This is a genomic window from Pseudomonas sp. 14A, from assembly GCF_018132745.1.
GTDB classification, from domain to species: domain Bacteria; phylum Pseudomonadota; class Gammaproteobacteria; order Pseudomonadales; family Pseudomonadaceae; genus Aquipseudomonas; species Aquipseudomonas mercuritolerans.
In genome coordinates this window covers 862655-1042290 of sequence record NZ_JAGRQJ010000003.1, presented here as the reverse complement: position 1 = coordinate 1042290, position 179636 = coordinate 862655, and the positions used below count along the sequence as shown (strand labels likewise).

The window sequence follows — 179636 nt, the reverse complement described above, 5'->3', positions numbered from 1 at the left end:
CTCGCGAATGCGGTGTGCCAGTCAACATTAATGTGTCTGGCTCACCGCATTCGCGAGCAGGCTCGCTCCCACAATGTTTTGTGGTGTAACCAAAAATAAGGATCAAGCCATGCGCGCACTGGCTGCACTCAGCCGCTTTGTCGGCAATACCTTCGCTTATTGGGTTCTGATATTCGCCGTCGTGGCCTTCCTGCAACCGGCGTGGTTCATCGGCCTGAAAAGCGCGATCGTACCGCTGCTGGGTCTGGTGATGTTCGGCATGGGCCTGACCCTCAAACTCGACGACTTCGCCGCCGTCGCTCGCCACCCATGGCGGGTGGCGCTGGGCGTGGTTGCGCATTTCGTGATCATGCCCGGTGTGGCGTGGTTGCTCTGCCAGGTGTTTCACCTGCCGCCGGAAATCGCCGTCGGGGTGATTCTGGTCGGTTGCTGCCCGAGCGGCACCTCTTCGAACGTGATGACTTGGCTGGCGCGCGGTGATCTGGCGCTTTCGGTGGCGATTGCCGCGGTCACCACCCTCCTCGCCCCACTGTTGACCCCGGCACTGATCTGGCTGCTCGCCTCGGCGTGGTTGCCGGTATCGTTCATGGAGCTGTTCTGGTCGATCCTGCAAGTGGTGCTGTTGCCGATCGTTCTCGGCGTGGTCGCGCAGCGGCTGCTCGGCGACAAGGTGCGGCATGCGGTGGATGTGTTGCCGCTGGTGTCGGTGGTCAGCATCGTGATTATTGTCACCGCCGTGGTGGCGGCGAGTCAGGCGAAAATCGCCGAGTCCGGCCTGCTGATCATGGCCGTGGTCATGCTGCACAACAGCTTCGGTTATCTGCTCGGCTACTTCACCGGGCGCCTGTTCGGCTTGCCGCTGGCTCAGCGCAAGTCGCTGGCACTGGAAGTCGGCATGCAGAATTCGGGACTGGGCGCGGCATTGGCCAGTGCGCACTTCTCGCCATTGGCGGCGGTGCCGAGCGCGCTGTTCAGCGTTTGGCACAATATTTCCGGAGCGCTGCTGTCGACGTACTTCCGGCGCATGAGCGAAAAGGAAGACCGCGACAACCTCGCACAACGGGCTGCCGATTGAGGCTGAAAACTTGATCCTCGGGTTAATGCTCGTCACTATATTGCGCAACGCGGGGACGACCCTGCGGCTCGCACGAGTCATTAATCTGGGGACGACCCCGTCAATCGATGGAGGTCCTGCATGTCCTGGATCATTCTGTTTTGCGCCGGCCTGTTCGAAGTCGGCTGGGCCGTCGGCCTGAAATACACCGACGGCTTCACCCGCCCGCTCCCCACTGCCCTGACCGTTGCCGCCATGGCCATCAGCCTTGGTTTGCTCGGTCTGGCGATGAAGGAATTGCCGTTGGGTACGGCGTATGCGATCTGGACCGGTGTCGGTGCCGTGGGTACGGTGATCGCCGGGATCATTTTGTTCGGCGAGTCGATGGCGCTGATTCGGCTGGTCAGTGTGGCGTTGATCGTCACAGGTTTGATAGGCCTTAAAGTCAGCGCTTAAGCCACTAGCGTCTTCGCGAGCAGGCTCGCTCCCACATTCAACCGCGTTCCGTTATTGGAACAGGGCCAACTGTGAGAGCGAACCTGCTCGCGAAGGGGCCTTTTGATACACCGACTATCTGACAGCCCCGCGCAACTCCCCCACCAACACCTGCAACTTCGCCGGCTCCGTCCCTTCGGTAATCGCCGGTCCGGCCACCAGCGTCACCCGCGACCACAGCCGATGGAACAAGCCCTTGTTCGGATCGCGACTGAAGAAACTCCCCCACAATCCTTGCAGCGCCAGCGGAATCACCGGTACCGGGGTCTCTTCGAGAATCCGCGTCACGCCGCCACGAAACTCGTTGATCTCGCCATCGGCGGTCAATTTACCTTCCGGGAAAATGCACACCAGTTCGCCGTCCTTCAGATACTGAGCGATGCGAGTGAAGGCTTTTTCGTAGATCTGGATATCTTCCTGGCGTCCGGCGATAGGAATCGCGCCCGCCGTGCGAAAAATGAAGTTCAGCACGGGCAGGTTGTAGATCTTGTAGTACATGACAAAGCGAATCGGCCTACGCACCGCCCCGCCGATGAGCAAGGCATCAACGAACGACACGTGGTTGCACACCAGCAGCGCCGCGCCCTCGTCCGGGATCGCTTCAAGGTTGCGGTGCTCGACGCGGTACATGGAATGGCTGAGCAGCCAGATCATGAAGCGCATGCTGAATTCCGGAACGATCTTGAAGATGTAGGCGTTGACGCCGATGTTCAGCAGCGACACCACCAGGAACAGTTGCGGGATCGACAGCTTGGCGACGCTCAACAAAACAATCGAAACAATCGCCGACACCACCATAAACAGCGCGTTGAGAATGTTGTTGGCGGCAATCACCCTCGCCCGTTCGTTTTCAGCCGTGCGCGACTGGATCAGCGCGTACAGCGGCACAATATAGAAACCACCGAAAATGCCCAGGCCAAGGATGTCGATCAACACCGCCCAGGTGTGCACGAAGCCCAGCACGGCAATCCAGCTATGGCCGGTGACGCTGTCCGGGATCCCACCGGAATGCCACCACAGCAACAGGCCGAACACGGTCAGGCCAAACGAGCCAAAGGGCACCAGTCCGATCTCGACTTTGCGCCCGGAGAGCTTTTCGCAGAGCATCGAACCCAGCGCGATGCCCACCGAAAACACCGTCAAAATCAACGTGACCACGGTTTCGTCACCGTGCATCCATTCCTTGGCGTAGGCCGGGATCTGCGTCAGGTAGATCGCCCCGACGAACCAGAACCACGAGTTACCGACAATCGAGCGCGACACCGCAGGTGTCTGGCCCAGACCGAGTTTCAGAGTCGCCCAGGACTGGCTGAAGATATTCCAGTTCAGGCGCATTTCCGGCGACGAGGCCGCCGCGCGCGGAATGCTGCGGCTGGCCAGATAACCCAGCACGGCAATGCCGACGATCGCTGCGGAGACTACCGGCGCGTAGTGCTCGGACGACATCATGATCCCGGCGCCGATGGTGCCGGCGAGAATCGCCAGAAACGTGCCCATTTCCACCAGACCGTTGCCGCCGACCAGTTCATCGTCGCGCAAGGCCTGCGGCAGGATCGAATACTTCACCGGGCCGAACAAAGCCGAGTGAGTGCCCATGGCGAACAGCGCCACCAGCATCAACGACAGATGATCGAAGAGAAAACCGATCGATCCTACGGCCATGATGGCGATTTCCGCGAGTTTGATCAGACGGATCAGCGCGTCCTTGGCGAATTTTTCCCCGAACTGCCCGGCCAGCGCCGAGAACAGGAAAAACGGCAGGATAAACAGCAGCGCGCAGAGGTTGACCCAGATCGAGCGATCGCCCTCGATGGTCAACCGATAGAGGATGGCGAGGATCAACGACTGCTTGAACACGTTGTCGTTGAACGCGCCGAGCGACTGGGTAATAAAGAAGGGCAAAAAGCGCCGGGTGCGCAACAGGTTGAACTGTGAGGGGTGACTCATCTTCCGTGTTTCCTGATGTTAGGTAGTGAGGCCTGGGTGCTTGTTATTGGAATCCCGCACCACGATCCAGGCCACACCTTACCTAAACTTTTCGGATTATTTCTTCAAACCTGCGATACACGGCGAGACAAACAGCTCGCCTCGCCACGCGCCCTGCACGGTGCGCTTGCCGACGATCAGCCACATTGCCGCCAACAAAATCACCAGCGCCGTACCGAACACACTGAAAAATGTCAGGTTGAGGATACTTGCCAGTTTCAGCGTCGCCAGCGAATACACCCCCAATGGGAAGGTGAAGCCCCACCAGCCGAGGTTGAACGGAATGCCGTCACGCAGATAACGCACGGTGATCAGCAGCGCCATCAACATCCACCACAGACCAAAACCCCACAGCGTGATCCCAGCGACCAGACCCAGGCCTGAAGCAATTTCACCGACGCCGGGCAGACCATTCGCGGCAAAAATCGCTGGTGCCTCACCGCCCAACAGCAACATGCCCAGCGCACCGGTGCCGATCGGACCCAGCGCCAGCCAGCTCGACGCGGCCATGTTTTCGTGGGGCAGTTTGTGCAGGGCCATGCGCAGCAACAGAATGGTGAGAATGCTGAACGCCACTGGCAGGGAGAAAGCCCAGAGCACATAGCTGGTGGTCAGTACGACGAGTTGCCCATGGGCGTCGGTCAGATGCGGGGCGAGCAGGCCACCGCTGGCCGCTGCCACTTCCGCTGCCACCACCGGCAGCAACCAGACCGCGGTCATCTGATCGATGCTGTGTTCCTGACGGGTAAACATCATGTACGGAATCAGCACACCGCAGGCCAGCGACATCGCCACATCGATCCACCACAACACTTCAACAAGTTGAATAACACCGTCGCCCCAGCGCGGCAGCCCGAACAACAGAAAGCCGTTGATGATCGTCGCCAGGCCCATGGGAATGGTGCCGAAGAACATCGACACGGTGGAATGGCCGAAAATCCGCCGCGCCTCGTCAAAGAACAAAATCCAGCGCGCGGCGTAGGCAGCGGTAAACAGGCTGAACAAGAGAATGTTGAACAGCCACAGCCCCTCGGCCACGGCGCGCAATCCGGGAATGGCCAGCGGCAACTGAGCAAGTGCCAATGCCAGCACACCGGTGCCCATGGTTGCGGCGAACCAGTTCGGCGTGAATTGGCGAATCACTTCACGAGGATGTTGAAGCTGACTGAAAGGTTTGTAGCCGGGGGTGACACTGTTGGGGCAAATCATCATGAACTCCTGTCCTCTGGTGAGGTTGAGTCCATGGTAGATCCGAATCGAATATCGATATAACGGGTAATATCTCTAACTGTTATCTGCTTTGCAGATAAGTGTCCACACGCGCTAAGGAGCGCTGCAAACTCTGCCCGCCTGCGGACGCAGACTGAGCAGCAGCGCAGCAACCGCCAGCACGATCAACACAACGCCGTAACCATCGGTGGTCGCCAGCAGTCCAAAGTTGCGCGCCAGATACCCGGCAAGCAACGCCGGCAAACAGAACGCCAGATAGCTGAGCACGTAATAAGCTGACATCAAGCCGGCTCGTTCATGCGGCAAAGCCAGCGGCACCAGACTGCGCACCGCACCGAGGAATCCCGAGCCGAAGCCGCATCCGGCGACCAGTGTGCCGAAAAAAAACAGCGACAGACTGGCGCCATGCACGCCGAGCAGAATCAGCATCAGCCCGATCGGCAGCAGACTCGCGCCCAGCCGCAGCGCCTGAGCGGCCGGGCGATTGCGCATCGTAAAAATCATCAACGCACCGGTCACGGTGAGCGCCGCGACCGTCGCACCGCCGATCAGATTGGAGGTAGAGCCAGTGGCCGTGCGCACCAATGACGGTGCCAGCGAGGCATAAAAACCACCGAGCGCCCAGGTTGCGGTGTTCAGTGGCAGCACTCGCCACAACGTTGAACGCGCTTGCACCGGCACGTGCAGGGTCGGCCGCAACGACGCCAGCGCCCCGCCTTGCCGCGAGACACTTTCCGGCAAGCGCCAGACATACACGCCTTGCAACACAAACAGTGCCAACAGTAACCAGTAAGTCAGCTGTAACGGCGCCGGCGCGAATTCCGCCAGCAAGCCACAACCCAAACCGCCCAGAGCCATACCCAGTAACGGCGCGACGCTGTTAACCAGCGGCCCCTGCTGGCGATCGGCATCGAGCAATGTTGCGCTCAAAACGGCGGTGGCCATGCCGGTGGCGAAACCCTGCAGCACCCGCGCGCCGATCAACCACGACACGCTGTCGGCATAAATGAACAGCAGCATCGCCAGCGCATTGAGCAGCACGGCACTGAAGATCACCGGTTTGCGTCCGAGATGGTCGGAAAGCGAACCAACCGTCAGCAACGCCGCCAACAGACTGAAAGCGTAAACGGCGAAGATCAGCGCCAACATCGCTGCCGAGAAATGCAGTTGATCCTGATACAAGTGATACAACGGCGTCGGAGCGGTGGAAGCGGCGAGAAAACTGAGTAAGGTGATCGCCAGAAACCACAAGCTGGACCGGTGGGAAGCGACATTATTCAAGGGGCTGGTCATGGGCACACTCCGCAAAAGCTAATTTTTTGCTTTTGCGGAGTGTGCTACCGCCCAGCGCTTAAAGCAAATTCTTTGTGTTAAGGTCTGCCGCATGGCTATTAAAGAAGGTTTACGCCCCGGTGGCCGCAGCGCCCGGGTGCAAGAGTCGATTCATTCGGCGGTCAATGCGCTGCTGCAAGAGCAGGAACGTTCCACCGTGACCGTCCCGCAAATCGCCGCCCGCGCGGGGGTAACGCCGTCGACGATTTATCGACGCTGGGGTGATCTGGCGGCGTTGCTGGCGGACGTCGCCCTCGCCCGCATGCGCCCGGACAGCGAGCCGGCGAACACTGGCAACCTGCGCGGCGATATCTGTGCGTGGGCCGAGCAATATCTCGACGAGATGAGCTCGGAGGTCGGGCGCAACATGATGCGTGACGTGCAGGCGAGCGCCACGCCGGGGTATTGCGTGGCGATCATCGGTGCGCAGTTGCAGACCATTGTCGATCGCTATCCGGATGAAAAGACACCGAGTGTTGATCGCTTGATCAATCTGGTGGTGGCGCCGGTGGTGTTCCGGATTCTGTTTTCGGCCACGGCGCTGGAGGTTGATGAGCTCCATCGCCTGATCGATATTGCGCTGCGCCTGGACTGACGCCTTCGCGAGCAGGCTCGCTCCCACAAGGGAATGCATTCCAGAACGTGGGAGCGAGCCTGCTCGCGAAGAGGCCCGCCCGGTCACCACAAAAACCACCCGGTACCCCGCCTGCGACACCCCGCCACGCCACGACCTTGGTCGACACTGACTAACCGCCGCGCGCGTGCGAGACTGTCCGCCCGGGCAGGAGTGCCGGGGAGTCTTTTGTCGGGAGTGCTGCATGTCGTTGTCCACCGGGCTGATCGCCGTCGTTGCCCTGGCCTACATGGCCATCATGTTCGCAATCGCCTTCTACGGCGACCGTCGCAGCACGCCGTTGCCGCCACGGGTGCGCGCCTGGGTGTACAGCCTGTCACTGGCGGTTTACTGCACCAGTTGGACATTCTTTGGCGCGGTCGGTCAGGCGGCGGAACAACTGTGGTCATTCCTGCCGATCTACCTCGGGCCGATCCTGCTGCTGGTGGGCGCGCCGTGGGTCCTGCAGAAAATGGTGATGATCAGCAAACAGGAGAACATCACCTCCATCGCCGACTTCATCGCCGCGCGCTACGGCAAGTCACAATCGCTGGCGGTGGTTGTGGCGCTGATCTGTCTGGTCGGCGTGCTGCCCTATATTGCCCTGCAACTCAAAGGCATTGTCCTTGGCGTGAACCTGCTGATCGGCGCCGGCGCCGATGCCATGGGCACCCGCGCTCAAGACACGGCGCTGATCGTGTCGCTGGTGCTGGCGTTGTTCACCATCGTTTTCGGTACGCGCAACCTCGACGCCACCGAACACCACCGTGGCATGGTGCTGGCGATCGCGTTCGAATCGCTGGTCAAGCTGTTCGCCTTTCTCGCCGTCGGCGCCTTCGTCACGTACGGCCTGTATGACGGTTTCGACGACCTGTTCAATCAGGCAATGCTCGCCCCGCGCCTTGAGGCGTACTGGAAGGAAACCATCAACTGGCCATCGATGGTGGTGCAGACCGGCGTGGCGATGATGGCGATCATTTGCCTGCCCCGGCAATTTCACGTGACCGTGGTGGAGAACATCGACCCGCAGGATCTGCGCCTGGCGAAATGGGTGTTCCCCGCCTATCTGGCGTTGGCCGCACTGTTTGTAGTCCCGATCGCCCTTGCCGGTCAGATGATGCTGCCTAGTGATGTGCTGCCCGACTCGTTCGTGATCAGCCTGCCGTTGGCCCAGGCCCATCCGGCGCTGGCGATGCTGGCGTTTATTGGTGGCGCATCGGCAGCGACCGGCATGGTGATTGTCGCCAGCGTCGCCCTGTCGACCATGGTTTCCAACGACATGCTGTTGCCGTGGCTTTTGCGGCGCAACAATGCCGAGCGCCCGTTCGAGGTGTTCCGCCAGTGGATGCTCTCGGTGCGCCGCGTGAGTATTGTGGTGATTCTGCTGCTGGCCTACGTCAGTTATCGCTTGCTCGGCTCGACCGCAAGCCTGGCGACCATCGGCCAGATCGCCTTCGCCGCGGTGACGCAACTGGCGCCTGCCATGCTCGGCGCGCTGTACTGGAAACAGGCCAACCGCCGGGGCGTGTTCGCCGGCCTCGCCACCGGCACGTTCCTCTGGTTCTACACGCTGGTACTGCCGATTGCCGCGCACAGTCTCGGCTGGTCACTGGCGAGCTTCCCCGGCTTGGCGTGGCTGCACAGCAATCCGCTGAACCTGCCGATCACCCCGTTGACCCAAGGCGTGGTGCTGTCGCTGGCGGGTAATTTCACCCTGTTCGCCTGGGTCTCGGTGCTGTCGCGCACGCGGGTTTCCGAGCACTGGCAGGCCGGGCGTTTTATCGGTCAGGAAATCAGCGCACGACCTAATGCTCGTTCGATGCTGGCGGTACAGATCGACGATCTGCTGCAACTGGCGGCGCGTTTCGTCGGCGAAGAACGCGCGCGGCAGAGCTTCATTCGCTTCGCCTACCGTCAGGGCAAGGGCTTCAACCCCAACCAGAACGCCGACAGCGAATGGATTGCCCACACCGAACGCTTGCTGGCTGGTGTCCTCGGCGCTTCTTCGACGCGCGCCGTAGTAAAGGCCGCCATCGAAGGTCGGGAAATGCAGTTGGAGGACGTAGTCCGAATCGCTGACGAAGCCTCGGAAGTGCTGCAGTTCAACCGCGCGCTGCTGCAAGGCGCGATCGAGAACATCACCCAGGGCATCAGCGTGGTCGACCAGTCGCTGAAACTGGTGGCGTGGAACCGGCGTTATCTGGAGCTGTTCAACTACCCCGACGGCCTGATCAGCGTCGGCCGGCCGATTGCCGACATCATTCGCTACAACGCCGAACGCGGTTTGTGCGGCCCCGGCGAAGCTGAAGTGCACGTTGCGAGGCGTCTGCACTGGATGCGTCAGGGCCGTGCGCACACTTCCGAACGGCTATTCCCCAATGGCCGGGTAATCGAGCTGATCGGCAACCCGATGCCTGGCGGCGGATTCGTCATGAGTTTCACCGACATTACCGCGTTCCGCGAAGCCGAACAGGCGCTGACCGAGGCGAACGAAGGGCTCGAGCAACGGGTCAGCGAACGCACCCAGGAACTGTCGCAACTCAACGTCGCGCTCACCGAAGCCAAGGGCAATGCCGAGGCGGCCAACCAGTCGAAAACCCGCTTCCTCGCCGCCGTCAGCCACGACTTGATGCAACCGCTGAACGCCGCGCGACTGTTCTCCGCCGCCCTCTCCCACCAGAACGAAGGCTTGAGCGCAGAGGCGCAGCAGTTGGTGCAACACCTCGACAGCTCGCTGCGTTCGGCGGAAGACCTGATCAGCGATCTGCTGGACATCTCGCGCCTGGAAAACGGCAAGATCAACCCGGATCGCAAAGCCTTCGCCGTCAACGAACTGTTCGACACCCTCGGCGCAGAATTCAAGGCGCTGGCTCAAGAGCAAAAGCTCACGTTCCGGGTGCGTGGCAGTCAATTGCGCATCGACAGCGACATCAAACTGCTGCGGCGGATTCTGCAAAACTTCCTCACCAACGCGTTCCGATACGCCAAAGGCCCGGTGCTGCTGGGCGTGCGTCGGCGCGGTGGCGAGCTGTGTCTGGAAGTCTGGGATCGCGGCCCGGGTATTCCGGAAGACAAGCAGCAAGTGATTTTCGAAGAATTCAAACGCCTCGACAGCCACCAGACCCGCGCCGAAAAAGGCCTGGGCCTGGGCCTGGCGATCGCCGATGGCTTGTGCCGCGTGCTCGGGCACACCCTGCGCGTTCGCTCCTGGCCGGGGCGCGGCAGTGTGTTCAGCGTGACGGTGCCCATCGCCCGCACACAAACGCCTCCAGTTAGCGCCACGGTGGAACTGAACGGAAAACTGCTCAGCGGCGCGCAGGTACTGTGCATCGATAACGAAGACAGCATCCTGATCGGCATGAACAGCCTGTTGAGTCGCTGGGGCTGCCAAGTGTGGACGGCGCGCAACCGCGAAGAATGCGCAGCGATATTGAATGAAGGTGTGCGACCACAACTGGCGTTGGTCGACTATCACCTCGACCACGGCGACACCGGCACAGAGCTGATGGCCTGGTTGCGCACGCGCCTGGGTGAACCCGTGCCCGGCGTGGTCATCAGCGCGGATGGACGCCCGGAGACCGTGGCGCAAGTGCATGCGGCGGGCCTGGATTACCTGGCCAAACCGGTGAAGCCGGCAGCGTTGCGGGCACTGTTGAGTCGGTATTTGCCGTTGTAGAAGGTGATCTAGCAGACGTCTTCGCGAGCAGGCTCGCTCCCACATTTGGATTTGGGTACAACCGCAAGTAACAGGTCGGCTGTCAGGCCGCTTTCGCGAGCAAGCCCGCTCCCACATTTGGGATTGGGTACAACCGCAAGGAACAGGTCGGCTGTCAGGCCGCCTTCGCGAGCAGGCTCGCTCCTACAATTGGATTTGGGTACAACCGCAAGGAACAGGTCGGCTGTCAGGCCGCCTTCGCGAGCAAGCTCGCTCCCACATTTGGATTTGGGTACAACCGCAAGTAACAGGTCGGCTGTCAGGCCGCTTTCGCGAGCAGGCTCGCTCCCACATTTGGATTTGGGTACAACCGTAAGGAACAGGTCGGCTGTCAGGCCGCCTTCGCGAGCAGGCCCGCTCCCACAAAAGCAAAAGCAAAAGCAAAAGCAAAGCAGCGAAGCCGCACCACTCAACAATGAGCGTTAGCTCGAGTGCTTTTGATCTTGATCCACCGGCGACGTCGGAAGGCTGAGCGGAGGGATTGATCCGGGCGTGGGAGCGCAGCGACCGTCTGGCGCAGCCAGACACAGCGGAAGGAGGTGCAGCGAAGCAAACCGGAGCCGCTGCGCCCGGATCAGTCCCGCAGCGAAGGAACCCGAGCCTGCGAGGGCCGAACGTAGGAGCTAGCGTTTTTTGCTTACTTTTTTTGGCGCTTGTAAAAAAGTAAGTCGCCGTCAGGCGAAACCGCCAGCCGCCACGACCGCAGCAACGGATATGCCCCCAATCAGCCCAAAAAACGACGCCTACTCAGGCAACTCAACCAACCCATCAACATCAGTCATCGCCCGCTCGAGCAAATCCGCCGGCAAGCTCTTGCTCGCCCGCGCACCGAGCAACTTCAACTGCTCACTGCGGCTGACCAGATTACCGCGCCCCTCTGTCAGCTTGTTGCGCGCTGAGCTGTAAGCCTTGTCCAGTTGCTGCAGACGATTGCCCACTTCGTCCAGATCCTGAATAAACAACACGAACTTGTCGTACAGCCAACCCGCGCGCTCGGCGATTTCCCGGGCATTCTGGCTCTGCCGCTCCTGCTTCCACAGACTGTCGATCACCCGCAACGTGGCCAGCAGCGTAGTCGGGCTGACGATCACGATATTACGGTCGAAAGCATCCTGAAACAGCGACGGTTCAGCCTGCAATGCCGCAGAAAATGCCGCTTCGATCGGTACGAACAGCAAAACGAAATCGAGGCTGTGCAGGCCTTCCAGGCGTTTGTAGTCCTTACCGGCCAAGCCCTTGACGTGATTGCGCAGCGACAGCACATGCTGCTTGATCGCGATCTGCCCGAGGGTGTCGTCATCGGCGGCAACATATTGTTGATAGGCCGTGAGACTGACTTTCGAGTCGACCACCACCTGCTTGTCGCCGGGCAGATAAATGATCACATCAGGCTGGAAGCGCTCGCCGTCCGGGCCTTTGAGATTGACCTGAGTCTGGTACTCGCGGCCCTTCTCCAGACCTGCGTGCTCCAGAACCCGCTCAAGGATCAATTCGCCCCAGTTGCCCTGGGTTTTCTGGCCCTTGAGCGCGCGAGTCAGATTGGTGGCTTCGTCGCTCAGACGCAGGTTCAACGCCTGCAAACGCTCCAGCTCCTTGGCCAGCGAGAAGCGCTCGCGGGCTTCGGCCTGATAGCTTTCTTCAACGCGTTTTTCAAAGGACTGGATGCGCTCTTTCAACGGATCAAGCAACTGCCCGAGCCGCTGCTGGCTGGTTTCGGCAAAGCGCTGCTCACGCTCATCGAAGATCTTGCCGGCCAGCTCGGCGAATTGCGCGCGCAGTTCATCGCGTGAGCCTTGCAGGTCGTTGAGACGTTGTTGATGGCTTTCCTGTTGCTCTCGCAGTTCGGCGCTCAGCGAGGCAGCGTGGGCGTCGAGGCGGCGTAACTCAGCGTCCTTGTTGGCGCGTTCAAGGTTCCAGGCGTGGGAGGCGTCGCGGGCATCATCGCGCTCGATCTGCAACAACTCGACTTCGCGGCGCAGGGCAGCGAGGTCTGCCTGTTTGGCGGCATTGGCCTGGCCGAGATCGGCGATTTCATCGCGGCTCGCTTCAAGCTGCGCGGTGAGGCCGTCCTGAGCCAGTTGCGCCATGGCCAGGCGCTCCTCGAGCAAGGCCAGATCGGCCTGGGCGTTGCTGGCCCTGCGTTGCAGTTGCCAGGCCAGCGCCAACAGCGGCAACCCTGCCGCCGCAAGACCGAGCAATACGCTGGTCAAGTCCATAGCCATAGCGACTCCTGCCAATCGGATAAAGCTTGAAGGTTAACCAAGGTGTCTGGGCTTGGACAGCTCAGTCTTCGATCAGACCGAGTTCCTGCTGCGCGCGACGGTCGCCGGCGCGGGCGGCCTGACGCAGCAGCTCCTGGCCGATACGCCGGTCACGGGCATTGCCGCACTCCCGGCAAATCAATTGGCCGAGACGGCTTTGTGCGGCGACCACGCCTTCTCGGGCCGGTTGCTTGAGCAGACGGCCGGCCAGGTGCTTGGCGCTGGGACTGTCGCTCAGGCGCGGCGCATCGAGCAGCCATTCGGCCACACGCACGGAAAAACGCTTGGGAGCGGTAACAGAGGTCGGGTTGGAGGTAACAGAGTCTGATACTGAGCGAAACTTCATAAAGCACTGCGGGACAGATCGGAAGGCGCGCCACTTTACTCTCTTTTTCTTACAGGTAAAGTCGAAAAAAACCCGGCACGCCCGTCCTAGAGCAAGCGCTAGGGACAATCCACAGAAGCTGTGGATAAGTCAGTGGACAACCGCCCTCCGATCCTCGCAAAGCCTTATGGAATGGGGCTCGCAGTCAAACTGACGATTTTTTCACCAACAAAAAAAGACGATATTTTTCATTGACTTAAACTTTTGATACAGGCAGCGACTGGAGTCAGGATCGATGTGACAGTTGCGTTACGCTCTGCGCAACTAATGTGCACAAGTACCTGCGACACGGTTATATGCATGCGCTTTTTCGGGTCATTTTGCGCAACTGCGAACGATCCAAAGGCTCCGCGAAAAGCCTGCACGCCGACGGACGGTGCGACACGACCTTTCCCTGTGATCCCTTTTTTGGTCATGGGGTTTGCTTCGCCGGAACGGATCCGTTACTATCCGCGGCGTTAGTACCAAGCTGAAAGTCAATTCCGGTCGAATATCTCCCCACGGTCAACTTCCAACAGGAAGCCACTGCCGAAAAAAGCGGGAACGACCCCTCGATGGTTTCCAGGTAAATCTTGCGACGACGCTGCCTTTGAACGAAAACAAAGGGCGTAGCGAAGAACACTTACTCTGACCGAACCAACCTGCAAATTGATCAGGATCTTCACCCCGGGCCCAGAACCTTTGCCCTCGCTGTGATGCCTGTCCTCCTAAGTACCTACCTGCCAGCCCAAGCGCGCTCATTTATCAGCGCTTCAAACTGGCTGCTTTGTTCCAGTCGGGTTCTTCGTTCGATCAATGGTGATCAACGTTACTGGAACGTTTTAACGTTGCACGGTTCTTATCCGTGTCATTTGTAGGAACACCTAATAACTATGTCTACTCAAATCCAGACTCAGGATGCCATTCGCACCCTAACCAACGCTTTTGCTCCAATGAACTGCCTGATCATGGCCGCTCGCAAAGGCTGCTTCAGCTTCACCGTGGTCAATGAACACGGGATCGCTCGTCACAGCGAGCGCTTGTACCCCGATCAATACTCCAGCGCCGAGCCGCTGCAGGCCGTGATCGAGCGTACCCGTCAGGCACTGGTTGCCTGAAAGCCGAACAGGCTGCAAAAGCAAAGCCCTGCTGAAAAGCGGGGCTTTTTATTGCCTGATATTTCACTGTTAACGCTGCGCTTCTAAGCATATTCCGATCTAACGTTTGGAATGCGATGGCAGAAATATTTTAAAAACAGACCTTTACACGCTGAATATGACACTACACTTCAACTCAAGCGGCGTGACCCGCTTGCGGCGAGCCTGATTCGATCCACTGCTGCCAAAGCCCCTTCAGGACTCGCCCTCAATAACAAGAACCGAGGGTGTTATGGGTATCGCTGCCAGCGAACTGTGCCGCTATGTGATCCGTCCCACACTGATTTATCTGGGACGCCACTGCGCAACCGCCGAATCCCTGCTGCTGGGCATCGCTGCCAGCCAGTCCGCCCTCGGCTCTGCCCTGCATGACCGCCGTGGCCACGGCCTCTATCGGATCGCCGAGCACCGCCACCAGGCGCTCTGGGATGATTACCTGGCGCTTGATCCGGAGCGCGCCAGCCTGGTGCGCGGCCTCGCCAGCCAGCACGCATTCCTCAGCGGCCCGCATCTGGAACTGACCGTCAACCTGCGTTACGCCACGGCCATCGCCTGGCTGCTGGTGGAAGAACAAAACCCCACCCTCCCCGCTCCGACCGACCTGCTCGGCATGGCGCGTATCTGGCGCCAGACCTTTCAACCGCAAGGCCGTTTGCGCGACTTCACCTATGCGTGGCAAACCTGTGTTTCACCGCTGAATCAGGTCGCTTGCTGACCGGGCGGTTTCACAAGTTCTCCCATCAGGTCGCCATTTTGGTCGGATTGTCCTACAAAACCGCTCTAACTCAAGGCATACAGGCTATAGCGCTGGGACGAAAATGTTGGTAATTTTCGCCCCGGTGATCACCAGGAGTTCTAATAATGAAAAAAGTCATGCTCAAAACCACCCTTAGCCTCGCCGTTACCCTTGCCTCTACACAAATCTTCGCGGCAGGTTTTGCCCTCAACGAACAAAGCATCAGTGGGATGGGGACTGGTTTTGCCGGGCGATCTTCTTCTGCCGACGACGCAAGCACTGTTTATGGCAACCCGGCAGGCATGGCGCGCATCAAGCGCGAACAAGTCACCGGCGGCGTCGCCCTGGTCGACGCGCATACCGATATCAGCGATACCAGCTCCAGCCCTAATGGCGGCAGCAACAAGGGCGACATGGTGCCCCTCACCGCCGTACCGATGGGCTTCTATGTAAAACCGATCGATGATCACTGGGCATTCGGTCTCGGTGTATATGTGCCATTCGGCCTGATCACGGATTATGAAAACGGCTTCGCCGGTCGTTACTTCGGCAGCAAGTCCGAAGTGCAAGTCATCACCTTCCAGCCAACCGTCAGCTATGCCTTCAACGACAAGGTGTCGATCGGTTTCGGCCCGACCATCAACCGCATCGACGGCTCGCTGGAATCCAACCTGTCGATCACCCAGGCACTGCCGGACGGCAAGGTCAAGATCAAGGGTGACGACACCGCGCTGGGTTACAACGTCGGCTTGCTGGTCCAGGCCACCGACACCACCCGTGTCGGCCTGACCTACCACTCCAAGGTCGACTACAAGCTTGAAGGCGACACCAAGGTCAACTACAACGCTCTGGCGCTGGTGGGCGTTGGCGCCAACCAGAAGTACGACGCTTCGTTGAAGATCACCACGCCGGAATCCGTGGACCTGTCGGTCACCCAGGCGATCAACGATCGCTGGAACGTCTACGCCGGCACCACCTGGACCCGCTGGAGCCAGCTGGACAAGATCACCGTGAAGAACTCCGGCGTGCAGCCTCTACTGGCCGGTCAGTTCGGTTCGATCAACGAAGACCAGAACTGGCATGACTCCTGGGCCTATGCCGTGGGTACCTCGTACCAGTTGAACAAGGAATGGGTACTGCGTACCGGTCTGACCTTCGACCAATCGCCAACCAATAACGAAGACCGCTCGCCACGTATCCCGACTGGCGACCGCACCATCTTCAGTATCGGTGCCGGCTGGAGCCCGACCGACGACCTGACCATCGACGTCGCGTACTCGTACCTCAAAGAAGAGTCGGTCAACATCCGCAACGAAAACGCGCGTGGCCAGACCTACGATGCCAAGTATGAAAACTCGGCAAACGGCTTCGGTGTCGGCGCGACTTACCGCTTCTGATCACCGTGGCGAGGCTAACCCCTCGCCCACCAAAAAGCCCCGCTCTCTTTACAGAGGCGGGGCTTTTTCATGCCTGCAACTTATCACTGGAACGACTAAATCACCCTTGTGGGAGCGAGCCTGCTCGCGAAGGCGGTATGTTAGATGTTGATGTGCTAACTGACACACCGCTTCGCGAGCAGGCTCGCTCCCACAGAGAACAGCATTAATCAGGGCTTCAGCGGTTTGGAGGCGATTGCCTTTTCGATCGCGGCGATAAACTCGGGATCATCCGGTTTGGTCAAACTGGAAAAACTCGCCACCACCTTGCCCTGCCGGTCGACCACATACTTGTAGAAATTCCACTTCGGCGCATTGCTCTGCGCGGCCAATACCTGGAACAGGTGCGTGGCGTCATCGCCGCGAACCTTCTGCGGCTCGGTCATGTTGAACGTCACGCCATAATTGGCGTAGCAGACCTTGGCGGTTTCCGCGCTGTCCTTGGACTCCTGCTTGAAGTCATTCGACGGCACACCAAGCATCTCCAACCCTTGCGCCTTGTAGCGCTTGTTCAGCGCCTCGAGGCCTTCGAACTGCGGGGCGAAACCGCAGAAGCTGGCGGTATTGACCACCACCAGCGGCTTGTCGGCGTACTGCTTGCACAGATCGATGGATTCCTTGGCGCGCAGCTTGGGCAGCGAGCCTTGCAGCAGCTCAGGACAATCGGCGGCCTGGGCCAGGCCAGTCAACGCCATCAGCAACGCGGGAACAGCACACCAGCGCATCAACATGTTGAATTTCCTTGGGCAGTCATCAGGCTTCGACGTTACTCGCCACGCTGCCATCTAGCAAATGCTCATGCCCAATTGCATCAGCGCCAGACCGCCGCGCTGCCAGCCCCACCACACCAGCGCCAACAGCGCAGCAGCCAGTGCGGCACCAATGACCCGCGCGCAGATCCGGCTCATGCTGCACTCGACGCGGCTTGCAGGCGCGCCACCGGACGCTCACGCACCGGCCAGTTCAACGCCGCCGCCAGCAGGCTCAAGAGAACCGCCACTTGCCAGATCAAGTCATAACTCCCGGTTCGGTCGTACACCACCCCGCCCAGCCAGCCGCCAAGGAACGAGCCGAGCTGATGGAACAGAAAGACGATGCCACCGAGCATGGACAAATTGCGCACGCCGAACAAGGTCGCCACCGTACCGTTGGTCAACGGTACCGTCGATAGCCACAGGAAGCCCATGGCCATACCGAACAGATACGCTGTGGTGGTCGTCACCGGCAACCACAGGAACAGCACGATCACCACCGCGCGCAGTAGATACAACGCCGTCAACAGACGCGGTTTCGACATGCGGCCACCAAGCCAGCCGGCGGTGTAAGTGCCGAAGATATTGAACAGCCCGATCAACGCCAGCACCGTAGTGCCGACGGTCGCCGGCAGATGCTGATCGACCAGATACGCTGGCAAGTGCACGCCAATGAACACCACCTGAAAACCGCAGACAAAAAAGCCGAACGCCAGCAGCCAGAAACCGGAGTGCGAGCAGGCCTCACGCAGCGCTTCGGAAAGAGTCTGTTCATGGCCAAGCACCGGCAGTGGCTTGTCCTTGAGCATGCTCACCAGCGGCACGATCATCGCCACCAACAGGCCCAGCACCAGCAATGCGGCGGACCAGCCGAGCCAGCCGATCAACCCGAGGGTGCCTGGCAACATGGCGAACTGGCCGAACGAACCGGCGGCGCTGGCGATACCCATGCCCATGCTGCGTTTCTCTGGCGGCACAGCGCGACCCACAACACCAAGAATGACCGAAAACGAAGTGCCCGAAAGACCGATACCGATCAGCAGGCCGGCACTGAGTGACAGAGTCACTGCCGAATCAGACAGGCCCATGCACACCAGGCCCGCCGCGTAGAGGATCCCACCGACCAGCACCACTTTCGCCGCGCCGAAGCGGTCAGCCAGCGCGCCGGTGAATGGCTGCGCCAGGCCCCAGATCAGGTTCTGCAGGGCGATGGCGAAGGCAAACACCTCGCGCCCCCAGCCGAACTGCGCGCTCATCGGCGACAGGAACAGACCGAACCCGTGGCGCACGCCCAATGACAACGCCAGGATCAGCGCACTCCCCAGCAACACCCAACCGCACGTACGCCACATCGATGTCATTGTTATTCTCCAGTCGCGGGTATATACCCGCTTGAGCGCGAAAAAACCGGCGTCAGGCCAGTTCGTCGAGCAGTTTGAGCAAGGTTTCGCGCTTCTCGGCACCGAGCCGGTCGATCAGCCGCTGTTGCGCCGCTTCCCACGCCGGCAATGCCGCTGCCAGCCGCTGCACGCCGGTTTCGGTGAGGCGCACGATACGGTTGCGCATGTCCTCGCCTTCGGCCAGCGCCACCAGACCTTCGCCCTCGAGCACGCGCAAGTTGCGCCCCAAGGTGCTGCGATCCAGCCCCATGGCCTCTGCCAGTTCGGAAATGCTCGGTTGCTCCAGTCGCTGCAGATTGCACAGCAGAGAATACTGGGCAACGTTGATCCCGAAGCCGTCGAGAGCGCCGTCGTAATGCCTGCTGACGCCACGCGCGGCGCGACGCAGGTTGGTGCACAAACACTGAGAAGGAAGCATGATGCGTGTATATACCCGCGAGTGTGTTAAATCAAGTTACAGATGAGTTTACTCTGAACATCATTGTTGCCGGTGAGGCCGCCTTCGCGAGCAGGCTCGCTCCCACAGGGGATTGCATTTCGAAGGTGGGAGCGAGCCTGCTCGCGAAGGGGCCGGCATCATCTCCGCAAATCCTTCAGACCAAAGCGAGCCCCACCAACACCCCCATCTCCAGCAATTCCAGCAACGCCCCCGCCGTGTCCCCGGTAGTCCCGCCCAACCGCCGCATCATCAAACGCCGTAGCCAGACAAACCCGAGCAGCGAAATCAGCACCGCGCCAATACCCGCGATGAACACGCAGCCCAGCGCACTCAACCCCAGCACCCACCACCCCGCTCTGCGCGGCAGATGATCGGCCAGTGCCTGACCCAAGCCACCCGCACGCACATACGGCGTAGTCAGAAACAACCCCAACAGCGCCGCTCGCCCGAGCACCGGCACGATGATCAGCGCCAGGGTATGCCCTTGTTCGATCAGTGCCAGCAGCGCGGCAAATTTGAGCAACAACACCAGCACCAGCGTGACCACCGCAATCGGCCCGCTGCGCGGATCTTTCATGATCGTCAGCGTGCGCTCGCGATCACCAAAACCGCCGAGCCAGGCATCGGCGCTGTCGGCCAGGCCATCGAGATGCAGCGCGCCGCTGAGCAATACCCACACGGTCAGCAACAGCGCCGCATGCAGCAACAACGGCGCGCCGGCCAACAACAGATTCAACGCGAAGAGGATCAGCCCGAACAGCAATCCCACCAGCGGATAAAACAGCAGCGACCGGCCAAGCTGTTGCGGTTCTGGCATGCCTGGCAAGCGAATCGGCAGGCTGCTGAGAAATTGCAAGGCGATCCACAGCGGCAACATCTCAGTGACCTTCCTTGAGCGCGCCATCAGCCTCGACCGTCAGCGCAAACAGCGCGCCGTGGCCGACCTCGACATTGAGCAACTGTTCGCGCGGCAGACCACGTGCCTGCGCGAGCAACAAGCGCATCACGCCGCCGTGGCTGACCAGCAGAATCCGTTCGCCGGCGTAAGCCGCCTGCAACCGCGCGACCGCCGCCAACACCCGTGCGGAAAACCTGCTGACCGGCTCACCTTGCGGGGGCGTGAAGCCATAGGGATCGGCCCAGAACAGCCCCAGCGCTTCGGCGTCCGTTTCCATCAACGCCGCCGCGCTTTGCCCTTCCCACGCGCCGAAATGCAGCTCCTGCAGATCCTTGTCCAGATGCACGGACAGGTTCAATTGCTCACCGAGTTCGGCGGCGAAGCGCGCGCAGCGCTGCAATGGCGAACTGACGATGCGATCCCACGGCCCGCCGTCGATCACCGCCGCACGCATCTGCGTCCAGCCGTTTTCAGTCAGCGCATCGTCGAGGCTGCCACGCAAGCCGCCGCCCAGCTCCGTCTCGCCATGGCGCAGCAGATCCAGGCGCAGGCTCATGCCGGGCGATCCGCGACAGCCGCTTCGGCAAACGTCGCCATTTGCCCGTGCAGGTCACACGCCAGGCGCAACAACGGCACCGCCAACGCCGCGCCACTGGCCTCGCCCAAGCGCAGGCCGAGCTCCAGCAGCGGCTCGGCGCTCAAGGTTTCCAGCACATGGCGGTGGCCCGGCTCGGCACCGCGATGGCCAAACAACAGCCACTCGCGACAGGCCGGATTCAAACGCACCGCGACCAGTGCCGCAACCGTGCAGATAAAACCGTCGACCAGCACCGCAATGCCTTCCTGCGCGCAGGCCAGATAGGCGCCGACCAACGCGGCAATCTCGAAGCCGCCGAGATTGAACAGCGTCTGCAAGGCATCGCCACGCTGCGCGGCATGCAGCGCCAGCGCGCGTTCGATGACGTGCGCCTTGTGGCTGACGCCAGCGGCATTCAGCCCGGTGCCGGGACCAGTCAGGTGCGCCACCGGGCAATCGAGCAAGGCACAGGCCAGCGCACTGGCCGCCGTGGTATTGCCGATGCCCATCTCGCCGCCGATGAACAACTGGGTGCCGGCGGCTTTCGCGCGCAAGACGCTGTCGCGACCGGCCTGCAAGGCCGATTCGCCCTGCGCCTGAGTCATCGCTGCGCCCTGAGCGAAGTTCGCCGTTCCCGCGCCAATGTTCAGATGGCGCACGCCGGGCAGATTCAGCGCCGGATTCACCGTGCCCAGATCGACCACTTCCAGTTGCGCACCGAGCTGACGCGCCAGCACGCTGATCGCCGCGCCGCCGCTGACAAAGTTGAGCAGCATCTGCCCGGTAACTTCTTGCGGATAAGCCGATACGCCTTCGGCTACCACGCCATGGTCGCCAGCGAAAATCGCGATCCAGACTTGCTCCAGCGTTGGCTTGAGCTGACCTTGCAGACCGGCCAGTTGCACGGCCACCGATTCAAGGCGCCCCAACGAACCGGCCGGTTTGGTCAGTTGCTGCTGGCGCTCGGTCGCTTGCTCGATGATGTCCGAGTTCACGGTTTTGCACGGGTTCAGCCACCAGGTCGGGCTCATAACGCAGGTCCTTTCAAAGTCAGGGGCAGGCCGGCAACAGTCAGGACAACTCGCTGACAACGCTCGGCCAGAGCTTGATGCAGCCAACCGGCTTCATCGACATAGCGGCGGGTCAATTCGCCCAGCGGCACGACACCCATTCCGGTTTCGTTGCTGACAAAAATGATTTCGCCCGGCAACGACGCCAGGCAATCGAGCAAGGCTTCACGCTCGGCCGCGAGACGTTCGGCGTCGTCGAGCATGAGCAGATTGGTCAGCCACAGGGTCAGGCAATCGACCAGCAGGCAGCGCTCGGCGCCGGCGGATTCGCGCAGCACGCGGGCCAGTTCCAGTGGCTCTTCGATCAACGCCCATTCAGCCGGACGACGCGCGCGGTGATGGGCGACGCGCTGGTTCATTTCGCCGTCCAGCGGCTGGCTGGTGGCGATGTAAGTCACCGCCAGATGGCTGTCACTGGCGAGTTTTTCCGCCAGACGACTCTTGCCGGAGCGGGCGCCGCCGAGGATCAGTTGGAGCATGGGTTCATCCAAAAATGTGTGTTGAGGCAACCGGCCCTTTCGCGGGCAAGCCCGCTCCCACCGTTGATCGCATTTCCCTGTGGGAGCGAGCCTGCTCGCGAAGAGGCCAGCCCGGACAACTCAAATCCCGCAGAGCTGACGCAACAGCCCGGTATCAAGATGCTTCTCCACCAGATCCGCCAACCGCTCGATATCACGCTCGCGCAAGCCGTGGTAATCAACCTCTTGCACATCATTCAACCCGGCCCAGCGCAGCAACGCCGCGCTCGCCTCGGGGGATTCGAACAAGCCATGCAGATAGGTGCCGAACACCTGGCCATCGGCACTCTGCGCACCATCGCAACGACCGTCGTCCAGATGCACCGCCGGACTTTCCAGCGCCGGCCCGGTGGTTACGCCAGCATGAATTTCGTAACCGCTGACTGCGGCGTTTTCCAACGCCAGCCGCCCGCGCACGTTGCGCAATTGCTTGTCGGCTTCGAGCTGCGTATCGAACGCCAGCAGCCCCAACCCCGCGCTGGAGCCGGCAGCGCCTTCCAGCCCGAGGGGGTCGTGCACCTGCTCGCCGAGCATCTGCAGACCGCCGCAAATCCCCAGCACCTTGCCGCCGTAGCGCAGATGCCGATTGATTGCCGCGTCCCAACCATTGGCGCGTAGATAAGCCAGATCACTGCGCACGCTTTTCGAGCCCGGCAGGATGATCAGATCGGCGGCGGGAATCGCCTGGCCCGGGCCGACAAATTGCAGATCCACCTGCGGATGCAGACGCAGCGGGTCGAAGTCGGTGTGATTGCTGATGCGCGGCAGCACCGGCACCACCACTTTCAACACCTGCTCGGCCTTGTCGGTCTGGCGTTGGTCGATACCGTCTTCGGCCTCGAGGTGCAGATCCATCACGTAGGGCAACACGCCGACCACCGGTTTGCCGGTGCGCTGTTCCAGCCAGTCGAGGCCCGGTTGCAGCAAGGCGATATCGCCGCGAAAGCGGTTGATGATGAAGCCTTTGACCCGCGCCTGTTCACTCGGTGAAAGCAATTCCAGGGTACCGACCAAATGCGCAAACACGCCGCCGCGATTGATGTCGGCGATCAGCAAAACCGGGCAATCCACCGCTTCGGCAAAGCCCATGTTGGCAATATCGCCGGCGCGCAGATTGATCTCCGCCGGCGAACCGGCGCCTTCGACCATTACCAGCGGATACGCAGCGCTGAGTCTCTCGTGCGAGGCGAGCACCGCTTGCATCGCGATGGCCTTGTAATCGTGATAGGCGACGGCGTTCATCGTCGTCACCGCGCGGCCATGAATGATCACTTGCGCGCCAGTGTCGCTGTTGGGTTTGAGCAGCACCGGGTTCATGTCGGTGTGCGGCTCGAGACCGGCCGCTTGCGCCTGCACTGCCTGCGCGCGGCCGATCTCGCCGCCGTCAGCGGTGACTGCGCTGTTGAGCGCCATGTTCTGCGGTTTGAACGGCACCACCGCCACGCCCTGGCGAGTGGCCCAGCGGCACAACGCGGTCACCAATGTGCTTTTGCCGGCATCGGACGTGGTGCCTTGCACCATCAGAGTGGTCATGGATTGTCCTTGGCGAAAGCTTGCAAAGCCTGTTCGAGACGCAGCTCTTGCGCGGCATCGGCCGGCAGGCCGAAACGTACACTGCTGTTGTGGCTGAACAGGCGCAGGAGGATGCCGCGCCGGGCGAGGAATTCGTGCAGCGCTTCGGCGTGCTCGGTGATCAGCCACTGAAACAGTGCGCAGCCACCCTGCGGTGCAAAACCGCAACGGGTCAGCAGCGCCGCCAACCGTTCGCTCGCTTCATTGCTGCGAATCCGCTGACGGGTATGACCCTCGGTGTCTTGCAGGCACGCCGTACCGAGCACCCGCGTCGGCCCGCTCACCGCCCACGGCCCGACCTGTTCGGCGAGCAGTTTGAGCAACTTGCGCTCAGCAAGTACAAAGCCGAGGCGCACCCCGGCCAGACCGAAAAACTTGCCGAACGAACGCAACACCACCAGCCCGACCTGATGCGCATAGGGCGCCAGGCTCAGTTGCGGTGTGTTGTCCATGAACGCTTCGTCGACCACCAGCCAGCCGCCGCGTTGCGCCAGCCGCGCATGCCAGTCGAGCAGGCGTGCCGGGGTCAGGCTGAGTCCGGTCGGGTTGTTCGGATTGACCACCACCAGCACATCGAGACTGTCGAGAAAGAATTCGACTTCCTGCTCGAGCACTTCACGGACGATGTAACCGCTGCGCCGCCAGGCTTCGGCATGCTCGGCATAGCACGGCGACAACACGCCGACTTTGCCGGCCCGGCGCAGACGCGGCAGCAACTGGATGGCCATTTGCGAGCCGGCTACCGGCAGCACCTGGGCGGTGCCGTAGTAATCGCAGGCGGCCTGTTCCAGACCGTCATCGGTTTCCGGCAAGCGCGCCCAGGCGCGTAGCGGGATCTCCGGGATCGGGAACGGCCACGGCGCGAGGCCGCTGGACAGGTCAAGCCAGTCGCCCTCGGCAATCCCGTAATCGAGTGCAGCCTTGCGCAGCCGGCCACCGTGCTCAAGCATAAAATTCCGCCCCCAGGCAAAGCATCAGCAGCCACAACCATACGCCGCGCTGGACCAATTGCCAGCCACGCTCGATGGAATCGGCATCGGCCGGCGCACCTTCGCCCAGTTGCGGGCGCTCATGCAGTTCGCCGTGATAGATCGCCGGGCCACCCAACTCGACGCCCAGCGCACCGGCACCGGCCGCCATCACCGGGCCGGCGTTGGGGCTGTCCCACTGCGGCGCCTGGGTGCGCCAGCATTTGAGCGCGAGGCGGGTTTTGCCCAGTAGCGCGTAGGTCAACGCCACCAGACGCGCAGGAATGTAGTTCAACACGTCGTCGATTTTCGCCGCCGCCCAGCCGAAACGCTCGAAGCGTTCGTTGCGATAACCCCACATCGCATCGAGGGTATTGCTCAAGCGATACAGGACCACGCCCGGCGCGCCGGCGACGACAAACCAGAACAGCGCAGCGAACACCGCATCGCTGCCGTTCTCCAGCACCGACTCAGTCGCGGCGCGGGCAACCGCAGTGCCGTCGAGTTCATCGGTCTGGCGGCTGACCAGATAACCGACACGCTTGCGCGCCTCGTCCAGATCATCGGCGCGCAACGCCGCCGCAACCGGCGCAACATGTTCGCCGAGGCTGCGCATGCCGAGGGCGCAATACAACGCGAGAATCTCGACAATCCAGCCGACATAAGGCGCCCAGGAAAATGCCGTGGCGAGCAAGGTCAGCGGCAGTACCGCGAGCACCCACGCGGTCACGCCATGGCTGCGCCAGCCACGGCCGCCGGCGTTGAAGCGTTGCTCGATGCGCCCGGCAAAATTGCCGAACGCCACCAGCGGATGCCAGCGTTTCGGTTCACCGAGCAGCGCATCCAGCGCTACTGCGGCGACACTCAGCAACGCCACACTCATTGACTCACTCCCCAGTAATTTTCGTACAGCAGCTCGTTGAGCGGCCGCGCCTGCGCCCAGCCTTCAAGTACCAGCATCGGCGCCGGATAGAATTCCCTGACCGGGCCCAGACACAACACCGCCAGCGGTTTCGCACCGGCCGGCAACTTGAGCAAATCCGCCAAGGCTTGCGGTTCGAACAGCGAGACCCAGCCCATGCCCAGGCCCTCGGCACGGGAGGCCAGCCACAGATTCTGGATCGCGCAGGACAACGAGGCCATGTCCATTTCCGGCAACGTGCGCCGACCGAAAATGTGTTTTTCGCGATCGTCCATCAGCGCCGCGACCAGCACCTCAGCGCAGTCGTTGATGCCTTCGACCTTGAGCTGCATGAACTCATCGCTGCGCTCGCCAAGGGCTTCGGCGGTGCGGATGCGCTCTTCTTCCACCAGATCGCGGATCTGCCCGCGCAGAGCACGATCGCTTATACGGATGAAGCGCCACGGCTGCATCAGGCCGACGCTCGGCGCTTGATGAGCAGCTTCGAGCAGACGGCGCAGCAGCTGCGGTTCGACGCTGCCGCCGGTGAAGTGGCGCATGTCGCGGCGTTCGGCGATGGCTTTGTAGACCGCTGCGCGTTCGGCTTCGGAGAATGTATTGTCGGTCATGGCCCTTTCGCGAGCAGGCTCGCTCCCACAGGGTTCAGGTCATCCATTGTGGGAGCGAGCCCGCTCGCGAAGGCGGCCTCACGATCTGGCGCAAACAATGCCGCAATCGCAGTCGGATTCGATGGGAAATAAAAGTGCACGTACGACGCCGTCATCCGTCCCTCGCGATAAACCGCCTCGGCCCCACGCCCGCCATTGGGACTCAGCCCACGGGCAATCGGCGTCAGCTCGGTTGTAGTCAGCGAATGATGATAGGTATGCCCACGCAACTCCCCTTCCGGCAGCTCAACTGCCTGCAACGCCAGCGCCGCCAGACGCTTCTGCATCACTGCATCGCCCTTGAGCAAACCGACCAGCTCAGCACGAGTACCTTCGACATCAGTCAGCGAATCCAGCAGATAAAGCATGCCGCCACATTCGGCGAGCAACGGCTTGCCCGCCGCGTGGTGCGCGCGGATTGCTGCAAGCATTGAGGCGTTTTGCGCCAGCGCGACGTGATGCAGCTCTGGATAGCCGCCCGGCAGATACAGGCTGTCCGCCTCGGGCAATTGCGTGTCGCGGATCGGCGAGAAAAATTGCAGCTCGGCGCCCATCGCCCGCAGCAGATCGAGACTGGCGCCATAGGTGAAGGCAAAGGCTTCATCACGGGCGACGGCGATGCGCACACCTTTTAATAGAGGCTCGGCGGCGATGAGGTCAGGCGCGGCGAATTCAACGGCCGGTGGCAGCGCGACCTCGCAACTGCTGGCCAGCGCATCGGCGGCCGCGTCGAGACGCAGATCCAGATCATTCAATTCGCTGGCCTGAACCAGACCGAGGTGGCGGCTCGGCAATTCGATGCCGGTCTCGCGGGACAGCGCGCCGTACCAGCGCAGACCTTCAGTGAGGCTGCCTTCGAGCAATTGCGCATGGCGCAGGGTGCCGACGCGGTTGGCCAGCACGCCAGCGAACGGCAAGTCCGGCTGATACTTCGCCAGGCCCAGCGCCAAGGCGCCAAAAGTCTGCGCCATGGCGGTGCCGTCGATCACGCCGAGCACCGGCACACCGAAGTGGCGCGCCAGATCAGCGCTGGATGGCGTGCCGTCGAAAAGGCCCATCACGCCCTCGATCAGAATCAGGTCGGCTTCGGCGGCGGCTTCCCACAACAGCCGGCGACTTTCCTGCTCGCCGACCATCCACATGTCCAGTTGATACACCGGCGCACCGCTGGCGCGTTCGAGGATCATCGGGTCGAGAAAATCCGGCCCGCATTTGAACACGCGGACCTTGCGCCCCTGATTGCGATGCAAACGGGCGAGTGCGGCGGTGACGGTGGTCTTGCCCTGACCGGAGGCCGGCGCGGCGATCAATACCGCCGGGCAGTGACGTGGTTGCTTCAAAGTTCGACGCCTTTCTGCGCTTTGATCCCGGCCTGGAAGGCGTGCTTGAGCATGCCCATCTCGGTGACCGTGTCGCCCATCTCGATCATTTCCGGCTTGGCGCCGCGACCGGTGACCACCACGTGCTGCATCGGTGGGCGCGCCTGCAAATCGCTGAGCACCTGATCGAGATCGAGGTAGCCGTGCTTGAGGGCGATGTTCAATTCGTCGAGCACCACCAGACCGATCGAAGGGTCGCGCAACAATTCGCGGGAGACTTCCCAAGCAGCGGTCGCCGCGGCGATGTCGCGCTGACGATCCTGGGTTTCCCAGGTGAAGCCTTCGCCCATGACGTGGAAACGCACCTGCTCGGGGAAGCGGCGGAAAAACAATTCTTCGCCGGTGCTGTTGCGGCCCTTGATGAACTGCACCACGCCGCACTGCATGCCGTGGCCCATGGCGCGGGCGAGCATGCCGAATGCCGAGCTGCTCTTGCCTTTGCCGTTGCCGGTCAGCACCAGCACCAGGCCACATTCGTCGGGCGAGTTGGCAATGCGTTCGTCGATCACGGCTTTCTTGCGCTGCATGCGCGCCAGATGGCGTTCGTCACGCTCGGGGGAATCAGTCATGGGGGAGCTCTCCGTTGAGGCTGGATAACGGCGGGCAGGCACAAGAATAGACGGCAAAAAGCCTGGCATCGCCCACCGTGATGCCGCTGAGATGGATCAGGCCGGTCTCCGGGCTCATGAGCGGCGTTTCGCCTGACTGCGCGCCTTCCCGCTTCTTTCGAAGCAGTGGCTCAAGGCGCAGTTTTCACTCATTTACCGTTGCGGGGGCAGCGCCGGGATCGTCGTGGCTTCGCTTGCGGACCACACTCACCGGCTTCCCTGTTTCACTCTGTCGACGCGGGGCCACAGAGCACCTGAAACAAGCGGCGAAGGTTAGAGGGTTGGGGGTGGAGCGTCAATTGAAGAGGCGCTTTGCGCGCGAATAACTGCCGCTGATCAAATGTGCAGCAGCAATCTTGTGCCAGACTGTGACAAGTGATATCAAAGAGCCATGCTTTTTTTCCAAAAAGCCCACTACAACAATAAGGATGACGACGATGCAAGGCATGATCCTCAGCAACCCGCGCCTGGAATTCCTGCGCCCGGTGCTGGAACGCTGGTTTGACTGTATCGATCGCTACAACACCGTTCGCGGCGACAACGACACGCCATATTGGCACGACGAAAAAGCCAATCTCGGCCTGCTCGCGGCAGCGGCGTGGATGGCGGAAATGGTGACACTGAACGACACTGCCACGCGCAAACAGAACGAAGAAGGCGAGCGCAATGCCCGTGCCGATCTGCTGATCGCCGGCAGCGACGACCGCGCGTTCATCCAGGCCACGCAACGTTGGCCACGGGTCAACAACCTCAACCTGACCCAGGCCCTGCTCGACATCACCCATGATGCCAAGCGCATCAGCTACGCCAGCGATCTCAAGCTCGGCTGCCTGTTCGTTGCTCCGCAAAAAGCCCAGCACAGCGCCAGCCCTGAAGAACTGCAGGACATGGTCGACGACCTGCAAAAGGAACACACCTGCGCAGTCGCCTGGTATTTCCCCTACGCCTATCGCAAATTGCGCAGCGACGCGGGCAACTATCATCCGGGCATCGCCGTGCTGTTAAAGGAAGCCCGCGGTTGAGCAGTTGAACCATCGGGCCTGCGCCCTCCTCTATGTTTAGGAATGCATTCATAGGGAAGATCAGCAATGCGCAAGGCCCAACTCGCTCTTATCATCGCCGTCGCTGGCGGGCTCGCCGCCTGCGGTGAAACCTCCAGCCTGCAAGTCTCCGACGGCACCGGCCCGTCACCGAAACTGCCCGAACCGAACAAGACGCTGATCCCGACAGTGAACATCGCCCCGGCGGTGGGCTGGCCGGAAGGTGCGAAACCGACCGCTGCGGCCGGCACCCAGGTCGCCGCGTTTGCCGAAGGCCTCGATCACCCACGCTGGCTCTATGTGTTGCCCAACGGCGATGTGCTGGTGGCGGAAACCAATGCGCCGCCCAAGCCCGATGACAGCAAAGGCATTCGCGGCTGGGTGATGAAGAAAGTCATGGGCAAGGCCGGTGCCGGTGTACCCAGCCCGAACCGCATCACCCTGTTGCGTGATGCCGACCACGATGGCGTCGCAGAAACCCGCACGGTATTTCTGCAGAACCTCAACTCGCCGTTTGGCATGACGCTCGTCGGCAACGATTTGTACGTAGCCGACACCGACCGCCTGCTGCGCTTCAACTACGAGCCGGGCGCCACCGAGATCAAGACCCAACCGATCAAAGTCGTCGACTTGCCCGGCGGCACGCTGAATCACCACTGGACGAAAAACGTCATCGCCAGCAAGGACGGCAACAAGCTCTACGTCACCGTCGGCTCGAACAGTAACGTTGGCGAAAACGGTCTGGATCAGGAAGAAGGCCGCGCGGCGATCTGGGAAGTCGATCGCGCGACCGGCAATCACCGAATCTTCGCCTCGGGTATCCGCAACCCCAACGGCCTCGCCTGGGAACCTACCAGCGGCGCATTGTGGACAGCGGTCAACGAGCGTGACGAAATCGGCAGCGATCTGGTGCCGGACTACATCACCTCGGTCAAGGACGGCGGCTTTTATGGCTGGCCGTTCAGCTACTACGGCCAGCACGTCGATGTGCGGGTCAAGCCGCAGAATCCTGATCTGGTGGCCAAGGCCATCGCTCCGGATTACGCCGTCGGTCCGCACACCGCTTCGCTGGGCCTGACCTTCGCCGATGGCAACCGCTTGCCGGCGCAATTCAAGGAAGGCGCATTCATTGGCCAGCACGGCTCGTGGAACCGCAAACCGCACAGCGGCTACAAGGTGATTTTCGTGCCGTTTACTGGCGGCAAACCGACTGGGCAGCCGGTGGATGTGCTGACCGGTTTCCTCGACAAGGACGAGAACGCGCTGGGCCGCCCTGTGGGCGTGGTGATCGATCAGCAAGGTGGCTTGCTGGTGGCGGATGATGTCGGGAACAAGGTGTGGCGCGTTTCGGCCAGCAAATAAGCTGAGCACGACGTAAAAAAATGTGGGAGCGAGCCTGCTCGCGAAAGCGGTTTATCAGTCAAATCATTGTCGACTGACACTCCGCCTTCGCGAGCAGGCTCGCTCCCACAGTTCGTTATGCATTCGAGCTAGGGGTTATGCGCCAGCTGCCCCGGCTGCAACACCCGCTTGGCGCTCAGATACGCCTTCTGCCAATAGGCCTTCGACAGGCTATCGAGCTTGACCGTGCCACCCGTGGCCGGTGCGTGCACGAAGCGCCCCTCACCGACGTAAATTCCCGCGTGACTGACCTGCGAGCCGCCATTGGTGGCGAAGAAAATCAGGTCGCCGGTCTGCAAGCCTTCCTTGCCGACATTCGGCGCCTGCATGACGATCATTTCGCGGGTCGAGCGTGGCAGCGAAATTCCCGCCGCGTCGCGGTAGACGAAACCGATCAGACCACTGCAATCGAAACCGGAATCTGGCGTGTTGCCGCCCCAGCGATACGGCGTGCCGACCAGGCCGAGGGCGCGGAACAGCACGTCTTCAGCAACCGGGGAAAAAGCCTGGGAGGGAGCGAACACGATCGGCGCGCGAACCACGGGGGCTGGCGGCGGTGTGCGGCTGGCGCAGGCGCTGAGCAGCGCGGCGCAAAGGATCAAGGTGAGGCGGGCCGACATCGTCATAAGCAGAACATCCTGATCTGGCTGCGGCTTTCTCTGCCGGATGGACAGAAACAAAACCGCCTGCGTCATCACGCAGGCGGTTTGCCATCAATATAGATTCAGGATTCTAGCGGCTACGCGGCAAACTTCAAGTAAGACTTTAACTTCACCTTGTAAAGTTTAGGTCTACTCCGTTGCCGTGCCGTTTTGTCGCCGCGGAAGCAGCGACATCGGGCTTACTTGCGGGCAGTGACCACGGTCGGCGCCATGGCGAGTGCACGCTTGGCTTCGATGAAAGTCTTGCTCCAGTAGCTGTCACCCAGGCTGTCGATGCGAACACCGCCGCTGCGACGACTGCTGGAGTGAATGAACTGGTTGTCACCCAGGTAGATGCCGGCGTGACTGACACGACCGCGACGACCATTGGTGGCGAAGAACAGCAGATCACCCGGCTCAAGATTGCTGCGCGAAACCAGCGGCGCATCAACGTTGATCATTTCGCGAGTGGAGCGCGGCAGGTTCATGCCCGCCTCTTCGCGGAACAGGTAACCGATGAAACCGCTGCAATCGAAGCCGGCTTCAGAGGTACCGCCGAAACGGTAACGGGTACCGATCAGGGACATGCCGCGCTCGAGGATGCTGTCAGCCAGAACAGGAAGCTGATAAGGCTTGCTGCCGTTGAACTGGTTGAGTTCTTTTTCGGTGTCCAGCTCTTCCTGGTAAATAACGGAAGACTGGGCAGTAGCAGAATTCTTGACCTGTTGCGGCGGCTCTTGAACCGGAGAATGAGCAGCACAACCGAATAACAGGGTGACGAGTGCGAGAGGCACGAGGGGTGCGAAGCGCTTTAGCATGGGCACGACCGTGGCTGATAGTTGTAAAGAAGCCGAGACTATGCCCGCTATCGTCCTCATTTGCAAATTCAATCGAACTTTATGTGACTTCCCGGTTTCGCGTTTACATCTAAGCGCGTAACTCGCCTGGCCGGTGGATCGCCGCAAATAAGCGGGTTTTCTGGCGCCTGAAAGCTGGCAAAAGCCCACTACTACCAGCCAAGAGTTTCCTTGAGGAAGGGAATGGTCAGCTTGCGTTGCGCTTGCAGGGACGCTTGGTCAAGCTGCTCAAGCAGATCGAACAGCGCGCTCATGCTGCGCGTGCCGCGAGTGAGAATGAAGTGCCCGACTTCATCGGTCAGGTGCAACCCACGACGTGACGCGCGCAATTGCAGCGCACGCAGTTTGTCTTCATCGGAGAGCGGGCGCATCTGGAAGATCAGCGCCAGGGTCAGGCGCGATTTCAGGTCGGCGAGCTTCACTGGCAATTCGCGCGGCGAAGTGGACGCGGCGATCAGCAGGCGCCGACCGCTGTCACGCAGACGATTGAACAGATGGAACATCGCCTCTTCCCAGTCCGCCTTGCCGGCAATCACCTGCAAGTCATCCAGGCAGACCAGTTCGTACTGTTCGAGGTTGTCGAGGATTTCCACGCCGCGATCCATCAACTCGGCCAGCGGCAGATACACCGCCGGTTCGCCCATCTGCTCGAAGCGCAGGCACGCGGCCTGCAACAGATGTGTGCGCCCGACGCCGTGTTTGCCCCACAGGTAGATCAGGCTCTCCGTCCACCCGGCGTCGGCTTCGCAGAGACGCTCGACATAGCCGAGTGCAGCGGCATTGGCGCCTGGGTAGTAGTTGATGAAGGTGGCGTCGTCACGCAGACGCACACCTAGGGGCAGCTGAATCGGTTTCATGCTGACTGAACAGTTCTCAAAGGAACCGTTAGTGGCCTCTGTGTAAAGTTGGCGAAGTTTATACCCGTGAGGCTGAGCGCACAATGCGACAGACCCCAAGCAAAATCAAAGGTTTGCGTTGACGCAGCGGTTTGATGACAGATTCTCTGGCGCCCTCGCTCGTACGAAACGGGCCAGCCCGGCCAAGCGCCGGGCGGCCCGCGCCATCAAAGCTCAGGTTCGTCAACGCCGCTGTAGATCCCGGAATCCTTATACAAGTCGTGGACATGACGCACCAGCACCATGATCACCGCCGCCACCGGCAGCGCCAGCAACACCCCGGTAAAACCGAACAGCTCGCCGCCAGCCAGAATAGCGAAAATCACCGCCACCGGGTGCAGGCCGATACGATCCCCGACCAGTAGTGGCGTCAGCACCATGCCTTCCAGCGCCTGACCGACCATGAACACTGCGACGATCCCGACCATCGGGTACAGATCGCCACCGAACTGGAACAACCCGGCGATCAACGCCGCACCGATGCCGATGACAAACCCCATATACGGCACGATCGCTGCGAGCCCGGCAATCAGGCCGATCAACAGCCCCAACTCCAGACCGACGACCATCAAGCCAGCGGCGTAAATCACACCCAGCGCAACCATCACCAGCAACTGTCCACGCACAAATGCGCCGAGCACTTCGTGGCACTCACCCGCCAGCGCAACCACGCGCTCTTCGCGATCACGTGGCAGCAGGCTGCGGATCTTGCCCATCATCACGTCCCAGTCGCGCAACAGATAGAAGCTCACCACCGGGATCAGCACCAGATTCGCCAGCCAGCCGATCAGCGCCAGGCTCGAGGCCGTGGCCTGACTCAGCACCACGCCGACGATGTCGGTGGTCTGGCCCATGTGCTCGCTGATCGCGGCTTTGACCTTGTCGAATTTCCAGAAACCGTCCGACAAACCAAGCTTCGCTTGCGCCCACGGCACAGCGGTGTGCTGCAACCAGTCGAGCATCTGCGGCGCCAGCTCGTACAGACGCACCAGCTGCTTGGCGAGCATCGGTACCAGCACCAGCATCAACGCCGTGACGATCAAGGTGAACAAGGCAAACACGGCAATCACGCCCCAGGTTCGCGACAGCCCGAGCCGCTCCAGACGATCAACCAGCGGATCGAACAGATAAGCCAGCAACAACGCGACCAGAAACGGCGTGAGGATCGGGTGCAGCAACCATACAAACGCGCAAAGCAGGACTACCCCACCGAGCCAGAACCAACGCCGCGTATCGGCCATTTACCACTCCTGATGCTTCTATATAAGGAAAGACTTACCAGCGAAACCGCAACGACGGTGTCGCCGCTGCCGGGGTCGGCGCTGCGACCGCAGGCGTACCATCCGCCGCTGGCTGGGCAGGCGCCACCGGGGCCGGCACTTCGGCCGGCAGCTCCTGCAACTTCGCCAGCGACAATTGCGCGCGCAATTGATCGACGCTGCCATTGACCCGGTAGACGATCCGATCACCCTGCACGCTTTGCAGACGCACGCCGAACGGTTCGAGTAACCGCAGCAGCGCCGCATAATGCTCCAGATTCATGCCCTGCACTTCCAGGGTCTGCTGACCCGACGCGCCGGGCTTGGCGACAAATCGCGGCGCAAGACGCTCGGCTACCGCCAGCATCACCGCATCGGCAACAGCTGCCTGATCGGCGCCCTGTACGCTGCCGGCCTCTTTCTGATCACCGAGCCACAAGCGCCATTTCGCCTGCCACTGCCCGCCCTCTTCGCGCGCGTGCACCGCCAGCAAGGCGTCAGCGTTGTAGCGTTCCGAAGCACTGCGCAGAGGCGCGGGATCAGCGCTTTCCAGCGCAGGTGCGTTGGCGACCAGTTGCTCACTGAGATCAGCCAGTGGCAAACGCAGTGGCAAACCGCGATGTTGTGCGGCCGTGCGCAACGTTGCGGCTGCGGCCTGACCATCACCGACCAGGCTCGCACCTTCAGTTGAATCGTTCAGCCACCAGCCGAGGATCGACGGTCGACTGGCGCCCCACACCGGCAACCCGGCCCGGCGCAAGGCCTGCTCGGTGGTTGCCGGATCGAAGTCGACTTTCAGCACTTCCGGTGGCCCGGCATCGAAACCGAACTGGCTGATGATCTGCTGCGGATCCTTGCGAATCGGCGCCAGCCCCGGGTTCTGCGCGGCTTTCGGGTCGCCGGTCAGGCGCAGCACCAAGGTATCGAGCGCCGCCTGCGTGGCGCGATCGCGCTCTTCCGGCGCCTGGCCGTTGACCGGTTGACGCACCTGATACAGGCCTTTGAGGTTTTCGGCATGGCTCGCCAGGCTGACCAGCGTCAGGCAGCCTACAAACAATAATTTACAAAAACGCATGGAAAATTCCCGTCGACAGGAGCGGCTGGAACACGCCGCGTGAACCGTTTGAGCAAGGCTGTGACCCCCACCCCTGGCGAAACATTCACACGGTGGCGGTAAGTTTTTGCACAGTCCTAACGATAGACGGTTAATCGCCACACCTTATACAGGCAGTCATAGCCTGCGATTGCAAAAAATTTCCGCCGATATGGCCCTGCCCGTCGGTGCGAGGATGGCCGCTGCCCCTCAAGCCTGATAAAATCGCGCGCCTTCGCAGACCGGCAACAGCCGGGCCCCTCGAAACTCGCGTGAGGCGATCGCCCATCGAGTTCGATGTTCCCGCTGAACTCGGTCGTTACCCCCTGAATCCCCTCCCCTAAAGGCCTGGATCATGAGCAAGCAACCCTCCCTGAGCTACAAGGACGCCGGTGTAGACATCGACGCCGGTGAAGCATTGGTCGAACGCATCAAGAGCGTCGCCAAGCGCACTGCGCGCCCGGAAGTCATGGGCGGCCTGGGCGGTTTCGGCGCCCTCTGCGAAATCCCGGCCGGCTACAAGCAGCCAGTGCTGGTCTCCGGCACCGACGGCGTCGGCACCAAGCTGCGTCTGGCGCTGAACCTGAACAAGCACGACAGCATCGGCATCGACCTGGTCGCCATGTGCGTCAACGACCTGGTGGTGTGCGGCGCCGAGCCGCTGTTCTTCCTCGACTACTACGCCACCGGCAAACTGAATGTCGACACCGCTGCCCAAGTGGTTACCGGTATCGGCGCTGGCTGCGAACTGTCGGGTTGCTCGCTGGTTGGCGGCGAAACCGCTGAAATGCCAGGCATGTATGAAGGCGAAGACTACGACCTGGCCGGCTTCTGCGTCGGCGTCGTGGAAAAGTCGGAAATCATCGACGGCTCGAAAGTCGCCACCGGTGACGCCCTGATCGCCCTGCCATCGTCCGGCCCGCACTCCAACGGCTACTCGCTGATCCGCAAGATCATCGAAGTCTCCGGTGCCGACATCGAGAACACCCAGCTCGACGGCAAACCGCTGACCGACCTGCTGATGGCCCCGACCCGCATCTACGTCAAGCCACTGCTCAAGCTGATCAAGGACACTGGCGCGGTCAAGGCCATGGCCCACATCACCGGTGGCGGCCTGCTCGACAACATCCCGCGTGTACTGCCAAAAGGCGCACAGGCTGTAGTTGACGTGGCCAGCTGGACGCGCCCGGCCGTGTTCGACTGGCTGCAAGAGAAAGGCAACGTTGATGAAACCGAGATGCACCGCGTGTTGAACTGCGGCGTCGGCATGGTCATCTGCGTGGCTCAGGAGCACGTCGAAGTGGCCCTGAACACTCTGCGTGACGCTGGCGAGCAGCCTTGGGTCATCGGTCAGATCGCCGTGGCCGCCGAGGGCGCTGCGCAGGTCGAGCTGAAGAACCTCAAGGCTCACTGATGCCAAAGCCCTGTGATGTCGTGGTGCTGTTGTCCGGCACCGGCAGTAACTTGCAGGCTCTGATCGACAGCACGCGGACCGGCGACAGCCCGGTCCGCGTCGCTGCGGTGATTTCCAACCGCGCCGACGCCTACGGCCTGCAACGCGCCCGCGACGCGGGTATCGCCACCCGCTCGCTGGATCACAAGGCATTCGAGGGCCGCGAGGCCTTCGATGCCGCACTGATCGAACTGATCGACCAATTCAACCCCAAGCTCGTGGTACTGGCCGGCTTCATGCGCATTCTCAGCGCTGATTTCGTGCGCCACTACCAGGGTCGCCTGCTCAACATCCACCCGTCGCTGCTGCCCAAATACAAAGGGTTACACACTCATCAGCGGGCGCTGGAGGCCGGCGACACGGAACATGGCTGCTCCGTGCACTTCGTCACCGAGGAACTCGATGGCGGACCACTGGTCGTACAAGCAGTATTACCGGTAGAGTTGCACGACACGCCGCAGAGTCTGGCGCAACGAGTCCACGCTCAGGAACACCTGATCTACCCGATGGCGGTACGCTGGTTTGCCGAAGGCAGGCTGACACTCGGTGACCAGGGTGCTTTACTCGACGGCCAGCTACTCGCCGCCAGCGGCCACTTGATTCGAAACTAGGAGATATTATGCGTCGCGCCCTGCTCTTCGCTTGCGCTCTGCTCGCCCTGCCCTTCGCGCAGGCAGCTGACCTTCAACCGTTCTCCGCCAGCTACACCGCCGACTGGAAGCAGCTGCCCATGAGCGGCACCGCCGAACGCAGCCTGACCAAGGAAGCCGACGGCGTCTGGAAGCTCAGCTTCAAGGCATCGATGATGATCGCCAGCCTGACTGAAGAAAGCACCCTGAAGCTGGACAAGGACACCCTGCTGCCACAGTCCTACCACTTCGAACGCGGTGGTCTGGGCAAAGCGAAAAAGGCTGATCTGGACTTCGACTGGGCCAATAAACTGGTGACCGGCACCGACCGTGGCGACGCGGTGAAAATCCCGCTGAACCGCGGCATGGTCGACAAGTCAACCTACCAACTGGCGCTGCAGCACGACGTTGCCGCCGGCAAGAAAAGCATGAGCTATCAGGTCGTCGATGATGGCGAAGTCGATACCTACGACTTCCGCGTGCTGGGTTCGGAAAAGGTCGACACCAAGGCCGGCCAGATCGACGCGATCAAGGTCGAGCGCGTGCGCGATCCGACACAAAGCAAGCGCATCACCGTGCTGTGGTTCGCCAAGGACTGGGATTACCTGCTGGTGCGTCTGCAACAGGTCGAGACTGACGGCAAGGAGTACAACATCATGCTCCAGGACGGTACGGTCAACGGCAAGACTGTCAAAGGCAGCTGATCGACCGCAACAACAAAGAGCCCCGCGAATGCGGGGCTTTTGTTTATCTGTTGATACTGCGCGGCGGCCCTACCCCTCACCCCAGCCCTCTCCCGAGGGAGAGGGAGCCGACCGAGGTGTCTGCCGCTAACAATCGACCTGAGAAACCGAGTCGAATATGGATTCCAGAGCATCGCACGATTAGTCCCCTCTCCCTCCGGGAGAGGGTTAGGGTGAGGGGCTTTTGAAGGTCAAACTCACACCGAAAACCGCGCCACCATCCCGTTCAGATCCACCGCCAACTTCGACAATTCCTGACTGGCCGCACTGGTCTGATTGGCCCCCGCCGATGTCTGCATCGCCAGATCACGAATATTCATCAGGTTGCGATCCACCTCGCGCGCCACCGCTGCCTGCTCTTCCGAGGCGCTGGCGATGACCAGATTGCGCTCGTTGATCAAGGTAAACGCCGAGGCAATTTCGTCCAGGGCCGAGCCTGCGCTCTTCGCCAGCTCGAGGGTCGAGCGTGCCCGAGAATTGCTCTGCTGCATCGAGCTGACCGCCGAATCGGTGCCCTGCTGAATCCCGCCGATCATCTGCTCGATTTCCTGGGTCGACTGCTGGGTGCGATGAGCCAGCGCGCGCACTTCATCCGCCACCACCGCAAAGCCGCGCCCGGCATCGCCGGCGCGCGCCGCTTCGATCGCGGCGTTGAGGGCGAGCAGGTTGGTCTGTTCGGCAATCGAGCGAATCACGTCCAGCACTTTGCTGATGCCATGAACCTTTTGCGCCAGCGCCTCGACCTGCGCCGCATTATTGGTGACGTCGCCAGCGAGAAACTCGATCGACGTCACCGTCTGCTGCACCTGCTCGCGCCCTTGCCGGGCGATACGGTCGGATTCGCGGGAAGCTTCGGAGGTGGCCACGGCGTTGTTCGCCACCTCTTCAACCGCTGCTGTCATCTGGTTGACCGCTGTGGCGGCCTGCTCGATTTCCTGACTCTGCTGATGCAAGCCGCGAGTGGCGTCTTCGGTGACGCTGCTGAGTTCTTCGGCTGCCGAGGCCAACTGCGTTGACGACTCGGAGATGCGCCGGATCGTGTCGCGCAGATTGTGCTGCATGCTTTTCAGCGCTTGCAGCAGGCGCGCCGGCTCGTCTTTGCCAACGATGTGAATGTCGCCGGTCAAATCCCCACCGGCCACGACTTCGGCCACGCTGAGCGATTGCGACAACGGCACGACAATGCTGCGCGTCAGCAGCAATGCCAGGCCAATGGTAATCAGCGCAGCCATGGCGATCATAACCCCGACCCACACCCGCGACTGACTGAATACCAAGCGTGCAGCCTCGGTGGCCAGATTGGCATTGTGTTTATTCATCTCGACCAGATCGCGCAGGGTCACGGCAATCTCATCGGCCAGCGGACTCATCTGGTCATTGAGCATCGCCGAAGCGTCTGCCACCCGATTCTGCGCTGACAGCTGCAGGACTTGTGCCTGCAGTTCCAGGTATTTGTGCTCGGCAACCTTGAAGCGATCGAACAGCGCGCGCTCTTCCGGCAAAACGATCAACGCGTCATAACGCTGCTGCGCTTCGCTCAAGCCACTGCGCAGCTCGTCGAGCTTGGCGACATTCTGCTCCAGTGCCTTGGGGTCACGGTTGAGCAACAGGCGCATGGTCAAGGCACGCAGGCGCAGCATGTCCTGACTCATCTCACCGACCGCCATCACGCTTGGCAGCCAGTTGTTGTCGACTTCATCGGACTGCGCACGCATGTTCGACATTTGCAGCAAGGCGAACGCGCCAAGGGCGAACACCATCAAGGCCAGTAGGCCAAAACCGAGACCGGCACGCGGGGCAATATTGAGACTACGGATATTCATCACTCTGGCTCCTTCCAAAAGCGCTGCATCAGCCTGCAGCGGGTTGCTTTAGAAGGTATCGGCATTGCCGTGAAATTGCGTAAGACGAAAAAGCGATAGGCAGACGAGCGGCTAGTCCGAACCCGTGGCTTTGACGTTTCAGCGCGGACCGGCGGGTTTACCAGTGTTGCGCGGCAATATTGCCAGGAAGTTATCCCGCGCGACTTTGCGCGCCACCGCTTCCGGCAGCGCATCGAGAAACGGCTTGTAGCTGTGCATTTCCTGACCGAGCTTGTTGAACCGTCCTACTACGTCAGAGCCGAGCATGAAGCGCTCGGGATACTTTTCCACCAGCGCCAGCCATTCGGCGCGCGGCTTGCCCTGCTCGTCCAGCAAGTACGGCGTGAGCATGCTCCACGACAGGTCGATAAACAGATTCGGATAGGCCTCAAGCATGCGCGTCAGGGTTGCCAACAAAAACGGTAATTGCGTTTGATGCCGATGGATCTCGGCGCTGGTGCCGGCGTGCGCCCAGATGAACCGCGTGTGCGGATGATTACGCAGCGGCTCTTCGACCTCCTTCAGGTACAGCGGATTTTTCTCACGCTTGGAAGTGATGTTGGAATGCAGCATCACCGGCAGATCGTTTTCCGCAGCGAGGTGATAGATCTTGGTCATCGCCTCGTTGTTGGCCCGGGGTGTGTCGCCGGAGGTCAGCGCGGTCAGGTCATCGTGCCGGGTGAACACCTCGCCGATGCCCTGCCACAAACCCGGATACAGGTCGAGCATGCGCTGGATGTGCGCGGCGGAATTCTTGTCATTGGGATTGAAGCCGGACAGGAACGGATGAAAGTACTGGCGCTGCTCCGGCGCAAGTTTTTCCACCGCGTCGGCAATGATCACATCGGTGGCGCTGTACCAATAGGCATCGGCGTCATCACCGGCGTAATAACGCGGGCGCTTGGGTTCGTCTTCATGCCATTTCTTCGCCACGGGAATGCCGGAAATCATCACATGCTCGACGGAATTTTCTTTCATGGCCGTGAGCAATTTCTGCATGCCGGCGCTTTCCTGGAAAAAATCCACGTAATGCAGGTGCGCATCGCTGTAGGTGTATTCGCGGGCACTGGCGCTGCCAGCGAACAGCAGCAGACAGGCAAGACTCAGACGAGACAAGGACACAAGTAATCTCCGGCAGATGGGCATAGCCTAGACCGCGCCCGAACGACAAGGGTTCATCCCTGCCCAACAGCGGAACGCCCACTGCCGGGAATGCTCTATAACTGCAAGGTCTGTTTTGTTCGAACGATTTTTCCTGCCGCCTGTGAGGTTTCCATGACTGTTACCGTCAATACCGTCTCTGCCGAAGGTTTTCGTCACACCGTCCAGATCGACGACCACGAATTGTTTGCCGATGTACCGAAAATCGCCGGTGGTGAAGGCACCGCACCAGAGCCACACGATTACTTCGACGCTGCGCTGGGCGCCTGCAAAGCGCTGACCGTGAAAATGTATGCGAAGAAAAAAGACATCCCGCTGACCGGCGTGGGAGTCGAGGTAAAGCGCGACAACAGCCAGGAACAGAAAGGCAAATACGCCCTGCATGTCACCCTTACGCTCAAAGGCGTACTCACCGACGCCCAGCGCGAGGAACTGCTGCGCGTGGCCGATCGCTGCCCGATTCACAAATTGATGACCACCAGCGAAGTCAGCATCGAAACTCACGCACCACAAGGCTTCGACAGCCAATAATCCTCCTGATGCCAGCGGCGGGTTATGCTTCTGGCATCACCCGCTCAGCCTGGAATGCACCATGGACACGCCACTCCTGATCATCCGCCCGCGCGCCGAAGACGTCGAAGGCCAGCCGATTCTGCGCCCGCTGCCGTCAGCCAAATGCCGCAATGTCGGACCTTTCGTGTTTTTCGACCACATGCTCGAAACGATTTATCCGACGGGCAAAGGTATGGACATCCGACAGCATCCGCACATTGGTCTGTCGACGCTCACCTACTTGTTCGAAGGGCAATTGCAGCACAAGGACAGCCTGGGCTCTGATCAAGTGGTCGGTGCCGGCGATGTCAGCTGGATGACCGCCGGCAGCGCCATCGCCCACGTCGAGCGTACGCCAGCGCCCCTGCTCGCCGAGACCTTCACCCTGCACGGCCTGCAAGTCTGGCTGGCCTCGCCCAAGGCACACGAACAGGGCCCGGGGCATTACAGCCATCACCCGGCAGCGACGTTGCCGCTCAGCGATAACCTTGGCGTGCAGATCCGCATGATTGCCGGGTCAGGCTTTTGCCTGGAATCGCCGGTGCCGGTGCTTTCTCCTACGCTGTATGCGGAAGTGAAGATGCAAACGGCGACCACTCTGCTGATTCCGACCGAGCATGAAGAACGCGCGGTGTATGTGTTGAGCGGTGATGCGCAATTGAATGGCGAGGCGATCGAGCCGCATGCGCTGGTGGTGTTGCCAGCCGGCGAAGAGATGAGCCTGTTTGCCGATAGCGATGTGCACGCGGTGGTGTTCGGCGGCGCACCGCTGGACGGTCCGAGGCGGATCAACTGGAATTTTGTTGCAAGCGATCCGGCGGCGATTGATGAGGCACGGCGCAAGTGGGCGGCCGGGAATTGGCCGACGGTGCCGGGGGAAGTCGAGCGGATCGAACTACCGCGCTAAGCCGCTTACCCTCACCCCAGCCCTCTCCCAGAGGGAGAGGGAGCCGACCGAGGCGTCTTGCGTTATACATCGACCTGAAAAGTCTCGGCGATTATGGATTCGCCTGTTCACGTTCAGGTCGACGTCACTCCCGAGCAACCCCCAATCAGTCCCCTATCCCGGAGCGATAGGGAGCCGACCGAGGCGTCTTGCGTTATACATCGACCTGAAAAATCCCGGCGATTATGGATTCGCCTGTTCACGTTCAGGTCGACGTCACTCCCGAGCCCCCCCCCAATCAGTCCCCTCTCCCTCCGGGAGAAGGCTAGGGTGAGGGGCTTTTCGCTTTTAACCGTTGAACACTTCATCCAACAGATCATGCATCGACTTGAACGCGCGCCTGGCGGTCTTTTCGTCGTACATCATCTTGCCCGGCACATTGGCGTGCGGATCGGTAAACGAGTGCACCGCGCCGCCGTAGCTTAGCAGTTGCCAGTCGACCTTCGCCGCGTTCATTTCATCTTCGAACGCCGGCAATTGCTCCTTCGGTACCAACGGATCGGACGCGCCGTGCAGCACCAGCACCGAGCCCTTGATGTTCTGCGCATCCGCCGGGTTCGGCGAATCCAGCGTGCAGTGGAACGACACCGCCGCTTTTACCGGCGCGCCGGTGCGGGCCAGGTCCAGCGCACAGCAACCACCGAAGCAGAAACCGAACACCGCCAGTTTCGAAGTATCCACCGTGGCTTCGCCCTGGCTCTGCAATTGCTCGAAAGCCACTTGCAGACGTTTGCGCAACAGCGCGCGGTCGTCCTTGAGCGGCATCATCGCTGCCAGCGCCTCATCAGCGTTCTGCGGACGCACGCTCTGGCCGTAGACATCCGCGATCAGCACCACGTAACCCTTGGCCGCTACCGCTTTGGCGATGTCTTCGGCACCGGCGCTGACGCCCATCCAGTTCGGCGCCATCAGCAAACCCGGGCGCGCAGCCTTATGCTCGGCGTCGAACGCCAGGCGGCCCTCATAGGCTTGGTCGTCAATCTGATAGACCACGGAACGTACAGTGACTTGGCTCATTTCTGACTCCTGATTGTGTAAACACCAGAACGAAAAAACCCGCCGAAGCGGGTTTTTCCTACAACATGATCAAACCGACAGTTCAACCAGCAGCTTGTTCAGACGGCGCACGTATGCGGCCGGATCCTTCAAGCTGTCGCCCGCTGCCAGGGCGGCCTGATCGAAGAGGATGTGCGACAGGTCGCCAAAACGCTCTTCGCTCTGCTCGCCATCGAGTTTCTCGATCAGCGGGTGGCTCGGGTTGAATTCGAAGATCGGCTTCGAATCCGGGACTTTCTGCCCGCTGGCTTCGAGGATCTGGCGCATTTGCAGGCCCAGGTCCTGTTCGCCGATGGCCAGAATGGCCGGCGAATCGGTCAGACGATGGGATACGCGGACTTCAGCCACGGAATCACCCAGCGCAGTTTTCAGACGCTCGACCAGGCCTTCTTTGGACTTGGCGACTTCTTCTGCGGCTTTCTTGTCCTCTTCCGAGTCCAGGTTGCCCAGATCGAGGTCACCGCGTGCCACGTCGACAAACGTCTTGCCGTCGAATTCGCTGAGGTAGCTCATCAGCCACTCGTCGATGCGATCGGTCAGCAGCAGCACTTCGATGCCTTTCTTGCGGAAGACTTCCAGGTGCGGGCTGTTCTTGACCTGCGCGTAGGTTTCGCCGGTGAGGTAGTAGATCTTGTCCTGACCTTCCTTGGCGCGGGCCAGGTAGTCAGCCAGACCGACAACCTGCTCGCCGTCGTCGCCCTGGGTCGATGCGAAACGCAGCAGACCGGCAATTTTCTCTTTGTTGGCGAAATCTTCTGCCGGGCCTTCTTTCATGACCTGACCGAAATTTTTCCAGAAGCCCTTGTATTGCTCAGGCTCGTTCTTCGCCAGTTTTTCCAGCATGTCGAGCACACGCTTGGTCAGCGCGGTTTTCATCGAATCGATGATCGGGTCTTTCTGCAGGATCTCACGCGACACGTTCAGCGACAGGTCGTTGGAATCGACCACGCCTTTGATGAAGCGCAGGTACAGCGGCAGGAACGACTCGGCCTGATCCATGACAAACACACGCTGCACGTACAGCTTAAGGCCTTTCGGCGCTTCACGCTGGTACAGGTCAAACGGCGCGCGGGCCGGCACGTACAGCAGCGAGCTGTACTCAAGCTTGCCTTCAACCTTGTTGTGGCTCCACGACAGCGGATTTTCGAAGTCGTGAGCGATGTGTTTGTAGAACTCCTGGTATTCCTCGTCCTTGACTTCAGTGCGCGGACGGGTCCACAGGGCGCTGGCGCGGTTGACGGTTTCCCATTCAACGGCGGGGGCCTCTTCGCCTTCGGCCGGAGTGACTTCCTTCGGCAGTTCGATCGGCAAAGCGATGTGGTCGGAGTACTTCTTGATGATGTTGCGCAGACGCCAGCCATCCGCGAATTCGTCTTCACCGGACTTCAGGTGCAGGACGATGCGGGTGCCGCGCTCTGGCTTGTCGATAGTGGCGACTTCGAACTCGCCCTCGCCTTTCGACGACCAGTGCACGCCTTCGCTGGCATCGGTGCCGGCGCGACGGCTGTAGACATCAACCTTGTCGGCAACGATGAAGGCCGAGTAGAAGCCGACACCGAACTGGCCGATCAGGTGCGAATCTTTCTTCTGATCGCCGGACAGGTTTTTCATGAAATCGGCGGTGCCGGATTTGGCGATGGTCCCCAGGTGGGTGATCACATCGTCACGGTTCATGCCGATACCGTTGTCTTCGAGGGTGACGGTCTTGGCGTCCTTGTCGAAGCTCACTCGGATTTTCAGCTCAGCGCCACCTTCGAGCAACTCCGGCTTGGCCAGGGCTTCGAAGCGCAGCTTGTCGACAGCGTCAGAGGCGTTCGAGATCAATTCGCGAAGGAAAATTTCCTTATTCGAATACAGCGAATGGATCATGAGGTGCAGCAGCTGCTTTACCTCGGTCTGGAAGCCCAGGGTTTCCTTTTGAGTTTCCACACTCATGGTCATCAAACTCCAATCAGATGGCATTGGCCGCGACCCGAATGGTCTGCGGCGGGTTGTCATCTGAGTTGGGGGCGCTGTTCAGGATTTCAAGGGCTCATCAATTTTGAAGTGCGCGCGGGCCGTGGCGATCGGTTCGGCCTCGGTACTCTGCCACGCAGTGACCGCAACGTTGGCGACGCGACGGCCCTGGCGGCACACCTGACACCTGGCCCAAGTGTCGCGAAACTGCCCGGCGCGCAGGTAATCGAGGGAAAAATCGATGATCTTCGGCACACCCGGCGTGCCGGTGAAAATCAGCAGATGCAGGGCTGCGGCCAGCTCCATGAACCCGGCAATCACCCCGCCATGGATCGCCGGCAATAAAGGGTTACCAATGTTGTCCTTGTTCGCCGGCAGCTTGAACAAGAGCTCATCGCCGACTCGCGAGCACTCGATACCGATCAGCCCGGCATAAGGAATCAATGCCAGCAGCGGCGCGTAATCGCCCTGCGCGTGAGCCTGTTGCAGCTGCTCCCTGAGATCGTTGCTCATTGGCTCGCTCCCTTGATCGCGCCAGCGAAACCCTTGCTGCCCTTCAGACCGATGCCCATGCGCATGAATGTGCCGACGACGTGGGCAATCGGTTGCTCGGGATCGTCCTGGTAGGCAAAACCACGGGCAAAGATCACGTCGGTGGTGACGCGATAGCACTGGGCAAAGCCGTACACGGCTTTGTTCGGTTCGGCGGCGTGCATGTAGTCGATGCGCAGATCGAGGGTCGGACAGACTTCGAACTCCGGCAGCACGCACAGGGTCGACATGCCACATGCAGTGTCCATCAACGAAGTGATGGCACCGCCATGGATGACTCCGGTTTCGGGATTGCCGACGATTTTTTCGCTGTACGGCAGGATCACCGTCAGCCCTTCGCTGGAAGCACTGTGCACTTGCAGACCCAAGACCTGACAGTGGCGCAATGCCGATAAAAAGCGCGTCGCGCGCTCAAAAACGGGGTTTTCGGCCATGTGATAATTACTCGCGTTTGGGCCTTGTGCCAGTATTGAGAAAAGCGGCAAAAGTTCCGTGATAAAACAAACTTATATATCTGAAACAATTGAGGAACTTAACCCGTAGCGCCGAGTTCTTAAGGCCAGTAGTTATTTTCCATAAGGAGATACACCCCATGCGTAAGACTTTAGCTATTGCCTTGATGTTGACCGCTTCCCTCGGTCTCGCTGCCTGCGATAAAAAATCCGAGGACAAAGCTCAAGATGCCAACCAACATGCTGAGCAAGCTCAGCAAGACATGAACAAAGCTCAGGATAAAGTGAACGACGCAGCAAAAGAAAACGCCGAAGCTGCCAAAGCTCAGGCTGAATCGAACGCCGCTGCTCAAGAAGAAGCCGCCAAAAAGCAATAAGCTTTGTGGTGTGAAAGGAAAACCCGCCAAGTGCGGGTTTTCTTTTGCCTGCGATTTACCGGTTAGAGCAACACGGTTCTAAAAGTCGGACTAATCATCAGCAACAACGAACAGATGAAGCCAACTAGCCACATCAGGCTGCGCAACTTCGCCAGATCGGCCAGATAGAACCACAGATAGAACACTCGCGAGATCACGAAGATGATCGCCAGCGCATCGATCAGCCAGCCGGCGGTTTGCGTGGTGTGCGCCATCAGCACGCCGACAGCGAACAGGATGAAGGCTTCGATGCTGTTCTGATGGGCCGCCAGCGCCCTCGCACCGAAGCCAGTCAACTGCGCCTGCTGCTGCCGAGGCAAGTGATTGTCATACCCGCCCTGCTCTTTCATGGCCTTGGCCACCGGCATGCGCGCCACGTAGATCAATAAAGCACTGATAAACACACACCAGAACGGAATACTCATCAAACAGCCTCTTTGTTCGCCTCAGGGACGGGCGCCTCTGTAGGGGTATAAACCATGACATCAAGAACGTCGGAATGAAACTCGCGGCGATACAACACCACCACGACCCCCGCGCTCATGATCATGAACAGCCACGGGCTGACGAACCACGCCAGCATGCTCATGCCGAAGTAATAAGAGCGCAGGCCGAAGTTGAACTGGTTGGCCGCCATCGAAATCACCCGCGCCGCCCGTGAAGCGAAGGCCTTGCGTTCCTGCTCGGTCACTTGGCGCTCACCGATCATCGGCGCTGAACCGACCAGAATCGCAGCGAAGTTGTATTGGCGCATGCACCAACTGAAAGTAAAGAACGCATAGACGAACACCAGTGCCAGGCACAGCAACTTGATCTCCGACATGCCCTGCGACGCCTGCTGCACCATCGGAATATCCGCCAACAACGACACGGCTCGGTCGGACGCGCCGAGCACGGTGAGAATACCGGCGAGGATGATCAGCGTGCTGGACGCGAAAAACGAGGCGTTGCGCTCCAGATTGCCGATCACGCTGGCATCGGCGATGCGGTTGTCACGCAGCAGCATGCGGCGCATCCAGTCTTCGCGGTACAGGTGCAACACGCTGGCCAGACACGCCGTATCACGGGCCTTCCAGGTGGCATAACGGGTGTAACCGCCCCAGCAGACGACAAACCAGACGGCAGCGAGCAAGTGGATCAGATTGGCTTGGATGAACGACATGCAATTCCTTGTGAGATGTGATCACGGTACAAATTACCTGTGGGAGCGAGCCTGCTCGCGAAAGCGGCGTACCACGCAACACTCATGGCGGCTGACATAACGCATTCGCGAGCAGGCTCGCTCCCACATAGCGATTTCGGCAACCCTTCGACGTTAGCTCAGCAAAAAAGACACTGCCTCCCGCGCATAAAAAATGCCCCGTATCGATTGATACGGGGCATTTCTGTTTAACCGGGGCTGACCCACTTGTGGCGGGTCCGAACCACGTCAGGCAGTGACTTCGCTGCGCTTGCCCAGCAGGCGATCACAGACCACGGCGACCACCAGGGTCATCACGCACGGCACCAGCCACGCCAGACCCTGCTCGCTCAGCGGCAGATGGGTCAGCTGAGTTGGCATCCAGTCGGCCAGACCAGCGCCTTTCAGGGCGTCGATGGTGCCGAAAACGAAGGAAACCAGCATCACCGGGCCAAGAATGCGCCCGTGCTCATGCCAGAAATCCTTGCAGAAGCTCAGCGCGACCAGAACGATGCACGGCGGGTAGATCGCGGTGAGTACTGGAATCGAGAAGGCGATCAGCTTGGTCAGACCAAGGTTGGAGACCAGCAGCGAGAACGCTGCGAGGATAATCACCAGCGTCTTGTAGGACAGTGGCAGCACACGGCTGAAGTACTCAGCACAGGCACAGGTCAGGCCGACCGCCGTGACCAGACACGCCAGCGAGATCAGCACCGCAAGGAAACCACTGCCCAGCGAACCGAAGGTGTGCTGCACGTAAGCATGCAACACCGCCGCGCCGTTGGTGGCGCCGACCGCGACTTCATGGCTGCCGGACCCGAGGCGGAACAGGCTGACGTAGACCAGTGCCAGACCCACGCCGGCAATCAGCCCGGCGATGATCGCGTAACGGGTGATCAGCGCCGGCGACTCGACGCCACGAGAGCGAATCGCGTTGACGATAACGATGCCGAATACCAGTGCGCCGAGGGTATCCATGGTCAGGTAACCATTGATGAAGCCTTGGGAAAACGGTGCCGCCACATACTCTGGAGTGCCGTGACCGATGTCACCCGCCGGCAAGGCGAACGCGGCGATGCCCAGTACTGCCAGCGCAATGATTTTCAGCGGCGCGAGGAAGCGGCCCACGGTATCCAGCAAACGCCCAGGGTAGAGCGAAATGAAGAACACCAAGAGGAAGTACACCGAACTGTAAAGGAACAGCGCCAGCGGGCTCTCGCCGGTCAATGGCGCCAGACCCACTTCGAAGGATACGGTTGCGGTACGCGGAGTGGCGAACAGCGGCCCCACAGCCAGATAGCATGCCGCCGCGAGGATACCACCGGCGATCTTGCCGATCGGGCTGCTCAACGCATCCATCGCGCCGCCAACCTTGGCCAGCGCCACCACGGTAACCACCGGCAAACCTACGGCGGTGATCAGAAAGCCCAGCGCGGCCATCCAGACATGAGGCCCGGCCTGCAAGCCGACGATCGGCGGGAAGATGATGTTACCGGCCCCGACAAACAGGGCAAACGTCATAAAACCAAGTGCCAGGATGTCCTGACCTTTCAAAACTTTCATTAAGGTAATACCACACTACTGAAATCGGAATTTAGAGGGGGATTGCCCTGTTGGATTAGGGAAATGCTGTCGATCCGTATGGGACTGACCCTTAAAGCGCGTGGCTGCCTTGTGGGCGGCGGACGCAAAAATGGCTGCCAGCCTAACGAATTTGCCTGACAAACGCACTGTTGGAGGGCGAACTATCCGATACGCGACGTTTCCGTGTCGCGTTTACATAAGAAAAGCAGCTGCAAGCTACAAGTTTCAAGCTGCAAGCTTCTATCTTGCAGCTAGCCGCTTGAAGCTTGCCGCTGCTCTGAAACGACAAAGGCCACCCGAAGGTGGCCTTTGCTGCTGGAGCTAAAAAGTCAGCCGAAGCTTACTTCTTCACTTCCCAGCCAGTCAGCTCGGCCAGGGCCTTGCCGATGTCTGCCAGCGAACGCACGGTTTTAACGCCTGCGTCTTGCAGCGCAGCGAATTTCTCGTCTGCAGTGCCTTTGCCGCCAGAGATGATTGCGCCAGCATGGCCCATGCGCTTGCCCGGAGGAGCAGTCACACCAGCGATGTAGGAAACAACCGGCTTGGTCACGTTAGCCTTGATGTAGGCAGCCGCTTCTTCTTCAGCCGAACCGCCGATCTCGCCGATCATCACGATCGCCTCGGTCTTCGGGTCTTCCTGGAACAGCTTCAGGATGTCGATGAAGTTCGAACCCGGGATCGGGTCACCGCCGATGCCGACGCAAGTCGACTGACCGAAACCGGCGTCAGTGGTCTGCTTCACAGCTTCGTAGGTCAGGGTGCCGGAACGCGAAACGATACCGACCTTGCCTGGCAAGTGAATGTGACCTGGCATGATGCCGATCTTGCATTCGCCTGGAGTGATCACGCCTGGGCAGTTAGGGCCGATCAGGACTACGCCCAGCTCGTCGCACTTAACCTTGGCGTCCAGCATGTCCAGGGTAGGAATGCCTTCGGTGATGCAGACGATCAGCTTGATGCCGCCGAATGCCGCTTCCAGGATCGAGTCCTTGCAGAACGGAGCCGGAACGTAGATCACGCTGGCGGTAGCGCCGGTGGCAGCTACTGCGTCTTTGACAGTGTTGAACACTGGCAGACCCAGGTGCTCGGTGCCGCCCTTGCCCGGAGTTACGCCGCCAACCATCTTGGTGCCGTATTCGATGGCTTGCTGGGTGTGGAAACTACCTTGCGAACCGGTAATACCCTGGCAGATAACTTTGGTGTCTTTATTGATCAGGACGCTCATTATTTGCCCTCCGCAGCTTTGACAACTTGTTGAGCAGCGTCGGTCAGGCTGGTAGCAGCGATGATGTTCAAACCGCTTTCTGCCAGTACTTTAGCGCCCAGCTCAGCGTTGTTGCCTTCAAGGCGAACAACAACCGGGATTTTCACGCCGACTTCTTTCACGGCGCCGATGATGCCTTCGGCAATCATGTCGCAGCGAACGATGCCGCCGAAGATGTTGACCAGTACTGCCGCCACGTTCTGGTCGGACAGGATGATCTTGAACGCTTCAGTAACGCGTTCCTTGGTAGCGCCACCACCTACGTCGAGGAAGTTGGCTGGCTTGCCGCCATGCAGGTTGACGATGTCCATGGTACCCATGGCCAGACCGGCACCGTTGACCATGCAGCCGATGTTGCCTTCCAGGGCTACGTAGTTCAGTTCGAACTTGGCAGCGTGCGCTTCGCGCGGATCGTCCTGCGACGGATCGTGGAAAGCCTTCAGCTTAGGCTGACGGTACATGGCGTTGGCGTCGATGTTGATCTTGGCGTCGAGGCAATGCAGATCGCCGTCAGCCTTGATCACCAGCGGGTTCACTTCCAGCAGAGCCAGGTCGTGGTCTTTGAACAGCTTGGCCAGACCGACGAAGATCTTGGCGAACTGAGTGACCTGCTTGCCTTCCAGACCCAGCTGGAATGCCAGCTCGCGACCCTGGGATGGCTGAGCGCCAACCAGTGGATCGATAGTGGCCTTGAGAATTTTTTCTGGAGTGTCGTGAGCGATTTTCTCGATGTCCACGCCACCTTCGGTGGAAGCCATGAACACGATGCGACGGCTCGAACGGTCAACGACAGCGCCCAGGTACAGCTCTTTAGCGATATCAGTGCACGATTCAACCAGGATCTTGGTGACTGGCTGGCCATTGGCGTCAGTCTGGTAAGTCACCAGACGCTTGCCCAGCCACTGCTGTGCGAAGGCTTTGGCGTCTTCTTTGCTGCGAACCAGCTTTACGCCGCCCGCTTTACCGCGACCACCGGCGTGAACCTGGGCTTTGACGACCCACTCGTTGCCGCCGATCTTGTCGCAAGCTTCTGCTGCTGCTTCCGGGGTGTCTACTGCATAACCAGTGGAAACTGGCAGGCCGTATTCAGCGAACAGCTGCTTACCCTGATACTCGTGAAGATTCATGCTTTTTACCGTCTTCGTTAGGTACTGCGCATTCGGCGCTGCGCTCGTTTGAGTGCCGCGCCACCTGTGACTGCTGCTTGCGTAGCTGGGCTACGCAAGACTGCGTCCGGCGGACATTCCGCGGTGAGTCTTGCTCGCAAGGCTCACGACGGGCCGCTACCGCCGTGGTTTCTTATTATGTCTTAACGCTTCTTGCGGTTGGCAATGTGAATGGCGCCGCCATTCACTGCCAGAGCAGCTTCGTGCAAGGCTTCGGACAGGGTCGGATGGGAGAAAACCATCATGCCCAGGTCTTCAGCGCTGGTGCCGAATTCCATACCGATCGCGCCCTGCTGAACCAGTTCTGCAGCGCTCGGGCCAATCACGTGCACGCCCAATACGCGGTCGGTCTTGGCATCGGCGATGACCTTGACGAAACCACCGGTATCGTTGGCAGCCATGGCACGGCCGGAAGCGGCGAACGGGAAGGTGCCGACGTTGACTTCAACGCCTTCGGCCTTCAGCGCCTGCTCGGTTTTGCCAACCCACGCGATTTCCGGGTGAGTATAAATAACCGAAGGGATCAAATCATAGTTCATCTGAGCCTTGTGGCCCTTGATGCGCTCGACAACCATGATGCCTTCTTCCGAAGCCTTGTGGGCCAGCATCATGCCGCGAACCACGTCGCCGATGGCGAAGACGCCCGGTACAGCTGTGACGCAATGGTCATCGACCGCGATGAAACCGCGCTCGTCGATTTCCACGCCGCAGTCGGCAGACAGCAGATCAGTGGTCACCGGACGGCGACCAACGGCTACGATCAGCTTGTCGAAAGTGATGGTCTGTTCGCCGTTGGCATCGGTGTAGTTGACGACGACTTCTTCGCCGTTGACTTTCGAACCGGTAACGCGAGCGCCCAGCTTGATGTCCAGACCCTGTTTGGTCAGGGTTTTCAGCGCTTCCTTGGAAACAGCGGTGTCCGCTGCCATCAGGAAAGTGTCCAGTGCTTCGAGAACAGTCACTTCTGCACCCAGACGCGACCATACCGAACCCAGCTCCAGACCGATCACGCCAGCGCCGATCACGCCCAGGCGTTTAGGTACGGACTGGAATTCCAGAGCGCCAGTCGAATCGACGATGACTTTCTGGTCAACCGGAGCCGGTGGAATGTCGATCGGACGCGAACCTGGCGCGAGAATGACGTTTTCCGCTTCGATGACTTCAACCGAACCGTCCGGCTTGGTGACTTCGACTTTCTTGCCGGCCAGCAGCTTGCCGTGGCCCTGGATCGAAGTAACGCCGTTGGCCTTGAACAGGGTGGCAACGCCGCCGGTCAGGTTCTTGACGATGCCAGCCTTGCGGCCAACCATCGCAGCGACGTCCATTTTGACTTCGCCGGTCGAGATACCGTGAACGTTGAAGCTCTCTTTGGCTTCCTTGTATTTCCACGAGCTGTCGAGCAGCGCCTTGGAAGGAATGCAACCCACGTTCAGGCAGGTACCGCCCAGGGCTTGCTTGCCCTCTGCGTCGGTGTACTTCTCGATGCAGGCAGTGGTCAGGCCCAACTGAGCAGCCTTGATGGCCGCTACATAGCCACCAGGGCCGGCACCGATCACTACTACGTCAAATTTCTGCGACATTCAAAAAATCCTCTTTAGCAATAAAGCTACAAGCCGCAAGCTTCAAGCTGCAAGCCCACCCGCTCGCCTTGAGCTTGAGGCTTGTAGCTGAAAGCTTGCAGCTGCTTTTTAGATATCCAGCAACAGACGAGCCGGATCTTCCAGCAGGTTCTTGATGGTCACCAGGAAGGTCACAGCTTCTTTGCCATCGATCAGACGGTGATCGTAGGACAGAGCCAGGTACATCATCGGACGGATCACGACCTGACCATTGATGGCCATCGGACGCTGGATGATGTTGTGCATGCCCAGGATCGCTGCCTGCGGCGGGTTGACGATCGGCGTCGACATCATCGAACCGAAGGTACCACCGTTGGTGATGGTGAAGGTACCACCGGTCATCTCGTCCATCGACAGTTTGCCGTCACGGGCTTTCTTGCCAAATGTTGCGATGCCGCCTTCGATTTCAGCCAGGCTCATCAGCTCGGCGTTACGCAGAACCGGTACCACCAGGCCACGGTCGCTGGAAACGGCGACGCCGATGTCCGCATAGCCGTGGTAAACGATGTCGCCGCCGTCGATCGACGCGTTGACAGCCGGGAAGCGTTTCAGCGCTTCGGTGGCCGCTTTCACGAAGAACGACATGAAGCCCAGGCGTACGCCGTTGTGGGACTTCTCGAACAGGTCCTTGTACTTCGAACGCAGGGCCATGACTTCGGTCATGTCGACTTCGTTGAACGTGGTCAGCATCGCCATGTTCGACTGGGCTTCAACCAGACGCTTGGCCACAGTGGCACGTACGCGAGTCATCGGTACGCGCTTCTCGATGCGGTCGCCAGCAGCGAACACAGGCGCAGCAGCCGAAGGAGCAGCAGCCTTGGCAGGTGCGGCAGCCGGAGCAGCTTTCTTCGCAGCAACAGCGGCAACCACGTCTTCCTTGGTCACACGACCGCTCTTGCCGGTGCCGGCAACGGAAGCGATGTTGATGCCGTTCTCTTCAGCCAGCTTGCGCGCGGCAGGAGCGGCGATCGGGTCATCTTCGCCATCGGCAGCAGCCGGTGCGGCAGCGGCAGTAGCAGCCGGAGCAGCAGCGGCGGCAGGAGCGGCAGCAGCAGCGCTGCCCTCTTCGATCGAGCCCAGGACCTGGTTCGACAGAACGGTAGCGCCCTCTTCGGCAACGATTGCGCCCAGCACGCCGTCAGCTTCAGCCAACACTTCGAGCACGACTTTGTCGGTTTCGATGTCGACGATCAGGTCGTCACGCTTGACGGCCTCACCTGGTTTCTTGTGCCAGGTGGCAACGGTGCCATCGGCAACCGATTCCGGGAATGACGGGGCTTTGATTTCGATAGCCATTATCTGTGGGTCCTTAAAATTCGGTTTCAGTCAGCGCGAAGGCGTTAAACAGTGAAAGCATCTTGCAGCAGTTTTTCCTGCTGCTCGGCGTGCATCGATGCGTAACCACAAGCTGGCGCAGCCGAAGCCTCACGGCCCGCGTACTCAAGTACGAGAGTCTTGTCGAGGTTGGCGATGCTGCGACGCAAGTGATGCTGGCTGCAGTACCAGGCACCCTGGTTCATCGGCTCTTCCTGACACCAAACGGCGTGTTTGACGTTGGTGTATGGAGCCAGGACTTCTTTCAAGTCGTCCTCAGGGAACGGATACAGCTGCTCGATACGCACGATGGCGATATCTTCGCGGCCTTCGGCACGGCGTTTTTCCAGCAGGTCGTAGTAGACCTTGCCGCTGCACAGAACCACGCGCTCGACCTTTTTCGGGTCCAGTGCATCGATTTCCGGGATCACGGTCTGGAACGAACCTTCGGCCAGATCTTCCAGCGTCGAGATGGCCAGCTTGTGGCGCAGCAGCGACTTCGGCGTCAGCACGACCAGCGGCTTGCGCAGCGGACGAATCACCTGACGACGCAGCAAGTGGTAGATCTGCGCTGGCGTGGTCGGCATGCACACCTGAATGTTGTGCTCGGCGCACAGCTGCAGGTAACGCTCAAGACGAGCCGAGCTGTGCTCAGGGCCCTGACCTTCGTAACCGTGTGGCAGCAGCATGGTCAGACCGCAGAGACGGCCCCACTTGTGCTCGCCGCTGGTGATGAACTGGTCGATCACGACCTGAGCACCGTTGGCGAAGTCGCCGAACTGGGCTTCCCAGATCACCAGCGCGTTTGGCGTGGTGGTCGAGTAACCGTATTCGAATGCCAGTACCGCTTCTTCCGAGAGGAACGAGTCGTACAGGTCGAAACGTGGCTGACCGTCGTACAGGTTCTGCAGCGGAATGTAGGTGCCCGCGTCTTTCTGGTTGTGCAACACAGCGTGACGGTGCGAGAACGTACCGCGGCCGATGTCCTGACCAGTCATGCGAATCGGGTGACCTTCGAACGCCAGGGTCGCGTACGCCATGGTTTCGGCGTAACCCCAGTTGATCGGCAGGCCGCCGGCTTGCATCTTCTGACGGTCTTCGTAGATCTTCGCGACCTGACGCTGAACGACGAAGCCTTCCGGAATTTCCAGCAGCTTGGCGGACAGTTCTTGCAAGGTTTTGAGATCGAAACGCGTGTCGTGACGCGCAGTCCAGGCGTGGCCCAGGTACGGACGCCAGTCGACGAACAGCTCTTTGTTCGGCTCCTTGACCAGCGATTTCACCACGTGCAGACCGTTGTCCAGCGCGTTGCGGTATTCGTCGACCTTGGCCTGAACACGTTCAGCGTCGAGCACACCGGCCTGGGTCAGGCGTTCAGCGTACAGCTCGCGGGTGGTGCGCTGCTTGGTGATCTGCTGATACATCAGGGGCTGGGTGCCGCTTGGCTCGTCGGCCTCGTTGTGGCCGCGACGACGGTAGCAGACCAGATCGATGACCACGTCACGCTTGAATTGCATGCGGTAGTCGATGGCCAGCTGGGTCACGAACAGCACGGCTTCCGGATCATCACCATTCACATGGAGAATCGGCGCCTGGATCATCTTGGCAACGTCGGTGGCGTACTCGGTGGAACGCGAGTCCAGCGGGTTGCTGATGGTGAAACCGACCTGGTTGTTGATTACGATGTGCACGGTACCGCCGGTCTTGAAACCGCGGGTCTGAGACATCTGGAAGGTTTCCATGACCACGCCCTGACCGGCGAATGCCGCGTCACCGTGGATGGAGATCGGCAGAACTTTCTCACCGGTCAGGTCGTTGCGACGGTCCTGACGGGCGCGCACCGAACCTTCGACCACCGGGGAAACGATTTCCAGGTGGGACGGGTTGAACGCCATGGCCAGATGAACTTCACCGCCGGTGGTCATCACGTTGGACGAGAAGCCCTGGTGGTATTTAACGTCACCGGAACCCAGCTCGACCTTCTTCTTGCCTTCGAACTCGTCGAACAGCTCGCGCGGGTTCTTGCCGAAGGTGTTGACCAGCACGTTCAGACGGCCACGGTGGGCCATGCCGATGACGACTTCCTTGGTACCGTACGAGCCGGAACGCTGGATCAGTTCGTCGAGCATCGGAATCAGGCTTTCGCCGCCTTCCAGACCGAAACGCTTGGTGCCCGGGTATTTGGTGCCCAGGTATTTTTCCAGGCCTTCACCGGCAGTCACGCGCTCAAGCAGGTGGCTCTTGATGTCGGCGGAGTACGTCGGACGACCACGCACGCTTTCCAGACGCTGCTGGAACCACTGGCGCTGCTCGGAATCGGTGATGTGCGTGAATTCAGCGCCGATGGTGCGGCAATATGTCTGCTGCAACGCTTCGTGAATTTCGCGTAGGCTCGCTTCCTCTTTGCCGATGAACAGGTCGCCGGCACGGAAGGTCGTATCAAGATCGGCATTGGTCAAGCCGTAATGATTGATCGACAGGTCTGCAGGTGCAGGACGCTGCCACAGCCCCAGCGGGTCAAGCTGGGCTGCCTGGTGGCCACGCATACGGTAGGCCTGGATCAATCGCAGCACTTCAACTTGCTTCTTCTCGTGCTCACTGCTCACGCTTCCGGCGGAAACCGGTTGGGCGCGGCGCTGGTTCTTTGCCAGCAGCACGAAATGATCGCGAATCGTCGAGTGCGAAACATCAGTGGCAGAGTTGCCGTCGGCTGGCAACTTCTGAAAGTAGGTGCGCCACTCTTCTGGCACAGCGTTAGGGTCGTGCAGGTAGAGCTCATAAAGCTCTTCCACATAGGCAGCGTTTCCACCTGAAAGGTAGGCGCTGTTCCACATGCGCTGCATCACGCTTTCTTGCATGCTTGGTCACCCTCGGTTAGGGGAACACCATCGGTGTCGACACCGAGCAAACTTGCAGAAGTCCGAATGCAGCGACTAAAACAAGCCACCTAGGATCACACTGATAGTCCGGGTACCAGCCCGGATGCCCCTGCTTGTCTCATTTCTTCAAAAGAAGAGCTGCAGCTTATGGCTACTGCTCTGGTTATAGCCATGACGCGGGTTGAAGCCCGCGCCACAGCCTCTACGGTGCAACGGTTACAGCAGCTGAATCACACGCCGCTCGAAAGCAGCATGTTACGGATGTGACCGATGGCCTTAGTCGGGTTCAGGCCTTTCGGACATACGTTGACGCAGTTCATGATGCCCCGGCAGCGGAAAACGCTGAATGGGTCGTCAAGTGAAGCCAGACGTTCGCTGGTCTTGGTGTCACGGCTGTCTGCCAGGAAGCGGTAGGCTTGCAGCAGTGCAGCTGGACCCAGGAACTTGTCCGGGTTCCACCAGAAGGACGGGCAAGAGGTCGAGCAGCAGGCGCACAGGATGCACTCGTACAGACCGTCGAGCTTTTCGCGCTCTTCTGGCGACTGCAGACGCTCGATGGCCGGAGCCGGCGTGTCGTTCTGCAGGTAAGGCTTCACCTTCTCGTATTGCTTGTAGAAGATGCTCATATCGACGACCAGGTCACGGATAACCGGCAAACCTGGCAGCGGACGAACGATCAGTTTGTTGCCTTTTACAACGGCAGACAGCGGCGTGATGCAGGCCAGACCGTTCTTGCCGTTGATGTTCATGCCGTCGGAGCCGCAGACGCCTTCACGGCAGGAGCGACGATAGGAGAAACCTTCGTCCTGCTCTTTGATCAGGGCCAGCACGTCCAGCACCATCAGGTCTTTACCACCGGTATCGACCTGGAAATCCTGCATGAACGGCGCAGCGTCCTGATCAGGGTTGTAGCGATAAACACTGACTTGCAACATGGCGGTCACCCTTAATAAGTCCGGACTTTAGGTTCGAAAGTCGGAACAGTCTTCGGCGAGAAGTTCACGGCACGCTTGGTGACGCGCTTGTCACCCGGGAAGTACAGGGTGTGGCACAGCCAGTTTTCGTCATCACGGTCTTCGAAGTCTTCACGGGCGTGAGCGCCGCGGGACTCTTTACGGACTTCGGCCGCGATGGCGGTAGCTTCAGCCACTTCCAGCAGGTTCTGCAGTTCCAGCGCTTCGATACGTGCAGTGTTGAACGCCTGCGACTTGTCGTTGATCTTCACGTTGGCGATACGCTTGCGCAGATCGGCCAGCTGAGCGATGCCCTTCTGCATGTATTCGCCGGTACGGAATACACCGAAGTAGTTTTGCATGCAGCTTTGCAGCTCGCGACGCAGGGTGGCAACGTCTTCACCGTCGGTACGGTTGTTCAGCGCGTTCAGACGCGACAGTGCAGCTTCGATGTCGGACTCGGTAGCGTCGTCGTATTCGATGCCATCGGTCAACGCCTTTTCCAGGTGCAGGCCGGCAGCGCGACCGAATACCACCAGGTCGAGCAGCGAGTTGCCGCCCAGACGATTCGCACCGTGTACCGATACGCAAGCCACTTCGCCTACCGCGAACAGGCCAGGAATGATCTGGTCCTGACCTTCGGCGTTCTGGGTGATCGCCTGGCCATGAATGTTGGTGGCAACGCCGCCCATCATGTAGTGGCAGGTCGGCACAACCGGAACCGGAGCAACGACCGGGTCAACGTGGGCGAAAGTCTTCGACAGTTCGCAGATGCCTGGCAGACGGCTGTGCAGCACTTCCTCGCCCAGGTGGTCGAGTTTGAGCATCACGTGGTCGCCATTCGGACCGCAACCGTTGCCTGCGATGATTTCCTTGACCATCGAACGGGCAACCACGTCACGACCAGCCAGGTCTTTCGCGTTCGGAGCATAACGCTCCATGAAACGCTCGCCGTGCTTGTTGATCAGGTAACCACCTTCACCACGGCAACCTTCGGTAACCAGTACACCGGCGCCGGCGATGCCGGTCGGGTGGAACTGCCACATTTCGATGTCTTGTACCGGCACGCCAGCACGCAGAGCCATGCCGACGCCGTCACCGGTGTTGATCAGGGCGTTGGTGGTGGACGCGTAGATACGGCCTGCACCGCCAGTGGCCAGAACGGTGGCCTTGGCACGGATGTAGGAGGTTTCGCCGGTTTCGATGCAGATCGCGATCACGCCCACGAATTCGCCTTCCTGGTTTTTCACCAGATCAACAGCGTAGTACTCGTTGAGGAACGTGGTGCCGGCTTTCAGGTTGCCCTGATAAAGCGTGTGCAGCAGCGCGTGACCGGTACGGTCGGACGCAGCGCAAGTACGTGCAGCCTGACCGCCCTTGCCGTAGTCCTTGGACTGGCCACCGAACGGACGCTGGTAGATGCGGCCTTGCTCGGTACGCGAGAACGGCAGACCCATGTGGTCCAGCTCGAACACGGCAGCCGGGCCTTCCTGACACATGTATTCGATAGCGTCCTGGTCACCGATATAGTCGGAACCCTTGACGGTATCGTACATGTGCCAGCGCCAGTCATCGTTCGGGTCAGCGGAAGCGATGGCGCAAGTGATGCCGCCCTGTGCGGATACAGTGTGCGAACGGGTCGGGAAAACCTTGGTGATCACCGCAGTCTTGTGGCCGCCCTGTGCCAGCTGCAGCGCAGCGCGCATGCCGGCACCGCCACCACCAATAATGATGGCGTCGAAAGAAATCGTTGGAATGTTAGCCATGAATCAGATACCCCAGAGAATCTGCACACCCCAGACGAAGTAAGCGAACATCGCAACGCCGCATACTGCCTGGAAAAGGAAACGTATCGCCGTTGCGGACTTGCCGAACGCCATTGGCGTCAGGTAGTCGGTCGCGATGGTCCACATGCCGACCCAGGCGTGAGCGCCCAGAGCAACAAGGGCCAGCAGGCTGAAAATACGCATTCCGTTATGAGCGAACAGTTCATGCCACTGGGCATACTCGAGGCCGGGATTGGCGACGATGTATCCGATCAGAAAGATGAAGTAAGCCGCGAGAACGACCGCAGACACACGCTGTGCCATCCAGTCATAGAGGCCCGAACGCGACAGGTTAGTGACGTTAGTTACCATATCCAGACTCCTGCCAGAACGATTACCACCACGGAAACGGCGATAACGATTTTCGAGCCCAGTTTGCCGCCTTCCAGCGTCTCACCGATGCCCATGTCCATGATCAAGTGGCGCACACCGGCTACCAGGTGATACAGCAGAGCGGACAGGATGCCCCAAATCACTAGCTTGGCTAGCGGACTGGTCAGACACGCTTTCACCTGACCGAAGCCTTCCTCGGAGCTCAGCGACTTGTCCAATGCATAAAGCATGATGGCAAGGCACACGAAGAGGATGACACCGGAGATACGGTGAAGAATGGACGTGTAAGCAGTGACTGGGAGTTTGATGGTCCTTAGGTCTAGGTTTACAGGTCGTTGGCTTTTCACGGCTTTTTTTTCACACTGAAGAGCCCCTAACAATCAGGGCAAAGTTGTTGGGGAGTGCACTGGTCAGGTAACCACCACCCAGGGATGCGACCCCCAATGAAAGCAAGCCCAAAAGCCCTTGGCGGTCGGTGGCCGAGTATAGACAGTTAGGCTACTAATGACAACGCGTTCACCTACCCCCAATAGCGGATTGCACAAGTTGCATAAAAGGCGTAAATGGCAGGCAATTTCGAGGAAAAAGTCGGCTTAAAGCCTTCTGGAGCAAGACTTTAGGCAAATTGACATTCGAATTTATCTCACTATAGTGGTGCGGGCCCTGCGTGGGGGGTCTGTCTGATGGTTCAAGCATAAATAGGAGGCCACATGGCTGACAAAAAAGCGCAGTTGATCATCGAGGGCGCAGCCCCCGTCGAGCTGCCCATTTTAACCGGCACCGTTGGTCCCGATGTAATCGATGTTCGGGGCCTGACGGCCACGGGCCGCTTCACTTTCGACCCGGGTTTCATGTCGACCGCCTCGTGCGAATCGAAAATCACCTATATCGACGGCGACAACGGCATTTTGTTGCACCGCGGTTATCCGATCGAACAGCTGGCTGAAAAGTCGGACTACCTGGAAACCTGCTACCTGCTGCTCAACGGCGAACTGCCGACCGCAGAACAGAAGGCCCAGTTCGTCAGCACCGTGAAAAACCACACCATGGTTCACGAGCAGCTGAAAACCTTCTTCAACGGTTTCCGTCGCGACGCCCACCCGATGGCCGTCATGTGCGGTGTAGTCGGCGCCCTCTCGGCCTTCTACCACGACTCCCTGGACATCAATAACCCGCAGCATCGCGAAATCTCCGCGATCCGTCTGGTTGCGAAGATGCCGACCCTGGCAGCGATGGTCTACAAGTACTCCATGGGCCAACCCATGATGTACCCGCGCAACGACCTGACGTACGCGGAAAACTTCCTGCACATGATGTTCAACACCCCGTGCGAGATCAAACCGATCAGCCCGGTACTCGCCAAGGCCATGGACCGGATCTTCATCCTCCACGCCGACCACGAGCAGAACGCTTCGACCTCCACTGTGCGTCTGGCCGGCTCTTCGGGTGCCAACCCGTTCGCCTGTATCGCCGCCGGTATCGCCGCACTGTGGGGCCCTGCCCATGGCGGTGCGAACGAAGCCGTGTTGACCATGCTCGACGAGATTGGCGATGTGTCGAACATCGACAAGTTCATCGCCAAGGCCAAGGACAAGAACGATCCGTTCAAGTTGATGGGCTTCGGTCACCGCGTCTACAAGAACCGCGACCCTCGCGCGACTGTTATGAAGCAGACCTGCGATGAAGTGTTGAAGGAACTGGGCATCAACAACGATCCGCAACTCGAACTGGCCATGCGCCTGGAAGAGATCGCCCTGACCGACCCGTACTTCATCGAGCGCTCGCTGTATCCAAACGTCGACTTCTACTCGGGGATCATCCTCAAGGCGATCGGCATTCCAACCAGCATGTTCACGGTGATTTTCGCCCTGGCACGTACCGTGGGCTGGATTTCGCACTGGAAGGAAATGCTCTCGAGCCCGTACAAGATTGGCCGCCCGCGCCAGCTGTACACCGGTTACGAGTCGCGTGACATTACTTCGCTGGAAGATCGCAAATAAGTTTTTTCTTTTTGTGATGGTTTAGTGGTGTGTCAGGAACGGCCTCTTATATAGAGGCCGTTTTTGTTTCTGTTGGTGTTCATTGGATTGGGGGCATATCCGTTGCTGCGGTAACGGCTTCTTATGGTTTCGCTCTTACAGCGAGTCCCTTTTTCAAACGCCAAAAAGGAACCAAAAGGCTTTGCCCCGGCGTACGGCCCGCTCGCTAAAGCTCGGGGTTCCTTCGTTACGGGACCCATCCGGGCGCAGCGGCTACGGTTTGCTTCGCTGCACCTCCTTCCGCTGTGTACGACTGCGTCGTACGGTCGCTGCGCTCCCACACCCGGATCGATCCCTTCACTCAGCCTGCCGAAGGGGCAAAAGATCAAAAGCCGGATCAAAAGCCAAAGCAAAAGCAGAAGCCAGATCAAAAGATCGCAGCCTTCGGCAGCTCCTACAGTTGGATCGCGTACCACTTCAAGAACAGGTCGGCTGTCAGGCCGCCTTCGCGAGCAGGCTCGCTCCCACAAAAAGCAAAAAAGCAAAGCAGCGCAGCTGCCCGCGGCGAAGCCGCACCACTCAACAATGAGCGCAAGCGCGAGTGCTTTTGATCTTGATCCACCGGCGACGTCGGAAGGCTGAGTGGAGGGATTGATCCGGGCGTGGGAGCGTAGCGACCGTCTGGCGCAGCCAGACACAGCGGAAGGAGGTGCAGCGAAGCAAACCGGAGCCGCTGCGCCCGGATCGATCCCGCAGCGAAGGAACCCGAGCCTGCGAGGGCCGAACGCAGGAGCAAGCCTTTTGGGTTACCTTTTCGCTGGGCCGGCACTCCGGCGTTTGGAAAAGGTGACTCGCCGTAAGGGCGAAACCCTAAGCCGCCGTTACCGCAGCAACGGATATACACACCAAACCAACCGATAACCGCCCACAAAAAAACGCCCCAATCTCTCAATCAGGGCGTTTTCTTGAAGCTTGCAGCTTGCAGCTTACATCTGATCTCTTAGTGCGAAACCGCCCCACTCGCCCCCAACCCGGTCTGTGAACGCACAAACTGCGGGAAGAACAGCGCCCGCTCGTTATCCGCAGCCGCCGACTTGTCAGTGATCGAGAAGAACCAGATCCCGATAAAGGCAATCATCATCGAGAACAGCGCCGGATACTCATAAGGGAAGATCGCCTTCTCGTGATGCAGAATCTGCACCCAGATGGTCGGGCCGAGGATCATCAGACCAACAGCACTCACCAGACCCAGCCAGCCACCAATCATCGCGCCGCGAGTGGTCAGCTTCTTCCAGTACATCGAAAGCAGCAGTACCGGGAAGTTGCAGCTCGCCGCGATGGAGAACGCCAGGCCGACCATGAACGCGATGTTCTGGCTTTCGAACAGAATGCCCAGACCAATCGCCAGCACCGCCAGGGCGATGGTGGTGATCTTCGACACGCGAATCTCATCCTTCTCGTTGGCTTTGCCCTTCTTGATCACACTGGCGTACAGGTCGTGCGACACCGCCGAAGCACCCGCCAGCGTCAGACCGGCTACCACAGCCAGAATGGTTGCAAACGCCACTGCCGAGATGAAGCCAAGAAAGATGCTGCCGCCCACCGCGTTGGCCAGGTGCACCGCCGCCATGTTGTTGCCGCCGAGCAAGGCGCCCGCTGCATCTTTGAAGGCCGGGTTGGTGCTGACCAGCAGGATCGCGCCGAAGCCGATGATGAAGGTCAGGATGTAGAAGTAGCCAATGAAACCGGTAGCGTACAGCACGCTCTTGCGCGCTTCCTTGGCGTCACTCACGGTGAAGAAGCGCATCAGAATATGCGGCAGGCCAGCGGTGCCGAACATCAGCGCCAGACCCAGCGAGAACGCCGAGATCGGATCCTTGACCAGACCGCCAGGGCTCATGATCGCTTCGCCCTTGGCGTGCACCTTGATCGCTTCGGAGAACAGCGTGTTGAAGTCGAAGCCCACGTGCTTCATTACCATCAGTGCCATGAACGAGGCACCGGACAGCAGCAACACTGCCTTGATGATCTGCACCCAAGTGGTCGCGAGCATGCCGCCGAACAGCACGTACATGCACATCAGCACGCCGACCAGAATCACCGCAACGTGGTAATCGAGGCCGAACAGCAGCTGGATCAGCTTGCCGGCACCGACCATCTGCGCGATCAGGTAGAACGCCACCACCACCAGCGAACCGCAGGCGGACAGGGTGCGGATCTGGGTTTGCCCGAGGCGGTAGGACGCCACGTCGGCAAAGGTGTATTTACCCAGGTTGCGCAGGCGTTCGGCGATCAGGAACAGAATGATCGGCCAGCCCACGAGGAAGCCGATCGAGTAGATCAGGCCGTCGTAGCCGGAGGTGAACACCAGTGCGGAAATCCCCAGGAAGGACGCCGCCGACATGTAGTCGCCAGCGATCGCCAGGCCGTTCTGGAAACCGGTGATCTTGCCGCCCGCCGCATAATAATCGGCGGCCGAGTTGTTTTTCTTCGAAGCCCAGTAAGTGATGTACAACGTCGCGCCGACGAAGGCCACGAACATCAGGATCGCCGGGATGTTCAGCGGCTGTTTGGCCACCTCCCCCGTCAACGCGTCAGCCGCCCAGACACTCGGCGCGAAAGCCGCAACGCTCAATAGAGCCAGTAGACGCCGGATCATTGCTGAGCCTCCTTGAGAATCGCATTGTTCAGGTCGTCGAACTCGCCATTGGCGCGGCGCACGTAGATGCCGGTCAGGACGAAGGCTGAAATGATCAGGCCGACACCGATCGGGATGCCCCAGGTGATCGAGGATTCAGGACTGAGTTTCGCCCCGAGCACGTGCGGCCCGTATGCGATCAGCAGGATGAATGCGGAGTACAGCCCAAGCATGATTGCCGAGAGAATCCAGGCGAATCGTTCCCTTTTCTGAACCAGCTCCTTGAATCGGGGACTGTTTTGAATCGAGAGGTAAATGCTGTCGTTCATTGTTTTTATCCTCGCAGCACAAATTATTGTTGGAACGTAGCTAATGTATGCGGCTGCGAGAGAGGTTCCAGACGACCTTAGTAGTAGATGGCCATGATGTTTTGGCCATTTTCCGGTACTCAGAAAAAAACCGTGGGAGCGAGCCTGCTCGCGAAGGCGTCGTCTCAGTCGATATTGCATCAACTGACAGATTGCATTCGCGAGCAGGCTCGCTCCCACGGGGGTGTGGCGGTGTTTAAATTACTTGGTCCAGTCAGCTACACGATCCGGGTGTTTGGCCACCCAGTCCTTGGCCGCTGCATCAGGCTTGGCACCGTCCTGAATCGCCAGCATGACTTCGCCGATTTCGTCTTTCGACGCCCACTGGAAGTTTTTCAGGAACTTGGCCACTTCCGGCGCCTTGGCGTCCAGGCCTTTGCTGCCGATGCTGTTCACGGTTTCAGCCTGGCCATACACACCTTTCGGGTCGTCGAGGAAGCGCAGCTTCCACTTGGCGAACATCCAGTGCGGCACCCAACCGGTGACAGCGATGGATTCGTTCTTCTTCTCGGCGCGGGTCAGCTCGGCAATCATGCCGGCGCCGGAACTGGCCTTGAGGCTGTACTTGTCCAGACCGTAATCCTTGATCGCCTGATCGGTCTTGAGCATCACGCCTGAACCGGCGTCGATGCCGACAATGCGGTTTTTGAAAGTGTCGTCGGTTTTCAGGTCTTCGATCGATTTGGCTTTGACGTACTCCGGCACGATCAGGCCGATTTTCGCGTCCTTGAAGTTCGGGCCGTAATCGACGACCTGATCCTTGTTTTTCGTCCAGTAGTCACCGTGGGTCACGGGCAGCCAGGCCGAGAGCATCGCATCGAGTTTGCCGGTGGCCACGCCCTGCCACATGATCCCGGTGGCGACGGCCTGCAGCTTCACGTCATAACCGAGTTTCTGTTTGATCACTTCGGCCGCCACGTGAGTGGTCGCGACGCTGTCGGACCAGCCGTCAACGTAACCGATGTTCAGGGTCTGTTTTTCAGCGTTGGCGAAAGTGGAACTCATCGCAAGCGCCAGAGCGGCACCTGCGCCTAAAAGTCGTCGCATCTTCATCGTTTACTTCCCCGAAATGCTGCGCCCGACGGATGCCGGGCATCGTCAACGTATTGTTATGGTGCACAGCGCCCCCATCACGCCGGACCTCACACACCGAACATCAGCCGATTTTTCAAAAAGGGTACTGATGGTTTGATCATCAACCTCAAGCGGCCGGCGACCTGCTCTGTCAGCGACCTCAAGGCAGCGAGAAACGACATCAGAAAGCCATTAATCAAGCGAGATTAATTGACGCCAGACAATCCGCCCGAACTTTGCATGTACAACGCCTGCGAGCCACCTGCCCTTCTATAAATGCAGGTAACATGCGTCGCTTTGCAGCCACTCGGCCTGACCATGTCCGCAACGTCCCGATTTCCTTTTCTGCCTTATCTGTTCGCTTGCCTGCTCGGGCTCCTGGCCCTTGGCGGTTTCTGGTATGGCCTCGGCCAACCGGTGATCCTGCCGGACGCCGCGACGCCGACGCACAAGTTGCAATGCGCCTCCTACACACCGTTCGACAAAGACCAATCGCCGTTCGACGTGCCGTTCAAATTACGCCCCGAGCGCATGGACGCCGACCTTGCACTGCTGGCGACGCGCTTCGAGTGTATCCGCACCTACTCGATGACCGGCCTCGACGCCCTGCCCGATCTGGCGCGCAAGCACGGTCTGAAGTTGATGATCGGCGCCTGGGTCAATAGCAACCCGGTCGATACCGAGCAGGAAGTCGAGCTGCTGATCAAATCGGCCAATGCCAACCCCGACGTGGTCACAGCCGTAATTGTCGGCAACGAAGCGCTGCTGCGCAAAGAGGTCACTGGCGCGCAACTGGCGCGGCTGATCAACAAGGTCAAAAGCCAGGTCAAGCAACCGGTGACCTACGCCGACGTCTGGGAATTCTGGCTCAAGCACCCGGAAATTGCCCCGGCCGTGGACTTTCTGACCATCCACTTGCTGCCTTACTGGGAAGACGATCCGTCGAACATCGACGTGGCGCTGCGGCATGTGGCGGATGTGCGTCAGGTGTTCGGCAACAAGTTCGCTCCGAAAGACGTGATGATTGGCGAAACCGGCTGGCCGAGCGAAGGCCGTCAGCGTGAAACAGCCGTACCGAGCCGGGTCAACGAGGCGAAATTCATTCGTGGTTTCGTGACGATGGCCGAGCAGGAAGGCTGGCGTTACAACCTGATCGAAGCCTTCGATCAACCGTGGAAGCGCGGCAGTGAAGGCGCGGTCGGCGGCTATTGGGGGTTGTTCGATGCCGATCGACAGGACAAGGGCGTACTCGCCGGGCCGGTGAGCAATGTGCCGTACTGGAAAGAATGGCTGGCGGTCGGCGGATTGTTTTTCCTTGGCACGCTGATGCTTGGTGGACGTGTGCGCACCACACGTTCGGCGCTTGTGCTGCCACTGCTGGGCGCTGTCGCAGCGTGCTCGATTGGCGCCTGGGGCGATCTGGCTCGATTGACCACGCGATTTGCCGGTGAATGGCTGTGGGTCGGCTTGCTGACCGGGTTGAATCTGTTGGTCCTCGCGCATGCCGCGCTGACGTTGAGTGCACGCAGCGGTTGGCGTTCGCGCGCGTTCGATTTCCTTGAGCGTCGCGCCGGGTGGCTGGTCGCAGCCGCCGGTTTTGCCGCAGCGGTGATGATGCTGGAGATGGTCTTCGATCCGCGCTATCGCAGTTTCGCCAGCATGGCGTTCGTGCTGCCGGCGTTGGTCTACCTGTGCCGCCCGGTAAGCGTGCCGCGCCGGGAGATTGCTCTGCTGACCTTTATCGTCGGTGCGGGGATTGCGCCGCAGTTGTATCAGGAAGGGCTGCTGAATCAGCAGGCCTGGGGCTGGGCGTTGGTGAGTGGATTGATGGTGGTGGCGTTGTGGCGCTGCCTGCGGGTTCGCAACCTCTGATCATCAGAGCGGTTCAGGCCTCTTCGCGAGCAGGCTCGCTCCCACATTGGATCTGTGGCGTTCACAAATCCCCTGTGGGAGCGGGCTTGCCCGCGATGACTGACTGTCAGGCGCTGCGGGACTCGCGGACCAGGCGCAACCCGGCTATCACCACCGCAAACACCGCCAACGTCGTGTTGTACAACGCCAGCGCCGGCAGGCCGAACATCAGCGCCAGCACCGCCAGCCACCACCCTGCCCGTCCCGGCACGACAAACGCCAATGCCGCCGTGCCCACCGCCGCCCAGCCCAACACCTTGAAATGAATCATCAGCCCCAGATTCGCACGCACCACACACTCCCAACGACGGGCTTCGTCGACACAGATGCCCACCCACTGCCCGTCTTCCATGAAGCCATAGCGCGCGGCATAACTGGCGGCCAGCCACAGCGGCAACAAAACAAGCAGCACAATCACGAGCAAGCGGCGGGACATGGAGCACTCCAATCTGCGGAAATCGGCGGCCAGCTTAATCTGCCAACGAGCATTCGCAAGCACTAACAACTGTTAACTGTTCAGCAAGCCCTCGCAACGTGTATCGTCCAGCTACTATTACCCCGAATTCCGCCTGTTTGGTGCCGCAGCATGGCACTTTGGCGCACGGCCGGTGGTCATAGCCTGCGAACTTCAATCGGCACCTTCCTCTAAGGGATCTAGTCATGCTCCGTTCCTTGCGCTTCGCCGCGCTGTTCAGCGGCCTTATCTTGAGTGCGTCCGCGCTGGCGGTGGATATCGACGCCGCCAGCTATGGCTACCCGCTGACCAACCCGTTCGAGGCGACGATCGCCACGACACCACCGGATCTGCGTCCGGAGTTGCCGCTGGACGACGACATCAATCAAACGGACCGCAGCCTCACCCTGCGCCCGGAGCGTGAATTCCAGCTGCCGGACAATTTCTGGGCAGTGAAGAAGCTCACTTACCGCATCGCCACGCAGGACAAACCGGCGCCGCTGATCTTCCTGATCGCCGGCACCGGTGCGCGCTTTGACAGCACGCTCAACGAATACCTGAAAAAGCTTTACTACAAGGCCGGCTACCACGTCGTGCAACTGTCGTCGCCGACCAGCTTCGACTTCATCAGCGCCGCTTCGCGTTTCGCCACCCCGGGCGTTACCAAGGAAGACGCCGAAGACATGTATCGGGTGATGCAGGCCGTGCGGGCGCAAAACCCGAAACTGCCGGTGACCGAGTACTACCTGACCGGTTACAGCCTCGGCGCCCTCGATGCCGCGTTCGTCGCCCATCTGGACGAGACGCGCCGCAGCTTCAATTTCAAGAAAGTCCTGCTGCTCAACCCGCCAGTGAACCTTTATACCTCGGTGACCAACCTCGACAAGCTGGTACAGACCGAGGTGAAAGGCATCAACAACAGCACCACGTTCTACGAACTGGTACTGAGCAAGCTGACCCGCTACTTCCAGCAGAAAGGCTACATCGACCTCAACGATGCGCTGCTGTATGACTTCCAGCAGTCCAAGCAGCACCTGACCAACGAACAGATGGCCATGCTGATTGGCACGTCGTTCCGCTTCTCGGCAGCCGATATTGCCTACACCTCGGACCTGGTCAACCGTCGCGGCCTGATCACCCCGCCGAAATTCCCGATCACCGAAGGCACCAGCCTCACGCCGTTCCTCAAGCGTGCGCTGCAATGCGATTTCGACTGCTACATCACCGAGCAGGTCATTCCGATGTGGCGCGCGCGCACTGATGGCGGCAGCCTGCTGCAACTGATCGATCAGGTCAGCCTGTATGCGCTCAAGGATTACCTGCACGACAGCCCGAAAATCGCCGTGATGCACAACGCCGACGACGTCATCCTCGGCCCTGGCGACCTGGGCTTCCTGCGTAAAACCTTCGGTGATCGCCTGACCGTTTATCCACTGGGCGGCCACTGCGGCAACCTTAACTACCGCGTCAACAGCGACGCCATGCTGGAGTTCTTCCGTGGCTAAATATCTCCTGCTGATTGCAGCGTTCCTCTGTGCAGGCGTGGCCCAGGCCGACAACAGTAAAGCCGATGCCCCGGTAGTGGTCGACAGCGACGGCTTCAAGGAACCGCTGACCAAACTCAAGTTCAACCCGGGCCTGGACCAGCGCGAGTTCGAACGTTCGACGCTCAACGCGTTGAACGTCTATGACCCGCTGGAATCGTGGAACCGCCGGGTCTACCACTTCAACTATCGCTTCGACCAGTGGGTGTTCCTGCCGGTAGTCGATGGCTATCGCTACATCACCCCAAGCTTTGTGCGTACCGGGGTGAGCAACTTCTTCAACAACATTGGTGACGTGCCGAACCTGGTCAACAGCCTGTTGCAGTTCAAGGGCCAGCGCTCGATGGAAACCACCGCGCGCCTGCTGCTCAACACCACGATCGGCATCGCCGGCCTGTGGGACCCGGCCACCGCCATGGGCCTGCCGCGCCAGAACGAAGACTTCGGTCAGACCTTGGGCTTCTACGGCGTACCGGGCGGCGCCTACTTCGTACTGCCGATTTTCGGCCCGTCGAACATCCGCGACACCGCAGGTCTGGCCGTGGATTACACCGCCGACACCGCGATCAACTTCCTCAACGTCGCGGAAGTCAGCTCCAACCACCCGGAAGTCTGGGCTTTGCGTGCGATCGACAAGCGCTACCAGACCAGCTTCCGCTACGGCCAGATGAACTCGCCGTTCGAGTACGAGAAAGTGCGGTACGTGTATACCGAGGCGCGCAAGTTGCAGATTGCCGAGTAAATCGGCTGCCGCAAAACACTGTGGGAGCGAGCCTGCTCGCGAACGCGGAGTTTCAGTCAACATCGATATTGACTGAACTACCGCATTCGCGAGCAGGCTCGCTCCCACACTTGTTATGTGTTGCTGATTAACCCTTCAGCGCTTTCCAGAGCTTGCCTACGACCGAAACCACCGCCAACACCGCTGCGCCAGCAATAATCCCCGCAACACCATTGAGCAGCATCGGCACGGCGAACCCGGCGCTCCCTGCCGCTGCGCCGACGCCTTCGATCCAGTGATGCAGCACCGGCACGCCATGGGTGAGGATGCCGCCGCCGACCAGGAACATCGCTGCCGTGCCAACCACCGACAGGGTTTTCATCATGTACGGCGCGGCGCTGAGAATGCCGCCGCCGATCCTTTTCGCCATCTGCCCGGGTTTCTGTGTCAGCCACAGACCCAGGTCGTCGAGTTTGACGATGCCCGCCACCAAACCGTAAACGCCGACGGTCATGACGATGGCGATGCCGGACATGACCACCACTTGCTGCGTCAGCGAGGCATCAGCCACGGTGCCGAGGGTGATGGCGATGATTTCTGCCGAAAGAATGAAGTCAGTGCGGATTGCGCCTTTGATCTTGTCCTTTTCGTAAGCCACCAGATCGGTGGCCGGGTCGGCGACAGCCTCGGTCAGCTGCGCATGGCCGGCCTCGTCCTCCTCTTTGCTGTGCAGGAACTTGTGCGCAAGTTTCTCGAAACCCTCGAAGCACAGGTACGCACCGCCGACCATCAACAGCGGCGTCACCAGCCACGGTACGAAAGCACTGATTGCCAATGCCGACGGCACGAGGATCAGTTTGTTGACGAACGAGCCCTTGGCCACCGCCCAGACCACGGGAATTTCCCGCTCGGCGCGCACGCCCGAAACCTGCTGGGCATTGAGCGCCAGATCATCACCGAGCACACCGGCGGTCTTCTTCGCGGCCATCTTGGTCATCAACGCAACGTCATCCAGAACGGTGGCGATGTCATCGATCAGCACCAGCAAACTGCTTCCTGCCATGAATCCTGTTTCCTTCTGTGTATGAATGTTGCCAAGCATAACGCGACCGCCGGCCACAGGCTGCATTGTTGAGCGCCGCTCAAGGCCGGTGCTACCATGCGCCACCGCCAGAACAGGCAAGGAACCACCGGGTTTATGAGCACAATCCGCGAGCGTAACAAAGAACTGATCCTGCGCGCCGCCAGCGAAGAGTTTGCCGACAAGGGCTTCGCGGCGACCAAAACCAGCGACATCGCCGCCAAGGCGGGATTGCCCAAGCCCAACGTCTACTACTACTTCAAATCCAAGGAAAACCTCTATCGCGAGGTGCTGGAAAGCATCATCGAGCCGATTCTGCAGGCCTCGACCCCGTTCAACCCGGACGGCGTGCCGAGCGAAGTGCTGAGCGGCTACATCCGCTCGAAGATCCGCATCTCCCGCGACCTGCCCTACGCCTCCAAGGTGTTCGCCAGCGAAATCATGCACGGTGCCCCGCACCTGAGCGCCGACCTGGTCGAGCAGCTCAACGCCCAGGCCAAGCACAACATCGCCTGCATCCAGAGCTGGATCGACCGCGGCCAGATCGCCCCGATCGACCCCAACCACCTGATGTTCAGCATCTGGGCCGCGACCCAGACCTACGCCGACTTCGACTGGCAGATTTCGGCGGTGACCGGGAAGGACAAGCTTGATGAGGCCGATTATGAAGCGGCGGCGCAGACGATCATCCGGTTGGTGTTGAAGGGGTGTGAGCCGGATCAGTGAGATCGGGGGAACCGCTTCGCGAGCAGGCTCGCTCCCACATTTGGAATGCATTCCCCTGTGGGAGCGAGCCTGCTCGCGAATAGCCGCACCGCAGACCTCAACTCATAACCAGATCGAATCCCACAACGGATAGTCGCCAAGGCTTTTGACCAGCCCTGCCCGCAATGGGTTGGCAATGACATACCGAGCCATCTTCACCAGATTCTCCTCTTTACGCAGTGCACGGTCATGGAAGCCAGGTTGCCAAAGGCTGGTCTTTCGACCGGTCGAAAGCTTTACCGCTTTGGTGCTGAGGGATTTGGTTCGCTGCATCAATTCGCCGAGCGAGCCACTCTTCAATTCAATCAGCCAGTGAAAGTGATCTGGCATTACGACCCAAGCCAGAGAATTGGCCAATCCCGTTTCCTCAGCTGCCCGGAATTGGCTTACAAGCATTCTGCCAAGGAAGAAATCGCTGAATACGGGTTCTCTCCCGGCGGTATTGGCGGTCAGAAGGTAAATGCGGTTGTGTTCTGAATAGCGTCCGATGCGCAAGCGATGTGAAGCAGATAAACCCGGCATTCCGTTGCCTTTTCATAGGTTGATCATGAGAAGGCTAGCCGTGGAGATCGCAAAGGGAGCGTCAGACTTTTAGCAAGATGTGTAGCGCAGATCCTATTCGCGAGCAGGCTCGCTCCCACAGGGGCTTTCGAACACTCGAACACTTTGTGTCCAACCCAAACTCAATGTGGGAGCGAGCCTGCTCGCGAAAGCGGTTATTCAGACACTGACATTCAAACAGTCACCCCGCCATCCGCCCTCAAATCCAGCGCCTCTACCGCTTTAATTGCCACCTGCTCGTCGACATCCGACAAATCCCCGCTGATCCCGATCGCGCCCAGCACTTCACCCGCCTGATTTCGGATAAGCACCCCACCCGGTGCCGGCACAACGCTGCCCTGCCCCATGCTGTTCAACGAAGAAAAAAACGCCGGGCGTTGTTGCGCGTCCTGGGCGAGCAGGCGGGAGCCTTTGCCCAAGGCGATGGCGCCCCAGGCTTTGCCGATGGCAATGTCGGGGCGCAGCAGGCTGGCGCCGTCTTCGCGTTGCAGGGCGATCAGGTGGCCGCCGGTGTCGAGCACCGCGATGGTCAGCGGCGCGGCGTTGATGCCGCGTCCTGCGTTGATGGCTTCGCTGACCAGGTTGACTGCGACTTTCAAGGTTAAAGCGCTCATGGTGCCGTCCTCATTTTGTTATAGGGAAAGTCGTGGGACTGCGCGTTTGTGCCGCAGTCCGATGACACAAATAGAACACAATGAAGCATCTTTTTGTATACAATAATTCTCGAAAAGCGCCACATGCGACGAAAAGCCACAGCACAGCGGGCTTCCGACGAATGAAACAGGCGCTTGAGAAAATGGATTGACCTGCGCCGTCCGCCGTGAATACACTCTGCGCAAAGCCACTTGTATACAATTACAAAACGTAAAGAGGCACAAAACCATGAGCAAAATGAGAGCAATCGAAGCCGCCGTTCTGGTGATGCGCCGTGAAGGGGTTGATACCGCTTTTGGCATCCCGGGCGCAGCGATCAACCCGCTGTACTCCGCCTTGCAGAAGGTCGGTGGCATCGATCACGTCCTTGCTCGCCACGTTGAAGGCGCCTCGCACATGGCCGAGGGCTACACCCGCACCAAGGCCGGCAACATCGGCGTGTGCATCGGCACGTCCGGCCCGGCCGGCACCGACATGGTCACCGGGCTCTACAGCGCCTCGGCCGACTCGATTCCAATCCTCTGCATCACCGGGCAAGCACCCCGCGCCCGTATGCATAAAGAAGACTTCCAGGCAGTCGACATCACCAGCATCGTCAAGCCAGTGACCAAGTGGGCGACCACCGTTCTGGAGCCGGGCCAGGTGCCTTATGCGTTCCAGAAAGCTTTCTACGAAATGCGCTCCGGGCGTCCAGGTCCGGTGCTGATCGATCTGCCGTTCGACGTGCAGATGGCCGAGATCGAATTCGACATCGACGCTTACCAGCCGCTGCCATTGGCCAAGCCGACTGCGACCCGCGTTCAGGTTGAAAAAGCTTTGGCTTTGCTGGATCAGGCTGAGCGCCCACTGCTGGTGGCCGGCGGCGGCATCATCAACGCGGACGCCAGCGACCTGCTGGTGGAGTTCGCCGAGCTGACCGGTATTCCAGTCATCCCGACCCTGATGGGCTGGGGCACCATCCCTGACGATCACCCGCTGATGGTCGGCATGGTCGGTCTGCAGACTTCGCACCGTTACGGCAACGCGACGATGCTCAAATCCGACGTGGTGCTGGGCATCGGTAACCGTTGGGCCAACCGTCACACCGGTTCGGTGGATGTCTACACCGAAGGCCGCAAGTTCATTCACGTCGACATCGAAGGCACGCAGATCGGCCGTGTGTTCACCCCGGATCTGGGCATCGTTTCCGACGCCGCCGCAGCGCTGACCGTGTTCATCGAAGTCGCCCGTGAATGGCAAGCCGCCGGCAAGCTGAAGAACCGCAGCGCCTGGTTGCAGGATTGCCAGCAGCGCAAGGCCAGCCTGCATCGCAAGACCCACTTCGACAACGTGCCGGTCAAGCCGCAGCGCGTTTACGAAGAAATGAACCAGGTGTTCGGCAAGGACACCTGCTACGTCAGCACCATCGGTCTGTCGCAGATTGCCGGCGCGCAGTTCCTGCACGTCTACAAGCCGCGTCACTGGATCAACTGCGGCCAGGCCGGCCCGTTGGGCTGGACGATTCCGGCGGCGCTGGGCGTGGTGAAGGCCGATCCGAACCGCAAAGTCGTGGCCCTGTCGGGGGACTATGATTTCCAGTTCATGATCGAAGAACTGGCGGTCGGCGCTCAGTTCAAACTGCCGTACATCCACGTCGTGGTGAACAACTCGTACCTGGGCCTGATCCGTCAGGCGCAGCGCGGGTTCGAAATGGACTACTGCGTGCAGCTGTCCTTCGATAACCTGAATGCGCCGGAACTCAACGGTTACGGGGTTGACCACATCGCAGTCGCCGAAGGCCTCGGCTGCAAGGCGCTGCGTGTGTTCGAACCGTCGGAAATCGCCCCTGCCCTGCGCAGGGCCGAACAGATGATCGAAGAGTTCAAGGTGCCGGTGATCGTCGAGATCATTCTGGAGCGTGTGACCAACATCTCCATGGGTACCGAGATCAACGCGGTCAACGAGTTCGAAGACCTGGCACTGGTCGGCAATGACGCGCCGACGGCGATTTCGTTGCTTGATTAACTGCTGACTGCTCTCCCTGTGGGAGCGAGCCTGTGTGGTGAGGGGATTTATCCCCGTTAGGGCGCGAAGCGGCCTCAAAACCTGAAACCGCGACGTATCAGGTACACCGCATACAATGGTTTACGACTGCTTCGCAGCCGAACGGGGATAAATCCCCTCGCCACAGCTCGCTCCCACGTGGGACCTCACAAGATTTACGGGAGACCACCATGCCGCGTTTCGCAGCCAACCTGTCCATGCTGTTCACCGAACAGGATTTCCTTGCCCGTTTCGACGCCGCCGCCAAGGCCGGTTTCAGTGGCGTGGAATACCTGTTCCCGTACGACTTCAGCTCGGCTGAAATCAAGGCAAAACTCGAGGCCAACGGGCTGACCCAAGTGCTGTTCAACCTGCCGGCCGGTGACTGGGCCAAGGGCGAGCGCGGTATTGCCTGCCTGCCGGATCGGGTCGAAGAGTTCCGCGCCGGGGTCGATCTGGCGATCGCTTACGCACAAGTGTTGGGCAACACCCAGGTCAACTGCCTGGCCGGCATCCGCCCGCAAGGCGTTGACGATGCCACCGTGGAAAAGACCTTCGTTGCCAACCTCAAATACGCCGCCGACAAGCTGCAAGCGGCGGGCATCAAACTGGTGATGGAAGCGATCAACACCCGCGACATTCCCGGTTTCTACCTGAACAACACGGCGCAAGCCCTGTCGATTCGCGAACAGGTCGGCAGCGCCAATCTGTTCCTGCAATACGACATCTATCACATGCAAATCATGGAAGGCGATCTGGCCCGCACCCTGCAATCGCACCTGGGCGAGATCAACCACGTGCAACTCGCGGACAACCCGGGGCGTAACGAGCCGGGCACCGGTGAGATCAACTACCGCTTCCTGTTCGAACACCTTGATCGCATCGGTTATCAGGGTTGGGTCGGCTGCGAATACAAACCGCTGACCACCACCGAAGCGGGCCTGGGCTGGTTGAAATCGCACAACGCAATCTAAGAAACACAGCAAATCCCCTGTGGGAGCGAGCCTGCTCGCGAATGCGGTGGTTCAGTCAACACGGATATTGAATGTTCCACCGCATTCGCGAGCAGGCTCGCTCCCACATGAAAAGCACCTCCCCTATTTGCTTGAGCACGACAAAAACAAGAGGATTTTCTCATGGCTAAAATCGGATTCATCGGCACCGGCATCATGGGCCACCCAATGGCGGCGAACCTGCAGAAAGCCGGTCACAGCCTGTTCCTGTCGCAACACCACGACGCGGCCCCGGCCGATCTGGTCGCCGCTGGCGCCGTCGCCTTGGCCAACCCGCGTGAAGTAGCGCAGGAAGCCGAATTCATCATCGTCATGGTTCCGGATACCCCGCAAGTCGACGACGTGCTGTTCCGCGCCGACGGTGTTGCCGCCGGTATCGGTAAAGGCAAAGTGGTCATCGACATGAGCTCGATTTCGCCGACCGCGACCAAAGCCTTCGCGGCGAAGATCAACGAGAAAGGCGCGCAGTACCTCGACGCGCCAGTGTCCGGCGGTGAAGTCGGTGCCAAGGCCGCGACCCTGAGCATCATGGTCGGTGGCGACGCCGATGCCTTCGAACGCGCCCTGCCGCTGTTCCAGGCCATGGGCAAGAACATCACCCTGGTCGGCGGCAATGGCGACGGCCAGACCGCCAAAGTGGCGAACCAGATCATCGTCGCGCTGAACATTCAGGCTGTCGCTGAAGCCCTGCTGTTCGCTTCGAAAAACGGTGCCGACCCGGCCAAGGTGCGTGAAGCGCTGATGGGCGGTTTCGCTTCTTCGAAGATTCTCGAAGTGCACGGCGAGCGCATGATCAAAGGCACCTTCGACCCGGGCTTCCGCATCAGCCTGCACCAGAAGGACCTGAACCTGGCCCTGCAAGGCGCCAAGGAGCTGAACATCAACCTGCCGAACACCGCCAATGCCCAGCAGGTATTCAGCACCTGCGCGGCCATCGGCGGCAGCAACTGGGACCACTCGGCGCTGATCAAGGGCCTTGAGCACATGGCCAATTTCTCGATTCGCGACAATAAATAAAGCCTGCACAAAACCCTGTGGGAGCGAGCCTGCTCGCGAAAGCGGCTTCACATTCAACATCCATGTTGGCTGACATACCGCGTTCGCGAGCAGGCTCGCTCCCACAAGGGTTCCGAGTTGCCCTTTCGAATAACAAGAATTCCGGGAGCCCGCCATGTCGGTCGATCCGCAACAACTGCTGCGCGAGCTGTTTGCCACAGCCATCGACGCGGCCCATCCGAACCAAGTCCTCGAAGCCCATTTGCCTGCCGATCGCACGGGTCGGGTGATCGTCATCGGCGCCGGCAAAGCCGCTGCTGCCATGGCGCAAGTGGTCGAGCGCTGCTGGGAGGGTGAAGTCACCGGCCTCGTGGTGACCCGCTACGGCCACGGCGCTCCGTGCGAAAAAATCGAAGTGGTCGAAGCCGCACACCCGGTGCCGGATGCGGCGGGTCTGGCCGTGGCCAAACGTGTGCTGGAGCTGGTCAGCAACCTGACTGAAGACGACCGCGTGATCTTCCTGCTCTCCGGCGGCGGCTCTGCCCTGCTCGCCCTGCCAGCCGAAGGCATCACCCTTGCCGATAAGCAGGCGATCAACAAAGCCCTGCTCAAATCCGGCGCGACCATCGGCGAGATGAACTGCGTGCGCAAGCACCTCTCGGCGATCAAGGGTGGACGTTTGGGCAAGGCCTGCTGGCCGGCGACGGTTTATACCTACGCGATTTCCGATGTGCCGGGCGACCTCGCCACCGTCATTGCCTCCGGCCCGACCGTGGCCGACCCGAGCACTTCGGCCGAAGCACTGGCGATCATCAAGCGCTACGGCATCGACATTCCCGCCTCCGTGCGCACCTGGCTGCAAAGTCCGGAATCGGAAACCGTCAAACCCGGCGATCCGAGTCTGGCGCGCAGTCATTTCCAGTTGATCGCCCGCCCGCAGCAATCGCTGGACGCGGCGGCGGTGAAATGCCGTCAGGCCGGTTTCAGCACCTTGATTCTCGGCGACCTCGAAGGCGAATCCCGTGAAGTGGCGAAAGTCCACGCCGGCATCGCCCGACAGATCATCAACCACGGCCAGCCCTTGGCAGCGCCGTGCGTGATTCTCTCCGGCGGTGAAACCACGGTGACCGTGCGCGGCAATGGCCGTGGCGGACGCAATGCCGAATTCCTCCTCAGCCTGACCGACAGCCTCAAGGGCCAGCCCGGCGTCTACGCGCTGGCCGGCGACACCGATGGCATCGACGGCTCGGAAGACAACGCCGGCGCGATCATGACCCCGGACAGCTACGCCCGCGCCGCCGCACTGGGTCTGAGCGCCAGCGACGAGCTGGATAACAACAACGGCTACGGCTACTTCCAGGCGCTCGATGCGCTGATCGTTACCGAGCCGACCCGCACCAACGTCAACGACTTCCGCGCCATTCTGATCCTTGAGAACTGCAAATCATGACGCCTGATAAAAAGGTCAAAATCCTCGCCACCCTCGGCCCTGGGGTCGACGGTATCGATGACATCCGCGAGCTGGTCGAGGCCGGGGTCAACATCTTCCGCCTGAACTTCAGCCACGGCGATCACGCCGACCACGCCAAGCGCTATCAATGGATCCGCGAAGTCGAGCGTCAGCTCAACTACCCGCTGGGCATTCTCATGGATCTGCAGGGGCCGAAACTGCGCGTCGGCAAGTTCGCTGACGGCAAGGTGCAGTTGCATCGCGGTCAGGCGTTCCGCCTCGATCTCGATACGACAGCGGGCGATGAGCGCCGGGTCAACCTGCCGCATCCGGAAATCATTGACGCGCTGGAAGCCGGCATGGATCTGCTGCTCGACGACGGCAAACTGCGCCTGCGTGTGGTCACCAAGTACGCCGATGCGATCGACACCAGCGTGCTCAACGGCGGCGAACTGTCCGACCGCAAGGGCGTGAACGTGCCGCAAGCGGTGCTCGACCTGAGCCCGCTGACCGCCAAGGATCGCCGCGATCTGAGTTTCGGTCTGGAGCTGGGCGTCGACTGGGTTGCGTTGTCATTCGTGCAGCGCCCGCAGGACATTGTCGAAGCCCGCGCATTGATCGGCGACAAGGCGTTTTTGATGGCGAAAATCGAGAAGCCTTCGGCGGTCGAGCAACTGCGTGAGATTGCTGAGTTGAGCGACGCCATCATGGTGGCTCGCGGTGACCTTGGTGTTGAAGTGCCAGCGGAAAGCGTGCCGCAGATTCAAAAAAACATCATCACCACCTGCCGCGCGCTGGGCAAACCGGTGGTGGTGGCGACGCAGATGCTCGAGTCGATGCGCTTCTCCCCGGCGCCGACCCGCGCCGAAGTCACCGACGTCGCCAACGCCGTGGCCGAAGGCGCCGACGCGGTGATGCTCTCGGCGGAAACCGCGTCCGGCGAGTACCCGCTGGAAGCCGTGCAGATGATGAGCAAGATCATCCGTCAGGTTGAGAACGGCCCGGATTATCAGACCCAGCTCGACGTCAGCCGTCCGAAAGCCGAGGCGACGGTTTCCGATGCGATCAGCTGTGCGATCCGCCGGATCAGCAACGTGCTGCCGGTGGCGGTGCTGGTCAATTACAGCGAGTCCGGCGCCTCGACGCTGCGCGCATCCCGGGAACGGCCGAAAGCACCGATCCTCAATCTGACGCCGAACCTGCAAACCGCGCGGCGCTTGAGCGTGGCGTGGGGCATTCATTCGGTGGTCAACGATCGCCTGCGTCAGGTCGACGAAGTCTGCTCGACCGCGTTGGAAATCGCCCAGGCGCAAGGCATGGCCGAGCGTGGCGACACGCTGCTGATTACCGCCGGCGTGCCGTTCGGGCAGCCGGGGTCGACCAATTCGCTGCGCATTGAGACGTTGATTTAGCGCCTGTACCGGCCTCTTCGCGAGCAGGCTCGCTCCCACAGTTGATTTGTGTGCACCACAAACTCAATGACTGAACAAAGATTCAATGTGGGAGCGAGCCTGCTCGCGAAGCAGGCGCCTCGGTTTTCCCTGACCTTCAGAACTGCCATGCCTGCCAATCACTTCAACACCCACTGCCCCGACTGGGCCGAGGCTTTGCTCAACGGTTTCAGTCAGATTTTCTTCCAGCGCCATCCGCTGTGCGGGCTGCTGTGCCTGTTGGCGATTCTGCTGACCGCGCCGGTACTGTTCGCCGGGGCGCTGCTCGGTGGCGTTGCCGGTCTGCTCACCGCGCAGCGGCGCAACTACGCCAAGGCCGATCGCCAGGCCGGGTTGTTCAGCTACAACGGCGTGCTGCTCGGCCTGCTGCTGAGCCTGTATTTCCCTTGGTCGCCACTGCTGCCGCCGTTGATTCTTGCAGCAGGCGGCTTGAGCGCGATGCTCACTCAGCAATGGCTCAAACATGTGTACCGCAGTCGCGCCATACCGGCGTATACCTCGCCGTTCGTGGCGCTCAGCTGGGTGCTGCTGATGTTCGCCGAGCCGTCCGCGCCGGTGGCATCGGTCGACCTGAACACGACAAATCTGCTGGCCGCTGAACTGCGCGGATTCGGCCAGGTGATGTTCCTCGACCATCCTTTGGCCGGGGCGTTGATTGCCAGCGGTTTGCTGCTCGCCGATCGCCGTGCGTTCTGCTGGGCGCTGCTGGCATCGGCGATCGGCCTCGGTTCCAGCCTGCTGCACCACGAAACGTCCGCCGCACTGCTCGGGCTCGGTGGCTACAACGCTGTACTCGCCGCCCTCGCCTTCAGCGCTCAGCGACAAAATCCGTGGCTGCCGCTGCTCGCCATTGTCCTGGCGCTGCTGGTGACGCCGCTGTTTGCCGCCCTTGGATTGGCGACGCTAACCGCGCCGTTCATCCTCGCCTGCTGGTTGATTCGTGCCGGTATTCAAATGCTTGGCAAAGCGTCGCTTGCGCATGAGTCTTGCGCTCACGAGGAGAATCACCCTAGGCTGCGCTGATCTTCGATTCAGGCGTTATCCATGGACAGCAGCAACAATTGGCGCGAACGGCTCTACGTCATGATTTTCCAGAGCGACACCCCGGCCGGGCGTCGCTTCGACGGCATCCTGCTGGTGATCATCCTCGCCAGCCTGGTGATCGTGATGCTCGACAGTATCGACAGCATCCACCGTAATTACGCCGACGTCCTGGCCTATATAGAGTGGGGCTTCACCGCGATCTTCCTCGGCGAGTACATCCTGCGTCTGTACTGCTCGCCCAAGCCACTGCGCTATGCCTTCAGCTTTTATGGCCTGGTGGACCTGCTGGCGATCGTGCCGGGCATCCTCGCGCTGTATTACAGCGATGCGCAGTATCTACTGATCATACGCATCATTCGGATGCTGCGGATTTTCCGCGTGCTCAAGCTCAGCCCGTATCTCAAGCAAGCCAACTATCTGATGTCGGCGCTGCGTGGCAGCAAGCAGAAAATCGTCGTGTTTCTGGTCAGCGTGTGCACGCTGGTGACGGTGTTCGGCACGCTGATGTACGTGATCGAAGGCCCGGAGCATGGCTTCACCAGTATTCCCAAGGGCATCTATTGGGCGATCGTAACCTTGACCACTGTGGGCTTCGGCGACATCGTGCCGAAGACGCCGCTGGGCCAGGTGATTTCCTCGCTGGTGATGATCACCGGTTACTCGATCATCGCCGTGCCCACAGGGATTTTTACTGCAGAACTGGCCAATGCGATGCGCGGCGAGCAGCTGCAAACTGACTGCCCGGGCTGTCAGAAAAAGACCCACGAGCAGAGCGCGGCGTTCTGTTCGCGCTGCGGTAGTCAGCTGTTCAAGAAAGTGGAATAAGCACAGAGCTTTTTAATCTTTAAGCGACTATGCGAGGCCCGCTATAGTCGCTGGCAAATCGCCTCATTTTTGACACGACACCCCATAGAACAAGGAATGCGCAGTGAAAAAACTCTTTGGCGCCTCACTTCTCGCCGCCGGCCTGGCCTTGGCCAACATCGCCCAGGCAGCACCGACGCTGCTCAACGTTTCCTACGACGTGATGCGCGATTTCTACAAGGACTACAACACTGCGTTCCAGAAGCACTGGCAAGCCGAGCACAAGGAGAACATCACCGTGCAGATGTCCTTCGGCGGCTCGAGCAAGCAGGCGCGTTCGGTGATCGACGGCCTGCCGGCTGACGTCATCACCATGAACATGGCCACCGACATCAACGCCCTCGCCGACAACGGCAAACTGGTCCCGGACAATTGGGTCACGCGCCTGCCGAACAACAGCGCACCGTTCACCTCGGCCACGGTATTCATCGTCCGCAAGGGCAACCCGAAAGCGCTGAAAGACTGGCCGGACCTGCTCAAGGACGGCGTGCAGGTGATTGTGCCCAACCCGAAAACTTCGGGTAATGGTCGCTACACCTACCTGTCGGCCTGGGGTTATGTGCTGAAGAATGGCGGTGACGAGAACAAGGCCAAGGACTTCGTCGGCAAACTGTTCAAGCAGGCGCCAGTGCTCGATACCGGCGGCCGCGCCGCTACCACCACGTTCATGACCAACCAGATCGGCGATGTACTGGTGACCTTCGAAAACGAAGCGGAAATGATCGCCCGCGAGTTCGGTCGCGATCAGTTCGAAGTTATCTACCCAAGCGTCTCCGCAGAAGCCGAGCCACCGGTTTCGGTGGTCGATAAAGTCGTCGACAAGAAAGGCTCGCGCGCTGCGGCTGATGAGTATCTGAAGTACCTGTGGTCGCCTGAAGGCCAGGAAATTGCGGCGGCCAACTACCTGCGCCCGCGTGACCCGACGGTGCTGGCGAAGTACACCGACCGCTTCCCGAAAGTCGACTTCCTTTCGGTGGAGAAGACCTTTGGGGACTGGCGCACGGTGCAGAAAACCCACTTCAATGATGGTGGCGTGTTCGATCAGATTTATAGCGGGCAGTAAGTCTTGATCTGAAAAAATCAAAAGGCGACCCGCTGGGGTCGCCTTTTTTGTTGAGCCAGAAGCCCCTCACCCCAGCCCTCTCCCATTGGGAGAGGGGGCCGATCGAGGTGACTTAAGTCAGACATCGACCTGCAGGACCGAGCCGATTATGGATCGAGAGAGATAATTTTTGGATTCGACCGTTGTGGATTCAGCGAATAATCATCAGGTCGGCGTACCTCCCAAGCATCCCCCGATCGGTTCCCTCTCCCTCTGGGAGAGGGTTAGGGTGAGGGGCTTTTATGGGTGTACCAGGAAATACAAGACCCTACCCGCCCCCTTGACCCAGATTTCAAGACCAGTCATTACACAACGTAATAACAGTTATCATCCAAAAACGTCTTCTGCTAACCCGCGCTGTCCATTAGCCTCATCGCTTTCCTGTGCCCGACCCGAGATCCCCTATGACCACCACTCCTCACGCAATGACCCGAGGCATGGTCCTGCTGTTCGCGTTCTGCTGCGGCGCCATTGTTGCCAACATCTACTACGCACAACCGATCATCGGCCTGATCGCGCCGGACATCGGCCTCTCCGACACCATGGCCAGTTTCATCGTCTCGCTGACGCAGATCGGCTATGCGTTGGGCCTGTTCTTTCTGGTGCCGTTGGGAGATCTGCTGGAAAACCGGCGGCTGATGATCATCACCACGCTGGTGGCAATCGCCAGTCTGCTTGGCGCAGCGTTTACCGAGCAGCCCAACGTGTTCCTGCTGATCTCACTGCTGGTCGGCTTCAGCTCGGTGTCGGTGCAGATCCTGATTCCGCTGGCCGCGCATCTGGCGCCGGAAGAGTCCCGTGGTCGCGTGGTGGGCGGGATCATGGGCGGTTTGCTGCTGGGTATTCTGTTGGCGCGACCGGTGTCGAGCGTGGTCGCCGATCACCTCGGCTGGCGCGCCATGTTCATGATCGCCGCAGCGTTGATGGCAGCGATCAGCATGGTGCTGGCGCTGACCGTGCCCAAGCGCCAGCCGGATCACAGCGCTACATACGGCCAACTGATCGGCTCACTGTGGACGCTGTTGCGCCAGCAACCGGTGCTGCGTCAGCGGGCGTTTTATCAGGGCTGCATGTTTGCCACGTTCAGCCTGTTCTGGACCGCCGTGCCGCTGGAACTGGCGCGCAACCATGGCCTGTCGCAAAGCGAAATCGCGATCTTCGCCCTGGTGGGCGCCATCGGTGCCATCGCCGCGCCAATCAGCGGCCGCCTCGCCGATGCCGGTCACACACGCATCGCTTCGCTGCTGGCCATGCTCTTCGCCAGCCTGAGCTTTCTCCCCGCCTTCATTCACCCCGCCTACAGCGTCATCGGCCTGGCCGTGACCGGCGTGGTACTCGACTTCTGCGTGCAGATGAACATGGTCCTGGGGCAACGCGCGGTGTACTCGCTGGACGCGAAAAGTCGTGGCCGTTTGAACGCGCTGTACATGACCAGCATCTTCATCGGCGGCGCCTTCGGCTCCTCGGTGGCCAGCGCGGTATACGAGCATGGCGGCTGGTTGTGGATCGTGATTGTTGGCAGCGTGTTTCCGTTGCTGGCGTTGTTGCGGTTTTTGAGCACTTCACGACGCGCTTCATTGGCCACGGCTTGAGGGCGTCAAAAGCTTCGCGAGCAAGCTCGCTCCCACAGGTTTTGGGTGACCTGCGAATCACTGCAATACACAAAACCAGTGTGGGAGCGAGCCTGCTCGCGAAGGCGTCAGTTCAGATCATGTTTGCACCGACTGACACACCGCTTTCGCGAGCAGGCTCGCTCCCACAATTGCGCAGCCCTCAATACCGAACCAGTTTCTCCATCGCCGCATCCGCCAGAAACGACGAGCGGCTTTTCACGTTGTGCTCGCGCACATAGCGATCGATGCGCTGAATCACATAACCGGGCAGCGTAACGTTAACCTTCTCGGTCTTGCCCAGATACGGCGAGATATCCAGCTCCAGCATGCCCCAGCCCATCTCGGCAAAATCCGGATGATTGCGATGCGCCGCTGCCGAGGTCGGCATCGGAATCGCCTGACCGGCCGCCGCGATCTCCTGCAGCATGAGGTGAGCCACTTCCACGGCCGCGTTGTAGGCCTCCTCAAAGCTGTCCCCGGCCGTGACTGCGCCGGGAATATCGGGGATCTGAATGCCGATGGCAGTGTTCTCGTCACCCCACTCGATGCAGATGGGATATTGCATTACGGATCTCCTTCATGACGGGTTGGCGGGCTGAATAACCCCGCGCGCCGCCGAATGCTTTTGACTGTCCCCAGCGGTAAATCCTTTTTCGGATGCGGGACGGCAATCGTGTTCGGGTTGTAACGATGAGTGAAGATGTGATGACTACCCGCAACCCGATCCAGCGTCCAGCCCGCCTCCTCCAGCTCCTTCATCAATGGCCTGCCCTGCACCAACCGCCTCCTTGGCCTGGCCCATTAAAAGTAACTCTAGAGTTATCTTTACTCAAGCACAGAATGGGACGGGGTGATGGTTGGTTGTTTTACAAAGTATTCCTGAACCAGTTTCGTTTATTGCGAATTTCGTTTGATTCGAATAACGTCCGCGGATCTTCCTTACAATGCTGGAACTGTCTTATGACCACCGCTACTCCATCCGCCATCAATCTGCCCGTCGAACGTGAGGTCAAAGCCGCGATTGCAGGCCAGCGCGCCCTGACCACATTTCTCGCAAGCGGTTTTGAAACTCAGCGAATCCAGATTTTTGATGAACAGAACGAAGCCCACAGCGTCGAGCTGCCAACATCGGCGTTGCGCTTGCTGAGCGATATCCTCGCGGCGCTGGCGCAGGGCAACGCTGTGAAGGTGGTACCGATCCACGCGGAGCTGACCACGCAGGAAGCTGCCGATCTGCTCAACGTCTCACGTCCGCACATGATCAAACTGCTGGAGCGCGGTGAGATTTCCTACCACAAAACAGGCAAGCACCGACGTGTGCGTTTTGCCGATCTGATGGAATATAAAACCCGGCGAGACACCGCCAGCGAGCAGGCAATGATGCTTCTCGCGGAGCAGGCACAGGCGCTAAGGACAGGATACGAGTGAGGCATTCCTCTTTCACTGCTGTATACGATGCATGCGTTTTATATGGGGCCCCTCTAAGAGTTTTCCTGATGTGGCTCGCGTTGTCAGGGCTGTATCGGGCTCGCTGGACTCAGGAAATACACCACGAATGGAAGCGTAACTTATTGAAGAACAGATCCGACCTGACCCTCGAACAACTCGATCGCACATCGCAATTGATGGACCTGGCCATTCCAGACGCGTGTATCGATGGCTATGAAGACTTGGTGTCAGGCCTGACACTGCCTGATGAGAACGATCGCCATGTTCTAGCGGCCGCAATCCGATGCGGTGCCGATGTAATAGTGACGTTCAACCTGAAAGATTTCCCCACCCGTCACCTCGCGCCATACGGCATTGAAGCTCAGCACCCGGATGAGTTTGTGGAAAACCTTTTCCATCTTGATTCGGCTGCCGTCGTCGCTGCGGCTCAAAGCCAGCGACGGCAATTGAAAACGCCCAATGTGGAGGTGGACAAATATCTTGGCTTTCTCCAACGGCAAGGACTAGTCGAGTCGGTAAAGGTGTTAGCCAACTATCGTGCGATTCTCTGAAAATCAGACGCAAAAAAAACGGCGATCCCAGGATCGCCGTTTCTCTTACTGCCCGAATTTCTTGCCCAACCCCGGCGGGACGCCGTGGATGTTGGTGTCTTCCCACGGGCCGTTGGGGCTGACCGAGCGGCTCCAGCCGTTGTTCCAGCGGTAGTAGGTGCGCTGGCGGTAGAAGGTGTTGGTCTGGTCGTCGAGGACATAGACGCCGAGTTTCTGGTCCCAGTGGCTGTTGCCGCCCGGTGGCGGGGCGAAGCTGGCCGAGGTGCGGGGCACAGGCTTGGCGGGTTTGGCCGGGATGGTTTTGCCGGGAGTCGGCGAGGTCGACGGGGTCGGGCTCGGTTGCGAAGGCGGGATCGGTGGCAGGCTGGTGGTCGGTTCCGGGCGTTGTACCGCACATGCACTCAAGCCCAGGGCCAGTGTGAGGACTGTGATGCGGGCGATGGTGTGCATGGCGGTACTTTCCTGTTGGGTCCGGTTACTTGTCCGGGCTGTCGATAGTCAGTTTTTGTAGCGCGGTGGTGCTGCTGGCCAGTGGGCCGCTGCGACCGATCCACTCACCGGCAGTCGGTTGACCGGCCCGTGAGATGCGCGCAACCAGTTGGACTTCAGGGAAGTTGGACAGTTTCAACTGCGGCATCATTGCGTCGGCATCGCCCAGTTCGACGGTCACCGGCAGGTCAGCCACGGTCAGGCGCTTGGCGGCCAGAGGTGCCGGTGGGCCTGAAGTGGCGCGGGCGAAGATGAACACGCTGTCGCCCGGCTGCACCTTGCCTTTGAGTTCGCTGGCCAGATCAACGCTGACTGTGAGCAACGCAGCTTTCGGCGCCGCTGCCTCGGCAACCTTGCCACCGCTTGCCTTCAGGCGCTCGGCGGCACGCTCGATGCCGCCTTGCAGCGCAGCGCGAGAGTTGTCATCCGGCGGCAGTTGCGCGAGCAGGCGATTCCAGTAGTCGATGGCCTCCTGATAACGCTCGCCTTCGAACGCGGCGATGCCGAGCAGGCCGAGGCTGGTGACTTCTTTCGGATCAGCCTTCAGCGCTTCGTCGGTCAGTTTCTGAATCTGCTCCGACCACTTTTTACCGTCAGCAAAATACTGCGCCTGCGCCCACTGGCCGAGCAGCTCCGGCTGTCGACCGGCGAGGTTGGCGGCGCGCTCGAACATCTTCGCCGCGTCTGCCGGGCGGTCCTGAGCCATGTAGGTACGGCCGAGGAAATACAGACCTTCAGCGGAATCCGGTTGTGCGGCAACCGCACGTTCCAGACGCTGGGTCATCTCTTCCATCGACTGCGGTGCCTGGGCGAATTCGCGGGTCAGTTCGACCTTGTCGGCGGCGCCGAAATGCAGGTACAGACCGAGGCCCAGCACCGGTACCAGCACGGCGGCCAGCAGCGGCAACGGCTTGCCCAGACGCGAGACACGCGGTGCGGCAACGCCTTCGGTATCAGCGAGCAGCTCCCGTGCAGCTTCCGCGCGGCCGCTGTCCAGTTGCGCGGCGTCGAGCACGCCCTCGGCCTGCTGCGCTTGCAGCTCGGCCACCCGCTCCTGATACAGCGCGACGTTCAACGCGGTGCGATCTTCTTCCCGCTGGGCACGGCGTTCGCGCAGCACCGGGATCAGCAGAAAACTCAGGGCGACCAGAAGCAACAGCCCTGCGGCAAGCCAGAAATCAATCATTCTTGGTTTTTATCCAACAGTTGGTCGAGGCGCTGACGTTCTTCGGCAGACAGCGATGACGGCGTTTCGGCACGTTGCCCGCGACGCCTGCGCACGATCAGCGCGATCACCACGAAACCACCGAGCAGCAGACCGGCCGGGCCGAACCACAGCAGCGCAGTCTTGGCATTGAGCGCCGGTTTGTAGCGGACGAAATCACCGTAGCGATCGACCATGAAGTCGATGATCTGCTGATTGTCCTTGCCCTCGCCGAGCATGCGGAAAATCTCCTTGCGCAGGTCGGCGGCGATGGGTGCGTTGGAGTCGGCAATGTCCTGGTTCTGGCATTTGGGGCAGCGCAGTTCCTTGGTCAGTTCGCGGAAACGCTCGCGGTCGCCCTCTTTGGCAAATTCGTAGGTATCGATGGCCGCGTGGGCGACACCGGCCATGCTCAAACCCAGCACCACTGCTGCGAGAAAACGCTTCATGGCTTGGCCTCATCGACCAGCGCCTGATACTTGGCCGCGAGTTTTTCGCGCCAGACCTGCTCGTCGATCACCCCGACGAACTTGTCGCGGATGATGCCTTTGGCGTCGATGAAGAAGGTTTCCGGCGCGCCGTAGACACCAAGATTCAAGCCCAGCGAACCCTCGTCGTCACGAATATCCAGCGCATACGGATTGTGAAACTCGGCCAGCCACTTCAAGGCGTCGGCATTGGTGTCCTTGTAGTTGATGCCGTAGATCACCACGCCGCGCTCGGCGAGTTTGTTCAGCACCGGGTGCTCAACGCGGCAGGAGATGCACCAGGTGCCCCAGACATTGACCAGTGCCGGTTTGCCGAGAATGTCGGCCTTGGTCAGCGTCTTGTCACCCTGCACACTCGGCAAGGAAAACTCCGGGAACGGCTTGTCGATCATCGCCGACGGCAGCTCCGCCGGGTCCAGATACAGCCCACGATAAAGAAACACCGCCACCAGCAGAAAAATCGCCAGCGGCAACAACATCAACCAACGCCTCATGCCGCCGCTCCCGTCATGCCCAGCGCTTCGCGCACTTTGCTTTTCACCTTGACCCGATAACGCCGATCCAGCGCCGCCAGCAAACCACCCAATCCGGTGAGCAAGCCGCCGAACCAGATCCAGCGCACGAACGGTTTGACGTGTACGCGCACGGCCCAGGCGCCGTTATCCAGCGGCTCGCCGAGGGCGACGTAGAGATCGCGAGTGAAACCGGCATCGATCCCGGCTTCGGTCATCACCGAGTTCTGCACGGTGTACAGACGTTTTTCCGGGTGCAGCACGCTGATTTCCTTGCCGTCACGAATGACGCGGATGGTGCCTTTGTCCGAGGTGAAATTCGGCCCTTCGAAATGCTTGGCGCCTTCGAAGACGAACTGATAGCCGGCCAGATCCATCGACTCGCCCGGCGCCAGACGCAGGTCGCGCTCGGCACTGTTCTGGCTCGACAACACTACGCCCAGCGCGCACACGGCGATGCCGAGGTGGGCGATCTGCATGCCCCAATAACTGCGGGTCAGCGTCGGCAAACCTTTGATCAGGCCTTTGTGCCGGGTCTTGTCGAACAGATCGCGCACGCCGGCGAGCAACACCCACGCCGCCAGCAGGAACGTCGCGATCACTGCCCAGTTGAAATCGCCGTACGCCACGCCGGCCACCACGGCCAGTGCAACGCTGCCGAGCAAGACCGGAGTGAGCATGCTCACCAGCCATTTCACCGGCGTGTCCTTCCAGCGCACGATCACGCCGATCGCCATCACCAGCATCAGCAACGCCATCAACGGGATGAACAGCGCATTGAAGTACGGCGGGCCGACCGACAGCTTGGCGCCGCTGATGGCATCAAGAATCAGCGGATACAACGTGCCAAGCAGGATCATCGATGCAGCCACGACCAGCACCAGGTTGTTGCCCAGCAGCAAAGTCTCACGCGACCACAGATTGAACCCGACCTGACTTTTCACCACCGGCGCACGCAGCGCAAACAGCGTCAACGAACCGCCGACCACGAACAGCAGGAAAATCAGGATGAACACACCGCGCTCGGGATCCGAAGCGAAGGCATGCACCGAAGTCAGCACGCCCGAGCGTACGAGGAAGGTGCCGAGCAGGCTCAACGAGAACGCGGCGATCGCCAGCAACACCGTCCAGCTCTTGAACACGCCACGCTTTTCGGTAACCGCCAGCGAGTGAATCAGCGCGGTGCCGACCAGCCACGGCATGAACGAGGCGTTTTCCACCGGGTCCCAGAACCACCAGCCGCCCCAGCCGAGTTCGTAATACGCCCACCACGACCCGAGGGTGATGCCGATACCGAGGAAGGCCCAGGCGACGATGGTCCATGGCCGCGACCAGCGCGCCCACGCCGCATCGAGGCGACCGCCCATCAACGCTGCGATGGCGAATGCGAACGCCACCGAAAAGCCGACGTAGCCCATGTACAACATCGGCGGGTGAACGATCAGGCCAATGTCTTGCAACAGTGGATTGAGGTCAGCGCCATTGCTCGGCATCTGCGGCAGGATGCGTTTGAACGGGTTGGACGTGAGGATCAGGAACAGCAGGAAACCGGTGCTGATCATACCCATCACCGCCAGTACCCGGGCGAGCATGACTTGCGGCAACTGCCGGGAGAACACCGACACGGCGAAGGTCCAGCCGCCGAGGATCAACGCCCACAGCAGCAGGGAACCTTCGTGGGCGCCCCACACCGCGCTGAATTTGTAGTACCACGGCAAAGCGGTGTTGGAGTTGTTTGCCACGTAGGCGACAGAGAAATCATCGGTCATGAATGCGTAGGTCAAAATGCCGAACGCAAACAACAAAAAGGCAAACTGCCCCCATGCGGCGGGCTGGGCCAGACTCATCCAGAAACGGTCACCGCGCCAGGCACCGATCAATGGCACCACCGCTTGCACCAGCGCAAAACACAGCGCGAGAATCATCGCCAGATGGCCCAGCTCAGGAATAAACAGTGCGGCGGCCATCGATCAACCCTCCTTCACAGGCGTCGGTGCGGATTGACCGCTGTCCTTCAGCGCTTTGGTCACTTCCGGCGGCATGTACTTCTCGTCGTGCTTGGCCAGCACTTCATCGGCGACCACCACGCCATCAGCGTTGAGCTTGCCGAGGGCGACAATGCCCTGCCCTTCGCGGAACAGATCCGGGAGGATGCCGCGATAGGCGATGGTCACGGATTTGTTGAAGTCGGTGACGACGAATTTGACATCCAGCGAATCCTTGGAGCGTTGCAGCGAACCGGCCTCGACCATGCCGCCGGCGCGGATGCGCGTGTCCTGCGGCGCTTCGCCGTTGGCGATCTGCGTCGGCGTGTAAAACAGATTGATGTTTTCCTGCAACGCGCTCAGGGCCAGGCCAACAGCAGCGCCCACTCCGACCAGAATCGCCAGAATGATGATCAGACGTTTTTTGCGCAGCGCATTCACTTGCCGTTCTCCCGGCGCAGACGACGCGCCTCTTGTTGCAGATAACGCTTGCGCGCCGCAATCGGCGCCACCACGTTGAGGGCCAGCACCGCCAGACAGATGCCGTAGGCCGACCAGACATACAGGCCGTGATGGCCCATGGCGAGAAAATCGCCGAATGAAGCAAAACTCATCGCACCGCCTCCAGACTCTGCTGCACTTCAGCCTTCACCCAACTGGCGCGGGCTTCGCGCTTGAGCACTTCAAGACGCATGCGCAGCAACAGCGCAGCGCCGAAGAAGCAGTAGAACCCCAGCACCGTCAGCAGCAGCGGCAGCCACATTTCCGCTGGCATCGCCGGTTTTTCCGTAAGAGTGAAAGTCGCGCCCTGGTGCAGGGTGTTCCACCACTCCACCGAGTATTTGATGATCGGAATGTTGATCACGCCAACAATCGCCAGCACCGCGCAGGCCTTGGCGGCGCTGTCACGATTGCTGATGGCGTTGCCCAGCGCGATCACGCCGAAATACAGAAACAGCAGAATCAACATCGAGGTCAGGCGCGCGTCCCACACCCACCACGAGCCCCAGGTCGGCTTGCCCCAGATGGCCCCGGTGACCAGCGCCACGGCGGTCATCCACGCACCGATCGGTGCAGCGCATTGCAGGGCGACATCGGCCAGTTTCATTTTCCACACCAGCCCTACCACACCGCACACGGCGAGCATTACGTAGATCGACTGGGCGAGCATCGCTGCAGGTACGTGGATATAGATGATGCGAAAGCTGTTGCCTTGCTGGTAATCCGGCGGCGCGAACGCCAGGCCCCAGACCACGCCAACGCCGATCAGCAGCAACGCTGCGATGCTCAACCACGGCAGGAACTTGCCGCTGATGCCGTAGAACCACTTGGGCGAGCCGAGCTTGTGAAACCAGGTCCAGTTCATACTGTTTCCATCACGGTTGCCGCTCATCATCGCGAGCTGGCAGAGGGTCATGCCTTTCTTCTGGAAGAAGTGGTCAATTTTTGACCAGGCCTCATTATTATTCGCCGACGCTGATCTTCAGGCCAGCGGCTATTGCAAAGGGTGTCAGGGTGATCGCCAGCGCTGTGAGGCTGGCCATCCACAACAGGTATCCGGTCGCCGGCATGCCTTGCAGCGCCGCTTGCAACGCGCCGCTGCCAAGGATCAACACCGGGATGTACAGCGGCAGAATCAGCAGCGCCAGCAACAGACCGCCGCGCTTCAGGCCAACCGTCAGCGCCGCCCCGACTGCACCGAGCAGGCTCAACACCGGCGTACCGAGCAGCAACGACAGCAGCAACACCGGCAGGCACGCGGCTGGCAAACCGAGCATCAGCGCCAGCAACGGCGACAGCAGCACCAGTGCCAGACCGGAGAACAGCCAGTGTGCCAGCACCTTGGCCAGGACCAGAAGCGGCAGCGGGTGCGACGAAAGGACCCACTGTTCCAGCGAGCCGTCTTCGAAGTCACTGCGAAACAATCCGTCCAGCGACAGCAGGACCGACAACAACGCCGCCACCCAGACTAACCCCGGGGACAGGTTTTGCAAGACTTGAGTTTCCGGGCCGACGGCCAGCGGGAAAAGGGCAATGACGATGGCAAAGAAAATCAGCGGATTGGCCAGCTCCGCCGGGCGGCGGAACAGCAGTCGCGATTCGCGGGCAAGCAGCAGGCCGAAGACACTCATACCGCCCATTTCCCCAAATCGATGTCGCGATAACCGGCCGGCATGCGGCTCAGGGTGTGGTGGGTGGTCAGCACCACCAGGCCGCCGCGTTCGCAGTGGCCGGCCAGATGCTCTTCCAGTTGCGCAACGCCCTGCTTGTCCAGCGCGGTGAAAGGTTCGTCGAGAATCCACAACGGCGGGCTGTCCAGATACAACCGCGCCAGCGCCACACGGCGCTGCTGGCCGGCGGAAAGGCTGTGGCAGGGAACGTCTTCGAAACCGCGCAATCCTACTGCTGCCAGCGCCTGCCAGATCGCCTCGCGTTCGGCAGGATGATGCAGGGCGCACAGCCACGACAGGTTTTCTTCAGGAGTGAGCAGATCCTTGATCCCGGCGGCGTGGCCGATCCACAACAGGTTTCGCGCCAGTTCGCTGCGTTGTTCGGTCAGCGGTTGACCATTGAGCAGCACCTTGCCATCGGTGGGTTGCATCAAACCGGCGAGCAGACGTAAAAGACTGGTCTTGCCGCTGCCGTTGGGGCCGCTGATCTGCACCATGTCGCCACTGGCCAGGCGCAATTCGAGGTTTTCGAACAGCAGCCGCAGATCGCGTTCACACGTCAGGGCAACGGTTTGCAGGACAGGACTGGTCAAGGGATCACGGGCCTTATACGGTTCAAGTCGGCTCTGGAGCGGCCGTTAAAGAGATGCAGCATAGATGCTTTGATCGCTCGATCTGGCGAGCTGGATCAAACAATTGCCAGGTTTTTTGAACGAAGCGCACGACGCGCGGCATTATACATGCCGTGCCTTACTCTCAAGAGCGCAATTTCCTCAGGTTGTGTCCGCGTATGACAGGCGAAATGAACATCCTCCCGCTGCCACCCACCGTGCCGGCGAGCGCTCGCCCGCAGATGGGTGAACTGCTCAAGCTGCTGACGCCGGTGGAGGGCTTGATCGGCGCCGGGCAAAGCGCCAAGGCCGAGGTGTTATCGCTCAAGCAGGCCGACCAGACCTTTGAATTGCTGCTCAAAGTGACCCTCGACAGCGGTCGCCAGACCACCGTGCAGGCCAGCAGCAATCTGCCGTTGCCACAGGGCACCAACCTGGCGATCACTCAGCCGTCGGCCGGCAATCTGGCGATCACCGTGCAGCAAGCGATCGCCAGCAGCGTCGCCACCCTCACCCGCATCGATACCGCGCAATTGCCCGCCGGCACCCTGCTGCAAGGCAAAGTCGTGACCTCGCAAGCCCTGCCGCAAACGCCGGGACAAGCGGCGGTATTTCGCTCGATGGTCACCCTGCTCAACACCGCGTTGAGCGGCAGCACCTTGACCGTCGACAGCCCGCAACCACTGCGCATCGGCACCTTGTTGTCGGCGCAGGTGCAGGACGCACAGACCCTCAAATTCGTGCCGCTGAGCAGCCGTCAGGAACAATTGGCGGTCAGTCAGCAATTGCTCGGCCAGCAAAGTCGCCAAGGCTCGCTCGATGGCCTGCTGAAGATGTTGCAAAATCTGCCGCCGGCGACTGACCAGACCTCGGCCGATCTGCGCGCGGTGGTCGACAAGCTGCTCGCCAGCCTGCCGGACGTGCAGCAAATGAGCACCGCCAAAGGCGTGGCGCTGGCCTTGGCCAACAGCGGCGCGTTCCTCGAAGCGAAATTGCTCGGCGGACAGAATCCCACGCTCGCCCCGGATATGAAAGCTGACCTGCTCAAGCTGATCGCGCAACTGACCCCGGGCCTGCCGAGCAACACCAATTTCAACGCAATCATCGCCGCCAACACCTTGGCGCAAGCGCTGCCGAGTTTCGTCCGAAATGCCTTGGGTACCCTCGGCCAGGTCAGCGCCAAGCCGGTGCCGAGCAGCTTCCCGCTGCCCGAACGGCTGCTGGCAAAACTGGAAGGCGAAGGCGATCTCGAACAACTGCTGCGCCTCGCCGCCGCTGCGGTGTCGCGTCTGCAGAGCCATCAGCTGTCGAGCCTGGAACAGACCGGCGTCACCGACGATGGCCGCCTGCTCAGCACCTGGCAGCTGGAAATCCCCATGCGCAACCTGCAAGACATCGTGCCGTTGCAGGTCAAGTTTCAGCGTGAAGAAGCGCCGGAGCGCGAACCGCAGCCGCATGAACGCCGCGATGAGCGCGAAGCCAAACAGCAACTGTGGCGCGTTGATCTGGCCTTCGATCTGGAACCGCTCGGGCCGCTGCAGATTCAAGCGCAACTGATCGCCGGCAGCCTGTCCAGTCAGCTGTGGGCCGAGCGGCCGTACACCGCCGACCTGATCGAAAACAATCTGTTTGCCTTGCGCCAGCGCTTGCTCGATTCCGGGCTCAACGTCGGCGACCTCGACTGCCACCACGGCACACCGCCGCAAGGCAACCAAACCCGCCTCGAACACCGCTGGGTTGACGAAACCGCATGAACGATTCCACTGCCCCACGCCAGGCCATCGCCCTCAAATACGACGGCAACCACGCCCCGACCCTCACTGCCAAGGGCGACGAGGAACTGGCCGAAGAAATCCTGCGCATCGCTCGCGATTACGAAGTGCCGATCTACGAGAACGCCGAACTTGTGCGCCTGCTGGCGAGGATGGAACTGGGCGACAGCATCCCCGAAGAGCTCTACCGCACCATCGCCGAGATCATCGCGTTTGCCTGGAACCTGAAGGGTAAATTCCCCGAGGGACAAGACCCGAACGCGCCGATGGTCGAGAAGGACATCACCGCACGCGGGGATGATTATTGAGGTTTCAAAGACGCCTTCGCGAGCAGGCTCGCTCCCACATTCGACCGTGACCAAATGTGGGAGCGAGCCTGCTCGCGAATCGGCGGAACGCGGAGCGTCCCAGGATGCATGCCTTTGCTGCGCGTGGGAACGATCTCAATCTAAAAGCAAAAGATCGCAGCCTTCGGCAGCTCCTACAGGGAAACGCATTCCAATGTAGGAGCTGCCGAAGGCTGCGATCTTTTGATCTTGCTTGCTGCTCGAAGCTCGAAGCTCCTAGCTGTTTTTATGAAGCTTGCGCATCAACTCCGCCTCAGCCTGGGTCAACCCGCACGACTGAGTCAGTTCATCGACGCTGGCGCCCATGCCCACCAGTTTTGCCGCCTGGGCGAATGACAGGCTCGACGGGTCGCGTTGTTCCAGTGCAACGATCTTGTCCGGCAACGGACTCACCACCGCACGCAACTCGTGCAGGGCCTCGCCCATGCGCACGTTGCCGTTCTGGTAGTCGTCAACGCGTTTGGCCAGGTCCTTGATGCGCTGATCACGCAGTGCATCGCCCTGGGCCTGCTGCGCAGCGATCACTCGCTGCGCCTTGATGTACGAGACGAACATCGCCAGCGTACCGGCCCAGAACAGGAACAGAACAATTACCGCAACCTCGAGAATCAAATCAGATGCTCTCCAGTTCCGACCATTCTTCTTCGCTCATCATCTTGTCCAGCTCGACCAGAATCAGCAGCTCGTTGTTCTTGTTGCACACGCCCTGGATGAACTTGGCCGATTCTTCGTTACCGACGTTCGGTGCGGTTTCGATTTCCGACTGACGCAGGTAAACCACTTCGGCCACGCTGTCGACCATGATGCCGACGACTTGCTTGTCGGCTTCGATGATGACGATACGGGTGTTGTCACTGATCTCGCCGCTGTGCAGGCCGAAGCGCTGACGGGTGTCGATCACGGTGACCACGTTACCGCGCAGGTTGATGATGCCCAGCACGTAGCTCGGTGCACCCGGTACCGGCGCGATTTCGGTGTAGCGCAGCACTTCCTGCACGCGCATCACGTTGATGCCGTAGGTTTCGTTATCCAGTTTGAAGGTCACCCATTGCAGGATCGGATCTTCAGAACCTTTTGCATTCGACGCCTGACTACTCATACCCTGACCCCTCGAAAAAACCGCCCCGGGCGGTGTGTGTTCTGTGTGGTGGCATTGAAAAATGCCATCGCCTGATTGTTATGTCGGCTGCTATGTCGGTTTATGTAGCGGCTTGTTGCCACTCAAGTGCTTTGCCCCGCCGCTGGCGATCAACTCGGCCAGTGCGGATACGTCAAGCAATGCACACATGTGCTCGATCACGGTGCCGGCGAGCCATGGCCGCTGACCCCGGTGACTTCTCCATTTGATTTCATTCGGGTCCAGGCGCAACGAGCGGCTGACCTGATGCACCGCCAGCCCCCACTCGTAACCTTGTACCGAAATCACGTATTGCAGGCCCTGCCGGAAGTCATCGCGGTAGCGATCCGGCATGACCCAGCGCGCAGTGTCCAAGACTTTCAAATTACCGGCCTGGCTCGGCAGAATCCCGAGGAACCACTCCGGCTGACCAAACAGCGGCGTCAGCTCGTGGCCGGCCAGCGAATAGATCGAGCCGAGGCACACCAGCGGCACCGCCAGGGTCAACCCGGCAACATCGAACAGCAAGCATTCGAAGGCTTCGGCAGCCCAGGCCGGACGGCCATCGGGCTCGACCGGTGGCGGCGGGTTGTTTGGCGGCAGGTGCACTTCCACCAGCGGCGGGACCAGCACCTGCGGCTCAGCAATCTGCGGCGCGGGTTCTGGCTCCGGTTCGGGTTCCGGCACGGTCAATAATTGTGTTTGCAGCAGCGGCGCCAGTGTCGACAGTGGCGCACGCGGTTCGTCGATCAGCGCCACCGGTGCTTTGGCCACGGGGGCAGCAGCAGGCGCGGCAATCGGAGCGACGGATTTCTGCGCGTCACGGGCCTGTTCTTCCAGCACCGCGGCCTGGAACTCGTCCATGGCCTCGGTGCTTTCCACCACTTCAGGCTGCGCCTGTTCGACGACTGGCGGCAGTGCTTCGACCGGCGCAGGCAAGTCCTCGGGCAGGTCGAGGAGCAGGTCTTCCAGATAGGACTGCAAGGCCTGTTGCGGACGTGACGTGAGTTTCACTGGGCGGTTCATCGGTGATCAGCGCCTGACAGGGAAACCGCATCGCCTGCTTCGCGAGCAGGCTCGCTCCCACAGGGTTCGGGCAAGCGGATCGAAATCATCTCAGGCCACCTGCGGAACAAGTTGCTGCGCGAGCAGGTGCTTGAGCAGCGCGCGGTAGGCCAGCACGCCGCGGCTCTTGCCGTCGAATTGCGAAGGCGTGACACCGGCGCGGCTGGCGTCGCGCAGCCGGGTATCGACCGGGATGTAGCCGTGCCAGATATCCTCGGGGAATTTGTCGCGCAGCACGCGCAGGGTGCCCATCGACGCCTGCGTGCGGCGGTCGAACAGGGTCGGCACGATGCTGAACGGCAGCGGTTGTTTGCGCGAGCGATTGATCATCGCCAGGGTGTTGACCATGCGCTCCAGACCTTTCACGGCGAGGTGCTCGGTCTGCACCGGGATCACCAGTTGCTGGCTCGCCGCTAGCGCATTGACCATCAGCACGCCGAGCAACGGCGGGCTGTCGATGATCGCGTAATCGAAGTCCTGCCACAGCTGCGCCAGACTCTTGGCGATCACCAGGCCCAGGCCACTCTGCCCCGGCGACTGTCGCTCAAGGGTGGCCAGTGCGGTGCTCGATGGCAGCAGGGAAATGCGTTCGTCGCTGGTCGACAGCAGCAACTGCCCCGGCAGGCCTTGCGGCACGCTGCCCTTGTGCAGAAACAGGTCGTAGTTGCTGTGCTCCAGGCTGTCGGGGTCGTAGCCGAAATAGCTGGTCATCGAGCCGTGCGGGTCGAGATCGACCACAACCACGCGCTTGCCCGCCTCGGCCAGCAATCCGGCTAAAGCGATGGAGGATGTGGTTTTACCGACACCACCCTTTTGATTGGCGACTGCCCAGACTCTCATTCAGTTCGTTCCTCCCGGCCAGATTGGCTGGCCGAGACATGCTTCAGCGTGTTAATGCGGGCGACGGAGAATTGACGGCACTCTCGCGTCCCGGCGTCTTGACCGGGGTCGGTGCAGTTTGTGTGCCAGCGCGCTTCAACGCCGCATCCGGTTGCGCATTGGCGGTTCCGGTGCCGGTGAGGCTGCGGCGCACATCGAGATTGCGCGACACCACCAGCACCACGCGACGGTTCTTCGCCCGGCCTTCGACCGTGGCGTTGTTGGCCACTGGCTGGAATTCGCCGTAGCCCACCGACGCCAGTCGACCGGGGTTCACACCCTGCATGGCGAGCATGCGCACGATGCTCGCCGAACGCGCCGAGGACAGCTCCCAGTTGGTCGGGTACTGTGCGGTGCGGATCGGTTGATCGTCGGTGAAGCCTTCGACGTGGATCGGGTTATCGAACGGTTTGAGGATCGCCGCGACCTTGTCGATGATGTTGAACGCGATGTCGCTCGGCATGGCATCGCCGCTGCCAAACAACAGGCTGGAATTGAGCTCGATCTCGACCCACAACTCGTTGCCGCGCACGGTCATCTGGTTGGAGCTGATCAAATCACCGAACGCGGCGCTGATGTCATCGGCGATGCTTTTCAGCGGATCGCTGGCCCCGGAAATACCGGCGTCGACCTGCTCGGCATCCTTGACCAGCGGCTTGGCCGGGGTCACGGTTTTCGGTCGTTCGTCGCCGATCGGAATCGGTTTGAGCGAGCGATCGGAGTCGGTAAATACGCCGATCAGCGCTTCGGAAATGACTTTGTATTTGCCTTCGTTGATCGACGAGATCGAGTACATCACCACGAAAAACGCGAACAGCAAAGTGATGAAATCCGCGTAGGACACGAGCCAGCGCTCGTGATTGACGTGTTCTTCCTGGTGGCGACGACGAGCCATGAGGTTATTCCCTTAGTCCATGAAGCCTTGCAGCTTCAACTCAATGGAACGAGGGTTTTCACCTTCGGCGATCGACAGAATTCCTTCCAGCAACATTTCGCGATAACGCGACTGCCGCAGCGCGATGGACTTGAGCTTGGCCGCGACCGGCAAGAGAATCAGGTTGGCACTGGCCACGCCATAGATGGTCGCGACAAACGCCACGGCAATGCCGTTACCCAGTTGCGACGGATCGGCGAGGTTGCCCATCACGTGAATCAGGCCCATCACCGCACCGATGATGCCGATGGTCGGCGCGTAGCCGCCCATGCTTTCGAACACCTTGGCCGCTTCGATATCGCGGGATTCCTGGGTGTAGAAATCCACCTCGAGAATGCTCCGAATGGCTTCCGGCTCGGCGCCGTCGACCAGCAGTTGCAGGCCCTTGCGCGAATAGCTGTCAGGTTCGGCGTCGGCCACGCCTTCGAGGCCGAGCAGGCCTTCCTTGCGCGCCGTCAGGCTCCAATTGACCACGCGGTCGATGCCGCCGGCCAGGTCGACACGCGGCGGAAAGAAGATCCAGCCGAGAATCTGCATGGCGCGCTTGAACGCGCTCATCGGTGATTGCAGCAGCGCGGCGCCGACCGTGCCGCCCAGCACGATCAGCGCCGCCGGGCCGTTGGCCAGCGCGCCGAGGTGGCCGCCTTCAAGGTAGTTGCCGCCGATGATGGCGACGAACGCCATGATGAGGCCGATAAGGCTGAGAACATCCATCAGATACACGCCTCGACGATGTGCTTGCCGATGTCGTCCAGACCGTACACGGCGTCAGCCAGATCGGCTTTGACGATGGCCATCGGCATGCCGTAGATCACGCAGCTTGCTTCGTCCTGCGCCCACACCGAGCTGCCGCCCTGCTTGAGCAGACGCGCGCCTTCGCGGCCGTCGGCGCCCATGCCGGTCAGCACGACTGCCAGAACTTTGTCGCCGTAGGATTTCGCCGCCGAACCGAACGTGATGTCCACGCACGGCTTGTAATTCAGACGTTCGTCACCCGGCAGAATCTTCACCGCGCCACGGCCGTCGATCATCATCTGCTTGCCACCCGGTGCCAGCAGCGCCAGGCCCGGACGCAGGATGTCGCCATCCTCGGCTTCCTTGACGCTGATGCGGCAGAGCTTGTCGAGGCGCTCGGCAAACGCTTTGGTGAACGCCGCCGGCATGTGCTGGATCAGCACGATCGGCGCCGGGAAGTTCGCCGGCAATTGCGTCAACACACGTTGCAGCGCAACCGGGCCGCCGGTCGAGGTACCGATGGCAACCAGTTTGTAGGCTTTGCGTTTCGGGGCCGACGACGAAGCACTGGCAGCGGATGCGCGAGCAGGCGCTGGCGCAGGCGCCGGACGTGCCGGGACAGGGCTGCTGTGGCTCGTGTGGCTGCCGTAGCTCGACGCTGCCGGAGCAGGCGTCGGCGCTGGCGCTGGCGCAGCGGCGGGAGCCGGCGCGCTGTAGGCACTGAAACGACGGTTGCTGCGCGAAATGCTGTGGACTTTCTCGCACAGCAGCTGCTTGACCTTCTCGGGATTGCGCGAGATGTCTTCGAAATTCTTCGGCAGGAAATCCACCGCGCCGGCGTCCAGCGCATCGAGGGTTACCCGCGCGCCTTCGTGAGTCAGCGAGGAGAACATCAACACCGGGGTCGGGCAGCGCTGCATGATGTGCCGCACTGCCGTGATGCCGTCCATCATTGGCATCTCGTAGTCCATGGTGATCACGTCAGGCTTGAGGGCCATGGCCTGATCGATCGCCTCTTTACCGTTGGTGGCCGTACCGACCACCTGGATGCTCGGATCCGCCGAAAGAATTTCCGAGACGCGGCGGCGGAAAAAACCCGAATCGTCCACCACCAGGACTTTGACTGCCATAAACACTCCATTAGGTGCAGCGGCGCGTCATCGCGCCGCCGCCCCGGATTCAAATACGCTTTGTGGCGTAACGCTTGAGCATGCTTGGAACATCGAGAATCAGCGCAATGCGGCCGTCACCGGTGATGGTGGCGCCGGACATGCCCGGAGTTCCCTGGAGCATTTTGCCCAATGGCTTGATGACCACTTCTTCCTGGCCGACCAGTTGATCGACGACAAAGCCGATCCGCTGTGTGCCCACCGAAAGAATCACCACATGGCCTTCGCGCTGCTCTTCGTGAGCGGCGGAGCTGACCAGCCAGCGCTTGAGGTAGAACAATGGCAGCGCCTTGTCGCGCACGATCACCACTTCCTGACCGTCGACGACATTGGTAGTCGACAGATCGAGGTGGAAGATTTCGTTGACGTTGACCAACGGGAACGCGAACGCCTGATTGCCAAGCATGACCATCAGCGTCGGCATGATCGCCAGGGTCAGCGGCACCTTGATGACGATCTTCGAACCCTGGCCCTTGGTCGAGTAGATGTTGATCGAACCGTTGAGCTGGGAAATCTTGGTCTTCACCACGTCCATGCCGACACCACGGCCGGACACGTCGGAGATCTCGGTCTTGGTCGAGAAACCCGGGGCGAAAATCAGGTTGTAGCACTCGGTATCGCTCAGGCGATCGGCCGCGTCCTTGTCCATCACACCGCGTTTTACCGCGATCGAACGCAGGACGTTCGGGTCCATGCCTTTGCCATCGTCGGAGATCGACAGCAGGATATGGTCGCCTTCCTGCTCGGCCGCCAGCACCACGCGACCGCCACGGGCCTTGCCCGATGCTTCGCGTTCTTCCGGCGACTCGATGCCGTGGTCAACGGCGTTGCGCACCAAGTGGACCAGCGGGTCGGCCAAGGCCTCGACAAGGTTTTTGTCGAGGTCGGTTTCTTCACCCACCAGTTCCAGGTTGATCTCTTTCTTGAGCTGACGTGCGAGGTCGCGAACCAGACGCGGGAAGCGCCCGAAGACCTTCTTGATCGGCTGCATCCGCGTCTTCATCACGGCGGTCTGCAGGTCAGCGGTGACCACGTCGAGGTTCGACACGGCCTTGGACATGGCTTCGTCGCCGCTGTTGAGGCCCAGGCGCACCAGACGGTTACGCACCAGCACCAGCTCGCCGACCATGTTCATGATCTCGTCGAGCCGCGCGGTATCGACGCGCACGGTGGTTTCTGCTTCGCTGGCCGGTTTTTCTGCCGGGGCAGCGGCTGGCGCACGGGCCGGTGCCGGTGCCGGTGCAGCCGCGGCGGCCGGTTTCGGCGCTTCGGCTTTCGGCTCAGGCTTGGCCGCAGGTTTCGGCGCAGCGGCTGCAGCAGGTGCCTTGGCGGCAGGCGTGGCGACGCTTGATGCGGAGCCAGCAGTCGCAGCGCTGGCGTCAAACTTGCCTTTGCCGTGCAATTCGTCGAGCAGCGATTCGAATTCGTGATCGCTGATCAGGTCGCTGCCGGCCGCAGCGGCGGCCGGTGCAGCAGGTGCTGCCGGCGCCGAAGCGATGGCCGATTCCAGCGCGTCAACGGCGAAGTTGCCCTTGCCGTGCAACTGATCGAGCAAGGCTTCGAATTCGTCGTCGGTGATGTCCGAGCTGTCGCCCTTGGCAGGCGCTGCCGGAGCTGCTGGCGCCGCTGGAGCGACCGCATCGACAGCGAACTGGCCTTTGCCGTGCAGTTGATCGAGCAGCGATTCAAATTCGGCGTCGGTGATTTCATCGCTGGCGGCCGTGTCGGCAACCTGCGCTGGAGCAACAACAGCGGCCGGGGCCTCGGCCTGGGCCTTGACGGCATTCAGCGAGTCCAGCAACTGTTCGAATTCGTTATCGGTGATGTCTTCCGATGCGCTTTCGGCGACCGGCTCTTCCACCGCTTCTACCGGTGCGGCAACGGCTTCATCCGCCGATTGCGGTTCGGCCAGGCGCGCCAGCGCGGCCAACAGCTCCGGCGTCGCAGCGGTGATCGGTGAACGTTCACGGACTTCGCTGAACATGCTGTTCACCGCGTCCAGTGCTTCGAGCACAACGTCCATCAGTTCTGCATCAACGCGACGCTCACCCTTGCGCAGGATGTCGAACACGTTTTCGGCGATGTGACAGCACTCCACCAGCTCATTGAGCTGAAGGAAGCCGGCGCCCCCTTTTACAGTGTGGAAACCGCGAAAAATTGCATTGAGCAGATCTGCATCATCCGGACGGCTTTCCAGCTCGACCAGTTGTTCGGACAGTTGCTCAAGAATCTCGCCGGCCTCAACCAGGAAATCCTGAAGGATCTCTTCATCGGCGCCGAAGCTCATTAATGGGGTGCTCCTAACAGGTCTAAAAACCTAAACTTCAAAATCCAAGGCTGGATAGCAAATCGTCCACATCGTCCTGACCGGACACAACGTCTTCTCGTTTATCGGCATGAATCTGCGGACCTTCACCCTGCGAGAGATGTTTTTGTGGATCTTTTTCGGCAAGCATTGCGGCGCGGTCATGTTCGATGCCCGCAAAGCGGTCGACCTGACTGGCCATGAGCACGAGTTTGAGCAGATTGCTTTCGACTTCGGTGACCAATTGGGTCACGCGCTTGATCACCTGACCGGTGAGATCCTGGTAGTCCTGGGCCAGCAGGATGTCGTTGAGGTTGCTCGACACCGCACGGTTGTCCGTGCTGCTGCGTGACAGAAAACCGTCGACCCGGCGCGCCAGTTCGCGGAACTCTTCGGCCCCGACCTCGCGACGCATGAAGCGACCCCAATCGGCGCTCAACGTCTGCGCTTCATCAGCCAGACTGTTGACCACCGGCGTGGCGCTTTCCACCAGATCCATGGTGCGGTTGGCCGCGGCTTCCGTCAGCTTGACCACATAGCCCAGGCGTTCGGTGGCGTCGGTGATTTGCGACACTTCCTCGGCCTGCGGCATGTGCGGATCGATCTGGAAATTGACGATCGCACTGTGCAGTTCACGTGTGAGCTTGCCCACTTCCTGATACAGGCCGCGGTCACGGGTCTGATTGAGCTCATGGATCAGTTGCACCGCGTCGCCGAACCTGCCTTTTTCAAGGCTCTCGACCAGTTCGACCGCGTGTTTTTTCAGGGTCGATTCGAAATCGCCCTGTGATGATTCGTTATGCTCCATAGCTCCCCCGCGCATTCATCAGCCGATGCGTTCGAAAATCTTCTCGATTTTGTCTTTCAACGCTTGGGCCGTGAAAGGTTTGACTACGTAACCGTTCACACCGGCCTGAGCGGCCTCGATGATCTGCTCGCGCTTGGCTTCAGCAGTCACCATCAACACCGGGAGGTGCTTGAGTTTTTCATCGGCGCGCACGTGACGCAGCAGGTCGATACCGGTCATGCCCGGCATGTTCCAGTCCGTTACCAGAAAGTCGATGCTGCCGCTGTTGAGCACCGGAATGGCAGTGGTGCCATCGTCGGCCTCGACGGTGTTGGTGAACCCAAGATCGCGCAGCAGGTTCTTGATGATCCGCCGCATCGTTGAGAAGTCATCAACGATGAGGATTTTCATGTCTTTGTTCAATTCGACCTCCAAGCAGTCTTAAACGCGCCCAGCACCTGGACACGCCACTTCAATCAATCGGCATAGCACTCGAAGTTTGTCTGGAGCACAACGGATCGAGACCGGCGCCGTTGATCACCGCACCAGCCTCGTTTCGCAGTGTCCCCACACTGCCTTCAGCGCGCTCGCCACTCCCCCAAACGCCCCCGCAGACGGGCCGCGCACTGGCTGTGTAACTGGCTGACCCGCGATTCACTGACGCCAAGGACTTCACCGATTTCCTTGAGGTTCAGCTCTTCGTCGTAGTACAGCGCCAACACCAGTCGCTCACGCTCCGGCAAATTGGCAATCGCGTCCGCCAGCGCCGCCTGGAAGCGTTCATCTTCCAGATCGCGTGACGGCTCCATATGAGCACTCGCGCCATCCTCGTGCAGCCCTTCGTGTTCGCCGTCCTGCAACAGGTCGTCGAAACTGAACAGGCGACTGCCCAAGGTGTCATTCAGAATCCCGTAGTAATCGTCGAGACTCAATTGGAGTTCGGCCGCAACCTCGTGATCTTTAGCGTCACGGCCGGTTTTAGCTTCAATCGAGCGAATCGCGTCGCTGACCATCCTGGTATTACGGTGAACCGAGCGTGGTGCCCAATCCCCTTTGCGCACTTCATCGAGCATCGCGCCGCGGATTCGAATGCCCGCGTACGTTTCGAAACTGGCGCCTTTGCTGGCGTCGTATTTGGTCGAGACTTCGAGCAAACCGATCATCCCGGCCTGGATCAGGTCTTCGACCTGCACGCTGGCCGGCAGGCGTGCCAGCAAGTGATAGGCAATGCGCTTGACCAGTGGCGCGTAGCGCTCGATCAATTCGTATTGCGCGTCACGCGCCGACTTTTTGTAAAGATTCATGCCACTGGCGGTCATATCACAGGCCCTGCGGTTTGCTGCACGAGACGCTCGACGAAAAATTCCAGATGCCCGCGCGGGTTGGCCGGCAGCGGCCAGGTGTCGACCTTCTGGGCGATGGCCTTGAAGGCCAGCGCGCACTTGGAACGGGGAAAGGCTTCGTAGACGGCGCGCTGCTTCTGCACTGCCTTGCGCACGCTTTCGTCGTACGGCACGGCGCCGACGTATTGTAGGGCGACGTCAAGGAAGCGATCCGTGACCTTGGTCAACTTGGCGAACAGGTTGCGCCCTTCCTGCGGGCTCTGCGCCATGTTGGCCAGCACGCGGAAGCGGTTCATGCCGTAGTCACGGTTGAGCAACTTGATCAGCGCGTAAGCGTCGGTGATCGAAGTCGGCTCGTCGCAGACCACCAGCAACACTTCCTGGGCGGCACGAACGAAACTGACTACCGAGTCACCAATACCCGCAGCGGTGTCGATCACCAGCACGTCGAGATTGTCACCGATATCGCTGAACGCCTGGATCAGGCCGGCGTGCTGCGCCGGGCTCAGGTGCACCATGCTCTGCGTGCCGGAGGCCGCCGGCACGATGCGAATCCCGCCCGGGCCCTGCAACAGCACGTCGCGCAGTTCGCAACGGCCTTCGATAACGTCGGCCAAAGTGCGCTTGGGTGTCAGCCCCAGCAGAACGTCGACGTTCGCCAGGCCCAGGTCGGCGTCCAGCAGCATGACCCGACGGCCAAGCTCTGCCAGCGCCAGCGACAAGTTCACTGACACGTTAGTCTTGCCGACGCCACCTTTGCCGCCGGTCACCGCGATCACCTGTACGGGATGCATGCTGCCCATGTTATTTCTTTACCTTGTCTTGCATAGACGGAGGCCACATTACTGGCTGCGCGTTCCTGATCGGAACAATGCGTGGCAGACCATCGATGTAGGTACAAAAACTGTTCATGATTACCTCAGCCAACCTGCTTGGTCGGGCTGTGATAGATATCAGCGAACATGTCAGCCATGGCTTCTTCGCTGGGTTCTTCCTGCATTTGCACGCTGACGGCGCGGCTGACCAGTTGATGACGGCGCGGCAGATGCAAATCATCCGGAATCCGTGGGCCATCGGTCAGGTACGCGACCGGCAATTCATGACTGATCGCCAGGCTCAACACTTCGCCGAGACTGGCCGTTTCATCCAGTTTAGTCAGGATGCAGCCGGCCAGCCCGCAACGCTTGTAACTGTGATAAGCGGCGGTTAGAACCTGTTTCTGGCTGGTGGTTGCCAGGACCAGATAATTTTTTGAGCGAATGCCACGCCCGGCCAGGCTCTCAAGCTGCATGCGCAACGCCGGATCACTGGCTTGCAGGCCGGCAGTATCGATCAAAACCACGCGTTTGCGTAGCAGTGGATCCAATGCCTGCACCAGCGACTGACCCGGATCGACGTGCGTTACCGGCACGTTGAGGATGCGCCCGAGGGTTTTCAGTTGTTCCTGCGCGCCGATGCGGAAGCTGTCCATGCTCACCAGTGCAACGTTTTGCGCGCCGTACTTGAGCACGTAACGCGCAGCGAGCTTGGCCAGCGTGGTGGTCTTGCCCATGCCGGCGGGGCCGACCATGGCAATCACACCGCCCTCTTCCAGCGGCTCGACTTCCGGTACGGCAATCATCCGCGCCAGGTGCGCCAGCAGCATGCGCCAGGCCTGACGGGGTTCTTCGATATCGGTGATCATCGCCAGCAGATCCCGCGACAGCGGGCCGGACAAGCCGATGCGCTGCAGACGGCGATACAGATTGGCCTGGGCCGGACGGCTGCCTTGCAGCTGATTCCAGGCCAGGGTGCCGAGCTGCACTTCCATCAGCTCGCGCAGGCTGTTCAATTCAAAACGCATCGAATCCAGCGCACGCGGATCGACACCCGCCGAAGCCTGCGCAGGCGCTGCGGCCGGGCGCGTCGGTGCGGCGTAGGTCGGCTCGCTCAGCGGTTCGGCAGCGGTCAGCGGCAGGCCAGCGGTCAATGGCAGCCCGGCGAACAACTGCTGATTGGTGTTGCCGTCGGCTTCGCCACGCAGGCTCAGCTCGGCCTGGGCGGTGACGATGCGCGACTGGGTCTTGCGCAGCTCGTCTTCGAGTTCCATGTTCGGAACCCGTGGCGCCAGCGCCGACAATTTGTAATCCAGTGCCGCCGTCAACTCGACGCCGCCGGCGATGCGGCGGTTGCCGATGATGGCGGCATCAGCGCCCAGCTCATCGCGAACCAGCTTCATGGCCTGACGCATATCGGCGGCGAAAAAACGCTTAACTTGCATAAACCACTACCTCAGCCGTTGGGCCCTACTGTCGCAACGATGGTCACTTGCTTGTTGTCCGGTACTTCCTGGTAGGCCAGCACATGCAGGCCTGGGACTGCGAGGCGGCCGAAGCGCGAGAGCATCGCGCGAATCGGGCCTGCCACTAGCAGGATCACCGGTTGGCCTTGCATTTCCTGACGCTGGGCCGCTTCGATCAACGAACGTTGCAGCTTCTCGGCCATGCTCGGCTCCAGCAGAACGCCCTCTTCCGAGCCTTGTCCTGCCTTCTGCAGACTATTGAGCAATATCTGTTCCAACCTTGGTTCCAATGTGATTACAGGCAGCTCGGACTCAGTGCCTACAATGCTTTGGACGATTGCACGGGATACGCCGACCCGCACAGCGGCGACCAGAGCGGCGGTATCTTGACTCTTGGCAGCGTTGTTCGCGATCGCCTCGGCAATGCTGCGAATGTCGCGCACCGGCACGTGTTCGGCGAGCAGCGCTTGCAGGACCTTGAGCAACTGCGACAGCGAAACCACGCCCGGCACCAGCTCTTCCGCCAGTTTCGGCGAGCTCTTGGCCAGCAATTGCATGAGTTGCTGCACTTCCTCGTGGCCGATCAGCTCACTGGAGTGCTTGTACAGAATCTGGTTCAAGTGGGTGGCGACGACGGTGCTGGCGTCGACCACGGTGTAGCCCAGCGATTGCGCCTGGGCGCGCTGGCTGATTTCGATCCACACCGCCTCGAGGCCGAAAGCCGGATCTTTGGCGTTGATACCGTTGAGCGAGCCGTAGACCTGGCCGGGGTTGATCGCCAGTTCGCGGTCCGGGTAGATCTCGGCCTCGGCGAGGATTACGCCCATCAGCGTCAGGCGGTAAGCGCTCGGCGCCAGATCAAGGTTGTCGCGAATGTGCACGGTCGGCATCAAAAAGCCCAGATCCTGCGAGAGCTTCTTGCGCACGCCCTTGATCCGCGCGAGCAATTGCCCACCCTGATTGCGGTCCACCAGCGGAATCAGGCGATAGCCGACTTCCAGGCCGATCATGTCGATCGGCGTCACGTCGTCCCAGCCCAGCTCCTTGGTTTCCATGGCGCGGGCCGGCGACGGCAGCAGTTCCTGCTGACGCTTGACCTCTTCCAGCGCCACGACCTTGGCCACATTCTGCTTTTTCCAGAACAGGTACGCGCCGCCCGCAGCCAGCGCCGCCATGCTCAGGAAAGAGAAGTGCGGCATGCCCGGCACCAGGCCCATCACCGCCATCAAACCAGCGGCCACGGCCAGCGCTTTCGGCGAGGCGAACATCTGGCGGTTGATCTGCTTGCCCATGTCTTCCGAGCCGGAAGCACGGGTCACCATGATCGCCGCTGCTGTAGATAACAACAGTGATGGCAATTGCGCCACTAAACCGTCACCGATGGTCAGCAAGGCGTAAACCTTGCCCGCATCGCCGAAGCTCATGCCGTGCTGGAAGATACCCACGGCCATGCCGCCGATAAGGTTGATGAACAGAATCAGCAGGCCGGCGATGGCGTCACCGCGGACGAACTTGCTGGCACCGTCCATCGAACCGTAGAACTCCGCTTCCTGGGCGACTTCCTGACGGCGCGACTTGGCTTGATTCTGGTCGATCAGGCCGGCGTTGAGGTCGGCGTCGATCGCCATTTGTTTGCCGGGCATCGCATCGAGGGTGAAACGCGCGCTCACCTCGGAAATCCGCCCGGCACCCTTGGTCACCACGACGAAGTTGATGATCATCAGAATCGCGAAGACCACGATACCGACCACGTAGTTACCGCCGATCACCACCTCACCGAAGGCCTGGATCACCTTACCAGCGGCGGCGTGGCCGTCCTGACCGTGGAGCATCACCACCCGCGTCGAGGCCACGTTCAGCGCCAGGCGCAGCAGCGTCGCCACCAGCAGAATGGTCGGGAACACGGCGAAATCCAGCGGCCGCAGCGCATACACGCAGACCAGCAGGACGACGATGGACAGGGCAATGTTGAAGGTAAAGAAGACGTCGAGCAGGAACGGCGGTACCGGCAACATCATCATGGCCAGCATGACCAGCAGCAACAACGGCACGCCCAGATTGCCTCGACTGAGGTCGGCAACGTTGGTACGTGCTGTATTGAATAACTGAGTGCGATCCACCGGTTTTCCCCGTTCCTTTAAAGCAAACTTTTGACGCCCCGAACGGGCGCAGGGCGGCTATTGCAAGAAGCTTTCCAACTTTTGCCGGGGAATGAAATAGAGCGGTTTTACTTGGGATTATCGGCTGATTGGGTTGACCCCTTCGCGAGCAGGCTCGCTCCCACAGTTTGAAATGCATTCCCGATCGGACATTTGGAATACGGCCCCTGTGGGAGCGAGCCTGCTCGCGAAGAGGCCATCGAATGCCGCGCATTTTTTCGATTTAAACGAAGCTGTTTAAAAGACACCTTCAGACACGGTCTCAAGGCTACAAATCCTTGCGCCATTGCCTACAGCCAAGCCAGAATCCGCCGGCTTGTGCGCTTTGGGGTCGGGTTCTATCGTGGTCCGGTCGCTGACGAATCAGCGATCGGGTTTAGCGACTCGGACCAACTCAGTGCATCAGCGATCGTGGCTTCGTTGCGGGATTTTTCGCCCGCGATAACGTTATGGCGGCTGTATGCGGGAGACCTTCGGGTCTACCGGGGTGCCTGAGACCGGTTCGCTAACCCGCGTACAGCTGCCACCTTCACTTGTTTAGCGACAGGGAAAAGAGTGGCTTCATAACCTCAGGAGCATCACCATGATCAAACCAACACCCAACCCGCCCGAATCCGACCCCACCTCCCCCTACGAATCCCTCGATTCGAAAAAACTCCACCAAGCCGCCGACCGCGCCCTCGACCACTACCTCTGCCCACCCGGCTCCACCCCACCGCCCTTCAGCCCCCGCGCCATGTACGCCGTCACCGCCGACACCAAAAACGAAGACCTGCTGGCCAACGCCTGCGAAACCCTCGCCTCGGCTAAAACCATCGCCCAGGAATTCGCCGGACTGGTGAAACCATCCCAGCGCCGGACGCTGATGGGCATCGCGCAGTTGATCATGCTCGGGGAATTGGCGGTGAATCGGGTGCTGGATAATCTGGAGTTGCCGCAGTAGCTCGGCGCAATGATCGTTCCCACGCTCCGGCGTGGGAATGCAGCCCGGGACGCTCTGCGTCCCATCTGGAGCCGAACGTTTGGTGTCCAATCGAGGCATCCGTTGCTGCCCGGACATAATCAAATGTAGGCGCTGTCGAAGGCTGCGATCTTTTGTTTTTGTCGTTTCCGGAAGTGACCGTTCGTCGCGACTGTCAGATCTTACAGGTGTGCGATTTTCAATTTAACGCTCTCATCAACCCTGCTGATATCAACCGCGCAGGAGCATCACCGATGAGCCAATCCACCCAACCGGACAACACCGTTCTGGCGCTAGCGCCCCCAATCGTCAACGGTCGCACCGTGCCAGTAGAAGGCGCAATGATTGGCCTTTCCATAGTGGCCTACGATCTGGTCACCGACGGCGAAGGCGCCATTGTATTTGCGGATCCGCCCTTGTCAGGCACCATGGATCCTAATGACGTAATGGAGCTATGGCTCGAGGCGGAATCGGCGGTACTGGACAGTGAAACCATTGTCGATCCTGATAAGCGCACCACCTTGCGCATCCCGAGGGGTCGATTGCATCCGGACCGGATAAACGAGCTGTACTATACCGTCAGACGCGGCAGCGACAATATCGGCACCTCCACAACACTGACGATCCACTACAACCGCATTCGTCCCGGCCTGAAGGATCGATACGACGCACCTGGCGGCCACTCAGAACTTGAATTGCTGCTACCGGACGTGATCAAGAACGGCGTCGGCCCAGACTTCGTCAGCGCCGAGGTGTGCGTCCAGTACCCGTATTGCCGGGCGCACGACGTCATCACGCTGAAGTGCAACGGTGAATTTCTCGAACCAAAACCCAGAGTCCTTCCGACCCAGGCGCCCCTCTTCCCCGGCTCCGAGGCTCCCATCAAAATCTGTTTCACCGTCACCCGCGCGTTTCTCGACAAGGCGAAACGGCAAGACAAGAAACTGCATTTTTCTTACACCGTCACCGACCAGATCGGCAACGGCCCAGACACCGATGCGCCCTGGTCACCGGTGCAGACGGTGAATGAGGATTTGGACGGCACCCTTCTGCCGAAGCTGATCCTGCTGGAACGCGAAGAGGACTATCCGGGTGACGTTGCCGAGATCATCGATCTGGAGAAGCTGGGGAATAACAACTTGCTGATGGTTGTGCTGACCAAAGATCCGCGCATTGAAGTGGGTGACGAAATCGTAGCGACTTACACTGCGACTGATACCGGACAACCCACGGATGTGGTGGAGGTCGTCAGGGGTAACGTTGAGGAGAAACCGTTCATAGGGAAACTGCCCTGCTTCCTTGAGGTGGCCAGAAACAAGGTATTCGCTGACAGTAAAGTGACGGCGACTTATGAAGTGCGTAGACCCGGGGTTGGTTTGGTAGGCACGTCCAACATAGCCAGCGCTGTCGTGATCGGCACTGCTCCGATCGAACTACCACCGCCAGCCTTGATGCCAGCAACAGTGCCGATTGACGTTTTGGATAATCCGGCAGGAGTGAAGCTGCAGGTAACAGGTTTCACACCACAGACAGATGATAAAGCCCAATTCGTCCAGGTAAACGCGCCGGCCGGAACGCCGCCGTTTCCGGTGGTGGATTTTATTGATGGGGTTGCGGAGATTTTATTGAGTGCTGCGTTTCTGGCGGCTTGGCATGGCAAGGCGATTGAGTTTCGTTGGGATCTGATTCGCGCTGGAGCGCCTGCCGGAGAGTCACCAGCAGCCAGGTTTGATGTCATGAAGATTGCCGATGGAGACTCACGTTTACCGATGCCGAACATCGCCGGCAACGTCAGCGGCGTGTTGAAGATTTATGAACTTCAACCAGACGCACGGATTCTCGCGGTGAAATGGCCCTTGTTCGAGCCGGGGCAACCGATCTGGGTCACGTGTGCAGGTTTTAATAAGAATGGTGATCCCGTCAGCAAGAACGTCAGGTCGGGAGAGCCTAATGATTCGGTAGATGGGTTGTCGGTAGAGGCGCCTGTTGAGTGGCTGAAAGAACTCAAGCATGGGACTGAACAGACAACCACCCTGAAAGTAAACTTAGGCGGGGCCGCCAATACAGCGACGGCAGTTGCCTTACCTATACGCACTTATATATTGAAGTGTGAGGTACGACCGACACTCGACAACGTTCTGAACGACAAGGATGTTGAAGTACCCGAAGGGATGACGACCGTCAGTACCACATTGACTCTAAGAGGTACGGCTAGCGAGGATAAAGAAGTCGAGGTCTATGACGGAAGCGACACAGGTGCAGAGTCGAAAGGAACAGCCCGAGCCGATATGCAGACGGGCGAGTGGGAAAAGACGATAACTGTGGAAGTTGGCCCACATCGGTTGTTTGCCGAGGCATTGTATGGCAACAATCTGATATCTGATGCGCGAAACCTAACGGTAAGACGTAAACTTGCGATCACGTGGGATTTTGATGACAACACTTTTCAGGGATGGGCCCCACAGGGTGCATATAGGGGGGAATTAGTTGCGAATGGCGGTGCTATTAAGACGTTTACCGACAAATCCTCGGACTACTCCGGGCTGGTAATGAAAATAATGATATCGGTAGTATCTGGAGTAACCTATGACTTTGGATTTTCTGTGGTAGCTCGATCGCTAGGCACTTATTCGACAGTCCTGGATTTGAGAATCAACAACGTAGTTATAGGTGCCAAAGTGAACACGGGAAGGGCTAAAGACGTTTGGAAAACCGGCGCGGGTGTATATACAGCCCTATCAACCGAAAACGTAACGCTAGGGCTTTGGAATTACACTCCTTCTGGACACGGCAATGACTTCGACATAGACAATATATGGATCCAAGAGCGTTAGCTGTCATTTGAAATCGAAAAAGGCAACGCCTTTATTCACTTTCTTATAAAACAGACTTTTGACGCGACGAGCGAACTTACGGCTACTGCAAGAAGCCTTTCAGCTTTCGCCACTAATTTAAACGGAGGGGGCTTTAGCCGTGAGTTTTCTACTGGCCGAGGGGGCCCGTGAGGTCAGCACAAATTTCCTTTTGACCCCTGGTGTTTAAAAGACACGTCAGGACACGCCTTCAAGGCTACAAGTTCTTGCGCCATTGCCTACAGCTACGCCAGAATCCGCCGGCTTGTGCGCCTTGGGGTTGAGCCTTATCGTGAATCGGTCGCTGACGAATCAGCGACCGGGTTTAGCGATCCGACACCCTACAGACGCAACAATCCCCAGTCTCAATTGCAACTTGTCTATCTGCACTTGGCGTCATGGTGGCTGTGCGTGGGAGACCTTCGGGTCTACCCGGGGTTTCTGTGACCCGGATCGCTAACCTGCGTACAGCCGCCACCTTTACTTGTTTAGCGATGAGCCGTGGCGGCCAAATCAACCACGGAGTCTCACCATGATCAAACCAGCACCCAACCCACCCGAATCCGACCCCACCTCCCCCTACGAATCCCTCGACTCAAAAAAACTTCACAAAGCCGCCGACCGCGCCCTAGACCATTACCTCTGCCCACCCGGCTCCACCCCACCGCCCTTCAGCCCTCGCGCCATGTACGCCGTCACCGCCGACACCAAAAACGAAGACCTGCTGGCCAACGCCTGCGAAACCCTCGCCTCCGCGAAAACCATCGCCCAGGAATTCGCCGGACTGGTGAAGCCATCGCAGCGGCGGACGCTGATGGGGATCGCGCAGTTGATCATGCTTGGGGAATTGGCGGTGAATCGGGTGCTGGATAATCTGGAATTGCCGCAGTAGCACGGCGCAATGATCGTTCCCACGCTCCCGCGTGGGAATGCCTCAACGGACGCTCTGCGTTCGGCTTTGGAAGCGAAGCGGAGCTTACCGGGCTGCATTCCTTTGTTGCGCCGTGGGAAAGATCATCAGTGGGCGAGCTACTAAGCAGTCAGTATCTGCTTGGCCGTGATTTCGCCGAAAGCCAGCTGATTGCGATCGACATACTTCACGCCTCGAAATACCGATTGGCCTTCAACCTCGACGAAATCCTCGTGCATGTACATGAGCACGACTTTGGTCGTTGGCGCTGTGATTTTCGGAATGGCCAAGCCAGCCTGCAACAGGTTCAGCGCCCAATGAAATTGCATTAAAGGTAAATCATCGATCGTGATCAGGCCGCTGTCGTGCAGCAATCGGAAGTCCCGGCTTGCAGTGATACGCAACTTTTGCCCGACGATCTGAAACGCAGGCTTGCTATAGCGCACCTCCAGATCAGCATTCGAGGCCCATTGATCCATGTAATAACGTGGCGATGTGAACAGCGCGAACAAGGCCATTTTGTGTCCGACATTGCCCGCGCTATCGAACAGATAGTTGTAGGAGTAGTGGTAAGCCAATCCGTCCAGTTCAGGCCTGATGGCATTGACCGGGTTGTTCAGATAATCGGGGATATAAACGTTGGCCATCTGCACGAAGTGGGTGAAGTCGAGATCGAGGTCAAAGCTCACCGTGTACCGTATGGATCGTTCTTTGGGGTTTTGCTCCAGCTGTCCTGAAACGTAGTCCAGTGTCATTCCTTCGAGTTTTTTATAGATTCGCTCTGCCATGATCTCTATCTCTGCGCTCAGGGATTATTCCCAAGTGCATAGCAACGCGGTTGGATAGCGGCGTCTACTGTCAGAGTTGACAGGTTGAGAGACTTTCCAGACGAGCGGTAACCATCAGGAATCCCGACGCAAATCCGGCGGGATCGGCAAATCATCTTTCAACGGATCCGGCCGCTTGCCCTTGCCCGCCTGGTGTTGGCGGATCTGGTAGACGTAAGCCAACACCTGCGCCACTGCCAGATACAGCCCGCCAGGAATTTCCTGCTCAAGCTCAGTTGAGTAATAGATCGAGCGCGCCAACGCAGGCGACTCGAGCAGCATGACGTTATTGGCCACGGCGATTTCGCGGATTTTCAAGGCGATGAAGTCGCTGCCCTTGGCCAGAAGCACCGGGGCGCCGCCCTTTTCCGAGTCGTACTTGAGCGCGACGGCGTAGTGGGTCGGGTTGGTGATGACCACGTCGGCTTCGGGGATCGCCGACATCATGCGGCGCTGGGACATTTCGCGCTGGGTCTGGCGGATGCGTTGCTTGACCTCGGGGCGGCCTTCCTGGTCCTTGTGTTCGTCGCGCACTTCCTGCTTGGTCATCAGCAGTTTCTTGTGCGCTTCCCAGAGCTGCACCGGCACGTCGACGGCGGCGATGATGATCAGGCCGCAGGCCAGCCACAGGGTGCTCCAGCCCACCAGCAACACGCTGTGGATGATTGCCATGTCCAGCGGCTCGTGGGCGATGCGCAAAAAGTCATCGACGTCGGCAGACAACACCACCAGGGCCACGCCCAGGGTAATCAGAAACTTCGCCAGTGCCTTGAGCAGTTCGACCACAGCCTTGAACGAGAACATGCGCTTGAGGCCGGCGGCCGGGTTCATTCGGCTGAACTTGGGTGCCAGGGAGCTTGCGGCGAACAGCCAGCCACCGAGGGAGATCGGCCCGATCACGGCGGCGAGCAACAGGGTGATCATCACTGGCTGAATCGCCAGCAAGGCAATCAGGCCCGACTCCAGCAAGAACCGGCCCATGGCGCCCTGGTCCATGACCACTTCGCGCGACAGGGTGAAGTTCAAGCGCATCACGTCCATCAGTTCTTGCGCGAGCATGCCGCCGAAAATCAGCAGCGCAGAGGCACCGGCCATCATCACGGCGAGGGTGTTGAGTTCTTTGGAGCGGGCAATCTCACCCTTTTCACGGGAATCCTTTTTGCGTTTCTCCGTGGGGTCTTCTGTTTTGTCCTGACCGCTCTCGCTCTCTGCCATGACTCAGCGCGCCCGTGCCAGTTCGCGTAGCAACTGCAGGGCCTCGCTGGCCAGCGGTTGATACTGGTTGAGAATGTCCGCCAGCCCCACCCAGACGATGAACAGGCCGAGCACCAGGGTCAGCGGAAAACCGATCGAGAAGATATTCAGTTGCGGCGCGGCGCGGGTCATCACGCCGAAAGCGATGTTGACCACCAGCAGTGCGGTGACGGCCGGCAACACCAGCAACAGCGCGGCGCCGAGCACCCAGCCGAGTTTGCCGGCCAGTTCCCAGTAATGCTCGACCATCAAACCGCCGCCGACCGGCAAAGTGGTGAAGCTTTCAGTGAGGACTTCGAACACTACCAGGTGGCCGTTCATCGACAGAAACAGCAACGTCACCAGCATGGTGAAGAACTGCCCGATCACCGCCACCGAAACGCCGTTGGTTGGGTCGATCATCGAGGCGAAGCCCATGCCCATCTGCACTGCGACAATCTGCCCGGCGACGGCAAACGCCTGGAAGAACAGTTGCAGGGAAAAGCCCAGTACGGCGCCGACCAGAATCTGCTCGCCGATCAGCAGCAGGCCGCTGAGGTCGAGCGGGCTGACGGCGGGCATCGGCGGCAGCGCCGGGGTGATGACCACGGTGATCGCCACGGCGAAATACAGACGCACGCGACGCGGAATCAGAGTGGTGCCGAACACCGGCATGACCATCAGCATCGACGCCACGCGAAACAGCGGCAACATGAACGACGCCACCCAAGTGCTGATCTGGGTGTCGGTCAGCTGAAGCAGCGATTGCATGGCTTAGCCGATGACCATCGGAATGTTTTTGTACAGCTGGATGATGTACTCCATGAACGTCTGCACGATCCACGGACCGCCAATGATCAGGGTCACCAGCATCACCAGCAGACGCGGCAGGAAGCTCAGGGTCTGTTCGTTGATCTGCGTGGCGGCCTGGAACATCGACACCAGCAGGCCGACCAGCAGGCTCGGCACCACCAGGATGGCGACCATCATGGTGGTCAGCCACAGGGCTTCACGAAAGGTATCGACCGCGACTTCCGGGGTCATGGCGAAACACCTCCAAAACTGCTGGCCAGAGTGCCGATGATCAGCGCCCAGCCATCGACCAGCACGAACAGCATGATCTTGAACGGCAGCGAGATGATCAGCGGCGAGAGCATCATCATACCCATGGCCATCAGCACGCTCGCGACAACGAGGTCGATGATCAGGAACGGGATGAAGATCATGAAGCCGATCTGGAACGCGGTTTTAAGCTCGGAGGTGACGAATGCCGGTACCAGAATGGTCAGCGGCGCCTGATCCGGGCTGGCGATGTCGGTGCGCTTGGACAGGCGCATGAACAGCTCCAGATCGCTGGTGCGGGTCTGCGCGAGCATGAAGTCCTTGATCGGCACCTGAGCCTTTTCCACCGCTTGCTGTGCGGTGAGGGTTTCCGCCAGATACGGTTGCAGCGCATCGTTGTTCACCCGGTCGAACACCGGCGCCATGATGAACAGCGTCAGGAACAGCGCCATGCCGGTGAGGATCTGGTTCGACGGCGTCTGTTGCAGGCCGAGGGCCTGACGCAGGATCGAGAAGACGATGATGATCCGCGTGAAACTGGTCATCAGAATGACCGCCGCTGGAATAAAGCTCAGCGCGGTCATGATCAGCAGGATCTGCAGACTGACCGAATATTCCTGCGCGCCATCGGCATTGGTGCCCAGCGTGATCGCCGGGATCGACAACGGATCGGCGGCGAACGCCAGCGGCGCGGCCAGCAACAGCAGCAGCGACAAGACGATGCGGAGCGCACCCATTACTTCGTATCCTTTTGGTCCTTGCCGAGAATTTTCAGCAGATGCTGAGCAAATTCCGGCGTCGCTTTTTCACTGGCGCTGGGGACTTCGACCGGTTCCTTGAGCACATGCAGCGCGGTGATGGTGCCGGGGCTGAGGCCGAGCAGAATCTGCTCGTTGCCGACCTGCACCAGCATCAATCGGTCACGCGGGCCGAGCGCGCGCGAGCCGATCAATTCGATCACCTGGCCCTTGCCTGCCGGCCCCGCCTGTTGCACGCGGCGCAGCAGCCAGGCGAGGAAGAAGATCAAGCCCAGCACCAGCAGCAAACCGAACACCAGTTGCGTCAACTGACCGGCCACGCCGCTGTTGACCATTGGCGCGGTGGCGGCAGGCGTGGCAGTGGTTGCGCTCGGCTCGGCAGCCAGCACGCTCAACGGCCATGCCAGCAGAACCCAGAGAAACCTTTTCACTCAGCGCAGCTTCTTGATGCGTTCGCTTGGGCTGATCACGTCGGTCAGGCGGATGCCGAACTTCTCGTTGACCACTACTACTTCGCCGTGGGCGATCAAGGTGCCGTTGACCAGCACGTCGAGCGGCTCACCGGCCAGACGATCAAGCTCGATCACCGAACCCTGGTTGAGTTGCAGCAGGTTGCGGATGTTGATGTCGGTGCTGCCGACTTCCATGGAAATCGATACCGGAATGTCGAGGATCACGTCCAGGTTCGGCCCGTCGAGGGTCACCGGATCATTGTTCTTCGGCACGCTGCCGAACTCTTCCATCGGCAGACGGTTGGAGCTGGAAGTGCCGGCGTCGGCGGCCAGCAGTGCATCGATGTCAGCCTGGCCGGCATCACCGGTTTCTTCCAGGGCCGCAGCCCATTCATCGGCCAGTGCCTGGTCGTCCTGCGCGTTCATATCGTCGTTCATCATGTGTCCTCGGCGGGCAACAATTCGGTTAAATACGGGGGTGAAAAGCGCCGCCTCAGCGACGCTCGATCGGCTCGATCACCTGCAACGCGAGGTTGCCTTTGTGCGAGCCCATCTTGACCTTGAAGGCCGGCACGCCGTTGGCGCGCATGATCATGTCTTCCGGCATCTCGACCGGGATCACATCGCCCGGTTGCATGTGCAGGATGTCGCGCAACTTCAACTGGCGGCGCGCCACGGTGGCGCCGATCGGCACGTCGACATCGAGCACGTCCTGGCGCAGGGCGTTGACCCAGCGCTCGTCCTGGTCGTCGAGGTCGGACTGGAAACCGGCGTCGAGCATTTCGCGCACCGGCTCGATCATCGAGTACGGCATGGTCACGTGCAGGTCGCCGCCACCGCCATCGAGTTCGATGTGGAAGGTGGAGACCACGATCGCTTCGCTCGGGCCGACGATGTTGGCCATGGCCGGGTTCACTTCCGAGTTGATGTACTCGAAATTGACTTCCATGATCGCCTGCCATGCTTCCTTCAGATCGACGAAGGCCTGCTCGAGCACCATGCGCACCACGCGCAATTCAGTCGGGGTGAATTCCCGCCCTTCGATCTTGGCGTGACGGCCGTCGCCGCCGAAGAAGTTGTCCACCAGCTTGAACACCAGTTTGGCGTCGAGGATGAACAGCGCGGTGCCGCGCAGCGGTTTGATCTTGACCAGGTTGAGGCTGGTCGGCACGTACAGCGAGTGCACGTATTCGCCGAACTTCATCACCTGCACGCCACCGACAGCCACGTCCGCCGAGCGGCGCAGCATGTTGAACATGCTGATGCGGGTGTAGCGGGCGAAACGCTCGTTGATCATTTCCAGCGTCGGCATGCGTCCACGAACGATGCGATCCTGGCTGGTCAGGTCGTAGCTTTTGACACTGCCGGGTTCGGCAGCATTATCGGTCTGTACCAGACCATCATCGACGCCATGCAAGAGCGCATCGATTTCATCCTGGGACAGCAGATCCTGCACGGCCATGTCGTGTTCCTACTGCAGTACGAAATTAGTGAAAAGCAACTGTTCGATGACCACTTTGCCCAGTTCTTTCTGCGCCACTTCCTGGACGCTGGCGGTGGCCTTCTGGCGCAACATCTCTTGCCCGACCGGGGTTGCCAGTGTGGCGAAATCCTGACCGGAGAAGAGCATCACCAGGTTGTTGCGGATAACCGGCATGTGCACTTTGAGCGCGTCCAGATCGGCCTGATTGCGCGCCAGCATGGTGATGCTCACCTGCATGTAGCGCTGACGACCGTTCTGGTTGTAGTTGGCAACGAAGGCCGGCGCCATCGGCTCGAAAATCGCCGCCTGCTTACCGACCGGCGCTGCTTCAGCGGCCTCGGCAGGCTTGCTCTGCGCGCCGTGCATGAAGAACCAGGTCGCCCCGACGGATGCACCAATGGCCACCAGCAACGCCAGCACGATCACGATGATCAGCTTGAGTTTGCCTTTGGTTGCGGGGTCTTTTACTGCTGCAGCTTCGCTCTTCGCCATGCCAATAATCCGTCACTAATCGGGGGTTTCACAGTCGCACGGCAAGGCAAGAGCAAGTGTTATGCCAGAAGTGTCGGAGGTCGAGAACGACGCTAAAGTCAAAGGCACCCTCACCCCAGCCCTCTCCCGGAGGGAGAGGGGGCCGACCGAGATGTAATGGGGCTGGACATCGACCTGCACAACCGAGGTGATTGCAAGTTCAGGGCGGGACGGATTCAGCGATGCTCGTTCAGGTCGGCGTAGTTCTTCAAGATTCCCCAATCGGTCCCCTCTCCCTCTGGGAGAGGGCTAGGGTGAGGGGCTCTTGATTTGCTCAGGCGTAATAGTCGACCGCGCTGCTGCCAATTACGCTGGTGGTCTGCGCCGCCACTTCAGCGACAGTAGCCGGTGCCAATTCCTCATCCGCCGAATCCAGGCGGCCACCAGCAGCGCTGGTCCGGCCACTGTGGCCCTGCTGCGCCTGTTCCTGGCCTTGCTGCCCCTGCCAGCCACGGTTCTGGTCGGCAACGTTGACGTCGACCTGGCCCATGCCCTGCTGGTTGAACATGTCGCGCAGGCGGTGCATCTGGCTGTCGAGCGCTTCACGCACGCTCGGGTGCGCGCTCATGAAGGTGACCTGGGTCTGCTGATCGGGAACCATGTTCACGCGGATATCCAGGCGCCCCAGCTCCGCCGGCTGCAACTGAATGTCGGCGGCCTTCAGATTGACGCTGGAGAGGTACATGACGCGGTTGACCACTTCTTCGGTCCAGCCGCTCTGGTGCATGGCGATCGGCTGATTCACCGGCAGCGCATTGGCGGTTTTCGGCGTAGCGGCCTGGGTCAGGGCCGCCAGACGGTTGGCGAAGTCGTCGACGCGGGTGTCGCTGGTCGCGGTTTTGAGATCTTTGAGTCCATCATCGATCAAACCACTGAAGGCTTTTTCGCCGCCTTGGCTGGTGCTGTCCTTATCGGCCTGCACGTCGAGCATGCTGGCCATACCGGCGGCGAAGTTCTGGGCGGCGGTCAATTCGCCGTCAGCCTGAGCTTGAGCAGGCGTGGCTTTCGGCTGTGCTTGGCTGGACGCGGAAATATGCCCGCCCTGCTCCATCGCCATGCGCACGGCCGGCAGGGAATCGAGCGGGTCGGCTGTCGGATCAAATTCGCTGTCGGTGGCCGCCGGATCTTTGACCATCCCCGACACGACCGCCAATGCAGGCGTTTCGGTTTCCGGCTGGGCTGGCGTGGCGACTGCCGGGGCCTGCACCACAGGCGCTGGCACCAGTGGCTGGACGACTTGCGCCAAGGCCGGATCAAGCGCCGGGTCTACAGGCGCGGCATCGGCCACAGGGGTTTGTACGGTTTCAGCGGTGTCATCGGCAGTCGCTGTCGCGTCGTCGCTCGCAGGCGCTTTGTCAGCAGGCAACGCTTTGCCGCTATCGGCAATTGCTGGCTCGGGCGCGGCAGACTGATCTTTGCCGATATCCTTTTTGCCGCTGCTGTCCGCGACCTTGTCGCGTGCCGGTTTGACTGAGTTATCGGCAGTCACGACAGGCTTGGCCGGCGCCTGATCGGCGAACACTTTAGCGAAGCTTGAGGCCTTGTCCCCGGCGTCTGCGGCCATTGCCGACGATTTGGCCGAGGCGGCTTGCGCCTTGGCCTGAGCGGCGGTCTGAAGAAGAATGTTGGGGGTCGCAGGCATGACACGGTCTCCGCTGCACTGGGATCGTAGGTACAGTTGAGCAAGATGACTGCAAGTGCCGGGCCAGTTTGGCCAGACACTTGCGAAAAGCGCCGGACGGCAGCTTCAGTGGATGTGGGCGTGGTGCTTTTCGCTTTCGTACACCGGGCGTACTTCGGCGAATTCGGAATGGATATCGGCCACTAGTTGAGCAAGCGCTTCCGGACTTTTGTCCTTGGCATTCGACTCAAGATCCTGGCACAACTCGGCCAGTCGAACCGCGCCCATGTTGCTGGCGCTGCCCTTGAAGCTATGGGCTACATCGGAAAGCGCTTTGGCGCTGGTGCTGTCCTGCAACTCGTGCAGGCGGCTTTGCGAATCTGCCAGAAAAGTCTCCAGCAATTCCGTATAGCCGTCCTCCATCACCTCGCGCAAAGTATCGAGGACTTCGCGATCTACATGTGGGTCTGTCACTTGCTCACTCCTTGATCAAGAATGGGCGGATTATGCCTCAATCTCCCAGAAAAACTCCACGCTGGCACTACGACCCTGGTCTGACCAACTGGCGTTGCGCCCCAGTTGCCGGACCAGCCCGATGCCGCGTCCCGACAAGCGGACGTTATCCACGGGCCGTTCCATGACCCGCGCTACATCAAACCCATTGCCGCTGTCCTCGACGCGAATGACCAGTCGCCCGCCCTCGCCTTGCGGCTGGACCTGCAAATGCACGCGCACGAAACCGTCTTGCAGCGCCTCCAGCCGCGCCGCGCGCATTTCATAGTAGCGGGCGAAACCTGCCGCATCGCGTTTGAGGCTCGAGTCCAGCCCAAGCACGCCATGCTCCAGCGCATTGGAATACAACTCGGCGAGCACGCTGTACAGCGCCCCGCTTTGCGCGCGCAAGCCATGCACCTCAAGCAGCAACTGCAAGAGGAACGGCAACGGATTGAAACGCCTGAGCGTGGTGCCGCGAAACTCGAAACTGGCCGACCAGTTCAGCGGGCACGACTGGCCGCTGTCGGAATAAACCGGTGCCGCGCCGTGGGTCTGCGCCGACCCAAGCAGACTGACCTCGACCATGCTCACATCATCACGGGCCTGTCCGCGAAAATCGCGCAGGGCCTGTTCGATATCCTCGAACAGCCGATCCGGCTCGCGGTTCGCCGCAAACACCTGCTGCAAGCGTTCGACGCCGAACAACTGGTCATTGGCATCGCAGGTATCGATCACCCCGTCCGATAACAGAAACACCCGATCATCGACGGCCATCGGATACACATCCGTACGGTCATCGAAGGCTTGCGCGCTGAGAATCCCCAGGGGCAAATGCCGCGCCGGCAACGGCACGCGTTCGCCACTGGCCATGCGGTGCAAGTAACCGTCGGGCATGCCGCCGTTCCACACCTCCACCGAACGGCTCTGGAAACTCAGACTGAGCAGCGTGGCGCAGCAGAACATGTCCACCGGCAGGATGCGCTTGAGCTTGGCGTTCATCTCGCGCAGGGTTTCGGCCAGGCCGTAGCCCTTGGCGGTCATCCCGTAAAACACTTCGGCCAACGGCATCGCCCCGACCGCCGCCGGCAAACCATGCCCGGTGAAATCGCCGAGCATGATGTGCATGTCACCGGCCGGCGTGTACGCCGCCAGCAACAAGTCACCGTTGAACAGCGCGTAAGGCGATTGCAGGTATCGGATGTTCGGCGCACTCAGGCAACCGGAATGCGCGACCTTGTCGAACACCGCTTTGGCCACTCGTTGTTCGTTGAGCAGATAGTCATGATGTTTTGCGATCAGATCGCGCTGCTGCAGGACCGTTGCCTGCAGGCGGCGCAAGCGATCCATCGCCTTGATTTTGGCGGCGAGTATCACTTGGTTGTACGGTTTCGCCAGAAAGTCGTCGCCGCCAGCCTCCAGACACCGAGCCAGCGCTTCACTCTCGGTCAACGAGGTGAGGAAGATGATCGGCACCAGCGCTTCCCCCGCCAGTGCCTTGATCTGCCGCGCCGCTTCGAAGCCGTCTAACACCGGCATCAGCGCGTCCATCAACACCAGATCCGGTTGCTGCCGTGCAAAGGTTGCAACCGCTTCGGCACCGTTGGCCGCTGTCAGCACCTGATGACCCTGACGGCGGACGATGGTCGACAGCAGCAGCCGGTCGGCGGCGCTGTCTTCGGCTATAAGAATGATCAGCGGCTCTTGCGCCTGCATGGGCGTCAACTGATATCGAAGAGTTTGTCGAAGTTGGAAATCGCGAGGATTTTCTTCACATCGGAACTGCTGTTGACGACGCGGATATCCGACTCGTCGCCGCCGGCGTGATCACGCAGCAGAAGCAGCATGCCCAGCGCGGAGCTGTCGAGATAAGTGGCCTCTTTGAGGTCGACCACGATGGATTCTGGTTTGTGTGAGAGCCGTTCATACGACTCGCGAAATTCCTGATGGCGACCGAAATCGAACCGGCCTTTGACCGAGATCGTGAGCTTTTTCTGGTCTGGAGAAATTTCTGTAACGACTGACATTGACTGGCTTCCTTGTCATTGACGAACCTGTACAAGGTGTAGCACCTGGATAGGGTTGGGGCAAGGCTGGAAAAGCAGATCAAAAGATCGCGGCCTTCGGCAGCTCCTACATTTGAAAATGCATTCCCCTGTAGGAGCTGCCGAAGGCTGCGATTTTTTGATCTTTAAAAAGCATCACGCCGTGGCAAGCGCTGCGACAGTTCATCCAGCAGCTTCTGCTCGCGCTTGTCTTCGAGGCGTTGCGCTTCATCACGATAGCGCTGCACCAGTTTGCGCAAACCCTCGACGCGGGCAAACGCCTGTTGCCATTCCTCACGCGCCTTGTCGAGCTTGTTCTGGTGCCAGACCAGACTCTGCCGTTGTTGATCGACAGCGGTGTCGAGTTGCGCCAGAAACCCCTGAAAACCCAGCAGCCACTGCCCGCTCACGCCGGTGCTGCCGCGCACGATCCACTGCTGCGAGTAATCCAGACGAAAGGCATTGAGGTCGGCCAGTTTGCTTTCGGCAACTTTGACCTGGCCCTGAAAGTAGGCGAGGCGCTGCACGGCGGCTTTCTCGGCCTTTTCGGCCATGTCCACCACCGGTGCCAGGCGCGCGGCGCGGCTGACGGCCATGGCCGGTTACCCGCCCGCCGCAGGGGCGAACAGGGTTTCCAGATAGGCCTGGCTTTCACCCAGATTGATTTTGTCGTTGAGGCCCTGGCGCTGATACCTGACCAGTTGCGGTTGCAGGGAAATCGCCAGATCGGTCTCGCGATCGCCGCCGGCCACGTAGGCGCCGACGCTGATCAGATCGCGACTCTGCTGATAGCGCGACCACAACTGCTTGAAGTACTGCGCACGCTGCATGTGATCCGGCGAAACCACCGCCGGCATGACCCGGCTGATCGAGGCTTCGATGTCGATCGCCGGATAGTGGCCTTCCTCGGCCAAGCGTCGTGACAGGACGATATGGCCGTCGAGCACACCCCGCGCCGAGTCGGCAATCGGGTCCTGCTGGTCATCGCCTTCGGACAGCACGGTGTAGAACGCCGTGATCGAGCCACCGCCCTTCTCCGCATTACCGGCGCGCTCCACCAGTTTCGGCAGTTTGGCGAACACCGATGGCGGATAGCCCTTGGTCGCTGGCGGTTCGCCGATGGCCAGAGCGATTTCCCGCTGTGCCTGGGCGAAACGGGTCAGCGAGTCCATCAGCAGCAGAACGTTCTTGCCCTTGTCGCGGAAATATTCGGCGATGCGCGTGCAATACATTGCCGCGCGCATACGCATCAGCGGTGCATCGTCCGCCGGCGATGCAACCACTACCGAACGCTTGAGGCCTTCTTCACCGAGGATGTGCTCGATGAATTCCTTAACTTCGCGACCACGCTCACCGATCAGACCAACGACGATGATGTCGGCCTCGGTGAAGCGGGTCATCATGCCCAACAGCACCGATTTACCGACACCCGTACCGGCAAACAGACCCAGACGCTGGCCACGGCCGACCGTCAGCAAACCGTTGATGCAACGGATGCCGACGTCGAGCGGTACGCTGATCGGGTCACGGTTGAGCGGGTTGATTGTCGGGCCATCCATCGGTACCCAGTCTTCGGCCTTCATGCCGCCCTTGCCGTCCAGCGCGCGGCCGGCGCCGTCAAGAACCCGACCGAGCATGCTCATGCCCATCGGCAAACGACCGGTATCGGCCAGGGGCACCACGCGGGCGCCCGGGGCGATGCCGGCGACGCTGCCGACCGGCATCAGAAAGACTTTGCTGCCGGAAAAACCCATGACTTCCGCTTCCACCTGGGACGGGTGGTAGCTGTCGTCATTGATCACCATGCAACGGGTGCCCATGGCGGCGCGCAAGCCTTCGGCTTCGAGGGTCAGGCCGACCATGCGCAGCAGCCGACCTTCAAGGATCGGCGCGCCGGCAATCTCGGTGGCCTCGGCGTAGGTGCTCAGGCGCTTGGCGAAGCTGGTGCGTTCAAGGCGCATCGCTGGCGTCCGCGCGCGGCTCGTCAGAGTCGACAGCCGCTGGGGTGTCTTCGGGAATGTCCAGACTCAAGTCAGGCGCCGCCGGATGCAAGGCCTGCTCGTGCAACTGATCGAACAGCTTGGCCATGACCTGGGTCACCCGCGATTCGACGCTGGCGTCGATGCGGCTGTGTTCGGTTTCAACCCGGCAACCGCCCGGCAACAGCGACTCGTCTTCAACGATGCGCCAGGTTTCTTCGTGGCGTTCGCGCAGGGCTTTGACCTGGGCGAAATCCTGCGGATTGACGTACAGGCGCACGTTTTCCACGCCCAGCGGCAGCAGCTTGAGGGCATCGCGCATGACGTGTTCGATCTGCGTCGAATCGATGGCCAGTTCGCGCTTGATCACCTGTTTGGTGATGTGTTGCACGAGATCGACCAGCGACTTTTCAATCTGAGTGTCTTGCTCGGCGATCGGTTCGAACAGGTTGGCCATCAACAGCTCAAGGCTGGCGATTTTCGCCGCCAGCGCCGTTTCGGCTTCCTGACGCACCTTCAGCGTGGTGCTGTGAAAACCTTCCTTTTCGCCAATGGCAAAGCCCTCGTTGTAAGCCTCCTGACGGATGCTTTCGAGTTCTTCCAGGGTCAGTGGCTGGACTTCTTCCAGCGGCACTTCTTCCATTTCCGGCGGTTCGGGCTCCGGCTCAGGCTCGGGTTCCGGTTTCGGCGGATCGAAGCTGGGCAGCGCCCAGGATTCGAAACCACGAACATCGCGGGCGCGGATCAGATCCGTCACAGACTCGTCAGGCTTATCCATGGGCTTAGATCATTTCCTCGCCGCCCTTGCCACCGAGCACGATCTCGCCGGCTTCGGCCATACGACGGGCAATGGTGAGGATTTCCTTCTGTGCGGTTTCGACGTCGCTGACGCGCACCGGGCCTTTCGCCTCGAGGTCGTCGCGCAACAGTTCGGCAGCACGCTTGGACATGTTCTTGAAGATCTTTTCCTTGACGCCTTCGTCCGAACCCTTGAGGGCCAGCACCAGCACATCGGAAGAGACTTCGCGCAACAGTGCCTGGATGCCACGGTCGTCGACGTCGGCAAGGTTGTTGAAGACGAACATGAGGTCTTCGATCTGACCGGACAGGTCTTCGTCGACTTCGCGGATCGAGTCCATGAGCTGGCCTTCGATCGAGCTGTCGAGGAAGTTCATGATGTCGGCCGCACGCTTGATGCCACCCAAGGTGGTGCGCGAGGCGTTCGAGTTGCCGGAGAACTGTTTCTCGAGAATCTGGTTGAGTTCTTTCAAGGCGGCCGGTTGCACGGTGTTCAGCGACGAAACGCGCAGGATGATGTCCAGACGCACTTTATGGTCGAAGTTGCCGAGCACTTCACCGGCCTGATCCGGATCGAGGTACGCAACCACGATCGCCTGGATCTGCGGGTGTTCGTAACGGATGACGTCAGCGACTGCGCGCGGCTCCATCCATTTCAGGCTGTCGAGGCCGCTGGTGTTGCCACCGAGCAGGATGCGGTCGATCAGGCCGTTGGCCTTGTCTTCGCCCAGGGCCTGGGTGAGCATCTTGCGCACGTAGTCGTCGGAACCGACGCCGAGGCTGGTCTGATCGCCGACGATGTCGACGAACTCGCTCATCACCTGCTCGACCTGTTCGCGATGGACGTTGCCCATCTGCGCCATGGCCACGCCGACGCGCTGAACCTCTTTGGGACCCATATGGCGCAGCACTTGCGCAGCATCGGTCGAACCGAGGGACAGCAGCAGAATCGCGGCTTTGTCGACCTTGGTCAATTTGACGGCGGCGGCTCGGTTATCACTCATCTGCGTTAATCCACTCTTTTACGACCTGAGCCACGCGCCCCGGGTCTTCAGCTACCAGACTCTTGATTGCATTCAACTGCGCGTCATAACCCTCGCTCGGGCTTGGCAACAGAATGCTCTGCGGACCACCGAGGCTCACGCGGTCGTTGGCCAGTTCGCCGTCCAGGCCGCCCATTCCACCGAGTTCCACGTCGCTGCCCAGACCGGCCAGCTCCTTGCCTTTGCCACCGCCGGTGATGTTGTTGAGCACCGGACGCAGCACACCAAACACCAGCACCAGGATGAACAGCACACCCAGCACTTGTTTGACGATGTCCCAGAACCATGGCTGGGAGTAGAACGGAATATCTGCAATCACTTCGCCACGCTCGGCGGAGAACGGCATGTTGATCACGCTGACGCTGTCACCACGGCTGGCGTCGAAACCGACGGCGTCCTGCACCAGACGGGTGAAGCGCGCCAATTCGTCGGCGCTCCACGGCGCACGGCTGGTTTCACCGTTGGCCGGGTTGATCTTGACCTGATCGTCGACCACCACCGACACCGACAGGCGATTGAGACGGCCCTGCTGCTGCTTGGTGTGGCTGATCGAACGGTCGAGCTCGAAGTTCTTGGTCGATTGTTGACGCTTGTCGGCCGGGTACGGCGCGAGCATCGGCTGGCCGGTGGCCGGGTCCATGATCTGCTGACCGTTGGCGTCAACCAGTGGCTGACCCGGCTGGATCATCCCGGCCGGTGCGGCGGTGCCACCGGTGGTCTGCGGCGCCGAGGCAGGCGACGGCGGCTGGTTGCTCAAAGCACCCGGCACACCTTGCGGGCCATTGCTGGCGGTGCGTTGTTCGTTGACCGACTGCTCGCTGCGCAACGCCGGTTGGTCCGGGTTGAACTGCTCGGCAGTCGATTCGACGGCACTGAAATCGACGTCGGCCGAAACTTCAGCCTTGTAGCGATCATTGCCCAGTACCGGTTGCAGAATGTTGTGCACGCGCTGGGTGAGCATGCTTTCCATGCGGCGGCTGTAATCGAACTGCTTGCCGGCCATGGTCATTTCAGAATTTTCCGCCTGATCGGAGAGCAGGTTGCCCTTCTGATCGACGACGGTGATCTGCGATTTGCTCAACTCTGGCACGGAAGTCGCCACCAGGTTGATGATCGCCACCACCTGACCCGGCTCCAGCGAACGCCCGCTATACAGCTCGACCAGTACCGAAGCGCTTGGCTTGCGCTCGTCACGGACAAACACCGAACTCTTCGGAATCGCCAGGTGCACGCGGGCACCCTTGACGTTGTTCAGGCTGGAGATGGTCCGCGCCAGTTCGCCTTCGAGGCCGCGACGATAACGGGTCGCTTCCATGAACTGGCTGGTGCCCAGACCCTGTTCCTTGTCGAGGATTTCGAAACCGATGTTGCCGTCGCTGGGAGTGACACCAGCGGCAGCGAGTTTCATCCGCGCACGGGACAGGTCGTCGGCCTTGACCAGCAAGGCACCGGAATTGGGTTCGACGTTGTAAGGAATGTCAGCGGCGGCCAGGGTTTCCATGACCTGCTTGGCGTCCATGCCGGCAAGGCTGCCGTACAGTGGACGGTAATCCGGCTGCTGCGACCACAGCACCACGGCAAAGCCAATCGCCACGCTCGCAGCCAGACCGACCAACAGGCCGACCTGACGCAGCACGGTCATCTGGGAAAGGTTTTCCAGAAAGGACAGGCCGAACAGCGGCGGTTTGCCGTCGATCGGGGTGGCCTTGGCCGGAACGTTATCAGCGACTGCTTCTGCCATGACTTATTTCGCCCTTAAACCGGCATCTGCATGATGTCTTGGTAAGCCTGGACCAGCTTGTTGCGCACCTGGGTCAGAGCCTGGAACGACACGCTGGCTTTTTGCGACGCAATCATGACGTCAGTCAGGTCGACACCGCTCTTGCCGATCTCGAACGCGTTGGCCAGTTGAGTCGACGCCTGCTGGGTATCGCTGACTTTATTGATCGCCTGACCGAGCATGTCGGAAAAGCTGCTGCCCGCGATTTCAGGGACAGCGGCAGTCGATTTACGCGCAGACATGGCATCCACTTTCATGGCCTGCATGTCCATCATCAACCGATTAAATTCAATACCTTGGCTCATGGTCTACTCTCTTGGGCGGCCCGCAATTTTTTGACACTCACTCGGCGGGTACACAGGTATTAGCAACAAGGGTGCCAGCTCATGGGCACCCTTCTGAGAAAAGCATCTGGACTGTTTTGCAGCGTCGATCAGGTGGCGAACAGATAGCCTTCGACGTCCATCCCGGCATCGCGCATTTGCGCCAGTTTGTAGCGCAGGGTGCGCGGGCTGATGCCGAGCTTTTCGGCAGCTTCCTTGCGTCGGCCACGCTCGGCGCGCAGGGTGTCGATGATCATCTGAAACTCCCGGCGGCGCAGGTCATCGCCCAGGGCACCGGAAGAATCCGCCTCGATTTCCACCTCGCGGATTACTGGCGCAGCGACCGCCAATGGCGCAAAAGTCACCGCACCGCTCAGGCAAAAATCCTGCGGCTGGATCAAGCCGCCCTGCTGCAGGATCAACGCACGCTGAATGGCGTTGTCCAGTTCACGCACATTGCCCGGCCACGGGTACGCGGTCAGGCAGGCTTGCGCTTCGGGTGATAGCTTCGCTGCGGCGTGCTTCATTTTATTGACGTGTTTGGCCAACAACTTTTCCGCCAGCGGCAGGATATCGGCAGTGCGTTCGCGAAGTGGACGCCAGGCCAGAGGGAAAACCGACAAGCGGTAAAACAGATCTTCGCGAAAACGCCCCGCCGCCACTTCGCCGGCCAGATCACGGTTGGTCGTGGCGACCACGCGAATGTCCAGGCTGATCGGCTTGCGCGCACCTACTCGCTCCACTTCACGTTCTTGCAAAACGCGCAGGAGCTTGGCTTGCAGGCCCAAGGGCATTTCGGAAATTTCGTCGAGCAGAATGGTGCCACCGTCCGCCTGCTCGAACTTGCCGGCCTGCGAGGCGATAGCGCCAGTGAACGAACCTTTCTCATGGCCGAACAGTGTCGCTTCAAGCATGTTGTCAGGGATCGCCGCGCAGTTGATTGCGATAAACGGCTGGCTCGCCCGCCGCGATTGCTGGTGGATATAGCGTGCCAGCACTTCTTTACCGGTGCCGGACTCGCCGGAGATCAACACAGTCGAGTCACTGCGTGCGACCCGTGCGGCCAATTCAAGCAACTGCGCACTGGCCGGTTCAACAGCGACCGGACCGTCCGCCTCGCCAGCGTCAATGCTGCCCAGCGCATGTCGCGCGACCAGATCGAGCAGCGCTTTGGGCTCGAACGGCTTGACCAGATAATCCGCCGCACCCTGGCGCATCGCATCGACCGCACGCTCGACTGCGCCGTGGGCGGTCATCAGCAGCACCGGCAATTGCGGTTGGCGTGCGCGCAGCAACGCGAGCAACTGGTGGCCGTCCATACCCGGCATATTGACGTCGCTGACCACCAGGCTGAAGGCTTGCTGCGCGACCGCCGTGAGTGCTTCTTCGGCGCTGCCGACGGCGTGATAGTCGTGGCCGGCGAGCAGCAGCGTATCGGCCAGCGCTTCGCGCAACGAACGGTCATCCTCGACCAGCAACACCTTGATGCCCATGACGTTTATTCAACTCCCTGTGCAGCGGAAAACAGTGGCAGGCTGACCTGCGCGCAGGTGCCGCGCCCGACTCGCGAACGCAGGGTCAATTCTCCCTGATGCGCCCGGGCCACCGCTTTGACCACGGTCAGGCCGAGGCCGGTACCGGTGACTTTGGTAGTAAAAAAAGGCTCGCCGAGGCGCGCCAAAACTGTCGGCTCAATGCCGCTGCCGCTGTCGCTGACACACAGATGCAGGGTGTTGCCTCTGGTGTAGCAATGCACTTTCAGGCGCGCTTTGCCGGCGCTGGCCTGAATGGCGTTTTCAATCAGATTCAGTAATGCCCCGACCAGAGTGTCGCGGTTGCACAGCAGCTCACCGGCATGGCTGTCGCACTGCCAGCGGATCGGCAGATCCTGCACGTGGGTCAGCGCCGCTGCCTGCAGCGATTGCATCAAGGCACTGGGCGTGAGGCGGTCGGTCAGCGGCAGCTCGCCACGGGCGAACACCAGCATGTCGCGGACTTGATGTTCCAGTTCGTGCAGACGCTCTTTCAGGCGTCCGGCAAAACGCTGCTGGGTTTCCACTGGCAGTTGCTGTTCAGTCAAATGACTGGCGTAAAGCAAAGCGGCGGACAACGGCGTGCGAATCTGATGCGCCAGCGACGCGACCATGCGCCCCAGCGAAGACAAGCGCTCGTGCCGTGCCAGTTGATCTTGCAGATGACGGGTTTCCGTCAAGTCGTTGAGCAGCACCAACTGCCCCGGCTCGGCATCCAGCGAGCGGGTGGAAATCGACAGGCGTCGACCGTTTTTCAAGGAGATTTCGTGACCGTCGTCTTCACGGGGAGCGAAGCAGCGTGCGATCACATGGCGCCAGAGCTCGCCCTCTAGAGGCGAGCCGAGCAAGTCGATGGCGGCCGGATTGGCTTCGCGTACCAGGCCGTGACCGTCAATGACGATGACGCCGCCGGGCAACAAGTCGAGGAGGTTTTGCAGGCGATTGGCCAGGCGTTCTTTTTCCGCCAGTTCCTGCATGCGCTGGGCACTGACAACCGCCAGTTCACCCTTGAGTTCGGTGACCCGCGCTTCGAGCAGGCTGTAGGAATCGGTCAGCTGGCTCGACATCTGGTTGAACAGCTGGAAGGCCTGCTCAAGTCCCTGACGACTTGCCTGCTCTACGGACGAGGGTTGCCCCACGATATTGGAGGCAGAAGAGATCTGGGCGGCTTGGGGCATTGGGCTCTCTCGCTTGGCTGACCGTCAGTGAAACGGAACGTTGCGAGGGCTATAGCAATACCCGTGCCTAAAAAAAAACCGCCTATAAATTAAGCGCTTGAAAAACAGGCGTCAATCATCCGCCTGTTCGTCTCCTCCGGCCCGGCTCATGCCGTACTTGCGCATCTTCTCGACCAAGGTCGTGCGACGGATGCGCAGACGTTCAGCGGCGCGGGCAACAATGCCATTGGCATCGTCCAGCGCTTGCTGAATGAGGCCCTGCTCCAGACCACCGAGGTAGTCCTTGAGGTCGAGGCCTTCCGGCGGCAGCAGTGCACTGGCGCTGAAGTCAGGCGTATGGCCGTTGATCGCCACGCGCTCTTCCAGATCGCTGCGCAGGCTGTCGACCATCTGCTCGTCTTCGTCGTCGACGTAGCGGAATTTCTTCGGCAACTCGACCACGCCGATCACCCCGTACGGGTGCATGATCGCCATGCGCTCGACCAGGTTGGCGAGCTCGCGGACGTTGCCCGGCCAGCCGTGACGGCACAGCGACATGATCGCCGCCGAGTTGAAACGGATCGAACCGCGCTTCTCGTGCTCCATGCGCGAGATCAGTTCGTTCATCAACAACGGGATGTCTTCGACGCGCTCCCGCAGCGGCGCCATCTCGATCGGGAACACGTTCAGGCGATAGTAGAGGTCTTCGCGGAACGAGCCGATCTCGATCATGCTTTCGAGATTCTTGTGCGTTGCGGCAATGATGCGCACGTCGACGCTCTGGGTCTTGTTGCTGCCCACGCGTTCGAAGGTGCGCTCTTGCAACACGCGCAGCAGCTTGACCTGCATCGGCAGCGGCATATCGCCGATTTCGTCGAGGAACAGCGTGCCGCCGTTGGCCAGCTCAAAGCGCCCTGCACGGCTGGTGATCGCACCAGTGAAAGCGCCCTTCTCGTGGCCGAACAGTTCGCTTTCCAGCAACTCGGCCGGAATAGCTCCGCAATTGACCGGCACGAACGGCGCGTCGCGGCGCTTGGAGTGATAATGCAGGTTGCGCGCGACCACTTCCTTGCCGGTGCCGGACTCGCCAAGGATCAGCACGCTGGCGTCGGTGTCGGCAACCTGCTGCATCATCTGCCGCACGTGCTGAATCGCACGGCTGGTGCCGACGAGGCTGCGGAACAGATTGGGTTCGCGATGACGGCCGCGCTCGCGAGCCTGGTCGTACATTTCGCGATAGACCTGGGCGCGGTGCAGCGAATCGAGCAATTTGCTGTAGCTGGGGGGCATTTCCAGGGTCGACAGCACCCGGCGACGCTGGTCTTCAGGCAGGTCAACGGAAGAATTATCGCCCATTAACAAAACCGGAAGGAACTCATCCCAGGTTGCGAGTGTCTTTAGCAAGCCCAAAAGCGCGCCAGGAGCATTGACGGTCCCGATCAGTACGCAAATGACCTCACGACTAGACGACAAAGAGCCGACAGCCTGCTGCCAGTCATGGCTGCCGCAGGGTAAATTTTCTTCGCCAAGAAAATTCAGAATCACCGCCAGGTCGCGGCGGCGGACGCTATCGTCATCGATCAGCAGAATTTTGGTTTCACGCCACATGCAATAGCAACTTCCCTAGTCAACTCAATGCCCGAAAAATGGGGCAAGCGAGACGCTTGCAGGACACCTTGTGCCTGTAGACGCCCTAAACCTGATAATAGCCACTAGTTAAGTCAAAAAACCGTGCACAGTCAAATTTATGGCGCACATCTCTGGTTCAACTGACGGTTAATCAACCAAACAGATGGTAAACCTTTGCAGCCTTTTGCGCTTGGGTGATCTGCGACATCTCGTTGGCTATCGCCTGCCGCTCGCCCATTGCCACCTCAAGAAGCTCCTTGTAGACGAATAGCAGCTCCTCAAGGTTGTCGCGCAGCGCAACTTCGTCCAGCGAAGCTTCCGCCATGACGTCTTCCATGCAGGAACGGCAAGCCAGATCCAACTCACCAATGGCTTCCCAGTTTCGTTCGGCCAATGCTCCGACCAACGCTTCGCGGGTATCGGCAATTCGCTGCAATACAAGACTCATGGTGCTCTCCTTCAGAACTGCGGAGCCGGCACAGGCGCGATGGCGTCCCAGCCTTCTTTTACCGTTGTCAGCAGGCCGGCCACTTCATCGAGGACACGCGGATCACTGCTGATGTTGGCCTCGGCGAGGCGCTTCATCATGTAGATATACAGGCCATCCAGATCGGCCAGTGCCTCTGCATTGTTTTCAAGATCGAGACCTTCACGAAGGCCACTGACAATGCCGATGGCCTTGCTGATCGCCGTGCACTTGCCGGGAATGTCCTTGCGCTCGATGGCGCCCTTGGCCTGCGCAATCCGGGCCAGACCACCTTCCATCAACATTTGCACCAGGCGGTGCGGGCTCGCTTCGGACGTCTGCGCATGGGCGCCGACTTTCTGGTACTGCCGAAGGGCTAACATCGGGTTCATGTTCTACCTCATTGCCACGTTGACTCGTATAACCAGTGTATCGCCAACCGGTCCGAAAACTTTAGATCAAAAGACAAAAACCCGGCGCACGCCGATAAAGCGTAGCCGGGTTTTTGTCGTTACTGACTGTTACTTCGCGGACTGCTGAGCGTTAAGCGAGCTGAAGAACGACGTGATGCTGCTCGCCGTGGCCTTCATCTGCCCTACCAGCAAGTCCATGGCGTTGTACTTGGCCGTCAATGTCGACGTCAGGTTGGCAACGCGCAAGTCCAGTGCCGTCTGCTGCTTTTGCAGGCTCGAAGCCAGATTGGTCAGGTTCGAGCTGCGCTGGTCGAGCAACCCGCCGGTTTTCACATAAGGGTCCACCGAAGCGCTCATGCGCGCCAACAGACCGTTCTTGGAATCGGTGCCAGTGAACATCTGCTGAACCTGACCGGCCATGCCGGGGGTTTCCATACGCTTGTTGAAGACCGAAGCATCAAGCGCCAGCAAACCGGTCTTGCTGTCGGTCATGACACCCAACTGCGACAGCACCGCCAACTGGCCGCCTGCACCGGTCTCGGTCAGCTGTTCACGGATATCGGCCATCAACGAACGTGGCAGCGAGTCACCGGTGAACGCAGCGGAAACGGTGAGGTTGCCATCCGCGTCCGGGGTCGCCTTGGACAGCGCGTCGATGGTTTTCTTCAGCGTGTTGTAGGAGTCGACGAACGTCTGCAGCGACGTCTGGATGCCTGCGGTGTTGGTCGCCACAGTCACAACCGCCGCGGTTTGCGCCCCGGGAGCGCCCGGGCTGACGGCGGTCAGGTTCAGCGTCATACCGCTGATAGCGCCGGTTACCGTGTTGGTCTTGCTGGTAACAGGCAGCCCATCAATGGTAATCGTCGCGTCGCTGGCCAGTTCGCCAACCGTACCGGATGCGCCGGCCGCCGGGTTGTCACCCATTTTCTGCGAGCCGTCGATTTCGAGGCCGGCGATGCCGCTGACGCTCAGGTCCATGCCCGCGCCAGTCTTGCTGGAGCTCAGCACCAGGCGCGACGCACCGGAACTGTCGGTCACGATGTTGGCGGAAATACCGTTGCTGGCCTGCGCGGTGTTGATCGCGTCACGGGTACTTTGCAAAGTGGCATTGGCCGGAATCGCGACATTGTAATCAATGCCATTCTGACTGATTTTCAGAGTACCACTCGGAATGGCACTGGCGGCACCGCCGGCAAAGGCGGCACTGGCTACTTTCGAGCCGGTGGCCAGGTTCTTCACGACCACGTTGTAAGTGCCCGGAACAGCAGTGCTGTCGGAGGTTGCACCGAGAATCGTCGGAGAGTTGGAAGTAGCGGTGTAACCGGCGAAAGCCGGGCTCGATGCCTTGTTCAGGTCAGCCATCGATTTTTGAAAGGCAGCCAGGGCGCTCTTCAGCGAACCAACGCCGGAGATCTTCAGCGAGTTGGTTTTGGTCTGCGTATCGATCTGTGTCTGCTTGGCAGACTTGTCGGCGTTGACCAGCGCGGTGACGATCGCGCCGATGTCCAGGCCGGAACCCAGTCCGGAACCCGGTAGAATTGGACTTGCCATGTGCATCTCCCTTCAGATTGTTGCCATTCTTTTGACCGTTACCCGCGTCCTGAGAACGAACAAACACTATTCATGCCATTTATCAGACTTTGGCGTCGAACAACACATGACTTGCGTTGGCGAGGCTGTCAGCCAGCTTGAGGGCTTCGGCGGAGGGAATCTGTCGAACCACTTCACCTGTCTCGCTTGCGATCACCTTGACGATGACTTTGCCGGAATGCTCGTCAATCGAGAACTCCAGATTACGCTTGATCGACTGGACGAACTTTTCGATCTCTTGCACCGCCAGTTTCAACTTGGCGCTGTCCGAATCCTGATCCTTGACAGCGACCGGTGCTTCAGTCTTTTGGACTTTAGGCAGCTCTGACGGTTTGTCAGCAACCGGTGGCACTGGTTTGGGAGCCGGATAAGACACGTTAAGCTTTACGCTCATGTCCATGCCCATCACCTCTTAACGTAAAAAAGCGAGAGAGCACGACCAGCGCACTCCCCCGCTCAAACTTGTTCCGAATTACTGAAGCAGTTTCAGTACAGCGGAAGGCAGTTGGTTGGCCTGGGCCAGAACCGAAGTGGAAGCTTGCTGCAGAGTTTGCTGCTTGGTCAGGTTAGCAGTTTCTGCGGCGAAGTCGGTGTCCTGTACACGACCCTGGGCAGCGGTGGTGTTTTCAGTGATGTTCTGCAGGTTGGAGATGGTGCTGGTCAGACGGTTCTGCGAAGCACCGAGGCTGGCACGAGTTGCACCGATTGCAGCGATTGCCGCGTCGATTGCAGTGATCGCGCTGTCGATGTTCTGAGCAGCACCAGTAACGGTAGCGCCAGTCAGGGACAGAGTGCCGCTACCAACCGACAGGCTGACGGCGTCGAACTTGGAGCTCAGTACCAGGTCGATGTGGTTGGCCGAACCGGTGTTTGCGCCAACTTGCAGGGTCACAGTACCAGCCGAACCGTCCAGCAGGTTCTTGCCGTTCAGGTTGGTCGAAGCGGAGATACGGGTGATCTCGTCCGACATCTGAGCGAATTCAGAGTTGGTAGCGGTCTGGTCAGCAGTACCGTTGGTGCCGTTACGGGCTTTAACAGCCAGTTCACGCATACGCTGCAGGATGTCGGTAGTAGCTTGCAGAGCGCCTTCAGCGGTCTGGGCAACGGAGATACCGTCGTTGGCGTTCTGGATGGCCTGGGTGTTACCGCGGATCTGCGAAGACATACGGTTGGAGATCTGCAGGCCAGCGGCGTCGTCTTTGGCGCTGTTGATTTTCAGGCCGGAAGACAGGCGCTGCATCGAAGTGGACAGAGCGTCGGAAGCGCGGTTCAGGTTTTTCTGAACGTTCAACGATGTGGTGTTGGTGTTTACTGTTAAAGCCATGACGAATTCCTCGTTGGTTGGGTACTGCGGCTTCCGGCCCTGGCAACCGCCGGGTATGGCCTAGAGAACCTTCGTAATAGTTATCGTCGGGTTTGCAGGTTGCTTGAGGGCTTTTTGAAAAAATTTTGCCATCACCACGCCACCCCCGAGAAAACAAAGACTTAGCAGCACATCCAGCGCGAAAAAATGACGCCATAAAACCGCCTGTAACGCGAAGCCGCGGGCCAGTGCTGCGCAGCGGTTCAGCGCCGGACACTTTCCAGCAATTCCACCAGTTCGTATTCCATATAGTCAGCCAGGCCCAACCAGTCCTGGCGCTCCTGACAATCGAGCATTTGCATGAGCACTTGTGCCCACGCCTGCTGGATATCCACTGAGGCAGACGCCAGACATTGCTGGACCTGTTCGAACACATCGACCATGGTCAGCGCCGCCTCGACGTCACGCCCCAGGCGAAACAACGCCGCGCATCGGCGACACTGATCCTGACTCTGACTCAGCGCACTCATTGCACGAACTCCGGATTGAATGCGGTACCGGCGATCAGCGCACCGGCGCGACTGCTGTTGAGAAATTCGACCTGCGGATGCGCGGCGATATAACGCTCGAGCACACACAGATAGCCGCGAAAATTCAGCTGCGTGCTGACGCGCTGACCGTGACCATCGCGCACCCAGTGCCGCGCCTGGGCCAGCGGCGGGCCCAGATCGCCGTCGCCCCAACCCGCGTGGGTCTTGTTCATCGGGAAGGCGAAATCAGCACCAAACAGGGTGATTTGCCCGGCGCCCATTTTCACTGCGAGATCCACCGCCGGATGAATCACGCTGCCGCCGACGTGCAGCTCACCGCGTGGATACTGTTCTCGCAGGTCGCTGTAGATCGGGCTGGCCGAGTAGCCGCCATAGCGCTTGCCCTTCCATGCCTTCAATACCTGCGGGTCGCTCATCGGCAGGTACACCAGCGTAATGCCGTCAGACGTCTCGAAGGGCAGATGCCGAAAGCCGATGCGCTGATCAATACTTACCACCACGTCAGGCACGATGCCGTGTTCACGCAACGGCCGATAGGCTGTATCAACGCAGATGAACAACGGCCGCTCGGTACGCTGACGGATCGCCGCCAGACGCTCGAAATGCTGTTCAAGCGTCGGCCCGGTGGCGATCACATAGACTTCCCGCCCAGCGCAACTGCCGAATAATTGCGCCACATCGGCATCGCCAAGCAACACCGGCAGGCATTGCTGCAAGCGCTGCCGGATTTCCGGTGACTGCGGATCGAAATCGCGATTGTTGAACGTCAGGTGTACTTCATTGATCAGCCGGTCGCGAATCTTCGCATTGAAGTCGTCGGCCAATAGCATCTCGGCCGGCAGGGCAAAAAACGGCGTGAAAAAGTCCGGGTGATCACCGGCGTAAAACAGTTCGACCCGAGGATCCTCCAGCCACTGGCGCTGATCGAGCAGTTGCAGCACCAGCGCGAACAGCGCGCCGTTGAGAATGTGCACGTACAGACGCTCCAGCCCCGCGCGCTTAAGCAGCACAACGGGCAAGTCGCCCAGGCCAGTGCCATAGACGTGCAGATGCGGTTTTTCCGGCAGGCTCGCCGCCTGGATCTGCGCCTCGTGCAGACGGTCATGGCGGCTGGTCAACTGAATGCCCTCAACGCTCAGCGTCGAGCCCAGCCCTTGCACGAGTTCGGCCTGTACGGACGCGCTGTCTTCGGCCATCAATCGCTCGAACAGCGCCGGCCAGCGCCGTTGCAACACCTCGGCATTGGCTTGGAAAAACTCGCTCATGGCGCCTCGCGCTCCTTCTCGGGCAAAAAAATAGCGTTCAAGGTTAACCTTGAACGCTATTTTTGTATCAGTGCTTTTTGCTCGGGCTTACGGACGATAGATGATCGCCGAGCCCCATGACAGGCCGACGCCGAAACCGCTCAGCGCAACGCGCTGCCAGTCGGAATCGAGCACGTGTTTTTCCAGCAGCAGCGGAATGCTCGACGACACGGTATTGCCGGTCTCGACCATGTCCTTGATGAATTTCTCCGGCTCGCCTTCGAAGCGTCGCGCCACGGCGTCGACGATCGCCGCGCTGCCCTGGTGAATGCAGAATGCGTCGATGTCATCGGCCTTGAGATTGGAATCGTCGAGCAACTCGTGCAAATGCGCCGGCACTTTCAGCAGAGCGAAGTTGAAGACCTGACGACCATTCATGAAGAACACGCCGTTGCTGACTTTCAAGTGGGGTGCGCCGGAACCGTCGGTGCCGAACTTGGCCTTGCCCAGCGCCCAGGTCGGGTTTTCGCCCATCCAGGTTGCAGTGGCGGCATCGCCGAACAGCATGGTGGTGTTACGGTCTTCCGGGTCAACGATTTTCGAGTACGGGTCAGCGGTGATCAGCAGGCCATTCTTCAGGCCGGCGGCTTCCATGAAGCCCTTGATCGCGTAGATGCCGTAGACGTAACCGGAGCAGCCCAACGAGATATCGAACGCTGCGACATTGGTCGGCAGGCCGAGCTTGTCCTGAACGATGGCAGCGGTATGCGGCAGGCCTTCTTCGTCACCGTTTTGAGTGACGACAATCAGTGCATCGATCGATTCACGCTTCAGTTCCGGGTTGCTGGCAAACAGCGCATTGGCCGCTTCCACGCACAGATCGGAAGTTTCCTGCTCAGCGTCTTTGCGCGGCAGGAACGCCGAGCCGATCTTGCCAAGGATGAACTCTTCATCCTTTTCGAATTTTGCACCTTGTGCGTAATTGTCCACGCCGGCTACAGGAACGTAGCTCGCAATGCTTTTTATGCCAATCATTACGGCTTCCCAATAAAAAACAGCCCAAAACCACCGCTCGCAAGGATTCGAGGGGCGCCGACAAACAGAAAACGGCCGCCACAACGGGCAGCCACGGGAAGCGCAAAGGGCTATCACTGGAACCGCAAAACGGGCCAGGCGCCATCTCCCCGGTCAATACAATACAGTGAAGATGCGCGTTATGACTCGCAGGTCACGCTATTTTGCCGAATCGATGGCAGATTGGCTTATTCGATCAGCGACCAATCCAACGGCGTGCCACGCTTGATTGCGGTGCGCGCGCGGCGTCCGAGGACGGCATCAGTGTGCTTGGGCGGCAGACCGAGACCGGGACGGATGGCGCGCAGATTGTCGCCGGTAAAGGCTTCACCGGCGGCCATGTCAGCGGTGACATACAGCGAGCGACGATAAACCAGCGACTTGCGCTCGGCCTCGGTGACGCCGTAATGCACCTGCCCCATGGCCTGCCAGGCACGCTCTGTTTCGACGACCAGACTGGCCAGCTCCGCAGGCTCAAGGGAAAAACTCGCGTCGACGCCTCCGGCCGAACGGTCGAGGGTGAAATGCTTCTCCACGACAGTCGCCCCGAGCGCCACCGCCGCTACCGATACGCCGACGCCCATCGAGTGGTCCGACAGCCCGACCTCGCATCCAAACAACTCACGCAGATGCGGGATCGTACGCACATTGCTGTTGAGTGGCGTCGCTGGATAAGTGCTGGTGCACTTGAGCAAGACCAGATCCTTGCACCCGGCCTCGCGTGCGGCACGCACGGTTTCATCCAGTTCGGCGATGCTGGCCATGCCGGTGGAGATGATCAGCGGTTTGCCCGTAGCCGCGACACGACGGATCAGCGGCAGATCAGTGTTTTCGAAACTGGCGATTTTGTACGCCGGCACCTTGAGGCTTTCGAGAAAATCCACCGCGCTGTCATCGAACGGCGTCGAGAAGGCGAGCATCCCCAGTTCCTTGGCCCGAGCAAAAATCGGCGCGTGCCATTCCCACGGTGTGTGGGCTTTTTCGTAGAGATCGTAGAGCGACGTGCCGGCCCACAGACTGCCCGGATCCTTGATGAAGAATTCACCCTCGGCCAAATCCAGGGTCATGGTCTCGGCGGTGTAGGTTTGCAGCTTCAAGGCATGCGCCCCGGCCCTGGCAGCAGCCTCGACAATTTGCAGAGCGACGTCGAGGGACTGATTATGGTTGCCGCTCATCTCGGCAATGATGAACGGCGGCGCATCGGCACCGATGCTGTGGTGACCAATCTTGAAACTAGACATGCGGGTGATCCTTCAGAACACGGCTGAACGCGCAGGTCTCTTGAGTGAACCCGGCGTCGCGAAAGACTTTCAATGAGGACTGGTTGGCGGGCATGACCCGCGCAGTGATGCGTGTCAGTTGCGGCCAGTGCGCAGCGACAAACGCCTCGCCACGGCTGAGCACTGCCCTGCCCCAACCGAGGCCGAAACGCCCCTCCAGCAGATAGATCGACACTTCGGCTTCGAACCCGCGCAAGTCGTAGCGCAGCACCCCGACCGGGCCGTCATCCGCCTCGGCGATCAACAGCAGCCGTTGCGGATTGCGCAGGGTCGCTGTCAGCCAGTTCAGATGCTGCGCCCAATCGATCACGCCGGTTTCCAGCGACCAGCTCCGCACTGCTTCGGCATTGCGCCCATCGAACAGCAACTGCGCATCGTCCAGCGTCGCCGGGCGCAGCTTGAGCACCGCACCGGCCAGCGCCGCCGCCACGCGCTCGGCACCACGGCCGTCGACCAGTTGCCGCGAACGCTCGGCGAGGCTCTGGCGCAGAAAATAATTGTCCACGACAAAGCCAACCGCATCGCGCAGCTGCTCGACGCTGACCTGCTCGCGGGCGCCCATGAATACATGCGCGCCGGCGGCGGCCATGACTTCGCCGTTGGCCTGCTGATTGTTCGCCACGGCGATGCAGATCGTCGGCAAACCCAGCGCCGCACGTTCCCAACTGGTGCCACCGCCGGCGCCGATAAACAGATCCGCTTCAGTCATGCGCTGATGAAAATCGCTGACGAAACTGTGCAGGCGCCAGTTCGGCCGCATCTCGGCCAACGCCTGCATCTGCGTCCATGCCGGGTTGTCGGCGCCAGCGACGAAATCCACCTGCAATTGAGTGAAATCAGCGAGGGCGAGCATCGCGCGATGCGTCTGCATCGCCGCGTCGAACCCGCCGAAATTCACGAGCACCCGGCGCGCCTTCGGTTTGATCTCGATGGCCTCGCAATTGAATTCTTCACGCAGCATGGCGTAGCGCGGGCCGAGCAAGGTGCGACAGCCTGGCGGCAGCAGCGGCGCGTAGTTTTCACTCAAGCCAGAGAGGTTCTGATTGAGCAGCAGATCGACGCTGTAGCGCCGCGTGGCCAGATCATCCACGGCGGCGATTCGATGCGCCCAGCGCCGGGCAGCGGTTTGCCAGTGATGATCGAGGCCGTAATGGTCGACGATGATCCAGTCGAACGGTGCCTGCCCGTCCAGCAGCAGGCCCAGTGCATCAATATCGAACTGCCACGGCAACATCGATTCGATGGCCTGCAGCGGGTCTTCATCGCGATAGCGCTCGGGCAGCGCGAAGGTCTCGAAGCCTTCGGCATTCAAGGCTTCGAGTCGATGCCCCGGCAAACGCCGACAGGCAAACGCAACATGACTGCCCTGCCTGCGCAACACTCGCGCCAGTGTCAGGCAGCGGGCGATATGGCCGCTGCCGATGGTCGGCGAGGCGTCGGCGCGAATCAGCACTCTCATTGCAGTTCTCCGCCGGCCTTGAGCGCGGCGTACAGGTATTCGGCGCGTTGCCAGTCCTCGGGCGTGTCGATGTCCTGGACCAAATGACGCGGCAGGATCACCGGCAGGCTGGCTGGCGAGAACAGCGTCTCGCCACGCAACCAGGCTTCGCTGCGGCCCCAGTAAAACTGCCCGGCGTCCTGAAACGCTTCGGGCAGATCCTGCGAACGGGTCGTACGAAATTCGGGGTACAAAGACGTCAACGCGCCCTCCTCGTCGAGGGTCAGTGCGCGCTGCACCGGGAAGCCGAAGCCGCACACCGAAAAGGCAAAAGACTTGTGCGGATGCTGCTTGAGCAAATCCAGACCCTGACGCAGATAACGCGCCTGTAACAACGGTGCAGTCGCGTATACACAACAGGCGTAATCGAACGTCGGCAATTGCTGCAAGGCATGCACGATCACCGCAGCGGTGCCGGTGAAATCATCGGCAAGATCGACCGGTCGCATGAACGGCACCTCGGCGCCATTTGCCCGCGCGACGTCGGCAATTTCCTCATCGTCAGTGCTGACTGCAACCATCTCGAACAACCCTGACTCCAGCGCCGTGCGAATCGAGCGGACGATCATCGGCACGCCGTCGAACGGCTTGAGATTCTTGCGCGGGATGCGCTTGCTGCCACCACGGGCGGGGATGATCGCGACGCAGCTCACGGTGCCTTACTCCTCAAGCAGCAGCCGCCGCAGTTGCTCGACCACCTGATCCTGTTGTGCCTCGCTGAGCAAAGGGAACAGCGGCAAGCTGATCGCCTCGGCGTAATAGCGCTCGGCCTCGGGGAAATCGCCCTCGGCGAAACCCAGCTCGCGATAGTACGGCTGCAGATGCACCGGAATATAGTGCAGATTCACGCCGATACCGGCGGCGCGCAGACCTTCGAACACCTGGCGATGGCTGAGATTGCAGCGCTCGGCCTGCACGCGCACCACGTAAAGGTGCCACGCCGATTCGGCCTCCGATTGCGCGCTCGGCAAGGTCAGCGGCAGGTAGGCGAGGAGTTGATCGTAACGCGCGGCCAGTTCCCGGCGACGTGCAACAAACTCATCCAGTTTGGCCAGTTGCGACAGGCCCAGCGCCGCTTGCAGATCGGTGATCCGATAATTGAAGCCCAGCTCGACTTGCTGGTAATACCACGGCCCGTGGCTGGGCTCGGTCATGTGCTCGGCTTCGCGGGTCATGCCATGGCTGCGCAGGCGTCGCAGACGTTCGGCCAACGCCGGGCGATTGGTCAGGACCATGCCGCCCTCGGCGCTGGTGATGATTTTCACCGGATGAAAACTGAACACCGTCATCGCCGCAAATTCGCCACAACCGACCGGGCGCCCTGCGTAGCTCGCGCCCACTGCGTGGGAGGCGTCTTCGATCACGGTGAAGTTGTAGCGCACCGCCAGCTCGGCAATCTTGCGCATATCGCAGCTCTGCCCGGAGAACGCGACGGCGACGAGGACTTTGGGCAGCGTGCCGTCGCGCTCGGCCTGTTCGAGCTTCGCTTCAAGGGCAAAGGCGTCGAGGTTCCAGGTCAGTGGATCGATGTCGACGAAATCGACCTCGGCGCCGCAATAGCGCCCGCAGTTGGCCGAAGCCAGAAAGGTATTCGGCGAGGTCCACAAGCGATCGCCCGGTCCCAGGTCAGCAGCCAGACAGGCAATGTGCAGCGCCGCCGTGGCATTGCACACCGCTACGGCGAAATCGGCCTGACAGCGCTCGGCCATCGCCTGTTCGAAGCGTTCGATGGTCGGCCCCTGGGTCAGCCAGTCCGATTGCAGGACTTCGACCACCGCATCGATGTCCGCCTGATCAAGGCTTTGCCGACCGTAAGGGATCATACCGACAGCTTCGCGTGCAGATCGGCGATCTGCCCTACCGAAAGGAATTGCGGATTGGTGTCCGAGCGATACTCGAAATCCTCGCCCACCGCATGGCCGCGCTCGCCGAGTTTATCGACGGCAAAATCGACGTCGACGCTGGTAAAACGAATCGACGGCTGAATCGTGTAGTGATCCTCGAACTCCAGCGTCATTCGCGCATCGTCCAGCGGCACCATCAGCTCGTGCAGCTTCTCACCGGGACGAATGCCGACGTTCTTGTGTGGCAGATGCTCGGCCATGCCGCGCGCCAGATCGACGATGCGGATCGACGGAATCTTTGGCACAAACACTTCGCCGCCGTGCATGCGGGCGAAGCTGTCGAGGACGAACTGCACGCCGTGATCGAGGGTGATCCAGAAGCGGGTCATGCGCTCGTCGGTGATCGGCAATTCTTGCGCGCCGTCAGCGATCAGCTTGCTGAAAAACGGCACCACGGAACCGCGCGATCCCGCCACGTTGCCATAGCGCACCACGGCGAATCGGGTCTGCTGTTCGCCGGCAATGTTGTTGGCGGCGACGAACAATTTGTCCGAAAGCAACTTGGTCGCGCCGTACAGATTGATCGGGCTGGCGGCCTTGTCGGTGGACAGCGCGACGACTTTCTTTACGCCGTTATCGATCGCCGCAGCGATGATGTTTTCCGCGCCGTTGACGTTGGTGCGGATGCATTCGGTCGGGTTGTATTCCGCCGCCGGCACCTGCTTCAACGCAGCAGCGTGCACCACGTAATCGATGCCGCGCATGGCCTGACGCAGACGATCGGCGTCGCGCACGTCACCGATGAAATAACGCATGCACGGCGCGTTGAACGTCTGCTGCATTTCGTACTGCTTCAGCTCGTCGCGGGAGAACACCACCACGCGCTTGGGCTGGTACTGCTCGAGCAGCCGGCGGATGAAGTTACGGCCGAACGAGCCGGTGCCGCCGGAGATGAAAATCGATTGTCCGTTGAACATGTTGTGATTCCTGTCCGGCCTGCTCAGGCGAGCAACTGCGCCCAATTGATCGAGGCGTTTTCGCCCAGAGTGAAACCTTTGCCGCTCAGGGCCAGGTTGGCGTTGTACGCCGGATCCTGGGCGAACGCGTCGGGCCATTTTTCGCGCAGTGCCGCCAGTGCCGCTGGCGCCTTCGGCAGCTCGCCGGTATGCAGCACCTGCACCAGTGGCGTCCACACGGTGAGGTAACCGGCCTGACCGGCCTTCAGGCACAGGTCGACATCGGCATAGCCGTCGGCGAAGGTCGCTTCGTCGAGGCCGCCAAGGGCATTGAACAGCTCTTTGCCAACCATCAGGCACACCTTGGAAACGGCCGAGTAATTCTGCTCGACAGCCAGACGCTGCATGTAGCCCTCAGCCTTGTGTTTTTCGCCGATGAAGGGTGAACCCACACCGTCGTTGAGGCCGAGAATCAGACCGGCCTGGGCAACCTTGCCGTCACGATCGACCAGTTTGGCGCCGACGATACCGACTTCCGGACGCTGGGCATGGTTGAGCAGCGAATCGATCCAGTTCGGATTGACCACTTCGCTGTCCGCCGCCAGCAGCACCAGGTATTCACCCTGCGCCTGCTCGCTGGCGGCGTTGAACAAGGCAACTTCGCTCAGCGGCTGGTCGGCACGCAACACGTTGACCTTGGCATGGCGCAACGTGCCCAGCCAGTCGTTGACCTCTGCCGACTGGTTGGCATTGGCTGCCAGCAGCACTTCGTAGCGGCTGTAGCGAGTACGCAGCAACACGCCTTCGAGGCAGCGACGCAGCGCCGGCAGATCATCGATGACCGGCACAATGATCGACACCAGTGGCTGTTCGGTATGGCGATAATCGATCTGCCAGGTGCCCGGCGTTGTCGATGTGACTTTGGCTTTGTAACCGCGATTGCCCAAGTGACGCAGCAGCGCCAGACGCTCATGGGCGTTTTCTTCCAGAGGCGCCTGCTCGGTGATCAGCAGCGGCTCGTCGAGATGCGCGAGGCCGTCGAGGCCGCCCTGTTCGATGATGCGCAGCAACAGATCGAATTCCAGCGCCTTGCTGAAGTCGGCCTGATAGCCACCGGCCTCGAGCAGGACTTCACGACGGATCAGCCAGTGCCGCGCCATCAGCGACGGCACGCTTTGCAGCAGATCCAGGTTGAAACCGGGGCGGAATACGTCGACCAGTGCGCCGTTTTCCTTGCGCTGGATTTCATCGGTGGCCACCGCACGCACACCTTGGGCGCCGATCAGCTCAAGGCTGGCGCGCAACAGGCCGCTGGCGGTGAACAGATCCCCCGCCTCAGCCAGCATCAGCCAGTCGCTTGGCGACTGCTGGGCGCTCTGGTTAAGTTTGTCGACGACGTTGCCGGGCGTGACGCGGACAAAGTGCAGGGTGTTCTGCGCAGTGGTCGCCGCTGGTGCTTCACCAGTGGTGAACACAACAATCCTGAAGGCTTTGCAGTGTCCCTCAAGCAAACTGTCGAGCGACACTTGCAGCTTGTCGATGTCGTTGTCCAGATCAAGCAGGAAGATGCCGAATTGCGGGCCACCGCCATCAGCCGCCAAGTGCTGGCTGATCGACTCGAGCTGCTCGATGGCGGGCGCGCGCGCAGCCAGCCATTGCAGAAGACGGCCGGATTTCATTTTGTCGAAGCTGGCCTGATGATCATCGACCGTCAGCGCCTCGAGGCGGGCGATCCATTCATGCATGGCTTGCGCCGCCGCCTCGTCACCAAGCACTTGCAGTTGCGCAGCCAGACGCTTGGCAACCACCTGGTTGAACGCGTTCAGGTCATGCGCTTGCCACAGCCGGTCAACCACACTCTCCGGCGTATCGTTGTTGCGCGCCTGCAACAGGTGCGCCTGACGCGTCCAGATTCCTTCCAGCCCTTCCAGTTGCACACGGCCGGCGGGCATGGCGTGCAGCATGAATTCGAACTGTTCCAGACGATCGAAGAACGCTTGGTTGTAGAACGGCATTTCGACGTATTGCAGAGGCCCGAAACGACGATCCGGCAGCTTCAGTTCCTGGTTCCAGGTGGACTCGAAAATCAGTTCGGCGGTCAGCGAACGATTGGACTTCAGACAGTCGGCCATCGCCTGGAAGCTTTCGAGGACGAAGGCCTTGGTTTGCCTGGCATCGAGCCCCTCGATAGCGGAAGGCAACGACACGAGCAAATCGGCGAACGCCTCGCGCTCGGCCACCGATTTCGCATCGACGTAGGTCAGCGAGTGATAGACGTCGGTGCTGTGCTCGGACGTGCCATAGTTGATCTCGCGCACGACATACGGTGTCGGCAGGATCCGCGCCTTGGCATTGGCCAGCAGGAAGTAGACGTGACCGATTTCCTGCCATTGGAAATTCGTCCCCGGCGGCAGAGATGAGTGCCAGGTTTTCATCAGGTCGGTACGGGTCACCGCGTAGAACGGCGGGATGTACTGGCTCATGTAATCGATGACGCGGTCCTGCGCACGGTCGGACGCATAGTCCTCCTGGACCTTCTTGTCACGACGGTAGTAATTCACCCCACCGGCCAGCGCCAGGTACATCAGGCAATAACCGTGGCACATGCCGTAATCGGGGTTGGCCTGCAGGAAGTCCACGGACTCGGCGAGAGAGTCATGCAGAATGAAATCGTCATCGGCTGCCAGCACCATGTACGGCGTGGTCAACTGCTCCACGCCATAGGCCAGCTTCGCCTGCATGCCCCAGTAAGCGAACTGCGGCACGTGGTGATAGTCGACGGCGGAAAAATCGTCTTCCGGCCGTTCCGGCGTGGAATCCAGCACCATGATCCTGCAGGGCAAGCTGCTGTAGTACTTGACTGCCCGGCGCAGGAACGCCGGCCGATTATGCGTAATCAGCACCACGGTCAACAGCTCGCTGAGCGATCGTTCAGAACTGTACTTGCCTTGCATAACTTCTCTCCACAACCGGCGACTCGCCGAAACAACGCTGGGTAAATGTTGCGAATTAACGGACGCGACGCAGGTAGCCGTCCGGCGCCACGGTGATCAGCAATTTGTTCTGCAATTGCTGGTCGATTTCGAAGTCCCGGTTCTCTTCCAGGTACTTCCACACGGCGGTTTTCGGGTTGTCGCCCGGGCCCCATGGACGATCCGGGAAGAAGTCGGCCGGCATGTCTTCAACCACGGTGTCCATGACCACGCAGTAGCTGTCGACCGACACCAGCGGCGCGTAGAGGCGCAGCTCTTCGAGCACGTGGTCGTGGGTGTGGTTGGAGTCGAGAACCAGAATGACTTTCTTGCCTTTGGCGGCGGCCTGCACCTGAGCGGCAATGGCCGGGTCGATGCTCGAACCTTCGATCATCTTGATGCGCTTGGCCATCGGGTGGCCTTCGATGGCTTCGCGGTTGTGCGGACGAATGTCGAGGTCGATGCCCAGCACTTCACCGTGGCCTTGCAACTCCAGCAGCGAGGCGTAGTAGATGATCGAACCGCCGTGGGCAATACCGCACTCGATGACCAGGTCCGGCTTGACCTGCCAGATGATCTCCTGCATCGCCATCATGTCTTGCGGCAGCTGGATGATCGGGCGGCCCATCCACGAGAAGTGGTAGCTGTATTTGTGCTTGGCCGATTCGTTGAAGAAATCCCGGGCCAGGCCGGTCAGTTTCTGGTCGTCACCCTGTTGGGCGATCTGCTCGCGGCACTCGGCTTCGAAAGCCTGGTTGATGCTGTTGTCGGTCATGTCGGTCATCTCAAGGGTCACTGGAACGAAGCGCTGTCGACGGCGTGATAGACGTAGCGTCCACCGGTCATCCGCTTGATCTCTTCGAGGTAATTGGAATTCATCACAAACAGGTGCGCGCCTTCGGGCAGCGCATCCATCGCCTCTTGCGGCGATGACACTCGCGCACCGCTCAGGGGCAGATAACGCCCCTGCTTGGCCGGGTTGATATCGATCACGCGATCGACCGCGACGCCGGCGCGTTGCAGGAACAGCGAATAGATCACGCCTTTTGACGAGGCGCCCCAGATCGCCGAACCCTGTGCAGGCGCCGAGCGGATGATCTGCACAGCGCGGTCGAGGCTGGCGCTGAAATCTTCCGGCAGGGCCAGGCGCGCCACCGGTTGCTCCGGGGTCAGGCGCAACGTCGACAGATCGGCGACGATGTACAGATACTGGCCACCGAACAGATGCCCGGCCTCATGCACCGTGCCGAACATCCGGCGCAAGTCATCGAGGCGGAAATAGTTGACGTGTTCGTAGAACAGGTCGAACCACGCCTTGTGCTCAAGGATCCAGTCCAGGCACGGCACTTCGATGTAGATCTGCCCGCCCTGATTGGCTTCGGCGATCACGGCCAGAAAGCTCACCGGGTCCTCAATGTGCTCCAGCACATGACGCAACACGATGGCATCGGCCGACAAGCCGAGACCGCGCGTAAACGGCGCCTTGATCACGTCAGGGTTTTCGCCTTCGTAAGCCGGGTCGATGCCGGTGATCGAATAGCCAAGGCCTTTGAGCAACTCAAGAAAATAGCCCTTGCCGCAGCCGACTTCGATCAGTTCCTGACCCTTGAAGTGCTTGGCGATGATGCCTTCGACATCGCTCAGGTGTTGCTGGAACTGGCCGGAGTGCGCCTGCTCGTTCTGATAGTCGGCGTCATAGCTGAGCTTGTCGGCGTCGAACGCGGCGTTGAAAACCAGACCGCTGCGTTCGTCCTGCACCAGCAGCATGTCGGCGCTGGCCGAGGCCCGCGCCGATTCGGCATCGGCGAAAGTGCGGTTCTGCAACACCGGCAGGCCGGTGGCCCGGTACAACTCGTGCCTCATGGCGACTCTCCCAATAACTGTTGCAAGCGCTCGGTGACGGCCCAGAACGCCAGCGGTTCGTGCGTCGGATACGGGTAGTGGCCGAGGTTCAGAGCCAGTGTTGCGCCACGCTCACGCAAGCGCTGTTCGACCAGCGCACGCACCGACACCGGCTGGCCGCTGGCACAGTTGACCACGCCATCGAAGTCGCGCTGATGGAGGATCGCGGCGAGATGACTCGCGGCGGTTTCAATCGCGAGGAAATCGCGCAACTGCTCACCGGCCGACATGTTGAACGATGCCTCGCCGCTATCGATTGCCCGATCCAGCGCGGCCAACAGGCTGTTGGGGTTCTGCCCTTCGCCGTGCAGGTAGAACAAGCGCGCCCACTGCAGGGTGAACGGCTGCTCCTGCTGCAGGCTCTGCAGAAACAGGTGCAGCGTGTGCTTGGCCAGACCGTAGGGATTACTCGGCCGTGGCCCGGTTGCTTCGCTGAGCGGGCCGCTTTGCATGCCGTATTCAAAGCAGGTGCCGGTCACCAGAACCTGCTGCACGCCCGCCTCGACCGCGCTTTTGATAAAGCGGTAATCGGCCATCAGGTTGTGCTCGAAATGAAACAGCGCCCGATAGTTCGGCAGCCCCGGCCAGGCCAGGTGCGCGAGTGCGTCGATGCCTTCGGTCAGCGCGACGACGTTCAGGTCGGCCGCGTGAATATCTGCTGCGATGAACTCGACGTCATTGATCCACGGCATGCCCTGCGCGGTTTCTGCGTTGCGCGCCACGGCGCGAATCTCGCAGCCACGCGCCAGCAATGCGGCAACCAGATGCCGACCGACAAAGCCTGTGGCGCCAGTGACCAGAACCTTCACAGCACTTTCAACTCAGGCACGGCGATGACGAAGCGCCCGTCCCACTGACGCACCTGCGCCAATTGCTGACTGACTTCGGGCAACAGGTTCCACGGCAACACCAGCACGTAGTCCGGCCTGTCGATTTCGATCTGCGCCGGCGCCACGATCGGAATGCGGCTGCCCGGCAAGAACTTGCCCTGCTTGTGCGGATTGGCATCGGCCACCCAGGCCAGCAGATCCGCTTTGACTCCGGCGTAATTGAGCAAGGTATTGCCCTTCGCCGCGGCGCCATAACCGACCACACGTTTGCCGTCGGCCCTGGCCTGCAACAGGAAGCGCAGCAGGTCATGTTTGATGCGTTCGGCAGCAGGCGCGAGGGTCGCGTAGTACTCGGCGGTTTTCACCCCGGCAGCGAGTTCGGCCTGCAATTGTTGCTGAACTGCCGGGAGGACAGCGCGGCGCTGGCCGTCCTTGCGCTGCACGAATACGCGCAACGAGCCGCCGTGGGTGCTCAACTGGCCGACATCAAACACTTCCAGGCCATTGCGCTCGCACAGGGTCTGCACGGCGGTCAGCGACAGGTAGGAATAATGTTCGTGATACAGCGTGTCGAACTGCGCGCCGGCCATCAGCGTCAGCAATTGCGGAAACTCGAAAGTGGCGACGCCGGTCGGCTTGAGCAACGTTGCGAAGCCGGCGAGGAAATCGTTGATGTCGGGCACATGGGCAAGCACGTTGTTGGCTGCCATCAGGTCGGCGCTCCAGCCTTCGCTGCGCAATTGCGTGGCGGTGTCGCGGCCGAAGAACAGCTCACGAATCTCCAGGCCTTTTTCCCGTGCAGCCTGTGCGGTGCTGCGGGTCGGCTCGACGCCCAGGCAGGGGATGCCGCGCGCGGCGACGTATTGCAGCAGGTACCCGTCATTGGCGGCGACCTCGACCACACGGCTGTCGGCGTTCAGACCGAAACGCTCGCTCATCTCGGCGACATAGCGCTCGGCGTGATTCAGCCAAGTACTGGAGAACGAACTGAAGTAGGCGTATTCGGCATCGAACAGGCTGTCGGCACTGGTGTAGTCCTCGGTCTGAACCAGCCAGCATTGCTGGCACACCGCGACTTTGAGCGGCACCCATTGCTCGGCCTGCTCCAGGCGATCGGCATGCACGTAGGCGTTGGACGGAGGCGAAGTGCCGAGGTCGATCAGCGGCAGGCTCAGCGGTGCGGCGCACCCACGGCAATTCATAGACGCACTCCAGCAAAGTGTTGATCAAGCGCGGGATGGCTGGAGTCACGCGCTGACAAATTATTGACAGGCAACGGCCAGGCAATCGCCAGCCGTGGATCGTTCACCGACAAGCCGCCCTCGTGCTCCGGCGCGTAATCGGCGCTGTGCAGATAGAGCAACTCGGCGTCGTCAGTGAGCGTCTGAAAGCCATGAGCGAAACCGGCCGGAATCAGCAGGCTGCGGCCATCACCCGCCTTCAAGTGCTCGGCGTGCCAGTGCAGATACGTCTCCGACTCGGGACGCAAATCCACCGCAACATCCCAGACTTCGCCACGCAGGCACGTGATCAGCTTGGCTTCCGGGGCGTTGGCATTCTGATAATGCAGGCCACGCACACTGCCCTTCTCGCGGGTACAGGAATGGTTGATCTGGCGAATGTGAAACGCGCTGCCGAACGCACTCAGGCTGCCCTCGCAGAACAACCGGGCGAAGTGCCCGCGCTGGTCTTCGAAACGTTTGTGCTGAACGCTGAACAGGCCGGCCAATGGCAACGCTTGCAGGGAAAACTCGCTCACAGCGCGCCTCGGTACAGATTCAATTGGCCCAGAGTCACGGCGCGCATGTCATCGCCGTTCTGCCACGCCAAGTGCCAATCCAGGGTCTGCGCAAGGCACGCTTGCAACGACCAGCGCGGCTGCCAGCCGAGCACCTGTCGCGCACGACTGCTGTCCAGACGCAGCAGACCGGCTTCGTGCAATTCACTCGGTTCGATACGCAGCCCACGGGCCTGCGGCCAACGGCTGGCGAGCAGTTCGACCACTTCGCCGACGCTGCACATGTCCGCCTCACCGGGGCCGAAGTTCCACGCACCGGCGTATTCCGGGCCGTATTCGTAAAGCGCGGCAGCCAGTTGCAGATAACCGGCCAGCGGCTCCAGCGCGTGCTGCCAAGGGCGCACGGCTTGCGGATAGCGCAGGGTTACCGGCTCGTCGGCAGTCCAGGCTTTCAGTACGTCGGGAATCAGTCGCTCCGGGGCAAAATCACCGCCGCCCAGCACATTGCCGGCGCGTGCGGTCGCCAGGGCCAAACCATGTTCGGCATGTTTGTCCGCCGGGAAAAACGACGCGGCATAGGACTGCGCGAGCAATTCGCAGCAGGCCTTGCTGCTGCTGTAAGGATCGTGGCCACCGAGCGCTTCGTCTTCGCGGTACGGCCACAGCCATTCCTTGTTGGCGTAGACCTTGTCGGTGGTGACCAGCACGCAGGCACGCACGCCGCCGATCTGACGAATCGCTTCGAGCAGGTTCAGCGTGCCCATGACGTTGCTGGAATAGGTGCCGAGCGGATCGCGATAGCCCTCGCGTACCAAGGGCTGGGCGGCGAGATGCAGAACAATTTCCGGCTCGGTCTCGGCAATGATTTCGAGCAAGGCGCCGAGATCGCGCAAATCGCCGCGTTGATCATTGATGCCTTCGTGCACGCGCGCCAGTTCGAACAGACTCGGCTCGGTCGATGGGTCCAGGGAAAAACCGCTGACTTGCGCGCCGAGGCTTTGCAGCCACAGGGTCAGCCAACTGCCCTTGAAACCGGTGTGCCCAGTGACCAGGACGCGTTTGCCACGCCAGAAATCCGCATTCAAGCCCATTGCTTCCATGGGGCCTCCCCGCTCTGCCACAGCGCTTCGAGATGGTTCTTGTCGCGAAGGGTGTCCATTGGATGCCAGAAACCTTCGTGTTCGAAGGCCTTGAGTTGTTCGTCCTGCGCCAGACGGGCCAAAGGCTCGGCTTCCCAGGTGGTGCTGTCATCGCTGATGTAGGGCAGTACTTTTGGCGAAAGCACGAAGAAACCGCCATTGATCCAGCCACCGTCACCACGGGGTTTTTCGGTGAAGCCCAGCACTTGATCGCCCTGGCGTTCGAGCGCGCCGTAACGGCCTGGCGGCTGCACGGCAGTGACGGTCGCCAGGCGGCCGTGGGCTTTGTGGTAATCGACAAGCTGGGCAATGTTGATGTCGGAAACACCGTCGCCGTAGGTGAAGCAGAACGCTTCTTCATCCTTGAGATAACGCGCGGCCCGCAACAGGCGGCCACCGGTCATGGTTTCCTCGCCGGTGTCGATGAGGGTCACACTCCACGGCTCGCTGTAGTTTTGATGGACGTCCATGCGGTTGTTGCGCATGTCGAAAGTGACATCGGAGGTGTGCAGAAAGTAGTTGGCGAAGAAGTCCTTGATCGCGTAGCCCTTGTAGCCCAGGCAGATGACGAAGTCGTGGATCCCGTGAGCGGAATACTGCTTCATGATGTGCCAGAGAATTGGCTTGCCGCCGATCTCGATCATCGGCTTGGGCTTGAGGTGCGACTCTTCACTGATGCGCGTGCCGAGGCCACCCGCCAAAATAACTGCCTTCATCGTCTCCCCTCTCGTACGTCACCGGGCTGCGCACAGCTTTCTTGAGCGTTGCAGGCCTTCTGGCTAAACCTTCTGCCGGACCGGGCGCCGCTGGAAAGACCACGAGCGCTCGTTTTATGGCGATTTGCGGGGCACTTGCAGGAAACGCGCCAGCTCAGAGTCGACGTGGTGGGGACGGGCTAGGGATTTTGATTGGGGACATATCCCTTATCGCGGGTGCTGCCGCTGGCGGTTTGGTCTCCGGATCAATCCCGTAACGAAGCCTGTCGCCGGGACAAAAGATCAAAAAGCCAAATCAAAGGCCAGATCAAAAGCCACAGCCAGATCAAGAGCCAGAGCCGAAGCAAGAGCAAAAGCCAGATCAAAAGATCGCAGCCTTCGGCAGCTCCTACAGGTGGATCGCATACCACTCAAGAAAAGGTCGGCTGTCAGGCCGCCTTCGCGAGCAGGCTCGCTCCCACAAAAGCAAAGCAGCGCAGCTGCCCGCGGCAAAGCCGCCCCACTCAACAATGAGCGCAAGCTCGAGTGCTTTTGATCTTGATCCACCGGCGACGTCGGAAGGCTGAGTGGAGGGATTGATCCGGGGGTGGGAGCGCAGCGACCGTCTGGCGCAGCCAGACACAGCGGAAGGAGGTGCAGCGAAGCAAACCGTAGCCGCTGCGCCCGGATCGATCCCGCAGCGAAGGAACCCGAGCCTGCGAGGGCCGAACGCAGGAGCTAGCCTTTTCGGTTACCTTTTCGGCGTCTGGAAAAGGTGACTCGCCGTAAGGGCGAAACCGCCAGCCGCAGCACCGCAAAAACGGATCTACCCCCAAAACCCAAGAGCCTGGTCGGCCCAGAGGCCGCCAAGCCCACAAAAAAAGGCGACCCCAAAGGTCGCCCATCTGAAAGATCAATCCGCCAGCCAGCCATATTCCCAATACCGCAGGTTATCCCCGCGCAACACGTAATCGCGCAACACCACCTCGCGCAACTCGTCACCCATGCGATAACTGGCATCCGGGTCAGCCAGATGCATGCGAATCGCCTGCAGCCACTCATCGGTGCTGTTGGTCTTGACCCGCGTGCACGGCAAGTAGCCGCGATAAGCCTCGGTGTCGGTGCAGACCACCGGGAAACCGCAGGCGCCGTACTCGAGCAGCCGCAGGTTGCTCTTGCAGTCGTTGAAGATGTGGAACTCCAACGGTGCCAGCGCCAGATCCAGGTTCAGGCTGGCCAGTTTTGCCGGATAGACATCCAGCGGGATCACTCCGTGAAACTCATGCATGTACGGCAGCAGATCATCCGGGCACATGCCGAAGAACACCCAGTCCACTTCATTGGCCAGCTCGCGGACCACATCGGCGATCACGGCCAGATCACCGTGGTGACTGGTGCCGCCGCCCCAGCCGACGCGCGGCTTTTTCGAGGTACGGCGCTGGCTGCGCAGGTGCCCCCAGAGGTCCTTGGCCAGCATATTCGGCACCACACGAATGTCGTGGTGCATGTCCGACAGCGCGTTGGCCAGCGGCGCGGTCGAGACCACCACGCGATCACACAAGCCGATCGCCCGGCGCACCATGCGCTCCATGTCCTGCTTGCTCGGCATGTTGCGGATGTGTGCGTTGCGATGAGGAACGTCGATCACATAATCGTCGAGTTCGAAGATCCGCCGGGCGTTGAAGAACTTCTTCAGCGGCGGGATTTCATCAATCGCATGTTCCGAATAGCGCCCTTGCAGGACGATCACATCGGGCGATTGCCGCTCGATATCGATGATCGACGGCAAGCCGTAGCAGATGCGCCCTTCCACCCGATTGGCCGCTTCCAGCTCGATCATCGGCTGGCTCATGCGGTAGTGGCCGATGGCAGAGGCATTGATCGGCACCGCCAGCACATTGGGCAGTTGCGCCTTGGAAAACGCACTCCAGCCGGTACGCAGGCCAGGCTCCAGACTGAAGTTGGTAGCGCCCACGCCCTGCAACGTCAGGTTGACGTTGTAGGCGGGGTCGCGCGCAATCAGTGGCAGCCAGCGCTGATAAAAGGTGTCCTTCTCCTCGGCGTGCAGCGCTTCCTCTTGCGCAGTCGCTGCGGTACTTGGACGCGCGCCCACCGCCAGCACGGCGTGCGGGTTCATCACTACCAGATAGCCGTCGCGGCCGACGCGCAGACACAGGTCAACGACATTCAGCGTCTGCTTGAAATCCTGCTCGTCGAGACCGCCAGCGGCGTCGAATACCGACTTGCGAATCATCAGGCAGTCACCGCCCACTGCGCTCAGGTCATGCACCGCCTGCAAGCGGAACATATAGCCTTCCGACTGCATGGGCTGGCCATAGAACGGCAGGCCGACCGGCCCGTTCAAACCGAGAATCAGGCCGGCGTGCAGCACGCCGCCGTCCGGGTTGAACAACTTGGCGCCGACCACACCGACTTCCGGCCGTTGCGCATGATTGAGCAATTCGTCGAGCCAGTCCGCCTGGGTGATCACGGCGAAGGCATTGAGCATCAGCACGTATTCACCACGCGCCTGTTGCACGGCGAAATTGTGCACGGCGGCGGCATTGCCCTTCTGCGGATACTTGAGCACGCGAATGCGTTCACCGCCCAGTTGCGCCATGCCATCGAGCCATGCCAGCGCTTCCACGCTTTCGCTGCCGTTGTCGACCAGGAGCAATTCGTACTCGCTGTAAGCGGTCTTTTCCAGCAGCGTCTCGACACAGCGCTGCAAGGCTGCGGTCTGGTCCTGGGTGACGATGATCACCGAGACCAAGGGACGACGGGCGTGGTGATAGTCGACACGGTTGAGCAGTTCCCGGCTGCCGCGGCGGATGTCGTGAGCGATTCCCAGACGTTGCAGATGCGCTTGGAGAATGCGCGGGCTTTGCTCGACGACGCCCGGTTCCGTCAGCCATTGCGACAGGTCGAACTTGGACTCCAGCAGTACCTCAGCGATGTGTCCGACGACCTGCAAGCCATCGCTTTCGACCATCCTCCAGAGCACATCATGGGGCGCCAGTTCGGCGAACGTCGGGGCGAAACCGCCGAGTGCCAGAAAGCGCTCACGCTGGAACGCCAGCGCGCGGCCGACATACGGATAACTGCGCATGAGGTCGAGGTTGAAATCCGGCTTGAATGCCGGCTCGGCCGATTCACCGTCGCGCAAACTGCCTTCGTCGCTGTAGAGGCAGGTCAGCGCGCGCGAATGCGCAATGCGGTCAGCCATCACCAGCAACGCCGGCGCCACCGGGCAGTCACCGGGTTGCAGCAGGTAGAACCAGTCGGCGCCTTCCAGCTGCGGCAGCAGCGTGTTGATCTGCTCCAGACCGTCATCCTGCAACGGCATGTGGAACACGCGCTCGTGCAACTGCGCTTCGGTACAGGCTGCGGACAGCACCAGCACAAGTTCCGGCGGGTAATCCTGGGCAGCGAGGGCCTCAAGGGTACGCTGAAGATTGTCGCGACTGCCCTGCGCGTCGATGATGATCGGCACGATGCGCGGCTGCTGCGGCCAGCCGGCGAGGGTCTCCGGCAGCCACTGGCGCTGCGCCTCGGTGAGCACCCGACACGCCAGCCACTGCGCATAGAGTTCGCCGAAACTGAAGCTGTCGACACCCACGCCCAGCTCCTGACGGCTCTGCTTGGAACCCAGGGTGCGGCTCAGCGGCAGCTCTTCCCAGACCCGTGGCGACTCGTCGGCCTTGGTCAGTTGTACATAGCGAACCCAGCCCTGCGCGGGAGCCGATTCACCGCTACGGACCTTGAGCATTTGCGAAATCCACTCGCGCTCGATCTCTGCCGCGTCCTTCATCGCTTGCTGTGCGCTCAGGCGTTCCGGATACAGGCGCTCGGCGCTCAGGACATTGTTCGATGTCACCAGATTGCCGCGCCGCAGCAGGCAGACGTACAGGGCAAAATCCAGGGTCGCAACGAAGCACGCGCCGTCTTCCGTCAGGGCTGGCAACAGCTCGGCGACGTCGGCGCGCCGGAACAGCGCACTGCTGAAACCGCCGAGGACGTTGACCGGGAATTTTTCGAAAATGCTCAGGACATCGTCGCCCTTGAGCAAGCCGCTGACCGGCGACAACGAACTGTTTTCCAGACGCGCCGGCAGGATGATGTCGTTGGCGTCCCACAACAGCCGCTGCGCGACCACCAGACTGACTTCTTCGCGCTGCAACTCATGGGCTTGCTGTTCGATACAGGCCGAGTAGAGCAAATCATCGTCGCAGAGGAATTTGATGAACTCGCCGCGCGCCTGCTCGAGGCAGACCTTCAGGTTGCCCACCAGTCCCAACGTCTGTGGGTTGCGCACGTACCGCACCGCCACGCCCGTCTGCTCGATCACCGTGCTGACGACGGTCTCGATTTCATCACCACGACTGTCATCGCACACGACGATCTCGAGATTGCCGTAAGTCTGGCTGACGGCACTGTTGAGCGTGCGCTCGAAAAAGCGCGGATTGAACGCAGGAATGGTGATGCTGACGAGGGGAAGTGAATTCACGGCGGGCTCACAGGCGGTACGAGCCCGCTCGGAAAAGCGAGCCCTGGGTACCGCGAAAAAACATTGACTGAAAACGGGCGCTCACGCGCCCGGCAACCATCAGATCTTGTTGAACAGGCCCAACTGGCTGATCTTGCTGAATGCCAGTTGCGCGGCTTGCAGCATGGTCTGTTGCAGGGTCAGACGGGTCATGACTTCGGCCGGATCGGAATCACGGATCGAGCCTTGGGTCGTGCTGTTGGCCGTGGTCAGGCTGTCATTGGTGATGGTCTGCATGTCCAGCGCCTGACCGCGCGCACCAATGGTGGTGACTGCGGTGCCGATCTGATTGGCGGCAGCGTCGATGTTGCCGAGGCCTGCTTCCATCGCGCCCTGCAACTTCTGCTTGGCAACCGGGTCACCGTCGACCGGCGTGTTCAGTGCAGTGATCATCTGGCCCAGGGTGTCGAGCACGTTCTGGGTCTGGTGATTGTTCGGCTGGATCGAGAACTGATCACCCGCAGCCGGCGTGTTGCCCAGAGCAAAAGTCACCCCGGCAGCAGTCGCGTTACCGCCGGCCACCGTGCCCGACGAAACCGGCTTGCTGTCGGCCGTCACTGGCGCGGCATACAGATCGAACGCAGTAGCGCTGGTGAACTTGAGCACTGCGCCGCCCTGCGGAAACGCTGCGGTGTAGGCCGCCTGATCGGTGATGGTCGAACCGGTGATCACGCTGGTCGACGGGTTACCCGGATTACGCGTGGTCGTGAACGAGTCCGGCGACGCGGACAGCTGAAAACTGTGCCCTGCGATAACGGCGTCCGGATTGCTATCGCCGGCCTTCAGGTTGACGTTCAGCTTGAGGTCGACGCCACGGAAGCTGACGGTCTGGTTGGCGCCGCTGCTGTTGCTGATCAAGCCATTCTGGCTCGCTTCGGCCGTCACATCGTTGCCCAGGGCATCGGTGATTTTCAGCTGCGTGCTGCTGACGAAATCGATGGTATACGGCTGCCCGGCGGTGAACTTGGCGTCGTAAGTGGCGGCAGTGCCGACGGTGCCGTTGGACAGCACGACACGGCCGTCATCCACAGCAGGCGCAGTCATCTTGGTGTTGGTGCGGCCAGTATTGATGGTCTGCTGGAACGCATCCCAACCAGTGGTGTTGGTACCCACGGTCATGCCGTCGCCGATGCCCAGATCGATGGTGGTCTGGTCGCCGTTGTAGCTGAATGTGCCGTCAGAATTCTTCGAGTACGGTGCGGTATCGGTTTTCGAACCGGAGAACAGGTAGTTGCCGTTGGCATCCTTGGCGTTCATCAGGCCCAGCACTTGTTGCTGGATCTCGCCCATCTCCGAGGCGTAAGCCTGGCGGTCCTTGTCGGTGATCGTGCCGTTGTTCGCCGCCAGCGCAAGTTCCTTGGCTCGTGCCAACGCCGTGGTGATCGAATCCAGCGTGGACTCCTGCACGGTCAAGGCACTTTTGGTGGTGTTGACGTTGGTCTTGTACTGATCGAGCATCGCGGCCTGCTGGCCCAATTGCAGCAAGCGCCCGGCCCCGACCGGATCATCGGCGGCGGTGTTGATGCGCTGCAGGCTGCTCGCCTCGCTCGCGGTGGCGACGGCCTTGTTGAAGTTACGCTGATAATCCGAAGCTTGCGTTCCGTAATACTGGGCGGTGGAAATGCGCATGAATTACGACTCCTTAAAGGCTGTTGATCAGCGTGGCGAAAGTTTCCTGCGCAGCTTTGATGATCTGCGAAGACGCTGTGTAGTACTGCTGGTACTTGACCAGGTTGCCGGTTTCTTCGTCCAGGTTGACCCCGGAGAGCGAATCGCGGGCACCCTTGGCGTTCTCCAGAATCGCCGTGGTCGCGGCGCTGTCGGACTTGCCTTGGGCGGTCTTGGTACCGACGTTGGTCACCAGGGTGTTGTAGGCGTCGGTCAGGCTGATGCCCTTGCTCGCCGAACCGGTGTCCACGGTCTGTTTGGTTTGCAACGCGACCAGTGCCTGGGCGTTGCGGTTGTCCGAAGACGCCGCGCCAGTCAGGTTCATGGTGAAGGTCTCGCCGGATTTCGGCGTGCCGCCCACGGTGGTCTGCACGGTGAAGGTCTTCTGCACGTTCGGCGTGACCGTGGTGTCCATCACCGGATTGCCGCTGGCATCGACGATGCCGACTTTCAGGTTCAGCGTGTTCGACTGGCCGGGCACGATGGTGCCGGTGCCAATGGTCGCGCCCTTGGCGTCGACCAGGTTGTACGACTGGCTGCCGCCGCTGGCTGCGCCGAACACCAGTTTGACCGGCGTCGAATTCTTCAGCGCCGCCTGCATGTCGGCCTGGGCAGTCGGGTTGTAGATGTCGATCTTGTCGCTGAGCGTCGGCTGGGTGTAAGTGCCCAGACCGTTGGCGCTGGCAACGCCGGTCAGCGGACCTGCCGCAGCGATTTTCTTCGGATCGCTGAGCACGGTCTGAATGCTCGCCGCCGCGTTGCGGGTCGGCGTGACTTTGAACGAGTCACCGGCACTCAGCGCGCCGCCCTTCAAGGCCAGGGTGAAGCCATCGATCACTGGCGGCGGATTGGTGTTGGTGCTGAATGCGCCCAGATCGGTGCCGTCGGAACGTTTGACGGTGTAATCGGTGGCGCTGGTGAAGGTCACCTGATAGTCGCTGGTGGTCAGCTTGCCGGTGTCCTTGATGGTCACATCGAGGTTGCCGGAGCCGGCGCTGTTGCCGTCCTTCGCAATGCTGCGCTGACTGATCAGGGCGGCACTGTTGATGTTGTTGAAAATCGCCGCGCCGAAGTCACCGTTCTTGTCGATGCCCTGGGCTTGCTGGCTGTTGACCTGATCGGCAATCACCAGGGCCACGCGCCCGAGCTCGTTGAGCGACGGGTCGAGGACCTCCTTGCGATAGGTCAGCAGACCGCCGATTTCGCCGCCGCTGATCACCGAAGTGATGTCGATGGTGCTCGAACCGCGATCCATCTGGATCGACATGCGCGACGGGTCGGTCTTGCTCGCGACCATGCTCAGGCTGTTGGTGGTGTTGCCGATGACCAGCGGCTGGCCGCTGCCGACATAGATGTCGAAGCTGGTGCCGCGTTCGACGACCTGGGCACCGGTCAGTTCGGAGAGCTGACGCACGGCTTCGTTACGGCTGTCGAGCAGGTCGTTCGGCGCCCCGCCACTGGTGGAGATTTCGCCGATCTTCTGGTTGAGATTGGCAATCGAGGTGGCAAGTTTGTTCACCTGGGCGGTCATGTCGCCGAGGCTGCCGTTGATCGTGGTGTTCTGATCGTTGAGCTGCTTGGCCAGGGTATTGAAACGGCTGGTCAGCGCCTGCGCGCCGGTCAGTACCGACTGACGCGAAGTGTCATCGGTGGCCGAGGTCGATACGCCCTGCATCGAGGTGAAGAATTTCTGCAGCACGCCGGTCAGGCCGGTGTTGGTGTCCGACAGCATGGCGTCCAGCGGCGTCGCCTGCTTGAGAAACGCAGCCGATTCGCTGTCCAGCGAAGTCGCGGTGTGCAGTTGCGATTCCAGGTACGAGTTGTACACCCGACGCACGTCAGCCAGGGTCGTGCCCGTGCCGATGAAAACGTTGCCGTACTGCTGCGAGGACTTGGTGCCCTGCACGGTTTGCTGACGTGAATAACCGGCGGTGTCGACGTTGGCAATGTTGTTGCCTGTCGTAGCCAGAGAGGACTGGCTGGCCGACAGTCCCGACATCCCGATATTGAGCAAACTCATGGTTCAGACCTTATTACCTGGTGCCTTATAAAGGCGTGGTGGAGACACCCGCCGCAGCGTAGTTTTCAAAACTGTTCATCTGCTTGGCAATTTGCGAAATCTTCGTCGCGTAGTTCGGGTCGGTGGCGTAACCGGCCTTCTGCAACTCGCGTACAAACTGTTCTGGGTTATCGGCCGACTTCAGCACTTCTTGATAGCGATTGTTGCTCTGCAGCAACGTCACCAGATCGTGGAAGCTGTCCTTGTACGAGGCGTAGGAACGGAACTCGGCCGTCTCCTTGACCATCGCACCATTGCGGAACTCGCTGGTGATCGCGCGGGCCGAATCGCCCTTCCAGTTGCTGCTCGCCTTGATGCCGAACAGGTTGTGGCTGCTGCTGCCATCCTGGGCGCGCATGACCGATTTGCCCCAACCGGTTTCCAGTGCCGCTTGCGCCACCAGATAGCGTGGATCGACGCCGATGCGGTCGGCGGCTTCCTTGGCCATCGGCAGCATGGTGTTGACGAATTCGTCGGCGGAACTGAAGGCCTTCTTCGCCGGTGCCAGCGGAATCTGCGCCATGGCGCGACCGTATACCTGCATCTGCCCGCCGGCAGCTTTCTGCTCTTCGGCACGGGCCAGCCAGTCGCCGTTGTACAACGCGCCGGAGCCTGTGACGGCGGTAGTCGCAGCCCGTTGCGGCAAGGCGTTGGTCGCCGCTGCTGCAGTGGTCGCAGTGGCCGCGCTCGGCGCCGACGGCACCAGACCAGCGAGCAAGCGATCGGCCAGTTTCGGCGGCAATGCCAGACGCCGCTGATTGAGCAGTGCCATGTCATTGCGATGGGAAATATCGGTGTTGTTCGGCGCATGCACCGAACGCGATGCCCACAACGGACGCTCGCCATTGACCCGCGACAGCGGACCGGTGGCAACGGTGCCGGCGGCAATCGGCGTCGGCACGGCGGCGGCCTTGGCCAGCGCTTCCTGTTGCTTGGCGGCGGACGCGGCCGCTGCCTCGCCCGGGGCCATCGGTTTGTTCTTCGACATCTGCCGGATCAGCACGTCGGCCAGGCCGATACCACCGCCCTCGCGGGACATGGAAACCGCCAGTTGCTGGTCGTACATTTCCTGATACTGCTTGGCCGCAGGTGTGTTCAGCGGGTTGTCCTGGCCGAGCGCTTCGGTGGCCGAACGCATCGACTTGAGCATTTCGCCGAGGAACAGCGACTCGAATTCCTGCGCCACCTTGCGCATGTTTTCGTCGCTGTTCTTGTCGCCGACCTTGAGCTGGTTCAGACGATTGAGGTCGGAGTAGGAACCCGAATCGCTGCTGCTGACCAGACCGCTTTTGCGCATATCCATGGGGGCCGGCCTCAGATCACGATCAGGTCGGCTTGCAATGCGCCGGCCTGCTTCAGAGCTTCGAGAATCGCCATCAAGTCACCCGGTGCTGCGCCGACCTGGTTCACCGCACGGACGATCTCGTCGAGGGTGGTGCCAGGGCCGAACTTGAACATCGGTTTGGCTTCCTGTTCGGCATTCACTCGCGAGCGCGGTACGACGGCGGTCTGGCCGTTGGACAGCGGACCTGGCTGGCTGACGATCGGGTCTTCGGTGATGGTCACGGTCAGGCTGCCGTGGGTCACGGCGGCTGGCGACACTTTCACGTTCTGGCCGATGACGATGGTGCCGGTGCGCGAGTTGATGATGACTTTCGCCACCGCCTGACCCGGATCGATTTCAAGGTTTTCCAGGATCGACAGGTAGTCGACGCGCTGGCTCGGATCCAGCGGCGCAGTCACGCGCACCGAACCGCCGTCGATGGCTTGGGCGACGCCAGGGCCGAGCATGTCGTTGACCTTGTCGACGATGCGCTTGGCGGTGGTGAAGTCGGAGCGATTGAGGTTCAGCGTCAGGCTGTTGCCCTGGTTGAAACCGCTCGGCACTGCACGCTCTACCGAAGCACCGCCAGGGATGCGACCGGCCGACGGAACGTTGACGGTGATCTTCGAACCGTCACGACCTTCAGCGTCGAAACCGCCGACCACCAGGTTGCCCTGAGCGATCGCATAGACGTTGCCGTCGATACCCTTGAGCGGCGTCAGCAACAAGGTGCCGCCGCGCAGGCTCTTGGAGTTACCGATCGAAGACACAGTGATGTCGACTTGCTGACCTGGCTTGGCGAACGCCGGCAGATCGGCACTCACCGACACCGCCGCGACGTTCTTCAACTGCACGTTGCCCGATCCCGGCGGCACCTTGATGCCGAACTGCGAGAGCATGTTGTTGAAGGTCTGCAGGGTGAACGGGGTCTGCGTCGTCTGGTCACCGGTGCCGTTAAGCCCGACCACCAGGCCGTAACCGATCAACTGGTTGGAGCGCACGCCGGAAATGCTGGCGATGTCTTTCAGCCGCTCGGCGTGTGCAGTGAACGCCGCAGACATCAACAACGCGGCCACCATAAGGCTTTTCAGATTCAACGTAGCCACCTAGAAAGGGAACAGCGGGCTGAGGAAGAAACGGTCGAACCAGCCTGGCTGACTCGTATCGGCAAACGCGCCGGTACCCGAGTAGGTGATGCGCGCATCGGCGACACGGGTCGACGACACGGTGTTGTCGGTCGCGATGTCATCGGCGCGGACCATGCCGGCGATGCGCACCAGTTCGTCACCGGTGTTGAGCGTCAGCCACTTCTCGCCACGCACGGCGATGATGCCGTTGGGCAGCACGTCGGCCACGGTCACGGTGATCGAGCCGGTCAGGCTGTTGCTCTGCCCGGACTTGGCGTCGCCCTTGGTCGAACGGTCGGCACTGTAGCCGGCGTTGAGGCTCAGGTCACCGCCACCAATCGGGTTGTTGGTGGTCAGGCTGGAGCCGAACAACGAGGTCAGACCGATCGAGTTATCGCTGTTCTTGTCCATCTGCGAGTTGGCGTTCTTGCTCGCCTGGGTGCGCTCGTTCAGGGTGATGGTGATGATGTCACCCACCCGGAACGCCTTGCGGTCGCTGTACAGGTTCTGCTCGAAACCGGCCTGATAGATCGAGCCGTTGTTGGCAGCCGCCGGCAACGGTGTGCGCGGCAACACCGGGGCGTAGTAAGGGTCATTGGGCTTGGGCGTCGGGGCGACGCAGCCCGCGAGCGAGACGACCCCACTCAATGCCAGAACAGATACAAAGCGCTTCATGACCCTACCTCACGGTGTTGCTGGCGACCTCAGGCCGCCCCAAAGACTGGATTACAGATTCTGCGTTACGAACGAGAGCATCTGGTCGGCGGTGGAGATCACCTTGGAGTTCATCTCGTAGGCGCGTTGAGTGGTGATCATGTTGACCATCTCTTCAACGGTGCTGACGTTGGAGGTTTCCAGGGTGTTCTGCAGCGTGGTACCGAAACCGTTGAGGCCCGGGGTGCCGATCTGCGGCGCGCCGGAAGCAGCGGTTTCCAGGAACAGGTTGTTGCCCACGGCTTGCAGGCCGGCCGGGTTGATGAAGTCGGCGGTCTGCAGATTGCCGATCACTTGCGAAGCCGGGTTGCCGGCGATGGTGATCGACACGGTGCCGTCACGGCCGACTGTGAAGGTCTGCGCATCGTTCGGGATGATGATCGCCGGTTCCAGGGCGAAACCGCTGGCGTTGACGATCTGGCCATTGGAGTCGAGGTGGAAAGTACCGTCACGGGTGTAGGACGTGGTGCCGTCCGGCTGCAGGATCTGGAAGAAACCGCGACCGTCGATGGCCATGTCCAGCGGCTGCTCGGTGGTTTGCAGACTGCCGGCGGTGAAGTTTTTCTGCGTGCCGACAATGCGCACACCGGTACCCACTTGCAGACCCGACGGCAGTTCGCTGTCCTGGGTCGACTGGGCGCCTGGCTGACGCTTGATCTGATAGAGCAAGTCCTGAAACTCGGCACGGTCACGTTTGAAACCCGTGGTCGAGACGTTCGCCAGGTTGTTGGAAATGGTGGTCAGGTTGGTGTCCTGGGCGGACAGACCGGTTTTGGCAACCCATAGAGCCGGAAGCATTCGATTCTCCTCGTGCGCCTGTTTTACGGCGCGACGTTCTGATAATTAGCTGATCTGCAAGACCCGAGCCATGGCCTGGTCGTCGTCTTTGGCGGTGTTCATCATCTTGACGTGCAACTCGAACTGCTTGGCCAGGGCCAGCACCGAAGTCATTTCTTCCACGGCATTGACGTTGCTCGACTCGAGGAAACCCGAGACCAGTTTGACGTTGGCGTCGGCTTGCGCCGGCTGGCCGTCCTTGGTGTAAATCGAACCGTCGAGGCCTTTGTTCATGTTCTTGATGTCCGGGTTGACCAGCTTGATCCGGTCGACTTCGGCCATGACGCGGGGGCCTTCGCCCATCGCGCGAATGCTGATGGTGCCGTCTTCGCCGACTTCGACCTGCTGCTCGGGCGGCACGGCGATCGGGCCGCCATTACCGATCACCGGCATGCCGTTGCCGGCGCGCAATACGCCGAGGGCGTCGATGTTGAGGCTGCCGGTGCGCACGTAGCTTTCACCACCGCTGGGGTTTTGCACGGCGATGAAACCGTTGCCGGATACCGCGACGTCGAGTTCACGTCCGGTCTGCACCAGCGAGCCCGGCGTGAAGTCGGTAGCGGGACGTTCGCTCATGGCAAACGCACGCGCCGGAAAGCTGTCACCGAACACCGGCATCGAACGCGCCTGCTCGAGGTCGCGCTGGAAGCCGTTGGTGGAGATGTTCGCCAGGTTGTTGGCATGCGCCCGCTGCGCCAGTGCGTTCTGGCTGGCGCCGGTCATTGCCACATAAAGGTACTTGTCCACTGTGTTTCCTCTGCATGCCGGACGTTTGCCGCCCACCGCTGTACTGCTCAGCCATAAGCAATTTGCAGACCAACTTTATATTGGCGAGCGAAGGCCCGGTAAACAGGGGACTTGAGGGGATCGGAGGGGGAATTTGAAATGGGCAGAAGACGAAAAACCGGCGGTGTCATGCCGCTTCGCGGCAAGAGATCAAAAGATCGCAGCGTTCCGCAGCTCCTACAGGAAACCGCGTTCCAAATGTAGGAGCTGCCGAAGGCTGCGATCTTTTGATCTTAAGCTCCGCTGTCTTTCCCCACCTCATACTCACGCAGCTTGTTGGCAATGGTGGTGTGCGACACTCCGAGTCGCTTGCCCAACTGCCGACTGCTCGGGTGCTCGGAATACAAGCGTTCCAGCACCGCTTTTTCGAAACGCCCGACGATCTCGTCGAGATTTCCGTCCAGGGAAAAATCGCCAAGCGGCTGACGCACGCCGTAATCCGGCAGGCGAATATGTTCGGCCTTGACCGTTCCGCCGTCGCACAGGGAAACCGCCTGGAACAGCACGTTCTCCAGCTGCCGTACGTTGCCCGGCCAGTGGTAATGGCTGAGGCGATCCATCGCCGCCGGGGCCAGTTTCGGCAGCGGGCAGCCGATCTGCCGACTGGCCTGATCGAGAAAGTGTTCAACCAGCGGCGTCAGACCGTCGAGGCATTCGCGCAGCGGCGGAATGTGCAGCGACAGCACGTTCAAGCGGTGATAGAGATCCTGGCGAAACTCACCGCGCGCGCACAATTCGGACAAGTCCACCTGGGTCGCGCAGATCACCCGTACGTCCAGATAGACCTCTTCATCACTGCCGACGCGACGGAAGCAACCGTCCTGAAGAAAGCGCAGCAATTTGACCTGCAAGCGCGGGCTCATCTCGCCGACGCCATCGAGAAACAGCGTGCCGCCAGCGGTCAACTCCAGCAGGCCGAGCTTGCCCTCAGCGCGAGCGCCCTCGAAGGCGCCGGGGCCGTAGCCGAACAGCTCGGTCTCGGCCATCGACTCCGGCAACCCGGCGCAGTTGAGTGCCATCAACGGCGACTGTCCACGCGGGCTGGCGAGGTGGCAGGCGCGCGCGAGCAATTCCTTGCCGGTGCCGGTTTCGCCTTCTATTAATAGCGGCGCATCCAGCGGCGCCATGCGTCGCGCTTCGCGGACCACGGCGGCCATGACTTTCGAACTCTGGAAGATGCTGTCGAAGCCGCGCAACTCCTGTTTGCGCACGTTGTAGATGCGCTCGCCGACGCGGTCGGCGCGGTGCAGCGTCAGTACGGCGCCGGCCATGGCCTCGCTGTCGTCGTGCTCCGATTGCAGCGGTGCAATGTCGGCGAGAAAGATGTCGCCTTTTACCTTGACCCGCATGCCGTTGATTCGCGACTTGTTGGCGCGCACCAGTTCCGGCAGGTCGAAATCCTCGGCGTAGCGCGACAGCGGAATCCCCGGCACCTCATCGACGCGCACCCCGAGCAACTGCGCCGCCGCGCGGTTGGCCGCAACGATCGAGCCGCCCATGTCGATCGACAGCACCGGAAACTCCAGCGCGCCGAGCAGTGCGTTCAATTCCATGTGCCGGCGTTCGCTGGGCATCAGCCCGACGCGCTTGACGCCAAACACCCCGCCGATCGCCTCGAACTTCGGCCGCAATGCCTGGAACTGGATGTTGATCAGGTTCGGGCAGTGCAGGTAGATCGCATTGCCATGTTCACCGCCAACTTCACCGCGGGCAACGTTGATCCCGTACGCCACCAGCAGATTGAGAATGTCGCGCAGGATGCCGATGCGGTTCTGGCAGTGGACTTTGATGCGCATAGAAAAAGGCCCGACAGGTTTGAGAAGTAAACACATGTCCTTGTGGGAGCGAGCCTGCTCGCGAAGGCGCCAGCACATCCAGTATCGATGTGTCAGACAGACCGCTTTCGCGAGCAGGCTCGCTCCCACAGGGTTTTGTGGCGCGCCCGAGGCAGAGTTTTCTGTCGAGGCACGCAGATAGTTGTCAAGATTATGTGACAGCCCCTGCCCTTTTCAAACCCGCCAATCACCGTAAATGCGCATTACCCGACAAAGCGTAACGATAACTTTACGAAACTCGACGAAATTTCCTACGCATGCGCGGCTCAACAGGCTGCGCAGCTTCGCACTCTGGGGTATTCCTTTAGCCATCGCTGGACATAACAAAAACGAATTTCCTAGCAGGAGAGCAGCATGAAGCAGACGCAATACGTGGCTCGCGAGCCCGATGCGCAAGGTTTTATCGACTATCCCGCCGAAGAACACGCGGTGTGGAACACGCTGATCACTCGCCAGTTGAAGGTGATTGAAGGTCGCGCGTGCCAGGAATACCTGGACGGTATCGAAAAACTCGGTCTGCCCCACGACCGCATCCCGCAACTGGCCGAGATCAATAAAGTCCTCGGCGAGACCACCGGCTGGCAGGTTGCCCGAGTGCCGGCGCTGATTCCTTTCCAGACCTTTTTCGAGTTGCTTGCCAGCAAGCAATTCCCCGTCGCCACCTTCATTCGTACCCGCGAAGAACTCGACTACCTGCAGGAGCCGGACATCTTTCACGAGATCTTCGGCCACTGCCCGTTGCTGACCAACCCGTATTTCGCCGAATTCACCCACACCTACGGCAAGCTTGGCCTGCAAGCGACCAAGGAAGAGCGCGTGTATCTGGCGCGGCTGTACTGGATGACCATCGAATTCGGTCTGGTCGATACCCCGCAAGGCAAGCGCATCTACGGCGGCGGGATTCTGTCCTCGCCGAAAGAAACCGTTTATTGCCTGTCGGACGAGCCCGAGCATCAGATTTTCGATCCGCTGGAAGCCATGCGCACGCCGTATCGCATCGACATCCTGCAACCGCTGTACTTCGTCCTGCCCAATCTCAAGCGCCTGTTCGATGTGGCCCATGAAGACATCATGGCCATGGTTCGCCAAGGCATGCAGTTGGGCTTGCACGCGCCGAAATTTCCGCCGAAACCGAAAGCCGCCTGAACCGCGACTTTTGCTGACAATTGCGTCTGTCCGTCGCCGCCACTTTGCTTTAGCGTGACGGCATTGACGGCCCACGCGCTTTAATAAAAAACACACTCGTTTTCAGGAATCCACCATGTCGACTTTGAACCAAGCCCACTGCGAAGCCTGCCGCGCCGATGCGCCACAAGTCAGCGATGAAGAACTGCCGATCCTGATCAAGCAGATCCCTGACTGGAACATCGAAGTACGCGACGGCATCATGCAGCTGGAGAAAGTTTTCCTGTTCAAGAACTTCAAGCATGCGCTGGCCTTCACCAACGCCGTGGGCGAGATCTCCGAGGCCGAAGGTCACCACCCGGGCCTGCTGACCGAGTGGGGCAAAGTCACCGTGACCTGGTGGAGCCATTCGATCAAGGGCCTGCACCGCAACGACTTCATCATGGCTGCGCGCACTGACGAAGTGGCCAAGACCGCAGAAGGACGCAAGTAATGCACTTCGACGCCATCGGCCGGGTCCCCGGCGACCCGATTCTCGGTTTGATGGAGGCCTATGCGCTGGATGCCAATCCGCGCAAGTTCGACCTCGGCGTTGGCGTCTACAAGGACGCCCAGGGCCTGACGCCAATCCCGGAAGCGGTGAAAATCGCCGAAGCGCGGCTGGTCGAAAGCCAGGACACCAAGACTTACATCGGTGGCCACGGCAATCCGCTGTTCGGCAAGGTCATCAATGAGCTGGTGCTCGGTAGCGCCTCGGCATTGATCGCCGAACAACGCGCCGGCGCCACCCAGACCCCGGGCGGCACCGGTGCACTGCGTCTGGCGGCCGACTTCATCGCGCAGTGCCTGCCGGGCAAAGGCGTGTGGTTGAGCAACCCGACCTGGCCGATCCACGAAACCATTTTCGCCGCGGCCAAGGTCAAGGTCAGCCACTACCCGTACGTGGGCAGTGACAACCGCCTCGACGTCGAAGCGATGCTCGCCGTGCTCAGGGAAGTGCCGAAGGGCGACGTGGTGCTGCTGCATGCGTGCTGCCACAACCCGACCGGTTTCGACCTGAGCCATGACGACTGGAAGCGCGTGCTTGAAGTGGTGCGCAGCCGCGATCTGCTGCCACTGATCGACTTCGCTTATCAGGGTTTTGGTGATGGCCTGGAACAGGACGCCTGGTCGACCCGGTTGTTCGCAGCCGAAGTGCCAGAGCTGCTGATCACCAGTTCCTGCTCGAAGAACTTTGGTCTGTATCGAGACCGTACCGGGGCGCTGATCGTCTGCGCGACCAGCGCCGACAAGCTCATCGACATCCGCAGCCAACTGGCCAACATCGCCCGCAATCTGTGGTCGACGCCGCCGGATCATGGCGCGGCAGTGGTCGCGACCATCCTCGCCGATCCAGAGCTGAAAGCGCGCTGGGCCGATGAAGTGGAAGCGATGCGCTTGCGAATCGCCCAGCTGCGCAGCGGCTTGGTCGAGGCGCTGGAACCTCACGGTTTGCGCGAGCGTTTTGCGCACATCGGCGTGCAACGCGGGATGTTCTCCTACACCGGCCTGTCGCCGGAACAGGTGAAAACCCTGCGCGAGCGGCACAGCGTGTACATGGTCAGCTCTGGCCGGGCCAACGTCGCCGGCATTGATGCCACCCGCCTCGCATTGCTCGCGGACGCCATCGCTGACGCCTGCAAGTAGTCAGACACTGCAATAACCTGTAGGAGCTGCCGAAGGCTGCGATCTTTTGATTCTGCTTTTAAATACAAGATCAAAAGATCGCAGCCTTCGGCAGCTCCTACATTTGTTTCTGCGGTGACCTTCTGGCTTCCTCCCTGCGGCCATCTGTCGCATTAATTTGAATTAAAAGTCTGATTGTCATTTTTCCTGCTGTATCCTGCGCAGGCTTTGTAAAGCGCGGAGCACCTGATCTATCAACAGACTTAGCGAGGAGCGCAACCATGCACGAGATTCCCAATCTCCCCTTCCCAAGCCTGCACGTACCTGAGCAGACGACCCCGCAACACGCCGGTGCTGAAAAGCCCGAGCCGCAAGAAGCCGCTGACAGCCGCAAAGCCGACAGCGAAGAGTAAGACCCGCCGTACAGACCGTGTGGAAAGCGCTAACATGCGCTTTCCACACTGCCTGAAACCCGAGCCCGCCATGACCGACGAATTCTCCGAAAGCCAAGCTGCCGTGCTGATCGGCGCCACCGAGAAAATGATCGAGATCTGGAATCGCCTCTCACCCGAGAAACAGGCCGCCCTGCTCGAGCGTTTCGGCAGCGAAGAAAACGCCCTCGCCGCCCTCGTCACCACGCAACTGGTCGCTCCGGCAAAATCCTGAACGCGCCGCCCGGCAAATAGTTTTACTTTTCCCCGCCCTTGAGCGGTTCACGCCGGTATCATGAGCAGCCTATCTAATCTGCTGCTCCCGTGGATCGTTACCCATGTCGTCTATACCCGAGCCCCAGCGTCCGCTGACGGTTACGCTGCAAGTAGTCTCCATCGTCCTTTTCACCTTCATCGGTTACCTGAACATCGGCATCCCGCTCGCCGTGTTGCCGGGCTACGTCCACAGTGACCTCGGTTTCGGTGCGGTGATCGCCGGGCTGGTGATCAGCGTGCAATACCTCGCCACCCTGCTCAGCCGCCCGTACGCGGGCAAGATCATCGACAACCAGGGCAGCAAACGCGCAGTGATGATTGGCCTGGCTGGTTGCGGCTTGAGCGGTGTGTTCATGCTGATTTCCGCGTGGACGCCGAACCTGCCGCTGCTGAGCCTGATCAGCCTGTTGATCGGCCGTCTGGTGCTGGGCAGTGCGGAAAGCCTGGTCGGCTCGGGCTCGATTGGCTGGGGCATCGGCCGGGTCGGCGCGGCGAATACGGCGAAAGTGATTTCCTGGAACGGCATCGCCAGTTACGGCGCCCTGGCGATCGGCGCGCCGTTCGGTGTCTGGCTGGTGAGCCGGCTGGGGCTGTGGAGCATGGGCGTGAGCATCATCCTCCTCGCTTTGCTCGGTCTGGCGCTGGCATGGCCCAAAACCGCTGCGCCGATTGTTGCCGGCGAACGTCTGCCGTTCATGCATGTGCTGGGCAAAGTCTTCCCCCACGGCTGCGGACTGGCGCTGGGCTCGATCGGTTTTGGCACCATCGCCACGTTCATCACTCTGTATTACGCGACCCAGCACTGGGACAACGCCGTGCTGTGCCTGAGCCTGTTCGGCGCCAGCTTCATCGGCGCGCGGCTGCTGTTCGGCAATCTGATCAACCGCCTCGGCGGCTTTCGCGTGGCGATTGCCTGCCTGTCGGTGGAAACCTTGGGTTTGTTGCTGCTATGGATTGCACCCGATGCGCATTGGGCATTGGCCGGTGCGGCGCTGAGCGGCTTTGGCTTCTCGCTGGTATTCCCGGCGCTGGGCGTGGAAGCAGTGAATCTGGTGCCGGCCTCAAGCCGTGGCGCGGCGGTCGGTGCCTATTCGCTCTTCATTGATTTATCGCTGGGGATCACCGGGCCGCTGGCCGGGGCGATCGCAGCAGGATTCGGTTTTGCTTCGATCTTCTTGTTCGCCGCATTTGCAGCGTTGAGCGGACTTGGCTTGAGTGTCTATCTGTACAAGCACACGGCGAAGTATCGCGAGGTTTAGAAGTCCACTTTGCCGCGCCCGGCCTTGATACTGCCGCGCTTGGTTTTCGACTCCAGCCGACGCTTCTTCGAACCGAGGGTCGGTTTGGTCGGGCGGCGTTTCTTTTCGACTTTGGTGGCGCTGAGAATCAGTTCGACCAGCCGCTCCAGCG

Annotated in this window: 170 protein-coding genes and 1 riboswitch (1 of these 171 cut by a window edge); of the genes, 42 read left to right on the top strand and 128 right to left on the bottom strand. The window is 60.4% G+C overall.

All coding sequences use genetic code 11. From position 1 onward, the window contains the following. Nucleotides 1-109: 109 nt before the first annotated feature. Both PS14A_RS07410 and sugE read left to right on the top strand, forming a co-directional pair. The gene (locus PS14A_RS07410; protein WP_041479525.1) at nt 110-1075 is read left to right on the top strand and encodes a bile acid:sodium symporter family protein; all 966 of its coding nucleotides are present in this window, start codon (nt 110-112) and stop codon (nt 1073-1075) included. Nucleotides 1076-1195: 120 nt separating this feature from the next. Then, nucleotides 1196-1510, top strand: a complete 315-nt coding sequence (gene sugE / locus PS14A_RS07405) for a quaternary ammonium compound efflux SMR transporter SugE (RefSeq protein ID WP_024012188.1) — start codon at nt 1196-1198, stop codon at nt 1508-1510. A gap of 114 nt (nt 1511-1624) precedes the next feature. Here sugE and PS14A_RS07400 read toward each other — a convergent pair whose 3' ends face one another. The 3 genes from PS14A_RS07400 to PS14A_RS07390 all read right to left on the bottom strand — a co-directional run bounded on the left by PS14A_RS07400 (nt 1625) and on the right by PS14A_RS07390 (nt 6046). Then, the gene (locus PS14A_RS07400; RefSeq protein WP_212615621.1) at nt 1625-3496 is read right to left on the bottom strand and encodes an MFS transporter; all 1872 of its coding nucleotides are present in this window, start codon (nt 3494-3496) and stop codon (nt 1625-1627) included. A 96-nt stretch (nt 3497-3592) separates the two neighbouring features. Next, nucleotides 3593-4744 (bottom strand): TDT family transporter, encoded by a 1152-nt coding sequence (locus PS14A_RS07395; RefSeq protein ID WP_122752090.1) that lies wholly within the window; start codon nt 4742-4744, stop codon nt 3593-3595. Between the two features lie 114 nt (nt 4745-4858). Next, nucleotides 4859-6046, bottom strand: a complete 1188-nt coding sequence (locus PS14A_RS07390) for an MFS transporter (RefSeq protein ID WP_212615634.1) — start codon at nt 6044-6046, stop codon at nt 4859-4861. A gap of 103 nt (nt 6047-6149) precedes the next feature. Here PS14A_RS07390 and PS14A_RS07385 point away from each other — a divergent pair, with 103 nt between their 5' ends. Beyond that, nucleotides 6150-6692: a TetR/AcrR family transcriptional regulator gene (locus tag PS14A_RS07385; protein ID WP_212615620.1), complete on the top strand. Its 543-nt coding sequence runs from the start codon at nt 6150-6152 to the stop codon at nt 6690-6692. Nucleotides 6693-6915: 223 nt separating this feature from the next. Beyond that, entirely contained in the window at nt 6916-10386 is a 3471-nt protein-coding gene (locus tag PS14A_RS07380) for a PAS domain-containing hybrid sensor histidine kinase/response regulator (protein WP_024012183.1), read from the top strand. Between the two features lie 782 nt (nt 10387-11168). Here PS14A_RS07380 and rmuC read toward each other — a convergent pair. Beyond that, on the bottom strand, nt 11169-12533 hold the full coding sequence (gene rmuC / locus PS14A_RS07375; RefSeq protein ID WP_163012219.1) for a DNA recombination protein RmuC: 1365 nt from the start codon (nt 12531-12533) through the stop codon (nt 11169-11171). Nucleotides 12534-12708: 175 nt separating this feature from the next. Then, complete coding sequence (locus tag PS14A_RS07370; RefSeq protein WP_024012181.1) at nt 12709-13032, bottom strand: hypothetical protein; 324 nt, start codon at nt 13030-13032, stop codon at nt 12709-12711. A 911-nt stretch (nt 13033-13943) separates the two neighbouring features. Between PS14A_RS07370 and PS14A_RS07365 the strand changes: the two genes are divergently transcribed. The 3 genes from PS14A_RS07365 (at nt 13944) to PS14A_RS07355 (ending at nt 16340) form a co-directional block, all read left to right on the top strand. Next, nucleotides 13944-14168, top strand: coding sequence for a hypothetical protein (locus PS14A_RS07365; RefSeq protein ID WP_016773719.1), 225 nt, complete (start codon nt 13944-13946; stop codon nt 14166-14168). A 271-nt stretch (nt 14169-14439) separates the two neighbouring features. Further along, nucleotides 14440-14922 (top strand): hypothetical protein, encoded by a 483-nt coding sequence (locus tag PS14A_RS07360; protein ID WP_024012180.1) that lies wholly within the window; start codon nt 14440-14442, stop codon nt 14920-14922. A 146-nt stretch (nt 14923-15068) separates the two neighbouring features. Continuing rightward, the gene (locus PS14A_RS07355; protein ID WP_056783953.1) at nt 15069-16340 is read left to right on the top strand and encodes an outer membrane protein transport protein; all 1272 of its coding nucleotides are present in this window, start codon (nt 15069-15071) and stop codon (nt 16338-16340) included. Nucleotides 16341-16549: 209 nt separating this feature from the next. On the opposite strand, the gene PS14A_RS07350 is transcribed toward PS14A_RS07355, so the two are convergent. The 14 genes from PS14A_RS07350 to cobO form a co-directional block, all read right to left on the bottom strand. Beyond that, complete coding sequence (locus PS14A_RS07350) at nt 16550-17110, bottom strand: hypothetical protein (protein ID WP_071171497.1); 561 nt, start codon at nt 17108-17110, stop codon at nt 16550-16552. Nucleotides 17111-17164: 54 nt separating this feature from the next. Next, complete coding sequence (locus PS14A_RS26735; protein ID WP_282961452.1) at nt 17165-17287, bottom strand: hypothetical protein; 123 nt, start codon at nt 17285-17287, stop codon at nt 17165-17167. After that, a complete protein-coding gene (locus tag PS14A_RS07345; RefSeq protein ID WP_137215939.1) occupies nt 17284-18492 on the bottom strand; it encodes an MFS transporter in 1209 nt (402 codons plus the stop codon). Before PS14A_RS07345 ends, PS14A_RS26735 begins: the two co-directional genes overlap by 4 nt. A 52-nt stretch (nt 18493-18544) precedes the next feature. Continuing rightward, a complete protein-coding gene (locus tag PS14A_RS07340; protein WP_016773714.1) occupies nt 18545-18949 on the bottom strand; it encodes a MarR family transcriptional regulator in 405 nt (134 codons plus the stop codon). Between the two features lie 175 nt (nt 18950-19124). After that, nucleotides 19125-19847 carry an adenosylcobinamide-GDP ribazoletransferase gene (locus PS14A_RS07335; protein WP_212615619.1) on the bottom strand — a complete coding sequence of 241 codons (723 nt, stop codon included), beginning with the start codon at nt 19845-19847 and terminating at the stop codon, nt 19125-19127. 1 nt (nt 19848) lies between these two features. Continuing rightward, nucleotides 19849-20424 (bottom strand): alpha-ribazole phosphatase family protein, encoded by a 576-nt coding sequence (cobC, locus tag PS14A_RS07330; protein ID WP_212615618.1) that lies wholly within the window; start codon nt 20422-20424, stop codon nt 19849-19851. After that, the gene (cobT, locus tag PS14A_RS07325; protein WP_212615617.1) at nt 20421-21476 is read right to left on the bottom strand and encodes a nicotinate-nucleotide--dimethylbenzimidazole phosphoribosyltransferase; all 1056 of its coding nucleotides are present in this window, start codon (nt 21474-21476) and stop codon (nt 20421-20423) included. Before cobT ends, cobC begins: the two co-directional genes overlap by 4 nt. Then, nucleotides 21473-21994 carry a bifunctional adenosylcobinamide kinase/adenosylcobinamide-phosphate guanylyltransferase gene (cobU, locus tag PS14A_RS07320; RefSeq protein WP_039763697.1) on the bottom strand — a complete coding sequence of 174 codons (522 nt, stop codon included), beginning with the start codon at nt 21992-21994 and terminating at the stop codon, nt 21473-21475. The genes cobT and cobU overlap by 4 nt, the downstream gene beginning before the upstream one ends. Nucleotides 21995-22114: 120 nt before the next feature. Beyond that, entirely contained in the window at nt 22115-23566 is a 1452-nt protein-coding gene (locus PS14A_RS07315; RefSeq protein WP_212615616.1) for a cobyric acid synthase, read from the bottom strand. Beyond that, a complete protein-coding gene (gene cobD / locus PS14A_RS07310) occupies nt 23563-24555 on the bottom strand; it encodes a threonine-phosphate decarboxylase CobD (RefSeq protein WP_212615615.1) in 993 nt (330 codons plus the stop codon). The genes PS14A_RS07315 and cobD overlap by 4 nt, the downstream gene beginning before the upstream one ends. Continuing rightward, entirely contained in the window at nt 24548-25456 is a 909-nt protein-coding gene (gene cbiB, locus PS14A_RS07305; protein ID WP_137215949.1) for an adenosylcobinamide-phosphate synthase CbiB, read from the bottom strand. The genes cobD and cbiB overlap by 8 nt, the downstream gene beginning before the upstream one ends. Beyond that, nucleotides 25453-26103 (bottom strand): 5,6-dimethylbenzimidazole synthase, encoded by a 651-nt coding sequence (gene bluB, locus PS14A_RS07300; RefSeq protein WP_130912555.1) that lies wholly within the window; start codon nt 26101-26103, stop codon nt 25453-25455. Before bluB ends, cbiB begins: the two co-directional genes overlap by 4 nt. Next, nucleotides 26100-27482, bottom strand: coding sequence for a cobyrinate a,c-diamide synthase (locus PS14A_RS07295; RefSeq protein ID WP_212615614.1), 1383 nt, complete (start codon nt 27480-27482; stop codon nt 26100-26102). Before PS14A_RS07295 ends, bluB begins: the two co-directional genes overlap by 4 nt. After that, complete coding sequence (cobO, locus tag PS14A_RS07290; protein ID WP_016773703.1) at nt 27479-28090, bottom strand: cob(I)yrinic acid a,c-diamide adenosyltransferase; 612 nt, start codon at nt 28088-28090, stop codon at nt 27479-27481. The genes PS14A_RS07295 and cobO overlap by 4 nt, the downstream gene beginning before the upstream one ends. A gap of 81 nt (nt 28091-28171) precedes the next feature. Then, nucleotides 28172-28402, bottom strand: a riboswitch (cobalamin riboswitch). Between the two features lie 164 nt (nt 28403-28566). On the opposite strand from cobO, the gene PS14A_RS07285 reads away from it, so the two are divergent. Together PS14A_RS07285 and PS14A_RS07280 are read left to right on the top strand one after the other, a co-directional pair. Beyond that, nucleotides 28567-29151 carry a hypothetical protein gene (locus tag PS14A_RS07285; protein ID WP_212615613.1) on the top strand — a complete coding sequence of 195 codons (585 nt, stop codon included), beginning with the start codon at nt 28567-28569 and terminating at the stop codon, nt 29149-29151. Nucleotides 29152-29217: 66 nt separating this feature from the next. After that, entirely contained in the window at nt 29218-30531 is a 1314-nt protein-coding gene (locus PS14A_RS07280) for a sorbosone dehydrogenase family protein (protein WP_212615612.1), read from the top strand. Between the two features lie 128 nt (nt 30532-30659). Here PS14A_RS07280 and PS14A_RS07275 read toward each other — a convergent pair whose 3' ends face one another. The 5 genes from PS14A_RS07275 to PS14A_RS07255 all read right to left on the bottom strand — a co-directional run bounded on the left by PS14A_RS07275 (nt 30660) and on the right by PS14A_RS07255 (nt 35298). Next, nucleotides 30660-31196: a C40 family peptidase gene (locus tag PS14A_RS07275; protein WP_041479547.1), complete on the bottom strand. Its 537-nt coding sequence runs from the start codon at nt 31194-31196 to the stop codon at nt 30660-30662. Between the two features lie 215 nt (nt 31197-31411). Beyond that, a complete protein-coding gene (locus PS14A_RS07270; protein ID WP_016773699.1) occupies nt 31412-32029 on the bottom strand; it encodes an NlpC/P60 family protein in 618 nt (205 codons plus the stop codon). 191 nt (nt 32030-32220) lie between these two features. After that, a complete protein-coding gene (gene hda / locus PS14A_RS07265) occupies nt 32221-32925 on the bottom strand; it encodes a DnaA regulatory inactivator Hda (RefSeq protein WP_007919828.1) in 705 nt (234 codons plus the stop codon). Nucleotides 32926-33131: 206 nt separating this feature from the next. Next, nucleotides 33132-34205: an AI-2E family transporter gene (locus PS14A_RS07260; protein ID WP_137215953.1), complete on the bottom strand. Its 1074-nt coding sequence runs from the start codon at nt 34203-34205 to the stop codon at nt 33132-33134. A gap of 34 nt (nt 34206-34239) precedes the next feature. Continuing rightward, nucleotides 34240-35298: a DUF2066 domain-containing protein gene (locus PS14A_RS07255; protein ID WP_212615611.1), complete on the bottom strand. Its 1059-nt coding sequence runs from the start codon at nt 35296-35298 to the stop codon at nt 34240-34242. Between the two features lie 373 nt (nt 35299-35671). Between PS14A_RS07255 and purM the strand changes: the two genes are divergently transcribed. Genes purM through PS14A_RS07240 form a run of 3 tightly spaced genes read left to right on the top strand, consistent with a single transcriptional unit; the run spans nt 35672 to nt 38102 of the window. After that, nucleotides 35672-36730, top strand: a complete 1059-nt coding sequence (gene purM / locus PS14A_RS07250) for a phosphoribosylformylglycinamidine cyclo-ligase (protein WP_039763675.1) — start codon at nt 35672-35674, stop codon at nt 36728-36730. Next, nucleotides 36730-37380, top strand: coding sequence for a phosphoribosylglycinamide formyltransferase (purN, locus tag PS14A_RS07245; RefSeq protein ID WP_212615610.1), 651 nt, complete (start codon nt 36730-36732; stop codon nt 37378-37380). Before purM ends, purN begins: the two co-directional genes overlap by 1 nt. An 8-nt stretch (nt 37381-37388) precedes the next feature. Further along, nucleotides 37389-38102 (top strand): DUF3108 domain-containing protein, encoded by a 714-nt coding sequence (locus PS14A_RS07240; protein WP_056783915.1) that lies wholly within the window; start codon nt 37389-37391, stop codon nt 38100-38102. Between the two features lie 236 nt (nt 38103-38338). Here the strand turns inward: PS14A_RS07240 and PS14A_RS07235 are convergent, their stop codons facing one another. Both PS14A_RS07235 and PS14A_RS07230 read right to left on the bottom strand, forming a co-directional pair. After that, the gene (locus PS14A_RS07235; protein ID WP_212615609.1) at nt 38339-39964 is read right to left on the bottom strand and encodes a methyl-accepting chemotaxis protein; all 1626 of its coding nucleotides are present in this window, start codon (nt 39962-39964) and stop codon (nt 38339-38341) included. Between the two features lie 138 nt (nt 39965-40102). Then, a complete protein-coding gene (locus PS14A_RS07230; protein WP_212615608.1) occupies nt 40103-41125 on the bottom strand; it encodes an amidohydrolase family protein in 1023 nt (340 codons plus the stop codon). Nucleotides 41126-41278: 153 nt separating this feature from the next. On the opposite strand from PS14A_RS07230, the gene PS14A_RS07225 reads away from it, so the two are divergent. Continuing rightward, entirely contained in the window at nt 41279-41695 is a 417-nt protein-coding gene (locus tag PS14A_RS07225) for an OsmC family protein (RefSeq protein WP_212615607.1), read from the top strand. A gap of 61 nt (nt 41696-41756) precedes the next feature. Further along, complete coding sequence (locus tag PS14A_RS07220; RefSeq protein WP_212615606.1) at nt 41757-42623, top strand: pirin family protein; 867 nt, start codon at nt 41757-41759, stop codon at nt 42621-42623. 327 nt (nt 42624-42950) lie between these two features. On the opposite strand, the gene PS14A_RS07215 is transcribed toward PS14A_RS07220, so the two are convergent. The 4 genes from PS14A_RS07215 to PS14A_RS07200 form a co-directional block, all read right to left on the bottom strand. Next, entirely contained in the window at nt 42951-43679 is a 729-nt protein-coding gene (locus PS14A_RS07215; protein WP_212615605.1) for a dienelactone hydrolase family protein, read from the bottom strand. Between the two features lie 69 nt (nt 43680-43748). Beyond that, nucleotides 43749-45653 (bottom strand): molecular chaperone HtpG, encoded by a 1905-nt coding sequence (gene htpG / locus PS14A_RS07210; protein WP_130912565.1) that lies wholly within the window; start codon nt 45651-45653, stop codon nt 43749-43751. Between the two features lie 81 nt (nt 45654-45734). Beyond that, entirely contained in the window at nt 45735-46187 is a 453-nt protein-coding gene (locus PS14A_RS07205; RefSeq protein WP_016773686.1) for a PaaI family thioesterase, read from the bottom strand. Next, nucleotides 46184-46660 carry a PaaI family thioesterase gene (locus PS14A_RS07200; RefSeq protein WP_024012154.1) on the bottom strand — a complete coding sequence of 159 codons (477 nt, stop codon included), beginning with the start codon at nt 46658-46660 and terminating at the stop codon, nt 46184-46186. Before PS14A_RS07200 ends, PS14A_RS07205 begins: the two co-directional genes overlap by 4 nt. A 158-nt stretch (nt 46661-46818) precedes the next feature. Between PS14A_RS07200 and PS14A_RS07195 the strand changes: the two genes are divergently transcribed. After that, nucleotides 46819-47055, top strand: coding sequence for a hypothetical protein (locus PS14A_RS07195; protein ID WP_007959016.1), 237 nt, complete (start codon nt 46819-46821; stop codon nt 47053-47055). Nucleotides 47056-47117: 62 nt separating this feature from the next. On the opposite strand, the gene PS14A_RS07190 is transcribed toward PS14A_RS07195, so the two are convergent. The 12 genes from PS14A_RS07190 to sdhC form a co-directional block, all read right to left on the bottom strand. Continuing rightward, complete coding sequence (locus PS14A_RS07190; protein ID WP_016773683.1) at nt 47118-47519, bottom strand: MAPEG family protein; 402 nt, start codon at nt 47517-47519, stop codon at nt 47118-47120. Next, a complete protein-coding gene (locus PS14A_RS07185) occupies nt 47519-48256 on the bottom strand; it encodes a DUF599 family protein (RefSeq protein ID WP_016773682.1) in 738 nt (245 codons plus the stop codon). Before PS14A_RS07185 ends, PS14A_RS07190 begins: the two co-directional genes overlap by 1 nt. Nucleotides 48257-48523: 267 nt before the next feature. Continuing rightward, entirely contained in the window at nt 48524-49837 is a 1314-nt protein-coding gene (gene brnQ, locus PS14A_RS07180; RefSeq protein ID WP_016773681.1) for a branched-chain amino acid transport system II carrier protein, read from the bottom strand. Between the two features lie 361 nt (nt 49838-50198). Then, a complete protein-coding gene (sucD, locus tag PS14A_RS07175; protein WP_016773680.1) occupies nt 50199-51083 on the bottom strand; it encodes a succinate--CoA ligase subunit alpha in 885 nt (294 codons plus the stop codon). Next, on the bottom strand, nt 51083-52249 hold the full coding sequence (sucC, locus tag PS14A_RS07170; protein WP_016773679.1) for an ADP-forming succinate--CoA ligase subunit beta: 1167 nt from the start codon (nt 52247-52249) through the stop codon (nt 51083-51085). Before sucC ends, sucD begins: the two co-directional genes overlap by 1 nt. 182 nt (nt 52250-52431) lie before the next feature. Next, nucleotides 52432-53868, bottom strand: coding sequence for a dihydrolipoyl dehydrogenase (lpdA, locus tag PS14A_RS07165; RefSeq protein ID WP_016773678.1), 1437 nt, complete (start codon nt 53866-53868; stop codon nt 52432-52434). A 108-nt stretch (nt 53869-53976) separates the two neighbouring features. Further along, nucleotides 53977-55203 carry a 2-oxoglutarate dehydrogenase complex dihydrolipoyllysine-residue succinyltransferase gene (gene odhB, locus PS14A_RS07160; protein ID WP_212615604.1) on the bottom strand — a complete coding sequence of 409 codons (1227 nt, stop codon included), beginning with the start codon at nt 55201-55203 and terminating at the stop codon, nt 53977-53979. Between the two features lie 44 nt (nt 55204-55247). Next, nucleotides 55248-58079, bottom strand: coding sequence for a 2-oxoglutarate dehydrogenase E1 component (locus PS14A_RS07155; RefSeq protein ID WP_042607586.1), 2832 nt, complete (start codon nt 58077-58079; stop codon nt 55248-55250). Nucleotides 58080-58330: 251 nt separating this feature from the next. Further along, nucleotides 58331-59035 carry a succinate dehydrogenase iron-sulfur subunit gene (locus PS14A_RS07150; RefSeq protein WP_016773675.1) on the bottom strand — a complete coding sequence of 235 codons (705 nt, stop codon included), beginning with the start codon at nt 59033-59035 and terminating at the stop codon, nt 58331-58333. A gap of 11 nt (nt 59036-59046) precedes the next feature. Continuing rightward, on the bottom strand, nt 59047-60819 hold the full coding sequence (sdhA, locus tag PS14A_RS07145) for a succinate dehydrogenase flavoprotein subunit (protein ID WP_024012149.1): 1773 nt from the start codon (nt 60817-60819) through the stop codon (nt 59047-59049). Nucleotides 60820-60822: 3 nt separating this feature from the next. Further along, the gene (gene sdhD / locus PS14A_RS07140; RefSeq protein WP_008049683.1) at nt 60823-61191 is read right to left on the bottom strand and encodes a succinate dehydrogenase, hydrophobic membrane anchor protein; all 369 of its coding nucleotides are present in this window, start codon (nt 61189-61191) and stop codon (nt 60823-60825) included. Then, nucleotides 61185-61559, bottom strand: coding sequence for a succinate dehydrogenase, cytochrome b556 subunit (gene sdhC, locus PS14A_RS07135; RefSeq protein ID WP_016773673.1), 375 nt, complete (start codon nt 61557-61559; stop codon nt 61185-61187). Before sdhC ends, sdhD begins: the two co-directional genes overlap by 7 nt. 363 nt (nt 61560-61922) lie before the next feature. On the opposite strand from sdhC, the gene gltA reads away from it, so the two are divergent. Continuing rightward, nucleotides 61923-63212 carry a citrate synthase gene (gene gltA / locus PS14A_RS07130; protein ID WP_101158686.1) on the top strand — a complete coding sequence of 430 codons (1290 nt, stop codon included), beginning with the start codon at nt 61923-61925 and terminating at the stop codon, nt 63210-63212. Between the two features lie 979 nt (nt 63213-64191). Here the strand turns inward: gltA and PS14A_RS07125 are convergent. From PS14A_RS07125 to PS14A_RS07115, 3 genes are all read right to left on the bottom strand, one after another. Continuing rightward, a complete protein-coding gene (locus tag PS14A_RS07125; RefSeq protein ID WP_016771015.1) occupies nt 64192-65850 on the bottom strand; it encodes a cation acetate symporter in 1659 nt (552 codons plus the stop codon). Further along, nucleotides 65847-66158 carry a DUF485 domain-containing protein gene (locus tag PS14A_RS07120; RefSeq protein WP_016771016.1) on the bottom strand — a complete coding sequence of 104 codons (312 nt, stop codon included), beginning with the start codon at nt 66156-66158 and terminating at the stop codon, nt 65847-65849. The genes PS14A_RS07125 and PS14A_RS07120 overlap by 4 nt, the downstream gene beginning before the upstream one ends. 240 nt (nt 66159-66398) lie before the next feature. Next, nucleotides 66399-67250 (bottom strand): glycine betaine ABC transporter substrate-binding protein, encoded by an 852-nt coding sequence (locus PS14A_RS07115; RefSeq protein ID WP_041479599.1) that lies wholly within the window; start codon nt 67248-67250, stop codon nt 66399-66401. 297 nt (nt 67251-67547) lie between these two features. Between PS14A_RS07115 and PS14A_RS07110 the strand changes: the two genes are divergently transcribed. Next, entirely contained in the window at nt 67548-69143 is a 1596-nt protein-coding gene (locus PS14A_RS07110) for a beta (1-6) glucans synthase (protein WP_212615603.1), read from the top strand. 106 nt (nt 69144-69249) lie between these two features. Here the strand turns inward: PS14A_RS07110 and PS14A_RS07105 are convergent, their stop codons facing one another. After that, on the bottom strand, nt 69250-69618 hold the full coding sequence (locus tag PS14A_RS07105; RefSeq protein WP_212615602.1) for a hypothetical protein: 369 nt from the start codon (nt 69616-69618) through the stop codon (nt 69250-69252). 224 nt (nt 69619-69842) lie between these two features. Between PS14A_RS07105 and PS14A_RS07100 the strand changes: the two genes are divergently transcribed. Together PS14A_RS07100 and PS14A_RS07095 are read left to right on the top strand one after the other, a co-directional pair. Further along, the gene (locus tag PS14A_RS07100) at nt 69843-71141 is read left to right on the top strand and encodes a serine protein kinase PrkA (RefSeq protein ID WP_016771020.1); all 1299 of its coding nucleotides are present in this window, start codon (nt 69843-69845) and stop codon (nt 71139-71141) included. Beyond that, nucleotides 71134-71922 carry a VacJ family lipoprotein gene (locus PS14A_RS07095; RefSeq protein WP_024012144.1) on the top strand — a complete coding sequence of 263 codons (789 nt, stop codon included), beginning with the start codon at nt 71134-71136 and terminating at the stop codon, nt 71920-71922. Before PS14A_RS07100 ends, PS14A_RS07095 begins: the two co-directional genes overlap by 8 nt. A gap of 127 nt (nt 71923-72049) precedes the next feature. On the opposite strand, the gene PS14A_RS07090 is transcribed toward PS14A_RS07095, so the two are convergent. Continuing rightward, on the bottom strand, nt 72050-72964 hold the full coding sequence (locus tag PS14A_RS07090) for a DUF808 domain-containing protein (RefSeq protein WP_137215974.1): 915 nt from the start codon (nt 72962-72964) through the stop codon (nt 72050-72052). 135 nt (nt 72965-73099) lie between these two features. Here PS14A_RS07090 and PS14A_RS07085 point away from each other — a divergent pair, with 135 nt between their 5' ends. Further along, entirely contained in the window at nt 73100-73708 is a 609-nt protein-coding gene (locus PS14A_RS07085) for a TetR/AcrR family transcriptional regulator (protein ID WP_051600396.1), read from the top strand. A 102-nt stretch (nt 73709-73810) separates the two neighbouring features. Here the strand turns inward: PS14A_RS07085 and PS14A_RS07080 are convergent, their stop codons facing one another. After that, nucleotides 73811-74269 (bottom strand): transposase, encoded by a 459-nt coding sequence (locus tag PS14A_RS07080; protein ID WP_073472715.1) that lies wholly within the window; start codon nt 74267-74269, stop codon nt 73811-73813. A gap of 212 nt (nt 74270-74481) precedes the next feature. After that, complete coding sequence (locus PS14A_RS07075) at nt 74482-74922, bottom strand: heme-binding protein (protein ID WP_212615601.1); 441 nt, start codon at nt 74920-74922, stop codon at nt 74482-74484. A gap of 268 nt (nt 74923-75190) precedes the next feature. Here PS14A_RS07075 and gcl point away from each other — a divergent pair, with 268 nt between their 5' ends. The 9 genes from gcl (at nt 75191) to PS14A_RS07030 (ending at nt 86496) form a co-directional block, all read left to right on the top strand. Further along, nucleotides 75191-76966 carry a glyoxylate carboligase gene (gene gcl / locus PS14A_RS07070; protein ID WP_130912775.1) on the top strand — a complete coding sequence of 592 codons (1776 nt, stop codon included), beginning with the start codon at nt 75191-75193 and terminating at the stop codon, nt 76964-76966. Nucleotides 76967-77175: 209 nt separating this feature from the next. Next, a complete protein-coding gene (hyi, locus tag PS14A_RS07065; protein WP_095180741.1) occupies nt 77176-77958 on the top strand; it encodes a hydroxypyruvate isomerase in 783 nt (260 codons plus the stop codon). A gap of 162 nt (nt 77959-78120) precedes the next feature. Next, nucleotides 78121-79014, top strand: coding sequence for a 2-hydroxy-3-oxopropionate reductase (locus PS14A_RS07060; protein ID WP_016771028.1), 894 nt, complete (start codon nt 78121-78123; stop codon nt 79012-79014). A 154-nt stretch (nt 79015-79168) separates the two neighbouring features. After that, a complete protein-coding gene (locus PS14A_RS07055; protein ID WP_122698940.1) occupies nt 79169-80443 on the top strand; it encodes a glycerate kinase in 1275 nt (424 codons plus the stop codon). Further along, nucleotides 80440-81855, top strand: a complete 1416-nt coding sequence (gene pyk, locus PS14A_RS07050) for a pyruvate kinase (RefSeq protein ID WP_212615600.1) — start codon at nt 80440-80442, stop codon at nt 81853-81855. Before PS14A_RS07055 ends, pyk begins: the two co-directional genes overlap by 4 nt. A 147-nt stretch (nt 81856-82002) precedes the next feature. Then, nucleotides 82003-82917: an urea transporter gene (locus tag PS14A_RS07045; RefSeq protein ID WP_212615599.1), complete on the top strand. Its 915-nt coding sequence runs from the start codon at nt 82003-82005 to the stop codon at nt 82915-82917. Nucleotides 82918-82938: 21 nt separating this feature from the next. Beyond that, the gene (locus PS14A_RS07040) at nt 82939-83763 is read left to right on the top strand and encodes an ion transporter (RefSeq protein ID WP_212615598.1); all 825 of its coding nucleotides are present in this window, start codon (nt 82939-82941) and stop codon (nt 83761-83763) included. 103 nt (nt 83764-83866) lie between these two features. Continuing rightward, a complete protein-coding gene (locus PS14A_RS07035; protein ID WP_039763623.1) occupies nt 83867-84865 on the top strand; it encodes a sulfate ABC transporter substrate-binding protein in 999 nt (332 codons plus the stop codon). A gap of 443 nt (nt 84866-85308) precedes the next feature. Beyond that, nucleotides 85309-86496 (top strand): MFS transporter, encoded by a 1188-nt coding sequence (locus tag PS14A_RS07030; protein ID WP_212615597.1) that lies wholly within the window; start codon nt 85309-85311, stop codon nt 86494-86496. Nucleotides 86497-86677: 181 nt separating this feature from the next. Here PS14A_RS07030 and PS14A_RS07025 read toward each other — a convergent pair whose 3' ends face one another. After that, the gene (locus PS14A_RS07025) at nt 86678-87082 is read right to left on the bottom strand and encodes a type II toxin-antitoxin system HicB family antitoxin (RefSeq protein ID WP_016771035.1); all 405 of its coding nucleotides are present in this window, start codon (nt 87080-87082) and stop codon (nt 86678-86680) included. Then, entirely contained in the window at nt 87082-87294 is a 213-nt protein-coding gene (locus PS14A_RS07020; protein ID WP_212615596.1) for a type II toxin-antitoxin system HicA family toxin, read from the bottom strand. The genes PS14A_RS07025 and PS14A_RS07020 overlap by 1 nt, the downstream gene beginning before the upstream one ends. 183 nt (nt 87295-87477) lie before the next feature. Between PS14A_RS07020 and PS14A_RS07015 the strand changes: the two genes are divergently transcribed. Next, nucleotides 87478-87945, top strand: coding sequence for a helix-turn-helix domain-containing protein (locus tag PS14A_RS07015; protein ID WP_212615633.1), 468 nt, complete (start codon nt 87478-87480; stop codon nt 87943-87945). Continuing rightward, nucleotides 87942-88517 carry a PIN domain-containing protein gene (locus PS14A_RS07010; protein WP_212615595.1) on the top strand — a complete coding sequence of 192 codons (576 nt, stop codon included), beginning with the start codon at nt 87942-87944 and terminating at the stop codon, nt 88515-88517. The genes PS14A_RS07015 and PS14A_RS07010 overlap by 4 nt, the downstream gene beginning before the upstream one ends. 45 nt (nt 88518-88562) lie before the next feature. On the opposite strand, the gene PS14A_RS07005 is transcribed toward PS14A_RS07010, so the two are convergent. From PS14A_RS07005 to ccmA, 10 genes are all read right to left on the bottom strand, one after another. Then, nucleotides 88563-88967 carry a hypothetical protein gene (locus PS14A_RS07005; RefSeq protein WP_130911965.1) on the bottom strand — a complete coding sequence of 135 codons (405 nt, stop codon included), beginning with the start codon at nt 88965-88967 and terminating at the stop codon, nt 88563-88565. A 25-nt stretch (nt 88968-88992) separates the two neighbouring features. After that, nucleotides 88993-90192, bottom strand: a complete 1200-nt coding sequence (ccmI, locus tag PS14A_RS07000) for a c-type cytochrome biogenesis protein CcmI (RefSeq protein WP_212615594.1) — start codon at nt 90190-90192, stop codon at nt 88993-88995. After that, nucleotides 90189-90659, bottom strand: coding sequence for a cytochrome c-type biogenesis protein (locus PS14A_RS06995; protein ID WP_110601105.1), 471 nt, complete (start codon nt 90657-90659; stop codon nt 90189-90191). The genes ccmI and PS14A_RS06995 overlap by 4 nt, the downstream gene beginning before the upstream one ends. Beyond that, nucleotides 90656-91192 carry a DsbE family thiol:disulfide interchange protein gene (locus PS14A_RS06990; RefSeq protein WP_024012128.1) on the bottom strand — a complete coding sequence of 179 codons (537 nt, stop codon included), beginning with the start codon at nt 91190-91192 and terminating at the stop codon, nt 90656-90658. The genes PS14A_RS06995 and PS14A_RS06990 overlap by 4 nt, the downstream gene beginning before the upstream one ends. Further along, on the bottom strand, nt 91189-93177 hold the full coding sequence (locus tag PS14A_RS06985) for a heme lyase CcmF/NrfE family subunit (RefSeq protein ID WP_212615593.1): 1989 nt from the start codon (nt 93175-93177) through the stop codon (nt 91189-91191). Before PS14A_RS06985 ends, PS14A_RS06990 begins: the two co-directional genes overlap by 4 nt. A 3-nt stretch (nt 93178-93180) precedes the next feature. After that, the gene (gene ccmE / locus PS14A_RS06980) at nt 93181-93636 is read right to left on the bottom strand and encodes a cytochrome c maturation protein CcmE (protein ID WP_016771044.1); all 456 of its coding nucleotides are present in this window, start codon (nt 93634-93636) and stop codon (nt 93181-93183) included. Continuing rightward, nucleotides 93633-93809, bottom strand: coding sequence for a heme exporter protein CcmD (ccmD, locus tag PS14A_RS06975; protein WP_016771045.1), 177 nt, complete (start codon nt 93807-93809; stop codon nt 93633-93635). Before ccmD ends, ccmE begins: the two co-directional genes overlap by 4 nt. Beyond that, a complete protein-coding gene (locus tag PS14A_RS06970) occupies nt 93806-94561 on the bottom strand; it encodes a heme ABC transporter permease (RefSeq protein ID WP_130911969.1) in 756 nt (251 codons plus the stop codon). Before PS14A_RS06970 ends, ccmD begins: the two co-directional genes overlap by 4 nt. A 97-nt stretch (nt 94562-94658) precedes the next feature. Next, nucleotides 94659-95327, bottom strand: a complete 669-nt coding sequence (ccmB, locus tag PS14A_RS06965) for a heme exporter protein CcmB (protein ID WP_039763615.1) — start codon at nt 95325-95327, stop codon at nt 94659-94661. After that, on the bottom strand, nt 95324-95959 hold the full coding sequence (gene ccmA, locus PS14A_RS06960) for a cytochrome c biogenesis heme-transporting ATPase CcmA (RefSeq protein ID WP_137215999.1): 636 nt from the start codon (nt 95957-95959) through the stop codon (nt 95324-95326). The genes ccmB and ccmA overlap by 4 nt, the downstream gene beginning before the upstream one ends. A 197-nt stretch (nt 95960-96156) precedes the next feature. Between ccmA and PS14A_RS06955 the strand changes: the two genes are divergently transcribed. Then, entirely contained in the window at nt 96157-97731 is a 1575-nt protein-coding gene (locus PS14A_RS06955) for a flagellar hook-length control protein FliK (protein ID WP_130911971.1), read from the top strand. Further along, the gene (locus tag PS14A_RS06950; RefSeq protein ID WP_041479625.1) at nt 97728-98057 is read left to right on the top strand and encodes an EscU/YscU/HrcU family type III secretion system export apparatus switch protein; all 330 of its coding nucleotides are present in this window, start codon (nt 97728-97730) and stop codon (nt 98055-98057) included. The genes PS14A_RS06955 and PS14A_RS06950 overlap by 4 nt, the downstream gene beginning before the upstream one ends. 255 nt (nt 98058-98312) lie before the next feature. Here the strand turns inward: PS14A_RS06950 and PS14A_RS06945 are convergent, their stop codons facing one another. From PS14A_RS06945 to flhA, 14 genes are all read right to left on the bottom strand, one after another. Beyond that, nucleotides 98313-98708: a DUF2802 domain-containing protein gene (locus tag PS14A_RS06945; RefSeq protein ID WP_130911972.1), complete on the bottom strand. Its 396-nt coding sequence runs from the start codon at nt 98706-98708 to the stop codon at nt 98313-98315. A 1-nt stretch (nt 98709) separates the two neighbouring features. Beyond that, nucleotides 98710-99195 (bottom strand): chemotaxis protein CheW, encoded by a 486-nt coding sequence (locus PS14A_RS06940; RefSeq protein ID WP_016771050.1) that lies wholly within the window; start codon nt 99193-99195, stop codon nt 98710-98712. Between the two features lie 90 nt (nt 99196-99285). Continuing rightward, complete coding sequence (locus PS14A_RS06935) at nt 99286-100239, bottom strand: CheW domain-containing protein (protein ID WP_122505939.1); 954 nt, start codon at nt 100237-100239, stop codon at nt 99286-99288. Between the two features lie 90 nt (nt 100240-100329). After that, nucleotides 100330-101118 carry a ParA family protein gene (locus tag PS14A_RS06930; protein WP_039763606.1) on the bottom strand — a complete coding sequence of 263 codons (789 nt, stop codon included), beginning with the start codon at nt 101116-101118 and terminating at the stop codon, nt 100330-100332. A gap of 43 nt (nt 101119-101161) precedes the next feature. Then, nucleotides 101162-102052, bottom strand: a complete 891-nt coding sequence (gene motD / locus PS14A_RS06925; protein ID WP_016771054.1) for a flagellar motor protein MotD — start codon at nt 102050-102052, stop codon at nt 101162-101164. A gap of 12 nt (nt 102053-102064) precedes the next feature. Beyond that, nucleotides 102065-102805 carry a flagellar motor protein gene (locus PS14A_RS06920; RefSeq protein WP_016771055.1) on the bottom strand — a complete coding sequence of 247 codons (741 nt, stop codon included), beginning with the start codon at nt 102803-102805 and terminating at the stop codon, nt 102065-102067. Then, nucleotides 102805-103956, bottom strand: a complete 1152-nt coding sequence (locus tag PS14A_RS06915) for a chemotaxis response regulator protein-glutamate methylesterase (protein WP_212615592.1) — start codon at nt 103954-103956, stop codon at nt 102805-102807. Before PS14A_RS06915 ends, PS14A_RS06920 begins: the two co-directional genes overlap by 1 nt. Nucleotides 103957-104005: 49 nt before the next feature. Further along, nucleotides 104006-106282 carry a chemotaxis protein CheA gene (locus PS14A_RS06910; RefSeq protein WP_212615591.1) on the bottom strand — a complete coding sequence of 759 codons (2277 nt, stop codon included), beginning with the start codon at nt 106280-106282 and terminating at the stop codon, nt 104006-104008. 37 nt (nt 106283-106319) lie between these two features. Further along, the gene (locus tag PS14A_RS06905; RefSeq protein ID WP_042607546.1) at nt 106320-107108 is read right to left on the bottom strand and encodes a protein phosphatase CheZ; all 789 of its coding nucleotides are present in this window, start codon (nt 107106-107108) and stop codon (nt 106320-106322) included. A gap of 18 nt (nt 107109-107126) precedes the next feature. After that, complete coding sequence (locus PS14A_RS06900; RefSeq protein ID WP_024012118.1) at nt 107127-107498, bottom strand: chemotaxis response regulator CheY; 372 nt, start codon at nt 107496-107498, stop codon at nt 107127-107129. 167 nt (nt 107499-107665) lie between these two features. Then, the gene (gene fliA / locus PS14A_RS06895) at nt 107666-108406 is read right to left on the bottom strand and encodes an RNA polymerase sigma factor FliA (protein WP_016771059.1); all 741 of its coding nucleotides are present in this window, start codon (nt 108404-108406) and stop codon (nt 107666-107668) included. Beyond that, the gene (gene fleN, locus PS14A_RS06890) at nt 108403-109233 is read right to left on the bottom strand and encodes a flagellar synthesis regulator FleN (protein ID WP_016771060.1); all 831 of its coding nucleotides are present in this window, start codon (nt 109231-109233) and stop codon (nt 108403-108405) included. Before fleN ends, fliA begins: the two co-directional genes overlap by 4 nt. 116 nt (nt 109234-109349) lie before the next feature. After that, the gene (gene flhF, locus PS14A_RS06885; protein ID WP_024012117.1) at nt 109350-110690 is read right to left on the bottom strand and encodes a flagellar biosynthesis protein FlhF; all 1341 of its coding nucleotides are present in this window, start codon (nt 110688-110690) and stop codon (nt 109350-109352) included. 11 nt (nt 110691-110701) lie between these two features. Beyond that, nucleotides 110702-112831 (bottom strand): flagellar biosynthesis protein FlhA, encoded by a 2130-nt coding sequence (flhA, locus tag PS14A_RS06880; RefSeq protein WP_016771062.1) that lies wholly within the window; start codon nt 112829-112831, stop codon nt 110702-110704. 622 nt (nt 112832-113453) lie between these two features. On the opposite strand from flhA, the gene PS14A_RS06875 reads away from it, so the two are divergent. The 3 genes from PS14A_RS06875 to PS14A_RS06860 all read left to right on the top strand — a co-directional run bounded on the left by PS14A_RS06875 (nt 113454) and on the right by PS14A_RS06860 (nt 117575). Continuing rightward, the gene (locus PS14A_RS06875; protein ID WP_024012116.1) at nt 113454-113813 is read left to right on the top strand and encodes a DUF6124 family protein; all 360 of its coding nucleotides are present in this window, start codon (nt 113454-113456) and stop codon (nt 113811-113813) included. A gap of 272 nt (nt 113814-114085) precedes the next feature. After that, entirely contained in the window at nt 114086-116665 is a 2580-nt protein-coding gene (locus PS14A_RS06870; protein ID WP_212615590.1) for a hypothetical protein, read from the top strand. A gap of 550 nt (nt 116666-117215) precedes the next feature. Then, nucleotides 117216-117575, top strand: a complete 360-nt coding sequence (locus tag PS14A_RS06860) for a DUF6124 family protein (protein WP_212615589.1) — start codon at nt 117216-117218, stop codon at nt 117573-117575. A 140-nt stretch (nt 117576-117715) separates the two neighbouring features. Here PS14A_RS06860 and PS14A_RS06855 read toward each other — a convergent pair whose 3' ends face one another. The 52 genes from PS14A_RS06855 to PS14A_RS06600 form a co-directional block, all read right to left on the bottom strand. Next, nucleotides 117716-118381, bottom strand: coding sequence for a hypothetical protein (locus PS14A_RS06855; protein WP_212615588.1), 666 nt, complete (start codon nt 118379-118381; stop codon nt 117716-117718). Nucleotides 118382-118495: 114 nt separating this feature from the next. Next, entirely contained in the window at nt 118496-119635 is a 1140-nt protein-coding gene (flhB, locus tag PS14A_RS06850; protein ID WP_130912803.1) for a flagellar biosynthesis protein FlhB, read from the bottom strand. A gap of 3 nt (nt 119636-119638) precedes the next feature. Continuing rightward, the gene (gene fliR / locus PS14A_RS06845) at nt 119639-120424 is read right to left on the bottom strand and encodes a flagellar biosynthetic protein FliR (protein ID WP_039761194.1); all 786 of its coding nucleotides are present in this window, start codon (nt 120422-120424) and stop codon (nt 119639-119641) included. Nucleotides 120425-120427: 3 nt separating this feature from the next. After that, a complete protein-coding gene (fliQ, locus tag PS14A_RS06840; RefSeq protein ID WP_212615587.1) occupies nt 120428-120697 on the bottom strand; it encodes a flagellar biosynthesis protein FliQ in 270 nt (89 codons plus the stop codon). After that, nucleotides 120694-121452 carry a flagellar type III secretion system pore protein FliP gene (gene fliP, locus PS14A_RS06835; protein ID WP_212615586.1) on the bottom strand — a complete coding sequence of 253 codons (759 nt, stop codon included), beginning with the start codon at nt 121450-121452 and terminating at the stop codon, nt 120694-120696. The genes fliQ and fliP overlap by 4 nt, the downstream gene beginning before the upstream one ends. Then, nucleotides 121452-121904, bottom strand: coding sequence for a flagellar biosynthetic protein FliO (fliO, locus tag PS14A_RS06830; protein WP_212615585.1), 453 nt, complete (start codon nt 121902-121904; stop codon nt 121452-121454). Before fliO ends, fliP begins: the two co-directional genes overlap by 1 nt. Next, nucleotides 121905-122366 carry a flagellar motor switch protein FliN gene (gene fliN / locus PS14A_RS06825; RefSeq protein ID WP_162999812.1) on the bottom strand — a complete coding sequence of 154 codons (462 nt, stop codon included), beginning with the start codon at nt 122364-122366 and terminating at the stop codon, nt 121905-121907. It abuts the gene before it with no gap. 52 nt (nt 122367-122418) lie between these two features. Continuing rightward, nucleotides 122419-123387: a flagellar motor switch protein FliM gene (gene fliM, locus PS14A_RS06820; protein WP_003222890.1), complete on the bottom strand. Its 969-nt coding sequence runs from the start codon at nt 123385-123387 to the stop codon at nt 122419-122421. A gap of 9 nt (nt 123388-123396) precedes the next feature. Next, complete coding sequence (fliL, locus tag PS14A_RS06815; protein ID WP_016771071.1) at nt 123397-123900, bottom strand: flagellar basal body-associated protein FliL; 504 nt, start codon at nt 123898-123900, stop codon at nt 123397-123399. Between the two features lie 313 nt (nt 123901-124213). Further along, the gene (locus PS14A_RS06810; protein WP_212615584.1) at nt 124214-125581 is read right to left on the bottom strand and encodes a flagellar hook-length control protein FliK; all 1368 of its coding nucleotides are present in this window, start codon (nt 125579-125581) and stop codon (nt 124214-124216) included. 105 nt (nt 125582-125686) lie between these two features. After that, the gene (locus PS14A_RS06805; protein WP_016771073.1) at nt 125687-126034 is read right to left on the bottom strand and encodes an Hpt domain-containing protein; all 348 of its coding nucleotides are present in this window, start codon (nt 126032-126034) and stop codon (nt 125687-125689) included. Nucleotides 126035-126064: 30 nt separating this feature from the next. Then, on the bottom strand, nt 126065-127768 hold the full coding sequence (locus PS14A_RS06800) for a fused response regulator/phosphatase (protein ID WP_249121169.1): 1704 nt from the start codon (nt 127766-127768) through the stop codon (nt 126065-126067). Between the two features lie 5 nt (nt 127769-127773). Next, the gene (locus PS14A_RS06795; protein WP_212615582.1) at nt 127774-128079 is read right to left on the bottom strand and encodes an STAS domain-containing protein; all 306 of its coding nucleotides are present in this window, start codon (nt 128077-128079) and stop codon (nt 127774-127776) included. Nucleotides 128080-128243: 164 nt separating this feature from the next. Beyond that, nucleotides 128244-128693, bottom strand: a complete 450-nt coding sequence (fliJ, locus tag PS14A_RS06790; protein WP_137216033.1) for a flagellar export protein FliJ — start codon at nt 128691-128693, stop codon at nt 128244-128246. Between the two features lie 6 nt (nt 128694-128699). After that, complete coding sequence (gene fliI, locus PS14A_RS06785) at nt 128700-130058, bottom strand: flagellar protein export ATPase FliI (protein ID WP_016771077.1); 1359 nt, start codon at nt 130056-130058, stop codon at nt 128700-128702. Continuing rightward, on the bottom strand, nt 130048-130854 hold the full coding sequence (gene fliH / locus PS14A_RS06780) for a flagellar assembly protein FliH (protein WP_041479018.1): 807 nt from the start codon (nt 130852-130854) through the stop codon (nt 130048-130050). Before fliH ends, fliI begins: the two co-directional genes overlap by 11 nt. 4 nt (nt 130855-130858) lie before the next feature. Beyond that, the gene (gene fliG / locus PS14A_RS06775) at nt 130859-131878 is read right to left on the bottom strand and encodes a flagellar motor switch protein FliG (protein ID WP_039761172.1); all 1020 of its coding nucleotides are present in this window, start codon (nt 131876-131878) and stop codon (nt 130859-130861) included. Continuing rightward, nucleotides 131871-133658 (bottom strand): flagellar basal-body MS-ring/collar protein FliF, encoded by a 1788-nt coding sequence (gene fliF, locus PS14A_RS06770; protein WP_041479017.1) that lies wholly within the window; start codon nt 133656-133658, stop codon nt 131871-131873. Before fliF ends, fliG begins: the two co-directional genes overlap by 8 nt. A 14-nt stretch (nt 133659-133672) precedes the next feature. Next, entirely contained in the window at nt 133673-134002 is a 330-nt protein-coding gene (gene fliE, locus PS14A_RS06765; RefSeq protein ID WP_016771081.1) for a flagellar hook-basal body complex protein FliE, read from the bottom strand. A 128-nt stretch (nt 134003-134130) separates the two neighbouring features. After that, on the bottom strand, nt 134131-135513 hold the full coding sequence (locus tag PS14A_RS06760) for a sigma-54 dependent transcriptional regulator (RefSeq protein WP_130910455.1): 1383 nt from the start codon (nt 135511-135513) through the stop codon (nt 134131-134133). 5 nt (nt 135514-135518) lie between these two features. Then, on the bottom strand, nt 135519-136730 hold the full coding sequence (locus PS14A_RS06755) for an ATP-binding protein (protein WP_130910456.1): 1212 nt from the start codon (nt 136728-136730) through the stop codon (nt 135519-135521). 111 nt (nt 136731-136841) lie between these two features. Continuing rightward, on the bottom strand, nt 136842-138317 hold the full coding sequence (locus PS14A_RS06750) for a sigma-54 dependent transcriptional regulator (protein ID WP_016771084.1): 1476 nt from the start codon (nt 138315-138317) through the stop codon (nt 136842-136844). A 172-nt stretch (nt 138318-138489) separates the two neighbouring features. Next, nucleotides 138490-138786, bottom strand: coding sequence for a hypothetical protein (locus PS14A_RS06745; protein WP_016771085.1), 297 nt, complete (start codon nt 138784-138786; stop codon nt 138490-138492). 11 nt (nt 138787-138797) lie between these two features. Further along, nucleotides 138798-139196, bottom strand: a complete 399-nt coding sequence (fliS, locus tag PS14A_RS06740; protein ID WP_041479013.1) for a flagellar export chaperone FliS — start codon at nt 139194-139196, stop codon at nt 138798-138800. A 129-nt stretch (nt 139197-139325) separates the two neighbouring features. Further along, nucleotides 139326-140768 carry a flagellar filament capping protein FliD gene (gene fliD, locus PS14A_RS06735; protein WP_130910457.1) on the bottom strand — a complete coding sequence of 481 codons (1443 nt, stop codon included), beginning with the start codon at nt 140766-140768 and terminating at the stop codon, nt 139326-139328. An 82-nt stretch (nt 140769-140850) separates the two neighbouring features. Continuing rightward, the gene (locus PS14A_RS06730; RefSeq protein WP_130910458.1) at nt 140851-141207 is read right to left on the bottom strand and encodes a flagellar protein FlaG; all 357 of its coding nucleotides are present in this window, start codon (nt 141205-141207) and stop codon (nt 140851-140853) included. Nucleotides 141208-141279: 72 nt separating this feature from the next. Next, complete coding sequence (locus PS14A_RS06725; RefSeq protein ID WP_130910459.1) at nt 141280-142131, bottom strand: flagellin domain-containing protein; 852 nt, start codon at nt 142129-142131, stop codon at nt 141280-141282. Nucleotides 142132-142373: 242 nt separating this feature from the next. After that, nucleotides 142374-142640 carry a hypothetical protein gene (locus PS14A_RS06720; protein WP_130910460.1) on the bottom strand — a complete coding sequence of 89 codons (267 nt, stop codon included), beginning with the start codon at nt 142638-142640 and terminating at the stop codon, nt 142374-142376. Beyond that, the gene (locus PS14A_RS06715; protein ID WP_212615581.1) at nt 142637-143926 is read right to left on the bottom strand and encodes a 6-hydroxymethylpterin diphosphokinase MptE-like protein; all 1290 of its coding nucleotides are present in this window, start codon (nt 143924-143926) and stop codon (nt 142637-142639) included. Before PS14A_RS06715 ends, PS14A_RS06720 begins: the two co-directional genes overlap by 4 nt. Before the next feature lie 87 nt (nt 143927-144013). Further along, complete coding sequence (locus tag PS14A_RS06710) at nt 144014-144940, bottom strand: ketoacyl-ACP synthase III (RefSeq protein WP_016771093.1); 927 nt, start codon at nt 144938-144940, stop codon at nt 144014-144016. Between the two features lie 227 nt (nt 144941-145167). After that, nucleotides 145168-146220 carry a pseudaminic acid synthase gene (pseI, locus tag PS14A_RS06705; protein WP_212615580.1) on the bottom strand — a complete coding sequence of 351 codons (1053 nt, stop codon included), beginning with the start codon at nt 146218-146220 and terminating at the stop codon, nt 145168-145170. Beyond that, entirely contained in the window at nt 146213-147718 is a 1506-nt protein-coding gene (pseG, locus tag PS14A_RS06700) for a UDP-2,4-diacetamido-2,4,6-trideoxy-beta-L-altropyranose hydrolase (RefSeq protein WP_212615579.1), read from the bottom strand. The genes pseI and pseG overlap by 8 nt, the downstream gene beginning before the upstream one ends. Next, nucleotides 147715-148410 carry a pseudaminic acid cytidylyltransferase gene (pseF, locus tag PS14A_RS06695; protein ID WP_212615578.1) on the bottom strand — a complete coding sequence of 232 codons (696 nt, stop codon included), beginning with the start codon at nt 148408-148410 and terminating at the stop codon, nt 147715-147717. Before pseF ends, pseG begins: the two co-directional genes overlap by 4 nt. Before the next feature lie 6 nt (nt 148411-148416). Continuing rightward, the gene (gene pseC / locus PS14A_RS06690; RefSeq protein WP_212615577.1) at nt 148417-149580 is read right to left on the bottom strand and encodes a UDP-4-amino-4,6-dideoxy-N-acetyl-beta-L-altrosamine transaminase; all 1164 of its coding nucleotides are present in this window, start codon (nt 149578-149580) and stop codon (nt 148417-148419) included. Then, nucleotides 149577-150578, bottom strand: coding sequence for a UDP-N-acetylglucosamine 4,6-dehydratase (inverting) (pseB, locus tag PS14A_RS06685; RefSeq protein WP_212615576.1), 1002 nt, complete (start codon nt 150576-150578; stop codon nt 149577-149579). The genes pseC and pseB overlap by 4 nt, the downstream gene beginning before the upstream one ends. 23 nt (nt 150579-150601) lie before the next feature. Then, nucleotides 150602-153511, bottom strand: a complete 2910-nt coding sequence (locus PS14A_RS06680; RefSeq protein WP_212615575.1) for a TIGR00180 family glycosyltransferase — start codon at nt 153509-153511, stop codon at nt 150602-150604. A 55-nt stretch (nt 153512-153566) separates the two neighbouring features. Beyond that, the gene (locus tag PS14A_RS06675) at nt 153567-154304 is read right to left on the bottom strand and encodes a cephalosporin hydroxylase family protein (RefSeq protein ID WP_212615632.1); all 738 of its coding nucleotides are present in this window, start codon (nt 154302-154304) and stop codon (nt 153567-153569) included. A 17-nt stretch (nt 154305-154321) separates the two neighbouring features. Beyond that, nucleotides 154322-155392, bottom strand: coding sequence for a class I SAM-dependent methyltransferase (locus PS14A_RS06670; protein WP_137216056.1), 1071 nt, complete (start codon nt 155390-155392; stop codon nt 154322-154324). After that, nucleotides 155389-156240, bottom strand: a complete 852-nt coding sequence (locus PS14A_RS06665) for an NAD(P)-dependent oxidoreductase (RefSeq protein WP_212615574.1) — start codon at nt 156238-156240, stop codon at nt 155389-155391. The genes PS14A_RS06670 and PS14A_RS06665 overlap by 4 nt, the downstream gene beginning before the upstream one ends. Further along, entirely contained in the window at nt 156237-157463 is a 1227-nt protein-coding gene (locus tag PS14A_RS06660) for a class I SAM-dependent methyltransferase (protein WP_212615573.1), read from the bottom strand. Before PS14A_RS06660 ends, PS14A_RS06665 begins: the two co-directional genes overlap by 4 nt. Continuing rightward, complete coding sequence (rfbC, locus tag PS14A_RS06655) at nt 157460-158020, bottom strand: dTDP-4-dehydrorhamnose 3,5-epimerase (protein ID WP_137216059.1); 561 nt, start codon at nt 158018-158020, stop codon at nt 157460-157462. The genes PS14A_RS06660 and rfbC overlap by 4 nt, the downstream gene beginning before the upstream one ends. Then, on the bottom strand, nt 158017-159099 hold the full coding sequence (gene rfbG, locus PS14A_RS06650; RefSeq protein ID WP_137216060.1) for a CDP-glucose 4,6-dehydratase: 1083 nt from the start codon (nt 159097-159099) through the stop codon (nt 158017-158019). The genes rfbC and rfbG overlap by 4 nt, the downstream gene beginning before the upstream one ends. Further along, on the bottom strand, nt 159081-159854 hold the full coding sequence (gene rfbF / locus PS14A_RS06645; RefSeq protein WP_130910933.1) for a glucose-1-phosphate cytidylyltransferase: 774 nt from the start codon (nt 159852-159854) through the stop codon (nt 159081-159083). Before rfbF ends, rfbG begins: the two co-directional genes overlap by 19 nt. Nucleotides 159855-160746: 892 nt before the next feature. After that, the gene (locus tag PS14A_RS06640; RefSeq protein ID WP_212615572.1) at nt 160747-164340 is read right to left on the bottom strand and encodes a glycosyltransferase; all 3594 of its coding nucleotides are present in this window, start codon (nt 164338-164340) and stop codon (nt 160747-160749) included. A gap of 99 nt (nt 164341-164439) precedes the next feature. Continuing rightward, entirely contained in the window at nt 164440-166008 is a 1569-nt protein-coding gene (locus PS14A_RS06635; RefSeq protein ID WP_137216245.1) for a flagellar hook-associated protein 3, read from the bottom strand. 13 nt (nt 166009-166021) lie between these two features. Next, nucleotides 166022-168067 (bottom strand): flagellar hook-associated protein FlgK, encoded by a 2046-nt coding sequence (flgK, locus tag PS14A_RS06630; RefSeq protein WP_212615571.1) that lies wholly within the window; start codon nt 168065-168067, stop codon nt 166022-166024. A gap of 25 nt (nt 168068-168092) precedes the next feature. Further along, entirely contained in the window at nt 168093-169409 is a 1317-nt protein-coding gene (gene flgJ / locus PS14A_RS06625; protein ID WP_212615570.1) for a flagellar assembly peptidoglycan hydrolase FlgJ, read from the bottom strand. Between the two features lie 11 nt (nt 169410-169420). After that, complete coding sequence (locus tag PS14A_RS06620; protein ID WP_024012083.1) at nt 169421-170509, bottom strand: flagellar basal body P-ring protein FlgI; 1089 nt, start codon at nt 170507-170509, stop codon at nt 169421-169423. Between the two features lie 27 nt (nt 170510-170536). Then, the gene (flgH, locus tag PS14A_RS06615; RefSeq protein ID WP_016771110.1) at nt 170537-171232 is read right to left on the bottom strand and encodes a flagellar basal body L-ring protein FlgH; all 696 of its coding nucleotides are present in this window, start codon (nt 171230-171232) and stop codon (nt 170537-170539) included. Between the two features lie 51 nt (nt 171233-171283). Continuing rightward, complete coding sequence (gene flgG / locus PS14A_RS06610) at nt 171284-172069, bottom strand: flagellar basal-body rod protein FlgG (protein ID WP_016771111.1); 786 nt, start codon at nt 172067-172069, stop codon at nt 171284-171286. A gap of 45 nt (nt 172070-172114) precedes the next feature. Then, entirely contained in the window at nt 172115-172855 is a 741-nt protein-coding gene (locus tag PS14A_RS06605; RefSeq protein WP_016771112.1) for a flagellar basal body rod protein FlgF, read from the bottom strand. A gap of 272 nt (nt 172856-173127) precedes the next feature. Then, the gene (locus PS14A_RS06600; protein WP_130899939.1) at nt 173128-174690 is read right to left on the bottom strand and encodes a sigma-54-dependent transcriptional regulator; all 1563 of its coding nucleotides are present in this window, start codon (nt 174688-174690) and stop codon (nt 173128-173130) included. A 393-nt stretch (nt 174691-175083) separates the two neighbouring features. On the opposite strand from PS14A_RS06600, the gene phhA reads away from it, so the two are divergent. From phhA to PS14A_RS06575, 6 genes are all read left to right on the top strand, one after another. After that, complete coding sequence (gene phhA, locus PS14A_RS06595; protein ID WP_133340600.1) at nt 175084-175875, top strand: phenylalanine 4-monooxygenase; 792 nt, start codon at nt 175084-175086, stop codon at nt 175873-175875. A gap of 115 nt (nt 175876-175990) precedes the next feature. Next, the gene (locus PS14A_RS06590; RefSeq protein ID WP_016771115.1) at nt 175991-176347 is read left to right on the top strand and encodes a 4a-hydroxytetrahydrobiopterin dehydratase; all 357 of its coding nucleotides are present in this window, start codon (nt 175991-175993) and stop codon (nt 176345-176347) included. Beyond that, nucleotides 176347-177540, top strand: a complete 1194-nt coding sequence (locus tag PS14A_RS06585; protein ID WP_212615569.1) for an amino acid aminotransferase — start codon at nt 176347-176349, stop codon at nt 177538-177540. Before PS14A_RS06590 ends, PS14A_RS06585 begins: the two co-directional genes overlap by 1 nt. Before the next feature lie 260 nt (nt 177541-177800). Continuing rightward, nucleotides 177801-177932, top strand: a complete 132-nt coding sequence (locus PS14A_RS26730) for a hypothetical protein (protein WP_016771117.1) — start codon at nt 177801-177803, stop codon at nt 177930-177932. A gap of 70 nt (nt 177933-178002) precedes the next feature. After that, nucleotides 178003-178185 carry a hypothetical protein gene (locus PS14A_RS06580; protein WP_039761215.1) on the top strand — a complete coding sequence of 61 codons (183 nt, stop codon included), beginning with the start codon at nt 178003-178005 and terminating at the stop codon, nt 178183-178185. A gap of 112 nt (nt 178186-178297) precedes the next feature. Continuing rightward, a complete protein-coding gene (locus tag PS14A_RS06575; protein ID WP_038861083.1) occupies nt 178298-179485 on the top strand; it encodes an MFS transporter in 1188 nt (395 codons plus the stop codon). Here the strand turns inward: PS14A_RS06575 and arfB are convergent. After that, nucleotides 179482-179636: the 3' portion of an alternative ribosome rescue aminoacyl-tRNA hydrolase ArfB gene (arfB, locus tag PS14A_RS06570; RefSeq protein ID WP_016771119.1), read on the bottom strand. 259 nt of this gene lie beyond the right edge of the window; only the last 155 of its 414 coding nucleotides appear in the window; the start codon falls outside the window, past its right edge; the stop codon is at nt 179482-179484. The genes PS14A_RS06575 and arfB overlap by 4 nt on opposite strands.

Coding starts and splice junctions, on each gene's coding strand:
- PS14A_RS07410 (WP_041479525.1), top strand. CDS start 110: ATGCGCGCACTGGCTGCACTCAGCCGCTTTGTCGGCAATACCTTCGCT.
- sugE (WP_024012188.1), top strand. CDS start 1,196: ATGTCCTGGATCATTCTGTTTTGCGCCGGCCTGTTCGAAGTCGGCTGG.
- PS14A_RS07400 (WP_212615621.1), bottom strand. CDS start 3,496: ATGAGTCACCCCTCACAGTTCAACCTGTTGCGCACCCGGCGCTTTTTG.
- PS14A_RS07395 (WP_122752090.1), bottom strand. CDS start 4,744: ATGATTTGCCCCAACAGTGTCACCCCCGGCTACAAACCTTTCAGTCAG.
- PS14A_RS07385 (WP_212615620.1), top strand. CDS start 6,150: ATGGCTATTAAAGAAGGTTTACGCCCCGGTGGCCGCAGCGCCCGGGTG.
- PS14A_RS07380 (WP_024012183.1), top strand. CDS start 6,916: ATGTCGTTGTCCACCGGGCTGATCGCCGTCGTTGCCCTGGCCTACATG.
- PS14A_RS07370 (WP_024012181.1), bottom strand. CDS start 13,032: ATGAAGTTTCGCTCAGTATCAGACTCTGTTACCTCCAACCCGACCTCT.
- PS14A_RS07365 (WP_016773719.1), top strand. CDS start 13,944: ATGTCTACTCAAATCCAGACTCAGGATGCCATTCGCACCCTAACCAAC.
- PS14A_RS07360 (WP_024012180.1), top strand. CDS start 14,440: ATGGGTATCGCTGCCAGCGAACTGTGCCGCTATGTGATCCGTCCCACA.
- PS14A_RS07355 (WP_056783953.1), top strand. CDS start 15,069: ATGAAAAAAGTCATGCTCAAAACCACCCTTAGCCTCGCCGTTACCCTT.
- PS14A_RS07350 (WP_071171497.1), bottom strand. CDS start 17,110: ATGTTGATGCGCTGGTGTGCTGTTCCCGCGTTGCTGATGGCGTTGACT.
- PS14A_RS26735 (WP_282961452.1), bottom strand. CDS start 17,287: ATGAGCCGGATCTGCGCGCGGGTCATTGGTGCCGCACTGGCTGCTGCG.
- PS14A_RS07345 (WP_137215939.1), bottom strand. CDS start 18,492: ATGACATCGATGTGGCGTACGTGCGGTTGGGTGTTGCTGGGGAGTGCG.
- PS14A_RS07340 (WP_016773714.1), bottom strand. CDS start 18,949: ATGCTTCCTTCTCAGTGTTTGTGCACCAACCTGCGTCGCGCCGCGCGT.
- PS14A_RS07335 (WP_212615619.1), bottom strand. CDS start 19,847: ATGTTGCCGCTGTGGATCGCCTTGCAATTTCTCAGCAGCCTGCCGATT.
- cobC (WP_212615618.1), bottom strand. CDS start 20,424: ATGAGCCTGCGCCTGGATCTGCTGCGCCATGGCGAGACGGAGCTGGGC.
- cobT (WP_212615617.1), bottom strand. CDS start 21,476: ATGAGCCCGACCTGGTGGCTGAACCCGTGCAAAACCGTGAACTCGGAC.
- cobU (WP_039763697.1), bottom strand. CDS start 21,994: ATGCTCCAACTGATCCTCGGCGGCGCCCGCTCCGGCAAGAGTCGTCTG.
- PS14A_RS07315 (WP_212615616.1), bottom strand. CDS start 23,566: ATGACCACTCTGATGGTGCAAGGCACCACGTCCGATGCCGGCAAAAGC.
- cobD (WP_212615615.1), bottom strand. CDS start 24,555: ATGCTTGAGCACGGTGGCCGGCTGCGCAAGGCTGCACTCGATTACGGG.
- cbiB (WP_137215949.1), bottom strand. CDS start 25,456: ATGAGTGTGGCGTTGCTGAGTGTCGCCGCAGTAGCGCTGGATGCGCTG.
- bluB (WP_130912555.1), bottom strand. CDS start 26,103: ATGACCGACAATACATTCTCCGAAGCCGAACGCGCAGCGGTCTACAAA.
- cobO (WP_016773703.1), bottom strand. CDS start 28,090: ATGACTGATTCCCCCGAGCGTGACGAACGCCATCTGGCGCGCATGCAG.
- PS14A_RS07285 (WP_212615613.1), top strand. CDS start 28,567: ATGCAAGGCATGATCCTCAGCAACCCGCGCCTGGAATTCCTGCGCCCG.
- PS14A_RS07280 (WP_212615612.1), top strand. CDS start 29,218: ATGCGCAAGGCCCAACTCGCTCTTATCATCGCCGTCGCTGGCGGGCTC.
- PS14A_RS07275 (WP_041479547.1), bottom strand. CDS start 31,196: ATGACGATGTCGGCCCGCCTCACCTTGATCCTTTGCGCCGCGCTGCTC.
- PS14A_RS07270 (WP_016773699.1), bottom strand. CDS start 32,029: ATGCTAAAGCGCTTCGCACCCCTCGTGCCTCTCGCACTCGTCACCCTG.
- hda (WP_007919828.1), bottom strand. CDS start 32,925: ATGAAACCGATTCAGCTGCCCCTAGGTGTGCGTCTGCGTGACGACGCC.
- PS14A_RS07260 (WP_137215953.1), bottom strand. CDS start 34,205: ATGGCCGATACGCGGCGTTGGTTCTGGCTCGGTGGGGTAGTCCTGCTT.
- PS14A_RS07255 (WP_212615611.1), bottom strand. CDS start 35,298: ATGCGTTTTTGTAAATTATTGTTTGTAGGCTGCCTGACGCTGGTCAGC.
- purM (WP_039763675.1), top strand. CDS start 35,672: ATGAGCAAGCAACCCTCCCTGAGCTACAAGGACGCCGGTGTAGACATC.
- purN (WP_212615610.1), top strand. CDS start 36,730: ATGCCAAAGCCCTGTGATGTCGTGGTGCTGTTGTCCGGCACCGGCAGT.
- PS14A_RS07240 (WP_056783915.1), top strand. CDS start 37,389: ATGCGTCGCGCCCTGCTCTTCGCTTGCGCTCTGCTCGCCCTGCCCTTC.
- PS14A_RS07235 (WP_212615609.1), bottom strand. CDS start 39,964: ATGAATATCCGTAGTCTCAATATTGCCCCGCGTGCCGGTCTCGGTTTT.
- PS14A_RS07225 (WP_212615607.1), top strand. CDS start 41,279: ATGACTGTTACCGTCAATACCGTCTCTGCCGAAGGTTTTCGTCACACC.
- PS14A_RS07220 (WP_212615606.1), top strand. CDS start 41,757: ATGGACACGCCACTCCTGATCATCCGCCCGCGCGCCGAAGACGTCGAA.
- PS14A_RS07215 (WP_212615605.1), bottom strand. CDS start 43,679: ATGAGCCAAGTCACTGTACGTTCCGTGGTCTATCAGATTGACGACCAA.
- htpG (WP_130912565.1), bottom strand. CDS start 45,653: ATGAGTGTGGAAACTCAAAAGGAAACCCTGGGCTTCCAGACCGAGGTA.
- PS14A_RS07205 (WP_016773686.1), bottom strand. CDS start 46,187: ATGAGCAACGATCTCAGGGAGCAGCTGCAACAGGCTCACGCGCAGGGC.
- PS14A_RS07200 (WP_024012154.1), bottom strand. CDS start 46,660: ATGGCCGAAAACCCCGTTTTTGAGCGCGCGACGCGCTTTTTATCGGCA.
- PS14A_RS07195 (WP_007959016.1), top strand. CDS start 46,819: ATGCGTAAGACTTTAGCTATTGCCTTGATGTTGACCGCTTCCCTCGGT.
- PS14A_RS07190 (WP_016773683.1), bottom strand. CDS start 47,519: ATGAGTATTCCGTTCTGGTGTGTGTTTATCAGTGCTTTATTGATCTAC.
- PS14A_RS07185 (WP_016773682.1), bottom strand. CDS start 48,256: ATGTCGTTCATCCAAGCCAATCTGATCCACTTGCTCGCTGCCGTCTGG.
- brnQ (WP_016773681.1), bottom strand. CDS start 49,837: ATGAAAGTTTTGAAAGGTCAGGACATCCTGGCACTTGGTTTTATGACG.
- sucD (WP_016773680.1), bottom strand. CDS start 51,083: ATGAGCGTCCTGATCAATAAAGACACCAAAGTTATCTGCCAGGGTATT.
- sucC (WP_016773679.1), bottom strand. CDS start 52,249: ATGAATCTTCACGAGTATCAGGGTAAGCAGCTGTTCGCTGAATACGGC.
- lpdA (WP_016773678.1), bottom strand. CDS start 53,868: ATGTCGCAGAAATTTGACGTAGTAGTGATCGGTGCCGGCCCTGGTGGC.
- odhB (WP_212615604.1), bottom strand. CDS start 55,203: ATGGCTATCGAAATCAAAGCCCCGTCATTCCCGGAATCGGTTGCCGAT.
- PS14A_RS07155 (WP_042607586.1), bottom strand. CDS start 58,079: ATGCAAGAAAGCGTGATGCAGCGCATGTGGAACAGCGCCTACCTTTCA.
- PS14A_RS07150 (WP_016773675.1), bottom strand. CDS start 59,035: ATGTTGCAAGTCAGTGTTTATCGCTACAACCCTGATCAGGACGCTGCG.
- sdhA (WP_024012149.1), bottom strand. CDS start 60,819: ATGGCTAACATTCCAACGATTTCTTTCGACGCCATCATTATTGGTGGT.
- sdhD (WP_008049683.1), bottom strand. CDS start 61,191: ATGGTAACTAACGTCACTAACCTGTCGCGTTCGGGCCTCTATGACTGG.
- gltA (WP_101158686.1), top strand. CDS start 61,923: ATGGCTGACAAAAAAGCGCAGTTGATCATCGAGGGCGCAGCCCCCGTC.
- PS14A_RS07125 (WP_016771015.1), bottom strand. CDS start 65,850: ATGATCCGGCGTCTACTGGCTCTATTGAGCGTTGCGGCTTTCGCGCCG.
- PS14A_RS07120 (WP_016771016.1), bottom strand. CDS start 66,158: ATGAACGACAGCATTTACCTCTCGATTCAAAACAGTCCCCGATTCAAG.
- PS14A_RS07115 (WP_041479599.1), bottom strand. CDS start 67,250: ATGAAGATGCGACGACTTTTAGGCGCAGGTGCCGCTCTGGCGCTTGCG.
- PS14A_RS07110 (WP_212615603.1), top strand. CDS start 67,548: ATGCAGGTAACATGCGTCGCTTTGCAGCCACTCGGCCTGACCATGTCC.
- PS14A_RS07105 (WP_212615602.1), bottom strand. CDS start 69,618: ATGTCCCGCCGCTTGCTCGTGATTGTGCTGCTTGTTTTGTTGCCGCTG.
- PS14A_RS07100 (WP_016771020.1), top strand. CDS start 69,843: ATGCTCCGTTCCTTGCGCTTCGCCGCGCTGTTCAGCGGCCTTATCTTG.
- PS14A_RS07090 (WP_137215974.1), bottom strand. CDS start 72,964: ATGGCAGGAAGCAGTTTGCTGGTGCTGATCGATGACATCGCCACCGTT.
- PS14A_RS07085 (WP_051600396.1), top strand. CDS start 73,100: ATGAGCACAATCCGCGAGCGTAACAAAGAACTGATCCTGCGCGCCGCC.
- PS14A_RS07080 (WP_073472715.1), bottom strand. CDS start 74,269: ATGCCGGGTTTATCTGCTTCACATCGCTTGCGCATCGGACGCTATTCA.
- PS14A_RS07075 (WP_212615601.1), bottom strand. CDS start 74,922: ATGAGCGCTTTAACCTTGAAAGTCGCAGTCAACCTGGTCAGCGAAGCC.
- gcl (WP_130912775.1), top strand. CDS start 75,191: ATGAGCAAAATGAGAGCAATCGAAGCCGCCGTTCTGGTGATGCGCCGT.
- hyi (WP_095180741.1), top strand. CDS start 77,176: ATGCCGCGTTTCGCAGCCAACCTGTCCATGCTGTTCACCGAACAGGAT.
- PS14A_RS07060 (WP_016771028.1), top strand. CDS start 78,121: ATGGCTAAAATCGGATTCATCGGCACCGGCATCATGGGCCACCCAATG.
- PS14A_RS07055 (WP_122698940.1), top strand. CDS start 79,169: ATGTCGGTCGATCCGCAACAACTGCTGCGCGAGCTGTTTGCCACAGCC.
- pyk (WP_212615600.1), top strand. CDS start 80,440: ATGACGCCTGATAAAAAGGTCAAAATCCTCGCCACCCTCGGCCCTGGG.
- PS14A_RS07045 (WP_212615599.1), top strand. CDS start 82,003: ATGCCTGCCAATCACTTCAACACCCACTGCCCCGACTGGGCCGAGGCT.
- PS14A_RS07040 (WP_212615598.1), top strand. CDS start 82,939: ATGGACAGCAGCAACAATTGGCGCGAACGGCTCTACGTCATGATTTTC.
- PS14A_RS07030 (WP_212615597.1), top strand. CDS start 85,309: ATGACCACCACTCCTCACGCAATGACCCGAGGCATGGTCCTGCTGTTC.
- PS14A_RS07025 (WP_016771035.1), bottom strand. CDS start 87,082: ATGCAATATCCCATCTGCATCGAGTGGGGTGACGAGAACACTGCCATC.
- PS14A_RS07015 (WP_212615633.1), top strand. CDS start 87,478: ATGACCACCGCTACTCCATCCGCCATCAATCTGCCCGTCGAACGTGAG.
- PS14A_RS07005 (WP_130911965.1), bottom strand. CDS start 88,967: ATGCACACCATCGCCCGCATCACAGTCCTCACACTGGCCCTGGGCTTG.
- ccmI (WP_212615594.1), bottom strand. CDS start 90,192: ATGATTGATTTCTGGCTTGCCGCAGGGCTGTTGCTTCTGGTCGCCCTG.
- PS14A_RS06995 (WP_110601105.1), bottom strand. CDS start 90,659: ATGAAGCGTTTTCTCGCAGCAGTGGTGCTGGGTTTGAGCATGGCCGGT.
- PS14A_RS06990 (WP_024012128.1), bottom strand. CDS start 91,192: ATGAGGCGTTGGTTGATGTTGTTGCCGCTGGCGATTTTTCTGCTGGTG.
- PS14A_RS06985 (WP_212615593.1), bottom strand. CDS start 93,177: ATGGCCGCCGCACTGTTTATTCCTGAGCTGGGCCATCTGGCGATGATT.
- ccmD (WP_016771045.1), bottom strand. CDS start 93,809: ATGAGTTTTGCTTCATTCGGCGATTTTCTCGCCATGGGCCATCACGGC.
- PS14A_RS06970 (WP_130911969.1), bottom strand. CDS start 94,561: ATGAACTGGACCTGGTTTCACAAGCTCGGCTCGCCCAAGTGGTTCTAC.
- ccmB (WP_039763615.1), bottom strand. CDS start 95,327: ATGAGTGTCTTCGGCCTGCTGCTTGCCCGCGAATCGCGACTGCTGTTC.
- PS14A_RS06955 (WP_130911971.1), top strand. CDS start 96,157: ATGACAGGCGAAATGAACATCCTCCCGCTGCCACCCACCGTGCCGGCG.
- PS14A_RS06950 (WP_041479625.1), top strand. CDS start 97,728: ATGAACGATTCCACTGCCCCACGCCAGGCCATCGCCCTCAAATACGAC.
- PS14A_RS06940 (WP_016771050.1), bottom strand. CDS start 99,195: ATGAGTAGTCAGGCGTCGAATGCAAAAGGTTCTGAAGATCCGATCCTG.
- PS14A_RS06935 (WP_122505939.1), bottom strand. CDS start 100,239: ATGAACCGCCCAGTGAAACTCACGTCACGTCCGCAACAGGCCTTGCAG.
- PS14A_RS06930 (WP_039763606.1), bottom strand. CDS start 101,118: ATGAGAGTCTGGGCAGTCGCCAATCAAAAGGGTGGTGTCGGTAAAACC.
- motD (WP_016771054.1), bottom strand. CDS start 102,052: ATGGCTCGTCGTCGCCACCAGGAAGAACACGTCAATCACGAGCGCTGG.
- PS14A_RS06920 (WP_016771055.1), bottom strand. CDS start 102,805: ATGGATGTTCTCAGCCTTATCGGCCTCATCATGGCGTTCGTCGCCATC.
- PS14A_RS06915 (WP_212615592.1), bottom strand. CDS start 103,956: ATGGCAGTCAAAGTCCTGGTGGTGGACGATTCGGGTTTTTTCCGCCGC.
- PS14A_RS06910 (WP_212615591.1), bottom strand. CDS start 106,282: ATGAGCTTCGGCGCCGATGAAGAGATCCTTCAGGATTTCCTGGTTGAG.
- PS14A_RS06905 (WP_042607546.1), bottom strand. CDS start 107,108: ATGGAGCATAACGAATCATCACAGGGCGATTTCGAATCGACCCTGAAA.
- PS14A_RS06900 (WP_024012118.1), bottom strand. CDS start 107,498: ATGAAAATCCTCATCGTTGATGACTTCTCAACGATGCGGCGGATCATC.
- fliA (WP_016771059.1), bottom strand. CDS start 108,406: ATGACCGCCAGTGGCATGAATCTTTACAAAAAGTCGGCGCGTGACGCG.
- fleN (WP_016771060.1), bottom strand. CDS start 109,233: ATGGGCAGCATGCATCCCGTACAGGTGATCGCGGTGACCGGCGGCAAA.
- flhF (WP_024012117.1), bottom strand. CDS start 110,690: ATGCAAGTTAAGCGTTTTTTCGCCGCCGATATGCGTCAGGCCATGAAG.
- PS14A_RS06875 (WP_024012116.1), top strand. CDS start 113,454: ATGATCAAACCAACACCCAACCCGCCCGAATCCGACCCCACCTCCCCC.
- PS14A_RS06870 (WP_212615590.1), top strand. CDS start 114,086: ATGAGCCAATCCACCCAACCGGACAACACCGTTCTGGCGCTAGCGCCC.
- PS14A_RS06860 (WP_212615589.1), top strand. CDS start 117,216: ATGATCAAACCAGCACCCAACCCACCCGAATCCGACCCCACCTCCCCC.
- PS14A_RS06855 (WP_212615588.1), bottom strand. CDS start 118,381: ATGGCAGAGCGAATCTATAAAAAACTCGAAGGAATGACACTGGACTAC.
- flhB (WP_130912803.1), bottom strand. CDS start 119,635: ATGGCAGAGAGCGAGAGCGGTCAGGACAAAACAGAAGACCCCACGGAG.
- fliR (WP_039761194.1), bottom strand. CDS start 120,424: ATGCAATCGCTGCTTCAGCTGACCGACACCCAGATCAGCACTTGGGTG.
- fliQ (WP_212615587.1), bottom strand. CDS start 120,697: ATGACCCCGGAAGTCGCGGTCGATACCTTTCGTGAAGCCCTGTGGCTG.
- fliP (WP_212615586.1), bottom strand. CDS start 121,452: ATGGGTGCGCTCCGCATCGTCTTGTCGCTGCTGCTGTTGCTGGCCGCG.
- fliN (WP_162999812.1), bottom strand. CDS start 122,366: ATGATGAACGACGATATGAACGCGCAGGACGACCAGGCACTGGCCGAT.
- fliM (WP_003222890.1), bottom strand. CDS start 123,387: ATGGCCGTGCAGGATCTGCTGTCCCAGGATGAAATCGATGCGCTCTTG.
- fliL (WP_016771071.1), bottom strand. CDS start 123,900: ATGGCGAAGAGCGAAGCTGCAGCAGTAAAAGACCCCGCAACCAAAGGC.
- PS14A_RS06810 (WP_212615584.1), bottom strand. CDS start 125,581: ATGCCTGCGACCCCCAACATTCTTCTTCAGACCGCCGCTCAGGCCAAG.
- PS14A_RS06800 (WP_249121169.1), bottom strand. CDS start 127,768: ATGCAGGCGCAAGAGCCGCTGATCATTCTTATAGCCGAAGACAGCGCC.
- PS14A_RS06795 (WP_212615582.1), bottom strand. CDS start 128,079: ATGTCAGTCGTTACAGAAATTTCTCCAGACCAGAAAAAGCTCACGATC.
- fliJ (WP_137216033.1), bottom strand. CDS start 128,693: ATGGCCGTCAGCCGCGCCGCGCGCCTGGCACCGGTGGTGGACATGGCC.
- fliI (WP_016771077.1), bottom strand. CDS start 130,058: ATGCGCCTTGAACGCACCAGCTTCGCCAAGCGCCTGAGCACCTACGCC.
- fliH (WP_041479018.1), bottom strand. CDS start 130,854: ATGGATAAGCCTGACGAGTCTGTGACGGATCTGATCCGCGCCCGCGAT.
- fliG (WP_039761172.1), bottom strand. CDS start 131,878: ATGAGTGATAACCGAGCCGCCGCCGTCAAATTGACCAAGGTCGACAAA.
- fliF (WP_041479017.1), bottom strand. CDS start 133,658: ATGGCAGAAGCAGTCGCTGATAACGTTCCGGCCAAGGCCACCCCGATC.
- fliE (WP_016771081.1), bottom strand. CDS start 134,002: ATGAGCCAAGGTATTGAATTTAATCGGTTGATGATGGACATGCAGGCC.
- PS14A_RS06760 (WP_130910455.1), bottom strand. CDS start 135,513: ATGGGCATCAAGGTGTTGCTGGTCGAGGATGACCGTTCGTTGCGCGAA.
- PS14A_RS06755 (WP_130910456.1), bottom strand. CDS start 136,730: ATGCCCCAAGCCGCCCAGATCTCTTCTGCCTCCAATATCGTGGGGCAA.
- PS14A_RS06750 (WP_016771084.1), bottom strand. CDS start 138,317: ATGTGGCGTGAAACCAAAATTCTGCTGATCGATGACGATAGCGTCCGC.
- PS14A_RS06745 (WP_016771085.1), bottom strand. CDS start 138,786: ATGAGTCTTGTATTGCAGCGAATTGCCGATACCCGCGAAGCGTTGGTC.
- fliS (WP_041479013.1), bottom strand. CDS start 139,196: ATGAACCCGATGTTAGCCCTTCGGCAGTACCAGAAAGTCGGCGCCCAT.
- fliD (WP_130910457.1), bottom strand. CDS start 140,768: ATGGCAAGTCCAATTCTACCGGGTTCCGGACTGGGTTCCGGCCTGGAC.
- PS14A_RS06730 (WP_130910458.1), bottom strand. CDS start 141,207: ATGGACATGAGCGTAAAGCTTAACGTGTCTTATCCGGCTCCCAAACCA.
- PS14A_RS06725 (WP_130910459.1), bottom strand. CDS start 142,131: ATGGCTTTAACAGTAAACACCAACACCACATCGTTGAACGTTCAGAAA.
- PS14A_RS06720 (WP_130910460.1), bottom strand. CDS start 142,640: ATGAGTGCGCTGAGTCAGAGTCAGGATCAGTGTCGCCGATGCGCGGCG.
- PS14A_RS06715 (WP_212615581.1), bottom strand. CDS start 143,926: ATGAGCGAGTTTTTCCAAGCCAATGCCGAGGTGTTGCAACGGCGCTGG.
- PS14A_RS06710 (WP_016771093.1), bottom strand. CDS start 144,940: ATGATTGGCATAAAAAGCATTGCGAGCTACGTTCCTGTAGCCGGCGTG.
- pseI (WP_212615580.1), bottom strand. CDS start 146,220: ATGTCTAGTTTCAAGATTGGTCACCACAGCATCGGTGCCGATGCGCCG.
- pseG (WP_212615579.1), bottom strand. CDS start 147,718: ATGAGAGTGCTGATTCGCGCCGACGCCTCGCCGACCATCGGCAGCGGC.
- pseC (WP_212615577.1), bottom strand. CDS start 149,580: ATGATCCCTTACGGTCGGCAAAGCCTTGATCAGGCGGACATCGATGCG.
- pseB (WP_212615576.1), bottom strand. CDS start 150,578: ATGTTCAACGGACAATCGATTTTCATCTCCGGCGGCACCGGCTCGTTC.
- PS14A_RS06680 (WP_212615575.1), bottom strand. CDS start 153,511: ATGCAAGGCAAGTACAGTTCTGAACGATCGCTCAGCGAGCTGTTGACC.
- PS14A_RS06675 (WP_212615632.1), bottom strand. CDS start 154,304: ATGACCGACAACAGCATCAACCAGGCTTTCGAAGCCGAGTGCCGCGAG.
- PS14A_RS06670 (WP_137216056.1), bottom strand. CDS start 155,392: ATGAGGCACGAGTTGTACCGGGCCACCGGCCTGCCGGTGTTGCAGAAC.
- PS14A_RS06660 (WP_212615573.1), bottom strand. CDS start 157,463: ATGAATTGCCGTGGGTGCGCCGCACCGCTGAGCCTGCCGCTGATCGAC.
- rfbG (WP_137216060.1), bottom strand. CDS start 159,099: ATGGAAGCAATGGGCTTGAATGCGGATTTCTGGCGTGGCAAACGCGTC.
- rfbF (WP_130910933.1), bottom strand. CDS start 159,854: ATGAAGGCAGTTATTTTGGCGGGTGGCCTCGGCACGCGCATCAGTGAA.
- PS14A_RS06635 (WP_137216245.1), bottom strand. CDS start 166,008: ATGCGCATTTCCACCGCCCAGTATTACGGAACGCAAGCTTCGGATTAT.
- flgK (WP_212615571.1), bottom strand. CDS start 168,067: ATGAGTTTGCTCAATATCGGGATGTCGGGACTGTCGGCCAGCCAGTCC.
- flgJ (WP_212615570.1), bottom strand. CDS start 169,409: ATGGATATGCGCAAAAGCGGTCTGGTCAGCAGCAGCGATTCGGGTTCC.
- PS14A_RS06620 (WP_024012083.1), bottom strand. CDS start 170,509: ATGGTGGCCGCGTTGTTGATGTCTGCGGCGTTCACTGCACACGCCGAG.
- flgH (WP_016771110.1), bottom strand. CDS start 171,232: ATGAAGCGCTTTGTATCTGTTCTGGCATTGAGTGGGGTCGTCTCGCTC.
- flgG (WP_016771111.1), bottom strand. CDS start 172,069: ATGCTTCCGGCTCTATGGGTTGCCAAAACCGGTCTGTCCGCCCAGGAC.
- PS14A_RS06600 (WP_130899939.1), bottom strand. CDS start 174,690: ATGCGCATCAAAGTCCACTGCCAGAACCGCATCGGCATCCTGCGCGAC.
- phhA (WP_133340600.1), top strand. CDS start 175,084: ATGAAGCAGACGCAATACGTGGCTCGCGAGCCCGATGCGCAAGGTTTT.
- PS14A_RS06590 (WP_016771115.1), top strand. CDS start 175,991: ATGTCGACTTTGAACCAAGCCCACTGCGAAGCCTGCCGCGCCGATGCG.
- PS14A_RS06585 (WP_212615569.1), top strand. CDS start 176,347: ATGCACTTCGACGCCATCGGCCGGGTCCCCGGCGACCCGATTCTCGGT.
- PS14A_RS26730 (WP_016771117.1), top strand. CDS start 177,801: ATGCACGAGATTCCCAATCTCCCCTTCCCAAGCCTGCACGTACCTGAG.
- PS14A_RS06580 (WP_039761215.1), top strand. CDS start 178,003: ATGACCGACGAATTCTCCGAAAGCCAAGCTGCCGTGCTGATCGGCGCC.